This is a genomic window from Stenotrophomonas veracruzanensis, assembly GCF_032911525.1.
Classification (GTDB): domain Bacteria; phylum Pseudomonadota; class Gammaproteobacteria; order Xanthomonadales; family Xanthomonadaceae; genus Stenotrophomonas; species Stenotrophomonas africana.
In genome coordinates this window covers 56,648-284,238 of sequence record NZ_JAWJTI010000003.1, presented here as the reverse complement: position 1 = coordinate 284,238, position 227,591 = coordinate 56,648, and the positions used below count along the sequence as shown (strand labels likewise).

Sequence of the window (227,591 nt, the reverse complement as noted above, 5' to 3'; positions counted from 1 at the left end):
CGGGGCGCAACACCTACCAGTACTACAGCCAGGACGCGTTGGCCCGCATCCAGCGCCGGCTCGAGCTCGAACATGCGCTGCACGGCGCCATCGAGCGCGACGAGTTCAGCCTGGCCTACCAGCCGCTGCTGGACGCCCATCACGGCGAGCCGCCGGCGATCGAGGCACTGCTGCGCTGGCACCGCCCCGGCATTGGCTACTGCAGCCCGGCCGAGTTCATTCCGATTGCCGAAAAGTGCGGTGAGATCGTTCGGATCGGTGACTGGGTGTTGAACGAAGCCTGCCGTCAGGCGATGGCCTGGGACCGGGCTGGGCTGCGTTTCGACCGCATCGCGGTCAATGTATCCGCGGTGCAGTTGCGTGACCGCGGCTTTGCCGAACGTGTGATCGAGATCTGCCATGCCCACGGCTGGCCGCCGCAACGGCTGGAGTTGGAGCTGACTGAGTCCGCGCTGATCCGTGACACCGACATCCTGCGCCATTGCTTCGATGTGCTGGAACGGCACGGCGTGCCGCTGGCGGTGGATGACTTCGGTACCGGCTTCTCCAACCTCAATTATCTCAACCGCTTCCCGGTCGGTCGCCTGAAGATCGACCGCAGTTTCGTGCAGGGCATGCTGCACGATTCGGGCACGGCCGAAGTAACCCAGGCCATCGTGCACCTGGGCCACGCGCTGGGCATGAAGGTGGTGGCCGAGGGCGTGGAAACGCACCAGGAAGAAGACATGCTGCGCCGCCAGGGCTGCGACGAGATCCAGGGCTACCTGTACTCGCGTCCGCTCAGCCCGCGTGACCTGGCGCAGTGGCTGCGCCAGCAGCACCCGGCCCCGATGCGCACCGACGCCAGCGGCGAAGCAGTGCTGGTGCGCTGATCAGCTGCACTGGTTGGAACTGACCTTGGCTGCTGTGTCTATCCTCGCATGGCGTAGGTCTACCGCAATCCGCTTTGGTGGGTGCCGTCCGTTGGTGGGCACTGATGCCTGGACGCGCGATCATCCACGCATGGCGTGGATCTACCTTGGAAACTCCGACTTCAACTGCATGCGCAGCGTCTCGACAATGGCCGCATAGCGCCGCTTCTGGACCAGATAGCTGGCCAGGAACAGCGGCAGTACCAGCAGCATTGGCGCCACCATCGGGCGCATCGCCACCAGCGGCAACAGCACCAGCGACAGGATCGCCACGAACCAGCTGCACAGGCCGATCACCCGCACCTCGTGCCGTCGCGCGTTGAGCACGACGCGTCCTCGCATTACCGGGAAGTAGCGCAGGCCGAAGCTCGGCGCGAAGCTCTCGCGGAACGCCATGCTGCCGTCGGGTAGCGCATGGAAGGCCAGTTGCAGCCATTTGTCCTGCGGCAGGTCACGTTCCAGGCTGCCCAGCGACAGCCGGGCCTGCATGGCGGGCGACGCTGCGATGCGTTCGTTGAACAGGGTGATGCCCCAGCTGAAATAGCCGGCCACCCAGGCCATCAGCAGGACGGTCTCGATCAACAGTACTGCGATCAGGGCGATGGCCATCGGTCTTCCACGAAAGGGACCGGCGGATCATGCCATGCGCGACGGCCTATCCACGCATGGCGTGGATCTACTTCAGCGCCTCGCCGTCCAACCCCAGGTCCCACGCCAGTCCCAGCAGCTCCTCGTCCGCGCGAGACGGGGCGGGCCGCGCATCCGCCAGCTGCTGCAGCTCGCGGATCTCCTCGCGGGCGACCTCTTCCAGCTGTTGCAGCTGCTCACGCACGCTCGCGTTGCGCGGGCGCTCGGTGTCGGTGAGGGAGGGCAGGGCGCGGATCAGGGTCATGGTGCGTGTACAGGATGCATCCAACGGCGGGTTACAGGCAAAGGCCCCGGACGAACCGGGGCCTTGCGGGCTGCCGGCGACGGCAGCGGACATCAGGGTCAGAACAGCTCGACGGTGCCGGCGCCCATGCTCTGCTGGGCAACAGGCTTGTGCGGCGGGCGTTCCCATTCGCTGCGCAGCTCGCGCAGTCGGTTGCCGGTGCGCTGCAGGGCGGTGGCGATCTCTTCGTCGAACACGCCGCCGTTGCGATGCAGCAGTTCCTGCAGGGCCACCGCTTCGCGGTTGATCGCGGTCAGGCGGTCCAGGTGGGTGTGCACGCCGCCCAGCGCCTGGGTAGCAATGTCCTCGAACTGCAGGGCGCGCACCGCTTCGGCCACGCTGCCATCGATCGAGCGGGCGCACTCGGAGACTTCGCGCATGCCGTCGCCCAGCGAGGCGTTGATCTGCGCGACGTTGTCGAGCATCGCCGCCGCTTCCTGGCGGGCTTCGCGGGAGCGGTCCATATCGCGCGAGGCCATGTGCGAAACCGTCTCGCGCACCTTGGCAATGGCGTCCTTGGAGCTGTGCGCCAGCTTGCGGATCTGCTCGTTGAAGGTGGTCGAGCGCTCGGACAGGTTGCGCACTTCGTCGGCGACCACCGCGAAGCCACGACCGGCTTCACCGGCACGCGCCGCTTCGATTGCAGCGTTCAGGGCCAGCAGGTTGGTCTGGTCGGCGATCGATTTGACGTCTTCCAGCAGCGCGAAGATGCCATCCAGGTGCTGTGCCATCTGATCGATGTGCTGCACGGTGGTGCTGCTCTGGCCGCTCACCTGTTCCAGTGCTTCCACCAGCTGTTCCATGCGGTGGCTGGCATGCTGGGCAAAGCGGGCAACGTCGAGGCCAGCGCTGCCTTCATCGCCGGCGCGGTCGACGATGCGCGACAGGGCCTGGCTCTGCTGGCGCGACTTGCGGTTCATTGCATCGAAGCTGCCGCCGAGGCTGGAGACGGCCTGGCGGATCAGGTCACGGGCGCGTTCCACTTCGCCACGCGAACCGTCGATCTCGTTGCCGACGAAGTTGCGCAGTTCGGTCAGCAGCTGGTCCTGCTCACGCAGGACACGGGCGTGTTCGGGGGAGCGGTGCGCCTGGGCGCGGGTGGTCCACCACGCAAAGCCAAGCCAGCTCAGCGTCATCGTGGTCAGGATCGCCCAGCGCAGGGCGGCCGGCCATTCGAAACCGATGGCGAAGGGGAGCAGCAGGGTCAGAGCCAGGGGGGCGGCCAGACGGATGAAAATGCGTGAGTACATGGACGTTCTCGGGAGGTGCACGGAGGATGTATCGGCCGTACCCCCTTTCTCTTTAACGTCGAAATGCCTCGAAGTGCATTCTGAATGCGCCGGTTTTCCGACGCCTTGGCGGCCTCGGGGTCAGAGCCCTTTCCGTGCCGGAAAGGGATCCGACCTCATGCGGCTCAGGCCAGCTGCCGGTCCACGGCTTCGATCATCGCCTTGCGGCTGAACAGGAAGTCCCAGTAGCTGCCGCCCAGCTGGCGCCACAGCACCGCCGAGCGCACCGCCGCCAGCAGCAGGGCGCGGATCTCGGCCACCACGCCGGCCTGGCCCAGGTAGTGAGGGTTGCCCTGCACCATGACCCGCGGTTTCAGGTGGCTGATGGTGTCGGCGTACAGGCCGCCCAGGTTGGCCAGCACGTCCGGGTGGCCGCTGTCGCCCAGTTCGGTGGCCTGGCGCTGGGCGCGCTCGATGCCCGAGGCGACCTTGTTCACGGTGGCGCCATCCTGAACGAAGCGGCGCTCCAGCTGCAGCACCGACAGGGCCAGCTTGGGCAGGATCGGGTCCTGGCCCTGGCTGCGGAAGTAGTTGTGCAGCAGGCGCAGGCCGGACTTCAGTGCATGGCGGTCACCGAACACCTCCTGCGGCGAGGACGCATCGACGCGGAACACGCTGTCCACGGCGGTGCGCACGGCGGCGGCGTCGGAATGGCCGGTATCGGCGATACGGCGTACCTGCTGCAGGGCCTGGGCAATGCCGGCCAAAGCCAGGACGCGGTCGTCGACAGTGAAACTCATGCAGCGATTACCTCAAAAGGGGAAGGGGTGGTGCGCAGGCGCTGTTCCAGCGGCGCATCGGTGGCGGCGATCACCGCGCCACCCAGGCACACATCACCGTCATACAGCACCAGCGATTGACCAGGGGTAACGGCGCGCTGCGGGCGCGCGAAGGTGACCAGCACGCTGCCATCGTCCAGCACATCGACCGTACACGGCTCGTCGGGTTGGCGGTAGCGGGTCTGGGCGGTGCATTCGAAGCGCCGTGCCGGCGGCGAACCGGCGATCCAGTGCGCGGTTTCCGAGCGCAGGCGCTCGGACAGCATCCACTTGCTGTCACGGTCCTGGTCCACGTACAGCACGTTGCTGGCCACGTCCTTGCCAACCACGTACCACGGCGCGGCCGGGCGGCCACGCACGCCGCCGATGTTCAGGCCCTCGCGCTGGCCCAGGGTGAAATAGAACACACCCGGATGCTCGGCGATCACGCTGCCGTCGGCCGGGTCGAGGATCTGGCCGGGCTTGGCCGGCAGGTAGCGGCCGAGGAATTCACGGAAGTCGCGCTCACCAATGAAGCAGATGCCGGTGGAGTCTTTCTTGGCGTGGGTCGGCAGGCTGACGTCACGCGCGATCCGGCGCAGGTCGGTCTTTTCCAGGTCGCCGATCGGGAACAGGGTCGCCGACAGCTGTTCCTGTCCCAGCTGGTGCAGGAAGTAGCTCTGGTCCTTGGAGCGGTCGGCACCACGCAGCAGCAGCCACTGATGGCCGCGCTGGGTCACCCGCGCGTAGTGGCCGGTGGCGATGCGTTCGGCGCCCAGCTCGCGGGCGGCGTCCAGGAAGTGCTTGAACTTCACTTCGCGGTTGCACAGCACGTCCGGGTTCGGCGTGCGCCCGGCCGCGTACTCGGCCAGGAAGTGCTCGAACACGCCCTGCCAGTATTCGCTGGAGAAATCGCGGAAGTGGAAGGGGATGCCGAGCAGGCCGCAGACGGCCACCGCGTCGCGGCGGTCGTCCTCCGCGCGGCAATCGCCACTGCCGTCGTCGGCCCAGTTCTGCATGAACAGGCCGGCCACGGCTTCGCCCTGCTGTACCAGGCGCCAGGCGGCGACCGAGGAGTCGACGCCACCGGAAACGCCCACCATCACGCGCGGAGTGCTCATGCGACCTCCCGGACCAGGGAAAGTGGGTGGCGCTGGCCACCCAGGTAATCGGCCACCACCTGCCAGACGAGCGGGCTGCGCAGGCGTTCACCGGCGGCCTGCAGTTCGGCCGGGGTCAGCCACAGCGCGCGGTCGATGCCGGTGTCCAGCGGCTGCGCCGGGTTGTGCGATACCGGGCGGGCTGCGTAGCAGAAGCGCAGAAAGGCTGTTCCGTCGCCGGCAGTCCACTGGTAGCAGCCGATGAAGTGGGTCAGCTGCACCGTCCAGCCGGTTTCTTCGCGGGTCTCGCGCAGGGCTGCCTCGGCCAGGCTTTCGCCCGGCTCGAGGTGGCCGGCCGGCTGGTTCAGCACCTGGCGGCCGTCGACGGTCTCTTCAACCAGCAACACGCAGCCGCCGTCGACCACCACCGTGGCGACAGTGGCGTGCGGTGCCCAGCGCGGGTCCGGCGTGGCGTTCAACTCAGAACTCGTCCTTCTTGGTCAGTTCCAGCTCCATCGCATCGGCGGTGCGGATGGCCGCATCGATGGCGTCGCTGAGCTGGTCGGCAGTGGCATCGGCGTCGATCTTGACCACGAACATGGCGGTGGTGTCCTGCTTGACCCAGCCACCCATCTTGGCATCCTGCGAGTCTTCCAGCAGGCGGTTGGCCACGGCTACCGGGAACTGCTTGGTCTTGGCGCTGTAGGCCGGCGACCAGATCTCGCGGATGTTGTGGCTGCCGAAATCTTCCACCGACGAGCGCACATAGACCATCTGGGTGCGGTCACCCTCGACGTCGAACACCATGCGGTAGTCGCCATCCTCGTCGACTTCGTAGGTGTAGCCCAGCTTGTCCAGGTGGCGGGCCACGGCCTTGTCGGCGTCTGCGGCGGCAGCGGAGCCGGCTGCAGCCAGGGCGATCAGCAGAGCGGGGAGAAGGGTCCTTTTCATGAAGATCCTGTGAAACAGTGTTGAGAGAGGGTGCAATTGTGACGGTGGGCGTGCGTGGCGTCCAATCTGCGGCAGGCCGACGCAGGCTTGCCCGTGCCTCTATAATGGGCAGATGCCCCATGAGTCTTCCCCCGATTCCCATCACGAGCACGGCGTTGCCGTGGAGCCCGCGCGCCCGGAAGTGGCGCCGCCGCCGTTCTACCAGGTGATGCTGCTCAACGACGACTACACCCCGATGGATTTCGTGGTGGACGTGCTCCAGCAGTTCTTCAGCATGGACCTGGACAAGGCCACGCAGGTGATGCTGCACGTCCATACTCGTGGCCGCGGCGTATGCGGGGTGTTCACCCGCGAAGTGGCCGAGACCAAGGTGGCCCAGGTCAACGAGTATTCGCGGATGAACCAGCACCCGCTGCTGTGCACGATGGAAAAGGCCTGACCGGCTGCCGATCCTCGTCCGGGTGCATCGACTCCGGACACGGCGTGCCCACGAAGGTGGGCACCTACCAAGGCAGAAACCTGTAGAGCCGTGCCCATGCTCGGCTGCTTTTCGTCCCGGCGCAATGATCCCGGATGGAGTGCGCCCACCAGGCGCGGAGGTCACGCCTGCGCCAACGCCTCCAGCGCCATGCGCGCCACTGCCTCGTCGACCTCGGCGGGGTCGCCGTCGTCCCGGAACCACACCGCTGACAGCCCCGCGCTGGCTGCGATCCAGCGCAGCAGGCGCGTGCGCTCCACGCCTGCCAGCACACTGACTTGTTCCACCCGGGCGGCAAACCGTTCGGGCCGCGTGGCAACGTGGATGCCGGGACCGCAGAGATCCGGGTTGCTGAACATCGTCGTGTAATCAAAGGCACGATCTCCCAGCAGCCGCTTCGGGTCGATCGCCAGCCAGCCGCGCGCGCCGAAATCGAGCACGTTGTCGTGGTGCAGGTCGCCATGCAGCGGCCGGATCTCACGCTCTTCCTGCAGCAAGGCCTCCGCGAGTGATCTGCACTGTTCCAGCAGTGGCGGCAGCGCGGCCCTTGGCTGCAGCAGGTCGGCGAACCATCTACGGAGGCAGACCAGTTCCGCTGGCGGCGCGCTCCGTGGCCGGTGCAGCCGCTGCAGGACCTGGCACAGGATCGTGGTGCAGGCGTCATCGTCACCCCCTATCGAACGTTGCCGCAGCGAGTCGCCACCGGCACGTTCGATCAGGATCGCCGGCCCCTCGTGGGCCAGCAGGCGGGCGGCGCCATCGCCTTCCCACCAGCGCAGCAGGCGATGGCTGTTCTGCTCTTCGGTTTCGCTGCTGATCTTCAGCATGGCCGGCTCTCCGGCGGCGGTCAGCACCGGCCAGAGCTGGGCATGGGGCGTTTCGATGGCCGCGCCATCACGCCGCAATCGCCAGCGGCTCAGGTAGGGTTCGCTCATGCTGGGTGGGCTGTCCTGGGGTGAATGAAGATCAAGCGATTCGCACTGCTAACGCCATCTGAACGCAGCAATCCGCTAGGGTGATGGAAATCGCGTAGTCAGGCCGCATATTGTCCCTATCTGCCGCCGGAGTAATCCATGTTCAGCAAAGACCTCGAACACACCATCGGCCAGTGCTACAAGCGCGCCCGTGAGGCCCGGCATGAGTTCATGACGGTCGAACACCTGCTGTTGGCACTGCTCGACAACCCGTCCGCCCAGGCCGTACTGAAAGCCTGTGGTGCAGACGCCGAACGCCTGCGCCAGGAGCTTGAGCAGGCCATCGAGGCCTCCGTGTCCCGCCTGGCCGAAGATGACGGCCGCGATACCCAGCCGACCCTGGGCTTCCAGCGCGTGCTGCAGCGGGCCGTGTACCACGTGCAGTCCTCGGGCAAGAAGGAGGTCACCGGCGCCAATGTGCTGGTCGCCATCTTCGGCGAAAAGGACTCCCACGCCGTCTATTACCTCAACCAGCAGGACGTCACCCGGCTGGACGTGGTCAATTACCTGTCCCATGGCATTGCCAAGCTGGGCGAAGAAGGCGAGCAGCCGTCCTCGTCCTCCGAGGGCGAAGGCCGCATCGAAGGCGGGGAGGGCGAGCCGAAGGGAGATGCCCTGACCGAGTTCGCCAGCAACCTCAATGAACAGGCCCGGGCCGGTCGCATCGACCCGCTGGTCGGTCGTGCCGACGAGATCGAGCGCACCATCCAGGTCCTGTGCCGCCGCCGCAAGAACAATCCGCTTTACGTGGGCGAGGCCGGCGTGGGCAAGACCGCCATCGCCGAGGGCCTGGCCCGCCGCATCGTCGAGGGCTCGGTGCCTGAGGTACTGGCCGACGCGGTGATCTACTCGCTCGACCTGGGCGCGTTGGTGGCCGGCACCAAGTACCGCGGCGACTTCGAAAAGCGCCTGAAGAGCGTGCTGACCGCGCTGAAGAAGGTGCCCAACGCGGTGCTGTTCATCGACGAGATCCACACCATCATCGGTGCCGGCTCGGCGTCGGGCGGCACCATGGATGCGTCCAACCTGATCAAGCCGGCGCTGGCGTCCGGCGAGCTGCGCTGCATCGGCTCGACCACCTTCCAGGAATACCGTGGCATCTTCGAGAAGGACCGGGCGCTGGCCCGTCGCTTCCAGAAGATCGACATCGTTGAGCCGACCGTCGGCGAGACCTACGAGATCCTGCAGGGCCTGAAGTCCAAATACGAGCTGCACCACGGCGTGACCTATTCCGACGAGGCGCTGCAGGCTGCGGTTGACCTGTCGGTGAAGCACATAGGCGACCGCCTGCTGCCGGACAAGGCCATCGACGTGATCGACGAGGCCGGCGCCCGCCAGCGCCTGCTGCCGGAAGGCCAGCGCAAGGAGCTGATCGACGTCGAGGAAGTGGAGGCGATCGTCGCCAAGATGGCGCGCATTCCCACCAAGCAGGTCAGCGCCACCGACAAGGATGTGCTGCAGCACCTGGAGCGCAACCTGAAGATGGTGATCTTTGGCCAGGACCCGGCCATCGAGACGCTGTCCTCGGCGATCAAGCTGGCCCGTTCGGGCCTGGGCAATCCGGAAAAGCCGATCGGTAACTTCCTGTTTGCCGGTCCGACCGGTGTCGGCAAGACCGAGGTGACCAAGCAGCTGGCACTACAGCTGGGCATTGAGCTGGTCCGCTTCGACATGTCCGAGTACATGGAACCGCATTCGATCAGTCGCCTGATCGGTGCCCCTCCGGGTTACGTCGGCTTCGACCAGGGCGGCCTGCTGACCGAGAAGATCGTCAAGACGCCGCATTGCGTGCTGCTGCTGGACGAGATCGAGAAGGCGCACCCGGACATCTTCAACATCCTGTTGCAGGTGATGGACCGCGGCGTGCTGACCGATACCAACGGTCGTGAAGCCAACTTCAAGAACGTGGTGCTGGTGATGACCACCAATGCCGGCGCGGCGCAGGCCTCGCGGCGTTCGATCGGTTTCACCAAGCAGGACCATGCCACCGACGCAATGGAGACCATCCGTCGCAGCTTCACCCCGGAATTCCGCAACCGCCTCGACGCGGTCGTGCAGTTCCAGGCGCTGGGCTTCGAGCACATCCTGCGCGTGGTCGACAAGTTCCTGATCGAGCTTGAGATGCTGCTGCAGGACAAGCACGTCAGCCTGTCGGCCACGCCGACCGCGCGTGATTGGCTGGCCCACCATGGTTTCGACCCGCTGATGGGTGCCCGCCCGATGGCCCGCGTGATCCAGGACAAGATCAAGCGTCCGCTGGCCGACGAGCTGCTGTTTGGCAAGCTGGTCAACGGTGGCAAGGTCAGCATCGACGTCCGCGACGACGAGCTGGTGGTCGAAACCCAGGCCGAACCAGAGCGCCTGCTGCCGGTGACGGTGGAGTAAGGCGGCGCCGGATCGATTCCGGGTGCGGTTGGAAAACAAGGGCGGCTCCGGCCGCCCTTGTTGCGTATCCGCCCTTCAACGTCCCTGCTGGGCTAGGCGCTTGAAGGTTGCCGCATCGACCGGCTCGATCCAGGTCACGGTGCAGTGGTTGCTGTCGGTCTGCAGGGTGCTGCGAGCATCGCCACAGATCTGCTCGGTCGTGTTGGGTGTGAAGAAGACGTAGCTGGCCGATGCCGCGGCGCCCAGGCAGCGCTTCTGCAGGTGGACCCGATAGTGGTTGTTGCCGTCGCGCAGCAGCACTTCGCGTTCCGTACTGGAGGGGCGGATGTCGCGGCTGGTGCCGAGGGCGATGCACTCGGCCGGGGTGGAGGGTTTGGCGGGTTTGGCGGGTTCGGCGGCGCGCGCCGACAGGGGGAGGCTGGCCAGCAGAACTGCCGGCAGCAGGACGTGCGGGAGCAGGGCGTTCATGATCGGGCGGGGGTGGCGATCCGGACTGGATCGGATCCCACGATGACGCTGTCGCTGCAAATGCGAATCTGCCGCAAGCAGGGCTGACCGACGCCATGGTGAGATCGGTCACGATGACCTTTGGCGCATCAGGCCGCGATTGAACGGAATCCCTGCTGGCGGCCCTGGTCGCCGCCATCCTCGATCACGAATGCGACCGCTTCGTGCGGAATGTGCAAGCGCTGCTTGAGTGTGCTGCCCATGTGCGGGATCTCGCGCTGCACGGCCAGGTACAGTGGGTGCGACGCATCCATGCTGGTACAGACCAGGCAGGGCTGGCCGAACCAGGTGCCGTCCGGGCCCTTGCTGGCGTAGCAACGGCTGGTGACGGACTGGGGATCCAGGACGATCAGGTAGGTCATGCGCGCTGCACCCTGTGTGAAGAACGTGTTGAGTCTAGCTACCCGGCGCGGCGCTGGATTTCAGACAACGACGAAAATGCGCTGCGGGCGAAGTCTGGAACTTTCTTCCGTGCACGACAAAAGGCCAGCAGCGAGGCCGGCCCTGTCGGAGTGGCGCAGTGCGCCGACCGCTTACTTCATGCGGTAGGTGATACGACCCTTGGTCAGGTCGTACGGGGTCATTTCAACCTTGACCCGGTCACCGGTGAGGATGCGGATGTAGTTCTTGCGCATGCGGCCGGAGATGTGGGCGATGATTTCGTGCCCATTTTCCAGACGAACGCGGAAAGTGGTGTTCGGCAGCGTCTCGCTGACGGTGCCCTCGAACTCGATGGAATCGTCTTTCGACATGTAGTCCTGTGCGGTTCAGAAAACGGCCACGCTGGGCCTAAGGCGCGGTATTTTACGCGTGATGGGCCCGGCTTGCAAAGTTTGTGTTAACCCCCGGCCAAACGCCGTGCTGGCAAGCGTCCTACCGCCTGGGTCCAGGGGCCTTCACGGCCGTCACGGTGCACGGCCTCGCGGACGTGCTCCAGAAAGTCCGCGCGCGGCAGGTGTTCGGCGCCCATCCGCAGCAGGTGCGGATTCTCCACCTGGGCATCGATCAGTTCCCAGCCCCAACCACGCAGGGTGGATGCCAGGGCGGCCAGGGCGATCTTGGAGCCGCCGCTGGCGCCACTGAACATGCTCTCGCCGAAGAACATGGCGCCGATCGCGACGCCGTAGATGCCGCCGACCAGCGTCTGCCGATCCCAGACTTCGAAGGAATGGGCGAAGCCGAGATCGTGCAGCTGGCCGTAGGCCTCGACCATCGCCGGGCTGATCCACGTACCGACCTGGCCGGGCCGCGGTGCCGCGGCGCAGGCGCGCATCACACGACTGAAGGCGGTGTCGGCGGTGATCTCCCACGTGCTGCTGCGCAACTGGCGGCGGAAGCGGCTGGACAGATGCACACCCTCGGTGCGGAACACCATGCGCGGGTCCGGCGACCACCACAGGATTGGCTCGCCCTCGCTGAACCACGGAAAGATGCCGCCGGCATAGGCATTGAGCAGACGCACCGGATGCAGGTCGCCGCCCACCGCGAGCAGGCCGTCGGGCTGGCGCAGGGCGGTCTCGGCCGGAGGGAAGGGGGCGTCCGGCGCATCTGCCAGGCGCCAGGGCAGCTGGCGGGTCATGCCGCCATTGTATTCGCCGTGGTGATCGCTGATGTCTGGCACCATCAGCGTCCAATGGCAAGGAGCCCTACGCATGAGTGACGCGATCACCGCCATCCTCGATGTGCACGACACCCCGCGCACGCGCAACGACAGCCAGAGCATGCTGCTGGCGCTGGCCACTGAGCAGCCGGACCAGCTCGGTGCGCTGATGCTGCTGGCCCTCGCCCGGCGTTCGCCCAGTTCGGCCTTTCTCGACATGGCGCTGGATCTGCTGCCCGACGAAGCGGTTGCGCCGGTCTGTGTCGAGGCCTGGCGTCGCTATCGAGATGGCGAGCGCGGCGAGCTGCTGGCCAGCGTGATGGAGTTCGCCAGCTATCAGGCGCCACAGCTGCTGCAGGACGACTGGGAGGCATTGCTGGCGGTCGCCACTGAGGATGAGCTGCAGCTGGCGTCGCAGGTCTGGCGTGGCTTGCCCTCTGCCATTGCCGCACAGTGGGCGCAGATCCTGGCCGAAGCCGATGACGATCGCGAGATGGCGCGAGCCCGGGCGCTGTTGCTTGCAGCCCAGCCGGAGGCCTACGCCGTTGCCCGCGGCTACGCGGTCGACTGGGGGCGGTTGGATGCCGAGGTCTGGGCGCACTGGGCCGGCGTCGCCGACGGACCGCAGCCGCGGCGCCTGCATGGGGAGCGGCCGTTGCACATCCGCTTCGGCCGCGAGCAGCATCGCGCGCAGGTGGCCGAAGAGCCGAGCTGGCGCAAGCGCATCTGGCGCCTGCACCCGACCTGGAATGGTGGGCAGGTGCACCACGCCGGGCAGATGGGAGGGCCGCTGGAAGCGCTGTGTGGCAGCTGCCATGCGCCGTTGCAGCGCCTGCTGCGAACCGATGCTGCCGCGCTGCAGCCGGGCGCGGCGGGTGAGATCACGCTGGGCCTGTGCCTGGACTGCTGCGGTTGGGAAGATCCGCCCGTGCGTTTCTATCGCCACGATGCCGCCGGCCTGCCCAGCTGCCACCCCAGGCAGCGTCTGGAGGTGCCGGCAACGCCGACCGACAGCGGTGATCTGATGCAGGCCGAGGTGGGTCTGGCCGCCATGGACAGTGCGCGCTGGCAGCAGCAGGACTGGGGACAGTCCAATCATCGGCAGAACCTGTCGCGCGTGGGCGGTGCGCCCAGCTGGGTGCAGAGTGCCTGGTATCCGGCGTGCATCGATTGCGGTGAGGAGATGCCCTTCGTGATGCAGCTGGATTCGACGCTGCCGACCACCGGTGGAGGCGCGCTGCTATGGGGCAGTGGCGGCATGCTCTACACGTTCTGGTGTGCGAAGTGCCGGGTGAGTGGGCACTTCTGGCAGTGCACCTGAGCACAGCACCCTCGACATCGCTCTGATAAACGCCAACCTTGATTGGCAGGCCTCATCGCTCTGGTAGGTGCCAACCTTGGTTGGCAGGCCTCATTGCTCTGGTAGGTGCCAACCTTGGTTGGCACGCTTCTCGGTACCGCGCCAGTCGAGCAAGCTCGACTCTACAGATCTACGCGGAACGGCCCATGCCCCTGCAGCTCCTGCTGGTAACGCCGCACATTGCGCCGCTCCTGCCGGCACCAGTCCTGCAGTGCGTCTGCGAAATCCCGATCGGCCACCCAGTGCCGGCTGCGCACCCGCGTCGGCAGGAAGCCGCGCGCCAGCTTGTGCTCGCCCTGTGCACCCGGCTCGAAACGGGTCAGCCCTTCGCGCAGGCAGTATTCGATGCCCTGGTAGTAGCAGGCCTCGAAGTGCAGGCCGGGCAGGGTGGCGCCGCCCCAGTAGCGGCCGTACAGCGTGTCGCCACCGCGCAGGCACAGCGCGCCGGCAATCGGCTCGCCGTCCTGTTCGGCCAGGAACAGCACCAGCCCGCGGCCCAATGAAATGGCCAGATGGCGCAGGAACGCCTCGGTCAGCGCCGGAGCGTTGCCGTACTCGAGGAACGTCTGCAGGTAGAAGCGATACATCGCCTGCAGATCCGCGCGGCTGGCCTCGTCGCCGTGCACCACGCGGAAGCTGATGCCCTGGCGGGTGACCTTGGCCCGTTCCTGGCGGATGTTCTTGCGGTGCTTGTGGTTCATCGCACCGAGGAACTGGTCGAATGTCGCCCAGTCACCGGGGTTATGCCACTGGAACTGCACATCCTCGCGCAGCAGCCAGTCATCGCCGAACAGCGCCTCGTCCACTGCGGTGTGGAAGTTGATATGGGCCGAGGACACGTCCAGCGTTGGCAGCGCCTCGCGCAATGCCGACAGCAACGTGACGCGCTCTGAATCGTGACGGGCCAGCAGCCGCGGGCCGGTGACCGGCGAGTACGGCACCGCGCCCAGCCACTTCGGATAGTAGTCGCGGCCATGACGGGCATACGCGTTGGCCCAGGCATGGTCGAACACGAACTCGCCGTGCGAATTGGTCTTCAGGTAGCCCGGAATGGCGCCGACCAGCGTGTCGCCCTCCCACAGCGTGAAGTGCCGGGGCTGCCAGCCCCAGTCCTCACGCAGGCAGCCATGCTGTTCCAGGCCCGACAGGAAGGCGTGGCTGACGAAAGGATTGCGGCCGTCGTGCAGTGCATCCCAGTCGGCGGCGGCAATGGACTGCAGGGAGTCGAGGAAGCGAGGGGAGGACATGAGGGAAGGATAGGGCAGATGAAACAGAAAGGCCGACGCACTGGCGTCGGCCTTCTATCCGGAGTCGAGCGTGGCTCGACCCTACAGAAGCGGGTCAGCCTCTCAGCTGGCCTTGCCCTGCGCGTCCAGGTAGCGCTCGGCATCCAGCGCCGCCATGCAGCCGAAGCCGGCCGAAGTGATCGCCTGGCGGTAGTGCTGGTCGGCCACGTCGCCGGCGGCGAACACGCCTTCCACCGAGGTCTGGGTGGCATTGCCGCCCAGGCCCGAGCGGATTTCCAGGTAGCCGTTGTTCATTGCCAGCTGGCCGTCGAACAGGGTGGTGTTCGGGTGGTGGCCGATGGCCACGAAGAAGCCGTGGGCGTCGATGTCGCGGGTGCTGCCGTCCAGCGTGGACTTCACGCGCACACCGGTCACGCCGGCGTCGTTGCCCAGCACTTCCTCCACCTGGTGGTGCCAGACGGACTCGATCTTGCCTTCGGCCACCTTCTTGAACAGCTTGTCCTGCATGATCTTCTCCGCCTTCAGGGTGTCGCGGCGGTGGACCAGGTAGACCTTGCGGGCGATGTTGGACAGGTACAGGGCCTCTTCCACGGCGGTGTTGCCGCCACCCACCACGACCACGTCCTGGTCGCGGTAGAAGAAGCCGTCACAGGTGGCGCAGGCGGACACGCCGCGGCCCTTGAACTCGTCTTCGGTCGGGATGCCCAGGTACTTGGCGGTGGCGCCGGTGGAAATGATCAGCGCATCGCAGGTGTACTCGTGGCTGTCGCCGATCAGCTTGAACGGGCGCTGCGACAGGTCGGCGGTGTGGATGTGGTCGAAGATGACCTCGGTCTCGAAGCGCTCGGCATGAGCCTGCATGCGCGCCATCAGGTCCGGGCCCATCAGGCCGTGGGCGTCACCCGGCCAGTTGTCCACCTCGGTGGTGGTCATCAGCTGGCCGCCCTGCTGCAGGCCGGTGATCACGACCGGCTTCAGGTTGGCGCGGGCGGCGTAGACGGCGGCGGTCCAACCGGCCGGGCCGGAACCGAGGATGACGAGGCGCTGGTGGCGGGAGGGCAGGCTGGTGCTCATGTAAACTCGCGAAAAGGTAGATGGGACAAGGCGCTGGCGATATTTGCGCAGCATCCGTGGCAGGTCATAGAGTGGCGGCTGGGGCAGGGCGATTCAAGCCGATGAACAGAACGCCGTCATCCAGCGGTGGTTCCTGCCCTCCGCAGACCCTGTCAGATGTCGCATAACTGAAAACTGACGCCGTCTCATTTATTATCAATCACTAACAGCGCATTCCAAAGGTATGGTCTAAGGTGGCGAAGCAGGTCCCCGAACGCTCCAAGTCCGACGACAGCAAGGCGTCACGTCGCACGGCCGCGGCGGCGACGACCGACAATCCACGCCGCCAGCGCCTCTGGCGCGATCTGGGTCTGATCGCCATCGCGCCGGCCCTGCTGTACCTGGCGGCCAGTCTTTTCACCTATTCAGCGACGGACCCGGGCTGGTCGCACACCGGCAGCGTAGTCGCGCCGGTGCACAACCTCGGCGGCCGCGCCGGGGCCTGGATCGCCGATGTGCTGCTACAGCTGTTCGGCTACATCGCCTTCCTGCTGCCCGTGGTGCTGGGCGCGCTGGCGTGGATCGCCATGTTCGGGCTCAAGCGCGAAAGCAAGGGCGAGAACGACCTGGACCCGGCACTGCGCCTGGTCGGTCTGGTCGGCTTCCTCATCGCCGGTACCGGCTTCCTGCACGTGCGGCTGTTCAGTGGTGATATCTCCAGTGCCGGCGGCATCCTCGGCAAGCTGGTCGGCAATTCGCTCACCGTGGGCTTCGGCGCGCTGGGCGCGAACCTGTTCGTGCTGGTGCTGCTGCTGGCCTCGATCACCCTGGCCACCGGGCTGTCGTGGTTCACGGTGATGGAAAAGATCGGCCGCGGCGTGATGTCGCTGGCGCCGTTGCTGGCGCGCAAGAAGGAAGAAGTCACCGAGTGGCAGCAGACCCGGGTGATGCGCGAGGAGCGCCAGGAAGTGCGCAAGGCCGATGCCGAGGTGCGCGCCAAGCGCGAGCCGGTGAAGATCGAACCGCGCCCGGAACCGGTGATCGAGAAGAGTGACCGGGCCAAGCGCGACACGCAGATCCCGATGTTCCGTGGCGTAAACGGCGACGGCTCGGACCTGCCGCCGCTGGCCCTGCTGGACGACCCCAAGCCGCAGCCGGTGGGCTACGACAAGGAAACCCTGGACGCGCTGTCGCGGCAGATCGAGTTCAAGCTGAAGGACTTCCGCATCGACGCCCAGGTGGTCGGTGCCAACCCCGGCCCGGTCATCACCCGCTTCGAGATCGAGCCCGCGCCGGGCATCAAGGTCAGCCAGATCAGTTCGCTGGACAAGGACATCGCGCGCGGCCTGTCGGTGAAGTCGGTGCGCGTGGTCGACGTGATTCCGGGCAAGTCGGTGATCGGCCTGGAAATTCCCAACGTCACCCGCGAGATGATCTATCTCTCCGAGCTGCTGCGCTCGAAGGAATACGACAAGTCGGCCAGCGTGCTGACCCTGGCGCTGGGCAAGGACATCGCTGGCCGCTCGACCGTGGCCGACCTGGCGCGCATGCCTCACCTGCTGGTGGCCGGTACCACCGGTTCGGGCAAGTCGGTGGCGGTCAACGCGATGGTGCTGAGCCTGCTGTTCAAGGCCTCGCCGAAAGATCTGCGGATGCTGATGATCGACCCGAAGATGCTCGAACTGAGCGTCTACCAGGGCATCCCGCACCTGCTGGCGCCGGTGGTCACCGACATGAAGGAGGCCGCCAACGGCCTGCGCTGGTGCGTGGCCGAGATGGAGCGCCGCTACAAGCTGATGAGCGCGGTGGGCGTGCGCAACCTGGCCGGCTTCAACAAGAAGGTGAAGGAAGCCCAGGATGCCGGGCAGCCACTGATGGACCCGCTGTTCAAGCCGAACCCGGAACTGGGCGAGGCGCCGCGCCCGCTGGAGACGCTGCCGTTCATCGTCATCTTCATCGACGAATTCGCCGACATGATGATGATCGTCGGCAAGAAGGTGGAAGAGCTGATCGCGCGCCTGGCACAGAAGGCACGTGCGGCCGGCATCCACCTGATCCTGGCCACGCAGCGCCCGTCGGTGGACGTGATCACCGGCCTGATCAAGGCCAACATCCCGACCCGCATCGCCTTCCAGGTCAGCTCCAAGATCGACTCGCGCACCATCCTCGACCAGTCCGGCGCGGAAACCCTGCTGGGCCACGGCGACATGCTGTACCTGCCGCCGGGCACCGCCATGCCCGAGCGCGTGCACGGTGCCTTCGTCTCCGACGAGGAAGTGCATCGCGTGGTCGAGCACCTCAAGGCGATGGGCCCGGCCGACTATGTCGACGGCGTGCTGGACGAAGTGCAGACGATGGGCGACGGCGTGGTCGTCGGTGCCACCGGCCTGCCGGAGAACAGCTCTGCCGGCGACGAGTCCGACCCGTTGTACGACGAAGCGCTGCGGGTGGTCACCGAGACCCGCCGCGCCTCGATTTCCGGCGTGCAGCGCCGGCTGAAGATCGGCTACAACCGTGCAGCGCGACTGATCGAGGCCATGGAAGCGGCCGGCGTGGTCAGCTCGCCCGAGCACAACGGCGACCGCACGGTGCTGGCACCGCCGCCGCCGAAGTAAGACCCGACGTATCCCCCACGACGTCCAAGGAACCGACGCATGCTTCACCCCGTACCAAGCGCGCTGGCACTGGCGCTGGCAGCCTTCCTGGCTGCCGGCCCGGCACTGGCAGAAACCGCCACCTCCGCGCCCGCCACGGCGCCGCCTTCCACCAGCGGCGATACCGAAGCCAGCAATAATTTCAGCATTGTCCGTTACCGCGCCGACTACCAGGTGCGGCCGGATGCGGGCAATGTGCAGACCGAAACCTACGAAGTCCTGCTCAAGACCAAGGCCTCCGTCGAGCAGTTCAGCCAGGTGCGGCTGAGCTACAGCGAGAAGATGGAGACGCTGGAAGTGCTCGGCGCCTACACCATCACCGCCGATGGCCAGCGCCGCGACGTCCCCGCCGACCGCATCTATACCCAGGAGAGCTACTCCAGCGCCTCGGCGGCAATGTATGCCGACCGCAAGGTGCGGGTGATCGTGTTCCCGAACCTGGCCCCGGGCACGCGCCTGTACTACCAGGTGCGCCGCACCCAGGCTACGCCGTACTTCCCGGGCTATTTCGGCCTGTGGGAGACCTTCAACGTCTTCACCGAGTACGAGGACGCCGAGGTCACCCTGAGTGCGCCGGCCAACCTGCCGATGTTCGTCGACAGCCGCGGCGTGCAGGGCAGCGATCGGCCCACGGTGAAGAACGGCCAGGCGCAGTGGCGCTGGCGCTACCAGCGGCGCGAAGCCATGCCGGCACAGAACTGGTCGGCGGCGGGCTGGGAGTTCGGCCCGAACATCATGGCCAGCACCTATCGTGACTGGTCGCAGATGGGGCGCGCCTACCAGCTCAAGGCCGGCCCGGCCGCGCAGGTCACACCGGAACTGCAGGCGCTGGCAGACGAAATCACGACTGGCATCAGCGACCGTCGCGAGCAGGCTGACGCGCTGTACCGCTGGGTGGCGCAGAACATCCGTTATGTGGCGGTGTACCTGGGCAATGGCGGCCTGGAGCCGAACAGCGCGCAGAGCATCCTCGACAACCACTACGGCGACTGCAAGGACCATGTGACGATCCTCGAGGCGCTGCTGGCGGCCAAGGGCATCGCCAGCTCGCCGGTGCTGATCGGTGCGGGCGGTGGCCCGACGCTGCCGAAGATTCCGGTGCTGGGCCGCTTCAACCACGCCATCACCTATATTCCCGAGTTCGATCTGTACCTGGATTCGACCACGGCGTGGGCGCGCTTCGGGCAGTTGCCGGAAGGTGACCTGGGCGCCCCGGTGATGCGTACCCGTGACGCCACGCTGGCGCGTACCCCGGCCAACACGCCGGAGCGCAATGCCACCTCGATGGACGTGCGTTTCACCTTCGACGCCAACGGCAACCTGCGCGGCGAGACGATCCCGAAGCTGGGCGAGAACGCCGAGATCGGCATGCGCGCCCAGTTCTCCCAGCTCAATGCGCAGAACCGTGCGCGCGCTGAAGAGCAGATCATGGCCGCGTCCGGTTTCGACGGGCGAGGGCAGCTGCAGATCCAGGGCGTTCCGGTCGACCTGACCCGGCCGTTCGGCTACCGCATGGCGTTCCAGGCCGAGGACTACGCCGACTTCAGCGTGGCCGGCGGCATGGCCGTGCCGGACCCGCCGGGCGGCGAATCGGTGCGCGGCCTGTACGCGACCGCCTCGGCGCCGGCCAACGAGACGCCGTTCTACTGCAATGCCAGCCTGCGTGAGGAGACCTACCGCCTGCAGTTCCCGGCCAACGCGCCGATCATCGCTATCCCGGCCAGCCAGCGTTTCGCGAATGCCGCCGGTGAGTACCGGGTGGACTGGAGTCGCGAAGGCCAGGACGTGATCGTGCACCACCGCTTGCAGCAGAACGCGGTGCGTGGGCCGGAGGCGTTGTGCCAGCCGCAGGACTATCCGGCGTTCCGCGCGCTGTACCGCGAAGTGCGGCGCGGCTTCCGTGGCCAGGTGCTGTACGGCAAGCTGCCGGCATCCGGCGGCTGAATCGCCGATGGACGTTCAGGGCGGCATAATGTCGCCCTGATCGCCCATTCATCTTTCCCCGGGCACACTGGCAACCACCTTTCCTGGCGCCCGCGCCCACAGGATTCCCGCATGAACTTCCGCTTCCGCCGTTTCCTTGCCACCACCACCCTGGCCGTGGCCTGCGCCTCCGCTGGCAGCGCCTGGGCTGGCGCCCGCGATGACCTGAAGTCCTTCACCAGTGGCTTGAAGGGCCTGGATGGCCAGTTCAGCCAGCAGGTGTTCGACAGCCGTGGCAAGGTGAAGGAATCGACCAGTGGCCGTGTGGCGCTGTCGGCGCCGCGCCTGTTCCGCTGGGAGTACGTGCGCCCGCACGAACAGCTGATCGTGGCTGATGGCAAGAAGGTCTGGATGTACGAGCCGGACCTGGAACAGGCCACCGTGCGCGAGCAGGGCAAGGAAGAGCAGAACAGCCCGCTGACCGCGCTGATCAACCCGGCGCTGCTGGAACAGCAGTACGACGTCAGTGAAGAGGCCGCGCAGCGCGATGGCCTGCAGTGGCTGTCGCTGTCGCCGAAGCGCGAGACCGAAGCCAGCTTCCAGTACGCCGCGCTGGGCTTCAATGCCCAGGGTCTGGCCAAGATGGAAATCACCGATGCGGTCGGCCAGCGTACCGTGATCAGCTTCAGTGGCTGGAAGCGCAACCCGGGCTTTGCCGCCGGCACCTTCAGCTTCACCCCGCCGAAGGGCACCGACGTCATCGGTAATTGATTGCGGTCGCTGGGCATGGCCCGGCGCTACCTGCCCTGGTGGGTGTCAACCGGCACCGCCTTGGCGGGTGTCAACCTTCTGCTCCGGTGGGTGTCAACCTTGGTTGACACGCTTTTGATCTGCCGGCCAGCGGCCGGCACTGCCCGATCATGGCCCGGCGCTGGTGGGTGCCAACCTTGGTTGGCACGCGCTCGCGGTACAATGACCGCGTGCCAAGACATCGCTCCACTTCATTCCCCGGCCCCGATCTGCTGAGTGTTGATCGGGAGCACATGCGCCCGCTGGCCGAGCGCATGCGCCCGCGCACCCTCGACGAAATGGTCGGGCAGAAGCGCCTGCTGGCGCCGGACAGTGCCCTGCGTCGCGCGGTCGAATCCGGTCGCGTGCACTCGATGATCCTGTGGGGGCCGCCGGGCTGCGGCAAGACCACGCTGGCGCTGCTGCTGGCCGAATATTCCGACGCCGAATTCCGCGCCATCTCCGCCGTGCTGTCCGGTCTGCCGGAAGTGCGCCAGGTGCTGGCCGAGGCCGCGCAGCGCTTCGCCGAAGGCCGCCGCACCGTGCTGTTCGTGGACGAGGTACACCGCTTCAACAAGGCGCAGCAGGATGCGTTCCTGCCGCACATTGAACGCGGCACCATCCTGTTCGTCGGCGCCACCACCGAGAACCCGTCCTTCGAGCTGAACTCGGCGCTGCTGTCGCGTTGCCGCGTGCATGTGCTGGAAGGCGTTTCGCCGACCGACATCGTCGAGGCGCTGGAACGTGCGCTGGGTGATCGCGAGCGCGGCCTGGGCGAAGAGGGCATTGAGGTCGCTCCCGAACTGCTGCTGGAAATCGCCAGCGCCGCCGATGGTGACGTGCGTCGTGCGCTGACCCTGTTGGAAATCGCCGCCGAGCTGGCGGGCGGGGAGGGCGGTCGCATCACCCCGCAGACCCTGACCCAGGTGCTGGCCGACCGTACCCGTCGCTTCGACAAGGGCGGCGAGCAGTTCTACGACCAGATCTCGGCGCTGCACAAGTCGGTACGCAGTTCCAACCCGGATGCCGCGCTGTACTGGCTGACCCGCATGCTCGATGGTGGCTGCGATCCGTCTTACCTGGCGCGGCGACTGACCCGCATGGCGATTGAGGATATCGGCCTGGCCGATCCGCGCGCGCAGAGCATGGCGCTGGAAGCCTGGGACATCTACGAGCGGCTGGGCAGCCCGGAAGGCGAGCTGGCGTTCGCCCAGCTGGTGCTCTACCTGGCCAGCACCGCCAAGTCGAATGCCGGCTATGCGGCCTTCAACCAGGCCAAGGCCGACGTGCGCGAGAGCGGTACCGAAGAAGTGCCGCTGCACCTGCGCAATGCGCCGACCAAGCTGATGAAAGAGCTGGGCTACGGCGCCGAGTACCAGTACGACCATGATGCCGAAGGCGGTATCGCACTGGACCAGACCGGTTTCCCCGATGCGATGGGTGAGCGCGTGTACTACAACCCGGTGCCGCGCGGGCTGGAGATCAAGTTGAAGGAAAAACTGGATCGGCTGCGCGCGGAGCGTGAGGCCGCGCGAGCCGCGAAGGGCCGCTGACCCGGCTTCTGTAGAGTCGAGCCATGCTCGACTGCTTTTCGCAGCACCTCACGGCTCCCGACAGCCGAGCATGGCTCGGCGCTACATTGTCCCCGGCGCCGGTCTTTGGCACACTGCGCGGCTACTTTTTCAAGGATTGATGCCGTGCAGGAAATGATTCTGCCGTTGAAGCGCTACGCCCAGTTCGAGGGTCGCGCCAACCGCCGCGAGTACTGGATGTACCAGCTGTTCCTGTTCCTGGTCGCAACGGCAGTGATGCTGCTGGCCGGCGTGCTGGCGATCCTTCTGCGCAACAGTGCCGATGCGCTGGCCGGCATCCTGATCGGCATGGTGGTACTGCTGTGTGTGATGTGGCTGGTCACGATCGTGCCGCTGATCGCGGTGACCGTACGCCGCCTGCATGACTGCAACCAGTCGGGCTGGCTGTTCCTGTTGGCGCTGGTGCCAGGCGGCGGGATCGTGATCATGATCTTCTCGTTGCTGCCGGGCACGCCGCAGGAGAACGTTTATGGTCCGGTGCCTTCGGGGCCGTGACGTTGCGTGAATCGAGCATGGCTCGACGCTACAGAGGCAAAGAAAAGAAGCCGGCATCTTGCCGGCTTCATCTTTACTTGATGGTGCAATCGCCGAAGGACAGGTAATCGGTGCCCGAGCTGAACTGCAGCGTGCAGCTGGCGGTGAAGGTTGCGCCTTCTTCCAGTGCGCCCAGCCTGGCGGCCTGCTGTTCATCGTCCGTGGTCAGCCGGGCCATGACATTGCCCTGGTCATCGCCGGCCTCGATCAGCGGCTCGCCCGCCAGGTTGCTGGAAACGCTCAGTGCTACGGCACTGAAGGTCACCGTCTGGTTGAGTTGGTCCATGCCCAGTGACGAATTACCGGCCTCTTCAAAGGCCTGGTAGAGCGTTGGCAGGTCCTGCGCGGCGTGGGCGGCCAGCGGGGCGAGCAGGCCGAGGGCAAGGGCGATCAGTGCGTTGTGCTTCAAGGGTTCTCACAATCATGGGATCCAATCCCATGGCGGTTGTGTACAGATGAACGCGACCCGGATGGCGGCAAGTACCCGCCATCCATGGCTGCGCTGGAAGCGGGGCGATCCAATGCCCCGATGGGCGGCAAAATAGGGGAAGTGCCGCCCCTTGCGCAACCCGGGCATGCGCGCGCGTGATACACAGCGTGACGTTTGATCGATGTGATAATCATTCGCGTTTAAGGTAGACTGCGGTCCCTTGTGAACCGGCGGCCCTGGGCCGCTTCTGCCGCCGCTGATGAAGCATTTCGTCCTTCCTACGCGCCGTGGTCCGCTGGCCCGCGGCCTGGCCGCCTTGATGATGGGTCTGCTCCTGGCCACCCCGTACGCCCATGCGCAGCAGCGCAATCCGCTGCAGAAGATCGGCCACACCGTGCTCGACGAGCCAGCGGCCAGCTATCGCTTCGAGCATTTCGTGGTGGACAGCCCCGACCAGCAACGCCGCTGGCGGGTGAATGTGGCCATTCCCGCCAAGGCCGGCAAGGCGCCGCTGCCGGTGCTGTACGCGTTGGACGGCAACGCCGTCGCCATGGTGCTGGACCAGCCGTTGCTGGCCGAACTGGCCGCGCGCAAGGCGCCACCGGTGCTGGTGCTGATCGGCTACGACAATGACCTGCGCATTGATTCCAAGGCGCGCACCCGCGACTACACCGCATGGATCGATCGCGCCGACGATGAAAGCGGAATAACCCAGGCGGTCGGCGGTGGTGCCGCAGCCTTCCTGGATGTGATCGAACGCCGCATCAAGCCGGAAGTCGAGCGTCGCGCACGCGTCGATATGCAGCAGCAAGCGCTGTGGGGTCACTCGCTGGGCGGGCTGTTCGTACTCAACGCGCTCTACACCCGCCCCGCCGCCTTCCAGTCCTATCTGGCGGCCAGCCCGTCGCTGTGGTGGAGCCAGGGCGCGGCACTGGGCGATCCGGAACAGCAGTTCGTGCAGAACGTGCACGGCCAGCCGGCAAAGCTCTGGCTGATGCTGGGCGGTGCCGAGCGTGTCGGCGATCGCGGCAAGCGCGACATGAACAATCCGCGCGTGGTCGCACACCTGCGCCGCATCGGTGGCGCCACCCCGGATGCAGCGATGCAGCTGTCCGAACGGCTGGGCAAGGTGCCGGGCCTGAGCGTGCAGTACCGCGAGTTCGACGGCCTCGGTCACGGCCCGATGCTGCCGGCTTCCTTCCACGCTGCGCTGCATGAGCTGTACGGCGTGACTGACCGCAGCGCCGGTGACGGCGCGTCCAATGGCGGTGACAACGCCGCCGAATGAATCCCTCGCACGCGATGCCGTGCGACCCCACTACCCAGGCGAGACTGCCGACGTGCAGCGGCCCAGGCAACCGATGAATCCCGCGCCACGTGGCGCGGCCTACGTGTGCAAGGAGCCTGCCATGTTGTTCCGTCCGTCTTTCCGTCTTACCTCTCTTGCCGCCGGTCTGTTGCTGGCGGTGACCGCCACCGCGCAGCCGGTGTTCGATCAGCCGGCCAACGCCACCTTCAAGGGTGAGGTCGTCTCACGCGGTGAGAACGTGGTTCCTGGCAGCACGGCCGACGTGGTCGGTCGCGGTTTCGTGCCGGGTCAGATGGTCAGCCTGCTGCGTGGCGACAGCGTGCTCAACACGCAGCCGCTGGTGGTCGATGCCGATGGCAACTTCAAGACCCAGCTGAGCATTCCGACCGACGCGGTGCCGGGCACCCATCCGGTGGTGGTGCGCGCCAGCCAACCGGCTGCGGCCACGGTGCTGAAGCTGCGCGTGTCGCCGCAGCTGCCGCTGTCTGGTCAGGCGCAGTTCGCCACCCAGTCCAGCAAGCTGGTGCCGGGCCTGTACCAGTCTGCCTACAGCGCCGCCAGCAACGCGGTGTTCGTGACCTCGGCCGTGGGCCGCCCGCCGGTAACCCAGTCGCAGCTGCTGAAGCTGGACCCGACGTCGCTGAAGGTGACCAGGGCGATCACCCCGGCGCAGGTGCCGGGCAGCACCAACGGTGCGGTGTACGCGGTCTACGGTGTGGGCGTGGATGACACCAACGGCAACGTCTGGGTGACCAACACCCGCCAGAACTCCATCGCCGTCTATCGCCAGAAGGACCTGTCGCTGGTCCATCAGTTCCCGGTCGACACCGTGCCGCACGCGCGCGACGTGGTGGTTGATGGCACCCACGGCAAGGTGTTCGCATCGGCCACGGGTGAAGACCACCTGTCAGTGTTCGATGCCAAGACCCTCAAGGAGCTGCCGGCGGTGACGCTGGAATCCGGCGTGGATGACGGCAAGTTCACCCCGATGAGCCTGGTGCTGGACGAAAAGGCCGGCAAGCTGTTCACCGTCAGCATCGGCACCCCGGAAGCGGCGGTGATCGATGTGACCAGCGGCAAGGTCGAGAAGGTCATCGACCTGGGCAACTCGATCAGTGCGTCGGGCGTGGCCTTCGACGCAGCGCGCAACCGCCTGTACGTCGCCTCGCAGGGCACTGACAACCTGCTGATCGTCGATGTGGCCGCCGGCAAGGTGCTGCACGACGTGCCGGTTGGCGCCGGTGCGCTGAACGTCGCCTTCGATGATGCCTCCGGCCTGGCCTACGTCAGCAACCGTGGCGCTGGCACGGTCACCGTTGTGGATGGTGACGGCAAGGTGGTCGCCAATCTTGATGGCGGCACGCTGCCGAATCATGTCCGCGCCGACGGCAAGGGCAACGTGTTCGCGGTGAACAAGTCGCGCGGCGCCGAAGACCCGAAGGGTGACCGTATCACCCGCATCACCCCGAAGCAGTAAGTCACAGGGCAGGGCGGCGTGCGCTTCGCCCTGCCAGCAAGGAGAACAAGCATGAACATCGCGTCCCGTCTGCGCCTGTGTGCGCTTCCGTTGGCTGTTTCACTGGCGCTGTCTGCCTGTAGCGGTTCGTCGACGCCGCCTGATGGCCAGAAGGCCGCCCAGCCGCCCGCCGCAACGACCACTGCGGAAACCGCATTGCCGGCAGGCTGGCAGCGCGTGGCCGGCGCCGAAGTGCCGGCCGTCCATGACCAGAAGGCAGTGCTGCCGGCCAAGGTGCATTCCGACGATGGTGCTGACATTGAAGTGACCGACACCCGTAGGATCATCGCCGGTGGCGACGACGTCATCGCGGTGATCGAGGCGTTGGGGCTGGGCAAGCAGGTGTTCGCGGCGCCGACCAATACCACCACCCAGGCCGGCCTGGCCGCGCCGCACCAATTCCTGTTCAACCGAACCACTGGCGTGGAGGGCGTGTTGAGCCTGCAGGGCTCGCTGTTCCTCGGCAACAGCCTGCGCCGCCACACCGAGCTGGCCAAAAAGCTGCGCGAAGTGGGCGAGCCGGCGGTGGTCATCGATGACCTGCAGCCGGCGCCGGACAAGGTGCGCAAGGTTGCCGCCGCACTAGGGCTGGCCGAAGCAGGGCAAACACTGGCCACGCAGGTGCAGCGTCAGCTCGACGAGGCTGCAGCGATTGGCAAGGGCCTGGGCCATGCGCCACGACTGATCCACGTGTCGGCCACCGGCGCCGGTGGCTCACCGACTGTTGCCGGTGCCGACAGCGCCTCGGCGCAGCTGATCGCGCTGGCTGGCGGCGTCAACATCGGCACCGAAGCGGGGGTGAAGAACTACTCGCAGCTCAGCAATGAAGGCGTGGTCGCCGCGGCGCCGGAGGTGATCCTGGTGACCGAGCATGACCTGAAGCTGTTCGGCGGTGCCGAGGGTCTGTGGAAGGCGTACCCGACGCTGAAGCAGACCCCGGCCGGGCAAGCCAACCGGGTCTGGGTGATGCCGGATGTGCAGCTGAAGTACACCAGTGTCGGTTCCGGTGCTGGCGCGCTGGCGCTGGCCAAGGCCCTGGCGGGGTTGCCGAAGGCATGAGTCCGGCGGATCGGCGCCGCCGTCGCGGGCGGGCGATGTTGATGGTGGCGTTGCTGGCACTGCTGGGGGCAGTGCTGGCCTCGTTCGCCGTGGGCCCGCTGCGGCTGCCGCCGCTGGAGGTGATGCAGGCATTGGCGGTGAAGCTGGGCCTGCTCGATCCGCAGGCGGTCAGCAGCCGTGATCTGGCGGTGGTCTGGCAGCTGCGCATTCCGCGCGCCCTGCTGGGTGCGATGGTCGGTGCGTCGCTGGCGATGGCCGGTGCCAGTCTGCAGGGCCTGTTCGGTAACCCGCTGGCCGATCCCGGTATCGTCGGTGTCAGCCAGGGTGCTGCGCTGGGTGCGGTGGCTGCCATTGTTCTCGGCGCTGCGGGCGCAGCCGGTTGGCTGGTGCCGGTGGCCGCCTTCGCCGGCGGCGCGCTGGCGATCGGCCTGACCTACGCGCTGGCGCGGCCCGGCAAAGGCAGTGGCAACGCCACGCTGCTGCTGGTCGGCATCGCGATGGCGGCGTTCTGCTCGGCGCTGATCGGTTTCCTTACTTACATCGCCAGCGAAAGCGAACTGCAGTCGCTGGTGTTCTGGCAGATGGGCTCGCTGGCGCGCGCCAACTGGGCCGACGTGGCCGCGGTGGTGCCACTGTTTGCGATCGGCGTGTTCGCGTTGCAGCGGTTGGCCACGCCGCTGGACATGCTGGCGCTCGGCGAACGCCAGGCACAGCACCTCGGGCTGGATGTCACCCGCACGCGTCGCCGTCTGGTGGCGTTCAGTGCGCTGCTGGTGGGCGCGGCGGTGGCGTTTGCCGGTTCGATCAGTTTCGTCGGCCTGGTGGTGCCGCACGTAGCGCGCCTGCTGGTCGGCCCTGGTCATCGCTGGTTGCTGCCGTTGTCCGGGCTGCTCGGTGCGCTGCTGATCGTGGTGGCCGACACCGCCGCGCGCACATTGGATCCGCCGGCGGAGATTCCGCTGGGCCTGTTCTCGGCCGCGCTGGGTGCGCCGTTCTTCCTCTGGCTGGTGCTGCAGCAGCGCCGCAAGGCCGCGCCATGAGCGTGCTGCTGAAGCTGCATGAGGTGGTGGTACGCCGCCAGCAGCGCGAGATCCTGCACGGCATCTCGCTGGCGTTCGAACCGGGTACGGTCACCGCACTGGTTGGCCCGAATGGCGCGGGCAAGTCCACGTTGTTGGCGGTCGCCGCCGGTGACCTGCGCGCTGACGCGGGCGAAGTCAGTCTGCTGGGCCGGCCGCTGACCAGCTACAAGGCCGGGCCACTGGCGCGCGAGCGCGCGGTGATGCCGCAGGAGCACGGCGTGCGCTTCGCGTTCAGTGTGGAAGAAGTGGTGGCGATGGGGCGGCTGCCGCATCCGCCGGATCCAGCCGTGGACGACGCCCAGGTGGAAGCGGCAATCGATGCCGCCGAACTGCAGGCCCTGCGCCTGCGCGAGGTGCAGCAGCTGTCCGGTGGCGAGTCCGCCCGCACCACGTTCGCGCGCGTGCTGGCGCAGGACACGCCGTTGCTGCTGCTGGATGAGCCGACCGCCGCGCTGGATCTGCGCCACCAGGAGCGCACGCTGCGCAGTGTGCGCGCCTGTGCCGAGGCCGGCGCGTGCGTGATCGTAGTGCTGCACGACCTCAATCTGGCCGCGGGCTATGCCGATCGCATCGTGCTGCTGGAGCAGGGCAGGGTGGCGGCTGATGGCACGCCGCTGCAGGTGCTGACCGAAGACAACCTGCAGCAGGTCTACCAGCAGGATGTGGTGGTGCTGGAGCACCCGCGGCGTGGGGTGCCGTTGGTGGTGGTGACCTGAGAGCCCAGCCGTTCTGCGCGGCGACGTATCATGTGCAGTTCGTTTTCTTCAATGGACTGACACAATGATCCGTACCCTCACGCGCTGCGCGCTTCTGTCTGCACTGGTCGCCTCCGTGTGCGCCGCAAACACGGCGTCGGCCGCCTCGGTCTCCCTGGTCAAGGCCGCCGACCGGGCTTCGCTGATCGAGAGCCGGCATTCGGCCGGCGAGGGTGCGCCGGCGGTTCCGGTAACGACCCGCTACTTCGCCAATGACGAAATGCTCATCAGCTGGGATGACCAGCAGGTATTGATGCTGTGCAAAGAGGCGGTGTACCTGAAGATTCCTGCGGGCAAGGCCGGTGCCGGCGCGTTGGCGCCCGAGACGCGGCAGATGATTGCCTATCAGGCACTGATGTCCGGAATGGGGTCGCTGGCAGCCGTGGCCGAAGCGGCGGGCGATTCCGTGGAGGTAGGCGACGACGGCAGTGAAACCCGTCGCGTGGGTGAGAGCAGCTGGGCCTACGGTGTGGAGCGCTATGACGTCACCACTCAGCGCATGGCCGATGGCGCGCTGCGGGTTCGGACGGCCAAGACCGAGACCGTGAACAACGCCAAGCCGGCGTCGCCGGATGACATGTTCAGTACCGAAGATGATCAGGCGGCCCGTCTGTCCGAGTTGGCGCCGGTCGGCAGCTGGACGGAGGTAGTGATCCACGGTGGCCCGCGTCAGGCGCAGGTGGATCCGGCGATGTCGTTGAAGGGATGGATCCCGATGGAGGACGACCAGGCGACGACAGTGGCCGAGGCTCGCAGGTTGCATGAGTGCAGGTGAGGCCTTGCAGCTGTCAGATCCCTTTGCCTGTGGCAAAGGAATCTGACCTGACGCAGGCTGGCCTCATCGTTCCATTTTTGTGTGCAATATTCACTTGCGCGCCAGATTGGCAGGTCTAGAATGCGCACCATGAACCGGATGCCGCTCCTGAAGTTTTTCACCCTGACCCGCGCGAGCGCGGAACGGGCGTGTCTGCCTGGAGCCCCACGACGCCGTTGAAGCGGCCATCGCTGGACCTTCGACAGAGCGCCCTTCGGGGCGCTCTTTTCGTTTTTGTTTCTTGTTAGTCGACTAACAGTCGACTCTACCTACTCGACGCTACCCAGTACTGCGAAGGAGAACGTGCCATGCACCAGATCACCGAAACCGAACGCTAGCCGCGCACCCTGTCGCCAACCGGGGTGTGCGGCCCCTGAAGTTGGCTTTGCAGGAACCTTTCTCATGAACACCCAAGTCCTTTCCCGCCGTCGCAACCTTGGCATCATTGCCCACATCGACGCCGGCAAAACCACGCTGACCGAACGCCTGCTGTGGAAAAGCGGCGAAATCCACCGCGTCGGCGAAGTGCACGACGGCAATGCGACCACCGATTTCTCGGCGATCGAACGCGAGCGCGGCATCACCATCGGCGCTGCCGCCGTTCAGGCACAGTGGGCGCCGCGTGACCTGCCGCCGCATCGGCTGACCCTGATCGACACCCCCGGCCACATCGACTTCGCGATCGAAGTCGAGCGTTCACTGCGCGTGCTCGACGGCGCGGTGGCCGTGTTCTCGGCCGTGGACGGCGTGCAGCCGCAGTCCGAGACGGTGTGGCGCCAGGCGCGTCGCCATCGCGTGCCGCTGATCGCCTTCGTCAACAAGATGGACCGCGTCGGCGCGTCGTTCGAGCGCGTGCTGGAGCAGCTGCAGGACAAACTGCAGGCGCGGCCGTGGGCGCTGGGCGTGCCGCTGGGCAGCGAAAGCGGCTTCAACGGCTGGGTCGATCTGGTCGATGAGCGCGTGCTGCAGTGGCAGGACGGCGCGGCAGCGACGGTTACCCCGTGGGACGACGCGGCGCGGGCCCAGTGGCAAGCCCAACGCGATGCGCTGGTCGAGGCCGTGGCCGATCATGACGAGCAACTGGCCGATGCCTGGCTGGCAGGTTGCGTGATCGATGCCGGGATGCTGCGTGCGGCGATCCGCCGGGCGACGCTGGCGGGTGCGGGCGTGCCTGTGCTGGCCGGTGCTGCGTTCAAGGACAAGGGTATCGAGACGCTGCTGGACGCCGTGGTCGATTACCTGCCGTCGCCGCTGGATCGTCCTGCCGTCAGCGCCGAAAGCGATGAGGGCGAGGTGGTGCTGCCGCCGGATCCGGAGGGTCCGCTGGCCGGCCTGCTGTTCAAGATCACCCACCAGCAGCACGGCGCGCTGAGCTTCGTGCGGCTGTACTCGGGCACCTTGAAGGTGGGCGACACCGTGGCCAGTTCGCAGCATCCGCAGGGACGGCGCGTCAGCCGCCTGGTGCGGGTGCAGGCTGACCAGACCCACGACATCGAACAGGCGGTTGCCGGTGACATCGTCGCGGTACTGGGCTGGAAGGATGCGGTCAGTGGTGAAACGCTGAGTGGCCGTGTGCAGCCGCTACGCCTGGAGAACATCCAGGCCCAGGCGCCGGTGCTGGCCTGGCGGTTGGAGCCGGCGCGTGCGGCCGACCTGATCCGGATGGCCCAAGGCTTGGCCAGCCTGGCCCAGGAAGATCCCTCGTTCCGCGTCGAAACCGATCGCGACACGGCGGAGACCCTGATCTGGGGCATGGGCGAGCTGCACCTGGAGGTGATGGTCGAGCGCCTGCGCAGTGAATGGAAGGTTGATGTGGGCGTAGGTGCGCCGCGCGTGGCCTACCAGGAGACGCCGATGCGTGCGATGACCGGTGTGGTCGGGCGGCTGGTCAAGCAGACCGGCGGCCAGGGTCAGTTCGCGCACGTGGTGCTGGATGTCTCGCCGCGCGAGGACGACCAGGTGGTGTTCAACGACCGCATCGTGGGTGGCGTGGTGCCGCGCAGCTTCATCGCCGCGGTGGAGAAGGGTGTACGTGCTGCGCTGTCGGAAGGGCCGCAGGGTCATCCGGTCGTCGGTATCGAGGTCAGTCTTGTCGATGGCCAGACCCATGCCAAGGACTCTTCGGAGATGGCGTTCCATCGCGCGGGTGCCGAGGCGATCAAGGCGGCGCTGGCCGAAGGTGGCACGCAGCTGCTGGAACCGGTGATGGCGGTGACGGTGCACTCGCCGTCGGCGTCGGTGGGCGATGTGGTCGGCGATCTCAACCGACGCCACGGCCGTATTGCCCGTATCGAGGACCAGGACGGTCGTGCCGAGGTCAGTGGTTTCGCACCGCTGGCGCAGCTGGTGGGTTACACCACCTCGCTGCGTTCGCTCAGCCAGGGGCGGGCGAGCAGCGAGGCGCACCTGCACGGCTACGAGCCGGTACGTGCTGCATGAGGAAGGAGAGGGGAGCCCGTTCGCGGGCTCCTTTTTTTGTGGCCGGAGCCGTACATCCACACATGGCGTGGATGCGGCCCTCGGGATGCGATTTTTTGCACTGCATCGCAACAAAACTGCAGAAAAAGCTGGATTAAAGTGATGCCTCACGATAAATTGCGCACCCCCCGTTGCTCGCCGCCGCCCGCACCCCTCTCATGCGTGATGACAAAGACCCCGGAACCCTGGAGCTGACCCTGCCGCGAAAGCGCGGGCGTCCGCCCAAGTTCGGGTACGCCATGAGTGACGCGCAGCGGGCGGCGCGGTACCGCGCACGCCGGGCAGGGCAGGCCAACCATGCCGATGTGCGTTCCTGTTCGGACATGGTGCTGCTGGACAAGATCCGCGCTGCGGTCAGCGCGCGCGACACCGAACTGGCCGGATTCCTGGTTCATGTCCTCTGGCAGCGCTACCCCCTGCAGCTGAAATAGGCCGTCGGTGGGGTGGCCGTTGTCATCGAGCTTGTTGATAATGCGGGATTCAGGTTGTTCCCGCTGGCGCGCCCGGGATGGCAGGCGCGCATGATCGAATGGTTCCCAAGATGACCACCACCAGCGACACCACCACCGAAGCGGCGCCGAGCGGCGCCCCCCTGTTCTACACCCGTCCGGTGCCGCTGCAGGCCGATGTGCACGCCGATCTGCGCATCCTGCCGGGCAGGCTCGAGTTTGCTGCTGGCAACAACGCCATTCCGCTGGTGCTCGGTGAGTTCTCGCTGGCGCTGCACCACTTCCCGATCCTGTTCGCTGGCCCGACCGCCGTGCCGATGGCCGCCGTCGGTGTTTCCGACCAGAACCTGTTCATCAAGGACGGCCTGTGGGAAGACGAGGCCTACATCCCGGCCTACCTGCGTCGCCATCCCTTCATCTTCATCGACACCGGTGCGGACAACGACTTCCTGCTGGGCATCGACGAAGAGAGCTCGCGCGTGGTCAAGGGCGGTGACGAAGGCCAGCCGCTGTTCGTGGACGGCAAGGCCACCGAGATGGTGCAGCAGGCGCTGGAGTTCTGCGGCCAGTACACCCGCGAGCACGAACAGACCCAGGCCTTCTCCAAGGCCCTGATCGACAACGGCCTGCTGGTCGAGCGCAATGCTACCGTGCGCACCCCGGATGGCCGCGAGTTCAATCTCAACGGCTTCCTGGTCGTGGACGTCGAGAAGTTCGTGGCGCTGCCGGAAGCGACTGTGATCGAGTGGCACCGCAGCGGCTGGCTGGCCCTGATCCACCAGCACCTGATGTCGCTGGGCCGTTTCAACGATCTGACCCGTCGTCAGGTCGAGCGTCTGGCGGCCTGATCAGTCAGGCGGCATGGCTTCCGTACTACGGGAGCCATGCCAGCACTGCAGTACCTGCAGCAGACGCCGCACCTCGGCCCAGTCGGGTGCGGCGTCGTTCCCGAGCTCCCATAGATCGGCCGCGATTCCGACCTGACCGGTTGCACCGCAGAACTGCAGCGTGCCCTGCAGGCGGTGCGCATGATGGCGCAATGCCGTCGCATCGCATTCTTCGGTGGCCCGCGCGATGCTCAGCAGCTCGCCGTTGATGTCGTCCAGATACGCCTGATCCAGTGGCGCCACGGTGTCCAGAGTCGTTCCCCCGGCCGCTGGCGGCAGCTCGAGTGCCTGCAGCAGCTGCCCGATCTGCAAGGGCTTGGCCAGGACCGCATGGAAACCTGCATCGCGGCAGCGGGCCCGATGCCTGCGGCCTGTCCGGGCAGACAGCGCAATCAGTCGCGGCGACGTGCCGGGCTGTCTGCGCAGCTGACGGGCCAGCGTGTAGCCATCCATGCCCTGCAGGCCGATGTCCACCAGCACGATCCGTCGTGGGTACCGGACCTGCTCGGCCAGCGCATCGGCAGCGTCGGCCAAGGCATGCACGCCGGCCCCGAGGCGACGCAGTTGCTCGGCGATGATCTGGCGGTTCATTGCGTGATCTTCGACCAGCAACAATTCCAGGCCGGAAAGTGGCAGACCGAAGGGGGGGCGCTCCGCTGGCGGCACGCCGGTCTTCGCGATCCGTGCCGGCAATCGCAGGGTAAACCGGCTGCCGCGACCGGGCACGCTGTGCAGGGTCAGTGTGCCGCGCATGGCGTGCGCCAGTTCCCGGGCGATAGCGAGGCCCAAGCCGCTGCCGCCGCGCACCTGCCCATCCTTGCCCTGCTGGAACGGTTGGAACAAGCGTGCAGCCTGCCTGGCATCGATGCCGATGCCGCTGTCGATCACATCGATCAGCAGTTCCTGCGGATCGATAGCGGGCCGCAGCTGTACGCGCAGATCAATCCCGCCGATATCGGTGAACTTCACCGCGTTGGCCAGCAGGTTGTCGACAATCTGCCGCAGGCCTTCGGGATCGAGGATGACCGCGGGTGCTCGCTCTGGGATGGCTTCGAAGCGCAGCTCCAGCCCCTTCAGCAGCGCCTGTGGGCGGATGGCGTCCAGCGACTGCCGGCAGAGCAGAAGCACATCGCAGGGCTGTGCGAGCGGTATGAATCCGCCCTCGGCCAGACGCGCGAATTCCAACGAGCGATTCAACATGCCGCGCAACGCATGGCCAGCCGCCTTGGCGGCGGCAAGTAGTTCGCGCTGCTGCGTGGGCGTGGGCGATTGGCCGAGTAGATCGATCGAGGCGAGCACGACCTGGGCCGAATTGCGTATCTCGTGGCTGATCACACCCGCTGCGCGTGCCTGCTTGCGCGGGTCACGGTCCCGCTGCGGGTGCCGCGAAAGCCAGAGCACGGGAAGTCCGGCCAGCAGGGCAAGCGCGGCCAACAGCCAGGCCTGGGGCGGCATGCGCATCCAGCCGATCACCTCATCGGCCTGGGCCGGAAGTATCTGCAATGCCCAGAGCTGCAGCAGGCCGGCATGCTCTTCCAGTGTGATGTCGTGCAGGGCCTGGTCGATGCGCGCCAGCAATTGCTGGTCCTCCCGGCGGACCAGCAGGCGCATGTCGGTGGAGAATCCCATCTGGAACGGCTGCACCTGCAACGTGCTGGCGAAGTGTTGCCGGATCATCGGTTGCAGTGTGGTTTCCACTCCGATAGCAACATCGGCCATGCCGGCCTCCACGGCGGACAGGGTGGCATGGCGATCAGGCAGGTGCAGCAGCGGGACCCGCGGGTGATGGGCGGCCAGCCATTCGGCATACGGCCCGCCGTTGACCACCGCCAGTGTGCGGCCGTGCAGTTGTGTGATGTCGTGTGGCAATCGGTCATCCGTGCGCCCGGCCAGCAGGGTCCGGCCGCCGCGGAAGGGGGCGGAGGACGCTAGGTGGTTGCAGGGCTGCCGCGGATGCCCGGCCGCCCCGACCACCAGCACGAGGTCGGCGTCGCCACGGCATACGGCGTGCAGTGATGCGTCGGTACTGGGGTAGGGGTGCTCCTTGAACTGCAATCCGGAGTGTCGTGCCACGAGATCGGCGTAGCCGTGCGCGAGGGTGGGCAACGATGCCGTATCCGCCAGGCCTGCTGGCAATGGACGCAGCGACGGAGCGGTGGCGACGCGCACCTCGCGACCGGGCGGCCACCGATGCGACTGCGCGTCCTCGGCCGAAGCGGCCGGCAGCAGAAGCAGTGCCAGCAGCAGGAGGAAGGGGGCAAGCCGGCGGGGAGGATCGCGCCGCTTCACGGGGCGTCCTGCGAGCGCCGCATGGCGTAGATTTCGGCATCGTTGCGCAGCCCGAGCTTGCGCAGGACGGCGACCTTCTGCGTGCTGACGGTCTTGACGCTGCGGTGGCGGTGCCGCGCGATCTCGGAGACGGTCAGGCCCGTCAGCAACAGGTCCAGTACCTCGCGCTCGTTGCGGCTGAGCTCAGCGTAGTCCGCCGGAACGGAGTAGTCGGGTGGCAGCCGCTCCAGCCCCTGTGAAACACGAATGATTGCTTCGGACAGCATGGGAAGGGGCTCGGTTTTGCTGACGACGCCACTGATGCCTGCCATGAGCAGGTGGTGGAGACGAGTGCAGGGGGAGAGGGTGGCGAAGGCGAGCAGCGGTGTCTCCGGGAATGCCGCGCGCAGCAGGGGGATCAGTTCTGCGCTGCTGCGGTCGCCACGCGCCAGCGTCAGATCGATGACGGCGACATCCACCCGCGTCTGTTGCAGCGTCTGGATGAAGGCATCGCTGTGCCCATGGCTGGCGATGATCCTGAAGCGGGCGTCCTGTGACAGGTGCAGGGCAGTGCCACGACGGACGATTTCATGGTCGTCCAGGAGCGCAAGGCGCAGTCGGCGCGGTGCGGGATGTCCTTTCATGCGCAGGGAGGTGATCGGCGCCCGGGGGCGTGGCGATCATTCTGGCGCTGGCGCCCTGCTGATCATCGAATCTGCAGGTTTTTTGCGATTATTCCTAAGAATCGATGGATTGTGACCATCGATTCGCACCGATTGATTGAACTGATGGATCGCCAGGCCAGCATCAAGCGATTCGCGGGCAGCAGGTAGGCGCCCAGCTTCTGGATGAGCGGGCAAACAAGGATGCGTTGTCTCACCACGAAATGTACTTGCGTGGTGAGGCGCATGTTCCATGCGAGCCGATGGTTTCCGAATGGAAGTCGGACGTATCAGCGTGACGCGTCATGTCGGGCGGCGCACCTCATGGACAGTTGCCATTTCCGTGCAGTGCACGCGCCATCTCGCTTCCGAAATAGTCGCCCGAGGCCAAGCGCGGCTCGAGCCAGGCGCGGAAAGGACCGGCCATCTGCTCCAGTACGTCCGCTGGGCGGCCACTCTCGCGGAACAGCGCCTCGCGATGGGCGCAGATCAGATCCAGGTCAGCGGGGTGCAAGGGGCGAATCGCAAGGCCATCCCATGCCTGCGCGTCTGTCTTTCCGGGGTGTTGGCTCATCGTCCGCCTCATCCGTTTAAACCTTTCTGGCAACCCCTGCATCGTATCTGCATGGAGCATGGCGAACGCAGGGGGATGCACCTTCCATGATGGGCTATTACCTGAAGCTGGCGCTGCACAACGCCAGGCGCAATACGATCATGACCGCATTGATGGTGCTGGCGGTTGCCGTGGGAATCGGCGCCAGCATGACCACCCTGACCGTCACCCACCTGCTTTCCGGAGATCCGCTGCCCGGCCGCAGCGATCGGATCTTCTATCCGCAGGTGGATGTCGATCCCGGATCGAAAGGGCGCGAGCCGCACGACGTGCTCGACTACCGGACCGCGCATGATCTCTGGTCATCCGGCCAGGCGGACCGCCAGACCATGGTGGTGGTCAATCCGCTGAAGCTCCGTTCGGATCTGGCCGGGATGGCGCCGCTGATGGGATCTTCGATCTCGACCACGGCGGACTTCTTCCCCATGTTCGAGGTGCCCTTTCAGTATGGCCGCGCCTGGACGGCCGAGGATGACCAGCGTCGCGGCCGCGTCGCTGTCATCTCGGCCCGGTTGAACCAGCGCCTGTTCGGGGGCCGCGACAGTGTCGGACAGACCCTTCGGGTCAAGGACACCCATGTGCAGGTCATCGGCGTGCTGGATCACTGGCGGCCCTCTCCCTTGTTCTACAAGATCAGGGGCGGGCGGTTCTCGGGGGGGGAGACCTCAAGCTTCTACGCCGCGGCCGATGACATCTATCTGCCGATGTCGACCAGCCTGGATATCAACGAGGGCGACTTCCAGCCCTTTACCTGCTGGGCGACGCCCGAGACCCCGGGCGTGCTGCAGAACTCGCCCTGCGTGGCGGTCGCGGTCTGGGTGGAGCTCGGCAGCCCGGAGAAGGTGGCCAGCTATCGTCACTATCTGTCCAACTACGCGGGTGAACAACAGCGTCTGGGGCGCATCCGGCACGCGGACAACACCCGGCTCCGTTCGTTGATGGAGTGGCTGGACTTCAACCAGGTGGTGCCAAGTGACGTGAAGGTGCAGACGGTGCTGTCCTTTGCGTTCCTGGTGGTCTGCCTGGCCAATGTCGTCGGGCTGCTGCTGGCGCGCTTCCTGCGCCACGGTGGAGAAATCGGCCTGCGGCGCGCGCTGGGTGCCAGCCGGCGTGCGGTGTTCACACAATGCATGCTGGAAGCGGGGCTGATCGGTGTCGCCGGAGGGGTGGGCGGGCTGCTGCTGACCCTGCTGGGCCTGTGGGTGATCCGTGTCCAGCCGGTTGCCTACGCGGACCTGATGCATCTGGACCTGGCCATGTTCATGACCCTCTTTGGCCTTTCCCTGTTGGCCAGCCTGGTGGCAGGCGCGATTCCCGCCTATCGCGCCAGTTCGATCCAGCCTGTGGCGCAGCTCAAGCTGCTGTAAAGGAAACGATCATGCAAACCGGACTGATCATCGCAGCGCTGCGCAAGCACCGGCTGGCCACCCTGTTGATCGCAATGGAGATCGCGCTGGCCTGCGCCGTGCTGTGCAATGCCATCTTCATGCTCACGCAGAAGGGGCGTGCACTGAGCCTGGACAGTGGCATCGCCGAGTCGTCACTGGGCATCGTGCAGCTCTCCGGATTCGACGCCGCGCAGGCCGCCGATCTGAATGCCCGTGTGACCGGCGCGCTGCACGCGATTCCGGGCGTAACGTCGGTCGGCATCATCAGCGCCGTTCCGTTCGGTGAACCGGGCGTTCGCGCAGGCGTTCATACCGATGAGAGCGGCAAGGTCTTCGGTGGGGTCCTCGACTTCTACCTGGGTGACGCGGCAGCGATCCAGGCGCTGGATCTGAAGCTGTTGGCCGGGCGCTTGCCGGATGCCGCCGAGTACGCGCCGATCGGGCAGTACGTGCCCGCCAATGCGCCGATCCTGGTAACCCGGCAGCTGGCGGAGCGCTACTGGCCCGGTGAGCCGGCAGTCGGACACAGCCTGTGGTCGATGGACAGCCGTTTCACCGTCATCGGCGTGGTCGAGCACCTGGCCGTATCACAACCCGGTGGAGGGGAGGCGCTGGGTAACGACTGGTCCGTGCTGATGCCGGCCAAGCCGGGCCCGCAGTTGGCGGGGCGCTACCTGGTGCGGGCCGCGCCCGGAGCGCTGCCCCGGGTGATGGCCGACGCACAGCGGGCGGTGGCGGCAGTGGCCCCCGACGTGGTGTTCGACCAGGCCGCCAGCCGCACCGTCGCCGAGCTGCGCGCGGGCTATTTTCACGGGGGACGGTTGATGATGGCCCTGTTGGCGGGCGTGATCGTCGCGCTGCTGGGGGCCACCGCGCTGGGCATTGTCGGCCTTGCCAGCTACTGGGTAGAGCAGCGGCGCAGGCAGATCGGGATCCGCCGTGCGCTGGGTGCAACCCGCCGCGACATCCTGCGTTACTTCCAGCTGGAGAACTTCCTGGTCGTGAGCCTGGGTGTCGTCGCTGGTGCGCTGCTCGCCTATGCATTCAACCTTGGTCTGATGCGGTTCTACGAACTGCCACGGCTTCCCTTGGCGTACCTGCCGATCAGTGCGCTGGCGTTGTGGCTGCTGGGGCAGGTGGCGGTGCTTGCACCTGCATTGAGGGCATCGTCGATCATGCCCGTGCAGGCCATCCGGTCTGCCTGATTTCCGTTGCTCAGGACGCTCTGCGGACGCACCCGGCATCGTGGGTGCGCGCCGTCTGGCCGACGCGCAGTGTCCCTGCATTCGCGGGCTTCTGGGGAGTGCATCATCGCACCGACTGCGGCACGCGTCGCAGCTTGCGGGTGTCATAGCCCATCGCGGCAATGCGCTGCACCGCCTGCTGGTAGTCACTGTCCGACACCTGCGGGGTGCGGGCCATGTACCAGACGTAATCGCGCTTGCTTCGCGCCACGATGGTCTGGCGGTAGCTTTCGTCGAGCCAGGCGATCACGTACTCAGCCTGGATCGGCCAGATGAACTGCATGCCCCAGACCGCACCATTGCCTTCCTTCTCGACACGGCCGATGGGATGCATCGACTTCTGTGGTGCATCGAAGCTGCCTTTGCGGTAGGTGAAGGTGGTCTGGATGCGTCCATCGGGGCGCAGTGCATAGCTCTCCACGGCGTCGAAGGCCTCGCGTTCAGGGCGCGATGGGATATGCGCGATCACGTACCAGTCGCCCATGAAACGCGGCACATCCACCGACGGCGGACGCGGCAGCGGGCGGGTATCGCTGGAACTGCAGCCGGAACCGAACAGGCCGACCGCGATCAGGGGAAGCAGCGAAAACATGCGCATGGGGGACCTCAGCGGGGGCGGAACAGATAGTGGGCCACCAGCCACTGCTGGCCGTCGTCGTAGCCGAACAGCTCGGCGCATGCCATCCAGAACATCCGCCAGCGCTGCCACCAGATCTTCGCTGCAGCCTGGCCGTAGGTGGCGATCAATACCGGCATCACCTGCTCGCGGGCTGCATCCTGGTTGGCCAGCCAGTGGTCGGCCGTGCGCTGGTAGTGGGTACCGTCCAGTAGCCAGCGCTGGTCCAGGCACAGGTCGCGCTGGAAATGCAGCAGCGTGTCGGCCGCAGGCATCAATCCTCCGGTGAAAAAGTGGCGGCCCATCCAATTGTCACCACCGTCTGTCTCGAACGGATACATCAACGTGCGATGGGCGAAGATGTGCACGAACAGCGCGCCATCCGGTTTCAGCCACCGTGCGATGCCGGCCAGCAGGCGTTCGTAGTTGCGCACGTGCTCGAACATCTCCACTGAGACGCAGCGGTCGAACCGCGCTGTCGGCAGGTCGAGTTGGTTGACGTCACACGTCAGCACCTCGACGTTGCCCAGGCCGCGCGCCTGGCACTGCGCCATGATGTGCTGGCGTTGGCTGTGCGAGTTGGACACAGCGGTGATACGCGCCTGCGGATAGCGTTCGGCCATCCACAGGGTCAGTGAGCCCCAGCCGCAGCCCAGCTCAAGAATATGCTGTCCATCGGCCAGTCCGGCGCGCTGGCCGTACAGTTCCAGCATGGCGTCCTCCGCCTGGTCCAGCGTTTCGCGCCCGGTGGGGTAGTAGCAGCTGCTGTACTTCAGCCGCTTGCCCAGGCAGGCCTGGAAGAATGCCGCAGGAACTTCATAGTGCTGGCGGTTGGCCGCGTCGGTATGCAGCGCGAGTGGGCTGTCGGCCAGCTCGGCGATGCGCTGGCTGAAGCGTGCGGATTGGCCTTCGATGCCACCTTCGCTTTCCTCATGCAGGCGTTGCGCGCACAAGCGGCGGATACCCGCTCGCAGCGCCGCATCGGGGACCAGTCCCCGTTCGGCCCAGGCGATCAGCCCGGTTTCCGCATCTTCGGCCGGATTCAGTGACGGGATCGCGCTCATGCGGAATGCTCCTTGGAAGAACGGGGAAACCAGGGAAAGAACATCGGCGTGCTGCGCTGGTAGTCGCGGTAGTCATCGCCACGGCTGCGCAGCGCCTGCTTCTCTGTGAATGGAATACCGCTGAGGTAGCGCAGGAACACGTACATCAGCAGCGGGCCGGCCCAGGCCAACCACCACAGTGGTGAGCCGACCGCGAGCAGGACGTAGCTGAACCAGTGCAGCCACTCGAAGAAGTAGTTGGGATGGCGGGAATAACGCCAAAGCCCCTCGCGGCAGGTGCGGCCCTTGTTCGCCGCATCGGCGCGGAAGCGGGCCAGCTGATGGTCGGCCAGGCTTTCGCCGCCGACGCTCAGCAGCCAGACCAGCGCTGCGGCGACCACCCACAGGGTCAGGTCGCCCCGGGGATTGGCGGCCACCGCGACGAAGGGCAGGGCGAACAGGGCGATCAGCAGCGCCTGCGCCATGAAGAAGCCGAAGATCTTGCCCTGATGGCCCTGCCAGTATTCGCGCAGATAGCGATAGCGCCCGTCTTCCGGTTCGCTGCGAACCCGGTGCCACAGGTGCAGGGCCAGTCGGCTGCCCCACAGGCCGCCGAGTACGCCCAGCGCAACCCGTGGCACCATCGCGCCATCGCCGAGCAGCGCCAGCAGCAGGGCCGAGGCGCCCACGCCCTTGGCCCAGAGCACATCGACCACGCCGATGTTGTGGCGGCGGCGCTGCCAGGCCCAGCCCCAACTCATCACCAGCACGGCATACAGCAGGACCCACAACAGATTGATCATGATGGTGCTCCGGCCAAGGGCGGAGGGGTGATGCGCGAGCCACGACGGGCGACCTGGCACAGCAGCGAAAGCGCGATGCTCCAGCCCACACCCAGCACCAGCGGCCCCTGCCACAGCGGCGCTGTGAACCGGACCGCATCGAATCCCCGCGCTGCGGAGAGATAGGCCAGCGGTGCCAGCAGCAGGCCGAACAGGGCCGGCAGGGCGGGGTGTCGCTGCAGGAAACGCATCGACCTGGTCAGCGTCATCGCGAACGCCGCCCACAACGCCATGATCCAGGGCGGCGGCACCCAACCCAACGGGGCTGCCGCGTAGCGCACCGTACCGCTGGCGGCGGCACTGGCGTCGACCAGCCATGCGCAGGCCAGCGCCAGCATCATCAGCCGGACGTCCAGCCGCGCCTGCGGCGAGGTCAGCAGCTGGCTGCTGATGTAGAGCAACGCCGCCAGCAACGCCGGCCATTGCAGGCCGCGCCCGGCGCCGGCTACGGCACAGAGCCAGACCAGCTGATTGCCAAGCAGATTGCCCCATGGCCGGCGCATCTCAGCTGGCTTGGCCCGGCGGGACGTCGGGCCGATGGCCGGGACGTGCCAGAAGCAGATGCGATACGCCGATCGAACGTTCGAGGAACCCACCCTCGCAGTAGGCCAGGTAGAACTCCCACATCCGGCAGAAGCGGGCGTCGAAGCCCTGCGCCTGCACCGAAGGCAGCTGCGCCAGGAAGCGCTGGCGCCAGGCGCGCAGCGTCAGTGCATAGGAATGCCCGAAGTCCTGCTGCGCGATCAGCTGCAGGTCGCTGGAGCACGTCTTGGCGGCCATGATCGCGTTGATCGATGGGATGAAGCTGCCCGGGAATACATAGCGTTTGATGTAGTCGACGCTGCGCCGGGCCTGTTCGTAGCGATGGTCCTCGATGGTGATGGCCTGCAGCAGGGCAACGCCATCCGGTTTCAGCAGCCGCTGCAACGTGGCCATGTAGGTGTCCAGGTATTCCGCGCCGATGGCTTCGATCATCTCGATCGACACCAGTTTGTCGTACTGGCCCTGCAGGTCGCGGTAGTCCTGCATCAGCAGCGTGACCCGGTCCTGCAGGCCGGCGGCGCGGACACGCTCGGCCGCCAGTGCGTGCTGTTCTGCCGAGATGGTGGTGGTGGTGACATGGCAGCCATAGTGCTGCGCTGCATGCACGGCAAAGCCGCCCCAGCCCGTGCCGATCTCGACCACGCGGTCGCCGGGCTTCAGCGCCAGCTGTTGGCAGATCCGATCCAGCTTGCGCCGCGACGCTGCCTCCAGTGGCTCGCTTTCGGTGTCGAACAGGGCCGAGGAATACATCAGGTCCGGCGACAGGAACAGCGCGAAGAAATCGTTGCCGAGGTCGTAGTGCGCGGCGATGTTGCGGCGGCTGCCTTCACGGCTGTTGCGGCGCAGGCGGTTCCAGCCGCGCAGCAGCCAGCCCCCCACGCGCGCCGGGCCACGTTCCATGCCGTCGAGCAGATCGCGATTGCGCACCAGCAAGCGTATCAGTGCGACCAGGTCGTCACAGTGCCACTCGCCGTGGATGTAGCTTTCTCCTGCGCCGACGCTGCCCTGTGCCGCGACCTTTCTATAGAACGCGGGATCATCAATGGTGACGGTGACATGCAGTTCGCCGCGGGCATCGCCCAGCCAGACTTCGCCAAGCGCGTCGCGCACGCACAGGCGGCCGTCGCGTAGCGGCGCAAGCTGGGCCAGCAGGCGGCGGCGCAGGAAGGCATCCAGTGTGCCGGGGCGCGGCAGCGCGACCGAAGGAGTCATCGAATTCATCGCGGTTTCTCGGCAAGGGTGGGGTGGTCGTGCACGGGGTTGCGCTTCAACCACAGCCGCAGCGCGTGCCAGTGGATGGCGGCCACCACCTGGGTAGTCATCAGTGGGTAGCAGGCCAGGACACGGGCCAGCCCCCGGCCGTCCAGGGCGTGCCGCTGCATGGCCTGGGTGGCATCGAACTGGCGCACGCCGTCGCGCCAGACCTGCATGTGCACGCGCAGGTCCTGGCCCGGGCGGTTGAACCGCCAGTCGTAGTGGCAGTCCATCGGCATGAACGGCGATACATGGAAGCGCTTGTCGAACTGCCAACGCAGTGAACTGCCTTGGTGCGTGGCGGTAGCGACCGGCAGCACATAGGCGTGCCGTTCCTTCCAGGGCGTGTTGGTGATCTCGGCGACGATGCAGTCCAGCGTGCTGCCATCGGCCTGGTAGCAGTAGTAGAAGCTGACCGGGTTGAACACATGCCCGGCGAAGCGAAGATGGGTGAGCAGTCGTACCGGGCCGATAGGCCTGTAACCGAGCGTGGCTGCAGCATGGTCGCGCACAGCATCGGCCAGCGGCTGCGCCCGGTCACCGAAGTAGTCGCTGCGGCGGAACTCGGCGAGATTGCGCCGATTGACCGACCACAACCAACGCCCGGCGAACACCGTATCGAGTTCATCCAGATCGAGCAGCAGCTGCGCGATCGGGTAACGGAATGCGTGCGGATGCGGATGATGCCGGCGATGCATCACCTGCCCGAAATAGAGCGCACTGGCGCTCATGCCGCCACCTCGCCCGGAGCCTGTGCCCGCTGGTGTGGCGCGCAGGCCTGCAGGGCGTCGACCACGCGTCGGGCACTGCGGATACCATCCTCGTGGAAGCCCCAACCCCAATAGGCGCCTGCAAACCAGGTGTGGCGACGGCCCTGCAGTTCCGCCCAGCGCTGCTGCGCCCGCACTGCGGCGTGGTCGTGTACGGGGTGCGCGTAATGCAGGGTTCGCAGTACCTTGGTGGGGTCGATTGCCTCGCTGCGGTTAAGCGTCACTACCAGGGGGGTGTCGCCGGGCAGGCCCTGAAGCAGATTCATGCAGTAGCTGACGGTGCAGGGCGCGGCGCGATCCTGCGGCACGTGCGCGTTCCACGCTGCCCAAGCCTTGCGGTTGCGCGGCAGCAACGAGGCATCGGTATGCAGCACCGCCTCGTTGGACTGATAGCGGATGGCGCCCAGCACCTCACGCTCGTCAGCGTCCGCATCGGCCAGCAGGGCCAGCGCCTGGTCGCTGTGGCAGGCCAGGATCACTTCGTCGAAGGCCTCCACACCGGCAGCGCTGTGCACGCGTGCGCCCCAGGGCATGCGTTCGACGGTGCTGACGGGGCATTGCAGCCGCTCATGCACCCGCCAGCGGCGACGCAGCGCATCCACGTAGCGCGCCGATCCGCCGCTGACTACCCGCCAGCTCGGGCGGCCGGTCATCTGCAGCATCTGGTGATTGGCCATGAACTGGGCCAGGTAGCGCGCCGGGAAGTCCTGCACGGTGACCGCCGGTGAGGACCACAGTGCCGAGGCCATCGGCAGCAGGTGCTCGTCGATGAACGCCTGGCCATAGCGCTGGCTGCGCAGGTACTCGCCCAGCGTGGGGCCGTCTTCTTCTGCCAGCAGCAACGGCGCGTCACGATAGAAGCGGCGAAGGTCGGCCAGCATGCCCCAGAAACGCGGCGATACCAGGTTGCGGCGCTGGCAGAACAGCCCATCCAGCGAGGTGGCGTTGTACTCCACGCCGCTGCGCTCACTGTGCATGGAGAAGCTCATCGTGGTTGGTTGCGAGGCTACACCCAGCTCGTCGAACAGCGCCGTCAGCAGCGGATAGTGCTGGGGGTTGAACACAATGAAACCGGTATCCACCGCCAGGCGTGCGCCATCGACGTGCACGTCGTGGGTGTGGGTGTGGCCGCCAAGGTAGTCGTTAGCCTCGAACAGCGTGACGTCGTGCTGGCCATCCAGCCACCAGGCACTGGCCAGCCCCGCGATACCCGAGCCGATGACCGCGATACGCACGTCAGTACCTCGCCTTGGCCAGAACCCACTCGGGGATGGGCTTGAGCCCTTTGACCAGGCCCAACATCGACATCGCGCGCAGTCCGTACCAGGTCAGGTCCACTTCCCACCAGCGGAATCCCTGGCGAACGGTGCCGGGGAAGAAATGATGGTTGTTGTGCCAGCCTTCGCCGAAGGTGAGCAGAGCCAGCCACAGGTTGTTGCGGCTGTCGTCGCGGGTCTCGAAGCGGCGGCGACCGAAACGATGCGCCAGCGAGTTGATGGTGACGGTGGCATGGAACAGCACGATGGTGGAAATGAAGAAGCCCCAGACCAGCAACTGCGGTCCCGAGGTGTGCAGGCCAGGCGCCCAGCGCTCCAGGGCGGCGCCCAGTGCGTACAGCGCTGCGGCCAGCACGACCGGCACTGCGGTATCGAAGCGGTCGAGCCAGCGCAGCTCGGGGAAGCGCGCCAGGTCAGGTACCCGCGACAGATCCGTGGCGAAGGCTTCGCGGGTCAGGAACCAGCCCATGTGGCTGCGCCAGAAGCCGCCTTCGCGCGGCGAGTGCGGATCCAATGGCTGGTCGGCGTGACGATGGTGGTGGCGATGATGGGCAGCCCACCACAGCGGACCGCGCTGCACGCTGGAAGCGCCGATGACAGCGAACACGAACTGCACCGTTCGCGACGCGTGGAAGGTGCGGTGCGAGAAGTAGCGGTGATAGAACGCGGTGATGGCGAACATGCGCACCGCATAAAGCGCCATGGCCACGGCGACCGCCGTCCACGACACGCCTACCCAGATCACCGCGATGCACGCCAGGTGCATCAATGCGAAGGGTACCGCGCGCAGCCAGTCGATGCGGCCGGGCCGTTCACCGGTGGCCACTACGCCATTGCCGGTATCGAACCAGCTCTGGAACGTACGCAGCAGGCGCCAGCGTCGACGGGGGAGGGGCGCTACAGAGGCCATGGCGGATCTCGGCGGGTGTCTTGGCTATCTGTACGCAGCAGAGCGTGCAGTGGATGCGACGCGACGCGGAAAATTTCGCCTTCACCCGGGCGTCACGGTGCAGCGGTCAACCAAGGGCTGGGTCCATACCCGCTGCCAGTCGCTTGCCGGGCGTTCGGCAGCTGGCGAGCTGAAGCGCACCGTCACCTGCGGGTAGCTGCCGCGGGCATCACGCAGGTTGCTGGTGCCTCGGAACTCCAGCAAGCGACGGTCGGCGTTGGCATAGACCAGTGACAGGCGGGGTGCGACGCCGCCGTACCAGGTGTCCAGACTGACGTCGATCGATTGGCCATCGATACCCTGCCAACGTACCGGACCGATGCGCCGCACCTGCACCGGGAAATAGCGCTGCCGCCCCGGCACCAGGAAGGGCAGGCTGATGCGTTCGCCGCGCAGCAGCGCCGGCCAGTGCGCGCGCACCGCGGCGTCGAACCCTGCATCGATCACCGCGTCCGGTGGCAGTTCAAGCTGGCGCCGCCGCAGCTCGCTGGCGGCATCCTCCTTCCAGGCGATCGACACCGAGTCGCCAGTGGCATCGACTACAGCGGTCTGGCCGCTGCGGCGGTCTTCCAGCGAGTAACCCCGTGCCTGCGGGCGGGCACTGGCGGGCAGATGCTTGCGGGCGAAGGGTTGGCCATCCGGGCACTGGTACAGCACCCAGCGCTCGGCGCCCTCCGTTGCCTCTCGCCGCCAGTGCACTTCACGGTAGAGGATGTCGCCCTGCGCCGAGGTAGCCACGCCCTCACTTCGCAGCCAGGGTGCCGCCAGCGCGGCATGGGGCAGGCACAGCAGCAGCCAGGCAGTGCGCATGGTCTTCATCCGGAGGTGGAGGGCTCAGTTGATACGGCGGGGGCGGCCGGTTGGATGCGCAGTTCCCGCTGCATCCAATTGCTGCCCCCGCGCGTACAGAGGACAGACCTTCACCCGCCCGCCGCGAACGCCGATGTACCCTGACGCCGCCAGCACTCTCCTCAACTTCGATACCGCACGCACCGTGTCCAGTTCCCAGCAGCCGAGCAGCGAGCCGACGAACTGGGCCGGGGACATGGACGGCGTAGCGCGCCTGCGCGATCGCGACTGTTTCATGCGGATCTACGACTACTTCATGCCGCGGTTGTGCGTGTACCTGCGCGGCCTGGGTGCACCGGATGCGGTTGCCGAGGAACTGGCGCAGGAATGCCTGCTGCGCCTGTGGCTGCGAGCGGCCGACTACGATGCGGCCCAGGGCGCGCTGAGTACGTGGCTGTACCGGATTGCGCGGAACCTGCATATCGATCGCATCCGTCGCGAGCGAAGCTGGATGCAGGTGCAGTCAGCGGTGGAGGACGCCGCCACACTGGACGTGATCGAGCGCAGCAGCGCAGAGCAGTTCGCAGACCAGGCACGGCTGCGCCAGCGCATCAATGAGCTGCCCGCGGTGCAGGCGCGGCTGGTGCGGATGTCCTATTTCGAAGCCAAGAGCCACAGCGAGATTGCCGAGGCGCTCGGCATGCCGTTGGGGACGGTGAAGTCACACCTGCGGCGTGCGTTCCTGCAGCTGCAGGCCAAAGTGGGAGGTGCGCTGTGAACCCGCACCACCACTTGCACGAATCCACCCTCATGAGCTATGCCGCAGGCGCGCTGCCGGCGCCGTTGAGCATCGTGGCCGGTGCCCACCTGGAGCAGTGCCTGCATTGCCGTCAGCGACTGCGCGAGGCAGAGGCTATCGGCTCGGTGCTGCTGGAGCAGACACAGCCGCCTGCCGCCGACGCGCGGCGCGAAAAGTTGCGCGAGGCGATGCTGATGCAACTGGCCACGGAAGCGCCGATGACCATGGCTGGGGTCGTACGCCCCGTGTCGAAGGAGCGGCCTGAGGCCGATCCGGATCATCTGCCTGCCTCGCTGCATCCCTACTTCGGTGCGTCGCTCAGCGGACTGCATTGGCGCTGGATGGCGCCGGGTGTGCATTGCATCCGTGCCGAGCAGATGCCCTCGCTGATCATGCTGAAGATCGCGCCGGGCAAGTGCCTTCCCATGCACAGCCATGGCCGCAGCGAACTGACCCAGATTCTTCGGGGTTCATACAACGATGCGCTGGGGCTGTTCGCGCCGGGCGATGTTGCGGACCTGGATGAAGATGTGGAGCATCAACCGGTGACCGCGCCAGGGGTGCCGTGCATCTGCGTGTCGGCGCTGGATGCGCCGCTGGTGTTCAGTGGTTGGCTGGCGCGGAAGGTGCAGCGGTTTGTGAAGCTCTAGGGCGGGTGTGACGATGGCCGGGACGGGTGCACTGCGGATTCTGTTGACCGGCGCCGCCGGCCTGGTGGGGCAGGGCGTGGCGCTGGCCTGCCAGCGCTCGCCGGATGTCGCCGGACTGACCGCGCTGGTCCGGCGCCCAGGCAGTCTGAGCGGGCCCGGCAGCGAACTGATCGTCCCTGACTTCCTGCGTATCGACGCACGGCCTTATGAACTGGCCGGGTTCGATGCCTGCTTCTACTGTGCTGGAGCACCGCCGGTCGGCACGGCCGAGGGCGAGTATCGGCGCGTGACCCTGGACACCACGCTGGCCGTGGCCCTCGCGTGGGCTGCCGCGAACCCGCAAGGCTGCTTCCTGTATGTATCAGGTGCCGGTGCGGACCCCACGAGTCGACTGATGCCGCTGAGGGTGAAGGGCGAGACCGAGGTGGCATTGCAGGCCTTGCCGGTGCGTACCGTGATGCTGCGCCCGGGGGGCGTCAGGCCGGTCCCGGGCACCGGCACCCGTCATGCCCTGCTGAAGCCCCTGTACTGGGGCGGCGCGCCGTTGATGAAGCTGGCCGGCGCGATTTTGCCATCGTTGATGACCAGCAATCTGGCTCTCGGTCAGGCGATGATTGCGCTGGCCGGCAGAGAGAATCCGCCGGCAACGGTGGAGTGCGCGGACATCAACCGGATCGCAGCTGGCGTACGCGATCCGGCGGCCTGACCTCAGTGTGGCGCGGCCTCCAGCGCGGTGCGCACCGCGGTCGCCAGGTCACTGCGGGTGAACGGCTTCGGCAGCAGCGCAACCGCGCGTCCCTGGCTGCCCGCCTGATCATGGTCACGTGGATAGCCCGACGTGAACAGCACAGCGACTTCCGGCCAGCGTTCACGCACTTCACGCACCAGCTCCCAGCCCGACATGCCGGGCATCACCACGTCCGAGAACAACAGGTCCACCCTGGTATCAGGGCGTTCCAGCAGCCGCAGCGCGGAGGGGCCGTCGTGGGCTTCCAGGACGCGATAGCCGAGCAGCCGCAGCGAATCCACCGTGTGGGCGCGGACATCGTCGTTGTCCTCTGCCACCAGAATGGTTTCCTCTCGCGGTGAGTAACCCGCCAGACCGGTCTGCGGGGTGCGTGCTTCGCAGGGCAGGGCCAGCGGTGAGCGCGGAAACATCATGGTGATGCTGGTGCCGCCGCCTTCCACCGAATCGATCAGCACGTGGCCGCCGGACTGCTTGACGAACCCATGCACCATCGACAGACCCAGCCCGGTGCCGCGGCCGACCTGCTTGGTCGTGAAGAACGGTTCGAACACGCGGGCCAGGGTCGCCGCATCCATGCCGTGGCCGTTGTCCCGCACCCGCAACATCACGTACTCGCCCGGTGTTGCATCCGGGAACAGGGCGGCGTAGTCGTGATCGAGGTGGCTGTTGTCGACCTCGATCACCAGCCGGCCGCCATGCGGCATCGCATCGCGGGCATTGACCGCCAGGTTCAGCACGGAGGCCTCCAGCTGGCTGACGTCGATTTCCACGCACCAGATGTCCTCGGCGCTGCGGATCTCCAGCTGCACCAGCTCACCCAGTGCACGCTGCAGCATGTCGTGCATGTCCAGCAGGCGCTCGTGGAGGTTGGCGGCCTGGCTGTGCAGCGGCTGGCGACGGGCAAACGCCAGCAGGCGCTGGGTCAGGCTGGCGGCGCGGCCGACACCCTTCAGTGCGTTGCCCAGCGCCCGGCTGACCATTGCTCCGGCTTCGCCGGCGCGCTCGTTGAGCAGCATGGCGTGCTCGACGTTGCCGGAGATGACCGTCAGGATGTTGTTGAAATCATGCGCGATGCCGCCGGTGAGCTGGCCGACCGCTTCGATCTTTTGTGACTGGCGCAGCGCGTGTTCGGCCTGCAGCCGCGCAGTGGTTTCCACCGCCTCGGAGACCAGGGCGGTGACCACGCCTTCGGTATCCAGCAGCGGGCGGAACGAGAAGTCGAAACTGCGCCGCCCGGTCGGAAGCTCCAGCTCCAGTGAGTGCAGGGAACTCCGGCCCTGTACGGCTGCGGCGACGGCCTCATCGATCAGCGCGCTGATGCCATCGGTTGTGGCGAACCAGAGCGATTCGCCGAAGCGCATGCCAACAATGTCCTTCTTGTCTGCAAGCACCGCGGCCAGTGACGCGTCATTGGCATCAACCACGCGTCCGGACAGATCCAGGAGAACCTGATGCTGGAAGCTGGATTCGAAGATCGCCTGCAGGCGTCGCTTGCTGGAGCGCAACTCGGCAGTGCGCGCCTGCACCTGCTGCTCGAGCAGTTGGTTGTCTTCGCGCAGGGCCAGCTCGGCCTGCTTCAGCTGCGAGATGTCGCTACCCAGGCAGATGTAGCCGACCACGCTGCCATCGGCCGCATGCTCGGGGACACAGTCCATCTGCACGAACCGTGACTCGCCGCTGCGATGGACCAGCTCGACCTGGAAGCTGGTGCGTTCTCCCTGCAGTACCCGTTCCAGGCTGGGCAGGGCGTGTTCGAAGGCGGAAATACCGCTGACATCCCGTGCCGCTCGACCCAGCAGTTCGGCCAGGCTGACGCCGTGCCAGTCCAGGAATGCCTTGTTGGCGAAGCGGTAGCGATGTGCCTTGTCGAGCTGGGCAATCAGCGCCGGAACCGCATCGGTCACCTGCTGCAGCTGTGCCTGGCTGTCGTTCAGCGCGACCTGGGCCCGCACAAGCTGGGTGCGTTCATGGGCCTCCTGCCGTGCACGACGGATCGCGTCGGGTAGGCGCTGCAGGCGCTGCTTGACAACGTAGTCGCGCGCGCCGCGGGTCAACGCCTGCACGGCCAGCTCTTCGGTCAGCGTGCCGGAGACGAAGATGAAGGGGGTCTGCGGAACCCGCTCGCGTGCCAGTGCGAGGGCGGCATCGCCGTCGAATCCCGGCAGCACATGATCGGCCAGGATCACGTCGAACGGCCGGCTGTCGATGGCCTCGATGAAGGCGTTGCGGGTCCACAGGCGCTCAGCCTCGAAATCGAGGCCGGCACGCTGCAGCTGGGCGCTGATCAACTCCGCATCAAGCGCGCTGTCCTCCAGCATGAGGATGCGCAGGCGCTCGCTGCGGCGCGATCCATCACGCATTGTTCTGCCCCGAGCCGTTGGGCCGATGCGGCGGTGGCTGGTTGGTGATGCCCCAGAACATGCCCAGCCCCTGGATGGCGTCGAAAAACTCCTTGAAGTCGACCGGCTTGACCACGAAGGCATTCACGCCCAGCTCGTAGCTGCGAACCAGGTCCTGCTCCTCGCGCGAGGAGGTCAGCATCACCACCGGGGTGCTGCTCAGCTGCCGGTCGCCACGCACCTGCTCCAGTACTTCAAGGCCATTGACCTTGGGCAGCTTCAGGTCCAGCAGCACCACCACCGGCCCGCCGTGCATGGCGCCGGCGAACTTGCCTTCGCAGCGCAGGTAATCCAGCGCCTCGGCGCCGTCGCGTACATGGATGACGTCGTTCAGCAACTGGCAGCGTGACAACGCAGCCAGCGTCAGCTCGGCATCCTTGGGGCTGTCCTCCACCAGGAGGATCGGCCGCAGGTCCCTCATGGGTGATCTCCTGTGGAACGGGGTAGGGTGAAATGAATCGTGGCGCCCTTGCCGGGCTCGCCCTCGGCCCAGGTACGGCCGCCATGGCGGCCGATGATACGGCGGACATTGGCCAGGCCGATGCCGGTGCCTTCGAACTCTTCGACGTGGTGCAGGCGCTGGAACACGCCGAACAGCTTGTCCACGTAGCGCATATCGAAGCCGCAGCCGTTGTCGCGCACGAAGAAGTGGTCTTCGTCGTCGTTGCGCTCGTGGCCAACCTCGATCATCGCGTGTTCGCGCTCGCGGGTGAACTTGATCGCGTTGGCCAGCAGGTTCTGCCAGACCAGGCGCAGCATCGTTGGGTCGGCTTCGACCTCCGGCAGCGGTGCGAGCGTCCACTGCACGTCGCGGCCGGTGTAGTCCAGGGCCAGGCTGCGGCGCACATCCTCGGCCAGCGCGGTCATGTCCAGCCGCACACGCCCCAGCGTGGAGCGCCCCATCTGCGAGAAGCTGAGCAGGTCATCCACCAGAGTCCCCGCGGACTTGGCCGATTCAACGATCGTATCCAGAAAGCGGCGCTCGGTATCGTTCAGGCGTTCGCCCGCCGAGCTGCCCAGCAGTTCCGAATAGCCGACGATGTGGCGGAACGGTGCGCGCAGATCGTGGCTGACCGAGTAGGAGAAGGCTTCCAGTTCCTTGTTGCTGCGGAGCAGCTGCTCGTTCAGCTCGGCCATTTCCTCGGCCTTGCGCAGCACGATATCGACGATGGCCGTGCGCATCTCGTGTGCCGCGTCGCAGTCAGCGTCGCTCCACGGCAGGCTGCGCTGCTGCACGGTCTCCTTCCAGGCCTCGAACGAGTTGCGCGGGGACAGCGCCACGCCGGGCGCCGCGGCCTTGCGTGGGTCGCCGCCCCAGCGCACGGTGCGGACCACTTCCGGGCGGAACCACATCAGGTAGCTGTCATGCAGCTGCGAAATGGACACCGCCAGCAGGCCGCTGGCTACGTCGGCCAAGTGCGCGGCAGGCGGCCAGTCGGCTGCCAGGTGGTCGGTGCAGTAGGTTTCCTGGCCGGCCTGCTGTGTGGCCAGCCAATTCGCCAGGGCCAGCACGTCGCTGGCGGAAGGGCACTCGCCGACACGCAGGCACTCGCCCTTGTGCACGATCGCTGCGCCGGCCGCGCCAGTCAGCGACAGCAGGCTGGCTTCGTCCTGGCGCAGGGCCGCCATGAATTCTTCGTCGCCGGCCATGCGACCCAGTAGTTTGACCAGTATCGAGCGACGGGCAACGCGCTCTTCGATCGCACGCGCACGCTCCTTCAACGCAATCTGCAGCGACAGGATCTGGCCCATGAACTCGCAGGCAGTGCGCACGTGGTAGGGCAGGCGGCGCGGCTGCACGGTGTGGCAGGACACCAGGCCCCACAAGCGACCTTCATGCACCAGCGACACCGACATCGACGCGCCGGTACCCATGTTGCGCATGTAGTGCAGGTGCACCGGCGAGACGCTGCGCAGCACCGCCAGGCTCAGGTCGGTGGGCGGCGCGTCGCGATGGTCCTCGGCCCGCATCAGCGGGGCAGGGGTGTAGTTGTTGTCCGCGATCAGGCGGACCCGGTTGCGGCGGTAGAGTTCGCGGGCCTGCGCGGGAATGTCCGACTCGGGGAAGCGCAGGTCCAGGTAGGACGGCAACAGGCCGTTGCCATCCTCCGCCACCACCATGCCGTTCCAGCCAGCATCGAACTGATAGACCAGGGTGCGGTCGAAGCCGGTGAGCCGGCGCATGTGCGCGGCCGCCAGCGTGCACAGGTCTTCCACCGTCGCCGCCGATTCAATGCCGGTCATCAGTTCGCGGATGGCCGGATACAACTCTTCCAGTGAGCCCGGCTGGCCCGGGACCGGTGCTTCCAGCTCGACCAGCAGATCGGTGGCCGAACGGTGCACCAGCAACTGATGCCGGCCGTGGCCGTCCAGATGCACTGCACCGACGTGGGCACTGCTGCCGACCATGGCCTGCTGGAACAACCCCTGGAACGGCGCCAGCACCCCACCCAGCACCTCGCTGACAGGCTGCATCAATGGCTCGCCAAACTGCTGCAGCAGCCCCGGGTGGCTGATGGCGCGCTCGCGTACCAGCAGGGAGTGCGGCTCAACGACAAGAAGCACGCCGTACGGCTGGATCGCGCCGGGGGTGTGGATCGGTTCGCGCGCGCAGCCGGACAGGGCAGTGTCGTGCGCGGACTCAGCAGAAGGCATCAAGGGCGAGACTCACGATTCGTGGATGGCTGGAAAGCCCAGTGATACATCCGGTATCCATGGATGGTGAAGCAAAAGTGTGCATCCGCATACCACCACGTGTACGTGAAAGGCATTTCATTCAAACCTGAATTCTTCATCTACGCACCGGCGAACGAACTGGAAGGCGTCTGTCGCGGCTACGCAGGCCTGCGCGCGCTCGTCGGCATTTAAAACGAGCGCATCCAATCCGTCGCGCTCGCGTCTCCAGCACTCCGCCACGCCCAGTTCGGACGGGCGCAGGTGACGCGCTCCGTAGCCGGCATGAAGCTGCAACGCCGCGGCCATCTTCAACAGCACGGCGGCACCGAGCGTTGAGCCCTCCGCCACATAGCGCCAGCCCACCGCGGCCGCCTTCGAGAACGCATGCGGCTGCGGTCGCCACGCGTGGGGTACCGGCACGATCGCGCCCAGATCACGAAGGTCCTCTTCGATCAGCGCCAAGCGGGTCGTGCCGGGATCCCACATCCGGTACAGCGGCGCAATGGTGTGGTGGAAGTGCCACTGCACGCGCAGGAAGCCGAGATAGCGCTGGCGCGACGCGAAGATGTGCTGGTGCAATAGATGCTGGTCGAGGCGAGCATGGACCGTTCGCGTGTGTTCCTTCAGCGCGACGCTGAGCGCAACGTGATCAGGCTGTGCTGGCAAGATGGGAGTAGGCATCGGCGCGCAGCCTAGCAGACTCGGGCGTAAAGGCCGGCAGGGGTTTCGCAGTCGGTACATCTGAACTGCACGCCGGCTCGACAACGATTGCCCTACGGTGACTCCACTCTCCATAGATGCCATGCCCGTGAACCTGCAGACCGTGCCCGCGACCCCGTACCGCATGCTCCCTGACAGCTGCCAGTTTGAACTGCTGGATGTGGATGCACTGCAGGATCCTGCCAGTGGCCGCTTGTTGCATCTGTACTCGCTGATCGCCCGCTGCCTGTCCTGCGAGACGGTCTTCAAGGCAGAAGAAGGGCAGGGCCTGGTCAGCCATACGGCGGCGCGGGTGGTGCGATGCCCCACCGGCTGCGGCCAGCAGGCATTCAAGCCGGCGCTGCTGCGGTCATGGCGCCCGCAGGCCATTGCCCAGGCCTGAGCGGTAGACAATCCTGTCACGTTGTTACAGCAGCCCGGGATTGGCTCGCCAGACCGCGAAGTTGAGTGCCGAAGCAAACGAGATCCAGGCAAGGTAGGGAAGCAGCAGCACCGCTGCGACCGGGCGGATGCGCGCAAACGCGACGATCGTTGCGCACACCAGCACAATCAACACAAGAATGTCAGCGAAGGCGAGGGCGCCCAGCTTCCAGTCGAAGAACAGCCAGCTCCACAGCGCGTTGACGGCCAGCTGCAGCAGATAGAGCACCAGTGCCGGCCGTGCGCCTCGCCAGCCGCGTTCGCGCCAGGCCAGCCACGCGGCAAGCGCCATCATGGCGTAAAGCAGCGTCCACACCGGACCAAACACGCTGGCCGGTGGCGCCCAGCTGGGGAGGGCGAGGGTGGCATAGAAGCTGGCCGCCGATGTGGATGCCCACCCGCCGAGGGCGGCCGCGACGAAGGTGATCGCCCCCCATGCCAGAAGTCCGGAAACCTGTGAACTCCGCTTCATACCGTGCAGCTCCGTGATGCGCATGCCAACGCATACGCACAGAGGCCGCGAATGGATGCAGGTTGCGGGCGTTCAGTCTGAAGAGCTGGCGGTACCCGTTCCCTGGCTCGCTGGCAGCAGCGAAGGCCGTTGATCAAACCACTCGCGTGCCTTGGCCAGATGCCATTGGCGCTGGTCACCGTCCAGTTCGATCCCCGCACCCAGCAGTCCCCACCGAAGATAGAGATCACCGCGTTTGCGCTGTTCGAGCAGATCCAGCCGCGCGCGCACCGACAGGCGATCGTTCTCGGCCTGCAGCCCATCGATGACCAGATGACCAGGGCGCCAGCGCAGCGTCGCCTGGGCCTGCACCTGGCCGGAGTCCAGCAGGGACAGGGTCCAGCGCGGGTAGTCGGTGCGCTCTGCGAACAGCGCCAGCAACGGTCGTGCATCGCTGAGATCCAGATCCGTGGTGGCGTCCACCTGGAACGGCGACTGCGCATCGATACGACCACGCTTGAAGATCGCGCGGCCTTTCCATGCAGTCGAGCCCTGCGTGCCCGCCACCTGCACGTTGCGCAGCTCGACCGTGGTGCCGGACAGATCGAAATGACGCTGGTTGAAGTCACCACGGCGCAGGGTTGCGTTCACGTCGACGTCGCCGCCCATGTCCAGCCCCGCCACCTTGGCGCTGGCGTTGCGCCCCAGCAGCCGGGCCGTGCCATGGCCGACGCGCCCGTCGGTGTCGAGGGTCGCGTCACCGCTCAGGGTGCCAGTGCCACGGAGCAGTCGCACCTGTGGCGAGCCAAGGTAGCGGTTGTAGGCGGTCAGATCAGGAATGGTTGCTTCCTTGAAGCGCAGCTGGGCGCGGACACCTTTGCGCAGTTCCTGCAGGCGGCCATCGCCGGTCAGGTCGAGGGCCAGATCACGGCCGTCGAACAGGCGTACGTCCTTGGCATCGGTTGGCCGCGCAGTGAATCGCGGCAACCGGACGGCCAGCTGTGCCTGATTGGGGCTGCCGGCCTTCAACTCGCCATGGGCGCTGGCCGTTCCCGCCAGGCGCACGCCGGCGACTTCGGCGACGGCCTCGGCGGCGGGGATGTCCACGGTGCTGCCTTCGATCAGCTCGCCGTTGCGAAGGTGCAGGTCCGCCTTCAGCGTGCCGCCACCATCCAGCTGCAGCCATGGCTTGCGCACGAACAGGGCAGGGATCCAGTTGAGCGAGGTGAATGTCCATTCGCCGCGCACGGTGCCCGAGCTGCGTTCCAGCAGCCGGGCAGGCGCCTGGAACGGGATGTCGCGCCCGCTGATGTGCAGATCCGCATCCACTTCGCTACCCGAGCCGCGACGCATGGGCAGGCGCGCCTGCAGGCGCAGGTCGTTGGCCACGTTGAGCTGCAGGGCCAGCAGGCCGCGATCCGGGGCACCATCGCCCAGGTGGAGCGGCACCTGCCAGAGCGCGTGGTCGCCGGGCTGGAGCTGACCGTCGATCATGTGGAGCGTCAGCTGGAGGCGTCCAGGCACCGGAGCACTGGAAATCTTCGGCGTGGCGACATCAGTGTCCATCCGCAGGCCCTGGCTGCGGGCATCGACCTCGAGCTGGGCATGCAGAAGTTTCAGCTTGGCCAGGCCGGGCGCCTGGTCCCGATAGTGGCGCGGATAGCTGAAGCGCGCAGTGAGATCCATGTCGCCCAGCAGCTGCACACCGTCAAAGCTGGTGTCCGCATCGCTGAACGCAACCTCGGATTCGAACAGTTCGGATGGGCCGCCACGCAGCTGCTTCAGGAACCCCACGGTACCCTGGCCCTTGCCGATGATCAGCAGCTTGCCGAAGCGTGCACTGCGGATGCTGTCGCTGTGGATGGCGTTGAAACGCAAGGTCCAGCCCTGGTCGCTGCGCGGCGGTGAAGGGATGGCCTCTTCGACGCGGCTGATCTCGGCGGAAACTCCGGTGGCCTGCAGCCTTGGCACCCGCACCTCGCGCTGGAACAGGGGCAGCACCGCCAATCGGGCGCTAGCGCGGTCTGCATGCAACACGTAGACGGTGTGGTTCACGTGGCCGCGCATGTGCACGTTCCAGGCAATGACGTGGCCGGGCAGCACGGTAATGGCCGGCCCGGTGGTCATCACGAACTTCTGCGGCTTGCGGTTGGTGACCTGGTCGAACAGAGGGGTGTTGAGGAAGATGTTGCCGGCCAGCAGGTACAGCAGGTAGATGCCAAGCAGGAGGTAGCCAGCCACGCGCCATCGTCGGAAGCGGTGTGGGATGCGCGCGGAAACTGGGGGCATTTACTGCTCAAAAGGTTGGAATTTCCTCAACTATTACGGAGCGGATGGCGGTGGCGCGTGAAGCAGCTACGGGGCCGGAGCTCGATTCTGGTAGTGTCCGGCCTGGTCACGACCACAGATCTGCAGGAGACGCATGGAGATCCGGCCCGCCCGTGCAGGCGATTTCGAGGTGATGTGGGGCATGTTCAAGGAAGCCATTGCGATGCAGGATGCGCTGCCCTTTGCCGGCTCTTTCGCCGTCGAGACGTTTCGCGCGCATTGGTTCCAGGTCCAGGCACCTCATGTGGCTGTGCTGGAGGGCCGGGTGGTGGGCATGTACAAGATGGGCCCGAACTTCCCTGATCTAGGGGCGCACGTGGCCAGCGCCACGTATGTGGTGGATGCGCCGGAACAAGGGCAAGGCGTGGGCCGGGCGCTGGTGGAACACAGCCTGGAGCGGGCGAGGGCGGAAGGATTCCTGGCCATGCAGTTCAATTACGTAGTCAGTACCAACGGCCCGGCCGTGGCGCTGTACCGGAAGCTGGGGTTCGATGTGGTCGGGACGTTACCGAAGGCGTTCCGGCACGGTCAGTTGGGGTTGGTCGATGTCTTCGTGATGCACAGGTTCCTGTAGTGCCGTCGCCGGGTCGGTCGCCTCAATCAGCGTTCTTTGGGAGCGTGATGACGAATGAAGTGCGACCATCCCGCCATCGTCCATGGACAGTGCCGCGGTGCGCGTGGCAGATTTCCCGCACCAGGAACAGGCCGAGGCCCAAGCTCGCGTGTTCGCCTTGTGACGCGTTGTGCGAGCCTCTGCGCAAGGGATCGAACAGACTGTTGAACTCTTCGTCCGATAGTTCGGCCCCGGTGTTGCTCACCGTGATCATGATCTGGTCGACGAGGCCCTCAAGGCTGATCCGCACATCGGTGCCGTGTTCGCCGTACTTTGCAGCGTTGGTCGTGAGGTTGTGAACCGCCTCGCGCAACGAAGAGGCGTCGAAGCAACCGCGGGCATCGCCTTCAGCCTCATACTTGATGGGGACGTGGGGCAGGGAAGCGCGAAGCAATTCGACTTCTTCGCCAAGCGATTGTGCAAGATCGCAGTCCACCGGATGAATGGCCATGCCATCGCCCAGCTTGCTGCGGCTGTAAGCCAGCAGGTCGTCGAGCAGCTTGTTCATGCGCATGCTGCCATTGAGGATCCGCTCGGCCTGCCTGGACAATGCCGGATCCTGCAGTCCACTGGCCAGAGTGTCCGCCGAGAACATGACCGCTGCCAAAGGACCTCGGAGATCATGCCCGAGCGCTGCCAGGAAGATCTGCCTCCAGGACTCGACCTCGGCAGAGAACTGAGCAAGGGATTCGGCGACCGCCTGATCGATGGCCTCATTGAAACGAAGGATGTCATCGATCGATGAAGTGATCAGCTGCTGGTCGGATGCCCATCGCCGAAGTACCGAAGCCCGGAGTGCTCGATACTCGGCCACCATCTGGTTGAGGCCAAAGCCGGCGATGGCGCGGGTTCGGCCATGATAGGACGCGGCGGACTCTGGGCCGGGCTTCAACGGTGCAAGCCCGTGGGACTTTGCGACCTGCTGGGAGGCTGTCTGCGGCGATCTGAGATCGTCTACAACTGCCTGAAGAATCTGGGGAAGATGATTCCGAAGTTGCTTTACGCTGAACTCGACAGTATCGGGCGCCTGCGTTTCGGCGAATGCCACCGCGTCTTCCAGGATTTCCCGCGCATTCCGTTCGATAAAATCAGCCAGGCGCATCGCCAAACCCGTCCTTAAGTGGTGCGTCGAGCCTACACCGGCGGGCCTGCGTGCTGGGTGAGAAGGTTGGCGCCGTGGAGCCTGGTTCTGGGGGCGTTGGGAGGGTTACTTGAAGGGGGGCAGCATGCGGCCAGGACTGGACTGGACTGGACTGCTTGGGGTTCGTTTGGGCAGACTTCTTTGTAACATAATATACATTATGCGAAATGCCGTATCGGCCTTGGCGCGATTCGTCGGCTCCGCGTGGCAATGGCTGGGCCTCTGGCTCGGCTCTTGCCTGCGTCCTCAGTCCCCGGCCAAGGATGATGTATGACGACAAAAAAGTGCCCTCCCTCAAGCCAACAGACGCCCTTTTTCTGACCAACAATCGCCCCTGACCCGACGGGCGACCGAAAAGATGCCCTCTGGAACCACGAACTGACTAAAAGCTGCCCCGAAATGGAAGGCGGAGGTACTCGCTCGCTTTATGGCACACCGGCGTTCGCGTGTCTGCGCGCCGCAAACGACCAACCACCTTTGATGGCAGCCTGGTGTCGATCCCGGTATGCTTGTCCTATGACCTGCCTGGCCTCGCTCGACCCTCGAATACCGGCGTGATCGCTTAGATCGATCACGCCCCTGTTGCTCATGTTGGTCAGAGCGCCGGCCTTATACCCCGGTGAGAGCACGCGCCAGATAAGCGCGTACACGTCGGTTCGATTCCGACCAGGGGCACCACCACCAAGCAGGACTTCTTGTCCTAGAGCGCAGGTGCAAGATGGTGAGTTCCCGTTCCGAAAGCCTCCACCCAATCTTGGTCGCCGCTGCCCGCAAGCGCGCGAGGTTGGCGGAGCACTGGTTGACGGCCGCGGAAGTATCTAGGATCGTCGATCCTGCACATAAGAACTCGCTGCCGACCGTAGCAACGAAGCTCCGCCGGCAGTGGCGGCTTCTCGCAGCATACATGGATCCGCCGTCGTCCCATTACCGCTACCCCGCATGGCAGCTTGGGGAAGATGGCCAGCCCGTCAGTCAGTTGTACGACATTCTGACGGTCTTGCGAGAAAAAGGGCCATTTACGCCGGACGATCAGGGTCGCACGACCGGCTGGGGTGAGGTGGAGTGGTTTATGAGTTGCAACGCTTTACTGGACGGCGCGACCCCTGAGGAGGTTCTCAGGACCGATCCTGCCGCGGTCTTGCGTGCGGCGCTCATCGAATTCAATGAGGAAGAATAACCGCTATCTATTCGGTGCCTGAGCGTGAGTGACTCCTGATTACCGCGGACAAGCCACCTTAGTAGCCGAAGAGACTTGCCCGCCTTGCCGGGGAAATTCGCCCGTAGATCTGAGAACCCTCGGACAAGATGCCCTGGATTCGCTCGAGCTACTGAAATGACGCCCTGCATTGACGTGAAATCCTTAGAGCTGGTACCTCTACCAGCCTTTGGGGTCGCAGCGTGCGCCCTATTGCTTGGGGCGCTTCCGAGTCGTAGGCGAAGGAACCCTTTTGGACCGCTTTAGTGCCACTTCAAGCTGAGCCGGCAAGTTTTGAAGCGCTGAAAGTTGTCCCTCGAGAGCGTCACACTTCCCGCGCAGGATATCCGCAGACCGGCTGGCGGTTGCTGCCGCCGATTGGGCGGCCTGGATATCCTGACGCAGCTGCTTCTCAATGCCCCTGTGTTCTTCGGATGTCTTGCTTAGCTGCGCCTGGAGTTCCTTCACCTCCTGGCGCGCTCGATCAACATCGTTTAGCGCCCGATTCTCGACAGATCTGACGTACTCGGTCCAGTCTTCCCGCTCAGATTTCGCCGTCTCCAGGGCGTCATGAAGCCGGACATCGAGTTGCTGTCTCGCTGTCTCGGTTCGGTCGGCTCTTCGACGCTCGAGGTCGCGCTGCTCTGCAAGTTCAGAGATCTGTAGCTGAAGCTGGTCGACCAGGTGCTGTAGCTCTGAAGCTTGGGCCGTTGCAATTCTCTCCCCGGTGATTGCAACGTCACGCTCTGCCCGCATTTGCGCCAGCTCTTCAGCTGCAAGTCGGGAACTGGCCGCCAGCGCATCACGCTCGGCAGCCAGGGCCTGCTCGGACGATGCAAGCTCTTGACGGGCGGCCTCCTGGGCATGCTTCAGCGCCAACTCCCACCATTGCCCGGCGAGTTCTGCCAACACCGCTGGCGCATCTTCCAGGTCCGGACGCGCTGGCTGCAGGCGCGTGCCAAGTCGGTTCCACCATGTCTCCAGCCAGCGGGTCACCGTGTTCGGTGAGCCTGTTCCCAGGTGAGCCCGGATACGCTCTACGGTTGGGCGTTCGCCCTTGGCGATCAACTCGTCGGCGGCGGTATGGACGTCAGTTTCGGTGATGCCGCGGGCCATGCGAAGTCTCCTGTACTGGCACCCTACTCTGCTGATAACGTACTCGCGATAAGTGATGATTATCACTAGTACACACTCTATTGCATAACATACATTACATAATATGAAGCGGAATAGCACATTACCTGCCGTGGCAGCGACAGGTGCGAAGTTGGTACTCCCCGAGCAGCTGGCCCAGCAGGCCGCTGACGCGGTGCGGGAGGTGCTGGCCGAAGCCGCTGCTGCGAATACCACCCGCAGCTATGCGACCGCCCTGCGCTATTGGGCCGGCTGGCACCAGGCCCGCTACGGCGTCGAGCTGGCCTTGCCTGCTAGCGAGGCCGTGGTGATCCAGTTCCTGGTCGACCACATCCTGCGCAAAGGCAAGACCGGCCTAGTCAGCGAACTACCGCCGACGATTGACCAGGCGTTGGTGGCCGCCGGCCTCAAGGCCAAGCTAGGGCCGTTGAAGCTGTCAACGGTAGTCCAGCGTGTGGCCGTGCTGTCGACGGCCCACAAGCTCAAGCGCGTAAGTAACCCGTGTGAGCTGTCCAGTGTCAGAACGCTGTTAAGCCGCGCTCGCCGAGCCTCGGTCAAACGCGGTGAACGGCCGACCAAGAAGACCGCGATCACCCGCGCCGAACTGGAGGCCATGCTGGCCACCTGCGATGACAGTCTGGAAGGTCTGCGCGACCGTGCCCTGCTGTGCTTCGGCTTCGCCAGTGGCGGGCGTCGGCGCAGCGAGATTGCCGCAGCAGATATGCGCGACCTGCGCAAGGTCGGCGAAAACGGCTACGTCTATCGACTGGAGTACTCGAAGACGCAGCAGGCTGGGGTGACGGTGGATTCGACACCGGACAAGCCGATCCTGGGGCGTAGTGCTCAAGCCCTGTCCGAGTGGCTCGAGGTGGCAGATATCACTGAAGGTGCAATCTTCCGGCGGATTTGGAAGAATCGGTTGGGTCCTGCCCTACTCCCTGGCTCGGTGGCCGCCATCGTGAAACGGCGGAGTGCGTTGGCTGGGTTGGTGGGGGATTTTGGGGCGCATAGTCTGCGGTCGGGGTTTGTCACCGAGGCCGGCAAGCAGGGGGTGCCTTTGCCAGCAGTGATGGCGATGACGGAGCATCGCTCGGTGGCGAGTGTGATTGGATACTTTCAGGCAGGTGCAGCAGAAGACAATCCCGCAGCCCGACTGCTGAAGTAATTAGACCAAAGACTTCTCCCGGCGTGAGGTCGGCTCGATACACCAAGCCGGCGCGCCCTCACGAATAGTCGCCTACGCTTGTCCTCTCCGAGACTTGGGGGCGCGACATCGCGATCCGATACTATCCCTTGCCATGAACAAGCCCAAGTCACCCCGTACCGGTCATCGTCCTCCAGCTAGCGCCATCCGGGCGCACGCGCAGTCCGAGCGTTCCGAGGCGGAGGTTCTGGCAGACCTGCAGGTGGTATGCACCCAGCCCGGCTTCGTACATGCGCTGGCCTATATGTGCTTTCGCGACAACATGATCCTCTACCGCGAAGTGCTGACCCCTGAGGACATGCGTTTTATGTCCGATCCGAGCCGGTTGCTGCGCACCGAGATCAATACACTAATCGGATTGATGGTCAAGGCGACGATTGACTGGGCACAACCATCGTGGGCCACGTTGCAGCAGTACGTCGAATCCAGTGACAAGTTGCTCCAAGAGTTGCATCACGCGCTGTCGGCAGCGTTCTCTCTAAAGGATGTTGCGGCTGCGATACAGCGGGGAGAACAGATTAATCCGTTTGACTCGGGCGCCGCGATGCGCGAACCGATCTTTTATGCAGCCGAGTCCGCCTACAACTTCCAGTACCTGGACCTAGCAGCTCGCCGGTACGCGGCCGACGCGGACTGGCTGCAGGCCAATGTCGGCTTCACTCTCGACCAGGCCTGCGCCGTCGCCGAATCTGCTGATCTCGTCAATGCCGAACGCTTCGACAAGCTGCGCGATCGATTGCGTGGTGTCCCGCCCGACCAATGGACGATGCTTCCGGCGTTCTTCTTGACGACCGAGGAGGTGGCCGCGCACGCCAAGCTACCGCCGGAGCTGGTCGAGCGAATCCTTGCTAGGTTTGCCCTGCCAGCGGACGCGACCAACTCGCAATTCGTGGGCCTGCAAGACTTCAATGAGGTCGCCGCCGCGCCACTGTTGCGTTCGCCGGGCGGCGAGTATGTGTCGCTGCAGAACTACGCTCTGGCCGAGGCGCTATACGAATCGCCTTTCTACTGGATGCAGGCCGATCCAGCTTACCGCGCCCGACATAACAAGCATCGCGGACAGTTTACCGAAGAATTCGTCGCCGAACGCCTAGCCCGCGTGTTCGGTGCCGAGCGCGTGCTGTCCAATATCGACATCTGGCGAGGTAAACATAAGGTTGCCGAGATCGACGTGCTGGTGCTGTGGGCTGATCGTGCCATCATAGTCCAAGCCAAATCCAAGAGGCTGACGATCGAAGCCCGCAAGGGCGGCGACCAGATCATCCGGGATGATTTTCGGAAGAGCGTGCAAGACGCCTACGATCAGGGCCTGACCTGCGCCGAGTACTTGGGCGATTCGCGCTTTCGCGTCACGCGGGCAGACGGCTCGGGGGTCAAACTGCCGGACACCTTCACTGAAATATACCTGTTCTGTGTCGTCAGCGACCACTACCCGGCGCTGAGCTTCCAAACAAATCAGTTCCTGAAGACCCGTGAGGTCGCAGGCGTGCGTGCCGCGTTGGTCACCGATGTATTCCTCATTGATGTAATGACTGAGCTGTTAGCCAGCCCCTTGCACTTCCTTAGTTATGTTGCCCGCCGGGCCCGCTACGGCGAGCGACTCTTGGCCGCGCAGGAGTTGACGATCTTAGGCTATCACCTGGGCCACAACCTATGGTTCGACGACGAGATGTCGATGATCCACTTGGGCGAAGACTTCACCCATGGGGTCGACGTTGCGATGGCAGTTCGGCGTCGCGGCTTGCCCGGTGCAGCGATTCCGGAAGGAATTCTCACCAAATTCGCGGGTACCACCATCGCCCGCGTACTGCAGGCGATCGAAGTTCGCCCAGAACCGGCCGTTCTCGACCAAGGATTCCAACTGCTGGAGATGAGTGGCCAGGCAATCCGCGACCTCAATCGGATGATCGACCAGCAGGCGCTGCGCGCTGCGCGTGACGGTCTGCCGCACGACATCACTATGGCATTTCCGGACGGCAGTGGGCTCACAGTGGTGTGCTCCGACGAACCAGACGCGACGGCCATGGCGAGCCTAGTGTCGTACTGTGTGCGACGAAAGTACACACAGAAGGCGGCGACTTGGTTCGGTCTGTGCCTGACTTCGGGGCAGGCGCAGTTGCGGTTCGGCCTGCGGCTTGCCGCACCGTGGCAGCAAGACAACGCAATGGACGCGGAAATAGCGACCATGCCGGCACTCAGGCCAGTCCAGGAAGGGATGGAGCGCTTGTTCCGCGGCGCGAAAATGACGCGCAAGACGGGGCGTAACGATCCGTGCCCATGCGGCAGCGGACAAAAATACAAGAAGTGCTGCCTAGGATGAACTAAGGCTGCGGTCGCCCGCCGCTGATGCAGCAAGCCACACCTTCTATTCAGGCTGCCGGCTAATTATTCACGCCCAAGCGCGGGATCAAAACATGAAGAACCTTAGCTACGACCGGTCTCCATTACCACCATTGGTGATTCGCTCATCCGAACTGAATCTAGACCTGATCGCAGCACTAGACCGGAGCAATGTTGCACATCCGACATCCAGGATTTCTGATTCGTTCTGGGCAGTGGTAGAGCAGTTGCACGAGATGTTGGTTGCCCTGGACTTCGGCAGCTTAGACGCACAATCGCGGGATCGTCGAAAGCGCAGCATTCTCGGTAACATGGAGTTGCTGATGCACCGCCTTGCCGCGCTTAATGACTACCTCGGCAACTTGATCCGGGCATTGCTGCCTATTGCGCCGGGGCAGAAGAAGAATCGAGAGGCCGAAGCGGCAAAGCACCGATTGGATGACCAGGTTAACCGCTTCTACAAAATGCCGATCAACTTCATCAAGCATGATGGCTTCGGCTTGAGCTGGGTCGAGATGAACTCTGGCGATCTGGTCACCCATGGATACATGGTGACAGGGCCCATCGGGGGCGGTGTGCAAGGACCGATTAAGTTCCGACGGCCAGGACGTGACGATCCTGACGGCTATTCCTTCGCGCTAACATTGCGCGAAGTCTTAGTTGCGTTCTATCAGATGTGCGCAACAACAGAGGAGGTCCTAGGAAAGGCGGGAGTCCTGACGACAGCGAGCAAGGAAAAGCCGTCTGCTGTTAACGGGAAGGAGTCCGTTATCGATGACGTTCGTTCCATTCTGCTGTCTGAGACCTTGGAACTTCTCAATCAATTGCCATTCCGTGGCTTCCCAGATGAGCATCAGATCAGAGTGCCTGTATTCAGTGTGCGAGACGGCACGGTGATGGCGCGGACTTCGCCGCTACGCAAGCTGCCTGGAGCTTTCCAAATACAAAGCGAACTACGCTCGGTTCGTGGTGGCGGCAGGTATCGGCTACCTTACTGGCGAGGCAGCGACTCAGAGTTATAGGTACAGGGATCGCAAATTTGCCTCAACAAGCTCTTTCGTGATGACCCGTTGCCCCCCCCTCATTAGAACCTGCATGGCTCGGATTAAGCTAAGGGCTGTGCAGTTTGTTCTGCTGTGGGAGTGCTCGCTTCGGGCCAGGAGCTGCCCCTCCCTTCTTGCGATAAATACCCCTACTCCTTAACTCTTCCCATGCATGCCTGCTCCAAGAGCGGACATCACTTTTCATTTCTAGCGAACTGGCCAGAACCGAAGCACCGCGGGGATCTCGTCAGTCATCCCGCGCGCGCGTTCAATACCCAGATGAGTCACCTACTAAACAGCCCGAGTCGGCGGCGGCTTCATCCTTTGAATATGCACTGGGACTTCCTGCTCCCCCGCCCGCTCCATCACAGAATTCACCATGCCTTGCACATAGACATCCAACAGCTCGGGCTGCGTGAGCGCGGCACATCGGTCGCCGTGTTCTCCCATGAACTGAAGCAGCTTTTCCTTTGGGGTGCGGACGTAAGTAGCTTTCAATCTGTCATAAAGTTCAATTGGATCATTGATCGGACCTGGTCCCTGGCGGATATCCCCGAAGAAGGTCTCTGGATAGCGTTTCCAAGCAGCAAATTCCTCAGGCGAGAGCTGGTCGGTGTAGATCGCCCGCCCGCCTTCGTCCCGATCAATGATCAGCGCAACCTCGCCGCTGTCGTTGACTACGCAGACGTCTTCCAACGTGCCCACCACACCATCGTCCATCTGATATCGGTGCCCAATAAGCAGGCGGTTTGATGGCAGCCCAGGGATTTCCCCTTCAAATGTGGAAGGCAGGTCGATATGCTCTTGGATCGATGCCACGAGTGCCTCGACCTCAGGATTACGTGCGCGCATCTCAATCTTCTGCTGCAGCGTCAGGAACTGACCGGTCCGATAGTCATCGATCTTGAAGCCCTCAACGGTGGCTCCTGCATCGGGAACCTGAGTGTCAAGGTGGTGATGGTCGGGATAGTTGGTGATGAACACCATGGCGGGGGGGCAGCGTCGCTGCTTTGGGTTGTGCCTCGAACTTTCGAAGCGTGTTGATGCCGATCGTTCGCCAGTCATGTGGCCCGCCCGGGACGTAGGGATAAGCCTGCGTGTTCAGATCGACGAAGATCAAACGGTCATGTGGCGTTGCCTTCTTCAGCGCATCACTCACCAGCCCAGCAAATTTCCCAAGATGCTGGTTCGTCTGCTTCGCAGCATCCTGGTTTCGGATCTTGCACTCGACGCCAAAGGCTTTGCCGGTGCGCGGATAGGTGGCGGTGTATTCCACATGCCTGGTTCGGCGATCGGTTTCATCTTCCCATTCCAGCTCGAACCCAGCTCTCAAAAGCATGGCCGCAACACGGATTTCATAGCGCACGCCAATGAACTGATCTAGGCACTTCAAACGACCAATCAATGATTTCCGCAGCTGAGGCGTGCGCGTTTGATCGTTGTTGTGTTCCAGAGTGTAGAGGTCATACGCCAGCGTCATAAATGCGCTGATCGCGCCGGTCATCAGCGTCTGGCGTGTCTCGCCTGCCGTCAGATTGGCGGCTTTGGACGCTAGCAGGAATCTTTCATGCCACTGAATGACAGGATGAAGTTTGTTGTGTTCCAGCTGCGCCTCCGCTTCGAACCAGTCGCGCCCCAGAACATCGAGAATGTAGCTATAAAGGAAGTCATGAAAGGTTGGCCAGGTGCCTTGAAATAGACGATGGCCCACAGCGACGATGCGCTTACTGGCTGTTTGGGCGGCGATGATCGGGCGACCTAGGCCTTGTTGTCGCTGCTGCTGTATCCAATGGATTTCAGTCTTGCGCTGGGCATCCTCGGCACCTCGCGAGATCATCCCTTCGTAGTTGACATTGGGGCCGCCATGGCAGCGTTTGAACTTCTTGCCGCTTCCACACGGACAGAGTTCATTCCTGCTTGGCTTGGTTCCGCCCATATGTGGCTCTTTCTCCGTTTTCCCTTGAGGGTGGCCTACTTCAGCCTCTCATTCACTTCTTTCATTGCTAGTACTGAGGTGGCAGCAAGCACTTCGATTTGGTCTCGCCACCACTCTACTGCCTCCGCATCGGTTCGGGAACGGTCCTCCCCTACCCCCGATAAATCTTCCTAATCCCTCACCATCAGCATCGCTTCTGCGTCATCCAGCGATCTGTCGTTGGGGCGATCGACCGAGGCGTGATTCCGGATGGTGTTGAGCGCGTCGACTACGCTGGAGAACCAGTTCAGAACTCGCACAACATCCTTATCCTGGCTGCCGAGATGCTGGAGCTTGGGGTGACCGGCGCGCAGCAGCTTGAATAGCTGGGTAAGCGATGCTTGGTCATCAAAGATCAGTCCTACGCGAAGGCACACGTCCTTCATGTACCCGTGAAGCGCAGTCTGAAGACGGTCAATATAGCTGACAGGACCGCTCTTCAGTAGAAGGTGATCAGCATCAGCGAGCGCCCGCTCAACGACTTGGGAAGCACTGATGTTTCTAATGCCTTCAGAACGCTTCATGCTCCATGAAGTGCCGAAGAGCCGCATCGCGGGGGGCATTGCATTTCTCAACAACTTGTTCGGCATTCTGCTGAATACAATAGCCCCCCCCCCAATCTCGCTAGAATTCACTTCAATACGCCCGTAACGCATGATCCATTGAACTGTTCAGGTGAACTCTCTGAATGTAAGGGCCCTGCTCCTCACAACTCAAGCGGTACTGATCATAGATGTCTAAATACATCTCTTTCAGCAATTCACTATCGGAAGCGTCGAATCATAACTTTCACCCAGCCGGCAAGTGATTCCTACGCCCCCCAGTGATAACTAAAATCCGCCTGCTGTGCGCTTGCGCTTTGGTGCAAGCGAAACAACGAGAGAGTGCGCGCCTAACGACGTCGATGCGCCTCCTTCGCGACCTTTTCAATGCGTGAAAGAGATAGAGAGGCTGGTATATCACTCTCAAATCACTCGGTCTTTCTCAAGAAAATCCAAAATGCATCAGGCCCAGGAAGGCTGGCGTGCCTGGAAACAATGACCTTGTGAGAGATGTCGAAATTGCTTGGAAAGTCAGCAAGAACTTCCGTCTCAATGCAGGAAATATCTTCTTCCGTTGACGCGGAAAGTGCGGAATCTACAAAGAACGTCAACTGGAACTTGCTTTCGCCGTCAACCCTGCAAGAAACAGCAACAAGCTCTGGAAACACTTCTCCCAGAAGCGCTTTACTCACGCTAAGTATTACATCGGATCGCAGGCTACTATTCATGGATCTGGCCTTGAAGGAACAATGTGAATGCCATCTTTCCCGTAGTGAATTATGGCGTTTGTCGTCGGTGTGGCATTGCCCGCCGGGTCAACGTAGGACCCGACCTCTTGGCCAAAACTTACCCGCTCCTTAGAGCCTGGGAGGCCAACGTTAACCTTTCCCACCTGCTGCCCAGTGCCAGCGCTCCTTCCGAGTTCGCCAGGATTTCCTGTTAGAACACTTCTGCCAGGAATGTAGTTGTTGTGTCCCACCAAGTGCTTTCCCTGCTGTCCCAAGTTGATCTTGGGTGAAGGGCCGTGCATGGGCCCTGCGCCTGATTTTCCGTGAGTGAGCGCGCCGACGACTACAACCGCGGCCAGCGTTGTCACCGCCTGCTGGGAATATTTTCCCGTGTCAACAAAATCCCCGACTGCCTGGCCAAGTGCGGCACCTTCCATAGCGCCACTTCCAGTGGTCGTCGCCGCCGCTTCACCGCCAGCCCATACACGCATTCTGTCCGGGTCGTCGCGCAGCATGTATCCCACCGAGGCGCCATAAAACATTTCGCATGAACGGCACTCTTGCCGGCCGTCTGGGTCTTTGAAAGAATAGGGGTTGTTCGCGGCGTACTTGTAGCGATTAAAGTTCGCCCCTGCGTCAACATCAGGCCCGACCGGATCAGTGGACAGGAACCGTCCGATCATCGGATCGTAATATCGCTGCTGCATGTAACTCAGTCCAGTGGCAGCATCACTCACGTGCCCTGTGTATCCCGGTCCATCCGCAACCTGCCCGCCAACCACGCCGCCATAGGGTTCGTAGTCATAGCGCTTGATCACGCTGCCGCTTTCATCGGTTTCGGCAACGACCGAGCCAAGGGCATCGGTGTGGACGTAGGTCACTGTCTGAGCAGTTGCGATTAGCGGTAGTGTCAAGCCCACCAACAGCAGCCAGCAGAGCCAGGCGCCGAAGACGCGTCGCTTGACGAAATACGTTCTCATCCCCTTTCGGCGGGCCGACGCGCGGCACGCAACTCTCTCAAGCCATTCCATCCTTCCAATCCCTGAAAGAGCCTTCCAGCAAGGCCCTGCCTTCATATCACAATCAGCATCGGTGTGACGACTGAGTCGGCACCAGAAAGCACGGGCAAGCGTTGCGGCGGGCAGGCGGCAACACCTCTATTGCGCCGTGATCATGATCGGTTGGTGCGATTTAACTATTTGATTTGGCTGCAATAATTTAACCACGCAATGCCTGCCACACTTGTAACACGGATAAACAACAATGTCGGAAACTGTTGCTGCAATGTGGGGTGTCAATCTGACGACTGGGATGGCTGGAAAGCGCTGCGCCACAAGGCATTGCAGGCAGGATGCCGACAGATCTGGCAGTGCGATGCTCGCCACGCGTTTTCTGTTCAGACCCTCAGCTCATAGCATTCCTGAAATGCTGTACGCAGTGAGAATTTTCTTCTTGGACACTGGCGCCTCGTTTTCGCGTCTTCCTGGTGTCTGCGAATCTGGCACCCACTTGGTGGTAGATGACCAGGCCTGATTTCCCCTCTTTTGCAGGGTTTCGCAGTTAGTTGCGATGCCCCCCCCCCAAACGTCATCCATTTCCCGCTGGGCCTGTCCCTGGCCTTTGTGCAGGTGATGCGGAAAAAGCGCCCAATGAAGTGCGTAGGCGTGGGGGGACAGGCGAGTGCGTTCGCCGGGGAACAGCTGTCTGAGCCAATCGGGCGTGCACCATTGCGATTGCTGAGCGCTGTCTGTGCCACCAGAGCGTGCTGCGTTCCGCTCACTGCAAATGGTTTCACTGCTTCTACTGTGTCGAACTGCCTTCCTGCAGGCATGCGAGAATCACTTGTGCCTGGCTTGGCGCGCAACCAAAGCCAGTTGCGCGGCATCATTTCTTGAGCTAGTGTCCGCCGCAGTGCATGGGGAACGTGACTGTCATTCTTGAGCGCAGCTATCGCAGCGCGGCAGTTCGTGCGTGAAGCGCAATGATGAGGCTCCTTTGGCAGCATTTGTCCATGCGATGCCTCATTTGCTATCCGATAAGTCCTGAAGTTGTCTCGTTGCAGACGTAGTAGTCACCGGATCATGTCTGGCCGCTCGGCCAGCGCTACATGGAGACGTACGTGTCATTGCATTCCAAGTTTATCAGTGCTGTCCTCAATCTACTTTTGCTGACACTCGCTGCCGCTGCTCAAGCACAGACTGGCGCGCCACTGACCTCATCGCAGGCGGGCGTCTTCTACGAAGACAAGCTCAAGGGCCTGAGCGAACTCACGGCATTGGGCAATGACTTATTCGGCGACAGGATCAGCCTCTATACGGGCGGCATCCAGTTCACCCAAGTTGACGTTGATCTGCCTGGAAACAACGCATTGCCAATGCGGTTCTCGCGCACATTGAAAATGGGCGGGCGCCGGGACACCCTCAAATCGATGAGGGACTGGGATTTTGACCTCCCCTACATCTCAGGCATGTTTGGGAAGAGCGGCTGGGCGTCCATGGTGCCGGGCGAGCCACTACGTCGTTGTTCGATCCCACTGAATTCACCACAGCAGGCCAGTGCTCCATCCGAGTATGTGAGCAGCGGGCAAGGAAACGTAGGCTTCTCCTTTGACCCTCACTTCTTCTGGGGCGGGCTATCCCTGAGTCTTCCCGGGAGCGACAGCAAGCCCATGATCATCATGGCTGCTGGTGCCAAGCAACCAACCGACGGCCGTGCCTATCACTGGACCACCGCCGATCGTTGGGTGTTTTCCTGCCTCCCGAGCACCAGTAATGGCGAGAGCGGGGAGGCCTTCATGGCGCATGCCCCCAATGGGGACAGGTACTGGTTTGACCGCATTGTGGCTATCCCCCGCGGGACCATGACCGCGAACTACGGTAATGGCTTCTTCAATTACACCAGCACGATGGGGCTACGTGAGTTCCGCGCGTTGCCGACCCGTATCGAAGACAGGAACGGCAACTTCATTACATTCACCTACTCCGCAAGTCAGGTCGTGATGAGCGCGAGCGATGGCCGCTCCATTACGGTGAACTTTGGCGCTGACGGCGTAGAGAGTGTCGTCGCCAACGGCCGAACTTGGAACTATGAGTACACCGGCAGCACTGTCGATCGCAAGCTCACTCACGTGTCACTTCCAGACGGATCGAGTTGGTCATTTGATGCCGGAGCTGCGTTCGATAACCCCATTGGCGGCTGGAGAAACTGTGCTGACTTTGTGCCGTTCACGCCAGGCCCTAGCTCATCCGCAACGGTGGTCATGACTCATCCTTCAGGAGCCAGGGGCACATTTGAAATGAGCTACCGACTTCATGGCAGAACCAATGCACCGAACACCTGCCGGCCCTTCACGGAGATATTCTATCCGGTGGAGTCCCACCTCCTAACCGTGCTGGCGCTGAATCGCAAGGTCATCTCAGGGCCGGGGCTCGCGACCATGACATGGAACTACCAGTACACGCCGCTTGCTGCGAGCTTGGACACCGGACAGCATGTCTACTGTTCAACTACGCCGTGCCCTGAGACCCGCGCACTCACCGTGAGCCGCGAGGACGGCAGCTGGGATCGCTTCACCTTCAGTCAAAAGTACGGCGATCTCGAAGGCCAGCTGCTGAGCGAGGAGCGCGGCAATACGCAGGGCGTGCTGCGGCGGATCGACATCCAGTACCGGCGTAGCTCGGACGGCAGCTACGCCCGGATTGGCAACAATCCCTGTTGGTCATGCTCGAAGGAAGAAGAGCTACCCAAGCCGCTGGAGTCACGCACCACCACGCAGGATGGGAATACATTTCTCTATCGCGTGGACCAGTTTGACGCTTATGCGAGACCGCTGAAAGTCACGCGATCCAGTTCGCCGTGAAGCTGGGTACGACAGGCAGTCGAATTGCAGTCCTCCTGCGCTGCGCTGCACAATCTAGGGAAGCGTATGGCACGTAAATCGCCTCGTAGTAGCACATATCCGAACAAGACGCTGCTCGCAGCTGCTCTGATCGCAACGGCCTGCCTTCCAGAAGCCCGGGCCGCCACTACCTTGGAAACCCTGAGCTACCATGACAACGAAAGCTCATGGATTCTGGGTCAAGTTGCTACTCGTGCGATCAATGGCGTCCTGGCCGATCAGACGATGTTCGATCCTACCACCTCTCGACCCACGCAGTTCTTGGCGTTCGGGAAGTTGACCCAATCGCTTGGCTACAACGCCGACGGCACCATCGCATATGTACGCGATGGAAATGGGAACACTATCGCGCTGAGTTCTTGGAAGCGCGGTGTTCCGCAGCTGATCAGCTTGCCTGACGGCACAACGCAAAGCGCTATCGTGGATGATCACGGCTGGATCAGCCAAGTCACCGATCAGAACGGGTTCTCGACCGGATATCGCTATGACGCGATGGGACGGGTGGCGGGCATTGACTACCCGAGCGGAGATAGCACCGCTTGGAGCCCGATGAACCAGAGCTTTGTTCAGGTCATGGGCGACGAGTACGGCCTTGCGGCCGGCCATTGGCGAAAAACCACCATTACTGGAAACCGAGTTTCCATCGCGTACTACGACGCACTGTGGCGTCCGTTGATTGTATCGGAGTACGACGCCGCCGACCCTGGCACCATCAGATTCACCGGCAAGGAGTACGACAACGAAGGCAGGACGGTGTTCTCATCCTATCCTGCGGCAACAGCCAATAGTGACCGTGGCACTTGGACCGTGTATGACGCACTGGGTCGCACCACCTCTGTTACCCAGAATTCCGAATTGGGTGACCTTACTACGTCGCTCAGTTATCTCCGAGACGCGTCAGGCGTGTTCACCCTTGCCCGCAATCCCAAGGGTGCCGAGACCCGGACGTGGTATCGCATGCTGGATCAGCCTTCCTTCGACAGTCCTACGCGGATCCTTCAACCGGAAGGCGGGCTAACAGTCATTGATCGCGACGCCTTCGGAAAGCCGCTGAGCATTCGCCGTAGCAGCGCAGATGGCAGCCTGGAGGTTACGCGAGCTTATTCCTACAACGCGGCCCAAGAGCTGTGCCGGACAGTTGAGCCTGAGACAGGTGCTACGCTCGCCGGCTACGACGGCGCTGGGAACATCGCCTGGTCTGCGTCCGGCCTCGCGGGTAGTACCGGCTGCGAGCCAGACGGCAACTCGGCGGCGGTAGCTCCGCGACGCGTTTCCAGATCGTACGATGCCCGAAATCGCCTGCTCGCCTTGTCGTTTCCGGACGGCAATGGTGACCAGATATGGAGCTACACCGGCGACGGCAAAGTCGCCCAGGTCACCACGCGCAATGATGCTGGTAGTAGCCAGGTGGTGAATACCTACAGCTATAACAAGCGTCGCCTCGTTACCGGAGAATCGATCGAACAGACCGGAATGCCTGCACGGTCGGCCGGGTACGTCTACGACCCACACGCTTCCTTGGCCGGTGTTCAGTATCCAAGCGGGCTTAGCGTTGATTACGCCCCCAATGCGCTGGGTCAGCCAACACGCGCGGGCAGCTTTGTATCCAGCGTTACGTACTTCCCTAATGGCGGCATGAGCCAGTTTGTGTACGGCAACGGAATAGTGCACACGATGCAGCAGAACGGAAGACAGCTTCCAGCCAGTGTTTCCGATGCGGGGGTTCTCAACAACACCTATGGCTACGATGCCGCAGGCAACGTAGCGCAGATCGCCGATGGCTTGAACGCAGCGCGCACTCGCTCGATGACGTATGACTCGCAGGATCGCCTGCTGTCCACCCATTCAACCGCCTTCGGTGGTAATGGGCAGCTAACCTACAGCTACGATGTCTTGGACAACATCCGCGCGGTCAGACTTGAAGGCCTCAAGGATCTTTCCTACTGGTATGACGCCAACAATCGCCTGACCAACATCATCGACAGTAGCGGCTCGACGGTAGCGGGGCTCGCCTTCGACGTGCAGGGAAATCTTTCTGTTAAGAACGGTCAAGGATTTCAGTTCGACTACGGCAACCGACTTCGCACAGCAGTGGGGAAGGAAAGCTATCGATACGACGGTAGCGGACGAAGAGTCCTGTCATCAGCCGACACTGGCACGATCGCATCCTTCTACGGAAATGACGGGGTGCTTCGCCGACAAGACAATGATCGTACCGCGAGCAGTGTGGAGTACGTCTATCTGAACGGAAGCCTGGTCGCGAAGGCAGCCACATCGACGGCACCCGCCACCCCGGTGATCAGCGTGCCTGCCCAGAGCTCCAGCGGAAACTACACGGTCTCCTGGTCAGAGGTAGCCCAAGCCAGCCGGTACGATCTGCAAGAGCAAGCGGGCGCCGGCGCGTGGTCCAACATTTATTCCGGGCCTGATCGGACGAGAGAAGTGACCGGCAGGGCTGGCGGGTCTTACGGCTACCGTGTGCGGGCCTGTCGTGCTACTGCCTGCGGTGGTTGGAGTGCCACTGCTATCATTTCGGTCCAGTCGCTTCCTTCAACTGGACCCTCCGTAAACGCGCCTGGGCTCTCAATAGACGGCAACTACAGTGTCTCGTGGCCAGTGGTAGCCGGCGCCCAAACTTATAGATTGGAGGAGTCTGCCGCAGGAAGCGGATGGATCGAGATCCAGAATGACGCCATCCTCTCTCGCTCCTTTGTCGGCAAGCCCGATGGCACATTTGCCTACCGCGCACGCGCCTGCAATGCCGCCGGCTGCGGTGATTATGGTTCACCGGCGTCGGTGCAGGTCCTGCGCGTCCCAGGATCACCCGCTGGATTGAGTGCTCCCGCACTGTCTGCAAACGGTGTCTACACCGTCTCCTGGTCTCCGGTCTCCGGTTCTAGCACCTACCGCCTGGAAGAAAGCAGCGGTGGCTCCGCCTGGATCGTAGCGGCAACAGGCACGGCGACGTTGAAGGAATTCTCACAGAAGCCAGACGGAAGCTACGCCTACCGCGTGTCCGCCTGCAACAGCAGCGGGTGCGGGCCGAGCACAGGCCCCGCTACTGTACGGGTCGTTCGTGCTCCGACAGGCACTACAGGTCTTTCCGGCCCGACGCTGTCGAATGATGGAAGTGTCGCTCTGAACTGGTCGCCGGTTCCCCTTGCGACGACATACCGGCTCTTCGAAAGCGTATCCGGCGGCGGGTGGAATGCCATCCTCAATAGCGGCAGCACCAGCGCGACATTGACTGGGCGCGCAAATGGAAACCTCAGCTACAGCATTGCCGCTTGCAACGATGGGGGCTGCGGGCCGCAGGGACCGGCGTTGAACGTGGTAGTGATGCGACCACCGTCAGAGCCGGCGCTATCGGGGCCGGGTAGCTCCGGCACTGGCAGTTACACGATCAGCTGGAACGCGGTTGATCGAGCCAGCAGCTATGTGGTTGAAGAAAGCGCGAATGGTGGAGGGTGGACGGCGGTCTATAGCGGCGGAAGTACTTCTACGGTCATCTCCGGTCGTGGCGATGGCACCTATGCATACCGGGTCGCCGCATGCAATCAGGGGGGATGCAGCGGCTACAGCGGCTCAGTTGTGGTGGCAGTGAATGTTCCGCCCGTAACGCCAACCGGACTGACCGCGCGCTTCGTAGTCACCAATGCATTCCCACCGTGGCAGGTGCGCTACTTCGTCAGCTGGAACGCAGTGGCCGGTGCTGCCTGGTACGAAGTCACAGGAAGGGGAACCTATTCGGGACCTGCCACGTCGGTGCAGATCGACTACACGGGCATTCCTGCAGGCGCCACGTTCCAGGTGAGAGCATGCAAGCCCATAGGGTGCTCGCCCTGGGCACCCGCCGTTTCCGCAAGCGGAGGGTAGCGCGAATGAATCGAGCCGGCATAGCTACGCGCCACATGACCTCTTTGATGCTGATCTGCGGGGCGCTCAGTCCTAAGGTGTATGCACAGGTGACAGTCGCATACGTGCATACCGATGCCTTGGGCACCCCAGTGGCAGAGGAGGACGCATCTGGAATCTGATAGCTGAATCGCTCTATGACCCATATGGGTCCATGCTCGTTGCAGGTAGCGATGATCAACCGGGCTTCACTGGCCACGTGCCAGATGCGAGCTCAACGACGCGAGACGTGTATGACTATTGCCCTCAACCGAGTTACAGCAACTAGATTTTTGGTGTGTGTCGTGGCAGTTCTTGGATCCGGGTGTGTAGATTCGCCTACTTCATATCGCGTCGAAGGCGCGAAGACCGATTTTTGTGTCCCTAGCGATCTAGATGCGACGCCGTCCAGGCGGGGTCACGAGGATCCTGTGGTCGGCGGCTTTACGCTGCATGGCTGTTACTCCACCCATAGCGAGGCTTGTATCGGTCCCGATAATTTGATCTCGGTAGCGGTGGTAGCCAAATCGTACTTTCCTGGGAAAAGGCTTGGCGACCTCCCCCAGGGGTCCCATCTGCGTACGAGCGTTATTGAAGGCTGGCAAGAAGCGAAGATGCTGGAGAAGGGACTGCTTGCCGTTCCCGACGGTGGCGACAAGAGCCACTTTTTCGTATGGCGCCCGAGTGCTCATGCCGCCACACAACCGTTGGACGACGATGAACTAATGGCATCCTGTGACACGTTGGGGAATTTATCCTGCAGTCGCGTACTTCATGGGGACGACTTTGCTGTCACTTATTCCTTCGTCACGGAGAAGGAAGTTCCGAACGACTTCGGTTCATTAGACAAGCAAGTCCTGAATGAGGTCGAGCGGATGAGATGTAGAAGATAGAACTCTGGCTCGATCAATTCGTCCCGATCCACATCCGGGCGCGGGGAATGGCGTGGGAGAGTTAGAGGGAGCTGCCAGAGGCAGGAGCGGAACCTTCCAACTAGAAGTGGTCACCTGCCCTACCCCTGATAAACATACCTAACCTCCTGCACAGAACATTTCGATCAGCTCGTCAGACGCAAGGCGGCCCGCCGCGGCGTCTCCGCGAGGCGACTTCCGCTCTCGCCGCTGCTCAGCGAGCCTGCGTTCCTCAATACACCGTGTCCTCCTAACTTCCGAGGCAGAACGCTCCGAGCCCACTAAGCCTGGATTCGAACTCGGGACAACTGGTCGACACCGGCCATGAGCCACGCCTTCATGGGATCCCTCCCATTTACAATGCCTGACCGAGCACTAGCGCTCGGCGTAGCGCTTGCTCGGGTTTGCACCTGAACACAGCTGTTAAACTTCGTGAACCTTTGGACCGAAAACCTCATGGAACGGTGGTATCTCGCAACGCTTCTAGCCTTGATCCTGCACCAGATCGACGCCGCGTTCTGGCACGAATGGGACATGTTCCGCGTTCCCGGTGGCGTTCAAGGTTTCCTTATCTTCAACTTGGTTGCTGTTGGCGCCCTGCTGCACGGGTATCGCCTGGTGACGTTGGCTAAGCCCTCCGCGCGTGCCTATTCACGACTGTGCGGAATAGTAGGTGTCGGCACGGCAGCCATCCACCTAGCATTTGCCGCTGCAGGCCGTGAGGAGTTCCATCTCCCACTTTCCATAGCATCCATAGCCGCATGTCTCATTGCCGGCGGCGGCCTGCTGCTGAGCAGCCGGAAACGTGCCACTGGTTAGTAGTCCCCGGAAGTTGCGCCCGCCCCGCCCTGCCCCCACGCCTTCATGGGATCCCTCGCTCTTTGCTTGGTCTCCTTCGGCGGTCGGCGCGGCTACGGTGCTGCCTAGATCCGTTCGACCTTCGCTCCAGCCTCGGCCAGGCGTCGGTCCTGTTGCTGCTGGACGACTGCTCGCGGGTCGGCCGCGGGTCTGGCAGTGGCGGTGGCGGCTGGATCGGCGTGCTGTCGGTCAGTCGCGCGACCGCTTCACGCAGAGGCAGCTCGGGACACAGCCGGGCTGCGCACCAGGGCTCGGCGTACCGCCTCGCCTGCCGGACATTGGCCGCGCGTACCCGCTTCACGTGCCGCATGTTATGGCCTTCCATCCGTAGGTGCCCCCCTGAGCCGCTGTCCGAGTGACGCTGGCCGTCTCCCGGCTCTTGTACCGGAGCGCCTTGGTTACGTGTGCGGACTGGCGGTCGTAGATCCTTCGAAGCGGCTGCGGCCTGCCTAATCGTTGGGGATGGCTGCTGTTGCGGCGCAGTTCAATCGCCCCGGGTTGACCTGCTCCAGCTAGAAGATTTGTCCAGCACGAAGTCCTTAGCGATTCATGCTGTATGGTCGCAGCATCTGGCTCCTCTCTGGCGCGATATCCTTCGCCCTATGTCTAGCCCCTTGCAGGCACCACACAGGACACCCTCCACTGCTTTCAGGGTCCTACGGATCTGTCCTCTGCTGCGCGTCAAGGGAAGGTTCGAGCAGGTCGAAACTCTGCACGCAAAGGGCGACAGGAGTACTGACCGTCGACCAAGGATCTTCTGGGGCGAGCAGAGGAGGGATCGAATTTCGGCGCTAGCGGGGCTGGACCCGGACGACCTAGATCGGCCCTAGGTCCTGAATTACCGCCTGCCCTTCACGGAGTACGGCGGAAAGCAGTCGACCGCCCGCTACCTGCCTCCCCACCTGTTTGTTGAGCCAAGCCGCTTGGATCCGGCCAGCGGCGAACACGTCTTCAGGCGCAAAGCTATCTGGTTTGCCGGCCAAAGGCTTCCCGGGTGAGGCCAATCCTCCATCCAAGGGCTGCACGACGGATCTGCTCTCGGACATCCGGCAGGCGCAGGCTGCAGTGCGCTATCGCAGCGTTGATTGAAGTACTGGTCACACAGGTACGCCACCATGACGATTTCCGGCACCCGCCCCGCATCGGGCACTTCGTTCGAGAATGCACCAACCCGCTCGCTGGAGGTCGCTGGCACCCCGTTCGCGTACCGTGAACTTGGGCCACAGGGCGGCATCCCTCTGGTCATGCTCAACCATTGGGGCGCGGTGCTGGACAACTTCGATCCGCGTATCGTTGATGGTCTGGCCAGCAGGCATCGGGTCATCGCCATCGACTACCGGGGCATCGGAGGTTCGGGAGGAACGGCGCCGGTGACCATCGCAGAAATGGCGCGGGATACCCTCGCCCTGATCCGTGCGATGGGCTTGACCCGCGTCTATCTTCTGGGCTTCTCGCTCGGCGGCTTCGTCGCGCAGCAGGTCGTGCTGGACGCACCTGATCTCGTGCGCCGGCTCATCCTGACCGGTACCGGGCCTGCGGGTGGCCGTGGTATCGACCGGGTGGGTCGCGTGTCCTGGCCCTTGATCATCAAGGGCCTGCTTACCCGCCGCGACCCCAAGTACTACCTGTTCTTCACCGCCAGCGCCCGCGGCCGACAGGCGGCGCGCGACTTCCTGCAACGGCTCAAGGAGCGCAGGAGCGATCGCGATAGATCGGCCTCACCCGGCGCGTTCCTACGGCAGCTGAAGGCCATCACCGCCTGGGGCAGGCAATCGCCCCAGGACCTGGGCAGCATCCACATTCCCGTGCTGGTTGCCAATGGCGACAGCGACATCATGGTCCCCACCCCCAACAGCGGCGACTTGGCGCGCCGCATTCCCCACGCGACGCTGGTCATCTACGACGACGCAGGTCATGGCGGGATTTTCCAGTATCACGCCGAGTTCGTCCGGGAAGCGCTAGCGTTCCTCAAAGACTGACGCCCCCCTTGCCCCCGCAGCCTGACTGCACCCACGCCACCAGAGATACACCGCTCATGAAAGCCTTCCTCATCGACCGTTATGGCAAGAAGGAGACGGGCCACCTCGGCGACACCCCATCGCCGGTGCTCCGGGATGAAGATGTACTCATCCGCGTACACGCTGCCAGCGTCAATGCGCTGGACACCAAGATCAGGACCGGGGAGTTCAAGGTGATCCTGCCTTATCGCCTGCCGCTTGTTCTGGGCAATGACCTGGCCGGCACGGTGGAGCGTGTGGGCGCTGGGGTTCGCCAGTTCAAGCCGGGCGACGAAGTGTATGCACGCCCCGACGATGATCGCATCGGCACCTTCGCCGAATTCATCGCCGTCAAGGCAGCATCTGTTGCACGCAAGCCAAGCAATCTCAACATGGTGGAGGCAGCCTCGTTGCCGCTGGTTGCGTTGACGGCGTGGCAGGCGCTGGTGGAAACCGCGCAGCTGAAACCGGGCCAGAAGGTCTTCATCCAGGCCGGCTCAGGCGGCGTCGGGACCGTGGCGATTCAACTGGCGAAGCATCTTGGCGCCTTCGTTGCTACCACGACCAGCACGGCCAACACAGCATGGGTCAAGGACCTGGGCGCGGACGTGGTCATCGACTACAAGCAGCAGGATTTCGCTACGGAACTGCGCGACTACGATGTGGTACTCAACAGCCTTGGCAAGGATGAGCTGACCCGCTCGCTGCAGATTCTCAAGCCGGGTGGCCATCTCATCTCCATCTCCGGGCCGCCCACGCCCACCTTTGCCGCCGCGCGCGGCCTTGCCTGGCCGATTCAGCAGGTCATGCGACTGCTCAGCCATGGCATCCGCAGCAAGGCCAGGCAGAAAGGGGTGAAGTACACCTTCGTGTTCATGCGTGCCGAAGGTCGGCAGCTGAGCGAGATCACCTCGCTGGTCGAGTCCGGTGCGATCCGCCCTGTCATCGACAGGGTCTTCCCGTTCCAGGACACCCAGAGCGCGCTGACCTATGTCGAGAGCGGCCGGGCCAAGGGCAAGGTTGTTGTCGAGTTGCCGTAGGCTGCGACCTTTGCAAGCTACGTGGGAACATGAATATTGTCATCCCTGAGAATTCGGTGACACCGCCCTCGCATGTCCGCTTCCGGCCAGAAGCGGTCAATCGCCCTACCCTCGATAAATTTTCCTTATCCACGACTGACCTTGAGCCTACTGTGGCTCCGCATAGATGACAGATATGGGGCGGACGGATATTGGCGTTAGTCGGATTGCTGCAAACGACCTGGATCTCTCCAAGATCCTCGAGCACGGGCTGCCCCTTCTGCAAGAACCCAGCCACCTTCCCTGACACACACCTTGCGGGCGTCTCTCAAGGGGTGGCTTCGTCTCTGCCGGCGACTTGCGCGGCTCCAGCGCCGCTTTGATCCGCTCGTCCCCCTTAGCTCCGGCCTCGGCTAGGCGCCGGGCCTGTTGCTGTTGCTTGCGGGACGGCGACAGGCCCGGCATGGTCGATACTCTACGCTCGGTCGTCCAGGGCCTGCCTCCGCCTCCCAACATCAGCTCCTGCCGAGAATCCCGTTCGGGCGCAGATAGACGTCCCCGGTCTTCGTGTCCAATAGGATGTTGAAATTCCGAAGGACCTCACTCCCGACCGTGCCGTCGCCAGTTGAGCTGTCTTCATCAATGGTGAAAGACACCTTGGGTTGCTCCAGCCGAAGGCCCTGAATCTCTACCGAGGCGACACGGACGTCGACCGCGCGGATCTTCTTACCAGCGCTTCCGCTGAACTGTGACGTTCCGATCTTCTGCGTAAAAACACCCGAGAGGTTGTGCCGGGAACTGTAGGCATAACTCAGATCGATGGTTCCGTTGCTCCCGGTATCCAAAGAGAGCCACGCCTTGAATCGTGAGCCTTCAGTCTTCAAAGCCACTTCGATAGCGGGGGTGTTGTCGATCCACCGCGTGTTCACTCTGGTGTAGCCCGCTGTACTGGGCAAACTGCTATGCACGAACAAGGTCTTCTTATCGTAGTCGACCTCGACTACACGTCCCTCAAAGAATTTCCAGCCCAGAACGGCATCGAAAGGCCGATTTCGGTAGTCAATTACTGCGGCACCTAGCGTCCTGCTAGCGGCTCCAAGGGTAACTCTATTGCTCGTACTGTATTCAACCAGGCTCGTTCCGTCTGAGCCGGCGTTCTCCGATTGATCATCGATTTTCATACCAGCCAGAGTACTGGTAGCAACTGACACGGCCATGCCGTCCGCCCCCGTATCTATCAAGAAACGAAGGGGGCGCGACTGATTGATTGTGCCTTCTGCATAAATTCGATGGTCCTTGCCCAGATCAAAGGGGATCGCAATTGTCTCTGCCGAGGCAGTAGGTGCGCAGGAAAAGGCAATCACCGCTAGAAGGGCAAAAGACTGGGGGCGGCATCTCGTAGACATTGGCAGCATCCATTGGCTAACGCATGAGTCCATGCGCACCTTGGATGCACCACCGGATCAAATGGTTTAATGCCAAGACTGGGCACTTGCTCGGGCGCGCATCCACTGCCTCGTTTGCCTCGCCTTGGACTCTGGCGGCGGCCTGCGCGGCTCCAGCGCTGCGTTGACCCGCCCTTGCTTCCTCACCCCAGCCTCCCCAGTGGCCGGTCGGGCAACGGTTCGAGCGACTCCAACGGTGTCACGTCCAGCAGCCGCGCCACGGCCGCGCGCAGGCGCAACTCTGGTAGAGCCTCGCCAGGCACCGGCGTTCGGCATAGCGCTTGCCTTGGACGATGCTGGCCGCCCAAACATCCTTGGTCTGTAACACCTTCCGGGGGATTCTGACGCAAGCGCGCCCCACCTTCCTTGGCCGCCGAGACGTTGCCAATCTGCCTGCCGTTCCACCAAGGCACCCAGATCTCCCCCATCTGAACTCAGCCAGAGGGGATAGGGGCGGTGCGGGAGCCTTGGTAGCCGTGCGATGGACGCATGGCCGGAAGGATACGGCCGGCGGTCTCACGCTCTGCGACAGCGGTCGACGCTTCAGCTCGCTGTGATGAAGGGTTCACTTTGAGCGGCGCACACTGCAGTCTCGTGGCTCTTCTCCGGTGCAGAATCCTTTGCTCCCGTGTCCAGCCCTCAAATGGCACGGCTATGCACCCTCCCAACGCCTTCAGGATCCATACGATCCTGCCTCTGCTTACGCTCAATGGGGCGATCATCCGCTTGGAACAGGTGCGGACAACATGTAAAAGCTGCGGACTGAGGTCCTCAATGGCCGAGGACGCAGGCTTTCAAACCGATCCCAAGGGCACCACGCTTACATGCCCAGCTTGCGGAGCCACAGGATTGATGGACGAAATGGAGATTTGGCACCACTGGCTTGAACAGTGCCGCCGCGAGCGATTAGTGGCGCCCTTCAATCCAAAGCCAGATGATCCGCTCGACATCCAGGGCCCGAAATGAACGATGGCTTCTGTGGTACACCGATGAGTGCGCGAATCGTTCGGGGAAGTGCCAGCTCCCGCAGTCAAACGGCCTTCGCAAAAGGTTCGAGCAGCCCCCCACCAGCATCTCCATCGCGGTGGCCGGGCCAGTCTGATCGCCTTCCCGCTGTAGGAAGGAAGTCCAGTCGGCTCGCACCAGCTGCACCAGCTCCGGCGGCGATAGGGGAACGCAACGCATCGGCCAATACGGAAGCCTGCGCTGCCCCGCCCTCCCCCTGGCCAGTTCGATCAACTCGGCATGGCTTGAGGCACCTGCAGCTCTAGAAAACGCAACATCCAGACCATCCGGCGGCCCCTCCATATACGCCAGAAATCGTCTGCCGTCGTACAGGGTGACGCCGCTGACACCTGCATTTCTGTTGAACCGAGCCGCGTCCGCCATGATCGCGGCCAAATGCTCCACAGCGAGATGGGGCGTGGCCTCACTGACGAAAACAACAGCCCTGTTGGGCATGGCACTACTCCGGCTCCTCGGGGAGGCCGAGCGTAGATCCGACATCGTAAGCACCGCGTAGAGGCCGCCAGATCGACGTCACAGTTCGCCCCCGCAGCTACACATCCCGGGCACAGCCGGCCAGGCCACCCCCAGGCCATGTGCGTCCGATTCGCCCAACACCCCGGCCAGATCAGATCGCCCCTAGGTCCTTGACCACGGCCTGCCCAATCTGCAGGAACCCAGCCAGCAGCCGACCGCCCGCCACCTGCCGGCCCATCCGCTCATTAAGGTAGCTGGCCTGGAGGCGCGCATGGGCCATTAAATCGGTCTGGGACATGCTCGGCGTCACCGCCTGGAGCGGTTCGCCGGGCGATGCCAGCTGCCCGCCGATCGGCTGGACTGGGGTCGGGCGCTGACTGTCGCCCTTGGCATACGCCGTGGCCATCATTCGCCCGTTCTTCGGCGACCAGCCGCCCAGCACTAACTCTGTCCCGAGCTGCTCTAGCGGCAGGCCTGCCTCGGCCGCTGCCTTCTCGTAGTTCGGCCATAGTTGGTCCACCACCAACCCCAGCTCGGCGGAAAGCTGCTCCATCGTGAACTCGGCGCGGAAACTGGCTTGCAGCGCTAGCTCGTAGATGCGGAGGAAGAACTGGGCGGAGCCGCGAGTGGCCAGAGCCACGTTGTGCTGAGGGATCAGAAGCAGCTTCGCCCCCGCGGAATGCGCCCCTGTTCGGGCATCCTCTGCCAAGGTATCCACGGCGACGACAAGGTGGTCACGAGTGAGCAGAACGTTGAGGATGCTCGTAGCGGGCTCGGTCTAGGTGTCCGCGAACTATCCCCTGCCCGCCCCCCGCATGTCGAGACTGCCATGTCGACCGAAATCACGGAAATCCTCGATCGCCTTCACACCTGCGAGGCAGGACTTGAGATGCACCGCGGCTACCTCAAGGCGATGGAGTATGCGTTGCGAATCTGCGTACTGACCCACCCTACACCCAATGACCTCTCCGACGCATGACATCAACTTCTGCCAAACATTGTGGCCAAACACCGGGGCGACAGCAGCGATCTCTTCGCCGCAGCCTTCGAACAATCGCTGACGGTTCTGACCGAGCAAATTGGTGCGCCAGATAGCCCTTCATAGGCTACGTCCACATTCTCGGCGACGGTAGCTTGGCGCTGCCTGCCGCTTAGTCAGGGCTCTTCAACGACCTGGATAGGCACACGCCGGCATTCGAGCACGGCAGCGAATCCACAAGAATGGATCGGATCTGATGATGCTCCTTAAGCCTTGGAAGCTGCCCCCTCAGCCGTCGGCTGGATGTCTCCCAGCCAAGCTCCCCATCGTGAAGGCATACCCGGCTTCTTCCAGAAGTGCTCTCATGCGCAGCTCCACACGCCGGGGGGAGCGCAGTCCATTTGGTGCATAGAGAGCATATACGTAGCCAGCGCCGTCAATGATTTCGCGGCGGACTGCGCACTCGGTTGATTCAGTAGCTTCGCACCAGACAGACATTAGCCTAGCCGGGCTGATCGACTGCCCATTGCGAAGTCGGAAGAAAAGCCAGCGCACGCCTGGAGGTTGAGCTTGATCTACTCTAGCCATTGCGAGCCCCGGATTCGTCTGGATAGATCACTGAGAACTTCAGGATCCAGGCGAGGGCGCTCATCTTTCGAGGAACGTGGTAGATCTATGCGCTCACTGCCGTTCACTAGAGCGGGGAGATCTGACTGCAGATCAATCCACCACTCGGAAGGAATCCGGAGCCCAGTACCCGTTCGATCGTAGATGCATATCGGGAAATTCATAGCGTTGCTCCTAGATCTACCGAGCATACGCTTGCGCAATGTCAGGCCGGAATGCGACTGCTACAAGGCTGACGCATCAACTCTCTTTGCACATGTGAACACGTGTGCTTCGTCTCGCTGAACTTTCAGGAACGAATCAAGCCAGCAAAGAGCAGCGCCCCGATTCGCAATCACCCTTCCCAACTTTTCCGTCAGACACCGCGCACACTCCATTCCTCCAGGGCTTTCCCCTTGGCAGGTCCGGCACTGAGCCATCGTCGTCGTGGTCACCGGGCGCGATTGATACATGATCTTCGTCATCAAGTTCACAGCTTGAGCATGGGATGACATTTCAGCGATCCTGTTGATACGGAAGGAGCCGCGCTTGGCGCGGCCACCCCTTATGCATCAACGACGATCGTCGCGATCGACACTGACCTTTTGGGCCTGACCAGGGCCTGGCTGCCCAGGCTCAGTGCCGTTCGGCTGCTGCTGTTGTTGCCCTTGCTTTCCGGCCAAATCCTCACCGCCGAGATCCTTCCCGTCTGTTTGGCCCTGCTGACCCGGATGCTTCTTATCGGCATCTGAGTTGCGACTGTCGCTCTGGTTCTGGGAAGTGTTGTTCATGTCTTACTCCGATGCAGCCATCTGCTGCCACCCCACAATGGCCCCCAGCCTGTTACGCAGCCGTGCCCAATTGGCACCAGTATGAACAAGCGCCATGAACAGGTCGCCGATTCTAAGGGTGTACAGTGCAGCTCTAAGAGGAGAAGAACATGGAGCGCAAGAGGAACAAGGATTTCGTTGACGTCGAACGTGAACTCACGCACTGGGGATTGGCATTCAACTCTGGTGCGCTACCCGCCATTAGCTTCCGCCATGAAGTTGACCCGGTCATCCGACTCGCATGTGACATCTACATCAGAGCCCCCCACGGAACACGCGCAGAATGGCTGGACGACCTCGAGAGCAGACTTGCGGCTCGATCCAGCCTGCGTGGTCACCCTGGTGCAGCGGAGATCGCAGGCCAATGCTGGTCGCGTCTCTCTTGCTCCTAGGAGTTTTCTTCCCGCGAGGCTGCGTCGTTCCCTTCTCGCATGAGCTGATCATTCAGCACGTGAACGATGGACATGACCGCGTCGGCGAGCGCTCTTGAGTCGCTGATTGACCCGTAAAAATAGATCCTGGAGCCTTCAACCCGGACATCTGCCAAGGAGAGCTGAGACGCCAACGCCTCGCACTTCCTTACGAAGATTTCTGTCCAGCGGGCACCCGGCGCAAGATCCAATAGCGCAACGATAGCCTCATCAGTCGAAGAATCTACGCGCTCATGTAGATGTGGGACATCGAAGCCGACGATTCTTGGGAGCATGGGGGTGCTCAATAGGGGATCCTCTAGCTCATGGGTGATTTGAGTATATCCATGATACGCCTACCCACAGTCCAGCCAAGCCTCTGTCCATTACGTGTATCCAACTCGTCGAGCTACGCAGCCGGTCACCCAAGCAGCATCACAGGGCGCGATAACGGACATCTTTGCCCAGCAGTCGATGCTGGCCCGGGAGCAGTGATTGGAGATAAGTATCGCCGCTGAGGCGCGCGGCGCAGGGGGGGGCGTGTGCCTCCAGTATTCGACTCTATGGTAAGACGGTACTACCCTCGATAAACATCCCTAATCTCAAAACTGGACGGCAGCCGAAGAAGCATTTTCCCGACCATCATTCTTTCCGGACCTCAAGCTGACGTTGAATAGCGACGCGAACACGTTCGGCAGCCTCGAGGCTGAAGCGCTCCTCAAGTACATCGGCCAGCTCGTATAGCTGCCCTGACCGCAGGCCCATATTCATGCTGATTCCAATGTGGGACTGCAACTGGGGCTCGACCCCGTACATGGCGGCCAGCATGCTGACCGTAGCCAATTCGCGGCTCTGCCAATCAAGATTGTCGCGCTCGAAGATGTCGCCGAAGAGGTGAGTACGGAGGTATTGATTTGCTTGCGGCGCAAAATCGAACAACGGCCCTGAGACCGGACCGCCGGCCAGCGTGGTCTGGTTTGCCGTGCCTGCAGCGAGCAAGGCATCGCCTGTGGGAATCGGCTTGCGGGGCTCGCGGCCGGCGTCATCCTGGATGCCCTGCTGTCTACGCGCATTCGCTACCTTCATCAGTTCGCCTAACGCGTTCAAGCTCCGCGGAAACCCCGCATAGGCGTAGAGCTGCATCAGGAGTTCTCGCGCTTCGGCCAAACTAAGTCCCGCGTCCAGGCCTTGGTTTAACGCCTGGCGAAGGCCATCCAAGTTGCCAGCCGCTGCGAAGGCACCGATTGGAATGATGGCTTGCCGGCGCGGGTCCAGTTCGGTTGTGGGAGCTTGATTTGATTTCGTGTGCATGGCTATTCCTTCGTGTGCGAAAGCCATCTGACTAGGGACGACAGCCAGCATCGCCGCGCCCAGCAGAATGGCGAGAAGGCTGGGCCCCAAGGTGGTCAGCCAGCCTCTAGAACGCCTCAATGCGGACCTCTATGGGCCCGATCTTGCGAAGGATCTGCAGCCCTCCTTCGATGCGACCCAGCCTTATGAGAGCCTTTGAGTAGCCAAAGGGCTTGTGAAAAATCGCCAGGTTGCCCCAAGGCGCATAGAAGGCCATATCACCTGCCATGGGCGTGAATCCCTCCGGCTCGCCCGCCACGCTGAGACCGCGCGGGAGCTGAGCAATCTTTTCAGTCGCGGCGTAGTCTTCAAGCTGAAGGGTCAGCGGCAACTGGGCGATGAACTCGCGTGCAGGAAGGCTGTCCTCCAGAGTGGCCGACAGCACTTGATCATTGATGATCAGTCGAATTTTCATGGGATGAATCTCCTGGTTGGCCCCAGTGCTGGTGGCCGCGAGGGCTTGATGATCGGGCGCGGCTGAGCATGCTGCTACCGCCCCAAAGGCAACTAGGAGCACGAGCAGCTTCGCCGTTATCGAAGTGAGGCGTGTCATCGCTTCGGAGCCCCTGTGGCAATCGCCGCGGCTGACGTGTGCACCTCTTCAGCCGCCGTGGCGTAGGCAAGCAGCGCGGCACACAACAGGATGCCCGCACTCGCCAGGAACGTGCTGGCAAAGCCAAGGCTGTCGAACAGCAGTCCGCCGAGGGTGGCGCCCAGCGCAATGGAGCACTGCACCACCGCAACCATCAGCCCGCCGCCGGCCTCGGCATTGTCGGTGAAGGTGCGCGCCAGCCAGCTCCACCAGCCGACCGGTGCGGACGTGGCCAGCAGACCCCACGCCGAGAGCAGTGCGGCGGTCGGCCAAAGGTGGGGCCCGAGTGGAATCAGACTGACGGCAATCAGCGCCATAAGGGCGGGAAGAATCACCAGCGTGCGGTAGAGTCCGCGCCTGATGAATGCACCGATGGCAAGTGTGCCCACGAAACCACTCACTCCGATCGCGAGCAGAACCCACGGAACAGCAGATGCCCCAGAATGGGTGACCCGCTCCAGGAACGGTCGCACGTAGGTGAACAGGGCAAACTGCCCCATGAAGAGCGCAGCGCAGGCCATCATGCCCAGTGCCACCACGCGTCGCCGCAACAACACGACCACCCCGCTGCGTGATTGGCCTTCCTCCGCTTCCATGGACGGCAGACAAACCCACTGCCAGGCCAGGGCGACAGCTGCCATCGGCAGAAGACAGAGGAAAGCGCCGCGCCATCCGATCATACTGCCGAGATAGCTGCCCAGTGGCGCCGCAATGACCGTTGCAAGGGCGTTGCCACTGTTGAATATCGCCAAGGCTCGCGGGACCTCGGCCTCCGGTACCAGCCGCATCGCGGTTGCGGCGGACAGTGACCAGAAACCGCCGATCACTACGCCGATCAGCGCACGGCCCGTCATGTAGACCGGATAGTTCTGGGCCAGCGCTACCACCAGTCCCGACACTGCCATCAACGCCGTGAGGGTCAACAGCAACGTTCGGCGGTTCACGCTACCCGCCAAACGGGAGATCGACAGGCTGGTCAACACCGCAAAGGCACCCGAAATGGCAATGCCGTAGCCGGCAAGACCTTCGCTCACGCCCAGGTCTGCCGCCAAGGGAGTGAGCAGGCTCACCGGCATGAATTCCGAGGCGATCAACGCGAAGACACACAGCGTCATTGCGAGCACGCCGCCCCAGTTGGCGCGTTGTGCGAGGGCGTCGGTGCGGCTCATTTCCCGGCCAGGCCGCGCTGGAAGAACGTGGCTAGCCTGTCAAAGGGAATCAGCTGGGTGCGGTCGTACAGATCCACGTGGCCGGCACCCTTCACCCAGTAGAGCTCCTTCGGCTGCCCTGCCCTTCGGTAGGCGTCTTCGCTGAACTCACGAGAATGCGCGGCGTCGCCGGCGACGAAAAGCATTGGCCGGGGCGAAATCGTCTCAATGTCGTTGAAGGGATAGAAGTTCATGAATTTGACCAGGCTGCTGAAGAGCGGCTGGGTTGTCAGTTCGGCCTTGTCACCCTTTGGCGTATAGGCGCCGCGCGGGGTGCGGTAGAAGTCGAAGAACTCACGCTGGATGGCGGGCGTGTCAGCATCGAGATGGTTCACAGTGCCAGGCACGAACACAGGCGCCCCGCCCTTGAATTCGGCCAGACGCTGATCTGTCGCGGACTGGATCACCGCCTTGCGCTGCTCCAGCGACTGGCCACTGTTCAGTCCCTGCCGTGCTGCCGCGCCCATGTCGTACATGCTGACCGTGGCGATGGCCTTGATGCGTGGGTCGATCTTGGCGGCGCTGATCACAAAGCTGCCGCTGCCACAGATGCCCAGGCCGCCGATGCGGTCCGGGTCGACAAAGGCCTGCGTGCTCAGGAAATCCACGGCCGCACTGATGTCGTCCGAATAGATTTCCGGCGCCACCAGGTGTCGCGGTGCGCCGCCACTCTCGCCCCAGAAGGAAAGGTCGATCGCCAGCGTAACGAAACCCTGCTCGGCCAGCTTCTGCGCGTAGAGCTGGGAACTCTGCTCCTTCACTGCGCCCATCGGGTGGCCAACCACCACTGCGGGGGCGCGGCTGCCGTCGGGCAGGCCCTGAGGGCGGTAAAGCGTACCCACCACCTCCATCTGGTACTGGTTGTGGAAGCTCACGCGCTCCCCCTTGACCGTTGGGCTGCGGTAGAAGTTGTCGGCGCCAAGGGGCCGGGCCGGCACAGGTGCGTCAGCGGCCATGGCCGAAGCTGGAACGTAGAGGCTGGCGAGCAGCGCCAGCCGCAGCGTGGTGCGTTTCATGGTCGTATGGCCTCGGTTGGGGACTCAGGTCGCCACGATAGGTCCCAGCACCCATATCGATAAGCCGGTTGAAAGTTGATGCATTGCTGAGTTGCGCTCACAATTGATCCATGAGCACCGTCAAGACCCATGATCTGCAAGCGTTCCTGGTAGTGGCGCAGGAGCAGAGTTTCACCAAGGCGGCCGTTCGTCTTGGGGTAACGCCCTCTGCGCTGAGCCATTCGATGCGCCTGCTGGAAGAGCGCCTTGGAATTCGCCTGCTCGCCCGGACTACGCGCAATGTCTCTCCCACCGAGGCAGGCGAGCGACTGATGCGCTCGATCGCGCCGCATTTCGAAGCCATCGGTGCCAGCGTGGAGGCGCTGGGCGACCTGCGCGACCGCCCAGCCGGAACGCTACGGATCTCCTGCACGGATGATTCCATGGAGACCATCATCCGTCCGCGGCTTGCCGGATTCTTGGACAAGTACCCGGACATTACGCTTGAGTTCTACGTGGATTACGGCTTCACCAATGTGGTGGAGCAGCGCTTCGATGCGGGCATCCGTCTCGGAGAGGCACTGAGCAAGGACATGATTGCTGTCAGGGTTGGCCCCGACTGGCGTCTGGTCGTGGTGGGCTCACCCGACTACTTCGAGAAGCATCCGAAACCGAAGAGGCCCGCCGACATTACGCACCACCGCTGCATCCACATCCGACATCGCCCAAGCGGTGCCATCTATGCGTGGGAGTTCGAAGAGAAGGGCAAGGAATTCACCGTGCGCGGCGACGGGCCGTTAGTCTTCAACAGCATGACGCACGTTATCAATGCTGCACTGGATGGCTTGGGCTTGGCATACGCACCGGAACCGCTGGTGGCCGAGCACATCGCGCAAGGCAGGTTGGTGGCGGTGCTGGACAGGTGGTGTGTCCCCTTCCCCGGCTATCACCTCTACTACCCGAACCGTCGGCAGCCATCACCCGCATTTGCGGCACTGGTTGCGTGGTTGAAGCTGGATAGGTGATGCGGGCCGCGGTCTAGCTCCCCTTAAGTGTCCTGCATGGGCTGGAAATGGACACCCGCCTTACCCCCGATAACGCACCCTTATCGCTACTCCCCGTACTGAAGTGCACTGCCACTCTCATCTTGGCACTTGCCGAGATCCAACCCTATTGGGCCGCCGGAACAGGAATTACACCCTTTCGCAGAATCTCCAACCTCCCAACATCGCCAACAGGCACAAGCACTGTAGCCTTCCGCGTCGGGTCCCACAGTGCATAGCTGTCACCAAGACGACCAATCAGGCTTAGGTCGTCCTGCACCTTTCCATCAACAGTCATAGCCGTGACGTGCTTGCCGCCGCCAGAGGAAATCTTCTCGGCACGCTGGGAGCCAAGCATGCTTGACGCTATCGAGACGTAGACCAGCATCACCAAGGCGTAGATCAGCCAAGGGGAATCTTTCACTGCGGTGGGCACCACTGGTGAAAGATGCACGATCAACGCACAGATGACCGTCAGAAGAGCCCCTATCAGAAGAGGCCACGTGTTCGACCACCAAAGCAGCAGCCCTAGGGCAGTGAAGAAAACCACTGGAAACAGCCATGCGAACAGCTTGCTTTTGGAGCTGCCGCTCGTGACCTTCATCTCCACCCAGCCGCCAAACAGCGAGGCCAGCAGCATGAGGAATAACACCATGCCGATCCCCGCAAGCCCTGCAAGCGCAAGCTCGCTTACCGCAACAAACTGAAAGGGATCCAGGCCGAAGTGCCCCCAATACGCCTTCAGATATAAGGCCCCTTGAATCAATCCGAACGTGACGAGCGCCGAGCCCCATCCAGCAACATCAGCCATCGTTAGCGTCTTCTGCGTACGTTCCATGTATCCCCTTCCATCGATGCAGCCCCGCGACATAGTGGCATGCAACGTTCCGCCCTGCAGAACCCATCCCATTAACGTGACGCGTCACGCCCGATCACCCCACCCCATTGGCGCCCCACCCCTCCCCCAAGTTCCATCCCTCACAAGGACGAGGCGGCGCGCATGCCCTATATCGGAATCGGACTCCACGTACTGGCAGCCATCTGCCTCGCGGTGCACGCCATCCGCTCAGGCCAGAGCCTCTACTGGCTCATCCTGCTCTTCTCGTTCCCGCTGCTCGGCAGCGTCGTCTACTTCCTGGCGATCCACTTTCCCGAAGCGCGCCATTCGCGCGGCGCCCGACAGTTCTCCGTTCCGCCAAGCAGCTCATGGACCCGGGCCAGGATCTGCGTAACGCCCGCGCGGAGCTGTCGCGAACGCCCACTGTGCAGAACCGCGTTCGCCTCGGCATGACGCTGCTGGATGCCGGCCAAGCCGAGGAAGCCAGAACCCTGCTTGAGCAGGCAGCCAGCTCGCCTTTGGGCGACGATCCCTACATCCTGACCGGCCTCGCCCATGCCCGGCTCGAGTCCGGGCACCCCGCGCTTGCGGTGGAGACGCTGGATGGCCTGTTCGCCCGCCATCCGGATGTGCGCCGCAAGCCGGAACAAACGCTGCTTTACGCGCAGGCACTGGCTGCCGCCCAAGCACCCGGAGCCCGCGCCGCATTCGAGCGCGCCGTCGAACGCGGAAACGATGCGGCTGCCCGCAGCCTGTTCGCCAGCATCATCGATGATGCCCAGCATTGGTCGGGCCACGCGCGCAGCCACAATGCCGCATGGTTGGAGCGGACCAGGGCCGCGTTGAAGGGCTACTGACGCCTGGCGACCTTTGGTAATCATGTCGCATCTGCCTCGCTCACCGCCTCGCCGGTCGGATGCCGACACTCGCCAGGCTTGCCCCGCCGACATCGCCGATAGCATTGCAGCGCAAGGCGCCCACCTCATTGCGCCGCATGCAACGATTCTGAAAATGTTGAATGTGGTGACGGCATCGGCCTTACTGCATTGGCATCGCGCACAGCGGGGCGTATTCCTTTCCGTGCCACCGAAAACAGGTGGCCGGGATTCGAAACCCCGGTAGTTCGCTGAAGTAAACGCTTGCCAGCCGGCATCACCCTGTGTGGTGCCGGCTGGCAATCCGTCGGCCGGCTACGGCGGGCGGTGCGTGGAGGCCTTGTGCCTGCCGGTTCAGCGAACACCGGGTTTCGAACCACGCACCGTCCGCCACCTTTATCGGTGGCGGCTTCTGCATGCACGCAAGGAGCCCAGTCATGACCCAGCCCTATTCCCCTGCCCCGCACTCGATCCACGATGCGCCCGCGAACGGCCCCGCGCTGGATCCGAACACCCTCATCGCCCTGCTGCACAGCATCGGCTCCGGCGCCGCATCCGATGGTCAGCCGTGGCCGGAACGCCATCAGATGCCCGGCCGACGCATCGCCCTGGCGGATACCGACTGCTGCTTGGCCGGGCTTCGCGTGGTACTGGAGATCCTGCTGGCCGCGGAGCGCGCCCGCGAGAACGGCGAGTTGGAGCAATACGTTGGCCCGCGGGTGATGGAGGGTCTGATCATGGCCGGACTCGGCCTCACTGCACACGCCAGTACGCGGCTGCATCCGGAGGGCTGAGTGGCGTGGTGCCGCTGGGCGGCCACGGTGCTTTGCCTCGCAGCGGTGCTTGCGGCGCAGATTCATTGGCCGGTGCCGCCGGTGCCTGAGCAGCTCGCGTTCCAGAGCATCCCCGACGATCGGTTTTCACTGCTCCGCCGACAGGTAAGGCAGTTTGTGGAAGCGCGGCCACGGCAGGGCTTTGAGTTCGTCGAACAGCGTCAAGACGCCACTTTGCAGATCTACTGCAGGGGCGTTCCGGTACTGTGGCTGGAGAGGCGCTCGCACTATCTTCTCCTGCAGGTTTCACTGGACGCCCACCAGCGGGCGCCCGCCGTTGTGCGGTTGCGCGCGCTCCTCCAATGGCAGTTGGAGCCGTTGGATTACCTGGAGCAGGTGCTGGCTGACGTGCCGGAGCCTATTCTGTTGGATCGGGTGCTGCAGATTCTTGCTAGTGATGTGCCTGATGGAGCGCGATGTGGCGTGCCGTAGTCGAGCGTGGCTCGACTCTGCAGGGCTGCGGGCAGCGAGGGTTCGGGCACCAGCCCTGCCGTCCGTCACCTGCGTGACAGGCATTGGCCCAGTGATCATGCGAGTCACCTCCCGGCATCGATCCAGCCCGCATCGCGCGCACGCGCGACGTCTTCTGGCGTATCGATATCCAGGCCCAGTTCCGGTGCCTGCAGGACATGCACCGTATCGACAGGAAGTTGCCGCAGGCGCGCTCCGAAGCCGCGGTCTCCGGTTGCACCCGCAGCGTTGAACCATGCACGCGGCACTACTGCAGGAACGCCAAGCGCGTCTCCATGACGGGTGCCAGCGCCCCCTGATGTCGAGGCGCGGGCACCCGAAAGCAGCGCCTGCAGGTGGGAGCGTTCGATTGCGGGCTGGTCGCATGCCACGACCATCACCGCGGTCACCGTGGGCAGCAGGTGTGCGCCGGCAACCTGCAGACTGCTCGCCAGGCCACGCTCCCAGTGGTGATTGGTCACCGGAGTGGCATCCAGCCCGGCAATGCTGGATGTCACTGCCGGTGCGTTCGCGCCCACCACGACCAGTACCTGCGCTGGCGCGAGCTCACGCGCCAACCGCACCACGCGATGTACCAGGGTCTCGCCCTGCCGGGTGAGAAGCTGCTTGGGCTGGCCAAGCCGGGTGCTCCCGCCGGCAGCAAGCACGACGACCGCATGCGCGTCAGTCACCTGCCGTGCGCGCTTCGCCATTGCTGCAGCTGTGCGGCGATGCTGAGCGAAATCGCCTCTGGCCCTCGGCCGCCGATGTTCAGGCCGACCGGTGATCGAAGTCTCGGGGAAAGGCGGTGGCGCTGATCCGGTGTCAGCAGCTTGAACAGGTCTTCGCGCCTTCGCCGGGGACCCAGCAGTCCAATGAACGCGACGTTGGTATCAGCCAGGGCCACCAGCGTCTCCCGGTCCAGTTCGAAATCGTGATGCATCACCAGTGCCGCGTCGCAACGGTCGCGATGAAGGGCCTCGGCCGGGCTGGACTGAAGATGGGCATCCGCGTATTGCCCGGCTGAGGCCCAGCGCGCTCGCCGTTCGGCCACGCTGACCCGCCATCCCAGTCCCCGCAGCAACGGAACCAGGAAGGGCGTTTCTGGACCGCCACCCAGCACCAGAGCCCGTGGAAGCCGGGGCAGGGTCAAACGCCATGCGCCCTCGCCAAAGGACTGCACCCCGTCCATCGGATGCAGCTGCCATGCCTGCTCGCGATTGCCGGCGCGGAAAACGATCTGCCCCGACGTACGAAGGTCGCGCTGGAGTGACACGCCCTCGCGCAACCAAGCCTCGATCACGGCGTCGATGCCGGACATGGCACGCAACGGCAGAAGGGCAATCCGAAGCCGGCCGCGGCAGCCGAGCGCGGATCCACTCAGCAGGTCGTCGTCACTGCGGGTGTCGATCTCTATCCAGTCGACCCGCCCTGCCGCGCTCACCTGCTCCGCGCGTCGCGCGAGCTCGGGCTCCAGGCATCCGCCGCTCAGCCAGCCGACCTGGCTGCCGTTGCAGAAGAGCACCATGTCGCCGGCACCAGCGTAAGTGGAGCCATCGGTTTCCAGCACCAGCGCGAGCACGGCGTGCTCCCCCTCGCGCACGCGCGTCAAGGCCGTCTCGAGCACGCCGCGCGGGCTGCCTTCGGCGAGGAAACCCGGCGCTGCGGACAGGTCCTCGGCAAGATCGCCGGGCTCCCCTCCGCCTGCGGCGGAGACCTCCAGAGTGGGCGAGGCTACGGGTCGGTCCATGCGCACCGTCAACCTACATCGGGCAAGCCGGGCAACAGCTTGTCCAGGGTGATGGGATAGTTGCGCACGCGCACGCCGGTTGCGTTGTAGATCGCATTGGCGATCGCGGCGCCAACCCCGCAGATGCCCAGTTCACCCACGCCCTTGGCCTTCATCGGCGAGATCACCGGGTCCAGCGTGTCGAGGAAGACCACTTCCTGGTATGGAATGTCGGCGTGCACGGGAACTTCGTAGCCCGCAAGGTCGTGGTTGACGAACAAACCAAGCCGTTTGTCGACCACCAGCTCCTCCATCAGCGTCGCGCCCGCGCCCATCACCATCCCGCCGATGACCTGGCTGCGTGCGGACAGCGGGTTGAGAATCCGGCCGCCATCACATACGGCAAGCATCCTGCGGATGCGCGTCTCTCCGGTGTAGGCATGCACGGCGACCTCGCAGAAATGCGCTGCATAGGTGCCGACGTCGTAGCCCTGCTTGAAGTTGCCGAAGGCAATGCCGTCCTCCGCCGAAAGTGTCCCCGCTTCGGCCAGGTCGATGGTCCGCGCACCCGCCTGGATACGGCCATTGGCGAAGTTTGCGGTATCGCCGTCGAAGCCCAGTTTCTCGCCCACCTTGCGGCGCAGGCTGACGCACGCCGCGTACACGCCCGCGGTGGAGCTTGCCGCGCCCCACTGGCCGCCGGAACCGGCGGAGGCGGGATGACGGGAGTCGCCGAGGGTGACCTGGACCCGGTCCAGCGGCACGCCCATGGTCTCGGCTGCCGTCTGCGCGATGATCGTGTAGGAGCCGGTACCGATGTCGGTCATGTCGGTCTCGACAATCACCCCGCCCTCGCCATCAAGCCGGACCCGCGCCGCCGACTTCATCGTCGGTGCGCCGCGATAGCCCGCGGACACGCCCATGCCGACCAGCCAGTGCCCTTCCCTGACTTGCGCCGGCCTGGCGTTGCGCTTGTTCCAGTTGAAGCGCTCCGCGCCTTCGCGCAGGCAGCGCACCAGGTTGCGGTCGGAGAACTTCTTGGACGGATCGCCGGGCACGAGCTCGGGCTCGTTGAGGATGCGGAACGCGATCGGGTCGAGGCCCAGCTTCTCGGCCATTTCGTCCATCGCCACTTCCAGCGCCATGTGGCCTGGTGCTTCGCCCGGTGCGCGCATCGCATTGCCTTCAGGCATGTCGAGCGTGGCGATGTAGTTGGCAACCAGGCGGTTGGCGCCTGCATAGAGCTTGGGCGTCTGCAGGGTGCCGTTTTCGCCATCCTCGCCGTTGATGTTGCCCGACCAGTTCTCATGGGCGATGGCGGAGATCCGGCCATCCTTTCCGCAGCCGATCCGCACGCGCTGGAGGGTGGCGTGCCGGTGCGTGGTGTTGTTGGGCATCAACGGGCGTTGCAGCGCGATCTTCACCGGTCGCCCGACCTGCTTGGCCGCCAACGCGGCGAGCACCGCGTCGGCACGGATGAACAGCTTGCCGCCGAAGCCGCCGCCGATATAGGGCGAGTCCACACGCACCTTGTCGGGATCGATGCCGAGGATCGCCGCCATCCCTTGCCTGGCCCAGTCGATCATCTGGTTCGAGGTCCACAGGGTGAGCGTGTCGCCTTCCCAGGCGGCGATGGTGGCGTGCGGCTCCATCATCGAATGACTTTCGTCGGCTGTGTGGTAGGTCTCGTCGAGCTTGGCCGCCGCGCTCGCGTAAGCGGTGTCGAAATCACCCAGCGTCTGCCGGTCGGGCTTGCCACCGCGCCCCTTGGCCAGCGGCGCGGACGGTGCCAGGGCCGGGAAATCGAAGCGGCCCTTGCCGCGCTCGTAGCGGGTGCGGATCAGCGCCGCGGCGGCGCGGGCCTGCTCGAAGGTCTCTGCCACCACGCAGGCGATGGCCTGGTGGTAGTGGGCCACGTCGGGTCCGCCGAACAGCGGCGCATTGTTCCAGTTCGATTTGCCGACCGGCTTGGTTTCCGGTGCGGTGATGACCGCCAGTACGCCGGGCGCGGCACGCGCGCGGGAGGCATCCATCGAAATGATGCGCCCCTTGCCGATCCCGGCACCGACGATGTAGCCGTAGGCCTGGTTCGGCGCGACGTCATGGCGCTCGTAGGCATAGGGGGCGGTGCCGGTGGTCTTGCGTGGTCCGTCGATGCGCGGGGTCGACTTGCCGACGACCTTGGCCTTGTCGAACAGGTTGTCGCCGGCGGGGGCGTTGAATTCAAGGGGCATCAGCGCTCTCCTTCCACCAGCACGGCTGCGAGGGTGCGCTCGGCGAGAGCGATCTTGAACGCATTCTCCCGCGTCGGACGGGCACCGGCGAACACCTGCCGGGCCGCGGCCTTTACGCCGTCGCGCAGCAGCGGTTCGGCTGCCTCGACGCGCCACGGCTTCGGCGCAACTCCACCGAAGGCGAACCGCGCCGAGCCGTCTCGCTGCACGACCGCGGCGACCGACACCAGTGCGAACGCATAGGAAGCGCGGTCACGTACCTTGTGGTACACGTGCCGACCGCCCAGGGGCTCCGGCAGCGTGACGTGGGTGATCAGCTCACCGCGCTGCAGCACGTTGTCCTGCTGCGGCCTGTCGCCGGGGGAACGATGGAAATCGGCAATTGGGATGCTGCGCGTACTGCCGTCACCGCTGACGGTCTGGATCGAGGCATCCAGCACCCGCAGGGCCACCGCCATGTCGCCCGGATAGGTCGCGATGCAGATGTCCGAGGTGCCGATCACGCCCATCTGCCGGGAGAACCCCTCGAGCGCGCCGCAGCCGGATCCGGGCAGGCGCTTGTTGCAGGGCAGATGGGGGTCGTAGAAGTACGGGCAGCGCGTGCGCTGCAGCAGGTTGCCGCCGGTGGTGGCTTTGTTGCGCAACTGCCCGGAGGCGCCTGCCACGATCGCGCGGGTCAGCACCGCGTAGTCGCGGCGCACGCGCTCATGCGAGGCCAGCGCGGTATTGGTGACCAGTGTGCCGATGCGCAGGCCGCCGTCGTCTGTAGGTTCGATCCTGTCCAGGCCGATGTCCTGCACGTCGACCAGGTGCGCGGGCGTCTCGACCTCCAGCTTCATCAGGTCGAGCAGGTTGGTTCCTCCCGCCAGGAACTTCGCGCCCTCGGTGCCGGCGACGGCCTTGGCGGCCTCGGCAGGAGACTTCGCGCGCTCGTAGCTGAAGACCTTCATGAGCGCCCCCGTCCAGAGGTCGCGCCAGCGACCTCTTGCATCGCCTCGGCAATGTTGGAATACGCGCCGCAGCGGCAGAGGTTGCCGCTCATGCGTTCACGGATCTCCATGTTGGTGGCCTGGGGCCGTGCGCTGACATCGGCATGCGCATGGCTGGGGACGCCCCGCTTGATCTCGTCCAGTACCGCCACCGCCGAACAGATCTGCCCCGGCGTGCAGTACCCGCACTGGTAGCCGTCATGCTTGATGAAGGCGGCCTGCATCGGATGCAGGTCATCGGGGGTTCCGAGGCCTTCGATGGTGGTGATGGCATCGCCCTGGTGCTGCACCGCCAGGCTGAGGCAGGCATTGATGCGCTCACCGTTGACCAGCACGGTACAGGCGCCGCATTGACCGTGGTCGCAGCCCTTCTTGGTGCCGGTCAGCTTCAGATGTTCGCGCAGGGCGTCGAGCAGCGTCGTGCGCGTGTCGAGCTCAAGCTCACGATGCGTGCCGTTGACCGTCAACGCCACCGTGCTGATGACCGGCGGCCTGGGCGGCGGGGACGCCGCCAGTTCGGCAGCAAGCGATGATGCCCCCGGTGCGGCGGACATCGCCATGGTCGTGGCGCCGCCGGCGATCACCTGGCGACGCGTCAACTTCATTCCTTCGTCCCAACTTGGCACAGTGACCTCCTGGCGTTCGGGGAAACCCCGTGGCTGGATGGACGCGCTCAGACTACCCAAGGGGCACTATGGCCGGCTGGGTAGTACAGATCTGTGAAGCCTGTCCAGGGTGTGCCTGCATCGTCGGCCGAGCCTGCTGGCCGGTCATCTTCAACGCCGCCTCTGGCAAACGTGTGCCACTGAAACTGATCTTCGCCACCCGCTCACTGATGCGTGCCAATTCGGCTCCATCCAACACCAAATCCACCGCGCCCAGATTCTCATCCAGTACTCATAGCCCTGCCGATACAGGTCGAAGGGAAGCTTGGCGATCTGCTCGTCGCTGAGATTGGCACCGCCGGAGTACAACACTTCGCCGCCGGCGGATTCCTGCGCACGGGCCTGTGAAGCCTGCTGCAGCCGCTGCTGGAGAGTATCCAGCTGCGAGTCGGCATAGCCATTGCGGCGCACGCGACCGGAGCTGAATGATGCTGATCGTGGCGGCCTTGAAGCCTGTCTGCGCGGTCGCCGGCGAATAGCCGCCACCGCCACAGATGCCCAGCCGGCCAGGCGCGTAGTGTCCACCCACGGGAACCGGCTGATGAAGTCCGCCATGCCGTGAATGTCTTCAATGCGGTGCGACGGCATGTCGACGCTGCGGGGCTGACCGCCGCTGCCGCCCTGGTGCGTGGCAGGCGGCTTGAATGACCATCCGTCGACATGGGAGGCCCACCTTCACTTTCACAAACAGCTAACAAACAGAAGCATAGCTTGATCGGCCCGAAGGAGGGCGCTCCATGACTCCGCATCCCACGGGCGATCTGGGCGACGAGTCGCAGCAATTTGGACTTCTGGTCAATTCCGTCACTGATTACGCGATCTACATGCTCGACCCTCGCGGGGTCATCCGCACCTGGAACCCCGGCGGAGAGCGCATCAAGGGCTATCGAAAGGATGAGGTGGTCGGCACCAACTACGCCAGGTTCTATACGCCCGAAGATATTGCGACCGACGTTCCCGCACGCAACCTGGCCATCGCCGCGAATGAAGGCCGCTACGCGGGCGAAGGCTGGCGGCTTCGAAAGGACGGCTCACGCTTTCATGCCAGCGTAGTCATCGACCCGGTAAGGGTGGATGGCGTACTCGTCGGCTTCGCGAAGATCACGCGGGATGTAACCGAGCACTACCTTGCCCAGGAGCAGCTGAGAAGTGCACAACATGAGCTGTTGCAGGCGCAGAAGATGGAGGCCATCGGCAAGCTGACACTGGGCCTTGCCCATGACTTCAACAACCTGCTCAGCGTCGTCAGCAACTGCCTGGATCTGATCTCCGCGCAGCCTCATGGCGAGGTGTCTGACAAGTACATCCGCACGGCCCTGAGATCGGTAGAGCGAGGCGCCCTGCTGACTCGGCAGTTGCTGACGTTTGGGCGTGGCCATGAACTGGCGCCAGAACGGTTCGATGTCGGCAAGGCGATACGTGACATGCACGACATGCTGCAACGTTCCGCCGGCGATGCGGTTGCAGTCGAGCTCGACGTTGCGGGCGATCTTCCGTCCGTCAACCTCGACCGTGGTCAGTTGGACTCCGCCATTCTCAACCTGGTGTGCAATAGCCGTGACGCAATGCCGCGCGGCGGATACATCAAGATTACAGTGCGTTTACAGACAGAACGTCATCCTGATGGCCCACACCAGGAACCTGGCAGGTTCCTCTGCATAACCGTTGAGGACAACGGCCAAGGGATTGCGCCGGACGATCAGGCACGAATATTCGAGCCCTTCTTCACCACGAAAACCGTCGGACGCGGCAGCGGGCTGGGCCTCAGCCAGGTCTTCGGCTTCACCAGCCAATCGGGCGGTTTCATCCGTGTAGACAGCACGCCTGGCTCAGGAACATCTATCGCCCTTTACTACCCTGTCGCCGAGTAGCCAATGCCTCTTTCAGTACTATTTGTCGATGACGAGGATGATCTTCGCGAGATCGTTGTGGATGCACTTGCCGCGCAGGGCTTCGTGGTGACCACCGCCCGCAATGGCGTTGAAGCGATCCAATGCCTGCGCGGTAGCGCTCAGTTCTCTATTGTGGTGACCGATTACAGCATGCCAGAAGGCGTGTCTGGCCTGGATGTGGCCTCGGAAGCCGCCGCCGTCCAACCCGACGCCCGTATCTTGCTGGCATCGGGCTATAGCCGCTCGCAGCTGCCTGTGTTGCCGGACAACGTCCAGTTCCTTTCCAAGCCCTATCGCTTCACGCAGCTGATTGCTGCGATCAAGAGCCAGTTCTGAACTGCGGGTCCCGCTTGTACAGGTGGGAGCAGAGAAAGGGCGACTCAAGCAGCGATGGCGTAGGGCTCTACAAGCCCCGCCAGGCGATCCATGGCGGTTGAGTTGGCATCGCCGGCGTCGCCTCGCTGATTGAAGCGGGTCCAGTCGGCGTGTGCCAACCGCCGCAGTTCCTGCGGCTCAACAGGTAGCCACCTCATCGGCCAGAAAGGCAAGCGGCGTTGTCCCACCCTGCCCCGTTGCAGTTCAACGATGCCATTGTGGCTGCTGGCGCCCAGCACGCGTGAGTACGCTACCGACAGTCCGTCCTCCGGCCCCTCCAGATACTGCAGGAAGCGCTCGCCATCGAACAGGAGCACGCCGGTAACCCCGGCATTGCGATTGAAACGGGTTGCGTCGTCCACGATCCAGTCCAGCTTGCCGCTGGACAAGCCCAGCCTATCGCCCGCAATTTCCTCGCCGGCACTGCTCACATATACAACTGCCCTGATGGGCATTGCGCACCTCCTTGATGAGACACGACCCTAGCAGCAATGGGCGTGTGTCAATGTGAGGTTTCGAAGAAATACACAACAGTTCAGTTTCGCGTGATTCTGAACATGGACCGTCGTCACAAGATGGAGGCGGTGCGCGGTGCACCATTCGCAAAATTTCCAGGTATGCCGCAATGCCAGATACAGGCTTCTTCTACGTCCTCGACCTCGACGCTGCCCGCGACGAGCAGAACCATCTAGAACACGTGGACGCGATCAGCATTCGCTGCAACCGGTGCCGGCACATCACACATTTGAAAGAGCCTCAGCTGGAAAGCATGCCCGGCGGGACGCTTCTTGTTTGCGCGGGCTGCAGTGAGCGGCAAGCTGTCAGCAACGCGCGCCTGGACGAATGTGATCAGGTGCTGGGACATGCCCCACTCCTTTCGGTGCATACCTGAGCTGCGCCACGTTATGCACCGACCCGAACTCGCACCGCATGGCTGATGCCACGATGAAACATCTTGGCGTACGGGCAGACGCGTTCGGTGTTGCGCACCAGTTCGCAGGCCAGGTTCGCATCCATGCCGGGAAGATGGACCACGATTTCGGCCGACAGCAGGTACTGCCCATCCTCCGGATCACGGGCGAAGGTGACCGCCACTTCGACGCTGGGGTTGTGCAGCAACAGGCCGGCACGCGCGGCCACCAGTACCATGGCGCCGTGGAAGCAACCGGCGTAGCTTGCGGCCAATAGCTGCTCGGGATTCGAGCCGCCGCCACGCCCACCGAGTTCCGGCGGCAGGCGCAGGTCCACCGCCAGTGCACCGTCGTCCGATCGCACCACGCCAGACGCGCGCCCGTGCTGTGCCTGGCCACCGCTCACCCTCACGCGGCCGGTGTACAGCGGCTGCACGTCGTCGCCCTGGTAGCGGTCCAGCATGGCGGGCGAAGGTGGCTTCAGCTCGGTCATTGCGCGGCTCCATCAAGCGCAGCTGCGGCAGGCGATCGATTCGCCGCTCAGGCAGGCTGCCGCTGCAACAGGCCGGACTGCTGCAGCCAGGCTTCGAAGCCGACCTGTCCCAGCCACGCGTGGCCGGCCGGTACCAGCGTGTCGATCTGCAGCGGCGCGCCGAAGTACAGTGCATCGGCGTCTGCCACCACCTGCCGGGAATCACCTGTCAGTTGCAGATAGCGCCTGGCCAGATCCGCCATCGCGCTGCGCTGCGGTCCGGCGATCTCCAGCACGCCATTGGCTGGCGCCTGCTGCGCGATGCGTGCCACCGCTTCGGCAACATCCTCGGCGGCAATCGGCTGCACGTCGGCGGCCGGCAGCCGCAGGGTCTTCCCGTCGCCGGCGGACTGGATGATGCCCGGCAGGAACTCGAAGAACTGCGTGGAATGGATGATGGTGTACGGCAGGCCGGAATCGCGAATGAGCCGCTCCTGGGCGATCTTGCCGCGGAAATAGCCACTGGCGGCAAGCTTGTCGGTACCCACAACAGAAAGCGCGACATGGTGGCGCACGCCGGCACGGGTGGCGGCCGAAAGTATGTTGTGGCCGGCGGTCACGAAGAACGAAAGCACTGCCGCATCTTCGAACGAGGGCGAGTTGGCCAGGTCCACCACCACGTCGACGCCGTCCATGGCGGCGTCCAGACCTTCACCGGTCAGCACATCCACCCCGGTGGAGGGCGCTGCCACCACGATCTCATGCCCGGCTACGCGCAGGCGCTCCACCACCTTGCTGCCGATGCGGCCGGTACCACCGATGACGAGGAACTTCATTGCGTGTCTCCTGGAATGTAGAGGGGCTACCGGATGTGGTCCGGCGCAGGAATCGTAGGTAGCGCGGGCGCGGGGCAGTAGGTCCGCGCTGGGGCGCGCACTGTTGCCCGGCACGCACCAATGCGTTCAGGCCCAGGCGGGCTGTGCGCCTGGCTTCATGGGGGTGGCCCGCTGGCGTGCTTCCCAGTGCGAGATCACATCCAGTTCGAGCGCGCGCACCCGCTGCGTGCTGAAGTCGATGAAGGCACGCACGCGCTTGGGGAGCTGGCGGCGGCTGAGGTAGCACAGGTAGTGGCCGCGATCGAGCGGCGCATGCCGGTCCAAGCAGGTCACCACCCTGCCCGCCCACAGCGCTTCACGCACCTGATAGCTGGGCAGCTGGGCGATGCCCAACCCGTCGATGACGGCCTGCAGGGCCAGGTCGGCATCGTTGAACACAAGTGCGGCCGGCGGCTGCAGGTGCACATCGGTGCCGTCGACCCGGAATTCCCAGGGCTGCATGCGTCCACCCGGCAGGCGCCGCCCGATGCAGGCATGCGTGGACAGCGCATCCACCGACGCCGGTAGACCATGCACCTGTGTGTACGCCGGTGACGCGCACACCACCAGCTGCATCGGCACCAGCTGCTTGGCGATTACCTGGCTGTCTTCCAGCAGGCCATCGCGAAACGCTACGTCGATGCGGTCACCGGCCAGGTCGGGGGCCTGCTCGTCCAGCAGCAGTTCTACCGAGACCTGCGGGTACTCGGCGCGGAAGGCGGCCAGCAAGGGGGCGATTACCCGTCGGCCGAAGCCGTGGCTGGCACTGATGCGCAGGTGCCCGCGCGGCGGGCCCTCGCGCAGGTCGCGCATTTCCTCCAGCGCCTGCAGGATGCAGTTCACGCCCGGGTTGCAGCCTTCCAGGAACAGCTCGCCTTCGCGGGTCAGCGTGGTCGAGCGCGTGGTGCGCAGGAACAACCGCACGCCCAGCTGGTTTTCCAGCTTCTGCACGCTGCGGCTGACGGCCGAACGGCCGATGCCGAGGCGATCGGCCGCGCGCGCGAAGCTGCCCTCGGCCGCCACTGCAATGAAGGCCAGCACGCCGGCGTAGCTGGTGGAGAAGGATGCATTGAGCGCATCGTGGCCGTCGCTGGCCGGGCTGGGCTGTGGGGCGTTCATGGGCGGCCTGGCTCCAGGCGGGCACGTTGTGCATGCAGGTGGTTCCGCGCCAGCGCCAGGCGCTGCCTGCACGCGGAAAGGTCGAGCCCCAGCAGGGGCACGATGTCCTCGAACCCGGCGCCCAGCACGTCGTGCAGCAACAGCACCGCACGTGCATCGGGCGGCAATTCACGCAGTGCGGCCAGGAAGGTCTGCCAGACCTGTTCGCTGGCAGGGCGGAATGCGGTGCGCAGGTGCGATGAGGTGTCCATGCCCGGCAGACGGCCGAGCATCGGCCGCTGTGACAGGCCATTGGTGTTTTTCATGCAACAGCATGCGGCCCGGCCCCGGCCTACCGGCAGTGCGGGCGCAGGCCTAGCCTCGCTGTGTCCTTCACTCGCTACAGGAACACGCCATGACCGCACGCCTGGATTACGCCGCGCAATCTCCCGAACTGTTCAAGAAGCTCGGCCTGTACTCGCATGCCGCCCACACCGCCTCGATCGAAGCGGCCATCATCGATCTGGTCAACATCCGTGCATCGCAGCTCAATGGCTGCGGCTTCTGCCTGGACATGCACGTGAAGGAGGCCACCCTGCGCGGCGAGCGCCCACTGCGCCTGCATCACCTGGCGGCATGGCGTGAATCGACGCTGTTCAGCCCGCGCGAGCGTGCCTGCCTGGCCTGGACCGAAGTGCTGACCCAGCTGCCGGCGCAGGGTGTGCCCGACGAGCTGTATGCGCGCGTGTGCGGCCAGCTGTCCGAGCAGGAGATCGTCGACCTGACCCACGCGGTGATGGCGATCAACGCCTGGAACCGCGCCAATGTCGCCTTCCGTACCACGCCCGGCACCCTGGATACAGCCTTTGGCCTGGACAAGGCCGGCCTGGCCTGATCGTCCCGCCGCTGCCCCATGCAGCGGCCCTCCCCTACCGCACTGGAGACCTGCCATGCGTCGTTCTGTTCTGGCCCTGCTTGCGCTGCTGCCACTGTGCAGCGCTGCCGCCACCCCGCCCCCTGCTGCGCCCGAACCCCTGGTGCGCGAGGTGATGACCCGCGCCCTTCCGGAGCAGCCCGGCAAGGAAGCGCTGATCCTTACCGTGGAGTACCCGCCGGGTGGCGCCGATCCTGTCCACCGCCACGATGCCCATGGCTTTGTCTATGTCCTGGAAGGACGGATCGTGATGGGTGTGGCCGGCGGCAAGGAAGTCACCCTTGGCCCGGGCGAGGCCTTCCATGAAGGCCCGGCCGATCTGCACACTGTAGGTCGCAACGCCAGCGCAACCGAGCCGGCGAAGTTCGTGGTGTTCCTGATCAAGGACATCGGCAAGCCGGCAGTTCTGCCGCCACACTGATCGCACGTCCGGCGCTGGCACCAGCGACAGGTTCCCGGGTGTCACAATCCGGGGACCTGTCCCGTCTACGCTGGCATGGACGATTCCACTGCGCTGTTCTCACGCCTCCGCCCACGCCTGTTCGGCGTGGCCTACCGCATGCTTGGGTCTTCGCACGAAGCCGAAGACGTGGTGCAGGATGTCTGGCTGCGCTGGCATGGCGCCGACCAGTCACAGATCGAGAATCCGGAAGCCTGGCTAGTGGCGACCACCACCCGTCGCGCCATTGATGGCCTGCGCCTGGCCCGTCATACGCGCGAACACTATGTGGGCATGTGGTTGCCCGAACCGCTGCTGACCGATGACACCGCCACGCCCGAGTACGTGCTGGAAACCGCCAGCGATCTGTCGGTCGCATTCCTCAGTGTGCTGGAACGGTTGGCCCCGGATGCGCGTGCGGCCTTCCTGCTGCACGATGTGTTCGATCAGGACTACGCCGTGGTTGCGCGCACCCTGGACAAAACGGAAGCCGCCTGCCGGCAGATCGTGCATCGTGCGCGTCAGCAGCTCCGGCAGGAACGCCCGCGCTACAACGTCCCGCAGGACGTGCACCAGAAACTCCTGCGTCGCTTCGCCGAGGCCGCGTCCAGCGGAGATTTCCGCACAATGAAAGCATTGATGGCCGAATCGGCCGAGTTGGTGGGTGACGGCGGCGGTATCGTCACCAGCTTCCCCGGGCCGATGGTCGGCGGCGCACGCATCGCCCAGCTGCTGTATGCCCCGCACCTGCGGCGCAGTGCGCAGTTGCGGATGGTACCGGCCATGCTCAACGGACGGCTGGGACTGCTGCGCTATTTCGATGGCGAGCTGGAAGCGGCGATGGCCTTCGAGACCGATGGCGAACGGATCACGCAGGTCTTGGTGCAGCGCAACCCGCACAAGCTGCAGCGTTTGGCTCACCCTACCGCCATCCAGTAGTTCCCCGCCAGGTAGGGAGGGCGTCCGTTATCGGCCTCGCCCTTGGGGGGGGATTCGAGCGGGGTGCCGGTGCACCCCGTCGAAAACTCCTGCTTGCGCTGTATCCGCAGGATCCGATCAGAAGTCCCAGAACACCGGCACCCAGCGGAACGTCTCGCCTTCCAGCGACACCCGGCCCACTGACGGGAACGGAAGATGCGTGGCCACCAGCATTTCGCCGGTGCCGGCCAGTTCCTTCAGCAGAGCGATGCGTACGCGTGCGGATTCCTCCGGGTCGTGCTCGAAGCCGTTGTGCCAGTTCGGTTGGTCGAAGCCGACCGCGAACACCGCGTCACCGGCAAAGGTCAGGGCCTGCCCCGCAGACGCCACGCGCACCACGCAGTGGCCCGGCGTATGCCCACCGGTGCGGCGGGCCGTCACGCCCGGTGCGATCTGCTGTTCGTCCTGGAAAGTGTGCACATAGCTGCTGTACTCGGCCCAGAAGTGCGTGGCCGTGGTGCGCAACGCATCGGGAAAGCCCTGCGGCATGTTGGTGCGGCTGAAGTCCGGCGACTTCCAGAACTCCACTTCCGCGGCTGCGACGTGGATCTTCAGGTCCGGGCGCAGCTGTTCCTTTACGCCTTCAACCAGCAGGCCGCCGACGTGGTCCATATGCATGTGGGTGATGACCACATCGGTGATTTCGCCCAGGTTGATACCGGCAGCACCGAGGCGGCGGATCAGCTGGCCGGCGCGCGGCAGCTGCAGGTCCGGGTCCATGCCCAGGCCGGCATCGATGAGGATGGTGCGATCACCGCTGTGCACCACCATCACGTTCAATGCCCAGTCGAAGGCATCCTGCGGCAGGTACATCTCTTCGAACCATTCGGCACGATCGGCGGCCGGTACGTTGTGGCCGAGCATCTGGGTGGGCAATGGCAGGACGCCATCGCTGATCACCAGCACTTCGACATCGCCCACTTTCAGGGCGTAGCGCGAAGGCACCAGTTCATCAAGGGCGGGGGCAATGGGCGCGGCGGTGTTTTCCATACTGAACATGAGGGATCTCCACGAAGAGCCATTTGGCGGGCAGCAGTGCAAGGCTGGCGCGAACGAATCCGGGTGCTTTCCCATGGCGCAGGCAGTGACATTGCCAGGGCACGGTTGCCTGGCAGGCCAGCGCTGCGCGGTTCACGGGAAGACTGGCCACTGCGCGGGCAATGGGCCCGGAACACGGCAGGTGCCGTGCGGGATCAGCCTAGGCAGCGCGCCACAGATGCGGTAGGCCCGTGGAGGGGTACGCCATGTTGCGTTCCGGGAAGCAATGCGGACCCGCCTGCGCGGGCACCGCTACCCCGCTTCCCTGGTGTTACCCCGCAACTCACATCCCCAAGTCGGACAACCCCGGGTGGTCATCCGGGCGACGCCCCAGCGGCCAATGGAACTTGCGGTCGCTTTCCTTGATCGGCAGGTCGTTGATGCACGAGAAGCGGCGCTGCATCAGGCCATCCTCTCCGAATTCCCAGTTTTCGTTGCCATAGGAACGGAACCAGTTGCCGGAGTCGTCGTGCCATTCGTATGCGTAGCGGACAGCAATGCGGTTCTCGGTAAAGGCCCAGAGCTCCTTGATCAGGCGGTACTCAAGCTCCTTGTTCCATTTGCGTTCCAGGAACTGGCGGGCTTCTTCCCGACCGCTGGTGAATTCGGCACGGTTGCGCCACTGGGTATCGAGCGAATAGGCAAGCGACACCTTGTCGGCATCGCGGGAATTCCATCCATCTTCGGCAAGGCGCACCTTCTGCGTGGCCGATTCGAGGGTGAACGGAGGAAGCGGCGGACGGGGTTGTTCAGCGGACACGGGGAGACCTCCAATCGAGATGGATACATGAAGTGCTTCAAACGATCTGGCGTACCCAGGCGCTAACGCTTGGCCTGTTCCAACAACAGCTTCGCGACATCCTTCGCAGTGTCTGCGGCGCCGTAATCCCCCATCACGCGCGACAGGGTGATGGCGCCTTCCATCAGGAGAAGCAACTGACGTGCCAGGTCCGCCGGCTGCTCCACATCCAGTTGTCCGGCAAGTTCCAGCGTGTAATCGAGCAGCTTTTGCTTGTGGTTCCGCGCGATTTCCCGGATTGGATCGGCAGGGTCGCCGACCTCGCCTGCGGTGTTGATGAACGCGCAACCGCGATAACCCTCGGACTGGAACCATTTCTTGAGCACGGTGAACATGCCGAGGACGCGCGCTTCCGGAGTGTCCGCCTTCTCGCACTCCTGCCGGAACCAGGCCAGCCAACGCACATCGCGGGCCCTCAGCGCAGCAGCGGCCACGTCGTCCTTGTTCTCGAAATGGCGGTAGATGCTCTTCCGCGCCACGCCGGAGGTCTTCACCAACAGGTCCATGCCGGTGGCGTGGATCCCGTTCTGGTAGATCAGCGCCTCGGCCGTGGCCAGGATCTTCTGCTGGGTATCGGTAGTGGCCTTGTTCATGGCCACAAGGTAGAACGATCATTCTCCCCCGTCAACAGGCGGTGGCGGGCGATTCGTGCGCGCACATCCGTGCAAGACGATCTATCAAGAAATCCGGACAGTTCATCACCCGAACGCCTGACTCCAGGCGCAAAGTACGTCTCACCATCCACCCATGAGAGTTCCCGTATGAACACCTTCGCCCGTACCCTGGCCATTGCCGCCCTCGCCCTCTCGGTCCAGGCCGGCCTGTCCGCGCAGGCCGCCGAACCGGCCAAGCCGGCTGCAGTCACCGTCATCGCGCGCACCGCCAGCTACATCACCACCGCCGATGGCGTGCAGCTGTACTACAAGGACTGGGGCCCGAAGGACGGCCCGGTCGTGACCTTCAGCCACGGCTGGCCGTTGAACTCGGACAGCTGGGAATCGCAGATGCTCTTCCTGGCCAATCATGGCTACCGCGTGATCGCGCATGACCGCCGCGGCCACGGCCGTTCCAGCCAGCCGTGGGAGGGCAACGATATGGATCACTACGCCGATGACCTGGCCACGGTGATCAATACGCTGGATCTGCACGATGTCACCCTGGTGGGCTTCTCCACCGGCGGCGGCGAGGTGGCGCGCTACATCGGCCGGCATGGCACCGGGCGAGTGAAGAAGGCCGTGCTGATCAGCTCGGTGCCGCCGTTCATGCTGAAGACCGCCGACAACCCGACCGGGCTGCCGATCGAAGTGTTCGATGGCATCCGCAAGGCACAGATGGACAACCGCGCCCAGCTGTACAAGGACATCCCGTCCGGCCCGTTCTATGGCTTCAACCGCCCGGGCGCGAAGGTGTCGCAGGCGCTGATCGATGCGTGGTGGGCGCAGGGCATGCAGGGCGGCCACAAGAACACGTACGACTCGATCGCCGCGTTCTCGGCCACCGACTTCCGCGCCGACCTGAAGAAGTTCGATGTACCTACCCTGGTCATCCACGGTGACGACGATCAGATCGTGCCGATCGATATCTCCGGCCGCCAATCGGCAAAGCTCATCAAGGGCGCCAGGCTGATTGTCTACCCGGGTGCGCCGCACGGCCTGACCGATACCCACAAGGACAGGGTCAACCAGGACCTGCTGACGTTCCTGCAGGAAAAGTGAGCAACACTGGCTCCGGCATCGCGCCGGAGCCAGTCCCACACCAGAGTGTCTCTACCTTGTGCGTGCCCCTTCCCGGCCAGACTCGGCCTTGCGCGGATTCAGCGGGTGCGGGATTTCATCAAGATCCGGCTGCAAGGACTTGAAATGGCGATAGCAGAACCTCGGCTGCTGCTGGCAATCCCCCGCCCCCTGCGTCGCATGATAAACATGCGTTACAGGGATTGAGGGGCAATCTGAAAGTGCGCGTTCGTGAAAGTGGTCACGGTTAATGGCGGGGAAAGTCAATACCTTCAAGCCCACTGCAACCTAATTGCTGATAATGCGATTGAATTCCAGACGGGCCAACAATCGGTTGTGACATGGAGGTGGGGGATGTGCATGGTCTCTGGCAGCTCTTCAGCAAAGCTTGCGACTCTGCTCTTTCTGATAATCACCTGCGGCGCATCCGCGACCCCGTCGGCAAGCGCCAAGGATGCCCGATCACTGGTACTTGTCACGCTCTCGCCTGCCCAAAGTGGGGTCCTTGCAACTGGACTGCTCAAGGGGGTGCTGAAACCAATCAACGGTTGTGTCTACTTCGTGGACCCAGGTGGCACGGCATATCTTGCAGCATGGCCACATGGCTACACGCTGGCCATGAAAGGAGGCGCTCCCATAGGGGGGCAGGACGTACGATCTGGCGGAATGGTGGAGTTCGGGATTGCTGCATCATTCGGAGGGGGGCATGGCGGCGAACTGCTCCGTTCGAGTCTGGCTGCGAGCATCCCGGCGGGCTGCACGGGCCCACTCATGACGATTCACTTGATGCGTCAGGCAAAGGAGCAGCCATGATCCATCTGCGCACGAAATCCGTGCGCGCCCTGGCATTGTCCGCCCTCGGTGCGTTCGCATTCTCCCTGCACGGCCAGCCGATAACTGGCAACCCCACGGCATACACCTATTCGCGAACCTTCAATGTATCTGAGGCCGAAGCAAAATACAGGTCGATGAAGTCGATCTCTGCGGCAGCGCTGGAAGCCAGGATTCAGACCTCTGAGCCGGACACGTTTGGCGGCTTGTACGTCGAGCATAGGCCAGAATTCAAGATCGTAGTGCTGTTCACGAAGAAGCCGAGAGAGACCTTGGCAAAGTACACGCAGGATCCTGTTTTTACCGGTCGCACTTCCGCTCAATCGCTCGAAATGCTCTTGGCGACCCAGGCGGAGGCGGAGGCCCAGCTTCTGGTAAAGAATGTTGGGTTCGAGTCCGGTGTCGATATCAAGCAGTCCATTGTGACCTTCTACGTGAAGGATGAGGCGGCCGCCAGGCGCGCACTCAGGCCACTGCTGGGCGCTGTTGATTTCGTGGCGATCAAGCAGGTGAAAGGCTTCACGGTCACTACCGCGATCTCCGGCGGCCATAAGCTGACCGGCACTGCCTTCAACTGCACCACTGGCTTCAACGTCTTCGACGCAGATCGCTAGCTTGGTGTCCTCACGGCCGGTCGCTGTGACAATGCGCTGACCTATCAGGGCATTGCCGCGCCTCTCGTTTTCCAGAGCGAGCAGAACGAGGGCGACTACGATGTCCAGTGGCATAAGGAGCCGTCCAGAGGCCCACGCCAGGCGCAGAAGAATGAAATCACCCTGATCAATGGTCCGTCGCAGACGCTCGAAATAACCAGCACACTCCCGTCCAGTTCGATGCATGTGGGGGATGTGATCTGCAAGAGTGGCATTCACGGTCACTACGCATGCGGGACCATTGAGGATATGAACTCAAGGTCCAATCATAATGGAGCCATAGGCAGGTACATTCGTGCGCGCAACCTGTCCCCAGGCCCTCTCAGCGTCGAAGGTGACAGCGGCGGGCCGGTCTTTTCGCACAATGCGGCCGTCGGCGTCATTCACGGCCGGGGTGGTGAAGACACGGGATTTGAGAATGACCTGTTCTACATGCCCATCGAGCGGGTTTCAGTGCTTGGCGTTTCCGTATTGACGGAGGCCTTCAAAATTACCGGCATCGCAGATCGCACAGAGAATTATTTGATGTCCTGATTGCCCATAGACTCGTAATGGCTTTACCGGCCCTGCCCAAGCTCCTTCGCAAGGAACGGCGCCGTCCTGCTGCCCTTGGCGCGGGCTACCTGCTGCGGTGTTCCCTTCGCCACGATGGTGCCACCTGCCCCGCCCGCGCCGGGCCCGACATCAATCACCCAGTCCGCCTGTGCGACAGAACGCATATCGTGCTCGATCATCACCACGGTGTTTCCCGCGTCCACCAGCCGCTGCAACTGCACCAGCAGCCTGTCCGCGTCCGATGCATGAAGGCCGGTGGTGGGCTCATCCAGCACATACAGCGTGCGCCCGCGCTGGCTGCGCTGCAGCTCGGTCGCCAGCTTGATGCGTTGCGCCTCACCGCCTGATAGTTCCGTGGCCGGCTGGCCCAACCGCAGGTAGCCCAGGCCGATCTCCTGCAACACCTGCAGCGGGCGGGCGATGGCCTCTTCTTCGGCGAAGAACGCCTGCGCCTGGTCGACCGTCATCTGCAGGACTTCGGCGATGTTGCGGCCGTTCCACAGCACCTTCAGCGTGGACTCGTTGTAGCGGGCGCCGTGGCACGTAGGGCATGGCGCATAGACGCTGGGCATGAACAGCAGTTCGACGCTGACGAAACCCTCGCCTTCGCAGGTCTCGCACCGACCCTTGGCCACGTTGAACGAAAAGCGGCCCGCATCGAAGCGGCGGCGGCGTGCATCGGGCGTTGCGGCGAACAGCTTGCGCACGTGATCGAACAAGCCGGTATAGGTCGCCAGGTTGGAGCGTGGCGTGCGGCCGATGGGTTTCTGGTCCACCTGCACCACGCGTTGAATGGCGTCCACATCGCCGGCCAGTTGGCCGCGCGTGGCTTCGATCACGGTGGGTCCGTCGGTGGGCGCGCTGTCGGTGCTGTCGTCTACCGTCTCGTGCCCGAGGTGCAGCAGCATCAGCTCGGGCAGTGCCTGCGCCATCAGGCTGGACTTGCCCGACCCCGAAATGCCGGTCACGGCCGTCAGCAACCCAAGCGGCACCTGCGCGTCCACGCCCTGCAGGTTGTGGCGATGGATGCCCTTCAGTTCCAGCCAGCTGCTGGCACTGCGCTGCCGGCTGGCAGGCGCAGGCACCTGGTCGAACAGGTACCGGGCCGTGCGTGAATCCTGGATCTGGCGCAGCCCGTCGGGCTCGCCACTATAGAGAATCTGCCCGCCGTGCTCGCCCGCCTGCGGTCCCACATCCACCAGCCACTGCGCGCGCCGCATCAGCTCCAGGTCATGCTCAACAACGAACACCGAGTTGCCACCGTCGCGCAGTCGTTCCAGGGCGTCGTACAGCGCCTGGCTGTCAGCCGGGTGCAGGCCGGCCGAGGGCTCGTCGAGCACATACAGCACGCCAAACAGCAACGAGCTGAGCTGGGTGGCCAGCCGCAGGCGCTGCAGTTCGCCGGCCGACAGCGTGGGCGTGGCGCGATCCAGCGAGAGATACCCCAGGCCCAGTTCGCGCAGCTGCCGTACCCGCGCCATGACCCCACCCGCCAGTCGCTGCGCTGCGAGGCGCTTTTCTTCTGACAGGGCCGAGGTCAGCCGAACGTCGGGGGCGCCTTCGTGGGTCGCACGGCCACTTGCTGCACGCTTGGCGCGATCGCGGGGCGTTGCACGCCTGCGGGGACGCGCACCTTGGCTGTGTGCACTGAAATCGCCTTGGGAGATGGGCTCCAGCAGGTCCGCCAGTTGATCCAGCGGCAGCCGCATGAACTCGCCGATATCCACGCCGGCAAAGGTGACCGAGAGTGCCTCCGGCTTCAGGCGCTTTCCGTGGCACGCCGGGCACAACCGCCCCTCCATGTATCGCGAAACGCGCTTGCGCATCAATGCGCTCTGGGTGTTGGCAAAGGTGTGCAGCACGTAGCGGCGCGCGCCGGTGTACGTGCCCATGTAACTGGGCTCCTGCTTTCGCTTGAGCGCGGCACGGGTTTCGGCGGGGGTAAAACCGGCATAGACCGGCACGCTGGGCGCTTCCTCGGTGAACAGGATCCAATCCCGATCCTTCTTCGGCAGCTTCTTCCACGGCACATCGATGTCGTAGCCCAGCGTGACCAGGATGTCACGCAGGTTCTGGCCATGCCAGGCCGGTGGCCAGGAGGCGATGGCGCGCTCGCGGACTCAGCGACGGGTCGGGCACCATCAGCGCCTCGGTCACCTCGTAGACGTGGCCCAGGCCGTGGCAGGTGCTGCAGGCGCCCTGCGGTGTGTTGGGCGAAAAATCCTCGGCATACAGCATGGGCTGGTTGGCCGGATAGGCGCCTGCGCGGGAGTACATCATGCGCACCAGGCTGGACAGCGTGGTCACGCTACCTACCGATGAGCGCGCGTTGCTGGCACCGCGCTGCTGCTGCAGGGCCACTGCCGGCGGCAGCCCGTCGATGGCATCCACGTCGGGCACGCCGGCCTGGTCGATCAGGCGGCGCGCATAGGGGGCGACGGATTCGAAGTAGCGCCGCTGTGCCTCGGCAAAGACCGTGCCGAAGGCCAGCGAGGACTTTCCCGAACCCGATACGCCGGAGAACACCACCAGCGCATCGCGTGGAATGGCGACGTCGACATTCTTCAGGTTGTGCTCGCGTGCGCCGCGGACCTCGATGCAGCCGCCGGCTGCGGCTGCGCATGACGACTCACCAAAGGGGGTGTTGGACATCTCGGCATTCCTGGATTCGGTGGGCGGGTCGCGCGTGGCACGACCGGTAGCCCATTCTCGCTGCTGCGGAGTGAATGGTGTGCGGGCACCTTAGGTGGAATGCTGCCTTCACTTTTCCTTCGTACGCCGTTTCGCGACCACGGGCTAGCGTGAGGCGTCTACACAACCGGAGGCCGTCATGCACCCTGATGTACTTGGCTGGGCCGCCACGGCGGTACTGATGGCCACCTTGATCCGGCAGATGGTGAAGCAATGGCAGGCGCCGAACCCGGAAGCGGTATCGAAGTGGCTGTTCGTGGGTCAGATGACCGCGTCCGCGCTGTTTACGGTGTACAGCGCAATGCTGGGCAGCACCGTCTTCGTGGTGACCAATGCGATGCTGCTGTTGACGGCCGTGGTGGGCCAGTTGATGGCCTGGCGACGTCACGGTCGTCGCCAAGCTCCCCCGCCCTGTTGATTGTTAACGGGTGTTGCCTGAAGGTTTGACGCCACGTTGCCCTGCCCTTGATGGGCCCGCTCGCAAGGCACACCTATGCTGGGTCCGCCACCTGAGGGGTGGTGATCAACCTGGAGATTCACCATGCAACGCGATCAGAAAGACCTCCCCCACCCGGATGCGGAAGCGCAGCACACCGATCCTGTCACTCCTCTGCAGGCTAAGCTGCATAACCATCGCAATCATGACGAAGCGCTGCAGGAAACCTTCCCTGCCAGTGACCCGATCTCGCCCTTCGTCGCTGCGCCAACGCCGGAAGAGCAGGCCAAGCGCATTGGGGAGCGGGTCAAACTGCCAGACCGCCGAACGGATGAGGAGGCCGCAGGAGGTGAGCAATGATCCGGCGCGGCTTTGCCCGCGTCGCGGCCGCAACGGCGCGACTGTCCGGCAGCCTGGGCGCATTCGTTGCGGCGCTCGGTGTGATCATCACCTGGGCCGCCAGCGGGCCGGCCTTCCACTTCAATGACACCTGGCAGCTGGTGGTGAACACGGGAACGACCATCGTGACGTTCCTGATGGTGTTCCTGATCCAGCATACGCAGAACGCCGATACGGCCGCGCTGCACATCAAACTGGACGAACTGATCCGGGTCAGCAAGGATGCCAACCAGGAGCTGTTGAACCTGGAGGCGATGGAGCCTACCCATCTTGAAGAGATACGCCAGCGCTACGAGGCACTGGCGAAGACCGCTGCAGACATCAAGTCGAAAAAGGAGCGCTGCATGCCCTGCGATGCAAACGCGGCCGCCGAAGCATGAGGTTCACTGCTCCAACGGCTGCTCCGCCTGCATCGGTTCTGGTGCGAGGCCCTGCTTGGCGGGGCCTTCCAGCAGCGCCCCGGTGGCGGAGAAGCGGCTGCCGTGGCATGGGCAGTCCCAGGTGCGCTCATGGCCATTCCATTGGACAACGCACTTGAGGTGCGGACAAAGCGCGGACATCGCGTGCAGCTGGCCGTGCTCGTCGCGGTAGACTGCGGTTCGCTTTCCATCCACGTGCAGCAGTGCGCCGCAGCCACGGGCCAGCTTGCCGGGTGAGTGCGATGGCGCAGCACCAAGGCGATCTCCCACCATATGCCGCGCAACGGTGGCATTGGTACGGGCCCAGCCGGCCGCCGAGCGCACCGGGGTGAAGCGCATGGGGCTGAGCAACTGCTCGATCTCGCTGGTCGTGTCCATGATTCCGTCGGTGATCGCACGAGCGGCCACGCCTGCCCAGGTCAAGCCATCGGGACCGTAGCCGGTGGCGACCCACACATTGTCGTGCGCGCTGCTGCCGATGTAGGGCAACTGGTCGGCTGCACGGAACTGCTGCGCCGACCAGCACAGCGGCTCGCCCTGCACGGTGAAGTTGCGATGTGCGTCGGCGACCAGATGCTGGGCTGGATCCATCGCCGGCGTTTCGCCTGTGCGATGCGTCTCACCGACCAGCACCAGCCAGTCGTGGCCATCAGTGCCGTGCACCCCGCGCAACGAGCGGTGCCGATCGGCGATCCAATGAATACCTGCCGCTGGTGGATTGGCAACCGGTACCGCCACGCCGTACTCGCGGTACACCTCCATCTCGGCCTGCACCAGATTGAAACCTGCTGGCGAGTGGGTGGCCAGCACGAAGTGCCTGGCATGGATGCGGCCGCCAAGGGCTGTCGCAATCCCCGCTGATGCCTCGATGCTGTTGATCTGGGTCCAGTCGTGGATGCGCACCCGGCCCACCAGATGTCGCGCCAGCTCCCGGCAGAAGGCCGCAGGATCCAACTGCGCCTGATCGGGAACACGGAAGGCGTGGGCCAATGCGAACGGTAGCCCGGATTGCTGATGTTCGCACTGCAGGCCGACGCGCTGACAGGCTTGAAGCTCACGCTCGAATCGCGCTGTGACCTCGCGCGTGCGCTCCTGCATTCCGTACTGCATGGCCACGCGTTGGAAGCCGCAGCGAAGATCGTAGCGATGAACCAGTGTTTCGATGGATCGTAGTGCCTGCTGCCGCCACTGCACGATACGGCCGGCCGTACCACCGCCCCAGCGCGAGATCAGATCTGCCAGCCGGGAAACGGGCGCGTAAAGGTTGCCCGTGGACATCATCGTATTACGCCCGCCGATGGGCCCCGCATCGACCACCAGCACATCCAGGCCGCTATCTGCCAAGCGGGCCGCTGTCAGCAGCCCGGTCATGCCTGCGCCCACCACCAGCACGTCCGCGCGCGTCGTGCCGGCAAGGGGACGGAAGCTGTGCGATTCGGTGTCAGCTGACCATAAGCTGGCGCGCGGGAACGGATCGGACATGAAAGAGATCCTTGCAGCTTCAGCTGGGAGACCTCTCTGATACGCCCTCGCGGGTGAAATGGCGGTGGCGTAGCCGTGCAGATAGCGCTCACGCGCTTGGCAGGGACATGACCAGGGTCAAGACCGGGTGAGCGTTGCGCGGGCAACGCGACTGCGTCGCCTCTGCGTACCGCAACTCCCTGCTTGCAGCATGGTCGCTATCGTGTCTGCACGGAGGATCAGGCTGTGAGCACGCATCTTGAAATCGATCTTATGATCGCGCAGCTTGAAGAGCTGCTGCCGACCTGGGCAGCGTTCTATCCCGAGCCGCAGTTCATCCGCATGCTCGCTGAGGCACTGGACTACATCGCCGCCAGCGCGGACCCGGATGCCCGGCTGTACTGCGTGATGCGCACTGGGCACCTCGACGTGTGCAGCGGAGAGATCCCGTGGGCGGCGCGCTATGGGGCAGGCTAGGCCGGTGGATCACGCCGCGACGGCATAGGGTTCCACCAATCTGGCCAGGACATCCATCGCCGTCTCGGTTGGCGCACCGTCACCGCTGTGCTGGGCGAACCCAGACCAGTCCGCGCGGGCAAGAATTTTCAACTGCTCGGGTTGCGTCGGCAGCCAACGCATCGGCCAGAACGGGAGTCGCCGGTTGCCCACCCTGCCCCGCTGCAACTCGATGAGCCCTGCGTGGCTGGAAGCACCTACCACTCGTGAGTACGCCACGCTCAAACCGTCCTCGGGCCCCTCCATGTACTGCAGGAACCGGGCGCCATCGAACAGCAGAACTCCGGTAACGCCGGCGTTTCGGTTGAAGCGGGCGGCATCATCGACCAGATCGTCCAGCTTCCCGCTGCGCAGGCCCAACGGGTCACCCGCAACGGCTGGGCCCGCTTCGCTGACGTATGCGACTGCCCTGATCGGCATTGGCTGCTCCTGTAGCGAATCCCCCCAGATTCCGTAGCGCAAGCATAGACCAACCACACCGAGGAAGCGTTCCAGCCCCGTGCATTTTGTGAATCAGTTGGGTTCTGTCTGACAGACGGTAGGTAGCGCGGGCGGGGACTACCGGTCCGCCTGCGCCCATCGGGCGAGATTCTGCTTCACTTTCGCGATGCCAGCCCAAGGGTCGTTGCGGCGCCGTTTGAGCTTTGCGGGTACGTCCTTGATCGTGAACGCGTCTGCGCGCTTGAGTTTCGCCAGATCGTCCCAGGCGATCGGCAGCGCGGCCGGTGCCCCCGGCCTCGCCCGCAGCGAGTAGGACGCCACAGCCGTCGCACCGCGCCCGTTGCGCAGATAGTCTACGAAGATCCGCCTGTTGCGGAGGCTCTTGGTGGCGGTTGTCAGGAACCGCTGCGGTTCGGACTGTGCCAACGCATCGGCGAAACCCTTTGCAAAGCGCTTGGTCAGGTCCCAATCGCACCCCGGGTTGAGCGGCACGACCACGTGCAGGCCCTTACCGCCGGACACACGCAGGAACGATTCCAGCTCCAGCTGCGCCAGCAGTTTACGGATGTCGGTTGCCGCTTTCTTGACCTCGGCAAAGGGTATGTCTGGTCCTGGATCCAGATCGAACACCACCCGGTCGGCCTGGTCGGGCGCTTCGGCGTGGCTGCCCCAGGGATGGAATTCCAACGCGTTGAACTGCACCAGTTCAAGCAGACTGGCTGCGTCCCGCACCACCAGATAATGGGCGTTGATGCCGCTTTCCTCCTTCAGCTTTACCGAATCGACCAGCTCCAGCCCGGCGGTATGATGCTTCTGGAAGAAGCACGGTTTTGCGGTGCCCCCGGGGCATCGGATGACCGATAGCGGGCGATCAATTACCTCGGGCAGCAGGTGCTCCATCACTGCCGTGTAGTAATCCCACACGTCCTGCTTGGTGAACCCATCGCCGGGAAACAGAACCTTGCCCGGAGCGGACAGCACGGGTGGCGCGCGGTCCGCCGCCGGCGTCTTTCTCGCCCTGCGCCCGGGTCGCGAGGGTGCATGCGTGCCACCCGCAGCCGGGGTGCTTCCAGCGCGATCGGAATCTGCGAGATCGGCGATGTCCTTGTCCGCCCGCACCGCCTTCAGCGACGCCTGGCGCAACAGTTGCTGCCCACCGATTCCGCGGTAGAAGACCTCCACCACGAAACGCGGTTCGAACCAGATCGCGGCGCGCAGATCGGTGTCCTGTGTGGGCACGTACGCGGTCGGCTTGCGGCCGCCGCCCTTGATGCGCTTGCTGATGTCGCCAATCAGTTCATCCGAGAACCCAGACCCGACGCGACCAGCGTAGAGCCAGCCGTGTTCCGGGTCTGGCCGCGCCAGCAGCAGCGAGCCGAACCCGGTGCGGCTGCCTTTCGGCGTGGTGTATCCGACCACCGCGAACTCGTCGCTGGCCAGCTGCTTCGTCTTGCGCCAGTCCTCGCTGCGGCCGCTGTGGTAGCTGCGATCGGCGCGCTTGGAAATGATGCCCTCGAAGTGTTGCTCACCGGCCAGACGATAGGCTTCGTTGCCATCCCCCTCTACATGCGAACTGAACGCCAGTGGGCTGCCCTGCCCTTCAAGCAGGGACTGCAGCAAGGCCTTGCGTTCCAGCAACGGCGCACCGGCGACGTCCACGCCATCAAGATGCAGCAGATCGAACAGTGCGTACGTCAGCACGCCTTGCCTCTCGCCGGAGAGCGTGGCCTGCAGGAGATTGAAGTCCTCCTTGGTGCCGGCGCCGGCGATCAGTTCGCCGTCCAGTGCTGCCGAGGTCAGACCCAGTGCCGCGATCGCGTCACGTATTTCAGGGAGCTTGTCAGTCCATTCGAGTGCATTCCGCGACCATAGCTGCACGTTGCCCTCAGCCACCGTGGCAAGGATGCGGTACCCATCCCATTTGATCTCATGCACCCACTGCCCACCCTGGGGCGGCGCTTCGCCCAGCTTGGCCAACTGCGGCTCGAACGGCCCGGAAGGCGCTGCGGCCTCTCTCGCCTTGCTGAGCGCCAGTGCCCTCTTCGCCCAGTTCTTTCGTCGGGTGCGCCTGGTAGGTACCGCCGTGAGTTTCTTCTTCGCGGTCTTTCCGGCCCCGGCACGCTTCAGGTCCTCCGGAGGTGCTACGGCGACATCTGCCAGCAGGTCGTCTGCCTCGATGTCGCTGGCAAATTCATCGTCGTCCTTGAACAGCAGCCACTGTGGCTGGCGCGCTGGCTTGCCGGATCGAACCAGATGCCATCCACCCTTGAGCTTGGTGCCGAAAAGCTCGAAGCGCAGATGACCCTTGGCGAGCTGGGCTTCCGGGTCGCCCTGCGTGGCCCACACACCGCGGTCGAACTGGGCAACATGCCCGCCGCCATACTGGCCTTTCGGGATTTCGCCTTCGAAGGTCGCGTAGTCGACAGGATGGTCCTCCACCTCCACCGCCATGCGTTTGACCTTCGGGTCGTAACTGGGACCCTTGGGCACGGCCCAGCTCTTCAGCGCATCGCCGACCTGCAGTCGGAAGTCATAGTGCCTGCGGCTGGCATGATGCAGCTGCACCACGAAAATGGCGCGCTGACCTTCAGGCAGCGCCCTGCCCGGCTCGGGTTCCTTCGTCTGGTCAAAACGACGCTTGCGGCGATACTCGACCAGGGACATGGCCAGCTCCGCGCTATTTGCCCAGATGCTTGCGGACAGCAACGGCCGTGGGCCCGACCGCCGCGACGGCCGCGCGAAGTTCTTCGGCGGACACGCCCAGCGTCGTGGTCCAGTACCGCAGCTCGTACTCTTCGTTGACGTTGATGCGATCCCGGTCCGGCCTGCCGGTGTTCTTCTTGTCGTCGCTCATGGGAGTCTCCATGTGTGATCGGGCGTGAGGTGACCGTACCGGCCGGTCCATGGGCGCCAAGCGATGCCGCTGTGAAGCCATGGCGAAGGCCTGGCAACATCGGGAAGCGGCTACACGGCGACAGACACCGCCTCGTGAAGGCGGCGCGCAGGGTTCGGGTTGACGTTCACATGCGTCCTTCACCTCGCCCCTGCCTGATTGCAACCGGACGAGACCTACTCTGGCGACTCCACTCACAGCGGAGCCCAGCATGGCTATCAAAACAGCGGAAGACCTGTTCATCCATGAACTCTCGGATATCTACAGCGCCGAAAAGCAGCTGACCAAGGCCCTCCCGCGCCTGGCCCGTGCGGCCGAGAACCCTGACCTTGCCACCGCGTTTGAAACGCACCTGGAAGAAACCCAGGGCCAGATCGAGCGCATCGACCAGGTGGTGGAGGTTCTTGGCATCCGGCTGAAGCGCATCAAGTGCGCCGCGATGGAAGGTCTGGTCGAGGAAGGCAAGGAGGTGATCGACAGCATCGACAAGGGGCCGGTGCGTGATGCTGCCTTGATCGGTGGCGCGCAGAAGGTCGAGCATTATGAAATTGCCTCCTATGGAACCATCGCCGCGCTGGCCAAGCAGCTGGGCTACAAGGATGCCTTGCCGTTGCTGCTGGAGACGCTGGAGGAAGAAAAGGCGACCGACGAGAAACTGACCCTGTTGGCCAAGGGCGGCGGCAATGCGAAGGCCGCGCAGGCCGCCTGAGCCGCATCGCATGCAACCCGGCCGCCACGGAAGGCGGTGTCAGGGTTGGTACAGCACCTGGTCGTTCGGGCAGAAGAACGTGCGCCGCCGGGTCGTACCCATGTACAGCTTGCTGATCGGCCCGCCACACAGCGGGCACACTTTGCGCGTGTGCACCTGCCAGTGCTTCTTCAACTCGAAGCGTCGTTTCCACTCCAGGAAGTCGAAGCTGTAGGCACGGGCCTGGGTGATCAGGGCGGTGAGCTTGCGCGGCGGAAGGTCGCCCAGTTGCGTGGCCGGATGCACGCCGATCCGGAACAGCACCTCATTCTTGATGATATTGCCGACGCCGGCGAAGAGGGTCTGGTCCAGAAGCGCGTCACAGACCAGGGTGTCCGGCAGCGCCTTAAGCTTGCGGCGGGCCAGCTTCGCATCCCAGGCATCGTTCATCACGTCCACCCGCCAGTCGTAGACGTCGTCCAACGGCTCGTCGATCAACCGCACCGAACACGCATAGAAGTTCAACTCTCCGTTGTCGAATGCCAGCGAGACCCGGGCAGGGGCCGGCTTCCGTTCGTCGATGCGCCAGCTGCCGAACATCATCAGATGGATGCGCAGCGTGTGGTGACTGAACTCCAGCAGAAAGTGCTTGCCCCAGCTGCGGACCGCCTTGACCCTGCGACCCTGCAGTGGCGACAGGTCCATGCGGCTGTTGCCGGAGACGCCGCGTACGACGTGACCCTTGAAGTGGCTCGCGGCTTCGCGCAGCAGGACAATGGACGGGCCCTCAGGCATGCGCGTTCTCCTGCAGCAGTGCCTGCAGATGCAGCGCGTTGCCGGTCGCGTGGCCCAGCGCGGTGTTGTCCAGTACGCACCAGGCACGGCGTTGCGCGGCGGCTTCATGCTGCAGGTGCTGGGCCAGCCCCGCCAGCGCCTGCTCGCTGTAGGCGCTGCGATAGATCTGCGGCTGCCCGTGCCAGCGCCAGTAGCTCCACGTGCGGTCACCGCCCGGAAGCGCGGCGGCGGGTACCCGGGCCGGGTCAGCGGCGACCCGTGCGATACCGTGGTCGCTCAGCAGGGCATCCACGTCCGCAGTGAACCACGAGGGGTGGCGCGGTTCGCAGGCGACATCAAGCGAGGTGCGCGCGCGCAGGCCGTGCAGGAATTCCGCCACGGTCGCCGGATCGTACGCAAGACTCGGCGGCAGCTGAAGCAGTAGTGGGCCCACCCTGTCACCCAGGGCCATCACGCCACCGAGGAACTGATCCAGCGGTTGCATCGCATCGCGCAGCCGGCGGTCATGGCTGATCGCACGCGGGAGTTTCACTGCGAAGCGGAAGTCCTCAGGCACGCTGGCCGCCCACCGGGCGTAGGTACCCGCCTGATGGGGGCGGTAGAACGAGGAATTGATCTCAACCATGTGCAGCCGAGTGGCATAGCGTTGCAGCACGCTGTCACCTGCGCCGAATGTCGCCTGCGCTGCCCGTGACAGCGACCAGCCTGCGCAGCCGACGCGCACCTGGCCCGGCGTGCCCTGGGAGTCGGCTGCGTTCACCGTGCCACCGGTCCGTCCTGTTCCAGCAACCGGCCCTCGCCGGGGCCTGGAGGCGACTGCGCCGCCGATTGCAGTCGATCAAGCGCGCTGGTGCCAGAGGCAAGTGCGGAGGCGCTGCGCACGAAGCCCGTCCAGTCGGAGATCGCGATCTTTCCCAGCGCGAGCTCATCCACCCGCACGCTGTGCATGCGCCAGCGCGGGAACTGCCGCCGCCCCACCCTGCCCCGGTTGAGTTCGACCAGGCCGCTGTGGCTGCCCGCCGCCAGGATGCGGGTGTACGCCGCGCTGACGCCGGTCTCCGGACCTTCGATGTATTGCAGGAAGCGAGTGCCGTCGAACAGGAGTACGCCGGTCACATCAACGGACCCGTTGAACAGCATCGCGTCCGCAACAAGCTGCTGCAGCCGCTCCGCAGGCAGGTTCCGGGTGGCTTCACTTACATATGCAATGGCACGAAGAGGCATGACAGCACCGGGTTGTTGCAGATGGCTCTACCTTAGCGATGCGGATCAAACGCGCGGTGACACCGGCGTGGAGGCGGCGTTGAACCTGGACGTGCCCCCGCCGCGCTGCGTTGACACCCGGCTCCAGCACCAGGGTCGGTATGCCGCGTCGCTCGCTGGTGGATTTGCTTTCGTGGAGAACGCATGAGGAAGCACGTGCCTGCGCATGACACCACGTTGGCGGGGGTGCCACCGCCGTCTAGCGGTGGATCTGGAAGATGGTCGCTGCCGTCAATCGGGCGGCTCACACCAAGGAGACCTTCCATGGCCAACCAGAACCAGGGCAACAGCAACCGCGGTTTCGCTTCGATGGACGAGGACAAGCAGCGCGAGATCGCCGCCAAGGGTGGACGTGCCGCGCACGAATCAGGCAACGCCCATGAATTCAGCTCGGAAGAAGCACGCGAAGCCGGCCGCAAGGGCGGCGAAGCGGTGAGCCAGGATCGCCAGCATATGGCGGACATCGGCCGCGAAGGCGGCCAGAACAGCCGCGGGGGTGGAAACCAGGGCGGCGGGCAGCAACAGCAGGAACGCGGCGGTGGCAACAAGCGCGGTGGCCAGCAGCGCTGATCGCGCCTGAAGCCAGATGCACCTCTTCGTGGGGGGACGTGATGTCCCCCCACTTTCGTACGCCTTGATGCTGATCAAGGGCTTCGCTGCTGGGGCGCCGCAGATGGGCGCCCCAGCCCTTTCAAGGCTCGCGTGGTGGCAGGTCCAGTGCTCCCGCGCCCGGGCCGGCCCCCAGCTCGGCCCCGGTGGCCGGCCGCGCTTCCGGGTCGGAGAGTGTACGCAGGGTCATGGCCTGCACCGCCGCTTGTTCGCGCGGGTCCAGGTCCACCGTGCCGCCGCCGTCGCCACCATCCACAGCGGTCTGTGCCTGGCGGTCGCTGACCCGCTCCCACAGCTCGCCGCTGTTCCAGCTGCCCTGCAGATCGTCCGCGCCGTCGCCCTGCGACATGTCCATGTACAGATCGGTGAACGCAGGGTCCCCCGGCAGCTTGCCCGGCGGGAAGTTGGGCTGGATGCTGTGCAGCGCCTTCTCGAATGACTTCATGTGGGCGATCTCGCGCGTCATCAGGAAGCGCAGCGCATCCTTGATGCCGGGGTCGTCGGTGACGTTGATCAGGCGCTCATACACCAGCTTGGCGCGCGCTTCGGCCGCGATGTTGGAGCGCAGATCGGCGGTAGGCTCCCCGATCGAATCGATGTAGGCCGCTGTCCACGGCACCCCGCTGGAATTGACCAGTGCCGGGCCGCCACCGTACAGGATCTGCTCGGTATGGCTGGTGCTGTTCTGCCCCAGCAGTCGCATATCCTCGGCCTCGGCAAGCCCTTCAGACTGAATGGCCTTCGGCCCGCGGTTGAGCATGGCGATGATGGTGCCGATGATCTCCAGGTGGCTGATCTCTTCGGTGGCGATATCCATCAGCAGGTCCTTGCGGCCGGGATCGCATTCGCCGAGTCCCTGGGTGAAGTAGCGCATGGCGGCGGCAAGCTCGCCCTGCGGGCCGCCGAATTGTTCAAGCATGAGGCTGGCGAGCTGCGGGTTGGATTCGCGCACGCGCACGGTGTACATCAGCTTCTTGTGGTGGAAGAACATGGGGCTGTCTCCTGTGTCTGGCAGGCGGGATCGGTATCAACGCTTGGCTTGGGCACCGGGCGTTTCGTCACGGTTGAGGAACGCGCCGACCAGGCTGTCCTGGTGCTCTTCCAGCCAACGCGCCATGGCGATCTCTTCCTGCAGGATCTGGCCGCACACGGCCGCGATATCCGGCGCGGCGGCACGCTCGGCCGCGATCACCAGCGCCCGGTAGGTGGCGATCTCGGTGTTTTCGAAGCCAAAGGAAATGCCGATGCTCTTGACCACCTCGTCTTCCATCATGGCGTTGCCGGCAGCGTGGATGGCTGCGGTCATGCTCGCGAACAGCCCCTTGGCGGTGGGCACACTTCCGCCAAGTGCTTCAATGCACTCGCGCAGGGAGGCGGCCTGCTGCTGCGTCGCCTGCACGTGTTGGCCGATACGTGCGGCAAGATGAGGATAGTTCTGGATGCGCGAAGCCATGGCCTTCATCATGGTCTCCGCTTCCTGCTCCATGGCGTAGGCGTCCTGCAGCCACTTCAGCAGGCGCTCGCTTCGGACGGTGTTCGGGTCTGCCATCACGGTCTCCGGTAGTGGGGCAACATGCCTCCGGAGACCATGGTGGCGACGCAGCGATCACTGCCTCGTCGGCGGGCGTGAGCCGCTGGGCGTGCGCGCTGCACCTGTTGCTGATGCCGTCATAACATCCGCTGTTGCGTGGCAACGCCTGCTGCGCACTCAGGCAGGCATCGCGCCGGACACGACTGCGGTGCCGGCGTCGCGCCGGGGGCTTGCCGCAGGCGCGCGCGTACGCGTGTCTGCGGAAGCCTTCAGCGCCTGGATCACCCGATGCTGCGCGCGGTGTGCGCCGCCTTCCACGCCTACGACGTAGACGAAACGGCCATCGAACTTGGCCTGCGCGCCCTGCAGCACGTCATCGTCCTGCAGGGCGCGCTTGAGCGACTTCATCCATGCCCGTTCGGGCGTGCTGTCCAGCTCCACCACGATTGCAGCGCCGCCGCAGTCCAGGGACATGCACTCCACGCGCAGTGCGCTGGGTGAGGCGGGATCGGTTGTGGATCGAGGCATGGCAGTGGCTCCAGTACGGGGGACGGCGGCAGTATCCATAGCGGCCGCCAAGGCGCCGTCAACAAACGCCGCAACGCTTTCCACGCTGCGTCGACGGCGTTGGCGGTCGAGGGCAGGCCGCTTCGCGCCGGGCTGACATGCCACACGCACGCCGTTGATGCGGCACAGCACACACTGCAGTTCCCAAGGCAACACAGGCATGCGCGCATGCAGACGGAAATGGGCCAGCGCAGGTGCAATCTGCTGCTGGTTGAAGACCAGCTCGACCTGGCTGCACTGATGGAGCAGGCGCTTGAAGACGGCGGCGGCCAGGTGACCCACGCCTACAGCGTGTTCGATGCGCTGGGACTGCTGGATACGCAACGGTTCGATGGTGCCGTGCTGGATGTGGAGCTTCGCGACGGCGTGGTCTTTCCCGTCGCCGACCGGCTGGCCGAACTCGGCATTCCCTACCTGTTCGTCTCTGCGGTCTACGACCAGCTGGTGCCGCTGCGCCACCGCCGCGCGACGTTCGTGGCCAAGCCGTTCCACATCGACCGGTTGCAGGAAGCGGTCCAGCAGGTGGTGGGAGACGTCTGCGCACCGCCGACCGCGCATTGAGACCCACCGCCGTGTCACCCCAGGTGCGGGGCCACCACCCGGCGCAGCTGGCGCAGGGCGCCACCGCGGGAGAGCCCACTCCAGTTGCCACGGGCCACGTTGCGGATGTCGGCAGGCTCGGTCCCGTCACGCCTGCTTCGATGTTGAAGCGGGCGGCGGCCCTGGCGAGGTCGTCCACATGGTCCACGGAAAGCCCCGGTATCGCCTCACTTGCGTAGGCGATTGCGCGGAGGGGCACGTTGAATCCTTCTGACGCAGGAAGTCTCCTGCCCTTCGATGATCCCGCCCTTGCTGTAGGGACGAATGAGGCGATTCACGATCCGCCTCGCCCCATCCTCTGCCCGGTAACACACTGCGGTAACAGGCATCGGGGCTCAGGCAACCTTCGCGTAGGGCTCGACGATCAGCAGCAGCTTGTCCATCGCCGTGGCATCGGCCTGTTCGGTTGCTGCCCGCTGGATGAAACTGGTCCAGTCGGCACAGGCGATCATGCGCAGCTCATCGGTGCTGACGGACAGGCAACGCATGGGCCAGAACGGCAGCCGCCGCTGGCCGACACGGCCCCGCGCCAGCTCGATCAGGTGGGTGTGACTGCTGGCACCGGTCACGCGGGAGAAGGCCACATCCAGTCCATCGGCGGGGCCTTCCATGTACTGCAGGAAGCGTTCCCCGTCGAACAGCAGGACCCCGGTCACTCCTGCGCCCCGATTGAAGCGGGCGGCATCCTCCATCAGCGCTTTCAGGCGCTCCAGCGAGAATCCACTGACGGCTTCGCTGACGTAGACGATCGCTCTGTTCGGCATGGTGCCACTCCTGCTCTCCCATCCCTTCACTCTAGGACGGGCGTCGTGGCCGAACTGTAAACATCAACCGGGTAGACGTCACACTATGCCCAATTCACCGCAGTTTTCACGGCGCTTCCACTTTCGTCCGCCCGCCGATCTGCTTCGCCGGCGGACGGCGCCCTACCCACTCCGGCCAGGTAGGCCGAGAATCCTCCGGTGGCCCGTCCTACCAGGCGGGCACTGGTCATGACGACGGGAGCGCCCGCCCACCTTACGTCTGCGCCGAGCCGTTGCAGCCTCCGCACCAGCGCAACATCCTCTCCACAGCGCAGGGGAGCAAATCCCCCGGCTGCCAGATAGGCCTGGGCGGAGACGCCGAGATTGGCACCGTGGATGCGTCCATGATCGTCGCCCCACTGCTGCCGTTGCTGGAACGCGCGTCGCAGGCGCCTTTCCGTCCTGGAGGTGGTCGCTATGTCCACCAGTCCGCAGAAGGCGTCGCACCGGCCCTCAAGCTGGGCAACCAACCACTCGGGAGGTACCTCACTGTCGGCATCGGTGCTCGCCAGCCATCTCGCACCGCGTCCGATCAGCTCAGCAGCGGCCGCTGCCCTGGCAACGCCGACGCAGCGTACCTCCAGGCGCACGGTATCAACCCGTTGCTGGCGGCAGATCGACTCGGTTGCATCAGAGCAGCTGTCCAGCGCAACCACCACCTGCACCGCTTCGCTGTGTAGAGCGGGATGCAGGGCTGCCCTTCGGATCGACTGGAGGCAGCGCTCGATGCTCGCTGCCTCGTTGTGGGCCGGCACCAGGATGCCGATCACCGCAGGCCCTCATCGCGGGCCAGCGACAGTGCGCGGCGTGTCCAGCCTTGCAGCACGAAGTCCGCGTCACGATAGTGGAAGGCTTCCTGCAGGCCGTGTCCAAGGCATCGATGCACGACTTCGGTGCGACTTGCGCGCCCCTGGAAAGAAGGCAGCCAATGGCAGGCAACCAGCAGTCCGTCATCGCGGAGGGCCTCATCGATACCGGCGCGCAGTTCATGCAGTGCGCTTACCCCCAGGTAGTAGCCCATCTCCCCGCAGACGATCAGGTCGAAGCGACCCGGCGGCCATTGCTCGGGATGGCTGGCGCAGTGGACCTGCACATGCGGCAGATGGGCGAGGTTGCGGCGGGCCCGGAACGCTGCGCGCGGGCTGATGTCGGTGGCCAGCAGGCGCTCGCAGCGGGCGGCCAAGGCTTCGGTCAGCACGCCGTTGGAGCATCCCAGCTCCCATCCACGATTGAACTGGCGCTGGCTCAGGCTGGCCAGCAGCAGCGCACGCTTGCGTTCTTCATACCATCGGCTGCGATAACCGAAGGGATCCTCCTGCTCATGCAATTCATCGAAGTACGGTTGCGCGCTCATGCCAGGAATACCTCGTAGTTCCGGAAGAATCGGGTCAGTACGTGCGCGGGCAGCACCGGCGGGCTGTTCAATTCGGGCACCTCGCCGGTCTGGGTCCGGAAGTGCGCGATGGCACTTCGTTTTGCGGCCGCCACTGCGGAAATGTCGACCAGCCTGGGAACCTCCCACGCCATATGAGCGCAGGCAGGGTCAAGCCAGTGCCAGCCCCACACCGGGTACTCCAGACGTCGGCAGCCCACTGCCCGAGAGGCACGGCAGGCAGCACGGCCTGCGGCCTCATGATCGGGATGCCCATCAAAGCGCCAGGGTGCCAACACCAGATCGCGCGGTTGCAGGTGCTGCTGCAGCCAATCTTCCAGGCCCTGTTCGTGCGCGCTGACCGCGCCGTCGGCGATGCCGAGATGGAAAATTGATCCCGCCCGGATACCGAGTTCGCCCAGTGCTGCGGCAAGCTCGGCGCGCCGTGCCGATCGCAGGCGCTCCGGCGTCCACCAGTGCTCGTCCGGATAGCACGCTTCGCCATCGGTCACTGCGACGACCCGTACCTCCATGCCCTGCCCCGCTGCGTGACGGAGCAGTCCACCACAGCCGAGGATCTCATCGTCCGGATGGGGTGCGACCACCACGATGCGGTCATGGCCGGCGCACAGGGCGGTGGCCGATGTGGCCGGTTGCTGCCAGAGCCAATGGCAGCGCAGCCATGCCTGCTCCTGCGTTCCTTCCCCCTGCAGGGGTGTCCTGGCTACAGCGCCCATGTCGACTCCTGGGCTGCACGCTGCCCACCCAGCCATTCCCAATCGCGATCAGCGTGGTTCTGGCGAAGGAACACGGTCAGGTCCGCACAGCGGCGGGCATGGGCATCTTCCAGGCACATGGGTGCCGGGCCCAGCGCCCTTCCCGCCAGATCCAGGACACGCGTCGCCGCGCGCTCGACCACACAGCGCACGCGCACTACGTCTTCGCGATGCGCTGATTCGGGCTCGGCATCGATGCGCGTTGCCAATTCGCGAAGCAGCGCCGCCGCCGGGCCCAAGGCGAGGTCCACTTCACCCAACAGTCGCGCGCGATTTCCCTCGGTGCAGGTTGGCCGCATGCGCTCGGCCAGGGCGGCCGCCGCGCCAAACCAGACTGCCGCGATGCCTGCCCCGCCGTGCCAGAAACCGGGGCGCTGCAGGTACTCATCGCGCGTTCCCAGAAGCGTCATCGGTGCACCGTCGAATCGCACCGTGGTGGACGGAACGCCGGCCATGCCGACGGCGGGCCAGGGCTCATCTGCAAGCGTGCGCCAATGCTCTGCCCCAACCTGGCACAGCCACACGCCCTGCGCGTTGCGGACCGTTACCAGTGCTGCATTTACCCATGCGCTGCCGGAGCACCAGGGTTTGTCGCCATGGAGCTGACCGTGGGCATCGAAGCGGAGTGTGTTGGCTGGACCTTCCGCGGCCCACACCGCCAGCAGCTGGCCTTCAGCAACGACGGGCGCGTTCAGTTCGGCAATGATCGCTTGGGCGTCGTAGTGCGCTTCAAGCACCTTGGCCAGGCAGAGATCGTCCGCCCCCCAGGCGGCCAGCGCCTGCCAGCGCTGCAGCGTGCGGCCACTTCCCGGCAATGGCAGGTCGGGAAGCTGGACCACCACCTGGCGAGCGCGGTTTTCCAGCGGGGAGGGCGACGTCACATGCTGCATGAAGGGGCCTGCAATGGAGAGACATGACGAACGTAGGCGGCAAGCGGTCACATCGCTGTCTCGGAGGCGTAGCCGGCGCATGAATTCTCTGCGCGATGATCCTCACGCGCTCGCCTGCCGGCGCTGCCGTCCTGCGCGGAGGCACTGCAGCAGCTCCCACGACCATGGCAGTACGACCGCGCCCAGCGCCGGCAGCAGGATGAGCCACCAGACCTCCGGCACTGCCGGCGCTACGGTGAGCGACCAACGCGGCTGGGCGTGCCAGGCGACCCAAGCCAGCAGAACCCACGGGGCAGCGTCGAGCACGCTGTGCACGTGCTGCTCTGCCGGGCTGATCCGGCGTCGCCCATCCGCGCTGACGGTATCGAAGTAGCCGGCGATTGCGTGCGCGATGACCAGCGCGGCCAGCAACGTGGCGAGCGACCACGTGTTTTCCAGCAGGAGCCAGGCCAGTACGCCGCTACCGATCAGGACAAGCTGGATCCCGTGCAATGCGCTTTCATCCATCCCCGAGGTGTGCGGCAGGTTGGTCCGTCGGTGAAAATGGAAGTCCAGCGAACCGGCCACCAACCACAGTGCGTACACCCCGGACATGACAATCGCGCTCATGGCAGCGTGCTCACGGTGTCAACACGATCTTGCGGCAATCGTCATTCTTGGCGTCAAACATCGCATACCCCTGCGCTGCATCAGCCAGGCGCATCCGGTGCGAGATGATGTCACCCGGGTCCAGCTTTCCTTCCATGGTTGCGTCGAGAAGCTCCGGCATCAGTCCCTGCACGTGGGTCTGCCCCATCTTGAACGTGAGCCCCTTGTCGAACGCATCACCCAGAAGAAACCCATGGATGAAGCCGGCGTAGACCCCCGGGATGCTGACCACGCCGCCGCGGCGTGCTGCCGCGATGCATTGCCGGATCGCAACGCCGCTGCTTCCCTCCAGCTTCACGGCGGTCAACGCTGACTCCAGCGCACTGCCCTCGGCCTCGAAGCCCACGGCCTCGATGCACGCATCCACGCCCCGGCCACTGGTCTGGGCAAGGATGTAATCGGCAGGGTCCTCGATCTCGCTGAAGTCGATCGGGGTTACAGCATAGGCACGGCGCGCATAATCCAGGCGGTAGCGCAGGTGGTCAACCATGAATATGGTCTCGGCCCCGAGCAACCGGCAGCAGGCGGCGCTCATCAGCCCTACCGGGCCCGCGCCGAAGATCGCAACTGTCGAGCCTGCCTTCACCCCTGCGTTCAGTGCGGCCTGGTAGCCCGTGGGCAGGATGTCGGAAAGGAACAGGACCTGCTCATCGGCCACACCCTCCGGGATGCGCAATGGACCCACGTTGGCCTTTGGCACGCGCACGAATTCGGCCTGGCCACCGGCCACGCCGCCATACAGATGGCTGTAACCGAACAACGCGGCCGGAGGCAGTATGCCCTTCTGGTTCAGTGCGGCGCCCTTGCCGGGATTGGTGGTTTCGCAGGCGGCGTACTCGGCCAGCCGGCAATGGAAGCACTCACCACAGGCGATCACGAAGGGAATCACTACACGATCGCCCGGCTTCACCTGGGTCACGCCGCTACCGACCTCTTCCACCACGCCCATGAATTCGTGACCGAGCACATCGCCATCGTGCAGATCAGGAATCTTGCCGCGATACAGGTGCAGGTCCGACCCACAGATGGCGGTGGCGGTCACCCGAAGGATCAGATCATCCTCCGCCGCCAACACCGGGTCCGGCACGGTCTCGACACGCACATCCTTGCGGCCGTGATAGGTCAACGCCTGCATCGTGCTTCTCCAGGAGATCGGGACGCCAGCATCGCAAGGCCGCCATCCCGCTTCAGTGACATCCCGGTGTGCGCGGCGTTCATTGTGCAGCGTCGTGGCGTTAACCCGGCCCGGTGCAGGCTTCAATCTCCCGCCGCAGGAGCTGCCCATGAATGACAAACTTCCCTTCAATCCCACCACGGACGTGGATGATCAGTCGAAGGCGCACACGCCGGACAAACGGCGCAACGATGCAGCCAAGTGGAAGGAGCACGACATGCCCGACGACGGCGACGGCCCCAAGGCCGTACCGGAGGACTACGAGCGCCCAGATCCCGATCCCACAGGGAAGCGTTGAGTCCGCCTCACATTCTGGATGCGCAGCAATCACGAGTCATGGTCCTCCGCCCGCGCAAGCTGCATGCGCGGTCTTTGGAACAGGCTGAATGAGGTGTTGCATGTGGAAACGCAACGGTCTCTCCCTGGTACTGGTTGCGCTCACGTTAGTGTTCATTGTCGGGCAGGCAGTTGCGGGGCATCACGTGCACAACGAGGAGTTGATGCAGCACGGGCGCGCGCCGATCGATCTCTGGCACTACCTTGCAACCGGGCACTTCGTCAGCGCCACGTTCGAGAACTGGGAGAGCGAATTCCTGCAGATGGGGATGTATGTTCTGCTGACGGTCAGCCTGCGCCAGCGTGGTTCGGCCGAATCTCGCCCCCTGAACCCTGCGCAGGAGCAGAATCGCATCGAGCCGGGTCCCACGCCCTGGCCGGTCAGGCGCGGTGGCCTGTGGAAGACGCTTTACGGTCATTCGCTGGCGATTGCCTTCGGGCTGCTGTTCCTGCTCAGCTTTGCGCTGCACGCATTGGGAAGCTGGCGCGCCGAGCAGGCAGAGCAGCAGTTGCAGGGCCTACCGGCGCCCGGCTTCCTGGAGCACCTGGGCAGCAGCACATTCTGGTTCGAATCGATGCAGAACTGGCAGAGCGAATTCCTGGCCGTGCTTTCCCTGGTAGTGCTGACGATCTTCCTGCGCCAGAAGGATTCACCGCAATCCAAACCGGTCGAGGCCCCACACGCCCAGACAGGAGATTGAGCCATGGCAGACGATCCATCGACGGCCCTGCTGATCATCGACATGTTCAGTCGTTTTGACTTTCCGGGCGCGCAGCAACTGGCGCCTGCGGCAGAGCGCGCGGCCCGGCAGATCCGACGCCTGAGGGATCACTTTGACGAACGCGGGTGGCCAGTCATCTACGCCAATGACAATTTCTCGGATTGGAAACGGGATTTCCGCCAGCAGGTGGAGCAGTGCCAGCGCGACGGAGGTCCGGCGGGGCGTATTGCCACAGTCCTCTCGCCCTTGCCCGATCACTACTTCGTGCTCAAGCCCAAGCACTCTGCTTTCCTGGCCAGCCCTTTGCCGATTCTGCTGGCCAAACTGGGAGTGCGCCGCCTTTGCCTGTCTGGCATGACCGCCGATTCGTGCGTCCTGGCTACCGCGTTGGACGCCAACGCCAGGGAATTCGACATCGTGGTGGCACCGGAGGTCGTGGCGGGGCTGCCTTCCCAGAAGCGGCGCGCACTGGCGCTGCTCGCCGGTTCGGGCGCAGCCCGGATCGCTCGGCTTCCTTCGCTGGTCTCTGGGAAGGAAGCAGGCGGGAGCTGAAGTCGGCTCAGGCCCGGTCGGCTATGCCCTGTACACCCGCATGACCGGCGCAATGTGCACAGCAGAAGATCTGGCCATTTCCTTCAACGCCGTGCCCGATAACCGCGCAATCGCAGTGTGCGCAGTGCGGTGCGAATGCGTGGATCGCACACTCGAACGAATCGAACGTGCCGCTGCGCCCGCCCTGCTGCAGGGTAAAGCTCTTGTCGTAGTTGTTGCCGCAGACATCACAGGTAGCCATGGGGCACCTCATGCTGTGGAAGGAACATGCAGTGTGGCAAGCGCGGATGTCGGCGGCTGTGAATGCACCGTGTCGCGAGGGTGTAGGACGTTCGCACCGTGGCCAAGTAGGCGCGGCCTGCTTCATTCGTCTTTGCCGGGCTCGGCACTGCTACCACGTGATGCGCCGCCGCCACAGGGAAATGCCGACCGCAGTCCTTCGGCAACCAGTGAAGACGCATCCCGCTGCAATCGCTCGCGGGGCAACTGCCGGAGATGGGAGGACACACGGTCGACCAGCTCATGCGGAAGAATCCTGCCTTGGCCACACCACTGGCCGTGGCTGGCATCGGCAACGCCCTGGATATAGGCGCTGGCGCGAGCGCTGGACAGGCTCCGGCACTGCTCGCCTTCGCAGAACCCATCAGCGCCTTTGCCCTGCAGCAGAGTGATGAGTTCGGCTCCGCTGACAAGCCAGGTGCGTGCCGGTTGCGTTGTTCCGGCGAGGGCGGATCCAGCCAGGGCGCAGAGGCCCAATGCGAGGAGCCGACGCATGCGGCGGCGCGCGTGGCGGGCGTGATGTCCGTTCATGTCGGGGTCCTGGGGTCGGTCAAAGTCGATCAAGCTGGTTGCGCGGATGAAACTCCGGGTCGTCATGGGCTTCCAGCATGGCCTCCACCAATGTATCGAAGGGCGCGGTGGCAGTATCCAGGTCCGTGGCAGGCAGGAAGCTGGATTCCCCTTGGCCGACCAGCGCAATCGCGGCGACGGTCTCCTGCTCACCGTCCTCGGCCCAGAGATAGTCGTGGATGAGCGCCACACCCGGGTCGCCTGCTTTCAGGAAGTCGGCGGCGCTCCGTGCCACAGCAAGAAACGCGATGAGATCGTAGAGGCTTTCCGAATATGTCAGCGATCCTGCAACAAAGTGCCTGCCGCTGCGGTCATAGGCGGCAACCCGGATGTTCTCCGCCTGTGCGGAGGAAAGGAAGGCCTTCAATGCGGCGCGATTGTCGGGGTAGCGGGCCAGCAGTGCCTGGCAGTCCGCAAGCAGCTGATCCAGCGCCTCGTCGCTTGATGAGGCCAGATATTGACCGTTACCCAGGCACCACTGCCCGGCGAGGCGTCGCCAGTCGGACCATCGGGATGCTGCGGGCACGGGCGCGGCCAGCCATCTGGAGAGATCTTCGGGGCACAACTGCAGGCGAAGCAGTGCTGAATAAGGCTCTGACAAGGCGATCATCCATTGTTTCTGCGTGTACAGCCCGCTTGTAACAGACAGCGGTTGGCCCGCCAACACCCGAACAGCGTTCTCACCGCGATCGGGCGTCGAGCTATCTCGCAGCCGTCGACCCTCTGACCACGCACCGGCCCGTCATCACAAGTCGGCGTACCGGCAGCTCCGGCGTGCGCAGGCGCTCAAGCAGCAGCGACATCGCGGCCCGCCCCATCTCCTCAACCGGCTGCTCGACCACGGTGATGCCCGGCACGACCAGCTCGGTCCACCGTTCGTTGTCAAAGCCGGCCAGTGCCAATGCGTCTGGAATCGCCAGCCCTGCACCGCGGGCGGCTTTCAATGCTCCCATCAACAGCAGGCTGTTGCTGGTGACCAGTGCTTCGGGACGTGAAGGCGTAGCGAGCCACTGCTCGACCGTCGCGATGGCGGCTTCGGCCGTGGGTTCAACCTCACGGTAGTCCGGCTCCAACCCATGCGTGCGCATCGCAGCGAGATAACCGTCACGACGCTCGGCCGCGGTGGTACTGGTGCTGCCGAACAAGCCGCTGATGCGGCGATAACCACGCTCGACCAGATGCTCGACCAGGGCGCCCATCGCTGCGGGATTGTCGAGCACCACGCTGTCGATCGACCCGCTGGGCGCGGCGCGGTCCACCAGTACCGTCGGAAAATCCAGCGCGAGCCGTTCCAGCCGCCCCACCGTGGTCCGGGTGGGTGCAAAGATCAGTCCACTGATGCGCTCCTCGTGCATCAACTGCAGATACAGCGCCTCGCGCTCAGGGTCTTCATCGGTGTTGCAGAGCGTGACGCGCAGGCCTTCGCGATAGGCGACCTCCTCCACCGCACGGATCAGCGCAGTGAAGAACGGGTTGCGGATGTCCGCCACGATCAACCCGATGATGCCGGTGTGGCGGGAGCGCAGCCGTCTTGCCTGCAGGTTCGGCCGATAGCCGGTCTGGCGGATCGCCACCTCGACCCGGCCGCGAACCTCTTCGCTGACCGGGCCGCCCCCGAGCACCCGCGACACCGTGGACTTGGATACCCCCGCCACACGCGCGACGTCATTGATGCTGATACTCATTGGAAACGTTCCCGAAAACGTACGCTGTTCATGGCCGGATGGCTGTACAGGACAATGCTAACGCCAAAGCGCTATTGGCTTTTTGTGCAGTGCACATTGAAATGTGCAGTGGGAACGTTCCCAATATGCCCTAGCCATCTCTCCCGGAGCCCGCTTTGTCGCCCCTGACCTCCCCTTCCCCCGTCAGCCGGGAACTGATCCGCCTGGACGCGCGGGCACAGGACAAGACCGATGCCATCGCCCAGGTGGCCCAGATGCTGGTCGCTGCCGGCTGCGTGGCGCCGGGCTACGAGGCCAGCATGGGACGCCGCGAAGCGCTGGCGAACACCTTCCTCGGCCATGGCGTGGCGATCCCGCATGGGCTCGGCGAGGACCGCCACCTGGTGCGCGGCGACGGCATTGCGGTGCTGCAGTTGCCGGAAGGCGTGGAATGGAACCCGGGCCAGGTCACCCGCCTGGTGGTTGGCATTGCCGCCCAGTCCGATACCCACATCACCCTGCTGCGCAGGCTGACCCGTCTGATCCAGGACGAGGCCGCGCTGCAGCGGTTGTTCACCACCCCCGATGCGAGCGACATCGTCAATGCGCTCGCCAGTGATGTCGCAGCCTCTGTCGCTCACGTGGCGGTGGCGGACCTGGCCGAGCACTTCGACTGGTCCATCGCTTACCCCAGCGGACTGCACGCGCGCCCGGCCACTCGCTGGGCTGAGACGGCGCGGGGTTTCACGGCCCGGGCCCAGGTGCGCGCGGGCGATCAGGCGGCCGATGCCAAGAGTCTGGTGGCGCTGCTGCAGCTCGGGCTTCGCGAGGGCGATGCCGTGCGTGTTTCGGCCGAAGGCGCCGATGCCCCCGCACTGCTGGCTGCACTACGCAAGACCATGGATGGGCTGGTGGCGCAGGAAAAGGCCGATGCGGAGCGTGCAGCACAGCGAAAGGCGGCGCCGGTCGCGGGCTGGAATCCGCCCGAAGCACAGGCTGCCATCGTCGGTATCGGCGCCAGCCCCGGGCTGGCCATCGGTCCGGTGCATGTACTGGCCAGCGCGCAGGCCGACGTTGCCGATCGCCCCGCCCCGCTCGGCGAGGGCGGTGCACGCCTGCAGGATGCACTCAGCCGCACCCGGCAGCAGCTGGCGGCCCTGCAGGACGACACCCAGCGCCGGCTCGGCGCCTCGGATGCAGCGATCTTCAAGGCCCACGCGGCCCTGCTGGACGACACCGACCTGATCACCCGCACCTGCCAGCTGATGGTCGAAGGCCATGGCGTCGCGTGGTCCTGGCACCAGGCCATCGAACAGATCGCCTCGGGCCTGGCGGCGCTGGGCAACCCGGTGCTGGCCGGCCGCGCTGCCGACCTGCGTGACGTTGGCCGCCGCGTACTGTCGCTGCTGGATCCTTCTGCCGCCGGTTGTGGCCTGTCCGACCTGCCCGGGCACCCGTGCATCCTGCTCGCGGCCGACCTGTCGCCATCAGATACGGCCCACCTGGACACCAACCGCGTGATTGGCCTGGCCACCGCGCAGGGCGGGCCGACCTCGCACACCGCCATCCTTTCGCGCACGCTCGGCCTGCCGGCGCTGGTTGCCGGTGGCGCCGAACTGCTGGCGATCCAGGCCGGCCGCGAGGCGATCATCGACGGCAGCAGCGGGCGGCTCTATCTGTCCCCTTCCGAGGCCGATCTTGCTTCGGCACGCGCCTGGATCGCCGAGCAGCAGAAGACCCGCGCACGCGAAGCGGCTCAACGCGCGCAGCCGGCGCAGACCACCGATGGCCATCGCATCGACATAGGCGCCAACGTGAACCTGCCCGACCAGGTGCCGCTGGCGCTTGAGCAGGGTGCGGAAGGTGTTGGCCTGATGCGCACCGAGTTCCTGTTCCTCGAGCGTGGCAGCACGCCCAGCGAAGATGAGCAGTACGCCACCTATCTGGCCATGGCCAAGGCGCTCGACGGCCGTCCGTTGATCGTCCGCGCGCTCGATATCGGTGGCGACAAGCAGGTCGCCCACCTTGAGCTGCCGCATGAGGAAAACCCGTTCCTGGGGGTGCGCGGCGCGCGCCTGCTGCTGCGCCGGCCGGACCTGCTGGAACCGCAGCTGCGTGCGCTGTACCGCGCGGCGAAAGGCGGCGAACGCCTGTCCATCATGTTCCCGATGATCACCTCGGTGAGCGAGCTGGTCGCTCTGCGCGCCATCTGCGAGCGCCTGCGCGCCGAACTCGAGGCACCCGATGTTCCGATCGGCATCATGATCGAAGTGCCGGCCGCTGCCGCGCAGAGCGATGTACTGGCCCGCCACGCTGACTTCTTCTCGATTGGTACCAATGACCTGACCCAGTACGTGCTGGCGATCGACCGCCAGAACCCGGAACTAGCGGCGGAGGCCGACAGCCTGCACCCGGCGGTGCTGCGCGCGATCCGCGCCACGGTCGATGGCGCGCGCCTGCATGGGCGCTGGGTGGGTGTCTGTGGCGGACTGGCCGGCGATCCGTTCGGCGCACTGTTGCTGGCCGGCCTGGGCGTGGACGAGCTGTCGATGACCCCGAACGACATCCCAGCCGTGAAGGCGCGGCTGCGTGGCAGCGCGCTGGCCGATCTGCAAGCGCTGGCTGCGACGGCGCTGGACTGCGAAACCGCCGAGCAGGTGCGCGCCCTCGACGGAGCCCGCGCATGAACGCCGGCGCCGTCACCATCACCCTCAACCCGGCGATCGACCAGACCGTGCGCCTGGCGCGCCTGCACCCGGGCCAGGTACACCGCGCCCGCAGCAGCCACGACGATGCGGGTGGCAAGGGCATCAACGTTGCCGCCTGCCTGTCCGACTGGGGGGTGCCGACAACGGCTCTGGGCGTGCTCGGCGACGGCAACGACGGCGTGTTCCGTGCGCTGTTCTCGGCGCGTGGCATCGCCGACGGTTGCCTGCGTGTTCCGGGCCGCACCCGCACCAACATCAAGCTGGTCGAAGAGGATGGCGGCGAGACCACCGACATCAACCTGCCCGGGCTGGCACTCGGCAACGCCGACCTGGACGCGGTGTCGCGCCGGCTCGCCGCCCTGCTGCAGCCGAACCTGCCGGTGGTGCTGTCCGGCAGCCTGCCGTCCGGGCTACCGGCCGACGCATGGGCGCGCTTGCAGGCACAGGCCGGCGCCGCCGGTGCGCGCGTGCTGCTGGACACCAGCGGCGACGCACTTGGGGCTGCATTGAGCGGCGCACAAGGCGCACTTCCCTACGCGGCCAAGCCCAATCGCCACGAACTGGAGGCCTGGACCGGCACGCCGTTGCCGGATCGAAACGCCCTGCAGGCGGCGGGCGTGGCCCTGGTCGAACGCGGGGTCGCGCTCGTAGCGATCTCGATGGGCATCGACGGCGCGCTGTTCATTGATCGCGGCGGCGCGCTGGTCGCGCGACCAGCGCATTTGGCGCAGGGCAGTACGGTCGGTGCGGGCGACGCCATGGTGGCCGGCATCGCCGCCGCACTGCTGGAGCCCTCCTTCGATCTGGCCGGCTGTGCACGATTGGCCACGGCGTTCTCGATGAGCCGCCTGGAAAGCGGTGACGCGCGACGGCTGGATCCGGCGCAGGTGCGCCAGTGGACCGGCGACGTATTGATCGAGCGGTTGGATTGAGACGACTGCAGGAGGCGCTGTTGCTGGCTTCGAGCAGCGCACAGTGCCTCCTGCAAGGACGAACCCGAAGCATTCCAGGAGTTCCCATGCAAGTTTCCACCGTAGTCATCGCCGCAGGCGATCGCAGCATCGAAGCGGTTCTCGCCGCCGAAGCGCTACGCCGCGCCGCCCGCCAGCGCGGGCTCGAGCTGATGATCGAAATCCGCAGCGATCAGGGCGTGACCGGCGCGCTGCCAGCCGCAGATGCTTCCGCCGCGACACAGCTGCTGCTTGTGGGTGACGGCGAGGCGGATAGCTCCCGCTTCGGCAACGCCCAGATCGTGCGCGCGAGCCTCGGCGAAGTACTGGACGATCCGCTTGCAGCGCTGGCACCGTTGTCGGCCGCAACCACGGCAGGCACCGGCAAGCACATCGTCGCCGTCACCTCCTGCCCGACCGGCATCGCCCACACGTTCATGGCGGCCGAAGGCCTGCAGCAGGCGGCCAAGGCGTTGGGATACGCGATCCGGGTGGAAACCCAGGGCTCGGTGGGCGCGCAGGACGCGCTGAGCGACGAGGAAATCGCGGCCGCCGATCTGGTGCTGATTGCCGCCGACCGCGAAGTCGATCTGTCGCGCTTCGCTGGCAAGCGCCTGTTCAAGAGTGGCACCAAGCCGGCGATCAACGACGGCCAGAACCTGATCCGCAAGGCACTGGCCGAGGCCGGCGTGCAGGCAGGCATCGCGACTCCGGGCGGCACGGCCGAGAAAACCAGGGCAACCGGCCCCTACAAGCACCTGATGACCGGCGTGTCGTTCATGCTGCCGTTCGTCACTGCCGGTGGCCTGCTGATCGCACTGGCGTTCGCAATTGGCGGCATCTATGCCTTCGATGACGCGCACAAGGGCACGCTGGCGTGGTCGCTGTTCCAGATCGGTGCCAAGTCCGGCTTCATGTTGATGGTGCCGGCGCTGGCCGGTTACATCGCCTACTCCATCGCCGACCGGCCCGGCATCGCGCCCGGCATGATCGGTGGACTGGTTGCGGTCAACATGGATGCAGGCTTCATCGGCGGCATCCTCGCCGGCTTCATCGCCGGCTACGGCGTGCATTGGATCAACCGTGCGCTGCGGCTGCCGCGCAGCCTGGAAGGCCTCAAGCCGGTGCTGATCCTGCCAGTGCTGGGCACACTGCTGGTCGGCCTGTTGATGATGTACGTGATCGGTACGCCGGTCGCCGGGCTGCTGGCGTGGCTGACCGACTGGCTGCGCGGCATGCAGGGCAGCAGCGCGATCCTGCTCGGCCTGTTGTTGGGTGGAATGATGGCAGTGGACATGGGTGGGCCAGTCAACAAGGCTTCCTATGCCTTCTCCACCGCATTGATCTCCAGCCAGGTCTATACGCCGATGGCGGCGACGATGATCGGCGGCATGACGCCGCCACTGGGTATCGCGCTGGCGACGTGGCTGTTCAGCAACCGCTTCACCGCCGAGGAGCGCGGCACCGCCGGTGCCGCAGGCGTGCTTGGCCTCAGTTTTGTCACCGAAGGTGCGATCCCTTACGCCGCACGCGATCCGCTGCGCACCATTCCGGCGCTGATCCTTGGTTCTGCGGTGGCCGGTGCGATTTCGATGGCAGCTGGTGTTGAGCTGAAGGTTCCGCACGGCGGTGTGTTCGTGCTGCCGATCCCGAACGCGGTCACCCATCTTGGCATCTACCTGCTGGCGCTGGTGGCCGGCGTGGCTGTCACCGCGGTCGCGCTGCGCGTCCTCAAGAAGCCGGTCACGGCTCCCACCCTGTAAAAGGAACCTCGCCCATGACCTCTCCTTCCCGCCGCCTGTTGCCGGTGACCATCCTGCTGGCCCTGCCGTCCGTGGCCGCAGCCACCGACGCGAGCGAGGTCTTCATGCCCAAGCTGGCGTACACCGGCGAAGCGGCTGCCACGCTCGATGGCGGCAAGCGCAGCGGCACGGCCTATGCCGGCCAGTTGATGTTCGGCGCCGACATGAACCTGGACGCTGCGTTTGGCTGGCGAGGTGCAACGGTCAAGGCCTACGGCATCAACCGGCATGGCACCAATCTTGCCAACAGCAGCACGGGCAACAGCACCTCGGTGCAGGAAATCTACGGCGGCCAGGGCACGCGCCTGGCCAATCTGACGCTCGAGCAGAAACTGCTGAACGACCGACTGGTGCTGGAAGTCGGGCGCAGCGTCGCCAACATCCATCATCTCGGTTCGGAGCTGTGCCAGTACTTCCAAGGCAACTCGGCCTGCGGCAACCCGACCTACGTGTTCCGCACCAGCAGTTTCACCTGGTGGCCGGTATCGAGCTGGATGGCCGATGCCACGGTCTGGGTGACGCCGGATGTCTACGTGCGCGTCGGCGCCTATCAGGTCGACCCGAGCCAAGCCGAGGACGGCCAGCACGGCCTGAAATGGAGTACGAACCAGGCCACCGGGTGGATCGTGCCGTACACGATCGGCTGGCGCAGCCCTGCGTCGGCGCGCCTGAAAGCCAAGTACGAGCTCGGTGGCTGGCAGGACAACTCGACCTATCGCGACCCGCTGCGCGATGCCTATGGCATGCCGGTGCTGCTCAGTGGCCAGGAGTACGCGACACGCCACGGTCGTTCCGGTGCGTTCGCCCGCTTCGAACAGCAGCTTACCGGCGATGGCAGTGGCCGCGGCCTGACCCTTTTCGGCGCCGCGCTCAAGGGTACCTCCGGGCAGTTGATCGAGGATCACTTCCTGCAGGCCGGCCTGGTGCAGAAAGGCACGTTCGCAAGCCGACCGCAGGACAGCATCGCTTTCGTGGTGACCCAGCAGAAGTACAGCGGCATCGCGCTGGAAAACCTGCGCCTTGCCCGTGCCGCAGCGGGTGGCAGCGGTACCCCGCACGGGAGCCAGGTGATGATGGAGCTCAGCTATGGCGTCCAGGTCACCTCGCAGCTTCGGGTCGCGCCGAACCTGCACTACATCGTGCATCCGGATCAGTTCAACGAACCCGCACGCCAGCATGATCTGCCGAATGCGCTGATTGCCGGCCTGCGGGTCGATTGGAGTCTGTAGGAGAGTCCGTTTTCGTCCGCGCGATTGCCGATCAAAGGCTCATGATGCCCACGCAGTCCATATTGCCCTGCGGGCGGCAGCGAGCGGCTCTGGTCAATGACCGCACGTCTGTCCGGTAGCGTGGATTCGATCGACGCCGGCCTCAGCATCACGCTGGTGCATCCAGGTGTTCCCGCCAGCCGTATGTAGGATGCCCGCGCTGTGCGGGCATCCTACCGAGGAACGCACCGTGAACGCTCTCCAGCGCATCGCCGCCGCAGTCAGCTTCGCCGTACTCGTCTCAGCCGCTTCCGCCAGCTTCGCCGCAGATCCCGTAATGGTTGGCGGGGCCGAGATGTACCCGACCAGGACCATCGTTGAAAACGCCGTGAACTCCAGGGATCACACCACTCTGGTGGCAGCGGTCAAGGCCGCAGGCCTGGTCGAGACCCTCAATGGCGCCGGTCCCTTCACCGTCTTTGCGCCCACCAATGCGGCCTTCAACAAGCTTCCAGCAGGCACGGTCGATACACTGGTGAAGCCTGAAAACAAGGCGCAGCTCACCCGGATCCTCACCTACCACGTGGTCCCAGGACGCTTCAGTTCCGCCCAGCTCCTGGCCGATGCCAGGAAGCACGGTGGAAAAGCCACGCTGAAGACAGTGCAAGGCGAGCCGCTTACCGTGGCGCTTCACGACGGCACGTTGTGGGTGATCGACGCCAAGGGTGGCAAAGCGGGCATCAGCATCGCCGACGTCAACCAATCCAACGGCGTCATCCACGTTGTCGATACCGTGCTGATGCCGAAGTAGTGGTGCCCCCTGCCAGACCTGACACTCCGGCCAGCAGCACGAAGTAGTGGACGAGGATCCGGGCGCAGGCCCGGCTCCTCCGTTCACTGAAGCGCCTGGGCCAGCTTGAGTACATCCGCCGGGAATGTCGCGTAGTCATCCAGTGGAGCGCGATGGCTGTCGCGTCGGTGGATGAGGCGCACGGCAACCACTCGCTGTTGCGGAACGATGACCAGGTGCTGGCCCAGGTAGCCGTTGGCGGCGTAGGCAACGGTTGGGCCGCGTTGGATGTCGAACATGTCGGACAGCTTGAGTCCACGACGGGTGATCTCGCTGCCATAGTGCTGCGGCCAGTCCGCCCCAAGTCGTTCGGCGACGTCCGCAATCAATGCACTCTTGCTGTCGAATACCCTGCCCCCGGTGGCCAGCAATGCCTGCTGGACCGGAGCGCTGACCTCATGCTGCGCCAGGAAGCCGGCCATCTGGCCTTTCAACTCATAGCGCTCCCATGCCGGAATGCGCCACCACAGAAAACCAACATCCGGGGAGCGGGCACTTGCTCCAGTCAGCAGCGCCACCGACCGCTCGCTCAGCACGCGCGTACCCGCCGGAGTCACGCCGCCATCAAGCAGCAGCTGCCCGATCTTCGCCAGATCGCGGGCACTCAGCGACAATCCGGCCATGCCCAATGGCGTGCCCGCACCGTCCTTCAACCAGGTATATCGGGCAATGCCCAGCGGTTTGAACAGGCGCTTCTCAAGGTAGGCATCCATCGGTTCTCCTGCCAGACGCTCGACAATGCCGGGCAGCAGATTGGTAGCCTTGTTGTTGTAGGAGAACGTGGCGCCTGGATCGCTGCTCAGCTCTGCAGCCAGCGCGAGCTTGACCAGGTCCGGCGCAGCTTCCAGCTCTTCCCCCGCGTTGGCCACGTTCTGCAGGCCAGAGGTATGGTCCAGCAGCATACGTACCGTGATGTCCCTTTTCCGCCCCTGTTTCCACTCCGCGAAGATGTTGCTTACCGGCTCGTCGACCGAGGCCAGTTTTCCGTCGTCCAGCAGGAGCATGATGGCCAGCGCCACCACCGACTTGGTGGCCGACATGAGGTGAACCGGCTCCTCGCCTGTCTCTGGCTGTAGCTCCAGCAGTGTTTTTCCATCCTTCCAGACAAGCACCGCGTCGGAATGCGCGGCACGGGCGTTGCGTTCGATCATCGCGACGGCGTCGGCCGTGGTGGTCGTGCTGGCCAGAGCAGGGAGGGCCAGCATCAAGGCCGCGAAGCCGGACAACCATCGGGCAGTTTTCATGGGCAGCTCTTCCGGTGAATGCCTTCTCACATTGACTACAACTGTAGTCAAAGCCGAGTGCCTGAAGTCATGCCCGGCCACATGGCAGCATCAGCACCACGCGACCCGCAGGGCCCAGTAGCCCGCCAGCGGATACGCGAAGCCGATGGCCCTTGCTGCCGGCCCGCTTTCTGATGGTTCCGATCCGGCCGTTGCAGTCGCATGCAGGGCGCAACGCCGCTCGATTTCGTTTCGCATTGCAGCAAATGCGGCGTGCCAGGCAGCCCTGCTGATCGCTCAACTACCTGATTTCCCGAGCATCTGGTCATCCATCGTTCATTCTGATTGACAGCGTTGTCAGGCGGCGCTTACAAGAGCCCACGTCCGGCGCGTGGCGCGGGAACGTCCAGACATCACTTATGGGGAGAGAGGGACCCTATGACCGGCCATTTCAGGAAGAGCACACTCGCACAGGCAGTACTTGCCACCATCGTCACCGCCACTGCAGCGCTGCCGGTCGCAGCGCAAACAGCCAAGGAAAGCAGCTCCACCACCACCAGCGAGGCACGGGAGGCCTCAACGCTGGACGCCGTCATCGTCACTGTCGAACGTCGGGAACAGGACCTGCAGAAATATGCAGGTACCGCCCAGGCAATTTCCGCGGACGATACGCGTGCGCTGGGCATCAACAATGAGCTGCGCAACATCCAGGCCCTGGTGCCGGGCATGAGCATGGCCAACCAGGAAGGCAACCTGGAGATCTTCATCCGCGGCGTGGGCTCTTCGAACAATACCGAGCTGGGTGATCCGGGCGCTGCACCGCACATCAATGGCGCCTATATCGCCCGTCCCCGCGGCCTGGGCGGCATGTTCTACGACGTCGAGCGCGTGGAGATCAACAAGGGCCCGCAGGGCACGCTGCGCGGCCGCAACGCGCTGGCCGGCACGCTCAACATCATCACCAAGCGCCCCGATCTGGAAGCCTTCGGCGGATATGTACAGGCCGAAGTCGGTAATCGTGACCACCGGGGTGGCGAGTTCGCACTGAACCTGCCGATCGGCGGTGGCGCGGCCTTCCGCGTGGCCGGCTACAAGGTGGAGAAGGACTCACCGTTCAAGAATGCGGGGCGCGCGCAGGACCTGGAACCGGCAGGCGTGCAGGATGATCGCGGTGCACGCCTGTCGTTCCTCTACCAGCCGGATGAGAAGCTCTCGATCTTCGCCATGGCCGACATCGGCAAGGAAGGCGGCACGGGCTATCCCGGTGCCAACGTCTACACCGCCGCCAAGGCCGGTTATCTGCCGGACGATGTCGACCTGCGCAAGATCATCTACCGTGGCGCGCAGGGCAAGCTCGACAGCACCAACTGGGGGGCGCAGACCAGCATCTCCTACGACTTCGGCAAGGTGGCGGTGGAGTACAACGGCAGCTACCGCAACGTGGACTACCGCCAGACCAATGCGCAGAGTGAAGGCATCCTCTGGCCGGGCCGCAACATCGATCCGGTATCGCCCAGCAACCCGGGTGGCATCGACTACGACAACTACTCCACGCAGTACTGGCTGACCGAGTCGGAGTCGCAGGTGCATGAGTTGCGGTTCACGTCGGACCAGGACGAACGGCTGCGCTGGACCACCGGCCTGTTCCATTTCAACGAGGACCAGCGGGTGGGCTACCTTTCGCTGGTGGACAAGGGGCGCTGGTACTCGGGCACCGAGTTCACCATGCCCAAGGTCAACGGCAAGTCCTCAGCGATCTTTGCCGACGGCACGTTTGATGTCACCGAACGCCTGCGCCTGAAGGGTGGCCTGCGCTACTCCGAGGAGAAGAAGTCGCGTTACGGCATCGGCGGCAACTGGTCGCTGGGCCTGCCCGGCCAGGGCGGCGACTTCGCCACGCGGTTGGGAACTCCGGGCTTCGAGCCGGCCTTCATGAGCCGCCCGAATTTTGATGTCAGCAACATCACCTCGCAAGCCGAGATGGCCCGCTTCCTGCTTCAGGGCGTGCTGCGCCATGGTCGCAACGACACCTTGCTGCAGCAGATCGGCGCGGTGCCCGACGGCGGCCCCTTCGGTTGCGTGGATCGTCCCGACATCGGCGGCGACACCGTCGACTGCCCATACCAGAGCTGGGCCCAGGTCAGCGCGATTCCCGCCCAGCAGTTCGGCAGGAGCAAGTTCAGCTTTACCGACTGGCGCGCGGGTTTCGAGTACGACGTGAGCGACGACAGCCTGCTGTACGGCCTGGTGTCGACCGGCCACAAGGCGGGCGGTTTCAACGACACGTTCGATCCGAAGGAGATTCCGGAGACGTTCAAGCCAGAATCGATCATTGCCTACGAAATCGGCAGCAAGAACTCGTTCCAGATGCTGGGCCGAACCTCGACCTTCAATGTCAGCGGCTTCTATTACGACTACAGCGACCAGGTGTTCCAGGACCTGGCGGTGATCGCCACCAACCCGACCACTGGTGAAGCCACTGGCTATGCGCTGGTCAACCGCAATGTCGGCAAGTCGGCGGTGTATGGCCTGGAGGCGGAAAGCAGCCTGCGCTTCCCGCACAACTTCATGGTCAACATCAATGCACTCTGGATGGACAGCGAGATCAAGCGCGGCACCGTCGCCGATGTCCGCAGCCAGAACTACGACGCCGGTGGTGCCACTTCGTTGATCGACCTGTCCGGCAATGAACTGCCGCTGGCCTCGAAGCTCACCTTCAACGTGCGCCTGCAGCATACGACCGAGCTGCGCTTCGGTACCTTCGACTGGCAGTTGCTGGCCTCGTACCGCTCGGCCTTCTTCCTGACCCAGTACAACAACCGGGACGTGGAGTTCATCCGCAAGGATCCGGTCACTGGCGAACTGGTTCGTGACCGCACGCAGAGCGCTGCTGCCGCAGGCTTCCCGGACCGTCAGCGCGGCGAGACCACCTTGAACGCCGGCATCGGGTTTACGTCACTGAGCGGCAATTGGCGGGTCGAAGCATGGGGCAACAACCTGCTCGGCAACGACGTCTCGCAGAAGGCGCTGGTCGGATCGGGCATCAACGTTCGCTTCCTGAACGATCCGCGCAGCTACGGCCTGCGTCTGCGCTACCAGTTCTGAGCAGCACCGCCATGAAGGAGGGCCGGGTTCGCCGGCCCTCCCCACGCAACCACCTGTTCCCGCCCTGTGCGTCAACGCGCAGGGCGTCGTCCTGTACGACATGACATGAGAATCATGAAACACACAACCCGCTGGTCGCAGTTCGGCGTACTCATCACCGTCTTCTTCTTCTGGGGCTTCGTTGCCGCAAGCAACGGCATCCTCATCCCGGTGTTCAAGAAGGCGTTCCATCTCAGCCAGGCGCAGAGCATGTACGTGGCGATGGCCTTCTACGTTGCCTACACCGCTGGTTCACTGATCTACATCGCTGTTTCACGTGCCATCGGCACCGACCTGCTGCATCGGGTGGGCTATCGCAACGGCATCTGCATCGGCCTGCTGGTCTCGGCACTGGGCGCCCTGCTCTTCTATCCAGCAGCCAACACCGGCTCGTTTGCACTGATGCTGTCCGGCCTGTTCATCGTGGGCCTCGGCTTCTCGCTCCAGCAGATCGCGGCCAATACGCTGGCGGTGATCATGGGTGACCCGGCCACCGGATCGCAGCGCCTGACCATGGCCGGCGGCGTCAACAACCTGGGGGCAACAGTGGGCCCACTGCTGGTGAGCATTGCCATCTTCGGCAGTGTGTCAGCGGGCAATACAGAGGCCAGCATCGAGAGCGTAAAGATACCGTACCTGGTACTGGGCGCCGCCTTCGTACTGGTGGCCGTGCTGCTGCGGTTCTCGAGCGTGCCCAATCATGTCGAGCTGTCCGCGACGGTCCCCGCAGGCGTAACCGGGGCAGATCACCAGACAGACCGCAGATCTGCGCTTGCTTACCCGCAGCTGGTCATGGGCATGATCGCGATCTTCCTCTACGTCGGCGTGGAGGTGTCGACCATCGACAATCTTCCGGCCTATCTTGAACAGCCCTTGAGCAAGGGAGGACTGGGCCTGGAAACCTCGGTGATCGCCCCGTTCGTGTCGCTGTACTGGGCCAGCCTGATGATCGGCCGCTGGGGTGGTGCCGCAGGTGCGTTCGATGTGCGCGCAGGCACCCAGAAGCTGTTGATGCTGGTGCTTCCGTTCGTCGCGTTCGCCATCTACCTCGCCGTGAACGCGGTATCAGGCCACGACTCCGCGCAGTTCCTCCACTACGCGCCGGTGATCGTCCTGATGATCATCGCCACCCTGGCCAGCAAGGGCAGTCCATCGCGCATGCTGCTGTACTTCGCCGTGTGTGGCATTGCGGCGCAGTTGGTCGGCATGTTCACCACCGGCATGACCAGTGTCATCGCCTTCATCAGTGTCGGGCTGTTCTGCAGCACGATGTGGCCCTGCATCTTTACCCTGGCCATCTCCGGCCTGGGCCGCCACACCAATCAGGCAAGCAGCCTTCTGATCATGATGATCATGGGCGGCGGCATCGTCAGTTGGGCGCAGGGCGCACTCGCCGACAAGGTCGGTGTACATTACAGCTTCATCATTGGCGTGCTGTGCTTCTGTTATCTGGCGTTCTACGCCTGGGCGGCCGGCCGTACACTTCGTCGCCAGGGTGTTGATCTGGAGCGATTGGCGACCGAAGCGGGCCACTGAGCCGCGCCCCTGCCCTGCCAGCGCGGCCTGCCGATCGCGCCGGCCGGCCGTTGGACCGCATTCAATCGTGACGGACCGGTCCCGTGGATCGCCGGACCTGCAGGGCGTAGTCAATATCGACCACACCACCGCTGCCGAGCTCGCGCACTTCCTTGATCAGCTCCATGGCCGCCCGCCGGCCCATCTCACGGGTGGGCTGGCAGACGGTGGTCAACGCCGGATAGATCTGGCGGGCAATCGGCGTGTCATCGAAACCACAGACCGAGATGTCGCCCGGCACCGAAAGGCCGTGCTCGAACACCGCGCAGATGACCCCCGCCGCCATATCGTCGTTGGCGGCGAAGATGGCGGTCGGCCGATCAGGTCGATCAAGCAGCGCGTTGGCACCGTTGTAGCCTGATTCGTATGAAAACTCGCCCTCCAGCACCAGGCTGGGGTCGTAGCGCAGCCCCGCCCTGCGCAGGCCTTCACGGTAGCCTGCCAGGCGCCACATGCTTGCGCCGTGCGCGGCGTGCCCCTTGATATGGGCGATGCGGGTATGGCCGAGCGAGGCCAGGTGTGCGATCAGCGCAACCACCGCGCCGATCTCGTCCACCACCACGCCCACGTTCCGGTTCTGTTCCTTTGCCGAAATGCTGGAATACGGGATGCCCAGGTCGACCAGGCGGTCCAGCAGGGCGCTGTCGTCGGTCAGTGGTGGCGTCAGCACCACGCCGTCGAGCTGCGACTGCATGATCAACGACTCGACCTTCTCCACGATATCGGCTGCGTCGTAGATCAGCGGCGCCAGCATCAGGTTGTAGTGCTGTTCCATGCAGGCATCGAGCACCCCCATCTCGATCTCCATCAGATAGTTCGAGGACGGATTGTCGAACAGCATCGCGATCAGGTAGGAACGCCGGCCGGCGAGGACACGCGCCGAGGGCAAGGGGCGGTAGCGCAGCTTTTCCACCGCAGCATCAACACGGGCCCGGGTGCTCTTGGAGACGTTCGGCTCGTTGTTGAGCACGCGCGATACGGTCTTCATGGAGACCCCGGCCGTTGCCGCGACATCCTCGATGCGCACGCGTCCCGGCCTGCCTGCCGGCACCTGCTCAGGTCCCGGCATCCCCCGTCCTTTGACCGTCATAGCCTCACCATCTTTACCGGACCCCTGCACCACGGGATGTGGATACAGATGCAACTTTATCCTCAAATCCGATGCCGCTGTGCAGCAAGCAATCGTCCCGGGGGCTGGGTATGCTCCGATTCGACTGACAACGCTGTCAGGTTGCTTTTCTGGTCTGCACACCTCTTCAAGCCATCCATCCGAGATGATCGTTCCCATGAACTTCCGTCATTCCGATCGTGCGAAGCGCAACCCCGGTTTCCGTCTACACCACCTGATGCTGACCGCCGCGCTCGCCTTGGCGCTGGCACCCGCTATCGGCGCGGCCCCTGCCCCGCCGCGCGAAGCAGGCACGATCACAGCCGCCAACTGGCCGAAGGCGAAGTGGCCGCTGGCCAATGATCCGGCAATGGAGAAACGCATCGACGCACTGATCGCGTCGATGACGCTGGAGGAGAAGGTCGGCCAGATCGTGCAGGGCGATATCGCCAGCGTCACGCCTGATGACGTGCGCAAGTACCGACTGGGCTCAATCCTTGCTGGTGGCGCGTCCGACCCGGGCGGCCGCTACAACGCCAAGCCCGCCGAGTGGCTGGCGCTGGCTGACGCGTTCTGGGAAGCCTCGATGGACACGCGCAATGGTGGCAAGGCCATCCCGATCATATGGGGCATCGACGCGATGCATGGCCAGAGCAATGTGGTTGGCGCCACCCTGTTTCCGCACAACATCGGCCTGGGCGCGGCGCGCAACCCGGAACTGCTGCGCGAGATCGCAAGGATCACCGCAGCCGAAACCCGCGTGACCGGCATGGAATGGACGTTCGCGCCGACCGTGGCGGTTCCGCAGGATGACCGTTGGGGTCGTACCTATGAAGGATACTCCGAGGACCCTGCACTGGTGGCGAGCTATGCGGGGCCATTCGTCGAAGGCCTGCAGGGCAAGGTCGGCGCGGCCGACTTCCTTGATGACCACCACGTGATGACAACAGTGAAGCATTTCCTCGGTGACGGCGGAACCGAAAACGGCAAGGACCAGGGCAACACCACCGTCAGCGAGGCCGCATTGCGCGACATCCACGCGGCCGGCTATGTGCCGGCGATCAACGCCGGTGCGCAATCGGTGATGGCATCGTTCAACAGCTTCCATGGCGAGAAAATGCACGGGCACAAGCCATTGCTGACCGATGTGCTGAAGGGCCGGATGGCGTTTGGCGGCTTTGTCGTCGGCGACTGGAACGGCCATGGCCAGATCAAGGGCTGCACCAACACCGATTGCGCGAAGACCTATGTTGCCGGCCTGGACATGGCGATGGCGCCGGACAGCTGGAAAGGCATGTACGAAAGCACGCTGGCCCACGTAAAGGACGGCAGCCTGCCGGAGGCACGGCTGGACGACGCGGTGCGCCGCATCCTGCGGGTAAAGATGCGCATGGGCCTGTTCGACAAGCCCAGGCCCTCGGAGCGGGCACTGGGTGGCAAGTTCGAGCTGCTTGGAGCGCCGGCGCATCGCCAGATCGCGCGGCAGGCCGTGCGCGAATCACTGGTGCTGCTGAAGAACCAGAATCAGTTGCTGCCACTGTCGCCGAAGCAACGCGTGCTGGTGGCGGGCAATGGCGCCGACGACATGAGCCGGCAGGCCGGCGGCTGGACGTTGAGCTGGCAGGGCGATGGCACGCGCCGCGAGGACTTCCCGAATGCGGAAACGATCTGGGAAGGGTTGGAGGCACAGATCAGATCGGGCGGCGGCCAGGCCGAGTTGGTGGCCGATGGGCGTTACCGCAGCCGTCCCGATGTGGCCATCGTGGTGTTCGGCGAAGAGCCGTACGCCGAGTTCCAGGGCGACCTGCCGAACCTGATGTTCAAGAACGGCAAGTCCGGCGACCTGGAACTGATGCAGCGCTTGAAGGCCGACGGCATTCCGGTTGTCGCGGTCTTCCTGGGTGGGCGCCCGCTGTGGCTCAACCGCGAAATCAATGTAGCCGATGCCTTCGTTGCCGCCTGGCTGCCCGGATCGGAAGGTGCCGGCGTGGCCGATGTCCTTCTGCGCGGGGCCGATGGCCGGGTGCAGCACGATTTCCGCGGAAAGCTGAGCTTCTCGTGGCCACGCCGCGCCAACCAGTACCAGAACAACGTGGGGCAGAAGGACTACGACCCGCAGTTCGCCTTCGGATACGGCCTGACCTATGGCGACAAGGGAAACCTGCCTGCTCTTTCCGAGGACCCGGGCATTGATCCGGACGCCGCAGGCAGTGGCATCCTGTTCGATCGTGGTGTGGCCGGCACCGGCCTGATGCTTCGCCTGACTGCCGCCAATGGCGAGTCGACCGATGTCGTGCATCCCAATGCGACAACTGCCGACCAGTCACTGGCGATGGTCGCGATCAATACCGATGTGCAGGAGGGCGCACGCCAGTTCAGTTTCCGGGCGCCGGCCGCGGTGGCGTTGCAGGCCAATACTCCGCTGGACTGGTCGCGCGAGACCAACGGCGAGCTCTCCGTGGTAGCGACCGTGCGTGTCGAACAGCTCCCGGCGGAATCCGCAGTGACACTCGGTACCACCTGCGGGGCGGCGTGTGCTGCCGAGGTTGCACTGGGCCCTGCGCTGTCGGCGGCGCCGCGCAATGAGTGGATCAGGCTGGGCGTTCCCCTCAAGTGCCTGGCCAAGGCCGGGGCAGACATGAGCCGCTTGAACGTGCCGTTTGCGCTTCGAGCCGGAAAGGGCACAACGCTTGCGATCACCTCGGTCGTACTGGGCACCGAGTTTGATCGCAAGGTGGAGTGTGCGACGCAGTAGGCGCGGTGTTGAACGCCTTGGCGCGGCCGTCACGGAACGCGCCGCGCCAGGGCATTCGCTGGACGGCTGGCACGGTATGATGCCGCAACCCCGGCACTTGCACTGATCGCAGCGGGCGCCTGCACGCCGATCAAATGCACCGGAGAACCGGCGGCAGGGTCGATGGACGGCACCGCGCACGCCCCTACTCCATGCTCGCTTCCCATTCTTCGCTCATCATCTGGATGGCGGTGGCCGTTGCCACTGTCGGCCTGCTGTTCCGTCCGTTCCGCATCCCGGAGTATGTGTGGGCGCTCGGTGCGGCGGCGTTGCTTCCGCTCAGCGGCACCGTGTCGTTCGGCACTACGTGGCACGCAGTCGCCGAAGGGCGTGACGTTTACCTGTTCCTGGTCGGCATGATGGTGCTGGCCGAGCTCGCCCGCCGCGAAGGGCTGTTCGACTGGCTGGCGCTGTATGCGGTCCGCCACGCCGGCGGATCGGGGCGACGCCTGTTCGACCTGGTGTTCCTGGTCGGCACGCTGGTGACGGTGTTCCTGTCCAACGATGCCACGGCCGTGGTGCTGACGCCGGCGGTCTACGCCGCCTGCAAGGCGGCCCGCGCCAATCCCCTGCCCTACCTGTTCGTCTGTGCCTTCATCGCCAATGCGGCCAGCTTCGTGCTGCCCATTTCCAACCCGGCCAACCTGGTGGTGTACGGCCAGCACATGCCGCCGCTGCTGCAGTGGCTGGCGCAGTTCGCACTGCCCTCGCTGGCGGCGATCGGTGCGACCTATCTTGTGCTGCGCTGGGTGCACCGGCGCGAGATCGCACAGCCGCTGGTGACCGCGCCGGCGCATCGCCCGCTGACCATGGGCGGGCGCCTGAGTGCGCTGGGTGTGCTGTTCACCGGCACGGTGCTGCTGGTCACGTCCGCCTTGAACGGGCCGCTGGGCCTGACCACCTTCTGTGCGGGTACGTTGAGCGTGGCGGCGGTAGCGATCCGCCAGCGACGCAGCCCGCTTCCGCTGCTGCGCCACGTGTCCTGGGGCGTACTGCCGCTGGTGGCCGGCCTGTTCGTACTGGTGGAAGCAGTGGCCCAGACCGGCGCCATCCAGAGTGCGGCCAGCGCGCTGCAGGCGCTGGCGAAGACGTCACCGCACCAGGCCAGCTGGCTGGCCGGTGGTGGGGCGGCACTGCTGAGCAACGTGGCCAACAATCTGCCGGTTGGCCTGGCGGCTGGTTCGTTGGGGCAGATGGCGGACCTGCCGGCGCAGACCCGTGCCGCATTGCTGGTCGGCGTGGATCTGGGCCCGAACCTGTCAGTGACCGGCTCGTTGGCCACGATGCTGTGGCTGATGGCGTTGCGTCGCGAAGGCGAGCATGTCAGCGCGCTCGATTTCCTGCGCGTGGGCGCGCTGGTGATGCCGCCTGCACTCATCGCTGCATTGTTGCTGCTGTGACCAGAATGCAGGCGGCGCCACGGCCCTAGAAGACCAGCTGCAGGCGGGTATTGAAGGTGGTGCCTTCATCCCTGCCCGCTGCACTGCCGCTGCGGTGGCGGGTCTGCCAACGCACGGCTTCGAACATCACCCGACTGAAATCGTTGAGGTACCAGTTCGCGCCCAGGGTCCACGCGTGGCCGGTACCGCCACTGGGCAGCTCGGCATAGTCCACGTCCTCGTAACGGCCCTTCAGCTCCCACGCGCCGCTGCCGCCGCGCGTCACCGGATCGGCGACCTTCACCTTGCCCCAGGTGCCGGCCTTGCCCGAATAGGACGGCAGCGCGCCCGCCAGGAACCAGCCGGCCGAGATCGCCCACGCCTGGTGGTCGCGATCGTAGCGACCGCTGGCATCGGCCCCGCGCAGGCTTCGCGTACCCCATTCGCCGGTTGCCCACGCCGGGCCGAAGAAGCTGGCCAGTTCCGCACCATAGGCGGTGCTGCGCTGGGCGCCCAGCAGCGTGCCCGGCGTGATCTTGACCAGATCGTTGAAATGCCCGGCGATCGCCGAACTGCGCACCACGCCGCTGGCCCCAGCGGGAATCTTCTCGTGGAAGGCCCATGCGCCCAGATGCAACGTGGCAGCAGCGGTATCCAGCGGATTCCAATGGACGCGGGTGGCCCAGGTCTGGCTGTCGTTGTCGGTGCCGCCGTTGTTGAGGTCGTTGCCGGCCACCGACAGGCTGGCATGCCACCCCTTTCCATACACGCGCTCGGTCAGCCCGACACCAAACAGGCCGCGCTGCGGCAGCATCAACGTGCCGACCACATTGCGCTCCTGGAACGGCGTGTTGGAGGTGCTGCTGGAGCCATCGATACCGCGATCGTTCAAGCGGTTGCCCATCGTGAGATCGGCCGGCAGGCCGAACAGGGTGTGGTCCAGGGTGGCATAGACCGACTTCCAGGCCACCGCGTTGTCGGCGAAGTCGCCCTCCACCACCCAGCCCAGGGTGCCGTAGCGTCCCTCGGCCCCCAGGCGCACCGAACGGATCTCGGTACCAGAAACGTTGCGGTCGCTGACTGCGGAACCGTCAGTGCTGGAGGCGTCGACGAACAGGCGGCCGCGGGGACGGAAAACGGTATTGCCGTCGGCGCTGCTGAACTCCGGCGCGCCCTTGGCCCAGGAGACCTTGGGCAACTTGGACTGTCCGGATTCCAGTGCGGCCACCCGCGTCTCCAGAGCAGGTACAGGGTGCGCGGGCGGAGCGGCCGCAGTGCCCTGCCCGCCCTCCACGGCGCGGAGGCGGGCCTCCAGTTGCTGGATCTGCAGCGCCTGCTGCTGCACCAGGCGTGACAGCTCGGCCTGGCTCAGCGGCGCAGGAAGCGAAGACGTGGACTGTGCGTCGGCATGGCCACTGGCCAACAGCAGGCCGAGCGCGACCGACAGCGCTGCCATCGGCAGCACGGTGGGAGGGTTCATGGGCTCTCTCCGGCCAGCCGGCCCCCTGGCCTGGCGCTGGCCTGTTTCGGTGGTGCGGGGGAAGTTCGGGGGAGGAAACGCGCGCCGCCGGATCGGCCCGGCGGCGCGTCAGGCGGGCTCAGCCCGGCCTGGTCAGCTGGTGGCCTGTGCCTGGGCGTTGGGGCGCCAGGTGATCAGCTTGTTCTCGACCACGTCCAGCAGGGCGTCGATGACCAGCACGAAGGCGGCCAGGATGATGATGCCGGCAAACACACCCACCGCATTGAAGTTGCCCTCGGCCTGCGCGATCAGGTAACCCAGGCCCGCCGAGGCGCCGAGGTACTCACCGATGATCGCGCCGACCACCGCAAAGCCGACCGAGGTGCGCAGCGAGGACAGGATCCAGCTTGCCGCTGCCGGGAAGTAGACATGGCGCAGCAGGTCGCTGCGGCTCGCCCCGAGGATGCGGGCATTGGCCAGCACTACCGGGTTCACCTCACGCACGCCCTGCATGGCGTTGAAGAACGTGGTGAAGAACACCAGCGTGACCGCCAGCGCCACCTTCGACCACAGGCCCAGGCCCAGCCACAGCACGAAGATCGGCGCCAGAACCACGCGCGGAATCGCGTTGAAGCCCTTGATGAAGGGATCCAGGATGCGCGCAGAGCGCCGGCTCAGGCCGAGCCAGACACCGCCGGCCACGCCAAGGCCGGTACCGATGATGTAGCCCAGCGCGGTTTCGGTCAGCGTGATGTAGACATGCTGGTAGAACGAGGTATCCGACAGCCAGGTCCAGGCCTGCTGCACGATCGCCGTTGGCGAGGGGAAGAAGAACGGATCGATCACGCCCAGCGCGATGCCGCCTTCCCAGCCACCGAACACGGCGATCACCAGGGCCAGCTGGATGAACTTGTCAGTCTTGGCGTGCATAGCTCTTCTCCACTTCGCCGCGCAGGCAGGCCCAGATATCGCGGTACAGGTCGGTAAAACGGTCATCCAGCTTGATTTCGGCCACGTTGCGCGGCCGTTCCAGATCCACATCGAAACTGCGTACAACACGGCTGGCCGGGCCGGAGGACAGCACCACCACGCGGTCTCCCAGAGCGATGGCTTCTTCCAGGTCATGGGTGATCAGGATCACCGAGCGCCGGTCTTCCTGCCACAGCCGCAGCAGCTCGTTCTGCATCAGGTGGCGGGTGTGGATGTCCAGCGCCGAGAAGGGCTCATCCATCAGGATCACCTTCGGCTCGACGATCAGCGCCTGCGCCATCTGCACCCGCTTGCGCTGGCCACCGGACAGCTGATGGGGGTAACGATGCTCGAAGCCGGTCAGGCCGACCTTGGCCAGCCACGCATTGGCTTTGGCCTTGCGTTCGGCCTCGGGTACGCCGCGGAAGCGCAGGCCGAGTTCAACGTTCTGGTAAGCCGTCTTCCACGGCAGCAGCGCGTCCTGCTGGAACAGGTAGCCGACCGATTCCTGCACACCACTGACGGCGCGGCCGTCGATGCTGACCTGGCCGGAAGACGGCTTCAGCAGGCCCGCCACGGAATTGAGGATGGTGCTCTTGCCGCAGCCGGTGGGCCCGACGATGGCAAGGAACTCGCCGTCACCCACCTGGATGTCGACATCACGGACGGCGGTGAACTCGCCGAAGGACATGGTCACCTTGTTGATGGCGACCATGGTCTGTGCAGGCTCCAGCTGCGGTGCGCCATTGAACTGGCGCACGGTGGCATTGAGGGCCATGGGGTTACCTCCGCTTACGGTTGGGCGGCCGGCGCCGCAGCGTTGGCACGCTCGACGAAGGCATTGGTGTAGGTCCTGGACAGGTCGATGTTGGCCTTGGCCACATCCGTATTGAATTCACGCAGCACCTTCAGTGGCGTCTCCAGGTCGGCCGGCGTGAAGCGGCCATCCCGGGTGAAGATCGCGCGGGCGTTCTCCACCGCGCGGGCATAGGTGGTGCGGTCGCCGGAGACATAGCTGTCCGGCAACGCCGCAACAATCTCTTCGGCACTGTTGTCGGCGATGAACTTCAATGCCATCTGCTCGGCACGGGCGATTTTCTCGGCCGCCTCCGGGCGCTTGTCCAGGAAACTCTGGTTGGCGTACATCACCGAGGTCGGGTACAGCCCGCCGTAGACCTGGCGGGCGCCGTCGTCGCTGCGCGCGTCGAGGATGATCTTGCCGACCTTGCGTTCGGTGATCAGGGTGGCGGCAGGATCATAGTTGACCAGCAGGTCGATCTTGCCCTGCTCCAGCGCCGCGACCGCTGCGGCGCCCGAGCCGACGCCGATCAGCGAGATGCTGTCAGCCGGAATATCGTGCTGGGCGAGGAAGTGACGGACGAAGAAATCCGACGATGAGCCCGGTGCGGTGATGCCGACCTTCTGGCCCTTGATGGTGTCCGGGCGGGCCGGATCGAAGGTGGCATCCTCGCGGCCGGCCATCACCAGGCCCGAATTGCGCGAAAGCAGCACGAAGGCGACCACATCCTTGCCCTTGGCCTGCATCTGGATGGTGTGGTCGTAGAAGCCGACGGCCACGTCGGTGGAGTTGGCCACCAGCGCCTGCAGCACCTTGGAGCCGCCCTGCGCGAAGTTCTCCGTCTTTACTTCGAGACCGACGTCCTTGAAATAGCCCTTGGCGTCGGCAATGAAGAACGGAAGGTTGTTGAGGTTGTAGGAACCGACGCTGATGCGCACCGGTGCGTTGTCAGCGCTGCCCGTGGACGCGCCTTCCGCGCGGCCGCTATTGCTGCATCCGGCCGCGGCCAGCCCGGCCGCGCACAGCGCGACCATCAGGAACTGCTTGTACATCATCCCTCCCAGGAGTGAAGCATCTACGTTGTGGTGGTGGGCAGGCACGCCTGTGCCGACCCGACCGGTTTCAGATCATGCCGCTGACGTCCATTGGCGGGCTTGGGTGGCACTGGCCGCGGCGGGCGCGGGCGATGTCGCGTATACGCGCCCCTCGAACAGGCGGCGTGCAGTGCGAACCACGCTGGCAATCACTGGCGAATCGCCCGAACTGCGACTGAGGCCCACCTCCAGGGCCCCGCTCGGATGTTCGAGGGTAATGCTGCCGGGAACGGACAGGCATCCGACCAAAGTGTGGGCCAGCGTGCCCGGCGTGACGGCGGCGGTGGCCAGGCCGACCGCGCCGGTAATGGCCAGTGCAGTGTGGCATTGGTGCGGCATGAAATAGCGCACCTGCAGATCGCCCCCATGTTGCGGCGCCGACAGCAGCACCGGCTTGGGAATGACCTTGTCGCCGGCATCGGCGATGCCCATGCGGGCGCCCGCCTCGATGCGCAGCGCTTCCAGCCGGGCCAGCAAGGCGCTGTTCGCATTCAGCTCAGCGGGCGACGCATCGCCGCTCACGCCCAGGTCTTCGGCACGCACCAGCATCATCGGCATGGCGCAGTCCACCAGGCTGACCGGCACGCCATCGATGATGTCCTGCGCGTGGCCGCTGGGCAGCAGCTTGCCGGTGAGGGCGCCTGCGGCATCAAGGAAGGAGAGCCTGACCGGCGCGGCCGATCCCGGCGTGCCGGCAATCCGCGTATCGCCGCGGTAGACCACGTTGCCGCCCGGGGTTTCCACTGTGGCAATGATCAGTTTGCCGGTGTTGACGTTGTGGATGCGCACCTCGGTCCGCGGATCCTGCGCCTGCACCAGCCCACGCTCGATGGCATACGGGCCCACGGCTGCCAGCATGTTGCCGCAGTTGGGGGACGTATCCACCACCTGCTGCTCCACCCGGACCTGGGCGAACAGATAGTCCACGTCGGCGTCCGCCCGGCTCGAGCGGTCGATGATGGCCACCTTGCTGGTCAGCGCGTTGCCACCGCCGATGCCGTCGATCTGCAACGGATGGCCCGAGCCCATCACTTCCAGCAGCAGGCGATCGCGTTCGGCGGTGTCCGCCGGCAGATCGCTGGCCAGGAAGAACGGGCCCTTGGAGGTGCCGCCGCGCATGAGCACGCAGGGAATGCTGAGCAGATCGTTGGACATACGTGTGCTAGATTGATGCGTATAGGGGATGAATAGCCCCTCTGTGATTCGATACTGGCATGACCCCAATTGATCTGTGAATTGCTGATTTTTGGATGATTGATACCTGATGAGCATCAATTGTGAAATCCTGGATCTGCGCGCGTTCCTGCTGGTGTCGGAGACCCGCAGCTTCCACCGCGCCGCGGAAATCCTGCATGTGTCCCAGCCTGCACTCAGCCGGCGGATCCAGAAGCTGGAGCAGGCCGTGGGTTCGCCGCTGCTGGAGCGCACCACGCGCAGTGTCAGCACCACCGCCGTCGGCGAGAACCTGCTGCCGCTGGTGCGCCGCATGCTGGAAGAGTTCGATGGTTCGCTGTTCTCACTGCGTGGCCGGGAGGACACCCGCGGCGCCACCGTCACCATCGCGTGCCTGCCTACGGCGGCGTTCTACTTCCTGCCCAGCGTGATGGCACGTTTCCACGAAGCTCATCCGAACGTGCGGTTCCGCATCCTCGATATCCCGGCCACCGAAGGCCTGCAGGCGGTAGAGCGCGGCGAGGTCGAATTTGGTATCAACTTCATGGGCGCCAACGACCCGAATCTCGACTTCGACGTGCTGGCCGAGGATCCGTTTGTGCTGGCGTGCAGGCGCGATCATCCGCTGGCCCGCAAGCGCAAGGTTGAATGGGCCGATCTAGCCGAGCACCAGCTGATCACCGTGCATCGCACCAGCGGCAACCGCACGCTGCTGGACGGCGCGTTGGCGCGCGAGAACCTCAAGCTGAGCTGGCACTACGAAGTGACCCACCTGTCCACGTCGCTGGGCATGGTCGAGGCAGGCATCGGCGTGTCGGTGCTGCCGAAGATGGCCACGCCGGACGGGGATCACCCCACCCTGGTGACACGTGCCATCGGCAACCCGGTGGTATCGCGTACGATCGGCATCGTCCGCCGCCGGGGCGCCCTGCTCTCGCCCACCGCCGAGCGGTTCCTTCAGATGCTGATGAGCCAGTGGCGCGGGGAGGCTTGAGGCGCGTTGCACCTGGCGGTACCGGGATCTCCATGCACCTCGACATGGCAGACGCGCTTACACAGAGAAGCCGGCCCGCGGCCGGCACTACCCTGCAGTCAGCGTGCGGCTCTCAGCCCCTTGCTCGCCGCATCCAACCGCAGCGAGGCCAGATAACGGCAGTACTTGCCCACGAAGATGCCGGTGAAACCACCCGCCAGCAGCAGGTAGGCGGCACTGAAACCGGCGCTGGCGGACAGCGAAGGCGACACCGCGAATGCGACTTCGAAGCCGTACTTCACCAGGAAGGTGACCAGCAGCAGCGGCAGCAGGCTGAAGTCCGCGTTGCGCCAGAGCTTGCCGGAGCTGCGATCCACGGTCAGCTTCAACCGATTCAGCAGCAGCCAGGCAAGCGCAGCACCTGTGGCAATGCCGGCCAGCCATTCGCTCCAGGCGGTCGGCGACGCGCCGAAGCGATGGCTGATCGACCACGCACCCCATGCGGCAAACAGGGCGGGCACGATCGCCAGCTTCTGCAGCGAGGTCTCGGCCGGCTTCATGGCGGCGATGCCACGGGTGATCAGAAAGGCCAGGAGCAGCCAGACCCAGACCGGCGTCTGCGAGGCGAGTTGCTGGAGCATGTTCATGAGCGTTCCCCTTGCTGAGTGGCAGCGAGGTAACCCCGCCTTGGCGCTCACTATTGGCTTTCACCCCGGTTGCAGCCAGTGACAGCTGTCAGCCATCGCCGATTACGCTGCCGGCAGTGGAAGCACGCACCCGGTGCCGCTCGATCCAATCCAGTGACGGTGCAATGCCACCGAACGGGAAGAAGTGCGGACTGACCAGGCCATGGGCGTCGGTCAGCCCCTGCACGAGACGGTCGACAAACACCTCCGGCCCCGCTGTGCCAAGCAACCGGCCGATCGAGACGCCGTACCTGGCCAGCATCGATGCACTGGCACCCACGCCGCACATCGCGGCGTAGCGCAGCAACCTGGTGATGCTGGCCGGCCCCGGCACACCGACCAGCACCGGAACGTTGATGCCACGCGCGCGCAGTACATTCAACCACGCCAGCACGATATCGGCATCGAACGCAAACTGGGTAATGATCAAGGGTGCCATGCCGCGCGCTTCGATGGCCCGGCACTTGCGTTCAAGCGCCTGCCAGCGATCGTCACTGCTCATTGCCGGATGGCCTTCCGAGTGCCCGCCGATACCCACGACTCTGATGCCGAAACGCTCAAGAAGTCCGGTCTCGATGATCGAAGCACTGTCAGCAAACGGCCCGGCAGGCGTGGCGAGGTCACCGGCGATTACCAGGCATTGTTCGACACCGGCCTCGCTCGCAGCACGCTCCAGGAACCGCTCGAGTACCGCACGCGAGCCGATACGGCGCGCAGACAGATGCGGCATCGGTTCGAAGCCGAGCGTGCGCACCATGCGCGCGGCAGCCAGGCGTGCGTCGTCATCCTCACTGGCCAGGTAGGGAATGGAGATCGTCGTGCCATGCGGTATGCGGGCGGCCTCCGCGCGCAGCGCGGGCATGGCCTTCGCGCTGACCTCCAGTGAAAAGGTGTTGATGAAGGCTTCCGTCCGCAGTGATCCAGGTGCAGGCATCAACGGGCTCCGCCTGCATTGCCGGCAAGCGGCGAGCTGTTACGGGCCAGTTCGATGAAGGACTGCAGGTAGTCGATGCCGGTATCCGCCTCGCGTGCACCCAGATAGATCTGCTTGGGGATGCCTTTGGCACCCAGGCGCACGGGCACCACGTCCATGCGCGCGGCGTACTCCTCCACCAGCCAGCGCGGCATGGCGGCCACGCCGCGGCCGCTGGCCACCATCTGCATCATGATGTCGGTGGTTTCAATGGCCTTGTGGCGGCGAGGCGTGATGCCAGCCGGCAGCAGGAACTGGTTGTAGATGTCCAGGCGCTCGAACGGCACCGGGTAGCTGATCAGCACTTCCTGGCCGAGCTGGCGCGGCTTCACGTAATCCACCTTGGCCAGGGCGTGGCTCTTGGCCACCACCAGGACCTGCTCGTAGTCGAACACCGGGATGAACTTCAGGCCCGGCTTCAGCAACGGATCGGGGGTGACCAGCAGGTCGATTTCGTAGCCGAACAACGCGCCGATGCCGCCGAACTGGAACTTCTGTTTGACGTCCACATCCACGTCCGGCCACGCGGCCAGGTAAGGCGAGACGATCTTCAGCAGCCACTGGTGGCAGGGGTGGCACTCCATGCCGATGCGCAGGGCGCCACGCTCGCCCTGTGCGAACTGGCCCAGCCGCTCCTCGGCCAGGTCCAGCTGTGGCAGCACCCGGTTGGCAACCGCCAGCAGGTACTGCCCGGCCTGGGTCAGCCGCAGGCTGCGGCCTTCGCGCAGCCAGACATCGGTACCAAGCTGCTGCTCCAGCTTTTTCATGCTGTGGCTGAGCGCCGACTGGGTCAGGTTGAGCACGCCGGCCGCGGCGGTGAGCGAGCCCTGCTGCTCGACCTGCTGCACGATACTGAGGTGGATCCGCTCCAGCATGATGATGAATCCCGCTCATGGATTGGTGAAGTAATACCATTTTACGTCATGGAAGGGCGTGGCTAGCATCGGGTCATGCTTTCACCTACCCGCCCCCTTCGAATCGTCGCCGTTTCCGGCGGACTGCAGCGCCCCTCCAAGGCCGCCACCCTGGCCGAGCATCTGCTGGGCCTGATCGGCGAGGAGACCCATAGCGAGCAGCACCTGGTTGAACTGGGCGAACTGGCCCCGCAGCTGGCCGGTGCGCTCTGGCGTTCGCAGCTGCCCGACATCGTGGAACGCCAGTTGGCCGCCGTCGAGCAGGCCGATGTACTGGTGGTGAGCACGCCGGTCTATCGCGGCTCGTACACAGGGCTGTTCAAGCACTTCTTCGACTTCATCCACCAGGACGCACTGGTCGACACCCCCATCCTGCTGGCCGCCACCGGGGGCAGCGAGCGCCATTCGCTGGTGATCGACCATCAGCTGCGCCCGCTCTTCAGCTTCTTCCAGGCGCGCACCCTGCCGCTGGGCATCTACGCCACCGACCGCGATTTCGCCGACGGCCGCGTGCACAACGATGCCCTGATCGAGCGGGCACGGCTGGCGGTGCGGCGGGCCATGCCACTGCTGGCCCTGCCCCGCCATCGCACCGCCGCACCTGAGACCGCCGCAGCACTTTGAATGCCGGATGCCTTCGCCCGCATCCGGATGTCGCCCCGCACTACGGAACGCCTCCCATGACGACCGACACCTTCACCTTCAGCATCACGCGCATCCCCTTCAACGAGGATTACCAGCCCGCCGATGGGACGCGCATCACCACCAATTTCGCCAACCTGGCCCGCGGCGCGGCGCGCCAGGAAAACCTGCGCAACACGATCAGCATGATCAACAATCGCTTCAACGATCTGGCGCACTGGGACAACCCCAGCGCGGATCGTTACGCGGTCGAGCTGGACATCATCTCGGTGGAGATGCACATCGACGGTGCCGATGGCAGTGATCCGTTCCCGCTGATCGAGGTGTTGCGACCGACCATCGTCGACACCCGCACCGGTGCCCGCACCGAAGGCATCGTCGGCAACAATTTCTCGTCCTATGTACGCGACTATGATTTCAGCGTGGTGCTGCCGGCCAGCAACGAGGGCAAGACCACCTTCGGCATTCCGGAGGGATTTGGCGACCTGCACGGCAAGCTGTTCAAGCATTTCCTGGAGTCTGACGCCTACCGCGCCAACTTCAGCAAGGGGCCGGTGATCTGCATCAGCGTTTCCAGCAGCAAGACCTATCACCGCACCGAGAACCATCACCCGATCCTGGGCGTGGAATACCGCCAGGGCGAGTTCTCACCCACTGACCAGTACTTCGACAAGATGGGCCTGCAGGTGCGCTACTTCATGCCGCCGGGCAGCGTTGCGCCGCTGGCGTTCTATTTCCAGGGCGATCTGCTGGGCGATTACTCGAACCTGGAGCTGATCGGCACCATCAGCACCATGGAAGCCTTCCAGAAGATCTATCGCCCGGAGATCTACAACGCCAACTCCGTGGCCGGCAAGGTCTACCAGCCGAGCCTGAAGCACCAGGACTATTCGTCCACCCGCATCGTCTACGACCGCGAAGAGCGCAGCCAGCTGGCGGTCAAGCAGGGCAAGTTCACCGAAGAGCACTTCATCAAGCCGTACCGCGCCGTGCTTGAGCAGTGGGCTGCCCGCTGAGCCATCGATTTCCCATTCGCCCCCAGGAAACAAGACGCAATGTCGACGAAGAAACTGCTTCCCACCTCCACCGCAGGCAGCCTGCCCAAGCCATCGTGGCTGGCCGAGCCCGAGAAGCTCTGGTCACCCTGGAAGCTGCAGGACGACGGCCTGATTGAAGGCAAGCAGGATGCACTGCGCCTGTCCCTGCAGGAACAGCAGCACGCCGGCATCGATATCGTCAGCGACGGCGAGCAGACCCGGCAGCATTTTGTCACCACCTTCATCGAGCACCTCAGCGGTGTCGATTTCGAGAAGCGCGAAACGGTCCGCATCCGCAACCGCTACGATGCAAGCGTGCCGACTGTGGTTGGCGCCGTCAGCCGCCCGAAGCCGGTGTTCGTCGAGGATGCGAAGTTCCTGCGCCGGCAGACCACGCAGCCGATCAAGTGGGCACTGCCCGGCCCGATGACCATGATCGACACGCTGTATGACGCCCACTACAAGAGCCGTGAGAAGCTGGCGTGGGAATTCGCGAAGATCCTCAACGAAGAGGCAAAGGAGCTGGAGGCCGCCGGTGTCGACATCATCCAGTTCGACGAGCCCGCCTTCAATGTGTTCTTCGACGAAGTGAACGACTGGGGCGTGGCCGCGCTGGAGCGTGCGGTTGAGGGCCTGAAGTGCCAAACGGCGGTGCACATCTGCTACGGCTATGGCATCAAGGCCAACACCGACTGGAAGCAGACACTGGGCTCGGAATGGCGACAGTATGAAGAATCGTTCCCCAAGCTGCAGACCTCCAGCCTCGACATCATCTCGCTGGAATGCCAGAACTCGCACGTACCGATCGACCTGATCGAACTGGTGCGCGGCAAGAAGGTGATGGTGGGGGCCATCGACGTGGCCTCCAATACGGTGGAAACGCCGGAGGATGTGGCCAACACCCTGCGCAAGGCGCTGCAGTTCGTGGATGCCGACAAGCTCTACCCGAGCACCAACTGCGGCATGGCACCACTGCCGCGCGAGGTGGCGCGCGGCAAGCTGCGTGCGCTCAGCGCCGGGGCGAAAATCGTGCGTGAGGAGCTTTCGGCGTAGCCCTGGCTGAGGATGTGTACCCTTCTTGGTGCGGGAAGGACGGAACCTGGCCAGTTACAGACCAGGTTCCACCTCTCCCCTGCACCTCGGGCCTGACCGGCATCACGCGCGGCCGTGGCGCCAGCGCTTCCTTGATCCGCCCCATCTCGCTTGCGCCGGCCTCGGCCAGGCGCCTGGCCTGCTGCCGCTGCGTCCGGGTCAGTGCAGGCGAAGGCACGGCGCTCGGTTCGGGCGCATTCTCCACCAGTCGGGCGACAGCGTCGCGCAGTGGTAGTTGTGGGCAAAGCCGCGCTGCGCACCAGCGTTCGGCGTAACGCTTCGCCTGACGGGCGCTGGCGGCGGACACGACTTTGGTCTGTGACATCCTTCGGGCGTCCAGTTTCAGGCGGAACCCGAGCACGGCATGCGGCACGATACTGGCCACCGAACGGCCGTTCCACCACAGATCCCAGCGCTCGCCACTCTGCACCCAGCCGGATGGCCGGGTGACATTCATGAAATCTGGACGATGAAATGATGAGCCCATGATGGGAAGCATACGAACGCCCGTCGCACCGGCTGAGATCCGGGCAGCGCCCCCCTGCACTGCTACGCCTTCACGAAAAGCAATTAATGTGACGTGTCACGGCCGATGCTTTCGATCCACTCCATGTAGCGCGATACGCGCCGGTAATCGCATTGTGGAGACCATACAACCAACGACAGCATGCAGCGACGAATGCCAATAGTTCGAGCGCAAAGCCCTGCGGGCGTCAGCCGCTGGGGCCGGGCAGCCTGTCCGGATCGGTTCCAGGCCTGTCCGCCAAGTCGTCCTGCGAAGCCACTTTGTGCACGGAACGGGCCGCGCGGGCCAAGACGCCAACGGGAGGTTCAACGCGCAACGATTCTCCCGACCAGGGTATCGATCGCCGCCTCCATGGCACGCGCGGTCTGGTCACCACTCTGGTTGGTGATCACGAAGATGCCCAGATCGTGCTCCGGCATGACGTAGACGTAGCACTGCGAGCGTGGCACGCCACCGTGGTGGGCGTAATAGACACCCTTCTGGCGATCGCCGGCGACGATGTTCCAGAAATAGCCGATGCTGAACTCATCGTCGAATCTGGCCAGAGTGCGATGCGATTCCTGCACCACCGGGCCGTTGGCCAGCTGGAACTGAAGGTATTTCACCATGTCGGGCACCGTCGCCTTGACGTTGCCGGAAGCGCCCCACGGCAACTGTGGCATCAGCGAGGTCGGCACCGGATTGTCGCTGTGGTAGCCGATGGCAAGACGGTCTTTTTCCGCACTCCCCAGCCTGATCCTGATACTGGTCATTGCTGCGGCGTCGCTGAAGAAGCCACGCAGCAATGACGCGTAGTCGGTCTTGTAGACGCCTTCCAGGATGTGGGCCGTCAGCTCCGTCCCGGCGCTGGAGTAGGCGTACTCTTTCCCGGGCATCCGTGGGATCCGCACGGCGTGCAGATCCCGCAGGAAATCCGGCTTGCCGTAATGCGCATAGAGGGCACTGAGTTCACCGGGCACGCGGTGATCGGTGAAGTCCTCCAACACGGTGTTCGCCCGCTCCGGCAGCATGTTCGGCAGGCCACTGGTGTGCGACAGCAGGTGACGGACCCGTATGGGTTGGCCCTGGTACTGCAGGTTCGGATAGTCGCCCTGCAGGAAGCTGCGAACGTCATCCTCCAGGCCCACCCTGCCCTCAAGCACTGCACGGGCCATCAGCGTGCCGGCCAGGGTCTTGCTCAGCGAGCCGATCTCATACAGCGTTGCGTCGGTCGGCACATCGGGCTTGCCGGCTATCATCTCGCCGCGATGTCGGATGATGGCCTTGCCCCGGTACACCACACCGATGGAGGCCGAGTGCAGCAAAGGCTGTTCGATCAGGGCCTGGGCCACCTCGTCGACCGCCGCCCCCACATCGTTCGGCGGTGTCTTCCCGCCCCCGCAGCCGACGGCCAGGAGCACTGCGGATAGCACGACGGCATTGAGCCATTGCCGGTTTCGGGGAGTCGTGGACATGGATTCCATGCGTCGGCGCTTGAAGGTCGTGGGAACGAGCGATCACGATAATCGATTGCCATGAGCGACTGAGGGTGCCATCCGGCACCTCCAGCCGCGTCCCGCCATGAAGCGACCTCCCGCCCTCAGCGCTGGTAGTCCTTCAGGAACAACCAGGTGATCAGCGTGGCATCCGGCCCCTTCGGGTCGGTGAACGGCAGGCCCGACTGGCTGCCGCTCCAGGCATGCCCCATGCCCTGCACCACATAGTGCTGGACCAGCGTCCTGCCACCGTAGGCGTAGGTGTCGACGGTATACGCGCGGCCGGCCGGCACCTGGCCGTGATAGGTGCTGGTCGGCATGTACCTCACCGAGTCGTTGTCCAGGCCGTCGTCGGCCAGGTCATTGGTCTGCAGGAACTGGCGCACGGCCTGCTGGCCGTTCACCGGATTGACGGTCAGGTCGGCGCTGCCATGGAACACCAGCACCGGCAGCGGTCGCGGCGACGGCGAACCCGAACACTGCCACGCCAGCCGGCCATTGCTGTCAGGCGAATAGATGCTGCCGGCCAGCAACGCATAGGCGCTGCCGGAAATCGTGGTCGCGCCCTTGAACATGCCACCGGAATGGATGGCGCCGGCGGCGAACACATCCGAATAGCAGGCCAGCATGATCGACGTCATCGCGCCGCCCGCCGAAATACCGGTGACGTACACACGACGCGGATCAACGCTGTAACCCGCCTTCACCTTGTCCACGATACCGGCCAGGATCGAGGCCTCGCCGCTGCCGCGCGCCTGGTTGATCGGCAGTTGCCAGTTCCAGCAGCGGGCTGGATTGGAGCTGACGTTCTGCCGGGGGTAGACCACGATGAACCCTTCGGTATCGGCCACTTCATTGAAGCCCGACGCCTCGCCCATCAGGTTGGGCCCGTTGACGCAGCCGTGCAGCACCAGCAGCAACGGAAGCGGCCGGCTGTCGTCGTAGCCGGCCGGCACCCACACCTGGTACTCGCGGGCGCCGAACAGATTGCCATATAGGCCGATATCCCAATGCCCGGCCGGGCCGGCGGCAACCGCGCTGCCCACCGTCGCCAGCCAGGCACACAACACCAGCAGTACCACCTTGATCGAATCGATTCCGGATTTCATGGCCAGATCCTCATGCGTGAGTCGTGGATGAAACGGTGCCGGGATGCGCTCCCGGCTGGGGGTGCGCCCAGTATCCGCATCCAGCGGCCGCCGCCGACTGGACCTAGGTCCACTCGCTGCTGGCCGATGACACCGCTAGCCTTGGCTGCAGGGGTGGCAACGGGCCATCCGCACGCTCATGCCTGGGGGAGGACCGAATGAAACGGAATTGTTTGAGTCTCATGATCGGCGCGCTGCTGGCCACCGGGCCGGTGCTGGCACAGGACGCACGGACGGCAGGCAGGTCCGCTTCGCCGACCAACCTGGACAGCATCAAGGTCACCGCGCGCAAGCGCGAGGAAACCCTGCAGGAAGTGCCGGTGGCAGTCACCGCCTTCACGTCGGAGGCGCTGGACAGGATGAATGTCCAGGACATCAGCGACCTGGACGCGCAGGTGCCGAACCTGACGATCTACGCGGCGCGCGGCGCCAGCAGCACGGTCACCGCCTACATCCGCGGTATTGGCCAGTCCGACCCCACCTGGGGGGCGGACCCGGGCGTGGGCATCTACCTGGATGATGTCTACATCGCACGCCCGCAGGGCGCACTGCTGGACGTGTTCGATGTCTCGCGCATCGAGGTGCTGCGCGGCCCGCAGGGCACTCTCTATGGCAAGAACACCATTGGCGGTGCGATCAAGTACATCTCGCGCGGCCTGCCCACCCAGACCGAGGGCTTCGCCCAGATCACCGTGGGCGACTACAGCCAGCTGGATGCGAAAGCGGCCATCGGTGGCCCGATTGGTGGCGCCGACAGCGGCCTGCGCGCCCGTCTGGCGGTGGCCAGCATGAACCACGACGGGTTTGGTGAGAACACCTTCAACGGCCAGCCGGTCAGCGACAAGCAGATCAACGCGGCACGCCTGAACCTGGGCGCATACGCGGGCGACGACTTCGACGTGCAGTTCGCGCTGGACTGGATCGATGACCAGTCGGGCATGCGCGGCTCGAAGATGCTGGCGCCCAATCCATTCCTGCGCGCCTACCCGCCGATGGACAGCCGCTACGACATCCGCTCGGGCATGCGCAACCTCAACAACGTGGAAACCAAGGGCGCTTCGGCCACGGTGAACTGGCGGCCGAACGAGGATATCGCGGTGAAGTACGTGGTGGCCAAGCGTGAATCGGACAGCGAAGCCAACATCGACTTCGATACCACGCCGATCAAGCTGGCCGACGTGGGCGGCACCTACCACGACGACCAGGTCAGCAACGAAGTGCAGTTGAATTACGATGCCGGCGGCCGCGTGCGCGGCGTGGTCGGCCTGTACCAGTTCAGTGGCGAGGCCGGCGGCCAGATCCAGAACAACTACTTCAGTGCGCAGTTCGCCGACAACCAGGGCAAGGTGCTGACCGACAGCATCGCGCTGTACGCGGACTGGACCTTCGACCTGACCAGCAGACTGAAGCTCGATGTCGGCGCCCGCTACACCGACGAGGACAAGCGCGCGATCGTGCTCAACCGCCTGTACGCCGACCCGGGCTTCAGCCGGCCGGTGGCGGTGACCGCCGACTTCGACAAGAAGACCAACTTCAAGAACGTCTCGCCCAAGGTCTCGCTGGACTACCAGATCACACCGGACATCATGGTCTACGGGCTGGCCACGCGTGGCTTCAAGTCCGGAGGCTACAACATCCGCGCCAACGCCGTAGCGGTGCCGCGCTCGGCCGAGCCGTTCGACGACGAGACCGTGGACAGCTACGAAGTCGGCAGCAAGATGGCCTTCCTCGACCAGCGCCTGTTCCTCAATCTGTCGGCCTTCTACAACAAGTACAAGGACATCCAGCTGTCGGTGTTCACCGGCCTGGATACCAATGGCGATGGCATCGATGATTCCTTCTTTGGTGATTTCACCAATGCTGGCGCCGGTACCGTCAAGGGCCTGGAGGTCGAATACCAGTACCTGCCCAGCCAGCACTGGCTGATTTCCGGCAACCTGGCGTGGCTGGACACCCAGTACGACGAGTACATGGACCGTGGCGTCAATGTTGCCAAACAGATGAAATTCACCAATGCTCCGGAGTTCTCCGGTGCGTTCAACGTGGAATACCGCACCGACCTGGCCAACGGCAGCAACCTGTCAGCACGGGTGAGCTACAGCTACCAGAGCGAAGTGTGGCCAACCACCGACCTGAGCCCGTTGATCAAGCAGGATGGCTACGGCCTGGTCAATGCCGGCGTCATCTGGCGCCTGGATGATGCCTGGACCTTCTCGTTGCAGGGCACCAACCTGGCCGACAAGGAATACCGCACTACTGGCTACAACATTCCTGCAGTCGGCACGCTGATTGGCTTCTATGGCCCGCCGCGCCAATATAGCCTCAGCGTCCGTTACGATTTCTAGCGCATCCGTTACGATCTTCAGGAAGCTTCTGCATGACGCAGTCTTACGACGACCTGTACTGGAACAGCGACGATGGCCTGCGCCTGCACGCGCGCGACCATGCAGCGGACGCCCGGCAGGCGCCCCGCGGCACCGTGGTCTGCATTCCCGGCCTGACCCGCAATGGTGCCGATTTCGATGCACTGGCCGAAACACTCACCGCCAAGGGCTGGCGCGTGATCGCCGTCGATCTGCGTGGCCGCGCCGGTTCAGAACGTGCGCATGATCCGTCCAGCTACAACCCGCGCACCTACGCGGATGACATGGTCGCGCTGCTGCGCTCGCAGAACATCGACAAGGCAGTGTTCGTCGGCACCTCGCTGGGGGTGCTGGTGACCATCACCCTCGCCTCCCGCGCGCCTGAGCGGATTGCTGGGGCAGTGCTCAACGATGCTGGCCCCAAGGTGCCGCGTGAGGCGCTGGCACGGATCGGCCAGTACGCCGGCAAGCCGGTGCCGCCGATGGATCTGGAGCAGGCCACGGCCTACGTGGAATCCATCGGCAAGGCCGCGTTCCCGCGCTTCAGCATCGACGACTGGCGGCAGATGGCGGTGCGCACCTTCCGCCCACGCAGCGATGGCCTGCTGGAACTGGACTACGACCCGGCTGTGATCCGTACCACCCGTCCCTGGCTGCTGTGGTTGCTGCGGCCGGTGCTGTGGCGTGCGGTTCGCGGGTTGACCGCACGGGTGCCGGTGCTGGTGGTGCGTGGCGCGCTGTCCGACATTCTGCCGGCCGATGTCGCCCGGCAGATGGCGGCCACCTCGGAGAGCGCCCGTCTGGTGGAAGTGCCCGATGTGGGGCACGCACCGATGCTGTCCGAGCCTGAGGCACGTAACGCGATCCTGGCCTTGCTGGAGCGGGTGGCGTGAGTACGGACAGCGGGCTGCCTCCTGCCCTGCAGGCGTTGCAGCAGTGGGCGGCCAGTGAACGGCTGAGTGGCGTGACCCGCGTGAACCAGTCACGCATCGATGCCTTTGCCGGCGCTACCGGCGACCACAACTGGATCCATGTCGATCCGACGCGGGCGCAGGCACAGATGCCGGGCGGGCATACCATCGCACACGGCTTCCTGTTGCTCTCGCTGACGGTGGAGGACGATGTGGCCGCCCTTGCCGGCTTCCCCGGCATCGCACACGTGCTCAACTACGGGTTGAACAAGGTCCGCTTCCTGGCGCCGGTGCCGAGCGGGTCCGAGGTGCGGGTACGCTCGCAGCTGGTGTCACTGGATGCGCGCCTGCCCGGCCAGTGGCTGCTGACCCAGCGCAAGACCGTCGAGCGGGTTGCCGATGGCGAGCTGGCACTGGTCGCTGAGCAGCTGTCACTGATCGTGAGCGCCTCCTAGCGCCACCCCGCCCGGTTCTCTCCCTACACTGGAGCGATGTTGACGCCCTCCATCGTCCTCTTCGCCTGCATTGCATGGACTGCACTGCTGTTTGGCGTGGCGCTCTGGGGCGAGCGCCGGGGGTACCGGCTTTCGAACGTGTGGCCGCTCATCTATGCGCTGTCGCTGGCCGTGCACTGCACCGCGTGGACCTACTACGGCGCCGCGTCGCAAGGTCTGCAATGGGGCTTCCCGATCCCACCGACCCTGGCTGGCATGGCGCTGATCTTTACCTTTGGCCTGCCGTTCCTGCTCCGACTGGGGCGACTGGCCAAACAGCACAACAGTGCCACCATCGCCGATCTGGTTGTCGCGCGACTACGGGCCGATCGTGGCCTCGGCTTCACCATCACCCTGGTGGCGCTGTTCGGCATCATTCCCTATATCGCACTGCAGCTGAAAGCCGTCAGCCAGGGACTGGGCGCCCTGCTCGGTGATCGCTTCGCGCCTGCCGGTGCGCAGCTGGACATGTCGTTCTGGTTCGCGCTGACGATGGCCGCGTTCACCCTGCTGTTCGGTGCACGCAAGGCCTCGGCCACCGAGCCCAACCGCGGCATCGTGGTCGCACTGGGCCTGGAGTCGGTGTTGAAACTGGTGGCGCTGCTTGCCATTGGCCTGTATGCGGCGCTTTCCGTGCACAAGGCCGGCACGCCGATGCTGGAGAAGATGGCGCAGCTGCCGCCACCGGCCATCGTGCCAGACTATCTCACCATGGTCGCGCTGGGGGCGATCTCCGCGTTCACCCTGCCGCACCAGTTCCACGTCGGCGTGGTCGAGCTTCGCCAGACCTCGGACCTGAAGACGGCACGCTGGATGTTCCCGGTCTACCTGCTGCTGATCGGCCTGCCGTCGGTGCCGATGGCATTGGCCGGCACCGCACACCTGCCGGCCTCGGTATCGCCCGACCTGTACGTGCTGGCGCTGCCGCAGGCCGGTGGCCATCATCTGCTGGCGCTGCTGGCCTATCTGGGCAGCCTGAGTGCGGCCACCGGCATGATGATCCTGTCCGGGCTGACCCTGTCGATCATGCTGGGCAACCATGGCTTCGGTTCGCGCCTGCTCGGCGGCATCGAGGGTAGCGTGGCCAACGCCGATCTGCGCCCGCGCGTGCTGGCGTTCCGTCGTGCCGGCATCCTCGCCGTGTTCCTGATGGCGTGGCTGTACAGCCGCGCGATGAGCGGCACCGAGGCACTCAGCGATTTCGGCCTGATGTCCTTCACCGCCCTCTCGCAGCTGGCACCGGCGGTGCTGCTGGCGGTGTATCGCCCACGTACGCCCTCCCCGGCCATCATGGCCGGCATCGTGCTGGGCTCATTGGCCTGGCTGTGGCTGGTACTGCTGCCGATGGTGATCCCGGCCGCGACGCCGTCGGTCGGTGCCGACGGGCTGCATTGGTTGTCGGTGGTCTCGCTGCGCGTGCAGCCGGGCCATATCGCCATCAGCATGGGGGCCAGCCTGGCGGTCAACCTGCTGACCGTGGCCCTGGTGTCGCGGGCCGTGCGTCCGTCATTGCCACGGCGGCGGGATGCGGTGGCTGCGGTGTCCCTGCGCAGGACCGCCGGGCGCTTCCTTGGCCAGGAGCGTGCGCGCCAGCTGCTGGAGGGCCACGCCGGGCAGATGCTGGATGACGACCGGGTCACCGCCGTTGAGCGCGAGCTGACCGCCGTGGTGGGCGCAGGCATGGCACGCCTGCTGGTGGAGGCCGCCCGTGAGGGCGGCACCGCGCCATTGGATGCAGTGACCCGCGCGGTCGGCGAAGCGACCCAGGTGCTGCGCTTCAATCAGCGCCTGCTGGAGGCGGCGCTGGAGAACATGAGCCAGGGCATCAGCGTGGTCGACGCGCAGCTGCAGCTGGTGGCCTGGAACAGTCGCTACGCCGCGCTGTTCAAGTTTCCGCCGGAGCTGCTGCAGGTGGGGCAGCCGGTGGTCAATCTCACCGCCTGGGCCCTGGGGGAACTGAAGATCGGCGACGCCCCCGGCGACACGCCCACCAAGGCATTGCAGCGCCGCGTCGCGCATATGCGCCGTGGCACGCCGCATCTTTCCGAACGGATCTTCCCCGATGACACCATCGTTGAGATCCGCGGCAACCCGATGCCGGGCGGTGGCTATGTCGCCACCTTCACCGATGTCACTGCATTCCGCCGCACGGAAGATGCGCTCAAGCGCAGCAATGAAACCCTGGAACGCCGAGTGCAGGACCGCACCGCCCGTCTGGAACAGGCGGTGCACGAAGCCGAGCGTGCGAACGTGGCCAAGACCCGCTTCCTGACCGCCGTCGGCCACGATCTGATCCAGCCACTGCATGCGGCGCAGCTGCTGACCGAGGCGATGTCGCAGCACATCGAATCAGAATTCCTCGACAGTTTCCTGCGCCAGATCCGGGGTGCGCTGGATTCCACCGATGACCTGCTGTCCGGCCTGCTGGACATCTCGCGGCTGGAAGCCGGTGGGCTGGTGGCCGACCCGCGTCCCTTGGCGCTGTCCACCGTGCTGGATCCGCTTGCGCAGGAGTTTGCTGTACTGGCGGCGGCGCGCGGCCTGCAGTTCCGTTACGTGCGGACCCAGGCATGGGTGCACAGTGACCCGCTGCTGCTGCGCCGTGTGCTGCAGAACTTCCTGGCCAATGCCATTCGCTACACCGAACGCGGGGGCGTGTTGCTGGGCGCGCGTCGCCGAGGGCAGACACTGTTTGTTGGCGTGCATGACACCGGGCCCGGTATCGCGCGCGAGCAGCAGGCGATCGTGTTCGAAGAATTCCACCGCGGCGACCGCAGCAACGGCCAGGGGCTCGGCCTGGGCCTGGCCATCGCACACCGCATCGCCGGCCTGCTGCATGCACCGCTGCACCTGCGCAGCGTGCTCGATCACGGCTCGACTTTCTCGATCAGCGTGCAACGCGCAGCACGACCTGCGACCCCGAGGAATTCACCACCGACTGGCGGCAGCAGTGCCCTCAAGGGTATCTGCGTACTGGTGGTCGACAATGACCCGGACGCACTGGACGCGATGCGGCAACTGCTGCTTTCCTGGGGGTGCGATGTCATCGCGGCAGGCAACGCCGACGCCATCGGGCCCTCAGCGCACGACGCGGCGCTGTGGCTGTTCGACTACCACCTGGATGATGGCGATACCGGCGTGGCGCTCTGGCAGCGGCTGGTGGGCATGCATGGGCCGCGGCCGACGGTAATCCTCAGTGCGGATACCGGCAGCGATACGCGCGAGGCGGTGCGCGGCGTTGGGCTGTCCCTGCTCAACAAGCCGTTCAAGCCGTTGGCGCTGCGCTGGGCGATCAACCACCTGCTGGGGGCCACCACCACGCCCTGACCGGTCAGGGCTCGGGCAGCTCTTCGATCTGCCGGGATGGATCGGCCAATCCCATTTCGTGCAGCACGCGGATGGCCTGCGCGCGGTTGCGTACGCCCAGGCGCTCCATGATGCGTGTCATGTGCGCCTTGACCGTGCGCAGCTGCACGCCCAGCCGGTCGGCGATCTGCTTGTTGAGCAGGCCTTCGGCCACCAGCCCCAGCACTTTGTATTGATGTGCGGACAGGCTGGCCAGGCGTGCGGCCAGGTCGGCATCCCTGCTGAACGGCGCTACCCGGGCCACCGGTTCGCGCAGCAGCGCCGGGATCCAGCGTTCGCCCTCCAGCACGGACTGCAGCGCGGACTGCAGCTCGTTCAAACCCGAGCTCTTGGGCAGGTAGCCCGCGGCGCCGAGGTCGATAGCGCGCCGGATCACCTGCGGCTCCTCGTTGGCGGAGACGATGATGATCGCCAGGCCCGGCTGCAGCGCTCGGATCGTGGCCAGCCCGGCCAACCCGTGGTTGCCCGGCATGTGCAGGTCCAGCAGCATCAGGTCGATCGACTTGTTCTCGATCGCCTCCAGCACGCTGTCCAGTGAATCCGCCTCGCTGATCTGCAGATCGGCAGCCGCCTCTTCCGCTGCGCGATGCAGTGCCGCGCGGAACAAGGGGTGATCATCGGCGATGAGCAGGGTTGGCATGTCCCGGCGAGATTATCAAATCGGGTGCGCGCGGGAACAGGTACCTAGGTACGCTGGTACCGCAGGAAGGGCTTGCTAGTGTGGTGCGGAGAAGGCCGGCGACCGCAACGCCGCCCACGAGGAAATGCCATGTCATCCGCCCCCGCTCCCGATGTCCATGCCTATCCACTGCTGATCAAGCAGCTGCTGCTGATGCCGCTGGCGGTGAGTCCTGGACAGGAAATCGTCTACGGCGACCAGGTCCGATTCGATTACCGCACCCTGCAGGCACGCATCGGCCAGCTGGCCGGCCTGTTGACCTCGATGGGCGTCAGCCACGGCGACACGGTGGCGGTGATGGACTGGGACAGCAACCGCTATCTGGAGGCCTACTTCGCGGTGCCGATGATCGGTGCGGTGCTGATGATGGTGAACGTGCGCCTGGCCCCCGAGCAGATCGCGTACACGCTGAACCACAGCGGCGCGCGGGTGATCCTGGCCAATCGCGAGTTCCTGCCGCTGCTGGACGCCATCGACGAGCAGCTGCCGGACCTGCGCACGCGCATCCTGCTGGACGATGCCAGTGGCCCGCTGCCGCCAGGCTTCGCCACCGAGTACGAAGCGGGGTTGCGCGGTGCCACGCCGGTCGTCCGCTTCCCGGACTTCGACGAGAATGCCCGTGCCACGGTGTTCTACACCACTGGAACCACCGGGTTGCCCAAGGGGGTCTATTTCAGCCACCGGCAGCTGGTGCTGCATTCGCTGGCGGCGATGGCCGCGCTCGGCGGCGCACCCCGCCAGGGTCGACTGCATCGTGACGATGTCTACATGCCCATCACTCCGATGTTCCATGTGCACGCGTGGGGCCTGCCCTACGTGGCTACCGCGATGGGCATCAGGCAGGTCTATCCGGGGCGCTACCTGCCTGCGAAGCTGCTGGCGTTGATCGCCCGCGAAAAGGTGACCTTCTCGCACTGCGTGCCAACCATCCTGCACATGCTGCTGGAGCACCCGGACGCGGCGCAGACCGACCTGGAGGGCTGGAAGGTGATCATCGGCGGTGCCGCCCTGCCCCGTGCCCTGGCACAGCGTGCACTGGCACGGGGCATCGACATCTTCGGCGGCTATGGCATGTCCGAGACCTGTCCACTGCTCACCATCGCCCAGATCGACGTGGACAGCGTGACCGATGCCGATGAGGTGCTGTCACTGCGCACCAAGGCCGGCATACCGGTGCCGCTGGTGGACCTGCGCATCGTCGACCCGGACATGGGTGATGTCGTCCACGATGGCGTCGCCACCGGCGAAGTGGTGGCGCGTGCACCTTGGCTGACCCAGGGCTACATGCACGATCCCGAGGCTTCGGCAACGCTGTGGGCGGGCGGTTACCTGCACACCGGAGACATCGGCAACATCGACGAAGGTGGCTACCTGCGTGTCACCGATCGCATCAAGGACGTGATCAAGACCGGTGGCGAATGGATCTCCTCGCTCGCGCTGGAAGACATCATCGCGCTGCACCCGGCGGTCAGCGAGGTCGCGGTGATCGGTATCGCCGATACGAAATGGGGTGAGCGGCCATTGCCGCTGGTGGTCAGGAAGCCGGGAAGCCATGTGGCCGAAGCGGAGATCATCGAGCTGATCGCAGCACGCAGCCGCGCCGGGGATATCTCACGCTATGCGATTCCGGAGCGGGTCAATTTCGTGGATGCGATCGAGCGCACCAGCGTGGGTAAGATCAACAAGAAGAAGCTGCGTGGGTTGCATGACCCAGCGACTGACTCGGGCCGTGGGTGATCTCCGCCTGATCGCCGAGGTCAATGTTCGCACGGCAAGGTATGAAGTTGCGCCCCGGGACCATGATCTCCCGGGGCACCACTGTCCTGCAGCAGACTCGGTGCTGTCCTGCCAGCACAGGTCACCCTCAGTCGATGCAGGGTCCCTTTGCAGCGATCGCCTTATCGGCCCCCTTCGCGCCGATGCTGGCGGGGCCCTGGCATGCATCAAAGCTGTACTTGATCAGCTTCCACGCCCCGCTCGACCACCGGAGCGCCGATTGTGTTGAACGCGGCACTCAGATCCGCGTCGTAGCCATGAACCGTTCGCGGTCCTGCTGCGTGCGGCGGCGGATCTCCTCCAGCGCCTGGCTTTCGGTCGCCTGCAGCATGGCTTCGAACAGGCGCTGGAAATGATGGCGCATGGCATTGCGCGCGGCCAACGGATCGCGTGCGCGCAGTGCTTCGAAGATGGCCATGTGTTCGTCGGCACGGCTGGCGCCATCATCATGGCAGACCCGCGAATAGACCTCGGTCACCCGCGGCAGTTCGCTGCGCATGCGCCAGATCTGCTGCACGAAGTACTCCACCACCGGATTGCCTGACAGGCGGGCAATGGTCAGATGGAAACGGCGATCGTACTCGCCTGCTTCCGCGTCGCTCAGGTCGCGACGGCACAGCGCTTCGGCCAGCACCTGCAGTTCGGCGATGCCGGCATCGTCCAGATTGCTTGCCGCCAGAGCGGCGGCCTCGGCCTCGAATACCGCGCGGGCAGCGGTGAGGTCGAAGGCGCTGACATCCGGCAGCCCGCCGGACGCCTGCGTCGGGCGCGGCTTCACATGCACGCCCGATCCGATGCGGATCGCAATCCAGCCCTGTGCTTCCAGTGCAATCTCGGCTTCGCGGATGGTGACCCGGCTGACACCGAACCGTTCGGCCAGTTCACGCTCGCCCGGCAGCCGCGAGCCTGGCGGAAATTCGCCGTCCTCGATCAGCTTGCGGAGCTTGGCAGCGATGGTCTGGTAAAGGCGGTTGGCGGACATGCGGCTGACCCTTGGCGATTCCTTCCGGGTCCCTGCCCTGCCACCGCGGCCGGCAAGGGTCCGGTTGGAGCGACGGCGCGACCACTGGCCACGCCGCCCTGTTCAGAACTTGTATCGTACACCGAAATACGCACGCCGCCCGTAGGTCACCACTTCGCGGAAGTTCCCATAAAGCGGCTGGTAGGCCACGCGGGGCTCGTTGGTCAGGTTCATCATCTCCAGCGACAGCGACAACTGCTTGTTCACCCGGTAGCGCAGGCGCAGGTCCACGCTGGTGTTGTCATCGTAGTAGCGGTTCTGCTGCGCGGTGTTGCCGGTGAAGTCCTGGTAGTAGTGCGAGCGGAACTTGCCGATGGCCTGGATGTTGAAGCGCCCGACGTCCCAGTAGATCGAGCCGGACAGGACGTGCCGCGAGAAGCCGCTGAGGCCCGCCGGCGGCACGATCGCCGGAATGATCGTGCCATCACTGGCCAGCTGCTCGCCCAGTCGTGAGTCCTGGGTCCGGTAGTCGGCATCGGCGTAGTTGTAACTGACCTTGAAGCCCAGCCCGTCGAACGGCTTGGGCAGGTACGACAGTCGATGGGTGGCGGTCAGCTCGAAGCCGGTCAGCGTGCTGTCCTCGTCGGTGGTTACCTGCTGGCGCACCGGCACGGTCACGCTCCGGCCGTCGATGGTGTAGGTCTCCGGCACCAGCGCCGTGGCGGTGCCGCCGTTGAACTGCTTCCAGTACACCGCGCCGGCCAGCATCGTGTCCGGGTTCGGGTACCACTCCAGGGAAAGGTCGCCGTTCCAGGACATCAGCGGCTGCGCGGCGGGGTTGCCGCTGGCGCTGATGTCATCCAGCGCGTCGGCCAGATTGCCGTAGGTGGCATCGCTGCTCACGTTGATGGTGCGTCCGGCGCCCAGCGCAGCGATGTCCGGCCGTGACATCGCGCGGTATGCACCGACCCGCAGCAACACGTCCGGGCGCAGTTCGAAGGCCGCGTTGAGGCTGGGCAGCAGCTTGTCGTTGCCCGCCTTGAACACCTGCGTGGTGTACTCGCCGGTGGGTTGCAGGCGGATCGTGCCGTCACCGTTGTCCTGGATACGCAGCCCGGTACGCACGCCCTCAGAACGCACATCGGTCTTGACCCAGCGCAGGCCGAGGTTGCCGGTCACCGGCAAGCCGAACAGGCTGCTGCTGAACTCCCCCATCAGATAGAGGGCGCGCGTCTTCTCGGTGATATCGACATTGTTCGGATCCTGAAAACCCGCATCCAACCCACTGTCGAGGCTGCCACGGAACGACTGGTACAGGCAGTTCGGATCGAAGTACGCCCACGAGGAGATCGTGTTGCCGCTGGCGGCATCCATGAAGTCATCCTGCGGGAACGGCGCGCGGCAGGCCTGGTTGGCGGCGATGATCTTCGCCTTGTCGGCCGCCACGCGCTGGTCGTAGTCGGTTACCAGGGTGTTGTCGCGCAGGCGATAGTCAGCCTGGCTGGCGCGCACGCCGCCCTTGATGCGGGTGAAGAAACCGGACTCGGGCATGAAGCTGGCATCGAAGCGGCCGGCCTTGATCCTGTGGTCGTTCTCCGTTGCGCTCGAGGTGACGCGCGCCGCGCCGGTGTAGGCGTCCCAGTTGTTGGGGTCGAAGTTCGGCGCCAGGGCAACACTGGGCACTTCGCCGTGCCAGTCCCAGTCATAGTCCACGTAGCCGGTGGCACCGCTGCTGATGCCCGGCACGATGGCATTGTTGACGTCGCGCTGGTTGGCGCGCAGGCGGGTCATGCGCTCGCTGTCGAGGCGATTGGTGTGCGAGTACGAAAGATCGGTGGACAGTTCCCAGGCCGGGGTCGGTCGCAGGATCAGGTTCAGGCCACCCCCGGTGTATTCCTCGCCACGCCAGTAGCGGTTGGAAGTGGAGTCGATCGAAGTGCTGCCATGCAGGTGGCGCACGATGCCCTCTGCGTCCACGTCGCGCCGGGTGATGCCGCGGCGAGCGTTGGACAGGCTCAGATCGCTGCGGTTCTCGTACCAGTTGCGCTCGGTGTGTTCGAAGTCGAGGTTCACTTCGACCACGTCATTGGGCCGCCACTGCAGTGCGGCGAACTCGCTCTGCCGGTCGTTGCGCTCCTGCTTGAGGCGGTAGATGCGGCTGCTTGGCACCAGGTAGTACGGCGCGCCGTTGGCGATGGCCTGCGCGGACACTTCGTTGCAGTTGGCATTACCCACGTTCTGCGTGCCATCGCAGGCATACCAGGTGGAACCGCTGGTGATGCTCTCTTCCGGATCGGTACCGTCCAGGCGCTGGAAGCCCAGCGAGATGCCCAGCTTCTGACCATTACCGAACTCGAACTGGTCGATGTAGCTGGCGGTGCCACGGTAGCCGATGCCGTCGTCGTCGCGGTACTTCCTGTCATACTCGGCCCAGCTGCCACGCAGATCGATCTGCGCCGAGCGCTTGCCGTACTCCAGTGGGCGCACTGTTTCCAGGCCGATGGTGCCAGCCACGCCGCCTTCGATGATGTCGGCGCGCTGGGTCTTGTAGATGGCCACCGTGTTGATCAGCTCGGCGGGGAACATGTTGAAGTTCACCGAGCGGTCGCCGCTGCCGTTGGTGATTTCGCGGCCATTGAAGTTGGTACTGCTGAGGAAAGCGCCGAGGCCACGGATCGAGATCTCCGATGCACCGGTCTTGTCCCGTGTCGAGGCGGCACCGGTCAGGGTCTCGATCGCATCGGCCAGCGAGGGCGCGGGCAGGTCGCCGATGTCATCGGCCGACAGCACGTCGGCGATGACGGTGTCGTCGCGCTTCTTGTTGATGGAACTCTGCATCGATTCGCGGATGCCCGTGACCTGCACCTGGTCCAGCGTGGTGGGATCCTGCCCTGCCGCGTCCCTGCTGGATTGCGCCTGGGCCGTGGGCAGGCCCGCCAGCACGGCGAGCAACGCCACGATCAGGGGTGTGGGGGACAACGAGATGCTGTGCACTGCTCCGGCGGGTCGCCGCATGGTTTCCTCCTCCCAAAGGATCGCCTGCATGCCAGGCGTGGGACGCAGCTTCGACACGGCGACATGAAAATGTCAACCAATTGGTATGCGATTGTTCAAATGCCTTTTATCCATACCAGTTGACCGCAATTTAATGTGCTCATGCAGCATGACTTTGCGCGAAAGCTGGCTTACAACAGTCCCGAAAGTGGTATGCAGGCCCACCCTGAAACGACGGTCCGGCCGTCCCTGGAAGGATTTCATGCGCACTCACCCGCTGGCGTGTCACCGATCCAATAATTCATGGCTTTTTTGCCTGGCCAGTGGCCTGGCAATGTGCCTGACCACTTCAGCCGCAAGTGCAGCCAGCTGGCTCGTCCATGATGTCGCCGAGTTCGCTACCGCCGCTTCGGCGCTGCAGCCTGGCGATGAAGTCGTGCTGGCTGACGGCACCTGGACCGATGCCCGGCTGCTGCTGAAGGGCCAGGGCACGGCAGCCGCGCCGATCGTGCTGCGCGCGCAGACCGCCGGCAAGGTCGTCCTCACCGGACGCTCGGACCTGCGCTTGGCGGGGAGCCACCTGCAGGTGTCCAATCTGGTGTTCCGCAACGGCTATACGCCGGGTGATGCGGTGGTGGCGTTCCGCGAGTCGAGCAAGGCCGTCGCCAGCAACAGTCGCGTCACCGGCCTGGTGATCGACGACTACACCAACCCCGATGCCAGTGACCAGGACTACTGGGTTTCCTTCTATGGCAGCCACAACCGTCTCGACCACAGCCAGCTGCGCGGCAAGACCAACGCCGGGCCGACCGTGGTGGTGGTGCGCGATGCCACCCAGGGCCTGGATAACCAGCACCGTATCGACCACAACTGGTTCGGGCCCCGCCCGGCACTGGGCGTCAACGGTGGCGAAACGATCCGCGTCGGCACCAGCGATAGCTCACTGAGCGATTCCAACAGCACGGTGGAGAACAACTGGTTCGAAGGCTGCGACGGCGAGACCGAGATCATCAGCAACAAGTCCGGCGGCAACACCTACCGCGGCAACGTGTTCTACCGTTCGGCCGGCGCATTGACCCTGCGCCATGGCAACAGCAACCGCGTAATTGACAACGTCTTCCTGGGTGACGACAAGGCCGGCACCGGTGGCGTGCGCATCATCAACGCCGACCAGATCGTCAGCAACAACTACTTCGAACGGCTGGCCGGGTCCAGCAACCGTTCGGCACTGGCGGTGATGGATGCGCACGCCAGTCCGCCGCTGTCCGGTTATGCGCCGGTGGTGAATGCCACCATCAGCCGCAATACCTTCGTGGACGTGGCGAAGATCAGTTTCGGCGTGGGCCACGATGAGGCCAAGGGCATCGTGGTCGCCGCCAGCGACAGTCGCTTCAGCGCCAACCTGATCGTCAACCGCAGCAGCAGGAACCCGCCCAATGCCGCCAGTTCGCTGGCTGGCATCGCCTTCAGCGGCAACGTGCAGTCGCCGACAGCCAGCACCGTGTTCCCGGGAGGCGTAGAGGGCCGTGGCGTCATCCTGCAGCGGGCTGCCAGCGGACTATGGGTGCCCACGCCTGCCCTGCCCGCCGTGGGCGCCGATCCTGCCCTGGCGATGACCGCGCGCGAGGCGACTGGCGTCGCCTGGTATCCCAAGGTGGGCGAAGTTGCCCCGTCACGCACCCGCAATGGAGTTGATCGATGAGGTTGCAGCCGCTGTTCGTCTCCCTGGCCTTGGCCTGTCCCGTTGCCTTGATGCCGGCCGCCCCGCTGCTGGCGGCCCCGGCCACCGTCGCGCGACAGTTCGATGCGGCACCTGTGCTGGTCACCGCCGCACAGTGGCAGCAGATGGCCAGTGAAGGCAGCCGCTACCCGTGGTTCGCCAAGGAGCAGGCGCGCACCGAGGCAACGCTGAAGAAGATGATGAAGGCCGGTATCGACGTGCCGGTGCCCAGGGACAAAGGCGGCGGGCGCACGCATGAACAGCACAAGCGCAATTACCAGGCGCTGCTGGCGGCAGGCACCCTGTACCGGCTGACCGGCGACAAGGCCTATGTCGCGTACTCGCGCGACATGCTGCTGCAGTACGCCAAGCTCTACCCGACGCTGGGCCCGCACCCGGAGGGTCGCGGCCAGATTCCCGGCCGCGTGTTCTGGCAGGTGCTCAACGATTCGGTGTGGCTGGTCAACGCCATCCAGGGCTATGACGCGATCCGTGATGCGCTGTCCGCCGAGGACCGCGACACCATCGAATCGAAAGTGTTCCGGCCAATGGCGGAGTTCCTGGCGAGCGAACCGAAGAACTACGACCAGATCCACAACCACGCTACCTGGGCGGTGGCCGCCACCGGCATGACCGGCTATGTGTTGCATGACCCGGAACTGGTGGAGAAATCCCTGCGCGGCAGCCAGAAGGACGACACGTTCGGCTTCCTGCGGCAGATTGACCTGCTGTTCTCGCCCGATGGCTACTACGAGGAAGGCCCCTACTACCAGCGCTATGCGTTGGCGCCGTTCCTGCTGTTCGCCAACGCCATCGAGCGCAACGAGCCGCAGCGGAAGATCTTCGCGCGCCGTGACGGCGTGCTGTTGAAGGCCGTGGATGTGCTCGTGCAGACCAGCTACGACGGCCTGTTCTTCCCGATCAACGATGCGATCCTGGACAAGGGCATCGACACCGAAGAGCTGGTGGCCGGCATCGGCATCGCCTATGCGCGCACCGGTGATGACCGTCTGTTGTCGGTGGCCCGGCAGCAGAAACGCCTGCTGTTGTCACCCGAAGGCCTGCAGGTGGCGCAGGCACTGGCCGCCAACAAGGCCAAGCCCTTCGATTACCGCCCAATGTTGCTGCGCGATGGCCCCGACGGCGACCGCGGCGGCCTGGCGATCCTGCGCATGAACGGCGAACGCGGCCAGGCGCTGGTGCAGAAGGACACCATGCAGGGCATGGGACACGGCCACTTCGACAAGCTCAACTGGCTGTTCTACGACAACGGCAATCCGGTGGTGACCGACTACGGTGCCGCCCGCTTCCTCAATGTGGAAGCCAAGCGTGGGGGCATCTACCTGGCCGAGAACCGCAGTTGGGCCAAGCAGACCGTGGCCCACAACACCCTGGTGGTGGACGAACAGAGCCACTTCAAGGGCGACTGGAAGCGGGGTGAGGAGCATGCCCCGCAGGTGCGCTTCTTCCAGGCCGATGCCGATACCCAGATTGCCTCGGCAACGATGCGCGATGCCTATCCCGGCGTGGTGTTTACCCGCACCCAGGCGCTGCTGCGCCACCCTGACCTGGGCCTGCCGGTGGTGCTCGACCTGCTGCAGGTGCACGGTGACAAGGCCGCGCGCTACGACCTGCCGCTGCACTTCAACGGCCACATCGTCACCACCGGCTTCGAGGCCGAACACTTCCCCGCCCAGCGCCCGGTGCTGGGCAAGGACAACGGCTACCAGCACCTGTGGCTGGATGCACGCAGCAAACCCGGCAGCGAGCCGCGTTCGCTGGCCTGGCTGCTGGATGGGCGCTTCTACACTTACCGCTTCGGCAGCAGTGCGCCGGCACAGGCGCTGCTGGTGGAAAGCGGTGCGAACGATCCGGAATTCAACCTGCGCCGCGAACCAGCCCTGCTGCAGCGCGTGGAAGGCCAGAAGGAGGTGACCTTCTTCAGCGTGCTGGAGCCGCATGGTGAGTACAACGGCACCGCCGAGTACGTGCATGGCGCCGACAGCCGCATCAAGGAGATTGTGCGTACCCGCGGCAGCGATGCCGAGGTGATCGAGCTGCGCCTGGCCAGCGGCGCACGCATCGCCCTCGGCGTGGCCGATGACAGCAGCGCGAAGGGCGAGCACAGCGTGACCGTCGATGGTCACGCCTACCGGTGGAGCGGCAGCCACGCGCGCATGGACCGCAGCAAGGGTGACGCGAAATGAACGGCCCTGCTGTGGTGGATCAGCTGCGCAAGGTCCCGGTACGTTCGGCCGTACGCTGGCTGATCGTCGGCCTGATCGCTGTGGCCACGGTGATCAACTACATTGACCGCAACGCACTGGCGGTGATGTGGCCGGAAATCGCCAAGGAAGTGGGCGCGACAAAGGATGACTACGCGCTGCTGGTGACGGTGTTCATGCTGTTCTACGCGGCCGGCCAGTTCCTGTTCGGCCGTCTGTTCGACATGATCGGTACGCGCCTGGGTTTCGCCCTGTCGATCAGCGTGTGGTCGATCTCCATTGCCCTGCACTCGATCACCCATTCGATGCTGTCCTTCAGCCTGGTGCGGGCGATGCTCGGCATCAGCGAGGCCGGCGCCTGGCCGGGCGCGGTGAAGGCCAACGCCGAGTGGTTCCCGGCACGCGAACGCGCACTGGCGCAGGGCGTGTTCAATGCCGGCGCGTCGATCGGCGCGATCGTGTCCGCACCGGCCATCGCCGGCCTGTACCTGTGGCTGGGCTGGCGCGGCACCTTCGTGCTGGTCGGTGCCATCGGCTTCCTGTGGCTGCTGCCGTGGCTGTTCGTCTACCGCGCCGGCCCGGACAAGCACCCGTGGGTGAGCGATGCCGAGCGGCGGCTCATCCAGGAAGACCAGGCCGGGCAACAGGCAGAGGCGGCGCCGAAGGCCAGCGTTCGCGAACTGCTGGCCCACCGGCAAAGCTGGGGCATGCTCGCCTGCCGCTTCCTGCTGGACCCGATCTGGTGGCTGTTCGTGTCCTGGCTGCCGATCTATCTCGCTGAAACCTTCGGCTTCGACATCAAGCAGATCGGCCTGTTCGCCTGGGTGCCGTTTGTCGGTGCCATGCTGGGCAGCCTCAGTGGTGGCTGGCTGTCCGGGCGGATGATCCGCGCCGGGCACAGCGTGGACCGCGCCCGCAAGCTGGCCATCACGCTGGGCTGCGTGATCATGGCCCCTGCCCTGCTGGGCGCGGTGCTCGCCAACCAGCCATTGCTTGCCGTGCTGGCCATCGCCGCGGTGCTGTTCGGTTTCCAGGTGGCCATCGGCAACATCCAGACCCTGCCGGGCGACCTGTTCGACGGCCGCTCGGTGGGCACGCTGGCGGGCCTGGGTGGCCTGGCCGCCGTGGCTGGCACCTTGATCACCACCTGGCTGGTGCCGGTGCTGACCCGCCATTCCTATGCCCCGATCTTCATCCTCGTTGCCGCGCTGGTGCCGCTGTCGCTGGCCGCGCTGTGGTGGTGGACCGGACCTATCCAGAAGCTCGACCGTCGCGGCGATTGAGCCTGCAGTTCTCTTTCATTCCCCCGCAAACCAAGGAGTTTTCCGCATGTCGTTCCAGGACAAGGTGGCCATTGTCACCGGCGGCGGCCGCGATATCGGTCGCGCCGTCTCGATCAAGCTGGCTGCCGCCGGTGCACGTGTCTGCATCAACTACGCCAACGATGAAGCCAGTGCCCAGGAAACGCTGGCGCAGATCCAGGCGGCCGGTGGCCAGGCCATCGTGCATCGCGCCGACGTCACCGATGCCGCTGCCGTGGCCGGCCTGGTCGCTTCGGCACAGGCCGCGTTCGGCGAGCGCATTGACCTGCTGGTGAACGTGGCCGGTGGCATGGTGCAGCGTCGGCCGCTGGCCGAGATCGACCCGGCGTTCTTCCACACCGTGATGGACCTGAACCTGACCTCGACCTACCTGACCACGCACGCGGTGGTTCCGCACATGCGCGAAGGCGCGGCCATCGTCAACTTCGCTTCGCAGGCAGGGCGTGATGGTGGCGGCCCGGGCGCATCGATCTACGCCACCGCCAAGGCGGCGGTGATGACCTTCACCCGTGCCATGGCCAAGGAACTGGGGCCGAAGGGTATCCGGGTGAACGCGCTGTGCTGCGGCATGATCGCCACCCGCTTCCACGACGAATTCACCAAGCCGGAAGTGCGCACAGCGGTTGCCGGCGCCACCCCGCTGCGCCGCCAGGGTGCGCCGGACGAAGCCGCTGACGCCGCTGTATTCCTGGCCTCCGATGCGGCGGCGTTCATTACCGGTGCGAATCTGGACGTCAACGGCGGCACCTACTTCTCCTGACCTGAGCGGATACCTGCCATGCAGCGCTGGATCACCCTGCTTTCGCTGGCCTTCGGCGCTGCCGTGGCCGCCCCCGCCACCCAGGCTGCACCGGTCTGGGTCACTGCCTGGACCGCCTCGCCGGCGCCGGACCGCAAGGATGGCACCGCCGAGGCACCCGTACAGTTCGCGGCGCAGACCGTGCGCCAGGACATGCGTATCGGCAGCCGTGGTGATGCGCTGCGGCTGCGCATCAGCAACGAGCTCGGCACGTCGCCCTTGCGGGTCGAAGACCTGCGCGTAGGCTTGAAGAACGGCAAGGTTGCACCACTGCCGGTAACGGTGGATGGGCGCGCGGTCATCGAGGTGCCGGTGGGCGCCGCGCTGCTGAGCGACCCGGTGCCGATGCCCTTGGTGGCGCTGCAGGAAATCAGCGTGAGTGCGTATTTCCCGCAGCCCACCCGCCCCGCCGTGCGCCGCACCGAGCTTCGGGTAGCGGACGGCAGGCAGACAGCCGTTGCCGACAGCGTGCGCGTGGGCTACCGGCAGAACGTGTTCTCGGCAGTGATGGTGCGGCGCGCGGATCGCCCCCAGGTGATCGTGGCGCTGGGTGACTCCATCACGGAAGGCGCCACCGCCCGTCGCGGAACATTCAACCAGTGGCCGGAGCGATTGGCGCAGCGGCTGCAGCAGGCCTGCCCGAACCGGTTCGTGGTGCTCAACCAGGGCATCAGCGGCAACAAGCTGCTTGACCATGGCCGCAGCCACAGCGCCCTGTCACGATTGGATCGCGACGTGATCGCGGTGGCCGATGCCGATCAGGTGATCCTGTTCGAAGGCATCAACGACATCCGCCACGGAGGGGGTGCGCAGCCGCTGCCCGGGCGCAATGCGGCGGACATGCTGCTGGGCTATCAGCAGGTTGCGGCGCGGCTGCATGCGCACGGCATCCGCGCCTGGCTGGGTACGTTGACCCCATTCGGTGGTTCCGAGCGCTACGAGCCCGTGTCCGCAGCCACCCGCACCACGATCAACCAGTGGGCACGCGGCGGCAACAGCGGCTTCGATGGCATCATCGATTTCGATGCCGCGCTACGTGACCCGAAGGCAGCCGAATCGTTGCCCAATGACATCACCCGCGACCATCTGCATCCCAACGACGAGGGCTACCGCCGCATGGCCGATGCCATCGATCTGCGCATGCTGGGCTGCACCACCCCCGAGTGAGAGAGAACCGATGAGCCGCGTCGTTTGTTTCGGTGAGTTGCTGCTGCGCCTGGGCGCGCCCGGTCGTGAACTGCTGCTGCAGACGCCGCAGCTGCAGGTCCATGTAGGAGGCGCCGAGGCCAACGTTGCGGTCTCGCTGGCCTGCCTGGGCCACGATGTGCAGATGGTCAGCACGGTACCCGGCAACGCGCTGGGCCGGCATGCCGTGGCGGAGCTGCGGCGGCATGGCGTAGGCGTGGCCGGCGTGCGCGAAGTGGATCGCGACCGCATGGGCCTGTACTTCCTGGCGCCCGGCGCGGTGCACCGCGCCAGTGAAGTGGTGTATGACCGGGCGGGGTCTGCATTCGCAAACAGCAGCGCCGAGGATCATGCGTGGCCCGCTCTACTCTCCGGCGCGCAGCTGCTGCATGTCTCCGGCATCAGCCCGGCGCTGGGCGACAACGTGGCCGGGTCCGTGCTGGGGGCCGTGCGTGCGGCACGCGCGGCGCGCGTCCAGGTGTCCTTCGACGGCAATTACCGTCCCTCACTGTGGCGACGTTGGGGCGGCGACGCCGGGGCGATCCTGCGCGAAGTCTTCGCCGAGGCCGACATTGTCTTTGCCGATCATCGGGACATCGAACTGGTGCTGGGGCTGCACTTTCCGCAGGACGATGCCGTCGCCCGAACCGAAGCCGCTGCGGCCGCCGCCTTTGCCGCATTCCCGCATCTGCAGTGGTTGGCGTGCACTCAGCGCGATGTGGTGAGCGCTGACCATCACATCCTGGGCGCGCTGCTGCTCGGCCGCGACGGCTCGCGGGCGCAGGCACCACCGCGCCCGCTGCCCGGTATCGTTGATCGCATCGGGGGCGGCGATGCCTTTGCCGCCGGCATCCTGCACGGATTGCTGTCCGGGCTCGACGCAGAAAGCACCGTGCGCTTCGGACTGGCTGCGGGCGCGTTGAAGCACGCCATTCCCGGCGACTTCAGCCCGGTAGCTGAGGCGCAGGTGCTGGCCCTGCTGGGCAATGGAGGTGCGGATGTCCAGCGCTGAATGCCGAGCGCGCGCGGTCACCCCGCCGGGGTGGCGACGAAGCGACGGTTGGGACGCAGATAGATGCTGCCGGAACGGGCATCCAGCAGGATGTTGAACTGCTGCAGGACTTCGCTGCCAAGCGTCCCGTCGTCCGTGGAGCCATCGTCATCGACGGTGATCGAGGTTTTCGGCCCCTTCAGTTGCAGGGTCGAGATGCTGGCCACGGGCACGCGCACGTCCACCGCGCGGATCTTCCGGCCCGCGCTGCCGCTGAACTGTGATGTTCCAAGTCGTTCCGGAAACACTTCCTGCAGGCGGTGGGCGCTGCCGAAGGCATAGGACAGGTCGATGTTGCCGTTGCTGCCGGTGTCCAGGGTAAGCCAGGGTGTGAAAGTGCTGCTGCCGTTGCCGAGCGTGACCTGGATGGCCGGAATATTGTCAATCCAGCGCACGTTGGCCCGGACATACCCGGCAAGGTCGGGAACCTCGTCATGCAGACGCAGCAAGCTGCGGTCGTAGTCGATCTCCAGCACCTTGCCCTGGAAGAAGGTCCAGCCCAGTACCGCATCGAAGGGGCGCCCCGTGTAGTCGATCACCACGGCCCCCATCGGTCGCTGCACGCCGCCGATCCGCACGGCGTTGTGCGTGCTGTAGTCGAGAAGCGTGACGCCATCGGAACCGGTGTTCTCACTCTGGTCGTCAATGACCAGCTTCGCGTCCTGCTGGATGTGCCTGGCAACGGCCATGGCCGACGCGCCTGTATCGACGAGAAAGCGCAGCGGTCGCGAGCCGTTGATCGTACCCTCCACGTAGATCCGGTGATCCTTGCCCAGCTCGAAGGGAACTTCGGTGACCGCAGCACCTGCTGCGAAAGGCACCAGCATGATCAACATCGCGCATGGAAGCGCAGTACGAGGCAGTTCGCACATCCGAGAGCTCCTTCGGTCAGTAGAGCTGCAGCAGCGGTTGCCCGGCTCATTGCAGGTTGGATGCAACTGCCTGTGAAAAGGTTTAATGCGCCGGAACTGCTTCACCGGTACGCCACCAGGACGGGATCATCGTCCGGAGATCCACGCCTCAAGTGCTGCGGTGTCCCGCATGTCGCCGGTATAGCGATGATCGGGCACGTGCGGTTCGTTCGAACCACGCACCCGCCCCCGGAACACCTTCATCGGCACCGAAATCCTGGCCAGCCCGCTTGGCAGCCGCTCTGGCCGCACGTCCATGTAGAGACTGTCGGCCGATGTCTCGACGCCCACCTGCACCGCGCCCAACCGCTTCCACAGGTCCAGCGCATCCAGGCAGGCTGAACCACAGGCTGCATCGGCCACGATCACCACCCTGCCCTTGCGCAGCGGTGCGGCCGGGCCTGAGGTTGGTGCTGTATCTGCGCTGGCCTCGGATGGCTCGCGCCACAATGCCTCACCCCGGCCGCGTGCCTGTGCCATGCCCGCCGTCACCGACTCCAGCATGCGACGCAGCTCTGGCGACGCGTCGGGCGCCTGCACCAGCTTCTGCAGGAAGCTGCGCAACTGGGCGATGTTGGCCTCGGAGGTCCGCCACTCCACCCAGCTGGGATCGGGCAGCACGTCCACGGCGGCCCGGCCCCAGATCAATCGCGCCAGTTCGATGCTCCATTGCGAAGCCCCGCCGCTGTTGCCACGCACGTCCAGCACCACCGACGGTGCCTGCTGCAGGGCTTCGGCTTTCGGAGCAAGCTGCTCAAGCAGAGCGGTCAGTTCCTTGAAGTTCTGCTCCGTGGGATCGGCATTGAAGCTGCTGGTGGTGATCCAGTAGCCGCCATCGGGCATGATGTGCCAGCCGTTGGCCGGGCGGAAGCTGCGCCGGGTATCGGCCAGACGCTCCTTGCGCTGTGCCGCCTGCAGTGGCTGCCACTGCAGTGCGTAGGATTTCTCGTGTCCATCCACCTGGAAAACGCAGGTGCGCAGCGTGGGCACGAACGGATTGCCCTGATCCAGCAGCACTTCGCCACCACCATGGATGCGGCTGGCCAGCAGGTTCCAGCGCCCGCTGAAGTCACCCACCCGCCGTGCGGCCAACGTCTGCGCATCGATGCCATCACAGGAAAGCAATCGAGCCCCCAGCGGCGGATGGCCCGGACCACCGTCCACGGTCATGACCAACTGCGCATCGCCGTCGAAGCCGGTCAGGAACCCGGGCCATTGCGTTGGAACATCGGGAGCGCCGGCAAGCGCGTTGAGGCTGACATGCCCATCGTTGAAGAACGCCGCATAGCCCTTCATCGCCCACCAGTAGCCCTGATAGTTGGTGACCCGATTCGCGCGCGAGCGTGCAAGCGCCTGGGCCTCGTCGAGCTGCGCGCCGAACCCGGGATTCCGCAGATCCACCGCGCCCGGATGACTGCCACGCAGGGCGGCGTCGGCAGCGTCCAGATCCTTCAACAGCGTGTCCGGCCAATCGATCGGCGCACCTTTCGCGGTGGGTGCCGCGAGCACCGTACCGAGCAGCAGCCATGCAATGACCATGGATTCATCCGTTTGCCGGAACAAGCACGAGTCTCGCAGTTTTCCAGCCCGGTGTACCGCGCCCGCCGCAACGGGCGCGGCCACACATCAATGCAGCGGCACTTTCAGCACCGACGGCGCATTGGCTGGCGAGCTGAAGGTCACCGCCCCACCCAGCTGGCTGATGCCCGCATAGCGCAGGTCCACGGTATCGACCACCAGGGTCAGGCGGCTGCCGGCTGGAAGGTTCCAGCTGCTCGCTTCCAGCCGAAGGTCGAGCGTTTTCGCCTGGCCCGGCGTGGCACCGCGCAAGGTGTACGGCTTGTGGCTGATCAACTGACCATTGCCCAGCACATCCTCGGCGTACAGGTAGGCGTACAGCGTGGTGTTGGCACGGCTGGGCGTGACCGTCAGGCGCACTTCCGGCGCACCGTCCAGGCGTTTGGCGCTCCACTGGATCGGGCCCTGCCAGACACCGGCGGCACTGCGGCCAACAAACGGTACGTAGGCACCCGGCGGCAGGTTGATCATCTGCAGCGCGCCAGAGGCCATCGCCACGCCGGAATTGGCCGCAGTCAGCAAACCGCTGCCGATGCGGTAGTTCCAGCCGGTGCCGCCACCGTGCTCGGCCAGGCCGCCGGTCGGCAGCAGCAAACCAGAGGGTGCGGTCAGGCCGTAGCTGACCGCACCCTTGCTGGTCGCCTGCCAGTCCGGGTAACTGCTCCAGCTGCCCTTCTGTGACTTCAGCTGCACCGCCGGCTGGCGGTCGATGCCGTTGGCCACTGCCTTCAGATAGTGATCGAACCAGTCACCCACCTGGTCATAGACTTCGTTGGGAATGCCCAGTGCACCGAGCGCTTCGTTAAGCGCGTGGTCACCGTGGCGCAGCTGCAGCTGCTTCGGGCCTTTCAGCCGGTTGAAGAAATCAACCAGCTGGCCCGGCGGGAACAGGCTGTCGTTGAAGGCGTTGGCCAGGAACACCGCCGGCTGGTTGGCGTTGATCTCGTCGATGCTGGCCGCGGGACTGCGCTGCGCCGCCACCGGCAACAGCGAATCCACCGCGCCCTGGTAGTTGCCGGCCAGAACATTGCGGTTGATCGTGGCCAGCTCCGCGCCAGGGCGTCCGGTCACCAGGCCGGCCGCAACCAGCAGTGCGATGCCCTGCGCGCTCGGGGTGTCGTTGCTGTACAGCGAGGCCTGCAGATCGGCCCAGCCACTGAGCGCGGCCACGGCCTTGATGCGCGGATCGCGTGCCGCCGCCAGCAGGCTGGTGCCCGCACCGTAGGAGATGCCCGAAACGCCGATCCGGTCCGGGTCAGCGCGGGTGTTGTCCAGCGCCCAGTCGATCAGCGCGCTGACATCCTCCACCGTGGAGGGCCCGGCGATGTCGATGCTGCCGCCGGATTCCCAGAAGCCACGCGAGCTGTAGCTGATCACCACATAGCCGCGCTGTGCCAGCGACTGCGCCACCCCCACGTACTCCACGCTGGGCACCGCCCAGCTGCTGGGCATCACCAGCAGCGGATAGCGCCCGCCGCCCGCATCCTGCGGTTCGATGACGAAGGCCCCGAGAGGCGTTCCATCCCAGCCGGCAATGGTGCGATGGGTGGTCTTGACCGTCGCGGCCCAGGCAGTGGGCGCCAGGCCGGTCAGCAGGATCAACAGCAGCAATACCATGCGCATCGTCGTCTCTCCCCGTCGGTGGTGGTGCAACGGGTTGGACCGTACCAGTGCGAATGGTGGGTGGCACCTTGCGACGCAGCATGACGTTTGCTGCACGTTCGCAGCGCTTGTTGGCTGAACAGGGGGCGCTGCACGCCCCCTGCCCTGCATTGCGCTACAGGTCTACGCCGAAGCCCATGCCGGCAGACCTCTCGCCATTGCTGAAGGCACCACCCAGCGAGAAGGAAGCACGCTCGCCGATCCGTTTACCGTATCCGATCGACAGCGCCTGCTCGCCGCCCTGGAAGCCGGCACCCACCGCAATGCGACCGCGCGGGCTCTGTGAGCCGGCGGCGTTGATGGCCATGTTCAACATCGCCGAGCTCATCGCGCCCATGCGATCGATCCGCTGGTCCTGATGACGCAGGCGGCGTTCCATCTCCTGCTTCAGCCCGTTGTTGTCCAGCGCGAACTGCGCCAGGCGCTGGTCGGTGTAGGCATTGGCCGTCGTCACCGCCTGCGCGGACTTCGTATCGGTATAGGAGTTGGCCGAGGAGAGCGTGGTTGCGCTGCTGGCATCGGTATAGGCCTTTGAGGTCGTCACTGCCGCGGCGCTGCTCGCGTCGGTGTAGGCGTTGACGGAGTTGATGGTCGCCGTGGCCCGCGCATCGGCATAGCTGTTGGCCGAAGTCAGCGTATTGGCGTTGGCGGTATTCATCTGATTGAGGTTCACCGCATCGGTGCCCTGCGTGGCGGCGGCCACGTTGGTCAACTGGCGTTCGTTGCCGGCGCTGCCTACCGATACCGAGTTGGCACGGTCGGCGACGGAGCCATTGCCCAGTGCAACGCTGTCGTTTGCAGAAGCGATGGCACCATTGCCCACGGCACTGCTGTTGTTGCCACTGGCTTCGGACAAGCTGCCGAGCGCGGTGCTGTTTTCGCCTGTGGCGTTGCTGCCAGCGCCTGACGCGGTGGAGAACGAGCCCGTTGCGGAGCTGCCCGAGCCACTGGCACTGCTGAAGTCACCACTGGCGGTGGCGCTGTCGCCGATCGCCGCACTGTTGGCGCCGGAGGCGGAAGCACCCACGCCCACGGCGGCGCTCTGGTCGCCAGAGGCGCTGCTGGCTGCGCCGATCGCCGTACTGCCGGTGCCGCTGGCACTGGCGCCGGTTCCGACGGCCGCCGATAGATCACCGCTGGCATCGGCACCACTGCCGCACGCCAGCGAGGCGGCACCACCGGCGCTGGCGCCACCGTTGGACACGCCGCCGAAGCCATCGTCCAGCTGGCAGGTATCACCGGCCCACGCCGGTGCGGTTGCCATGGCCAGTGCCACGGCAAGGATGTGCTTGTGCATCGTCTTCACGGTACCCCCGAGGTCCATCAGGAAGGGTTCCCGGCAAGCGCCGGAAACGGTGGGAAACCGGCCGCCCCTGCACAGGGGCGGCCGGGATGCTGCAGGCGCCTTACGGCGTTACGGTCAAGGCGACACGGACAGCAGTCTTCGGCGTGCTCGGGTCATTGCTGCCGACACAGACGAAGCCCGAATAGCTGCCCGGCGCGAGGCCGCTGGCATTGATCTGCACCTGCGTGCTCTGGCTGCCGCCTGCGGAGATGCGGCCCAGGGCACGGGTCGGTGTACCGATCCAGCCGGCACCGCACGCATTGCTTCCGCCCAGCCCATAGGCCAGCCCTGGGGCGCCGGTGGTGGCGGACCAGGCGCCACTGCCATCCGGGTTGATGATCGCGCTGCGGTACACGCTGTCGCCGCCGGTGGCGTTGAACCAGAACCAGCTGGTAGCCAGCGGCGCGCGCACCGAGACCACCAGCCAGTAGCGGCCCGCCGGCAGGTTCACGTTCTGGCCTGCAGCGGCCAGGTCAAGGTTGATGGTGGCCAGCGTGGCCGACGTTCTTACGCCCGGACCGCTGACGGTGGAGGTGTAGCTCCACAGCGCCAGCTGCGGGCTCGATTCCGGATTGCCCTCCGGATTGCCGCCAACATCCCGGTAGATCGACCAGTTGATGTTGGTCGAAGTTGCCAGCGAGCCACCGTTGACGAAGCCGTCAGCGACGATGCGGGTAATGCCGGTGGCCTCGCCCAGAGTGAAGTCATCGGCACCAAGCTGTGCACGTGCACCCACTGTCGCCGCATCGGTGAAGCGCGTCGAGCGACGGCCATTGGCGTTGTTTGGCGCCTGCGCTACCAGCGTGCGGGTGCCCACTCCGGAATTGTCGATCTGCCATTCCAGCGGTGAGCCGCCGGTATTGGCGATCTGCAGGTTCACCGTTCCACTGCCACCGGCCGGCAGGGTCAGCGAGTTCGTCGGCGGCGTGGCGGCGATCTGCGGCGGCGGCACCGACACGGCGATCGGCAGGCGCAGCAGCGGCTGGCTGGTATCACCGCCCTGCGGTGAGAGGGTGAGCCTGGCAAAGCGCCAGCTGCCATCGTTCGGTACCGAACCGGTGGTGACGATGACCCGCACCGACTTGCTTTCACCCGGCGCCAGGGTAAACACCGATGGCGAGACAACCGCGGTCAGGCCCTGCACCTTCGCCGTCCACGTCTGCCGGGTCGGCAGCACATTGCGGAACACGCGGGTGAAGCTGCAGCTGTCCGGGCAGCTGCGCTTGCCGAGGCTGGCGATGTTGAGCGACGACACTTCACCGCCATTGGCTGGATTGGCGGCCAGGAAGTTGGTCTTGGTCTCGTTGAGCACCAGCCCTGCGCGCAGTGCCTGGTCCACCTGGATGCGTCCAGCGCCCATCGCGAATGCGTCGGCAGGTGTGACGCCATCTTCCTTCAGCACCTCCTGCCGCGCGGTCATCATCAGCGCGGAGCGTGTCTCCTGCACGGTCCAGTCAGGACGCGCCTGGCGCAGGAGCGCGGCGGCACCGGCGTGATGCGGAGATGCCATCGAGGTGCCGTCCATCAGGCCGACGGCGTTCTCCGAGCCGGTCACCTCATTGCCTGCGATCACGGCCAGCACACGCACACCCGGGGCGGTCACGTCCGGCTTGACCAGATCAAAGATCCCCGCCGGGCCGCGCGAACTGAAGTCGCCCAGCACATCCGGCGTATTGCTGATCTTGCTGGCCGGATAGGCAATGCCGGCGGTTGCGTTGTTGCCAACGCTCGACGCAAAGGTCCGCAGTGCATTGGCGTCCGACTGGTCGATGGCGAAGGCGGGAATGGTCGCCCCGGCCACGTTGGGCAGGATGGGGGCCGGCTGGTTGTTGCCGATCAGCACGGCGATCGCACCCGCTGCAGCGGCGTTGTTGACCTTGTCGCTGAAGTTGCACGAGCCACGGCGGATCACCGCAACGGCGCCCTGGAAGGTATTGGCCGGGAACGGCGCGCACCCATCGTTGACACTGTCGATACCTGCACTGACACGCAGCGGCGTGGTTGCAGGAATCGGCGTTGCGAACGGCACGCCGCCCGAGCCTTCGGTCAGCAGGATGGCAGTGAGCGCCGGCGGCACGCTGCCGGGGCCGCTGACCGCAGCGAACAGCACGATGTCGCCGCGACCATGCGTGGCCGCCGCAGTGCTGCCGGTCCAGGGTTCCAGATGGCCCATCGTGTTCGGACCTGGGCCGGAGTTGCCGGCCGAAGTGGCCACGTAGATGCCGGCATCGGATGCGTTGAGGAACGCCAGCGAGACCGCCTCTCCCCACGGCGCGGTGCCACCGGCAATGGAGTAATTGATGACGTCGACCACGCCATCGGCGAGGGCCTGGTTGACCGCTGCCAGCGTCGAGGTATTCGGGCAGAAGCCGCGCCCGGTGGAGACCTCGGTGTAGCAGGCGTCGTAGGCGATGATGTTGGCGCGCGGCGCAACACCGGAAATGTGGATCTGGTTGCCACGGTAGGACGCAGTGTGCGGGTTGCCGGCGGCGGTGGAAGCGGTATGGCTGCCATGACCGTTGGTGTCACCAAATCCAGGCTCCTCGCGTACGTCCGCAACGCCACACTGGTTGCCCGGCGCGCCGCAGACGAAGTCGTAGCCGCCGATCAGCTTGCTGTTGCAGCGACCTTCGTCGATGCCGCCCGGCGCGCAGGTACCGAGGTAGTTGCCGGCGCCCAGCGGATTGACGTGCTCGTAACCATCTTCGGCGCGGGCGGTGAAGGCCGGGCTGCCGAAGTTGATGCCCGAGTCGATGACGCCGACCACCACACCTTCGCCACGGAACGGCGCAGGTGTGCCGTTCCACAGCGCAGGTGCGCCGATCAACCCCGGTCCGACGTCGGTGTCCTGCTCATACTCCCTGTACTCTTCAACCAGTTGCACATCAGGAAGTGCGCGCACGCGCTCCGCTTCCTGCGGATTCATCTGCAGCACCGATGCGTTGATCGCATGCTGCATGCGCCGTTCTACCTTCACGCTGCGACCCAATGCTGCATTGATGCGGGCCTCGTGCTGTACCTGGCGGTCAGCGAGAAAGCGCACATAGTCCTGCGAGCGTGCCCCCCTTACAGAGATGCGCGGTGTCGGCGCATTGCCGGTGGCTGCCGCTGCACGCGCGGCGCTGGCGGATGGGCGCATGCGTTCCGGTGCCGCGAGGCCCTGGATGTCGCCCTTGTAGGTGGCCAGCGGCTCCTCGCGGTAGACCACGATGTAGCGGTTGGAGAGCTCGGCGAAGCCGCTGCCCGGACCGCGTGTCGCAGGCCCGGACGGATTGCCGGCGCGCGCGTCCACCGAGGGATTGCCGGTCTTTGACTGGGCACCGGTACTGCGTATGCCCACGGCAGCGGCGGCCAGTGCGGCACCCGCCACCAGGGTCAGTGCAACCCATTTGCTTCGTTTGATCCATGCATTGCGCATCGAATACCCCCTTTCATTGAAAGCCCGAGATGCACGCCGGCGTCAACGCCGGCGCTGTGATGTCTGGTGCTTCAATTGCGGGTGCGGCGCGTAGTCCCCGACGCCTTGCACCCCGCTGCGCCCCGGCAGCAGAATCGACACTACCTCAAAATTTGACGCGGCGCACAGTTTTTCGTGACAGCTGCAAGACAGAGATCAGTACGCGAAAGTATGGATGTGCGCCTGCATGGCGTAGCCATGGCCCAGGCCGCCGAAGCGGCAACGCGTTCGTTGCCCGTCGTTGAAGGACAACGGTGTCCAGTGCTATGACTGCCTGCGCCCATCAACGCACGGATGCCATGGATATTTTCCGCACTGCACTGATTGCCGGTGTTGCCTGTGCAGCAGGACCGGCATGGTCCGCTGAATCACCGATCGCAGACGCCGACGCGCGCGGAATCTTCATCGAGGCACAGCACCTGTGCCAGGCCGATGGCGGCCAGCTGTGGGGGCAATCCCTGTGCGGGCCGCTGATGCTGGTCGATCCGAAGAGCCGCCAGGTCACCGCCTCGCATGCGGATGTACACGGCGCGTTGAAGGCGCGTGGCGAGGTGTTTGTGGGCCAGCTTCCGCCCGATGCGATCGTTGCCAACACCGCCGTGGAATGGTCCGGCATACGCTGGACGCAACTGCTCTGGCCATTGCCGCAGGACGTGTCCAGGCGCAGTACGCTGCTGGCTCACGAAATGTTCCATCGGTTGCAACCGGCGTTGCCCATCACCGCCCCGACCGAAGGCGGCAACGAGCACCTCGACACACTTGAAGGACGCTACTGGCTGCAGCTGGAATGGCGCGCGCTTGCGGATGCGCTCACGGCCACCGATGCAATGGCGCAGCACACTGCGGTGAACGACGCACTCGCATTCCGCGCCGAGCGCCACCGCCAGTTCCCCGCGGCAGCGCAGGAAGAAGCGGCGCTGGAATTGAACGAGGGCCTGGCCGAGTACACCGGCGTGTTCGTCGGCAACCCAACGCGCTCCACACGTATCCAGGCGGCGCTGCATGACCTTCGCGCGCACGTTGTCGATCGCAGTTTCGTCCGCTCTTTCGCCTATGCCACCGGTCCGGCCTATGGCCTGCTGCTGGACCAGGCGGCCCCCGGCTGGCGCAACCATCTCGCCCACCCCGCCCGGGACCTCGGCACGCATCTGGCCGAAGTGACCCGGACCCCGATGCAGCGGGGTGCGACCGAGCTGCGGGCCGCTGCTGCGCGCTACGGCGGACAGGCACTGCGCGACGCCGAAACGCTGCGCGAACGGCAGCGCCTTGCGCAGCTGGAACACAACCATGCGCGCTTCGTGACAGGCCCGGTCGTGCGGTTGGATCTGCGCAGCATGCGCATCCAGTTCAATCCCAACACGATGCAGCCGTTGCCGGGCCGTGGAACGGTATATCCAACGATGCGGCTGACCGATACCTGGGGCAGCCTGGACGTCACCGACGGAGCGTTGATGCAGAGCGACTGGAAGGCCGTGTTCGTGCAGGCACCCGCAACTGCCGACCCGCCGCTACAGGGTCCAGGGTGGTCGCTGAGTCTGAAACCAGGATGGTTGCTGGTACCGGGAACACGCAACGGCGATTACGTGCTGAAGGCGAACCCCTGACAACACCCGCAGGCATCGCGGTGCTCTAGCACGCGAGCGTTTCAGCCACGCCCTGCTCCATTTGACACATCTCCAGCGCTTGCGCGCTGTCACAGCTTCGTCTTTTCATCGTTGACCGAAAGACGACAGCTTGTGACGCTTACGGCACCGCACGGCCTCCACGGGCCTGTCATCGCGGCCACGTCTCACCGCAATCCGTAGCACCCGTCTCCGCAACGTCCCCCATGACTTCGCCTCGGCGCGGTCGTGGCGGACGGCTGCGCCCTGAACTTCTGCTGGAGAACCGCAATGCGCCTTGCAAGCCTCTTCTTCGCATTCGTCCTCAGTGCCTTCGCTGGCGCTGCCCAGGCCCAGGTCGTCACCCTCAACAAGGGCGGCTTCGTGCTCACCTACGACTGCAGCATCCACAGCGCCACCCGCTACGAGTACACGCTCACCGCCGACACCGGCTCGGCCGCGCGCCCGTCCAGCTTCTACAAGGATCCGGACCTGCCGGCAGGCTGCCTCGGCCAGACCAGCACCGCCTCCTACGCCAGCATCAAGTCCGGCTATGACCGTGGCCATCTGGTCACGTCCAATCACATGGACTACAACGCGACCTACATCCGCCGCGCCAACTACATGACCAACATCGTTCCGCAGGTGTCCAGCTTCAACCAGGGCATCTGGGTGAAGGCAGAGAACGTGGCCGAGTGCTACCGAGACATCGCGCCAGTGGATGTCTATGGCGGCGTGGTCTACGGCGACGCCTCCAACGACTACTTCCTTTCCAGCCACGGCATCCCGACACCGGAGTTCTTCTGGAAGACCATCATCACCCGTGACCCGAACACCGGCACGGCCAAGGCGATCAGCTGGATCATTCCCAACGAAGCCAATCTCGGCAGCCTCGACAGCTACCTGGTGACCATCGCCGATCTGGAGGAGCTGCTGGGTGCGAGCTACGTCGCGATCAACGCACCGGCCTCGCTGAAGAACATGCTGCCGGCCAGCACCTGGCCGCAGCCGGCGGGTTGTGACCTGGGCTGACCGGCCTGCCGGGAATGGGGGCACCCGGACCGGGTGCCACGCAAGGATGGCTGTGGGAAAATGGCGGGCAATTGCACCACCGCATTGCCCCCTGGAGCTGTAGATGTCCCGTTTCCCCTTCGATGCCGTGCTGTTCGACTGCGACGGCGTACTCGTCGATTCCGAGCCACTGGTCGCCCGCGTTCTCTCGGAAATGCTGACCGCACGCGGCTGGCCGCTGACCCCTGCGCAGGCGGGTGAAGTCTTCCTCGGCCAGTCCGTGGCCCATCTGGCTGGCCTGATCGCAGAGCGCACCGGCAAGCCGTTCACCGAGGAATGGCTTGAAGAATTCCGCCAGCAGCGCAACCGGGCACTGGAACGTGACCTTGAAGCGATCCAGGGGGCGCCCGAGGCCGTGCGTGCGATCGCTGCGGCCACCGGCGGCCGGATCGCCTGCGCCTCCGGCGCCGATCTGCTCAAGGTGAAGCTGCAGCTGGGCAAAGTCGGCATCCTCGATGCCTTCGGCCCCCATGTGTTCAGTGGCCAGGACATGCCGCGCACCAAGCCGCACCCGGACGTGTACCTGGCTGCAGCTGCAGCGCTGGGCGTCGACCCGACGCGCTGTGCAGTGATCGAGGACACCGTCACCGGCGCCACTGCGGGCGTTGCCGCAGGCGCCACCGTGTTCGGCTTCAGTGAGGGTGGCCCGCACCACAGTACGCCCGAAGCCCTGCGCGCTGCCGGTGCAAAGGTAATTTTCCAGCGCATGGACCAGCTGCCGGGCCTGCTTGCCGCCTACGCGGTGGACGCCGTCGCCTGACCCTGCTCAGCCCGCAGTGCCCAGTGCGGCGCTGCGGCGCTTTCCGGCGTAGTGCAGCGCGAACAGGTACAGGCCGGTGAACAGTTGCAGGAACAGCGGCGGCAGCGGCGAATAGGTGATCCACGCCGCAGGCTGGCCCTGCCCGAGCCCGCGCGCCACGAAGTTGGCGATCACCGCCAGGGTGAATACGATCGAGGTCCAACGATGCACGGGCCGTGCCCAGCCACCGCGGCTCATTGCCGGCGCCTCGCCTCGGAACGGGCTTCAATCATCTTCCAGCCATTGCCTGATGGATCGCGGAATCCAGCGTCGATCGCGCCATAGCGCTCGATCGGCTCCTGGGTGAATTCCACGCCCTGTGCCAGCCATTGCGTGTAGCACGCCTGGCAGTCATCCACGGCCAGCACCAGGGGCGGCATTGCGCCTTTGGCCACCAGCTGCTGCAGCGAAAGCGCGGTAGCGGCATCGTGGGTGGGCGGGCCTGGCACGAACAGGCCCAGCTGGAAACCGTCCTGGCCCGGGCTGCGTACGGTCAGCCATCGGTAGCTGCCATTGCGTACGTCGGTATGCACTTCGAAGCCGAGCTTGCCGACGTAGAACGCCAGCGCCTCATCCTGGTCGCGCACATACAGGCCGACCGTGTTCACAGTGTTGGTCATGGGACCTCCCTCAGGTGGGGTCCACGTTAGCAACCGCCTCGTGGCGGCGCTTCTCCAAAACTGCGCTCTTCAGGTCCGGTCGCTGCGCGGCACGTACGTGGCATTCCGGCACGCAGGCCGACGCCGCCTGGCCTGCACGCTCACGCTCACGCACATTGCCCGGGCTGTCGCCGGTGATGTCACGGAAGATGCGGCCAAAGGTGCCCAGGCTGCTCCACCCGGTCTGCGCGGCGATTTCGGTGACCGGCAGGTCGGTGTCACGCAACATCGCCACGGCCCGTTCAATGCGCCGGCTGAGGAGATAGCGGTGCGGTGGCAGCCCGAAGGCCTGCTTGAACGAGCGGGCGAAGTGCGCCGGCGACACCGCACTGACCTCGGCCAGGCGCGCGACCGGCCATTCCTCATGGCTGGCGCGGTCCATCCGGTCCTTGGCACGCAGCAGGCGCCGCAGCAGTTCGGGGCTCTGGTTCATGGCACCACCGCCTGGGCCAGATAGTGGCGTGCCGCATGCCGCGCCTCAGCGGCCTGCTCGACCAGCCAGTCACGCAATGCAATGACCTTGGCACTGCCATTTCGCGCCGTAGGTGCCACGAACCAGAAGCTGCGGCCGTCACCGGCCACACCCGGATGCGCCTGCACCAGCCGCCCGCTGTCCAGCTCCGCCTGGAACAGGATCGGCGAACCCATGGCGATGCCTTGCCCGGCGATCGCGGCGCCGACATCCAGATGCTCGACGGCAAAGGGCGTGACGAAGCTCTCCGGTGCCGGCGGTGGAATGTGCCCGTGCGCGGCAAACCACAGGGCCCACCAGTCCGGTCGCCCGAGCAGGGGAATCTCCAGCGCGGCGCTGCCCAGCCCACGCGCCGCCGGCAGCAGCGCTGGCGCGCACAACGGGGCAAAAATGCTGGGGAACAACGGCGTGGCCTGCAGCCCAGGCCACTCACCATACCCGTTGCGGATGGCAGCATCGAAGTGACCGGCGGCCAGATCCTGCGGCGCTGCCGACAGGTCCAGTTCCAGCACGAACTGGCGGTGGCGGGCGCGGAACGTGCCCAGCCGCGGCGTCAGCCAACTGGTGCCCAGCGTCGGCAGCACGGACAGGCGCAGTCGCGCCGCATCCATCTCAGCGGCGCGCATGAAGCTGGCGCGCAGTGCATCGAATGCGCGGGTGGCCTCCTGCGCGACGCTGGCACCCGTCACCGTCAGTTCCACGTGCTGTGCGTGGCGCAGGAACAGGCAGGTGCCGGTCTGGGCCTCCAGCCGCCGCACGTGGTAGCTCACCGATGCCGCGCTGGTGTCTAGCTCCTCGGCGGCACGCGCGAAGCTGCCCAGCCGCGCCGCCGCCTCGAAGGCACGGATGGCGGCAAGCGATGGCAGCTGGCGTTGGGTGACCATAAGTGTGACTTAGCCTGAGCCCCGATATCTGCGTGGTCAATCCCCCTCCTGTCCGCAACGATGGAGGCACTTTCGACAAGGGATCACGCACATGGATCGACGGGAGTTCCTGGCCACCCTGGCCGCCGCGGCGGCGTCCACTGCCCTGCCCTCCGGGTGGGCCCTGCCCAGCCACAGCGAAGACTGGAAATGGTTGCAGGGCAACTGGCAGGTCCGGCACCGACGCCTGAAGGAGCGCCTGGTCGGCGATACCCGTTGGGAGTCCTTCACCGGTTCCAGCGCGGTCTGGCTCACCCTGGGAGGACTCGGCACCATCGATGACAACGTCATGGCGCTGCCTTCGGGCGCCTACAGGGGCCTGGGCGTGCGTGCATTCGATCCGGTGTCTTCCACGTGGTCGATCTGGTGGATCGATGGCCGCAACCCGGCCCATATCGAAGCCCCTGTGCGCGGCGCGTTCAAGGGCGATGCCGGCAGCTTCCGCGGCACCGACCGGATCGACGGGCGCCCCATCGAGGTCTGGTTCCGTTGGCATGACATCCACGGCGAGGAGCCGTGGTGGGAACAGGCGTTCTCCGACGATGCCGGTGCGCACTGGGAAGTGAACTGGCGCAACTGGTTCCGCCGCACTGCTGCGCTCCCCTCTTCGCTTCCGAAGCTGCCGGATGCACCGGGCGATTTTGATTTCCTGGTGGGCCATTGGAATGTGCGCCATCGTCGCCTGCGCGCTCGGTTGGCAGGCAGCGATGCGTGGGACGCGTTCAACGGCACCCTGCACAACTGGCCGGTCCTGGGAGGATTCGGCAACGTGGGTGACAACCTGATGGACATGCCTGGAGCGCCGCTGCGCGGCATGGGCATCCGCGCCTGGAATGCGGCGGAGCAGCACTGGCTGAGCTGGTGGCTGGATGGCCGGGAGCCGACCCGGATCGGCGCGCCACTGCGCGGTGGTTTCCAGGCCGGTGTCGGCCGCTTCTTCGGCGAAGACCAGCACGACGGTCGATCAATCCAGACGCGGGTGATCTGGTCACGCATCACCCCGCGTTCGGCGCGCTGGGAACAGGCGGCCTCGGCCGATGGTGGGCGCAGCTGGGAAACCAACTGGGTCAGCGACTTCGAGCGACAGGCATGAAGGCGCTGCTGGCCGTGATGCTGCTGGTTGCTGCGTCGCCTGCCGCGTCTCCATCAAGGGTGCTGCAGATCGTCGGCCCGGCCGAACGCTTTGCCCCGGACGTTGCATCCACGCAGTACGACGAGATTCGACTGACCTTGAGCCCGGACGGAAAAACCGCACTGTGGTTCAGCCGCAACCGGCCCGGCGGTCCGGGTGGGTATGACATCTGGATCTCGCGCAACGATGGGCAGCGCTGGCGGCCGGCGATGCCGGTGCCGTTCAACACGCCGGGGCGCGACTTCGATCCCGCCTTTTCCGCCGATGGCCGCGTGGTGTATTTCTGTTCGGATCGTGCAGGCGGCCAGGGCGGCGACGATCTGTATCGGGTCAGCATGGGAAGCGACGGTCGATTCGGGGACCCGGTCAATCTTGGCCCGGCAGTGAACAGCGCGGCCGATGAATTCGCGCCGATGCTCTCGCCGGACGCAGCCACGCTGCTGTTCTCCAGCGATCGCGCAGGCGGTGCGGGTGGCCATGACCTCTACGTCGCAGCGATGGTCCGTGGCAGGGCGCAGCCGGCACGGCCGCTGCCGGGAGACCTCAATACCGCAGCGCAGGAGTTCGATGCCACCTTCCTGGGCGACGGCCGGACGCTGGTGTTTGCCCGCGCTCTGGACTTCGGCAGTGCACCGGTGCGCCAGTTCATTGCTTACGAGCGTGGAGGCCGCTATGACGCGGGCCATGCATTGCCCTCGCCCATGAACGAAGCCTCCGGCGACAGCTACGGCGCGATGCTGGATGGCTCTCAACCCGACACCTTGACCTATTCGGCGCGGCGCGCGGACGGTGCAGGGTTGGACCTGTATCGCGTCCGCTACCGCATGCAGCGCCCTTGAAGTCGGATGTTGTCGATATTCGGCGCCCCGGTTCGTCAAGAGGATGAAACCCCAGGAGAAAACGCAGATGGCCTCCCATCAATCCCTTGCCTGCGCCTGCGGCCAGGTGCGCCTGACCGCCACCGGCAGTCCTATCGCCACCGTCGAATGCTGCTGCGACAGCTGCCGCAGGGCCGGCGCCATGCTGCAGTCAATGCCCCGGGCACCGGCCGTACTGGGCCCGCACGGCCAGACGCTCTTCGTAATGCACCGCAAGGATCGCGTCAGCATCGATGCCGGGCATGCCATGCTGCGCGCGTTGCGGTTGTCCAGCAGGGGCGGCAGCCGCCGCGTCGTGGCGGGATGCTGCAATACACCACTCTTCCTGGAGTTCAGCGGCGGCCATTGGCTGAGCCTGTATGGCCTGTTGTGGCCGGCATCGGCAAGACCCGCCGTGGAAATGCGGACGATGGTCAGTGATCTTCCTGATGCGTCTGTCCTTCCCGACGATGTGCCGAACCTGGGGACCCGGTCGCTGCGGTTCTATGCCCGGTTGATGAAGGCGTGGGTCGCCATGGGCTTCCGCAGCCCACGCATCGAAGTCGCGGGAGATACCCATGTCTGAGCCCGAGCGGATCGAGATCGAGAGCATCACCACGCCCGGGCACATCCATCGCGTGGATCGTGCCAAGTATCTCGCCATGCGCCATGCCTTGCTGCGGGCCCTGCCTGCGCAACCGCCCGGCCTGACCATTGCGCAGGCAAAACAGGCACTGCTGCCACATCTTCCCGCCGCCCTGTTCCCGGCAGGTGCCACCGCCGGTTGGTGGTTGAAGGCCGTGCAGCTGGACCTGGAAGCCAAGGGCGTGATCGAGCGCGTCGCGGGCAAGCCGTTGCGCCTGTTCAAGCACCTGGCCGGTTGATCAGCGCTGCGCAGGCAGCTCCAACCGGTGCTTGCGGCACAGGCGATACACCGTCACCCGCGATATCTGCATCTGCCGCGCGCACTCGGAGACGTTGTAGCCGGTCTGGCGCAGGGTCTGCAGCAGCACATCGCGCTCGGCCTGCCCCCGTGCATCGTGCAGCATCGCCGCGGGCAGGGCCGCCGCCGATGCGCCCAGTTCCAGGTCACGCTCGCTGATCAGCTCGCCTTCGGCCATGATCGCTGCACGCTGCACACGGTTCAGCAGTTCGCGTACGTTGCCGGGCCAGTCGAAGCGCCGCATCGCCTGCAGCGCCACTGGCGAGAAACCACGTGCGCGCACGCTGTGGCGCAGCCGGAAGCAGCGCAGGAAGTGCTCGGCCAACAGCTGCACGTCGGCACCGCGCTCACGCAGCGGTGGCATCAGCAGGCGCAGCACGTTCAGACGGTAATAGAGATCGCTGCGGAACCGCCCCTGCGCCACCGCGTGTTCCAGTTCGACGTGGGTCGCGGCAAGTACACGCACGTCTGCGCGCAGCGACTGGCTGCTGCCCACGCGCTCGAAGGTTCCCTCCTGCAGCACGCGCAGCAGACTGGTCTGTGCTTCCGCCGGCAGATCGCCCACTTCATCAAGAAACACCGTTCCGCCGTGCGCCGATTCGAACACACCGATCTGCCGCTTGTCGGCACCGGTGAACGAGCCACGTTCGTGGCCGAACAGCTCCGACTGCACCAGGTTGGCGGGAATCGCACCGCAGTTAACCGCAATGAAAGGCCTGCCGGCGCGCCCCGACAGCGCATGCAGCGCGTGTGCGGCCAGCTCCTTGCCTGTACCGGTTTCACCGGTGACCAGCACCGGAAGCTCCACCGGCGCAAACTTGTGCAGCACCGTGCGCACCGCATGCAGCGCAGGACTTTCTCCAATCAGGGCACGTGGTCCCTGCCCACCGCAGGCCTCATCGATCGAAGGATCATCCGCATCGAACTGCTGGCGCATCGCGCAGACCAGCTCCTGCAGCCCGAATGGCAGGGTGAACCTCCCCTGGCAGCGCGCCAGCAGCGGCAACCACACCGGAGGTACAACACCTGCACCGGGTGGAAGCACCGCCAACCAGGGTAGATGCAGATGCTGCTCCATCCAGGAGGTGAGCAGCTGCAATGCCATTGAATCCAAATGGCGCAGATCGAGTACGGCGAGCAATCGATCGCGCCCACGCAGGCCAATCGCCATGGCGGGATCGGGATGGATGCTGCGCACATACCAGCCCGCTGCCGCCAGCGCACTGCGTTCGTTCGCCAACGGCTCGCCAAACCAGAGCACGCAACGTGACGTAGAAGCCTCCGGGACCGCTGCCATGCTTCCCCCAGCATCCGGACACCGTCGGCGGACTGTCAGGCAAATCACCGGCGTGCCGCCCTCCCGCCGGGACCTCTACGGCCGCCTGGGCGGCCTTTGTTGGGCGGATCCTAGCGCTTCCCTAAACGGCGACGCAATGAGCAGTGCGTCAAGGAATTCGAGGCTGAAGCGGCACCGTTGCAGACGGCGACGCCACCTGTAACACCGATGCGACAGTCGCCCGCCGCCCTTGCCCTGCGGTGCCTGGGGCTTCGAAATCCCAACAATTCCGCGACGTGCCTGTAACAGCGTGGCAGCAGCCCGGTCAGGTACCACATGGTCCCAACGTTGGCGGGTGGGCAATTAGAAGTTGGCACGGTTGATGCGTGGTTCCGCCGCACCCATCGCGGGAGATCGGCATGGACGGCACCACCCTGATTCGCGGCCTGGCCGCAGCGCTGGCAATAGCCCTGCTGTCGGTTGGCGCCGACGCCTCCGCATCGGGCGCCCGCCAGGGCGTGAAGGCACAACCGGGCGAAATCGTCCTGCTGAGGGACGTCTCGGCGCGGCCGGCCTATCGCATGGCACCGCCGGGCATGGCGCTGATTGCCGACCCGAAGCCAGAGCGCGAGCTCGCCACCGCATTGGGCGCCGGCGGCACGAAAACCGGCATGGACGAGTTGAGCGATGAGGACTATGCCGGCATGGGTGCCGGCCAGGCAGCGTCCACCGCGGCGCCGGGTGGAACCACCGTTGAACGCGTCACCCAGCAGGCCCTGGGCGGGACGCTTGGCCGCGGTGGTGATGGCATGGTCGGCAGCAACCTGGGGGGCGCCATGAGCGGTCCGCTCGGTGCGGTCGGCAGCAGCACCCGCGGTATCGCCGATACCATGCGCGGCGCACTGGCCCAGTTCCCCCTGCAGGGCACGGCCCCGGCAGGTGGAAAATGAAGGCCCTGCACGGGTTGCTTCTGCTGCTCGCTGCTGCACCCTGGGCGACGCGGGCCGATGACTACAGCGGCATGCTCGCCTATCTCGACGTGGCCCGCATCGACGGCCACGCACTGGCCGGGGCGAATGGCGCCATCGCCGTGAACCAGGCCGCCGGCGACCTAAACGTGCAGGCCAACCTGCGGGGTATCGCCAAGGGCGATCGCGCCGACGTGGCAATCAACACGCGGCAACTGCAGCAGGGCAACCGCGTGCTGTCCGGGCCGCTGCAGGCCACTGCATTCGTTGGCGGTGACGTACTGGCCGGTGCCAGTGGCATCGCATCCATCAACCAGGCCAGCGGCATCGCCAACACGACGCGCAACGTCGTCAGTGCGACGCTGGCCCGACAGGGCATACGCGAAACCGACGATACGGCCTTGGCCGCCGAAGGTTCCGCGTTGGCAGGGGGGCGGGACGACACCGGTCGCGGCGTCGCGACGGGCACCCGCAGCACCGGTGTAGCCAGCACCGCACTGCGGGGATTCGACGGGGTCCTGCAACTCAATCAGATCGCGGGCAACGGCAATGACACGGCCAACGTACTGGGCCTGGTCGTGCAGGACCGCCCGTGACAACCACCCAACCGATGCACCACCTGATGAGAGAGAGGGCACCATGAAAGCGACCGTCAAACAGACCATGCTCGCCATGGCGATTGCCACTGCCTCGACCGCCGCTGCGGCCAATGGCTGGGACAACCAGAACGCCAACGCGAACATCAACCACAACCACACCGTCAGCGAAACCCGCAACGACACGCACAACCACACCGACAACGACGTGCGCAACCGCACCGTCAACGTCAATGTGCAGAAGCACAGCAACATCCAGGCCGACGAGCGCAAGGAAAAGAACAACCACGGCGTCGACGTGAACCTGGAGAAGGACCTGCGGCTGAGCACCGACATCAATTTCTCCGGCGACCCGAACATCACCGGCGACATCGACCTCGACTCTGCGGCCATTGCCGTGATCGACAACCGCCAGTCGATCAGCAACAACGCCACCAGCAACAGCCTGGTCACCAACAGTGCGTCCATCGGTGGCAGCGTGGGTGCCGGCGCATCGGGCAATCTCGGCTTCAACGTGGTATCGGGCGACAACAATGCCCAGGACAATGCTGCGTCGCTGTCCGCGGCCGATGCGTCCTTCAGCTTCGGCATGGCCGACGCCGAGGTGTTCGTCAACCAGGCTGGCTTCGGCAATGCCACCATGAACTCCGGCGTCACCAACGCCGCAGGCCTGGGCGGCAACGCCTTCGGCGGCGCGTCCGGCAACATCGGCGTGAACATCGCCTCTGGCAACAACAACGAGCAGAAGAACGCGCTCGCGGCCTCGGTAGCGACCACGGCGGTGGCGCAGTCGAGCATCAGCTCCAACCAGGTCTCCACCGGCAACACGGTCAGCAACGCCGGCTTCGTGCAGTCCTACACCGATACCGTGCAGGTCGGCATGCATGGCGGCGTCAGCGGCCTGACCCTGGCCTATGGCGCAGGCACCTACCGCGGCACGGGCAACGCCTACCAGATGGCCAATTACTACCTGGACACCTGGAATGGCGAGCTGCCGCACCCGGGTGGCAACAGCACCGGCCACATCGACCTGGACAACCAGATCCAGAACGCCACGATGAACCCGAACCGGCCGGGGGTAGGCGGCCTGGGCTTCGATACGCGTGAGAGTGGCACCAGCCAGTTCGTCGAACTGGGCGTGGCCGACCTGTATGCCAGCCTCAGCGGCACGGTCAGCACCACGCGCTGGGTGAACGTCAACGCCACGAACACCTCGGCATTGTCGGGCAGCGCCTTCTCCGGTGCCTCCGGCAACATCGGCGTGAACGTGGCTTCCGGCACCGGCAACCTGCAGGCCAACAGCCTTGCCCTGGCAGTGGCCCAGCCCAGCACCGGCGGTGGTGGTGGCAGCGGCGAGTAAGCGCAACACCCCGGCCGTCCGCCAATGGCCGGGTTCCCGGGAGCCCCTGTTCCTCCTCCCCCTTGGGACAGGGGCTCCCCCCTGCTGCCGGAGAACGTGATGATCCGTTGCCGTCTTTCGATGAGCCTGCTCTCCTGCCTGTTGCTGCTGGCCACTGTTTCTGCGTGGGCGGGCGACGTGCGCTTCAGTGGCGTACTGCCCAATGGCGCGCTGCTGCAGCAGAAGGTGGAGAGCATGCAGGAGCGGCGCTACCGCAGCGTGGTACGCCAGCACACCGATTACAGCTGCGGGGCAGCCGCACTGGCGACCATCCTGCGCCATGCCTATCACCTGCAGACCGACGAAGCGACGGTGATCGAAGGAATGATGGGGGTCTCCGATCCAGCACTGGTGGCAGAGCGCGGCTTCTCCCTGCTCGACATCAAGCGCTACGTGGAATCGCTGGGCATGCGTGGCCGGGGCTACCGCATCGACGAGACACGACTGCGCACCCTGCGCGTGCCAGGACTGGTGCTGATGGATGTGCGCGGCTTCCGCCACTTCGTGGTGCTCAAGCAGGTCCGCCAGGGAGTCGTCGAAGTGGCTGATCCGATCCTGGGCAACCGCAGCCTGGCACTGCCCGAATTCTTGGCGGCCTGGCCATCACGTGCGGTCTTCGTGGTGATCGGCAGTGATTTCGATCGCAACACGGTCCTGCTGCAACCCAGCGAACGGCCCAGTGCCCGCGCGCTCTACGCGCGACAGGGGCCGATCACCGATGCCGAACTGGTCGACTTCGGCTTCAGCCACGCCGACCTGTTCTGAAGGAGGTTCCGCCATGTTCCGCCACCGTCTGTTGATGGTCCTGCTGCTGGCCTGCCCCACCCTGCCCCTGCAGGCGGCGGACGCCGCGCCCGGGCGCGGCCTGAAGGAGATTCCGGATCCCGAACTGAACCTGATGCGTGGCCGCTACACCGTGGGCGGCAATACCGTCGCCTGGTTCGGGGTCACGATGGTCTCGCAGTGGCAGGCCAGCAACGGAAGCGTGCTGCAGGGTGCGTTGACCTTGGGCATGGACTTCCGCGGTGGCGGCAGCCCGAAACTGAGCTTCCAGCCCAGCGTGCACGTGACCGCCGCAGATGCTCCGCTGCCGGACACGCAGGGTCGCCACATCGACAGCAGCGGCCTGGCAAACGCCAGCGGTCTGGTGCAGAGCGTGCAGGTGGCCGGCGATGGCAACGCCGCCCGCAATGCGACCACGCTGGTGGTACGCAACGGCGCGGTGCCGGCCCTGTCGGGTGACGGTGTCCATTCGCTCAGTGCACAGGGCGCAGGCGTCTCGGCCTCCGCAGTGCTGGAGGGCAACCAGGCACGCCTGCAGCTGCAGGTGGATGGCCAGGGCCTGGTCCAGCAATGGATACGCAACGGCAGCGTCGGCCAGGGCATCGCCCTGGCCGGTGACGGCCAGATCGCCAGCAACCAGCTGCGGCTGGAACTGGTGCGGGATACCGCGGGCGGCAACCTGCCGTTGAGCCAGAACGTGGCCCAGGCGATTGCGATGAACCGCGGCATGGGGCCGGGCCGGTAGCACCACGGCACGGCGTTGGGGGAAGCGTTCCACAACGCAGGACACGGACATGCACACCTTGATGAGGATCACCCCGTTGGCGCTGGCGGCGCTGGCGGGCACCGCCCTTGCTGCACCGCCGACGCCTGACGACGGCCCCGACGTGCAGGCCCTGGCCAACCAGCTGGAACAGCTGAAGGCCAACTACGCGCAGGAAGTGCGGCGGTTGCGCGAGCTGGACATGCAGGTGCAGGCCATGCAGGCGCGGTTGAGCGGGCGTACGGGCGCCACTGGGCCGGCAACGGCGGCGGCAACCGGCACGGGCACGGGCACGGCAGTCGAGCATGGCTCGACTCCACAGACGTCGCCGGGCAGCGAAGGTTACGCCAGTACCGCTGCCGAGGCCCAGCAGGCCAGGCAGGAGTCGCGGCGCAGCGTGGACGACGTGAAGCAGCAGCAATCGGCCCTGTTCTCCCGTCGCTTCACCATCGAGAACAGCCTCACCTACGCCCGTTACGACCGCAAGCAGCTCACCCTCAACGGCTTCCTCGCGTTGGATGCCATCTTCCTCGGCAACATCGCCATCGAGAACGTGGAGTCCGACTCACTGACCTACAACGTGGCGGCCCGCTGGGGCGTCAGCCCGAACCTGACGCTCAATCTGGATGTGCCTTATCTGGCGCGGCGCACCGTGTACCAGAAAGGCGGCGCCGGCGGTGCAGCGGCCGCCATCGCGCAGGAGCAGACCAACGGCAACGGCTTGGGCGACATTGGCCTGAGCGCGAACTACCGGCTGTTCGGCGAACGCGGCTGGCGCCCGGAGACCGTGCTCACGGCCGGTGTCACCGCCCCCACCGGGCGCGCACCCTACGGCCTGGACTGGAAGGTGATCGAGCGCGATGACGATGACTACATCCGCTTCGCCGTGCCACGCGAGCAACCCACCGGCAATGGTGTATGGCAGGCCAACCTTGGCCTGTCGATGGTGAAGACCGCCGACCCGGCCATCCTGTTTGCCAACATCGGTTACGTGCACTCCATCCCGCGCGGCTTCAGCGACATCGACAGCAATCCCGACACGGTCAATCCGGGCGACGTGAAGCTGGGCGGCTCGGTGTACTTCGGCGCAGGCGTGGCCTTTGCGTTCAACGAGCGGACCAGCCTGAGCCTGTCCTTCAGTGACCGCATCAGCGCCCGCGCCTCCACCCGCTTCCAGGGCGGCAAATGGATGAAGGTGATCGGCAGTGACGCCAATGCGGCGTCACTGAACCTCGGCGTGACCTACGCGTTGAACCAGCACACAACGCTGGTGACGCTGCTGGGCATCGGGCTGACCCCGGACGCGCCGGACTTCACTCTCGCCTTCAAGATCCCGTACATGTTGTAGCGACAGCGCCCGGCCCGGCGCTGCGCAGGGCATGGGCACGGCGCGGATTCATCTTCCGGCACCACAGCAGTCCCTGCCCGCTGCTATATTCAGTCCAGCTCGGCAGGCATGGTGCCTGCCCTCGAATCACAGGGAGTTGGTCATGGGTCTGGTACAGGCGGTGAAGGGTGCGGTGGGCGGTGTGCTGGCCGACCAGTGGAAGGACTTCTACACCGTGCCGGCGGGCCTGCCGTCCACGGCCGCCCTCTTCGCGGCGGTGCCGCAGGGCACCAACGCCGGCCGCGGTTCCAACACCAGCGGCTCGTCCAACATCATCACCAACGGCTCGAAGATCATCGTGCCGGAAGGCTACGGCCTGCTGCTGTTCCAGGACGGTGCGATCACTGCGTTCGTCGCCGAACCGGGTGGCTATGAGTGGCGTTCGGACGATCTGAACTCGCAGTCGATCTTCGCCGGCGACGGCCTGGTCAGCACCTTCATCAAGCAGAGCTGGGAACGCTTCAAGTTCGGCGGCCAGCCGGGCTCGCAGCAGGCCGCGTATTTCGTCTCGCTGAAGGAACTGCCGGACAACCGCTTCGGCACCCAGTCGGAAATCTACTGGGACGATGGTTTCCTCAATACCCAGGTCGGCGCGGTCACCCGCGGCTCGTACACGCTGAAGATCGTCGACCCGATCCTGTTCGTGAAGAACTTCGTGCCGGCCAGCTATCTGCGGCCGGGCCAGGTGTTCGACTTCACGGATCTGGACAACGCCGCCGCCAGCCAGCTGTTCAATGAAGTGGTCGGCTCGCTGGCCCCGGCCTTCAGCCTGTATACCAACGATCCGGGCAAGGGCAACCGCATCACCAAGCTCCAGCAGGACTCGCTGGGCTTCGCGCAGAGCCTGTCGGCCGCCGTCGAGCAGGCTTACCAGTGGAAGTCCGACCGCGGCCTGGCCATTGTCAAGACCGCCATCGTTTCGATCGAGTACGACGCCAACACCCGCGAACTGCTGAAGACCGTGCAGCGCGCCGACGCGCTGTCCGGTTCGCGCGGCAATTCCAACCTGCAGGCCAGCGTCGCCCAGGGCATCCAGTCGGCCGGCGAGAACGGCGGTGCGGCGGGTCTGGTCGGTGTCGGCATGGCCTCGGGCATGTTCGGTGTTGGCGGCATGCAGCAGCCGGCCACCCCGGCTGCCGACGATCCGGTCGCCAAGCTGAAGAAGGCCAAGGAAATGCTCGATCTGGGCTTGATCACCCAGAGCGATTACGACGCGCTCAAGGCCAAGGCACTGGGCCTGTAACAGCAGGACGCACACCCAACATGTCCGATCCCCGAAACGGTCCACCGCCGCTGCCCGGATCCGCGCCCGCGACGCCGCCGCCCTTGCCGGCGGCGTCGTTGGATGGGCCCGGTTCGCCGCAGGACGTCCCTCCCCTGCCCGGCAGCTTCCCGCTGGACACCTCGACGCTGCCGCAGGCCATCCGCGATGAAGTGGAAGCGCCCGATCCTGTGGCCATCGATACGTCGGCCAGCGAGCTGAAGGACGGCCTCAACCGCTGTCCGAAGTGCGGCGCCACCGACATCCGGCCCAAGGCCGGCACCGACATCCTCGTCTGCCTGTACTGCCGTCACGAATGGCACGGTGCGCGGGTCGAGGAAGAATTCGGCCTGGGCGAAGCCATCGACCAGCTGCGCGGCACCGTCATTGCCTCCGGTGCGCGTGACATCGATGCCGACACCTCGGCACTGATGACGTTCAAATGCACTGGGTGCGGCGCCGAAGTCACGGTCAATACCGAGAGTACGATGACGGCGCGCTGCCACTGGTGCCGCCATGTGTTCGGCGTCAACGAGCAGATCGCCAACGGCGCGGTGCCCGATGCGGTGCTGCCCTTCCACATCAAGAAGGACGATGCGGTCGCGCGCATCCGCCAGTTCGTCGACAAGCGCCGCATGTTCGCGCTGAAGGCGTTCAAGGACCAGTTCACCCCGGAAAACGTGGTGGGCGTGTTCCTGCCCTACATGATCGTCGACAGCAATGTCAGCGCGGCCGTGGCCGGCAAGGGCGAGATCAAGACGCGTGAGTACACGGTGGGCAGCGAGAAGAACAAGCGCACCCTGTATGACGCAGACGTCTACCAGGTCGAACGCCAGGTCGACTTCACCGTCGATGACCTGCCCCTGGAATCCTCGGCCGAGCGCGGCAATCTCGATACCCGCGCCAATACCAACAACATCATCAACACCATCCTGCCGTTCGACACCAAGAACGCCGTGAAGTGGAACGCCTCGTACCTGGCCGGCTTCACTTCGGAGAAGCGCAACCTGGATGTCGAAAAGCTGCGGCCGCGGCTGGAAGACCAGCTGCTGTCCATTGCCCGCGCACAGGTGGAAGGCTCGGTGAAGCGCTACAACCGTGGCGTGCGCTGGGAGCAGGAACAGCTGGAAGTGCACGGCACCCGCTGGGTGTCGATGTACCTGCCGGTGTGGTTGTACTCGTACCACCAGCCCGGCAAGAACGGCGGCATGCTGCACTACATCGCGGTGAACGGCCGAACCGGCGAAACCATGGGCAGTGTGCCCGTGCAGCAATGGAAGATGCTGCTGGCGGCACTGGCCACCGGCACCGTCATTGAAGCCCTCGCAATTGCCTTCCTGGTGGCATCGACATGAGCGACGACAGTGGCCTCTGGCTGTTGGCGGCAGGACCAGCCGGCGCAACCGCGCTGTACTGGGCGCTGTACCGCTATTACCGCAACACCGACAAATCGCATTCCTTCGAGCACGAGACCGACATCGAGGCCAAGCCGGTCACCGGCTCGGACCAGCAGGTGGGACGGGTTACCGGCACCGAGGAGAAGCGCATCCGCGGTGACAACGTGTATGAGTACCGGAAACGGGTGGCAAGGGTGAAGCCCGAAGGATAGAGCAAGGCCATGCCTGGCTGCGGGCGGTGCCGGGCGCTGGCCGGCTCCCCTTTGACGCCCAGAGACCGAAGAAATGCCGGCCAGCGGCCAGCACTACCCGTCAGCTCTCGGCTGGCCTGCCTCAGGGCGCATCCTCACACCGTCTCCCACCCCACCGGTTCGATACTCGCGCGATCCACCCTTCCGAGGATCCTGCGATGGCTGCCCTGCTTGCCCGTAGCTGGCTGTCGGCGCTGTGCTTCCTGGCCCTGCCTGCCCTGGCCCAGGACGCCTCGTTCGGCTTCGGCGAACAGACCACCCGCACCGACCAGACCACGCAATCCAGCAGCACCCAGACCCAGAGCAGTAGCGCGGTGACCACCCAGACCACCACCAGCGGCAGCTCGCAGTCCGAATCACGCACCGAAAACAAAGAGATCGACGTGGGCTTCGGTTTCCACGACGACAACGACGACTGGAGCCATGATCGCCACCGTGGCGGCCGCGATGTGCGCGACAGCGATCTGTTCGGGAGCTGGACGCTGGGCCAGGAAAACGGCGATACCTGCACCATCGAGCTGAAGAACATGGAATGGTTCGGCGGCTACAGCGCCTATGTGCCCGCCGGCTGCCCGGAGGGCTTCTTCTCGGCCAACCGCTGGGTGCTATCAGGCAACCAGCTGCTGCTGACCGACTCCAGCAACACCGTGTTCGGGCGCTTCCGCGCGTCAGGCGGTGGGCGCTGGACGGGGTACCGTGAATCGGATGGGGCGCGTTTGTATCTCAACCCCAAGGGGCGCTGATCGCGCCGTGCACGCAATGGGCACGCGCTGATCGGGAAGATCAGGCGTCCGCCCCGCCCCGCCGCCGACATGTCCGCTCCCACCGGTTCCCGTCTGGTCATCTATGCCGCCCTCGCGGGCAACCTGGCCATTGCCATCGCCAAGTTCATCGCTGCCGGCATCTCCGGCAGCTCGGCCATGCTCAGTGAGGGCGTGCATTCGCTGGTCGACACATTGAATGAACTCCTGCTGCTGTACGGGCTGCGCCGTGCCGGCAAGGCGCCGGATTCCCTGCATCCATTCGGCTACGGCCGCGAGCTGTACTTCTGGAGCTTCATCGTCGCCCTGCTGGTGTTCGCCGCCGGCGCCGGTGTTTCGGCCTACGAGGGCATCCAGCATATCCGCCGGCCGGAACCGGCCACCAACCATGCACTGAGCTACAGCGTGCTGGGCATCTCCATCCTGTTCGAGGGTGCCTCCTGGTGGGTGGCGCTGCGCGAGTTCCGGCGTACCAAGGGCAAGCTTGGCTACTTCGAAGCCTTCCGCCGCAGCAAGGATCCTTCCACCTTCACCGTACTGCTGGAAGACAGCGCTGCGTTGCTCGGGCTGGGCTTCGCGTTGATCGGCCTGGTGGCCGCGCAGGCGCTGGATATGCCGGTGCTTGATGGTGTGGCGTCGCTGTGCATCGCCGGCGTGCTGGCCGCAACCGCCTTCCTCCTGGCCCGTGAAACCAAGGGCCTGCTGGTTGGAGAGCCGGCCCACCCGGCGGTGGCCCAGCGGATCATGGCGGTGGCGGAAACTGATCCGGACCTGCGCCGCGCGAACGGCGTGACCACCATGCAGATGGGACCGGAACAGGTCGTGGCCATGCTCAGCGCCGAGTTCGAGGATGACCGGAAGACGCCCCAGATCGAGGCGTGCATCACCCGCATCGAAACGGCGGTGAAGCGCGAGTATCCGGAACTGGTGGCACTGTTCATCAAACCGCAGACACCCGAGGTCTATGCCGCCCGGCGCGCCGCGCTGGCTGCACCGCCCGCGCCGGAATGACGCCGCGTCTGCGCCCGTTTCACCAGTCCAATGCCACAGTGCCACCAACATTTGCCCGAGCCTGCCTCTACCGTGCCGGATTGGTTGCCCACCGCTCTTCAGATCCTCCCGCGCAGCTTCTACCGGCGCCCGCCCGTCGAGGTTGCGCCCGAGCTGCTCAACAAACTTCTGGTCCGTGACGATGGCCGAACGGGTCGCATCGTTGAAGTCGAAGCGTACGCGGGCAGCGTCGATCCGGCGGCGCACTCCTATCGCGGGCAGACGCCGCGCACGGCCAGCATGTTCGGTGAGGCCGGGCACCTGTATGTCTACTTCACCTACGGCATGCACTGGGGCAGCAACGTGGTCTGCGGAGAGGTCGGTGAAGGGGTGGCGGTGCTGCTGCGGGCCGTCGAGCCGCTGGCGGGCCTTGAGCGCATGCACGAGCTGCGCCCCGCCGCGCGCCGGGACCACGATCTGGCCAGCGGCCCCGGCAAGCTCTCGCAGGCATTCGGGCTGGACCGCAGTTTCGACGGCGCCGACCTGGTGACTGGCAGCCACGGCATTGTCATCGCCAGCGATGGCGTGCGGCCCCCGGAGGATCCAGTGGTCGGGCCCCGCATCGGCATCAGCCGCGCTGTTGATTTCCCCTGGCGGTGGCACATCCGTGATCACCGTCACGTATCGATTCAGCCACGTCGCGCTTCCGCCCCTGCGAGGAAACGATGATGACCCCGCTCGACAAACCACTGCGCCGCGAAGTGCACATTGATGGCCTGCCCTATACCCTCACCGTGGACCCCGAAGGCCTCAAG

General features: G+C 64.9%; 211 protein-coding genes, 1 tRNA gene and 3 pseudogenes (2 of these 215 running past the window's edge). 103 read left to right on the top strand and 112 right to left on the bottom strand.

Annotation, left to right across the window (positions count from 1 at the left end; translation table 11 throughout):
• Positions 1-872, top strand: the end of a protein-coding gene (locus R1H25_RS04695) for an EAL domain-containing protein (RefSeq protein ID WP_317222888.1). 1,888 nt of this gene lie to the left of the window's left edge; only the last 872 of its 2,760 coding nucleotides appear in the window; its start codon lies off the left edge, out of view; the stop codon is at positions 870-872.
• 141 nt (positions 873-1,013) lie between these two features.
• Here R1H25_RS04695 and R1H25_RS04690 read toward each other — a convergent pair whose 3' ends face one another.
• The 7 genes from R1H25_RS04690 to R1H25_RS04660 form a co-directional block, all read right to left on the bottom strand.
• Positions 1,014-1,520, bottom strand: coding sequence for a hypothetical protein (locus R1H25_RS04690; RefSeq protein ID WP_317222887.1), 507 nt, complete (start codon positions 1,518-1,520; stop codon positions 1,014-1,016).
• 67 nt (positions 1,521-1,587) lie between these two features.
• Positions 1,588-1,803 (bottom strand): hypothetical protein, encoded by a 216-nt coding sequence (locus R1H25_RS04685; RefSeq protein ID WP_049446361.1) that lies wholly within the window; start codon positions 1,801-1,803, stop codon positions 1,588-1,590.
• A 98-nt stretch (positions 1,804-1,901) separates the two neighbouring features.
• Entirely contained in the window at positions 1,902-3,092 is a 1,191-nt protein-coding gene (locus R1H25_RS04680; RefSeq protein WP_057501117.1) for a methyl-accepting chemotaxis protein, read from the bottom strand.
• Between the two features lie 164 nt (positions 3,093-3,256).
• The gene (hflD, locus tag R1H25_RS04675) at positions 3,257-3,871 is read right to left on the bottom strand and encodes a high frequency lysogenization protein HflD (protein ID WP_049446364.1); all 615 of its coding nucleotides are present in this window, start codon (positions 3,869-3,871) and stop codon (positions 3,257-3,259) included.
• Positions 3,868-5,010, bottom strand: coding sequence for a tRNA 2-thiouridine(34) synthase MnmA (gene mnmA / locus R1H25_RS04670; RefSeq protein WP_057501118.1), 1,143 nt, complete (start codon positions 5,008-5,010; stop codon positions 3,868-3,870). The genes hflD and mnmA overlap by 4 nt, the downstream gene beginning before the upstream one ends.
• Positions 5,007-5,468 carry an NUDIX hydrolase gene (locus R1H25_RS04665; RefSeq protein WP_317222886.1) on the bottom strand — a complete coding sequence of 154 codons (462 nt, stop codon included), beginning with the start codon at positions 5,466-5,468 and terminating at the stop codon, positions 5,007-5,009. Before R1H25_RS04665 ends, mnmA begins: the two co-directional genes overlap by 4 nt.
• Position 5,469: 1 nt before the next feature.
• Positions 5,470-5,940 (bottom strand): hypothetical protein, encoded by a 471-nt coding sequence (locus R1H25_RS04660; protein ID WP_049446369.1) that lies wholly within the window; start codon positions 5,938-5,940, stop codon positions 5,470-5,472.
• A gap of 112 nt (positions 5,941-6,052) precedes the next feature.
• Between R1H25_RS04660 and clpS the strand changes: the two genes are divergently transcribed.
• Complete coding sequence (clpS, locus tag R1H25_RS04655; RefSeq protein ID WP_006444529.1) at positions 6,053-6,379, top strand: ATP-dependent Clp protease adapter ClpS; 327 nt, start codon at positions 6,053-6,055, stop codon at positions 6,377-6,379.
• 161 nt (positions 6,380-6,540) lie between these two features.
• Here the strand turns inward: clpS and R1H25_RS04650 are convergent, their stop codons facing one another.
• Positions 6,541-7,353 (bottom strand): APH(6) family putative aminoglycoside O-phosphotransferase, encoded by an 813-nt coding sequence (locus R1H25_RS04650; RefSeq protein ID WP_317222885.1) that lies wholly within the window; start codon positions 7,351-7,353, stop codon positions 6,541-6,543.
• Between the two features lie 138 nt (positions 7,354-7,491).
• Here R1H25_RS04650 and clpA point away from each other — a divergent pair, with 138 nt between their 5' ends.
• Positions 7,492-9,777, top strand: a complete 2,286-nt coding sequence (gene clpA / locus R1H25_RS04645) for an ATP-dependent Clp protease ATP-binding subunit ClpA (RefSeq protein ID WP_010485852.1) — start codon at positions 7,492-7,494, stop codon at positions 9,775-9,777.
• Between the two features lie 75 nt (positions 9,778-9,852).
• Here the strand turns inward: clpA and R1H25_RS04640 are convergent, their stop codons facing one another.
• The 4 genes from R1H25_RS04640 to aat form a co-directional block, all read right to left on the bottom strand.
• The gene (locus tag R1H25_RS04640; protein WP_049446765.1) at positions 9,853-10,245 is read right to left on the bottom strand and encodes a hypothetical protein; all 393 of its coding nucleotides are present in this window, start codon (positions 10,243-10,245) and stop codon (positions 9,853-9,855) included.
• 128 nt (positions 10,246-10,373) lie between these two features.
• Positions 10,374-10,646: a hypothetical protein gene (locus R1H25_RS04635; RefSeq protein ID WP_049399363.1), complete on the bottom strand. Its 273-nt coding sequence runs from the start codon at positions 10,644-10,646 to the stop codon at positions 10,374-10,376.
• Positions 10,647-10,817: 171 nt separating this feature from the next.
• Positions 10,818-11,036, bottom strand: coding sequence for a translation initiation factor IF-1 (gene infA, locus R1H25_RS04630; RefSeq protein WP_005409596.1), 219 nt, complete (start codon positions 11,034-11,036; stop codon positions 10,818-10,820).
• 86 nt (positions 11,037-11,122) lie between these two features.
• Complete coding sequence (aat, locus tag R1H25_RS04625) at positions 11,123-11,863, bottom strand: leucyl/phenylalanyl-tRNA--protein transferase (protein WP_317222909.1); 741 nt, start codon at positions 11,861-11,863, stop codon at positions 11,123-11,125.
• Positions 11,864-11,936: 73 nt separating this feature from the next.
• Between aat and R1H25_RS04620 the strand changes: the two genes are divergently transcribed.
• Positions 11,937-13,205: a hypothetical protein gene (locus R1H25_RS04620; protein WP_317222884.1), complete on the top strand. Its 1,269-nt coding sequence runs from the start codon at positions 11,937-11,939 to the stop codon at positions 13,203-13,205.
• A 161-nt stretch (positions 13,206-13,366) separates the two neighbouring features.
• On the opposite strand, the gene R1H25_RS04615 is transcribed toward R1H25_RS04620, so the two are convergent.
• On the bottom strand, positions 13,367-14,491 hold the full coding sequence (locus R1H25_RS04615) for a GNAT family N-acetyltransferase (protein WP_317222883.1): 1,125 nt from the start codon (positions 14,489-14,491) through the stop codon (positions 13,367-13,369).
• A gap of 102 nt (positions 14,492-14,593) precedes the next feature.
• Positions 14,594-15,565 carry a thioredoxin-disulfide reductase gene (trxB, locus tag R1H25_RS04610; RefSeq protein WP_317222882.1) on the bottom strand — a complete coding sequence of 324 codons (972 nt, stop codon included), beginning with the start codon at positions 15,563-15,565 and terminating at the stop codon, positions 14,594-14,596.
• A gap of 233 nt (positions 15,566-15,798) precedes the next feature.
• On the opposite strand from trxB, the gene R1H25_RS04605 reads away from it, so the two are divergent.
• The 5 genes from R1H25_RS04605 to R1H25_RS04585 all read left to right on the top strand — a co-directional run bounded on the left by R1H25_RS04605 (position 15,799) and on the right by R1H25_RS04585 (position 22,997).
• On the top strand, positions 15,799-18,159 hold the full coding sequence (locus tag R1H25_RS04605) for a DNA translocase FtsK (protein ID WP_049449527.1): 2,361 nt from the start codon (positions 15,799-15,801) through the stop codon (positions 18,157-18,159).
• A gap of 39 nt (positions 18,160-18,198) precedes the next feature.
• On the top strand, positions 18,199-20,142 hold the full coding sequence (locus tag R1H25_RS04600) for a DUF3857 domain-containing protein (protein WP_317222881.1): 1,944 nt from the start codon (positions 18,199-18,201) through the stop codon (positions 20,140-20,142).
• 111 nt (positions 20,143-20,253) lie between these two features.
• Positions 20,254-20,892: an outer membrane lipoprotein chaperone LolA gene (gene lolA / locus R1H25_RS04595; protein ID WP_317222880.1), complete on the top strand. Its 639-nt coding sequence runs from the start codon at positions 20,254-20,256 to the stop codon at positions 20,890-20,892.
• Between the two features lie 272 nt (positions 20,893-21,164).
• Positions 21,165-22,463, top strand: a complete 1,299-nt coding sequence (locus tag R1H25_RS04590; protein ID WP_317222879.1) for a replication-associated recombination protein A — start codon at positions 21,165-21,167, stop codon at positions 22,461-22,463.
• Positions 22,464-22,607: 144 nt separating this feature from the next.
• Entirely contained in the window at positions 22,608-22,997 is a 390-nt protein-coding gene (locus R1H25_RS04585) for a DUF805 domain-containing protein (RefSeq protein ID WP_010485830.1), read from the top strand.
• A 73-nt stretch (positions 22,998-23,070) separates the two neighbouring features.
• On the opposite strand, the gene R1H25_RS04580 is transcribed toward R1H25_RS04585, so the two are convergent.
• Positions 23,071-23,445, bottom strand: coding sequence for a hypothetical protein (locus R1H25_RS04580; RefSeq protein ID WP_317222878.1), 375 nt, complete (start codon positions 23,443-23,445; stop codon positions 23,071-23,073).
• Positions 23,446-23,725: 280 nt separating this feature from the next.
• Here R1H25_RS04580 and R1H25_RS04575 point away from each other — a divergent pair, with 280 nt between their 5' ends.
• From R1H25_RS04575 to R1H25_RS04535, 9 genes are all read left to right on the top strand, one after another.
• Positions 23,726-24,754: an alpha/beta hydrolase-fold protein gene (locus R1H25_RS04575; RefSeq protein ID WP_317222877.1), complete on the top strand. Its 1,029-nt coding sequence runs from the start codon at positions 23,726-23,728 to the stop codon at positions 24,752-24,754.
• 121 nt (positions 24,755-24,875) lie between these two features.
• Complete coding sequence (locus tag R1H25_RS04570; protein WP_317222876.1) at positions 24,876-26,252, top strand: YncE family protein; 1,377 nt, start codon at positions 24,876-24,878, stop codon at positions 26,250-26,252.
• Between the two features lie 51 nt (positions 26,253-26,303).
• A complete protein-coding gene (locus R1H25_RS04565) occupies positions 26,304-27,350 on the top strand; it encodes an ABC transporter substrate-binding protein (protein ID WP_317222875.1) in 1,047 nt (348 codons plus the stop codon).
• Positions 27,347-28,390 carry an iron ABC transporter permease gene (locus R1H25_RS04560; protein WP_049449512.1) on the top strand — a complete coding sequence of 348 codons (1,044 nt, stop codon included), beginning with the start codon at positions 27,347-27,349 and terminating at the stop codon, positions 28,388-28,390. The genes R1H25_RS04565 and R1H25_RS04560 overlap by 4 nt, the downstream gene beginning before the upstream one ends.
• On the top strand, positions 28,387-29,148 hold the full coding sequence (locus R1H25_RS04555; RefSeq protein ID WP_317222874.1) for a heme ABC transporter ATP-binding protein: 762 nt from the start codon (positions 28,387-28,389) through the stop codon (positions 29,146-29,148). Before R1H25_RS04560 ends, R1H25_RS04555 begins: the two co-directional genes overlap by 4 nt.
• Before the next feature lie 64 nt (positions 29,149-29,212).
• Positions 29,213-29,962: a hypothetical protein gene (locus R1H25_RS04550; RefSeq protein WP_317222873.1), complete on the top strand. Its 750-nt coding sequence runs from the start codon at positions 29,213-29,215 to the stop codon at positions 29,960-29,962.
• A 441-nt stretch (positions 29,963-30,403) separates the two neighbouring features.
• Positions 30,404-32,440 (top strand): elongation factor G, encoded by a 2,037-nt coding sequence (fusA, locus tag R1H25_RS04545; protein WP_317222872.1) that lies wholly within the window; start codon positions 30,404-30,406, stop codon positions 32,438-32,440.
• Positions 32,441-32,637: 197 nt separating this feature from the next.
• A complete protein-coding gene (locus R1H25_RS04540) occupies positions 32,638-32,910 on the top strand; it encodes a hypothetical protein (protein ID WP_005409616.1) in 273 nt (90 codons plus the stop codon).
• Positions 32,911-33,020: 110 nt separating this feature from the next.
• Positions 33,021-33,776 carry a SapC family protein gene (locus R1H25_RS04535; RefSeq protein WP_099589547.1) on the top strand — a complete coding sequence of 252 codons (756 nt, stop codon included), beginning with the start codon at positions 33,021-33,023 and terminating at the stop codon, positions 33,774-33,776.
• On the opposite strand, the gene R1H25_RS04530 is transcribed toward R1H25_RS04535, so the two are convergent.
• The 3 genes from R1H25_RS04530 to R1H25_RS04520 form a co-directional block, all read right to left on the bottom strand.
• The gene (locus R1H25_RS04530) at positions 33,777-36,104 is read right to left on the bottom strand and encodes an ATP-binding protein (RefSeq protein ID WP_317222871.1); all 2,328 of its coding nucleotides are present in this window, start codon (positions 36,102-36,104) and stop codon (positions 33,777-33,779) included.
• On the bottom strand, positions 36,101-36,727 hold the full coding sequence (locus tag R1H25_RS04525) for a response regulator transcription factor (RefSeq protein ID WP_154349035.1): 627 nt from the start codon (positions 36,725-36,727) through the stop codon (positions 36,101-36,103). Before R1H25_RS04525 ends, R1H25_RS04530 begins: the two co-directional genes overlap by 4 nt.
• A 340-nt stretch (positions 36,728-37,067) precedes the next feature.
• On the bottom strand, positions 37,068-37,319 hold the full coding sequence (locus R1H25_RS04520; RefSeq protein ID WP_317222870.1) for a hypothetical protein: 252 nt from the start codon (positions 37,317-37,319) through the stop codon (positions 37,068-37,070).
• Between the two features lie 86 nt (positions 37,320-37,405).
• On the opposite strand from R1H25_RS04520, the gene R1H25_RS04515 reads away from it, so the two are divergent.
• Complete coding sequence (locus R1H25_RS04515) at positions 37,406-38,725, top strand: ABC transporter permease (protein ID WP_317222869.1); 1,320 nt, start codon at positions 37,406-37,408, stop codon at positions 38,723-38,725.
• Positions 38,726-38,736: 11 nt separating this feature from the next.
• Positions 38,737-39,951 (top strand): FtsX-like permease family protein, encoded by a 1,215-nt coding sequence (locus R1H25_RS04510; protein WP_317222868.1) that lies wholly within the window; start codon positions 38,737-38,739, stop codon positions 39,949-39,951.
• A 103-nt stretch (positions 39,952-40,054) separates the two neighbouring features.
• Here R1H25_RS04510 and R1H25_RS04505 read toward each other — a convergent pair whose 3' ends face one another.
• The 9 genes from R1H25_RS04505 to R1H25_RS04465 form a co-directional block, all read right to left on the bottom strand.
• Positions 40,055-40,588 (bottom strand): lipocalin family protein, encoded by a 534-nt coding sequence (locus R1H25_RS04505; protein ID WP_049449500.1) that lies wholly within the window; start codon positions 40,586-40,588, stop codon positions 40,055-40,057.
• An 8-nt stretch (positions 40,589-40,596) separates the two neighbouring features.
• Positions 40,597-41,670, bottom strand: coding sequence for a cyclopropane-fatty-acyl-phospholipid synthase family protein (locus tag R1H25_RS04500; RefSeq protein WP_317222867.1), 1,074 nt, complete (start codon positions 41,668-41,670; stop codon positions 40,597-40,599).
• Positions 41,667-42,452: a DUF1295 domain-containing protein gene (locus R1H25_RS04495; protein WP_317222866.1), complete on the bottom strand. Its 786-nt coding sequence runs from the start codon at positions 42,450-42,452 to the stop codon at positions 41,667-41,669. The genes R1H25_RS04500 and R1H25_RS04495 overlap by 4 nt, the downstream gene beginning before the upstream one ends.
• Positions 42,449-42,994, bottom strand: coding sequence for a DUF2878 domain-containing protein (locus R1H25_RS04490; RefSeq protein WP_317222865.1), 546 nt, complete (start codon positions 42,992-42,994; stop codon positions 42,449-42,451). The genes R1H25_RS04495 and R1H25_RS04490 overlap by 4 nt, the downstream gene beginning before the upstream one ends.
• 1 nt (position 42,995) lies before the next feature.
• Positions 42,996-44,255, bottom strand: coding sequence for a cyclopropane-fatty-acyl-phospholipid synthase family protein (locus R1H25_RS04485; protein WP_317222864.1), 1,260 nt, complete (start codon positions 44,253-44,255; stop codon positions 42,996-42,998).
• A complete protein-coding gene (locus R1H25_RS04480) occupies positions 44,252-45,019 on the bottom strand; it encodes a DUF1365 domain-containing protein (RefSeq protein WP_317222863.1) in 768 nt (255 codons plus the stop codon). The genes R1H25_RS04485 and R1H25_RS04480 overlap by 4 nt, the downstream gene beginning before the upstream one ends.
• The gene (locus R1H25_RS04475) at positions 45,016-46,293 is read right to left on the bottom strand and encodes an FAD-dependent oxidoreductase (protein ID WP_317222862.1); all 1,278 of its coding nucleotides are present in this window, start codon (positions 46,291-46,293) and stop codon (positions 45,016-45,018) included. Before R1H25_RS04475 ends, R1H25_RS04480 begins: the two co-directional genes overlap by 4 nt.
• 1 nt (position 46,294) lies before the next feature.
• On the bottom strand, positions 46,295-47,245 hold the full coding sequence (locus R1H25_RS04470; protein WP_317222861.1) for an acyl-CoA desaturase: 951 nt from the start codon (positions 47,243-47,245) through the stop codon (positions 46,295-46,297).
• 81 nt (positions 47,246-47,326) lie between these two features.
• A complete protein-coding gene (locus R1H25_RS04465; protein WP_317222860.1) occupies positions 47,327-48,094 on the bottom strand; it encodes a hypothetical protein in 768 nt (255 codons plus the stop codon).
• A gap of 133 nt (positions 48,095-48,227) precedes the next feature.
• On the opposite strand from R1H25_RS04465, the gene R1H25_RS04460 reads away from it, so the two are divergent.
• Genes R1H25_RS04460 through R1H25_RS04450 form a run of 3 tightly spaced genes read left to right on the top strand, consistent with a single transcriptional unit; the run spans position 48,228 to position 50,228 of the window.
• A complete protein-coding gene (locus R1H25_RS04460; RefSeq protein ID WP_049449486.1) occupies positions 48,228-48,851 on the top strand; it encodes a sigma-70 family RNA polymerase sigma factor in 624 nt (207 codons plus the stop codon).
• On the top strand, positions 48,848-49,522 hold the full coding sequence (locus R1H25_RS04455; protein WP_317222859.1) for a ChrR family anti-sigma-E factor: 675 nt from the start codon (positions 48,848-48,850) through the stop codon (positions 49,520-49,522). Before R1H25_RS04460 ends, R1H25_RS04455 begins: the two co-directional genes overlap by 4 nt.
• Positions 49,523-49,535: 13 nt before the next feature.
• A complete protein-coding gene (locus tag R1H25_RS04450) occupies positions 49,536-50,228 on the top strand; it encodes an oxidoreductase (RefSeq protein ID WP_317222908.1) in 693 nt (230 codons plus the stop codon).
• A 2-nt stretch (positions 50,229-50,230) separates the two neighbouring features.
• Here R1H25_RS04450 and R1H25_RS04445 read toward each other — a convergent pair whose 3' ends face one another.
• The 4 genes from R1H25_RS04445 to R1H25_RS04430 form a co-directional block, all read right to left on the bottom strand.
• Positions 50,231-52,630: a response regulator gene (locus R1H25_RS04445; RefSeq protein WP_317222858.1), complete on the bottom strand. Its 2,400-nt coding sequence runs from the start codon at positions 52,628-52,630 to the stop codon at positions 50,231-50,233.
• The gene (locus tag R1H25_RS04440; RefSeq protein WP_317222857.1) at positions 52,623-53,090 is read right to left on the bottom strand and encodes a response regulator; all 468 of its coding nucleotides are present in this window, start codon (positions 53,088-53,090) and stop codon (positions 52,623-52,625) included. Before R1H25_RS04440 ends, R1H25_RS04445 begins: the two co-directional genes overlap by 8 nt.
• Positions 53,087-55,324 carry an ATP-binding protein gene (locus tag R1H25_RS04435; RefSeq protein ID WP_317222856.1) on the bottom strand — a complete coding sequence of 746 codons (2,238 nt, stop codon included), beginning with the start codon at positions 55,322-55,324 and terminating at the stop codon, positions 53,087-53,089. The genes R1H25_RS04440 and R1H25_RS04435 overlap by 4 nt, the downstream gene beginning before the upstream one ends.
• 117 nt (positions 55,325-55,441) lie before the next feature.
• Positions 55,442-56,026 (bottom strand): biliverdin-producing heme oxygenase, encoded by a 585-nt coding sequence (locus R1H25_RS04430; protein ID WP_317222855.1) that lies wholly within the window; start codon positions 56,024-56,026, stop codon positions 55,442-55,444.
• 127 nt (positions 56,027-56,153) lie between these two features.
• Here R1H25_RS04430 and R1H25_RS04425 point away from each other — a divergent pair, with 127 nt between their 5' ends.
• A complete protein-coding gene (locus R1H25_RS04425; protein ID WP_317222854.1) occupies positions 56,154-56,447 on the top strand; it encodes a hypothetical protein in 294 nt (97 codons plus the stop codon).
• Positions 56,448-56,471: 24 nt separating this feature from the next.
• Here the strand turns inward: R1H25_RS04425 and R1H25_RS04420 are convergent, their stop codons facing one another.
• Positions 56,472-56,957 (bottom strand): TspO/MBR family protein, encoded by a 486-nt coding sequence (locus R1H25_RS04420; protein ID WP_317222907.1) that lies wholly within the window; start codon positions 56,955-56,957, stop codon positions 56,472-56,474.
• A 72-nt stretch (positions 56,958-57,029) separates the two neighbouring features.
• Positions 57,030-59,225, bottom strand: coding sequence for a hypothetical protein (locus R1H25_RS04415; RefSeq protein ID WP_317222853.1), 2,196 nt, complete (start codon positions 59,223-59,225; stop codon positions 57,030-57,032).
• 133 nt (positions 59,226-59,358) lie between these two features.
• Between R1H25_RS04415 and R1H25_RS04410 the strand changes: the two genes are divergently transcribed.
• Positions 59,359-59,838, top strand: coding sequence for a GNAT family N-acetyltransferase (locus R1H25_RS04410; protein ID WP_208044096.1), 480 nt, complete (start codon positions 59,359-59,361; stop codon positions 59,836-59,838).
• A 22-nt stretch (positions 59,839-59,860) separates the two neighbouring features.
• On the opposite strand, the gene R1H25_RS04405 is transcribed toward R1H25_RS04410, so the two are convergent.
• Positions 59,861-60,979, bottom strand: a complete 1,119-nt coding sequence (locus tag R1H25_RS04405; protein ID WP_317222852.1) for a sensor histidine kinase — start codon at positions 60,977-60,979, stop codon at positions 59,861-59,863.
• A 614-nt stretch (positions 60,980-61,593) separates the two neighbouring features.
• Here R1H25_RS04405 and R1H25_RS04400 point away from each other — a divergent pair.
• A tRNA-Ile gene (locus tag R1H25_RS04400) sits at positions 61,594-61,696 on the top strand.
• Positions 61,697-61,739: 43 nt separating this feature from the next.
• Complete coding sequence (locus R1H25_RS04395; protein ID WP_262082599.1) at positions 61,740-62,195, top strand: hypothetical protein; 456 nt, start codon at positions 61,740-61,742, stop codon at positions 62,193-62,195.
• Positions 62,196-62,423: 228 nt separating this feature from the next.
• Here the strand turns inward: R1H25_RS04395 and R1H25_RS04390 are convergent, their stop codons facing one another.
• The gene (locus R1H25_RS04390; RefSeq protein WP_317222851.1) at positions 62,424-63,329 is read right to left on the bottom strand and encodes a DNA-binding protein; all 906 of its coding nucleotides are present in this window, start codon (positions 63,327-63,329) and stop codon (positions 62,424-62,426) included.
• Between the two features lie 103 nt (positions 63,330-63,432).
• Between R1H25_RS04390 and R1H25_RS04385 the strand changes: the two genes are divergently transcribed.
• The 3 genes from R1H25_RS04385 to R1H25_RS04375 all read left to right on the top strand — a co-directional run bounded on the left by R1H25_RS04385 (position 63,433) and on the right by R1H25_RS04375 (position 67,913).
• Positions 63,433-64,512, top strand: a complete 1,080-nt coding sequence (locus tag R1H25_RS04385) for a site-specific integrase (RefSeq protein ID WP_317222850.1) — start codon at positions 63,433-63,435, stop codon at positions 64,510-64,512.
• A gap of 133 nt (positions 64,513-64,645) precedes the next feature.
• Positions 64,646-66,871 carry an SEC-C metal-binding domain-containing protein gene (locus R1H25_RS04380; protein ID WP_317222849.1) on the top strand — a complete coding sequence of 742 codons (2,226 nt, stop codon included), beginning with the start codon at positions 64,646-64,648 and terminating at the stop codon, positions 66,869-66,871.
• 94 nt (positions 66,872-66,965) lie between these two features.
• Positions 66,966-67,913 carry a hypothetical protein gene (locus tag R1H25_RS04375; protein WP_317222848.1) on the top strand — a complete coding sequence of 316 codons (948 nt, stop codon included), beginning with the start codon at positions 66,966-66,968 and terminating at the stop codon, positions 67,911-67,913.
• Positions 67,914-68,225: 312 nt separating this feature from the next.
• Here R1H25_RS04375 and R1H25_RS04370 read toward each other — a convergent pair whose 3' ends face one another.
• The 5 genes from R1H25_RS04370 to R1H25_RS04350 form a co-directional block, all read right to left on the bottom strand.
• Positions 68,226-68,921, bottom strand: a complete 696-nt coding sequence (locus R1H25_RS04370) for a hypothetical protein (protein ID WP_317222847.1) — start codon at positions 68,919-68,921, stop codon at positions 68,226-68,228.
• Positions 68,881-69,870 carry an SEC-C domain-containing protein gene (locus R1H25_RS04365; protein ID WP_317222846.1) on the bottom strand — a complete coding sequence of 330 codons (990 nt, stop codon included), beginning with the start codon at positions 69,868-69,870 and terminating at the stop codon, positions 68,881-68,883. The genes R1H25_RS04370 and R1H25_RS04365 overlap by 41 nt, the downstream gene beginning before the upstream one ends.
• A gap of 170 nt (positions 69,871-70,040) precedes the next feature.
• Positions 70,041-70,433, bottom strand: coding sequence for an abortive infection family protein (locus tag R1H25_RS04360; RefSeq protein WP_317222845.1), 393 nt, complete (start codon positions 70,431-70,433; stop codon positions 70,041-70,043).
• 446 nt (positions 70,434-70,879) lie between these two features.
• The gene (locus tag R1H25_RS04355) at positions 70,880-71,179 is read right to left on the bottom strand and encodes a hypothetical protein (protein WP_317222844.1); all 300 of its coding nucleotides are present in this window, start codon (positions 71,177-71,179) and stop codon (positions 70,880-70,882) included.
• Positions 71,176-72,210 (bottom strand): RHS repeat-associated core domain-containing protein, encoded by a 1,035-nt coding sequence (locus R1H25_RS04350; RefSeq protein WP_317222843.1) that lies wholly within the window; start codon positions 72,208-72,210, stop codon positions 71,176-71,178. Before R1H25_RS04350 ends, R1H25_RS04355 begins: the two co-directional genes overlap by 4 nt.
• A gap of 1,088 nt (positions 72,211-73,298) precedes the next feature.
• Here R1H25_RS04350 and R1H25_RS04345 point away from each other — a divergent pair.
• The 5 genes from R1H25_RS04345 (at position 73,299) to R1H25_RS04320 (ending at position 83,777) form a co-directional block, all read left to right on the top strand.
• Complete coding sequence (locus R1H25_RS04345) at positions 73,299-75,038, top strand: hypothetical protein (protein WP_317222842.1); 1,740 nt, start codon at positions 73,299-73,301, stop codon at positions 75,036-75,038.
• Positions 75,039-75,104: 66 nt separating this feature from the next.
• Positions 75,105-78,953, top strand: a complete 3,849-nt coding sequence (locus tag R1H25_RS04340) for a wall-associated protein (protein ID WP_317222841.1) — start codon at positions 75,105-75,107, stop codon at positions 78,951-78,953.
• 1,385 nt (positions 78,954-80,338) lie between these two features.
• The gene (locus R1H25_RS04335) at positions 80,339-80,701 is read left to right on the top strand and encodes a DUF6713 family protein (RefSeq protein ID WP_317222840.1); all 363 of its coding nucleotides are present in this window, start codon (positions 80,339-80,341) and stop codon (positions 80,699-80,701) included.
• Positions 80,702-81,855: 1,154 nt separating this feature from the next.
• On the top strand, positions 81,856-82,719 hold the full coding sequence (locus tag R1H25_RS04325) for an alpha/beta hydrolase (protein ID WP_317222839.1): 864 nt from the start codon (positions 81,856-81,858) through the stop codon (positions 82,717-82,719).
• Between the two features lie 56 nt (positions 82,720-82,775).
• Positions 82,776-83,777: an NADP-dependent oxidoreductase gene (locus R1H25_RS04320; protein WP_317222838.1), complete on the top strand. Its 1,002-nt coding sequence runs from the start codon at positions 82,776-82,778 to the stop codon at positions 83,775-83,777.
• 494 nt (positions 83,778-84,271) lie between these two features.
• Here R1H25_RS04320 and R1H25_RS04315 read toward each other — a convergent pair whose 3' ends face one another.
• The 3 genes from R1H25_RS04315 to R1H25_RS04300 form a co-directional block, all read right to left on the bottom strand.
• On the bottom strand, positions 84,272-85,162 hold the full coding sequence (locus tag R1H25_RS04315; RefSeq protein ID WP_317222837.1) for a retropepsin-like aspartic protease: 891 nt from the start codon (positions 85,160-85,162) through the stop codon (positions 84,272-84,274).
• Positions 85,163-86,107: 945 nt separating this feature from the next.
• Entirely contained in the window at positions 86,108-86,662 is a 555-nt protein-coding gene (locus tag R1H25_RS04305; protein WP_373695547.1) for a BLUF domain-containing protein, read from the bottom strand.
• 172 nt (positions 86,663-86,834) lie between these two features.
• The gene (locus R1H25_RS04300) at positions 86,835-87,401 is read right to left on the bottom strand and encodes a hypothetical protein (protein WP_317222835.1); all 567 of its coding nucleotides are present in this window, start codon (positions 87,399-87,401) and stop codon (positions 86,835-86,837) included.
• Between the two features lie 111 nt (positions 87,402-87,512).
• On the opposite strand from R1H25_RS04300, the gene R1H25_RS04295 reads away from it, so the two are divergent.
• On the top strand, positions 87,513-87,662 hold the full coding sequence (locus R1H25_RS04295) for a hypothetical protein (RefSeq protein ID WP_317222834.1): 150 nt from the start codon (positions 87,513-87,515) through the stop codon (positions 87,660-87,662).
• Between the two features lie 288 nt (positions 87,663-87,950).
• Here the strand turns inward: R1H25_RS04295 and R1H25_RS04290 are convergent, their stop codons facing one another.
• From R1H25_RS04290 to R1H25_RS04265, 6 genes are all read right to left on the bottom strand, one after another.
• On the bottom strand, positions 87,951-88,250 hold the full coding sequence (locus R1H25_RS04290; RefSeq protein WP_227864025.1) for a hypothetical protein: 300 nt from the start codon (positions 88,248-88,250) through the stop codon (positions 87,951-87,953).
• A 590-nt stretch (positions 88,251-88,840) separates the two neighbouring features.
• Positions 88,841-89,059, bottom strand: a complete 219-nt coding sequence (locus R1H25_RS04285; protein ID WP_157635934.1) for a hypothetical protein — start codon at positions 89,057-89,059, stop codon at positions 88,841-88,843.
• A gap of 1,091 nt (positions 89,060-90,150) precedes the next feature.
• Positions 90,151-90,819, bottom strand: coding sequence for a carboxymuconolactone decarboxylase family protein (locus R1H25_RS04280; protein ID WP_317222833.1), 669 nt, complete (start codon positions 90,817-90,819; stop codon positions 90,151-90,153).
• 106 nt (positions 90,820-90,925) lie between these two features.
• Positions 90,926-91,273: a cyclophilin-like fold protein gene (locus R1H25_RS04275; protein WP_317222832.1), complete on the bottom strand. Its 348-nt coding sequence runs from the start codon at positions 91,271-91,273 to the stop codon at positions 90,926-90,928.
• A 134-nt stretch (positions 91,274-91,407) separates the two neighbouring features.
• On the bottom strand, positions 91,408-92,619 hold the full coding sequence (locus R1H25_RS04270; RefSeq protein ID WP_317222831.1) for an MFS transporter: 1,212 nt from the start codon (positions 92,617-92,619) through the stop codon (positions 91,408-91,410).
• Positions 92,616-93,674 (bottom strand): alpha/beta hydrolase, encoded by a 1,059-nt coding sequence (locus R1H25_RS04265; protein WP_317222830.1) that lies wholly within the window; start codon positions 93,672-93,674, stop codon positions 92,616-92,618. Before R1H25_RS04265 ends, R1H25_RS04270 begins: the two co-directional genes overlap by 4 nt.
• A 110-nt stretch (positions 93,675-93,784) precedes the next feature.
• On the opposite strand from R1H25_RS04265, the gene R1H25_RS04260 reads away from it, so the two are divergent.
• Entirely contained in the window at positions 93,785-94,678 is an 894-nt protein-coding gene (locus R1H25_RS04260; protein ID WP_317222829.1) for a LysR family transcriptional regulator, read from the top strand.
• A gap of 145 nt (positions 94,679-94,823) precedes the next feature.
• Here R1H25_RS04260 and R1H25_RS04255 read toward each other — a convergent pair whose 3' ends face one another.
• Positions 94,824-95,534: a hypothetical protein gene (locus tag R1H25_RS04255; protein ID WP_317222828.1), complete on the bottom strand. Its 711-nt coding sequence runs from the start codon at positions 95,532-95,534 to the stop codon at positions 94,824-94,826.
• A gap of 162 nt (positions 95,535-95,696) precedes the next feature.
• On the opposite strand from R1H25_RS04255, the pseudogene R1H25_RS04250 reads away from it, so the two are divergent.
• The 3 genes and pseudogenes from R1H25_RS04250 (at position 95,697) to R1H25_RS04240 (ending at position 97,674) form a co-directional block, all read left to right on the top strand.
• Positions 95,697-96,391, top strand: a pseudogene (locus tag R1H25_RS04250) (tetratricopeptide repeat protein).
• 455 nt (positions 96,392-96,846) lie between these two features.
• Complete coding sequence (locus tag R1H25_RS04245; protein WP_317222827.1) at positions 96,847-97,203, top strand: hypothetical protein; 357 nt, start codon at positions 96,847-96,849, stop codon at positions 97,201-97,203.
• The gene (locus R1H25_RS04240) at positions 97,204-97,674 is read left to right on the top strand and encodes a hypothetical protein (protein ID WP_317222826.1); all 471 of its coding nucleotides are present in this window, start codon (positions 97,204-97,206) and stop codon (positions 97,672-97,674) included.
• 104 nt (positions 97,675-97,778) lie between these two features.
• Here the strand turns inward: R1H25_RS04240 and R1H25_RS04235 are convergent, their stop codons facing one another.
• Genes R1H25_RS04235 through paoA form a run of 5 tightly spaced genes read right to left on the bottom strand, consistent with a single transcriptional unit; the run spans position 97,779 to position 103,204 of the window.
• A complete protein-coding gene (locus R1H25_RS04235; RefSeq protein ID WP_317222825.1) occupies positions 97,779-98,405 on the bottom strand; it encodes a nucleotidyltransferase family protein in 627 nt (208 codons plus the stop codon).
• Entirely contained in the window at positions 98,381-99,442 is a 1,062-nt protein-coding gene (locus R1H25_RS04230; protein WP_317222824.1) for an XdhC family protein, read from the bottom strand. The genes R1H25_RS04235 and R1H25_RS04230 overlap by 25 nt, the downstream gene beginning before the upstream one ends.
• A gap of 8 nt (positions 99,443-99,450) precedes the next feature.
• Positions 99,451-101,655, bottom strand: a complete 2,205-nt coding sequence (gene paoC / locus R1H25_RS04225; RefSeq protein ID WP_317222823.1) for an aldehyde oxidoreductase molybdenum-binding subunit PaoC — start codon at positions 101,653-101,655, stop codon at positions 99,451-99,453.
• Positions 101,655-102,605, bottom strand: a complete 951-nt coding sequence (locus R1H25_RS04220; RefSeq protein WP_317222822.1) for a xanthine dehydrogenase family protein subunit M — start codon at positions 102,603-102,605, stop codon at positions 101,655-101,657. Before R1H25_RS04220 ends, paoC begins: the two co-directional genes overlap by 1 nt.
• Positions 102,602-103,204 (bottom strand): aldehyde dehydrogenase iron-sulfur subunit PaoA, encoded by a 603-nt coding sequence (paoA, locus tag R1H25_RS04215; protein WP_317222906.1) that lies wholly within the window; start codon positions 103,202-103,204, stop codon positions 102,602-102,604. Before paoA ends, R1H25_RS04220 begins: the two co-directional genes overlap by 4 nt.
• Here paoA and R1H25_RS04210 point away from each other — a divergent pair.
• From R1H25_RS04210 to R1H25_RS04200, 3 genes are all read left to right on the top strand, one after another.
• Positions 103,101-103,367, top strand: a complete 267-nt coding sequence (locus R1H25_RS04210; RefSeq protein WP_317222910.1) for a hypothetical protein — start codon at positions 103,101-103,103, stop codon at positions 103,365-103,367. The genes paoA and R1H25_RS04210 overlap by 104 nt on opposite strands.
• Before the next feature lie 679 nt (positions 103,368-104,046).
• Entirely contained in the window at positions 104,047-105,180 is a 1,134-nt protein-coding gene (locus R1H25_RS04205) for an ATP-binding protein (RefSeq protein ID WP_317222821.1), read from the top strand.
• A 3-nt stretch (positions 105,181-105,183) separates the two neighbouring features.
• The gene (locus R1H25_RS04200; RefSeq protein ID WP_317222820.1) at positions 105,184-105,537 is read left to right on the top strand and encodes a response regulator; all 354 of its coding nucleotides are present in this window, start codon (positions 105,184-105,186) and stop codon (positions 105,535-105,537) included.
• A gap of 44 nt (positions 105,538-105,581) precedes the next feature.
• On the opposite strand, the gene R1H25_RS04195 is transcribed toward R1H25_RS04200, so the two are convergent.
• The 6 genes from R1H25_RS04195 to R1H25_RS04170 form a co-directional block, all read right to left on the bottom strand.
• Positions 105,582-106,031 (bottom strand): BLUF domain-containing protein, encoded by a 450-nt coding sequence (locus R1H25_RS04195; RefSeq protein WP_317222819.1) that lies wholly within the window; start codon positions 106,029-106,031, stop codon positions 105,582-105,584.
• Between the two features lie 233 nt (positions 106,032-106,264).
• Positions 106,265-106,441: a hypothetical protein gene (locus R1H25_RS04190; protein WP_317222818.1), complete on the bottom strand. Its 177-nt coding sequence runs from the start codon at positions 106,439-106,441 to the stop codon at positions 106,265-106,267.
• A gap of 38 nt (positions 106,442-106,479) precedes the next feature.
• Entirely contained in the window at positions 106,480-106,980 is a 501-nt protein-coding gene (locus R1H25_RS04185; RefSeq protein ID WP_317222817.1) for an Ohr family peroxiredoxin, read from the bottom strand.
• A gap of 47 nt (positions 106,981-107,027) precedes the next feature.
• Entirely contained in the window at positions 107,028-107,795 is a 768-nt protein-coding gene (locus R1H25_RS04180) for an SDR family oxidoreductase (RefSeq protein ID WP_049447959.1), read from the bottom strand.
• A 126-nt stretch (positions 107,796-107,921) separates the two neighbouring features.
• On the bottom strand, positions 107,922-108,953 hold the full coding sequence (locus tag R1H25_RS04175; protein WP_317222816.1) for a LysR substrate-binding domain-containing protein: 1,032 nt from the start codon (positions 108,951-108,953) through the stop codon (positions 107,922-107,924).
• On the bottom strand, positions 108,950-109,258 hold the full coding sequence (locus R1H25_RS04170) for a sigma factor-like helix-turn-helix DNA-binding protein (RefSeq protein WP_279911775.1): 309 nt from the start codon (positions 109,256-109,258) through the stop codon (positions 108,950-108,952). Before R1H25_RS04170 ends, R1H25_RS04175 begins: the two co-directional genes overlap by 4 nt.
• A gap of 89 nt (positions 109,259-109,347) precedes the next feature.
• Between R1H25_RS04170 and R1H25_RS04165 the strand changes: the two genes are divergently transcribed.
• The 3 genes from R1H25_RS04165 to R1H25_RS04155 all read left to right on the top strand — a co-directional run bounded on the left by R1H25_RS04165 (position 109,348) and on the right by R1H25_RS04155 (position 111,244).
• Positions 109,348-109,827 carry a carboxymuconolactone decarboxylase family protein gene (locus R1H25_RS04165; protein WP_317222815.1) on the top strand — a complete coding sequence of 160 codons (480 nt, stop codon included), beginning with the start codon at positions 109,348-109,350 and terminating at the stop codon, positions 109,825-109,827.
• 55 nt (positions 109,828-109,882) lie between these two features.
• A complete protein-coding gene (locus R1H25_RS04160) occupies positions 109,883-110,287 on the top strand; it encodes a cupin domain-containing protein (protein ID WP_032127296.1) in 405 nt (134 codons plus the stop codon).
• 75 nt (positions 110,288-110,362) lie between these two features.
• Positions 110,363-111,244 (top strand): RNA polymerase sigma-70 factor, encoded by an 882-nt coding sequence (locus R1H25_RS04155; protein ID WP_049447954.1) that lies wholly within the window; start codon positions 110,363-110,365, stop codon positions 111,242-111,244.
• Positions 111,245-111,361: 117 nt separating this feature from the next.
• On the opposite strand, the gene R1H25_RS04150 is transcribed toward R1H25_RS04155, so the two are convergent.
• From R1H25_RS04150 to R1H25_RS04140, 3 genes are all read right to left on the bottom strand, one after another.
• Entirely contained in the window at positions 111,362-112,282 is a 921-nt protein-coding gene (locus R1H25_RS04150; protein ID WP_317222814.1) for an MBL fold metallo-hydrolase, read from the bottom strand.
• A gap of 322 nt (positions 112,283-112,604) precedes the next feature.
• Positions 112,605-113,081 (bottom strand): nuclear transport factor 2 family protein, encoded by a 477-nt coding sequence (locus tag R1H25_RS04145; protein WP_088479217.1) that lies wholly within the window; start codon positions 113,079-113,081, stop codon positions 112,605-112,607.
• 62 nt (positions 113,082-113,143) lie between these two features.
• Positions 113,144-113,713 carry a TetR/AcrR family transcriptional regulator gene (locus R1H25_RS04140; RefSeq protein ID WP_088479218.1) on the bottom strand — a complete coding sequence of 190 codons (570 nt, stop codon included), beginning with the start codon at positions 113,711-113,713 and terminating at the stop codon, positions 113,144-113,146.
• 168 nt (positions 113,714-113,881) lie between these two features.
• Between R1H25_RS04140 and R1H25_RS04135 the strand changes: the two genes are divergently transcribed.
• From R1H25_RS04135 to R1H25_RS20350, 3 genes and pseudogenes are all read left to right on the top strand, one after another.
• A complete protein-coding gene (locus R1H25_RS04135; protein ID WP_317222813.1) occupies positions 113,882-114,835 on the top strand; it encodes an alpha/beta hydrolase in 954 nt (317 codons plus the stop codon).
• 827 nt (positions 114,836-115,662) lie between these two features.
• Positions 115,663-116,298, top strand: a complete 636-nt coding sequence (locus tag R1H25_RS04130; RefSeq protein WP_317222812.1) for a hypothetical protein — start codon at positions 115,663-115,665, stop codon at positions 116,296-116,298.
• 18 nt (positions 116,299-116,316) lie between these two features.
• Positions 116,317-116,871: pseudogene (locus tag R1H25_RS20350) on the top strand (trypsin-like serine protease); the annotation flags it as partial.
• A gap of 23 nt (positions 116,872-116,894) precedes the next feature.
• Here R1H25_RS20350 and R1H25_RS04125 read toward each other — a convergent pair.
• A pseudogene (locus R1H25_RS04125) lies at positions 116,895-119,544 on the bottom strand (excinuclease ABC subunit A).
• A gap of 178 nt (positions 119,545-119,722) precedes the next feature.
• On the opposite strand from R1H25_RS04125, the gene R1H25_RS04120 reads away from it, so the two are divergent.
• The 3 genes from R1H25_RS04120 (at position 119,723) to R1H25_RS04110 (ending at position 120,798) form a co-directional block, all read left to right on the top strand.
• A complete protein-coding gene (locus tag R1H25_RS04120; protein WP_317222811.1) occupies positions 119,723-120,001 on the top strand; it encodes a hypothetical protein in 279 nt (92 codons plus the stop codon).
• Positions 120,002-120,124: 123 nt separating this feature from the next.
• Entirely contained in the window at positions 120,125-120,379 is a 255-nt protein-coding gene (locus R1H25_RS04115; protein ID WP_317222810.1) for a hypothetical protein, read from the top strand.
• Positions 120,376-120,798 carry a low affinity iron permease family protein gene (locus R1H25_RS04110; RefSeq protein WP_057501751.1) on the top strand — a complete coding sequence of 141 codons (423 nt, stop codon included), beginning with the start codon at positions 120,376-120,378 and terminating at the stop codon, positions 120,796-120,798. Before R1H25_RS04115 ends, R1H25_RS04110 begins: the two co-directional genes overlap by 4 nt.
• A gap of 3 nt (positions 120,799-120,801) precedes the next feature.
• On the opposite strand, the gene R1H25_RS04105 is transcribed toward R1H25_RS04110, so the two are convergent.
• Entirely contained in the window at positions 120,802-122,319 is a 1,518-nt protein-coding gene (locus tag R1H25_RS04105; RefSeq protein ID WP_317222809.1) for an FAD-dependent oxidoreductase, read from the bottom strand.
• A 225-nt stretch (positions 122,320-122,544) separates the two neighbouring features.
• Between R1H25_RS04105 and R1H25_RS04100 the strand changes: the two genes are divergently transcribed.
• Entirely contained in the window at positions 122,545-122,775 is a 231-nt protein-coding gene (locus R1H25_RS04100; protein WP_057501749.1) for a hypothetical protein, read from the top strand.
• A gap of 9 nt (positions 122,776-122,784) precedes the next feature.
• On the opposite strand, the gene R1H25_RS04095 is transcribed toward R1H25_RS04100, so the two are convergent.
• The 3 genes from R1H25_RS04095 to R1H25_RS04085 all read right to left on the bottom strand — a co-directional run bounded on the left by R1H25_RS04095 (position 122,785) and on the right by R1H25_RS04085 (position 126,109).
• A complete protein-coding gene (locus tag R1H25_RS04095) occupies positions 122,785-123,234 on the bottom strand; it encodes a BLUF domain-containing protein (RefSeq protein WP_057501748.1) in 450 nt (149 codons plus the stop codon).
• Between the two features lie 138 nt (positions 123,235-123,372).
• Positions 123,373-125,919, bottom strand: coding sequence for a DNA ligase D (ligD, locus tag R1H25_RS04090; RefSeq protein WP_317222808.1), 2,547 nt, complete (start codon positions 125,917-125,919; stop codon positions 123,373-123,375).
• 13 nt (positions 125,920-125,932) lie between these two features.
• A complete protein-coding gene (locus R1H25_RS04085; RefSeq protein ID WP_317222807.1) occupies positions 125,933-126,109 on the bottom strand; it encodes a DUF3606 domain-containing protein in 177 nt (58 codons plus the stop codon).
• 250 nt (positions 126,110-126,359) lie between these two features.
• Here R1H25_RS04085 and R1H25_RS04080 point away from each other — a divergent pair, with 250 nt between their 5' ends.
• Positions 126,360-126,857 carry a ferritin-like domain-containing protein gene (locus R1H25_RS04080; protein ID WP_005409691.1) on the top strand — a complete coding sequence of 166 codons (498 nt, stop codon included), beginning with the start codon at positions 126,360-126,362 and terminating at the stop codon, positions 126,855-126,857.
• Between the two features lie 39 nt (positions 126,858-126,896).
• Here R1H25_RS04080 and R1H25_RS04075 read toward each other — a convergent pair whose 3' ends face one another.
• Genes R1H25_RS04075 through R1H25_RS04065 form a run of 3 tightly spaced genes read right to left on the bottom strand, consistent with a single transcriptional unit; the run spans position 126,897 to position 128,855 of the window.
• On the bottom strand, positions 126,897-127,631 hold the full coding sequence (locus tag R1H25_RS04075; protein ID WP_317222806.1) for a DNA-formamidopyrimidine glycosylase family protein: 735 nt from the start codon (positions 127,629-127,631) through the stop codon (positions 126,897-126,899).
• On the bottom strand, positions 127,624-128,391 hold the full coding sequence (locus tag R1H25_RS04070) for a DUF72 domain-containing protein (RefSeq protein ID WP_317222805.1): 768 nt from the start codon (positions 128,389-128,391) through the stop codon (positions 127,624-127,626). The genes R1H25_RS04075 and R1H25_RS04070 overlap by 8 nt, the downstream gene beginning before the upstream one ends.
• Positions 128,388-128,855 carry a BLUF domain-containing protein gene (locus tag R1H25_RS04065; protein ID WP_317222804.1) on the bottom strand — a complete coding sequence of 156 codons (468 nt, stop codon included), beginning with the start codon at positions 128,853-128,855 and terminating at the stop codon, positions 128,388-128,390. The genes R1H25_RS04070 and R1H25_RS04065 overlap by 4 nt, the downstream gene beginning before the upstream one ends.
• 303 nt (positions 128,856-129,158) lie before the next feature.
• Here R1H25_RS04065 and R1H25_RS04060 point away from each other — a divergent pair, with 303 nt between their 5' ends.
• Positions 129,159-129,464, top strand: coding sequence for a KGG domain-containing protein (locus R1H25_RS04060; protein ID WP_317222803.1), 306 nt, complete (start codon positions 129,159-129,161; stop codon positions 129,462-129,464).
• A 121-nt stretch (positions 129,465-129,585) separates the two neighbouring features.
• On the opposite strand, the gene R1H25_RS04055 is transcribed toward R1H25_RS04060, so the two are convergent.
• The 3 genes from R1H25_RS04055 to R1H25_RS04045 all read right to left on the bottom strand — a co-directional run bounded on the left by R1H25_RS04055 (position 129,586) and on the right by R1H25_RS04045 (position 131,562).
• Positions 129,586-130,494: a manganese catalase family protein gene (locus R1H25_RS04055; RefSeq protein WP_317222802.1), complete on the bottom strand. Its 909-nt coding sequence runs from the start codon at positions 130,492-130,494 to the stop codon at positions 129,586-129,588.
• A gap of 36 nt (positions 130,495-130,530) precedes the next feature.
• The gene (locus R1H25_RS04050) at positions 130,531-131,052 is read right to left on the bottom strand and encodes a ferritin-like domain-containing protein (protein ID WP_317222801.1); all 522 of its coding nucleotides are present in this window, start codon (positions 131,050-131,052) and stop codon (positions 130,531-130,533) included.
• A 159-nt stretch (positions 131,053-131,211) separates the two neighbouring features.
• Entirely contained in the window at positions 131,212-131,562 is a 351-nt protein-coding gene (locus tag R1H25_RS04045) for a hypothetical protein (protein ID WP_317222800.1), read from the bottom strand.
• 207 nt (positions 131,563-131,769) lie between these two features.
• Here R1H25_RS04045 and R1H25_RS04040 point away from each other — a divergent pair, with 207 nt between their 5' ends.
• Positions 131,770-132,162, top strand: a complete 393-nt coding sequence (locus R1H25_RS04040; protein ID WP_317222799.1) for a response regulator — start codon at positions 131,770-131,772, stop codon at positions 132,160-132,162.
• A gap of 374 nt (positions 132,163-132,536) precedes the next feature.
• On the opposite strand, the gene R1H25_RS04035 is transcribed toward R1H25_RS04040, so the two are convergent.
• From R1H25_RS04035 to R1H25_RS04005, 7 genes are all read right to left on the bottom strand, one after another.
• On the bottom strand, positions 132,537-132,965 hold the full coding sequence (locus R1H25_RS04035; protein ID WP_317222798.1) for a BLUF domain-containing protein: 429 nt from the start codon (positions 132,963-132,965) through the stop codon (positions 132,537-132,539).
• A gap of 83 nt (positions 132,966-133,048) precedes the next feature.
• Positions 133,049-133,774 (bottom strand): glycosyltransferase, encoded by a 726-nt coding sequence (locus tag R1H25_RS04030; RefSeq protein ID WP_317222797.1) that lies wholly within the window; start codon positions 133,772-133,774, stop codon positions 133,049-133,051.
• Positions 133,771-134,358 carry an SAM-dependent methyltransferase gene (locus R1H25_RS04025; RefSeq protein WP_317222796.1) on the bottom strand — a complete coding sequence of 196 codons (588 nt, stop codon included), beginning with the start codon at positions 134,356-134,358 and terminating at the stop codon, positions 133,771-133,773. The genes R1H25_RS04030 and R1H25_RS04025 overlap by 4 nt, the downstream gene beginning before the upstream one ends.
• Positions 134,355-135,113 (bottom strand): PIG-L deacetylase family protein, encoded by a 759-nt coding sequence (locus R1H25_RS04020; protein ID WP_088479224.1) that lies wholly within the window; start codon positions 135,111-135,113, stop codon positions 134,355-134,357. Before R1H25_RS04020 ends, R1H25_RS04025 begins: the two co-directional genes overlap by 4 nt.
• On the bottom strand, positions 135,101-136,042 hold the full coding sequence (locus R1H25_RS04015; protein ID WP_317222795.1) for an acyl-CoA dehydrogenase: 942 nt from the start codon (positions 136,040-136,042) through the stop codon (positions 135,101-135,103). The genes R1H25_RS04020 and R1H25_RS04015 overlap by 13 nt, the downstream gene beginning before the upstream one ends.
• 102 nt (positions 136,043-136,144) lie before the next feature.
• Positions 136,145-136,651 carry a hypothetical protein gene (locus R1H25_RS04010; protein ID WP_317222794.1) on the bottom strand — a complete coding sequence of 169 codons (507 nt, stop codon included), beginning with the start codon at positions 136,649-136,651 and terminating at the stop codon, positions 136,145-136,147.
• 10 nt (positions 136,652-136,661) lie between these two features.
• Positions 136,662-137,825, bottom strand: coding sequence for a zinc-dependent alcohol dehydrogenase (locus R1H25_RS04005; protein ID WP_317222905.1), 1,164 nt, complete (start codon positions 137,823-137,825; stop codon positions 136,662-136,664).
• 148 nt (positions 137,826-137,973) lie between these two features.
• Between R1H25_RS04005 and R1H25_RS04000 the strand changes: the two genes are divergently transcribed.
• The 3 genes from R1H25_RS04000 to R1H25_RS03990 all read left to right on the top strand — a co-directional run bounded on the left by R1H25_RS04000 (position 137,974) and on the right by R1H25_RS03990 (position 139,474).
• Positions 137,974-138,162 carry a hypothetical protein gene (locus tag R1H25_RS04000; protein ID WP_049447931.1) on the top strand — a complete coding sequence of 63 codons (189 nt, stop codon included), beginning with the start codon at positions 137,974-137,976 and terminating at the stop codon, positions 138,160-138,162.
• Positions 138,163-138,262: 100 nt separating this feature from the next.
• Entirely contained in the window at positions 138,263-138,901 is a 639-nt protein-coding gene (locus tag R1H25_RS03995) for a DUF6766 family protein (protein ID WP_088479226.1), read from the top strand.
• A 3-nt stretch (positions 138,902-138,904) separates the two neighbouring features.
• Positions 138,905-139,474 carry a cysteine hydrolase family protein gene (locus R1H25_RS03990; RefSeq protein WP_154349101.1) on the top strand — a complete coding sequence of 190 codons (570 nt, stop codon included), beginning with the start codon at positions 138,905-138,907 and terminating at the stop codon, positions 139,472-139,474.
• Positions 139,475-139,481: 7 nt separating this feature from the next.
• Here the strand turns inward: R1H25_RS03990 and R1H25_RS03985 are convergent, their stop codons facing one another.
• The 4 genes from R1H25_RS03985 to R1H25_RS03970 all read right to left on the bottom strand — a co-directional run bounded on the left by R1H25_RS03985 (position 139,482) and on the right by R1H25_RS03970 (position 142,008).
• The gene (locus R1H25_RS03985) at positions 139,482-139,715 is read right to left on the bottom strand and encodes a hypothetical protein (RefSeq protein ID WP_080354906.1); all 234 of its coding nucleotides are present in this window, start codon (positions 139,713-139,715) and stop codon (positions 139,482-139,484) included.
• A 122-nt stretch (positions 139,716-139,837) separates the two neighbouring features.
• Positions 139,838-140,284 (bottom strand): Rap1a/Tai family immunity protein, encoded by a 447-nt coding sequence (locus tag R1H25_RS03980; RefSeq protein ID WP_317222793.1) that lies wholly within the window; start codon positions 140,282-140,284, stop codon positions 139,838-139,840.
• A 19-nt stretch (positions 140,285-140,303) separates the two neighbouring features.
• Entirely contained in the window at positions 140,304-140,933 is a 630-nt protein-coding gene (locus R1H25_RS03975; protein ID WP_317222792.1) for a hypothetical protein, read from the bottom strand.
• Between the two features lie 91 nt (positions 140,934-141,024).
• Positions 141,025-142,008 (bottom strand): LacI family DNA-binding transcriptional regulator, encoded by a 984-nt coding sequence (locus R1H25_RS03970; RefSeq protein ID WP_049447927.1) that lies wholly within the window; start codon positions 142,006-142,008, stop codon positions 141,025-141,027.
• A gap of 155 nt (positions 142,009-142,163) precedes the next feature.
• Here R1H25_RS03970 and ptsP point away from each other — a divergent pair, with 155 nt between their 5' ends.
• From ptsP to R1H25_RS03945, 5 genes are all read left to right on the top strand, one after another.
• Complete coding sequence (gene ptsP, locus R1H25_RS03965; protein ID WP_317222791.1) at positions 142,164-144,674, top strand: phosphoenolpyruvate--protein phosphotransferase; 2,511 nt, start codon at positions 142,164-142,166, stop codon at positions 144,672-144,674.
• Positions 144,671-145,627 (top strand): 1-phosphofructokinase family hexose kinase, encoded by a 957-nt coding sequence (locus R1H25_RS03960; RefSeq protein ID WP_317222790.1) that lies wholly within the window; start codon positions 144,671-144,673, stop codon positions 145,625-145,627. Before ptsP ends, R1H25_RS03960 begins: the two co-directional genes overlap by 4 nt.
• 86 nt (positions 145,628-145,713) lie before the next feature.
• On the top strand, positions 145,714-147,408 hold the full coding sequence (locus R1H25_RS03955; protein WP_317222789.1) for a fructose-specific PTS transporter subunit EIIC: 1,695 nt from the start codon (positions 145,714-145,716) through the stop codon (positions 147,406-147,408).
• A 14-nt stretch (positions 147,409-147,422) separates the two neighbouring features.
• Positions 147,423-148,676 (top strand): carbohydrate porin, encoded by a 1,254-nt coding sequence (locus R1H25_RS03950; RefSeq protein ID WP_317222788.1) that lies wholly within the window; start codon positions 147,423-147,425, stop codon positions 148,674-148,676.
• Between the two features lie 190 nt (positions 148,677-148,866).
• Positions 148,867-149,466 (top strand): fasciclin domain-containing protein, encoded by a 600-nt coding sequence (locus R1H25_RS03945; protein ID WP_317222787.1) that lies wholly within the window; start codon positions 148,867-148,869, stop codon positions 149,464-149,466.
• Positions 149,467-149,549: 83 nt separating this feature from the next.
• Here R1H25_RS03945 and R1H25_RS03940 read toward each other — a convergent pair whose 3' ends face one another.
• A complete protein-coding gene (locus tag R1H25_RS03940) occupies positions 149,550-150,749 on the bottom strand; it encodes a serine hydrolase domain-containing protein (protein ID WP_317222786.1) in 1,200 nt (399 codons plus the stop codon).
• A 417-nt stretch (positions 150,750-151,166) separates the two neighbouring features.
• Here R1H25_RS03940 and R1H25_RS03935 point away from each other — a divergent pair, with 417 nt between their 5' ends.
• Entirely contained in the window at positions 151,167-153,833 is a 2,667-nt protein-coding gene (locus R1H25_RS03935) for a TonB-dependent receptor domain-containing protein (protein ID WP_317222785.1), read from the top strand.
• A 66-nt stretch (positions 153,834-153,899) separates the two neighbouring features.
• The gene (locus tag R1H25_RS03930; RefSeq protein WP_317222784.1) at positions 153,900-155,408 is read left to right on the top strand and encodes an MFS transporter; all 1,509 of its coding nucleotides are present in this window, start codon (positions 153,900-153,902) and stop codon (positions 155,406-155,408) included.
• A gap of 61 nt (positions 155,409-155,469) precedes the next feature.
• Here R1H25_RS03930 and R1H25_RS03925 read toward each other — a convergent pair whose 3' ends face one another.
• Positions 155,470-156,516 carry a LacI family DNA-binding transcriptional regulator gene (locus R1H25_RS03925; protein ID WP_317222904.1) on the bottom strand — a complete coding sequence of 349 codons (1,047 nt, stop codon included), beginning with the start codon at positions 156,514-156,516 and terminating at the stop codon, positions 155,470-155,472.
• Positions 156,517-156,733: 217 nt separating this feature from the next.
• Between R1H25_RS03925 and R1H25_RS03920 the strand changes: the two genes are divergently transcribed.
• Together R1H25_RS03920 and R1H25_RS03915 are read left to right on the top strand one after the other, a co-directional pair.
• Complete coding sequence (locus tag R1H25_RS03920; protein ID WP_317222783.1) at positions 156,734-159,310, top strand: glycoside hydrolase family 3 N-terminal domain-containing protein; 2,577 nt, start codon at positions 156,734-156,736, stop codon at positions 159,308-159,310.
• Between the two features lie 191 nt (positions 159,311-159,501).
• Positions 159,502-160,749, top strand: a complete 1,248-nt coding sequence (locus R1H25_RS03915) for an arsenic transporter (RefSeq protein WP_317222782.1) — start codon at positions 159,502-159,504, stop codon at positions 160,747-160,749.
• A gap of 25 nt (positions 160,750-160,774) precedes the next feature.
• On the opposite strand, the gene R1H25_RS03910 is transcribed toward R1H25_RS03915, so the two are convergent.
• The 5 genes from R1H25_RS03910 to R1H25_RS03890 all read right to left on the bottom strand — a co-directional run bounded on the left by R1H25_RS03910 (position 160,775) and on the right by R1H25_RS03890 (position 166,204).
• Positions 160,775-162,208, bottom strand: a complete 1,434-nt coding sequence (locus R1H25_RS03910) for an OprO/OprP family phosphate-selective porin (protein WP_241880590.1) — start codon at positions 162,206-162,208, stop codon at positions 160,775-160,777.
• Positions 162,209-162,340: 132 nt separating this feature from the next.
• Positions 162,341-163,117, bottom strand: a complete 777-nt coding sequence (locus tag R1H25_RS03905) for an ABC transporter permease (protein WP_049447913.1) — start codon at positions 163,115-163,117, stop codon at positions 162,341-162,343.
• Complete coding sequence (locus R1H25_RS03900; protein WP_049447912.1) at positions 163,101-163,934, bottom strand: ABC transporter ATP-binding protein; 834 nt, start codon at positions 163,932-163,934, stop codon at positions 163,101-163,103. Before R1H25_RS03900 ends, R1H25_RS03905 begins: the two co-directional genes overlap by 17 nt.
• Positions 163,935-163,948: 14 nt before the next feature.
• A complete protein-coding gene (locus R1H25_RS03895; protein ID WP_049447990.1) occupies positions 163,949-165,007 on the bottom strand; it encodes an ABC transporter substrate-binding protein in 1,059 nt (352 codons plus the stop codon).
• A 75-nt stretch (positions 165,008-165,082) separates the two neighbouring features.
• Positions 165,083-166,204: a 4-oxalomesaconate tautomerase gene (locus R1H25_RS03890; RefSeq protein ID WP_317222903.1), complete on the bottom strand. Its 1,122-nt coding sequence runs from the start codon at positions 166,202-166,204 to the stop codon at positions 165,083-165,085.
• A 109-nt stretch (positions 166,205-166,313) separates the two neighbouring features.
• Between R1H25_RS03890 and R1H25_RS03885 the strand changes: the two genes are divergently transcribed.
• On the top strand, positions 166,314-167,216 hold the full coding sequence (locus R1H25_RS03885) for a LysR family transcriptional regulator (RefSeq protein ID WP_010485668.1): 903 nt from the start codon (positions 166,314-166,316) through the stop codon (positions 167,214-167,216).
• 98 nt (positions 167,217-167,314) lie between these two features.
• On the opposite strand, the gene R1H25_RS03880 is transcribed toward R1H25_RS03885, so the two are convergent.
• The 3 genes from R1H25_RS03880 to R1H25_RS03870 form a co-directional block, all read right to left on the bottom strand.
• Positions 167,315-167,842, bottom strand: a complete 528-nt coding sequence (locus R1H25_RS03880; RefSeq protein ID WP_317222781.1) for a DUF6622 family protein — start codon at positions 167,840-167,842, stop codon at positions 167,315-167,317.
• 88 nt (positions 167,843-167,930) lie between these two features.
• Entirely contained in the window at positions 167,931-168,815 is an 885-nt protein-coding gene (locus R1H25_RS03875) for a methylenetetrahydrofolate reductase (RefSeq protein ID WP_317222780.1), read from the bottom strand.
• A complete protein-coding gene (locus tag R1H25_RS03870; RefSeq protein ID WP_317222779.1) occupies positions 168,815-169,729 on the bottom strand; it encodes a LysR family transcriptional regulator in 915 nt (304 codons plus the stop codon). The genes R1H25_RS03875 and R1H25_RS03870 overlap by 1 nt, the downstream gene beginning before the upstream one ends.
• 75 nt (positions 169,730-169,804) lie before the next feature.
• Here R1H25_RS03870 and msuE point away from each other — a divergent pair, with 75 nt between their 5' ends.
• Genes msuE through R1H25_RS03855 form a run of 3 tightly spaced genes read left to right on the top strand, consistent with a single transcriptional unit; the run spans position 169,805 to position 172,500 of the window.
• Positions 169,805-170,392: an FMN reductase gene (gene msuE, locus R1H25_RS03865; protein WP_317222778.1), complete on the top strand. Its 588-nt coding sequence runs from the start codon at positions 169,805-169,807 to the stop codon at positions 170,390-170,392.
• Positions 170,393-170,448: 56 nt separating this feature from the next.
• Positions 170,449-171,426, top strand: a complete 978-nt coding sequence (locus tag R1H25_RS03860; RefSeq protein ID WP_049447900.1) for a DUF1852 domain-containing protein — start codon at positions 170,449-170,451, stop codon at positions 171,424-171,426.
• 39 nt (positions 171,427-171,465) lie between these two features.
• Positions 171,466-172,500, top strand: a complete 1,035-nt coding sequence (locus R1H25_RS03855; protein WP_057501711.1) for a methionine synthase — start codon at positions 171,466-171,468, stop codon at positions 172,498-172,500.
• Here the strand turns inward: R1H25_RS03855 and R1H25_RS03850 are convergent.
• From R1H25_RS03850 to R1H25_RS03840, 3 genes are all read right to left on the bottom strand, one after another.
• Entirely contained in the window at positions 172,457-173,026 is a 570-nt protein-coding gene (locus R1H25_RS03850; protein ID WP_373695549.1) for a hypothetical protein, read from the bottom strand. The genes R1H25_RS03855 and R1H25_RS03850 overlap by 44 nt on opposite strands.
• Before the next feature lie 344 nt (positions 173,027-173,370).
• Positions 173,371-174,519, bottom strand: a complete 1,149-nt coding sequence (locus R1H25_RS03845; protein WP_317222776.1) for a serine hydrolase domain-containing protein — start codon at positions 174,517-174,519, stop codon at positions 173,371-173,373.
• A 125-nt stretch (positions 174,520-174,644) separates the two neighbouring features.
• A complete protein-coding gene (locus R1H25_RS03840; protein WP_317222775.1) occupies positions 174,645-175,649 on the bottom strand; it encodes a PHB depolymerase family esterase in 1,005 nt (334 codons plus the stop codon).
• A gap of 221 nt (positions 175,650-175,870) precedes the next feature.
• On the opposite strand from R1H25_RS03840, the gene R1H25_RS03835 reads away from it, so the two are divergent.
• The 4 genes from R1H25_RS03835 to R1H25_RS03820 are packed head-to-tail and all read left to right on the top strand — an operon-like array spanning position 175,871 to position 182,783.
• Entirely contained in the window at positions 175,871-178,033 is a 2,163-nt protein-coding gene (locus R1H25_RS03835) for a TonB-dependent receptor (protein ID WP_317222774.1), read from the top strand.
• A 32-nt stretch (positions 178,034-178,065) separates the two neighbouring features.
• Positions 178,066-178,944, top strand: a complete 879-nt coding sequence (locus R1H25_RS03830; protein ID WP_317222773.1) for an alpha/beta hydrolase — start codon at positions 178,066-178,068, stop codon at positions 178,942-178,944.
• Positions 178,941-179,417, top strand: coding sequence for a MaoC family dehydratase (locus tag R1H25_RS03825; protein ID WP_317222772.1), 477 nt, complete (start codon positions 178,941-178,943; stop codon positions 179,415-179,417). Before R1H25_RS03830 ends, R1H25_RS03825 begins: the two co-directional genes overlap by 4 nt.
• Before the next feature lie 36 nt (positions 179,418-179,453).
• Positions 179,454-182,783: a PAS-domain containing protein gene (locus R1H25_RS03820; RefSeq protein WP_317222771.1), complete on the top strand. Its 3,330-nt coding sequence runs from the start codon at positions 179,454-179,456 to the stop codon at positions 182,781-182,783.
• Between the two features lie 4 nt (positions 182,784-182,787).
• On the opposite strand, the gene R1H25_RS03815 is transcribed toward R1H25_RS03820, so the two are convergent.
• On the bottom strand, positions 182,788-183,462 hold the full coding sequence (locus R1H25_RS03815) for a response regulator transcription factor (protein ID WP_317222770.1): 675 nt from the start codon (positions 183,460-183,462) through the stop codon (positions 182,788-182,790).
• Positions 183,463-183,591: 129 nt separating this feature from the next.
• Between R1H25_RS03815 and R1H25_RS03810 the strand changes: the two genes are divergently transcribed.
• The gene (locus R1H25_RS03810) at positions 183,592-185,238 is read left to right on the top strand and encodes a fatty acid--CoA ligase (protein WP_317222769.1); all 1,647 of its coding nucleotides are present in this window, start codon (positions 183,592-183,594) and stop codon (positions 185,236-185,238) included.
• A 277-nt stretch (positions 185,239-185,515) separates the two neighbouring features.
• On the opposite strand, the gene R1H25_RS03805 is transcribed toward R1H25_RS03810, so the two are convergent.
• Positions 185,516-186,259, bottom strand: a complete 744-nt coding sequence (locus R1H25_RS03805) for a FadR/GntR family transcriptional regulator (protein WP_317222768.1) — start codon at positions 186,257-186,259, stop codon at positions 185,516-185,518.
• Between the two features lie 102 nt (positions 186,260-186,361).
• On the bottom strand, positions 186,362-189,253 hold the full coding sequence (locus R1H25_RS03800) for a TonB-dependent receptor (protein WP_317222767.1): 2,892 nt from the start codon (positions 189,251-189,253) through the stop codon (positions 186,362-186,364).
• A gap of 241 nt (positions 189,254-189,494) precedes the next feature.
• On the opposite strand from R1H25_RS03800, the gene R1H25_RS03795 reads away from it, so the two are divergent.
• The 6 genes from R1H25_RS03795 to R1H25_RS03770 are packed head-to-tail and all read left to right on the top strand — an operon-like array spanning position 189,495 to position 197,495.
• Entirely contained in the window at positions 189,495-190,934 is a 1,440-nt protein-coding gene (locus R1H25_RS03795; RefSeq protein WP_317222766.1) for a polysaccharide lyase 6 family protein, read from the top strand.
• Positions 190,931-193,159: an oligoalginate lyase gene (locus R1H25_RS03790; protein WP_107379652.1), complete on the top strand. Its 2,229-nt coding sequence runs from the start codon at positions 190,931-190,933 to the stop codon at positions 193,157-193,159. The genes R1H25_RS03795 and R1H25_RS03790 overlap by 4 nt, the downstream gene beginning before the upstream one ends.
• Complete coding sequence (locus tag R1H25_RS03785) at positions 193,156-194,460, top strand: MFS transporter (protein ID WP_088479256.1); 1,305 nt, start codon at positions 193,156-193,158, stop codon at positions 194,458-194,460. The genes R1H25_RS03790 and R1H25_RS03785 overlap by 4 nt, the downstream gene beginning before the upstream one ends.
• A gap of 46 nt (positions 194,461-194,506) precedes the next feature.
• Positions 194,507-195,259, top strand: coding sequence for an SDR family NAD(P)-dependent oxidoreductase (locus tag R1H25_RS03780; protein WP_057501696.1), 753 nt, complete (start codon positions 194,507-194,509; stop codon positions 195,257-195,259).
• A gap of 18 nt (positions 195,260-195,277) precedes the next feature.
• Positions 195,278-196,465, top strand: coding sequence for a GDSL-type esterase/lipase family protein (locus R1H25_RS03775; protein ID WP_317222765.1), 1,188 nt, complete (start codon positions 195,278-195,280; stop codon positions 196,463-196,465).
• Between the two features lie 10 nt (positions 196,466-196,475).
• Positions 196,476-197,495: a sugar kinase gene (locus R1H25_RS03770; protein WP_317222764.1), complete on the top strand. Its 1,020-nt coding sequence runs from the start codon at positions 196,476-196,478 to the stop codon at positions 197,493-197,495.
• Positions 197,496-197,512: 17 nt separating this feature from the next.
• On the opposite strand, the gene R1H25_RS03765 is transcribed toward R1H25_RS03770, so the two are convergent.
• The 5 genes from R1H25_RS03765 to R1H25_RS03745 form a co-directional block, all read right to left on the bottom strand.
• The gene (locus R1H25_RS03765; protein ID WP_317222763.1) at positions 197,513-198,370 is read right to left on the bottom strand and encodes a retropepsin-like aspartic protease; all 858 of its coding nucleotides are present in this window, start codon (positions 198,368-198,370) and stop codon (positions 197,513-197,515) included.
• Between the two features lie 162 nt (positions 198,371-198,532).
• Entirely contained in the window at positions 198,533-199,984 is a 1,452-nt protein-coding gene (locus R1H25_RS03760; RefSeq protein WP_317222762.1) for a hypothetical protein, read from the bottom strand.
• 87 nt (positions 199,985-200,071) lie between these two features.
• Complete coding sequence (locus R1H25_RS03755; protein WP_317222761.1) at positions 200,072-201,646, bottom strand: alpha/beta fold hydrolase; 1,575 nt, start codon at positions 201,644-201,646, stop codon at positions 200,072-200,074.
• 154 nt (positions 201,647-201,800) lie between these two features.
• A complete protein-coding gene (locus tag R1H25_RS03750; protein ID WP_227199427.1) occupies positions 201,801-202,982 on the bottom strand; it encodes a YadA-like family protein in 1,182 nt (393 codons plus the stop codon).
• Between the two features lie 109 nt (positions 202,983-203,091).
• Positions 203,092-206,448: a S8 family serine peptidase gene (locus tag R1H25_RS03745; RefSeq protein ID WP_317222760.1), complete on the bottom strand. Its 3,357-nt coding sequence runs from the start codon at positions 206,446-206,448 to the stop codon at positions 203,092-203,094.
• A 338-nt stretch (positions 206,449-206,786) separates the two neighbouring features.
• Between R1H25_RS03745 and R1H25_RS03740 the strand changes: the two genes are divergently transcribed.
• The 3 genes from R1H25_RS03740 (at position 206,787) to R1H25_RS03730 (ending at position 209,919) form a co-directional block, all read left to right on the top strand.
• The gene (locus tag R1H25_RS03740) at positions 206,787-208,091 is read left to right on the top strand and encodes a hypothetical protein (RefSeq protein WP_317222759.1); all 1,305 of its coding nucleotides are present in this window, start codon (positions 206,787-206,789) and stop codon (positions 208,089-208,091) included.
• Between the two features lie 288 nt (positions 208,092-208,379).
• A complete protein-coding gene (locus R1H25_RS03735) occupies positions 208,380-209,120 on the top strand; it encodes a DNA/RNA non-specific endonuclease (protein WP_019337401.1) in 741 nt (246 codons plus the stop codon).
• A 103-nt stretch (positions 209,121-209,223) separates the two neighbouring features.
• Positions 209,224-209,919: an HAD family phosphatase gene (locus R1H25_RS03730; RefSeq protein ID WP_057499408.1), complete on the top strand. Its 696-nt coding sequence runs from the start codon at positions 209,224-209,226 to the stop codon at positions 209,917-209,919.
• A 6-nt stretch (positions 209,920-209,925) separates the two neighbouring features.
• On the opposite strand, the gene R1H25_RS03725 is transcribed toward R1H25_RS03730, so the two are convergent.
• The 4 genes from R1H25_RS03725 to R1H25_RS03710 are packed head-to-tail and all read right to left on the bottom strand — an operon-like array spanning position 209,926 to position 211,973.
• On the bottom strand, positions 209,926-210,156 hold the full coding sequence (locus tag R1H25_RS03725) for a hypothetical protein (RefSeq protein ID WP_088479267.1): 231 nt from the start codon (positions 210,154-210,156) through the stop codon (positions 209,926-209,928).
• Positions 210,153-210,578, bottom strand: coding sequence for a VOC family protein (locus tag R1H25_RS03720; protein ID WP_317222758.1), 426 nt, complete (start codon positions 210,576-210,578; stop codon positions 210,153-210,155). Before R1H25_RS03720 ends, R1H25_RS03725 begins: the two co-directional genes overlap by 4 nt.
• Positions 210,579-210,588: 10 nt before the next feature.
• Entirely contained in the window at positions 210,589-211,050 is a 462-nt protein-coding gene (locus R1H25_RS03715; RefSeq protein WP_317222757.1) for an AraC family transcriptional regulator, read from the bottom strand.
• Positions 211,047-211,973 (bottom strand): LysR substrate-binding domain-containing protein, encoded by a 927-nt coding sequence (locus R1H25_RS03710; RefSeq protein ID WP_317222756.1) that lies wholly within the window; start codon positions 211,971-211,973, stop codon positions 211,047-211,049. The genes R1H25_RS03715 and R1H25_RS03710 overlap by 4 nt, the downstream gene beginning before the upstream one ends.
• Positions 211,974-212,064: 91 nt before the next feature.
• Here R1H25_RS03710 and R1H25_RS03705 point away from each other — a divergent pair, with 91 nt between their 5' ends.
• From R1H25_RS03705 to R1H25_RS03690, 4 genes are all read left to right on the top strand, one after another.
• Positions 212,065-213,105, top strand: a complete 1,041-nt coding sequence (locus R1H25_RS03705) for a hypothetical protein (protein WP_317222755.1) — start codon at positions 212,065-212,067, stop codon at positions 213,103-213,105.
• Positions 213,102-213,983 carry a hypothetical protein gene (locus R1H25_RS03700; protein ID WP_317222754.1) on the top strand — a complete coding sequence of 294 codons (882 nt, stop codon included), beginning with the start codon at positions 213,102-213,104 and terminating at the stop codon, positions 213,981-213,983. The genes R1H25_RS03705 and R1H25_RS03700 overlap by 4 nt, the downstream gene beginning before the upstream one ends.
• Positions 213,984-214,050: 67 nt before the next feature.
• Positions 214,051-214,587: a hypothetical protein gene (locus R1H25_RS03695; protein ID WP_317222902.1), complete on the top strand. Its 537-nt coding sequence runs from the start codon at positions 214,051-214,053 to the stop codon at positions 214,585-214,587.
• Entirely contained in the window at positions 214,580-214,885 is a 306-nt protein-coding gene (locus R1H25_RS03690; RefSeq protein WP_317222753.1) for a hypothetical protein, read from the top strand. Before R1H25_RS03695 ends, R1H25_RS03690 begins: the two co-directional genes overlap by 8 nt.
• On the opposite strand, the gene R1H25_RS03685 is transcribed toward R1H25_RS03690, so the two are convergent.
• Positions 214,886-216,241, bottom strand: coding sequence for a sigma-54 dependent transcriptional regulator (locus tag R1H25_RS03685; protein WP_317222752.1), 1,356 nt, complete (start codon positions 216,239-216,241; stop codon positions 214,886-214,888). It lies immediately after the preceding gene.
• Positions 216,242-216,639: 398 nt separating this feature from the next.
• On the opposite strand from R1H25_RS03685, the gene R1H25_RS03680 reads away from it, so the two are divergent.
• The 13 genes from R1H25_RS03680 to R1H25_RS03620 form a co-directional block, all read left to right on the top strand.
• Positions 216,640-217,170, top strand: coding sequence for a hypothetical protein (locus R1H25_RS03680; protein WP_317222751.1), 531 nt, complete (start codon positions 216,640-216,642; stop codon positions 217,168-217,170).
• Positions 217,167-217,784: a hypothetical protein gene (locus R1H25_RS03675; protein WP_317222750.1), complete on the top strand. Its 618-nt coding sequence runs from the start codon at positions 217,167-217,169 to the stop codon at positions 217,782-217,784. Before R1H25_RS03680 ends, R1H25_RS03675 begins: the two co-directional genes overlap by 4 nt.
• A 43-nt stretch (positions 217,785-217,827) precedes the next feature.
• Positions 217,828-219,144 carry an adhesin gene (locus R1H25_RS03670; RefSeq protein ID WP_317222749.1) on the top strand — a complete coding sequence of 439 codons (1,317 nt, stop codon included), beginning with the start codon at positions 217,828-217,830 and terminating at the stop codon, positions 219,142-219,144.
• Between the two features lie 99 nt (positions 219,145-219,243).
• Complete coding sequence (locus R1H25_RS03665) at positions 219,244-219,948, top strand: C39 family peptidase (RefSeq protein WP_317222748.1); 705 nt, start codon at positions 219,244-219,246, stop codon at positions 219,946-219,948.
• Between the two features lie 13 nt (positions 219,949-219,961).
• A complete protein-coding gene (locus R1H25_RS03660) occupies positions 219,962-220,711 on the top strand; it encodes a hypothetical protein (RefSeq protein ID WP_317222747.1) in 750 nt (249 codons plus the stop codon).
• Between the two features lie 49 nt (positions 220,712-220,760).
• On the top strand, positions 220,761-222,077 hold the full coding sequence (locus tag R1H25_RS03655; RefSeq protein ID WP_317222746.1) for a transporter: 1,317 nt from the start codon (positions 220,761-220,763) through the stop codon (positions 222,075-222,077).
• Between the two features lie 142 nt (positions 222,078-222,219).
• Entirely contained in the window at positions 222,220-223,359 is a 1,140-nt protein-coding gene (locus tag R1H25_RS03650; RefSeq protein ID WP_057499423.1) for an SPFH domain-containing protein, read from the top strand.
• Between the two features lie 20 nt (positions 223,360-223,379).
• Positions 223,380-224,732, top strand: a complete 1,353-nt coding sequence (locus tag R1H25_RS03645) for a TFIIB-type zinc ribbon-containing protein (RefSeq protein WP_317222744.1) — start codon at positions 223,380-223,382, stop codon at positions 224,730-224,732.
• Entirely contained in the window at positions 224,729-224,986 is a 258-nt protein-coding gene (locus tag R1H25_RS03640) for a hypothetical protein (protein WP_317222742.1), read from the top strand. Before R1H25_RS03645 ends, R1H25_RS03640 begins: the two co-directional genes overlap by 4 nt.
• Positions 224,987-225,183: 197 nt before the next feature.
• A complete protein-coding gene (locus R1H25_RS03635; protein WP_317222741.1) occupies positions 225,184-225,768 on the top strand; it encodes an AprI/Inh family metalloprotease inhibitor in 585 nt (194 codons plus the stop codon).
• Between the two features lie 69 nt (positions 225,769-225,837).
• Positions 225,838-226,797 (top strand): cation diffusion facilitator family transporter, encoded by a 960-nt coding sequence (locus tag R1H25_RS03630; RefSeq protein ID WP_057499427.1) that lies wholly within the window; start codon positions 225,838-225,840, stop codon positions 226,795-226,797.
• A 72-nt stretch (positions 226,798-226,869) separates the two neighbouring features.
• Positions 226,870-227,505, top strand: a complete 636-nt coding sequence (locus tag R1H25_RS03625) for a DNA-3-methyladenine glycosylase (RefSeq protein ID WP_317222738.1) — start codon at positions 226,870-226,872, stop codon at positions 227,503-227,505.
• Positions 227,505-227,591, top strand: the 5' end (the start) of a protein-coding gene (locus R1H25_RS03620; RefSeq protein WP_134957701.1) for a hypothetical protein. It continues 108 nt past the right edge of the window; the window shows 87 of its 195 coding nt (coding positions 1-87); its start codon is at positions 227,505-227,507; its stop codon lies beyond the right edge, outside the window. The genes R1H25_RS03625 and R1H25_RS03620 overlap by 1 nt, the downstream gene beginning before the upstream one ends.

Bases quoted from the DNA above. Each gene is read 5' to 3' on its own strand.
- R1H25_RS04690 (WP_317222887.1), bottom strand. From the start codon at position 1,520: ATGGCCATCGCCCTGATCGCAGTACTGTTGATCGAGACCGTCCTGCTG.
- R1H25_RS04685 (WP_049446361.1), bottom strand. From the start codon at position 1,803: ATGACCCTGATCCGCGCCCTGCCCTCCCTCACCGACACCGAGCGCCCG.
- R1H25_RS04680 (WP_057501117.1), bottom strand. From the start codon at position 3,092: ATGTACTCACGCATTTTCATCCGTCTGGCCGCCCCCCTGGCTCTGACC.
- hflD (WP_049446364.1), bottom strand. From the start codon at position 3,871: ATGAGTTTCACTGTCGACGACCGCGTCCTGGCTTTGGCCGGCATTGCC.
- mnmA (WP_057501118.1), bottom strand. From the start codon at position 5,010: ATGAGCACTCCGCGCGTGATGGTGGGCGTTTCCGGTGGCGTCGACTCC.
- R1H25_RS04660 (WP_049446369.1), bottom strand. From the start codon at position 5,940: ATGAAAAGGACCCTTCTCCCCGCTCTGCTGATCGCCCTGGCTGCAGCC.
- clpS (WP_006444529.1), top strand. From the start codon at position 6,053: ATGCCCCATGAGTCTTCCCCCGATTCCCATCACGAGCACGGCGTTGCC.
- R1H25_RS04650 (WP_317222885.1), bottom strand. From the start codon at position 7,353: ATGAGCGAACCCTACCTGAGCCGCTGGCGATTGCGGCGTGATGGCGCG.
- clpA (WP_010485852.1), top strand. From the start codon at position 7,492: ATGTTCAGCAAAGACCTCGAACACACCATCGGCCAGTGCTACAAGCGC.
- R1H25_RS04640 (WP_049446765.1), bottom strand. From the start codon at position 10,245: ATGAACGCCCTGCTCCCGCACGTCCTGCTGCCGGCAGTTCTGCTGGCC.
- R1H25_RS04635 (WP_049399363.1), bottom strand. From the start codon at position 10,646: ATGACCTACCTGATCGTCCTGGATCCCCAGTCCGTCACCAGCCGTTGC.
- infA (WP_005409596.1), bottom strand. From the start codon at position 11,036: ATGTCGAAAGACGATTCCATCGAGTTCGAGGGCACCGTCAGCGAGACG.
- aat (WP_317222909.1), bottom strand. From the start codon at position 11,863: ATGACCCGCCAGCTGCCCTGGCGCCTGGCAGATGCGCCGGACGCCCCC.
- R1H25_RS04620 (WP_317222884.1), top strand. From the start codon at position 11,937: ATGAGTGACGCGATCACCGCCATCCTCGATGTGCACGACACCCCGCGC.
- R1H25_RS04615 (WP_317222883.1), bottom strand. From the start codon at position 14,491: ATGTCCTCCCCTCGCTTCCTCGACTCCCTGCAGTCCATTGCCGCCGCC.
- trxB (WP_317222882.1), bottom strand. From the start codon at position 15,565: ATGAGCACCAGCCTGCCCTCCCGCCACCAGCGCCTCGTCATCCTCGGT.
- R1H25_RS04600 (WP_317222881.1), top strand. From the start codon at position 18,199: ATGCTTCACCCCGTACCAAGCGCGCTGGCACTGGCGCTGGCAGCCTTC.
- lolA (WP_317222880.1), top strand. From the start codon at position 20,254: ATGAACTTCCGCTTCCGCCGTTTCCTTGCCACCACCACCCTGGCCGTG.
- R1H25_RS04590 (WP_317222879.1), top strand. From the start codon at position 21,165: ATGCGCCCGCTGGCCGAGCGCATGCGCCCGCGCACCCTCGACGAAATG.
- R1H25_RS04575 (WP_317222877.1), top strand. From the start codon at position 23,726: ATGAAGCATTTCGTCCTTCCTACGCGCCGTGGTCCGCTGGCCCGCGGC.
- R1H25_RS04570 (WP_317222876.1), top strand. From the start codon at position 24,876: ATGTTGTTCCGTCCGTCTTTCCGTCTTACCTCTCTTGCCGCCGGTCTG.
- R1H25_RS04565 (WP_317222875.1), top strand. From the start codon at position 26,304: ATGAACATCGCGTCCCGTCTGCGCCTGTGTGCGCTTCCGTTGGCTGTT.
- R1H25_RS04560 (WP_049449512.1), top strand. From the start codon at position 27,347: ATGAGTCCGGCGGATCGGCGCCGCCGTCGCGGGCGGGCGATGTTGATG.
- R1H25_RS04555 (WP_317222874.1), top strand. From the start codon at position 28,387: ATGAGCGTGCTGCTGAAGCTGCATGAGGTGGTGGTACGCCGCCAGCAG.
- R1H25_RS04550 (WP_317222873.1), top strand. From the start codon at position 29,213: ATGATCCGTACCCTCACGCGCTGCGCGCTTCTGTCTGCACTGGTCGCC.
- fusA (WP_317222872.1), top strand. From the start codon at position 30,404: ATGAACACCCAAGTCCTTTCCCGCCGTCGCAACCTTGGCATCATTGCC.
- R1H25_RS04540 (WP_005409616.1), top strand. From the start codon at position 32,638: ATGCGTGATGACAAAGACCCCGGAACCCTGGAGCTGACCCTGCCGCGA.
- R1H25_RS04535 (WP_099589547.1), top strand. From the start codon at position 33,021: ATGACCACCACCAGCGACACCACCACCGAAGCGGCGCCGAGCGGCGCC.
- R1H25_RS04525 (WP_154349035.1), bottom strand. From the start codon at position 36,727: ATGAAAGGACATCCCGCACCGCGCCGACTGCGCCTTGCGCTCCTGGAC.
- R1H25_RS04520 (WP_317222870.1), bottom strand. From the start codon at position 37,319: ATGAGCCAACACCCCGGAAAGACAGACGCGCAGGCATGGGATGGCCTT.
- R1H25_RS04515 (WP_317222869.1), top strand. From the start codon at position 37,406: ATGATGGGCTATTACCTGAAGCTGGCGCTGCACAACGCCAGGCGCAAT.
- R1H25_RS04510 (WP_317222868.1), top strand. From the start codon at position 38,737: ATGCAAACCGGACTGATCATCGCAGCGCTGCGCAAGCACCGGCTGGCC.
- R1H25_RS04505 (WP_049449500.1), bottom strand. From the start codon at position 40,588: ATGCGCATGTTTTCGCTGCTTCCCCTGATCGCGGTCGGCCTGTTCGGT.
- R1H25_RS04500 (WP_317222867.1), bottom strand. From the start codon at position 41,670: ATGAGCGCGATCCCGTCACTGAATCCGGCCGAAGATGCGGAAACCGGG.
- R1H25_RS04495 (WP_317222866.1), bottom strand. From the start codon at position 42,452: ATGATCAATCTGTTGTGGGTCCTGCTGTATGCCGTGCTGGTGATGAGT.
- R1H25_RS04490 (WP_317222865.1), bottom strand. From the start codon at position 42,994: ATGCGCCGGCCATGGGGCAATCTGCTTGGCAATCAGCTGGTCTGGCTC.
- R1H25_RS04485 (WP_317222864.1), bottom strand. From the start codon at position 44,255: ATGAATTCGATGACTCCTTCGGTCGCGCTGCCGCGCCCCGGCACACTG.
- R1H25_RS04480 (WP_317222863.1), bottom strand. From the start codon at position 45,019: ATGAGCGCCAGTGCGCTCTATTTCGGGCAGGTGATGCATCGCCGGCAT.
- R1H25_RS04470 (WP_317222861.1), bottom strand. From the start codon at position 47,245: ATGGCCTCTGTAGCGCCCCTCCCCCGTCGACGCTGGCGCCTGCTGCGT.
- R1H25_RS04465 (WP_317222860.1), bottom strand. From the start codon at position 48,094: ATGCGCACTGCCTGGCTGCTGCTGTGCCTGCCCCATGCCGCGCTGGCG.
- R1H25_RS04460 (WP_049449486.1), top strand. From the start codon at position 48,228: ATGTACCCTGACGCCGCCAGCACTCTCCTCAACTTCGATACCGCACGC.
- R1H25_RS04450 (WP_317222908.1), top strand. From the start codon at position 49,536: ATGGCCGGGACGGGTGCACTGCGGATTCTGTTGACCGGCGCCGCCGGC.
- R1H25_RS04445 (WP_317222858.1), bottom strand. From the start codon at position 52,630: ATGCGTGATGGATCGCGCCGCAGCGAGCGCCTGCGCATCCTCATGCTG.
- R1H25_RS04440 (WP_317222857.1), bottom strand. From the start codon at position 53,090: ATGAGGGACCTGCGGCCGATCCTCCTGGTGGAGGACAGCCCCAAGGAT.
- R1H25_RS04435 (WP_317222856.1), bottom strand. From the start codon at position 55,324: ATGCCTTCTGCTGAGTCCGCGCACGACACTGCCCTGTCCGGCTGCGCG.
- R1H25_RS04430 (WP_317222855.1), bottom strand. From the start codon at position 56,026: ATGCCTACTCCCATCTTGCCAGCACAGCCTGATCACGTTGCGCTCAGC.
- R1H25_RS04420 (WP_317222907.1), bottom strand. From the start codon at position 56,957: ATGAAGCGGAGTTCACAGGTTTCCGGACTTCTGGCATGGGGGGCGATC.
- R1H25_RS04415 (WP_317222853.1), bottom strand. From the start codon at position 59,225: ATGCCCCCAGTTTCCGCGCGCATCCCACACCGCTTCCGACGATGGCGC.
- R1H25_RS04410 (WP_208044096.1), top strand. From the start codon at position 59,359: ATGGAGATCCGGCCCGCCCGTGCAGGCGATTTCGAGGTGATGTGGGGC.
- R1H25_RS04405 (WP_317222852.1), bottom strand. From the start codon at position 60,979: ATGCGCCTGGCTGATTTTATCGAACGGAATGCGCGGGAAATCCTGGAA.
- R1H25_RS04390 (WP_317222851.1), bottom strand. From the start codon at position 63,329: ATGGCCCGCGGCATCACCGAAACTGACGTCCATACCGCCGCCGACGAG.
- R1H25_RS04385 (WP_317222850.1), top strand. From the start codon at position 63,433: ATGAAGCGGAATAGCACATTACCTGCCGTGGCAGCGACAGGTGCGAAG.
- R1H25_RS04380 (WP_317222849.1), top strand. From the start codon at position 64,646: ATGAACAAGCCCAAGTCACCCCGTACCGGTCATCGTCCTCCAGCTAGC.
- R1H25_RS04375 (WP_317222848.1), top strand. From the start codon at position 66,966: ATGAAGAACCTTAGCTACGACCGGTCTCCATTACCACCATTGGTGATT.
- R1H25_RS04370 (WP_317222847.1), bottom strand. From the start codon at position 68,921: ATGGTGTTCATCACCAACTATCCCGACCATCACCACCTTGACACTCAG.
- R1H25_RS04365 (WP_317222846.1), bottom strand. From the start codon at position 69,870: ATGGGCGGAACCAAGCCAAGCAGGAATGAACTCTGTCCGTGTGGAAGC.
- R1H25_RS04360 (WP_317222845.1), bottom strand. From the start codon at position 70,433: ATGAAGCGTTCTGAAGGCATTAGAAACATCAGTGCTTCCCAAGTCGTT.
- R1H25_RS04355 (WP_317222844.1), bottom strand. From the start codon at position 71,179: ATGAATAGTAGCCTGCGATCCGATGTAATACTTAGCGTGAGTAAAGCG.
- R1H25_RS04350 (WP_317222843.1), bottom strand. From the start codon at position 72,210: ATGGAATGGCTTGAGAGAGTTGCGTGCCGCGCGTCGGCCCGCCGAAAG.
- R1H25_RS04340 (WP_317222841.1), top strand. From the start codon at position 75,105: ATGGCACGTAAATCGCCTCGTAGTAGCACATATCCGAACAAGACGCTG.
- R1H25_RS04335 (WP_317222840.1), top strand. From the start codon at position 80,339: ATGGAACGGTGGTATCTCGCAACGCTTCTAGCCTTGATCCTGCACCAG.
- R1H25_RS04325 (WP_317222839.1), top strand. From the start codon at position 81,856: ATGACGATTTCCGGCACCCGCCCCGCATCGGGCACTTCGTTCGAGAAT.
- R1H25_RS04320 (WP_317222838.1), top strand. From the start codon at position 82,776: ATGAAAGCCTTCCTCATCGACCGTTATGGCAAGAAGGAGACGGGCCAC.
- R1H25_RS04315 (WP_317222837.1), bottom strand. From the start codon at position 85,162: ATGTCTACGAGATGCCGCCCCCAGTCTTTTGCCCTTCTAGCGGTGATT.
- R1H25_RS04305 (WP_373695547.1), bottom strand. From the start codon at position 86,662: ATGCCCAACAGGGCTGTTGTTTTCGTCAGTGAGGCCACGCCCCATCTC.
- R1H25_RS04295 (WP_317222834.1), top strand. From the start codon at position 87,513: ATGTCGACCGAAATCACGGAAATCCTCGATCGCCTTCACACCTGCGAG.
- R1H25_RS04290 (WP_227864025.1), bottom strand. From the start codon at position 88,250: ATGGCTAGAGTAGATCAAGCTCAACCTCCAGGCGTGCGCTGGCTTTTC.
- R1H25_RS04285 (WP_157635934.1), bottom strand. From the start codon at position 89,059: ATGAACAACACTTCCCAGAACCAGAGCGACAGTCGCAACTCAGATGCC.
- R1H25_RS04280 (WP_317222833.1), bottom strand. From the start codon at position 90,819: ATGCACACGAAATCAAATCAAGCTCCCACAACCGAACTGGACCCGCGC.
- R1H25_RS04275 (WP_317222832.1), bottom strand. From the start codon at position 91,273: ATGAAAATTCGACTGATCATCAATGATCAAGTGCTGTCGGCCACTCTG.
- R1H25_RS04270 (WP_317222831.1), bottom strand. From the start codon at position 92,619: ATGAGCCGCACCGACGCCCTCGCACAACGCGCCAACTGGGGCGGCGTG.
- R1H25_RS04265 (WP_317222830.1), bottom strand. From the start codon at position 93,674: ATGAAACGCACCACGCTGCGGCTGGCGCTGCTCGCCAGCCTCTACGTT.
- R1H25_RS04260 (WP_317222829.1), top strand. From the start codon at position 93,785: ATGAGCACCGTCAAGACCCATGATCTGCAAGCGTTCCTGGTAGTGGCG.
- R1H25_RS04255 (WP_317222828.1), bottom strand. From the start codon at position 95,534: ATGGAACGTACGCAGAAGACGCTAACGATGGCTGATGTTGCTGGATGG.
- R1H25_RS04245 (WP_317222827.1), top strand. From the start codon at position 96,847: ATGACCCAGCCCTATTCCCCTGCCCCGCACTCGATCCACGATGCGCCC.
- R1H25_RS04235 (WP_317222825.1), bottom strand. From the start codon at position 98,405: ATGGCGAAGCGCGCACGGCAGGTGACTGACGCGCATGCGGTCGTCGTG.
- R1H25_RS04230 (WP_317222824.1), bottom strand. From the start codon at position 99,442: ATGGACCGACCCGTAGCCTCGCCCACTCTGGAGGTCTCCGCCGCAGGC.
- paoC (WP_317222823.1), bottom strand. From the start codon at position 101,655: ATGCCCCTTGAATTCAACGCCCCCGCCGGCGACAACCTGTTCGACAAG.
- R1H25_RS04220 (WP_317222822.1), bottom strand. From the start codon at position 102,605: ATGAAGGTCTTCAGCTACGAGCGCGCGAAGTCTCCTGCCGAGGCCGCC.
- paoA (WP_317222906.1), bottom strand. From the start codon at position 103,204: ATGGCGATGTCCGCCGCACCGGGGGCATCATCGCTTGCTGCCGAACTG.
- R1H25_RS04205 (WP_317222821.1), top strand. From the start codon at position 104,047: ATGACTCCGCATCCCACGGGCGATCTGGGCGACGAGTCGCAGCAATTT.
- R1H25_RS04200 (WP_317222820.1), top strand. From the start codon at position 105,184: ATGCCTCTTTCAGTACTATTTGTCGATGACGAGGATGATCTTCGCGAG.
- R1H25_RS04195 (WP_317222819.1), bottom strand. From the start codon at position 106,031: ATGCCCATCAGGGCAGTTGTATATGTGAGCAGTGCCGGCGAGGAAATT.
- R1H25_RS04190 (WP_317222818.1), bottom strand. From the start codon at position 106,441: ATGTCCCAGCACCTGATCACATTCGTCCAGGCGCGCGTTGCTGACAGC.
- R1H25_RS04185 (WP_317222817.1), bottom strand. From the start codon at position 106,980: ATGACCGAGCTGAAGCCACCTTCGCCCGCCATGCTGGACCGCTACCAG.
- R1H25_RS04180 (WP_049447959.1), bottom strand. From the start codon at position 107,795: ATGAAGTTCCTCGTCATCGGTGGTACCGGCCGCATCGGCAGCAAGGTG.
- R1H25_RS04175 (WP_317222816.1), bottom strand. From the start codon at position 108,953: ATGAACGCCCCACAGCCCAGCCCGGCCAGCGACGGCCACGATGCGCTC.
- R1H25_RS04170 (WP_279911775.1), bottom strand. From the start codon at position 109,258: ATGAAAAACACCAATGGCCTGTCACAGCGGCCGATGCTCGGCCGTCTG.
- R1H25_RS04165 (WP_317222815.1), top strand. From the start codon at position 109,348: ATGACCGCACGCCTGGATTACGCCGCGCAATCTCCCGAACTGTTCAAG.
- R1H25_RS04160 (WP_032127296.1), top strand. From the start codon at position 109,883: ATGCGTCGTTCTGTTCTGGCCCTGCTTGCGCTGCTGCCACTGTGCAGC.
- R1H25_RS04155 (WP_049447954.1), top strand. From the start codon at position 110,363: ATGGACGATTCCACTGCGCTGTTCTCACGCCTCCGCCCACGCCTGTTC.
- R1H25_RS04150 (WP_317222814.1), bottom strand. From the start codon at position 112,282: ATGTTCAGTATGGAAAACACCGCCGCGCCCATTGCCCCCGCCCTTGAT.
- R1H25_RS04140 (WP_088479218.1), bottom strand. From the start codon at position 113,713: ATGAACAAGGCCACTACCGATACCCAGCAGAAGATCCTGGCCACGGCC.
- R1H25_RS04135 (WP_317222813.1), top strand. From the start codon at position 113,882: ATGAACACCTTCGCCCGTACCCTGGCCATTGCCGCCCTCGCCCTCTCG.
- R1H25_RS04130 (WP_317222812.1), top strand. From the start codon at position 115,663: ATGATCCATCTGCGCACGAAATCCGTGCGCGCCCTGGCATTGTCCGCC.
- R1H25_RS04120 (WP_317222811.1), top strand. From the start codon at position 119,723: ATGCACCCTGATGTACTTGGCTGGGCCGCCACGGCGGTACTGATGGCC.
- R1H25_RS04115 (WP_317222810.1), top strand. From the start codon at position 120,125: ATGCAACGCGATCAGAAAGACCTCCCCCACCCGGATGCGGAAGCGCAG.
- R1H25_RS04110 (WP_057501751.1), top strand. From the start codon at position 120,376: ATGATCCGGCGCGGCTTTGCCCGCGTCGCGGCCGCAACGGCGCGACTG.
- R1H25_RS04105 (WP_317222809.1), bottom strand. From the start codon at position 122,319: ATGTCCGATCCGTTCCCGCGCGCCAGCTTATGGTCAGCTGACACCGAA.
- R1H25_RS04095 (WP_057501748.1), bottom strand. From the start codon at position 123,234: ATGCCGATCAGGGCAGTCGCATACGTCAGCGAAGCGGGCCCAGCCGTT.
- ligD (WP_317222808.1), bottom strand. From the start codon at position 125,919: ATGTCCCTGGTCGAGTATCGCCGCAAGCGTCGTTTTGACCAGACGAAG.
- R1H25_RS04085 (WP_317222807.1), bottom strand. From the start codon at position 126,109: ATGAGCGACGACAAGAAGAACACCGGCAGGCCGGACCGGGATCGCATC.
- R1H25_RS04080 (WP_005409691.1), top strand. From the start codon at position 126,360: ATGGCTATCAAAACAGCGGAAGACCTGTTCATCCATGAACTCTCGGAT.
- R1H25_RS04075 (WP_317222806.1), bottom strand. From the start codon at position 127,631: ATGCCTGAGGGCCCGTCCATTGTCCTGCTGCGCGAAGCCGCGAGCCAC.
- R1H25_RS04065 (WP_317222804.1), bottom strand. From the start codon at position 128,855: ATGCCTCTTCGTGCCATTGCATATGTAAGTGAAGCCACCCGGAACCTG.
- R1H25_RS04060 (WP_317222803.1), top strand. From the start codon at position 129,159: ATGGCCAACCAGAACCAGGGCAACAGCAACCGCGGTTTCGCTTCGATG.
- R1H25_RS04055 (WP_317222802.1), bottom strand. From the start codon at position 130,494: ATGTTCTTCCACCACAAGAAGCTGATGTACACCGTGCGCGTGCGCGAA.
- R1H25_RS04050 (WP_317222801.1), bottom strand. From the start codon at position 131,052: ATGGCAGACCCGAACACCGTCCGAAGCGAGCGCCTGCTGAAGTGGCTG.
- R1H25_RS04045 (WP_317222800.1), bottom strand. From the start codon at position 131,562: ATGCCTCGATCCACAACCGATCCCGCCTCACCCAGCGCACTGCGCGTG.
- R1H25_RS04040 (WP_317222799.1), top strand. From the start codon at position 131,770: ATGCAGACGGAAATGGGCCAGCGCAGGTGCAATCTGCTGCTGGTTGAA.
- R1H25_RS04035 (WP_317222798.1), bottom strand. From the start codon at position 132,965: ATGCCGAACAGAGCGATCGTCTACGTCAGCGAAGCCGTCAGTGGATTC.
- R1H25_RS04025 (WP_317222796.1), bottom strand. From the start codon at position 134,358: ATGAGCGCGCAACCGTACTTCGATGAATTGCATGAGCAGGAGGATCCC.
- R1H25_RS04020 (WP_088479224.1), bottom strand. From the start codon at position 135,113: ATGGGCGCTGTAGCCAGGACACCCCTGCAGGGGGAAGGAACGCAGGAG.
- R1H25_RS04015 (WP_317222795.1), bottom strand. From the start codon at position 136,042: ATGCAGCATGTGACGTCGCCCTCCCCGCTGGAAAACCGCGCTCGCCAG.
- R1H25_RS04010 (WP_317222794.1), bottom strand. From the start codon at position 136,651: ATGAGCGCGATTGTCATGTCCGGGGTGTACGCACTGTGGTTGGTGGCC.
- R1H25_RS04005 (WP_317222905.1), bottom strand. From the start codon at position 137,825: ATGCAGGCGTTGACCTATCACGGCCGCAAGGATGTGCGTGTCGAGACC.
- R1H25_RS04000 (WP_049447931.1), top strand. From the start codon at position 137,974: ATGAATGACAAACTTCCCTTCAATCCCACCACGGACGTGGATGATCAG.
- R1H25_RS03995 (WP_088479226.1), top strand. From the start codon at position 138,263: ATGTGGAAACGCAACGGTCTCTCCCTGGTACTGGTTGCGCTCACGTTA.
- R1H25_RS03990 (WP_154349101.1), top strand. From the start codon at position 138,905: ATGGCAGACGATCCATCGACGGCCCTGCTGATCATCGACATGTTCAGT.
- R1H25_RS03985 (WP_080354906.1), bottom strand. From the start codon at position 139,715: ATGGCTACCTGTGATGTCTGCGGCAACAACTACGACAAGAGCTTTACC.
- R1H25_RS03980 (WP_317222793.1), bottom strand. From the start codon at position 140,284: ATGAACGGACATCACGCCCGCCACGCGCGCCGCCGCATGCGTCGGCTC.
- R1H25_RS03975 (WP_317222792.1), bottom strand. From the start codon at position 140,933: ATGATCGCCTTGTCAGAGCCTTATTCAGCACTGCTTCGCCTGCAGTTG.
- R1H25_RS03970 (WP_049447927.1), bottom strand. From the start codon at position 142,008: ATGAGTATCAGCATCAATGACGTCGCGCGTGTGGCGGGGGTATCCAAG.
- R1H25_RS03960 (WP_317222790.1), top strand. From the start codon at position 144,671: ATGAACGCCGGCGCCGTCACCATCACCCTCAACCCGGCGATCGACCAG.
- R1H25_RS03955 (WP_317222789.1), top strand. From the start codon at position 145,714: ATGCAAGTTTCCACCGTAGTCATCGCCGCAGGCGATCGCAGCATCGAA.
- R1H25_RS03950 (WP_317222788.1), top strand. From the start codon at position 147,423: ATGACCTCTCCTTCCCGCCGCCTGTTGCCGGTGACCATCCTGCTGGCC.
- R1H25_RS03945 (WP_317222787.1), top strand. From the start codon at position 148,867: ATGCCCGCGCTGTGCGGGCATCCTACCGAGGAACGCACCGTGAACGCT.
- R1H25_RS03940 (WP_317222786.1), bottom strand. From the start codon at position 150,749: ATGAAAACTGCCCGATGGTTGTCCGGCTTCGCGGCCTTGATGCTGGCC.
- R1H25_RS03935 (WP_317222785.1), top strand. From the start codon at position 151,167: ATGACCGGCCATTTCAGGAAGAGCACACTCGCACAGGCAGTACTTGCC.
- R1H25_RS03925 (WP_317222904.1), bottom strand. From the start codon at position 156,516: ATGCCGGGACCTGAGCAGGTGCCGGCAGGCAGGCCGGGACGCGTGCGC.
- R1H25_RS03920 (WP_317222783.1), top strand. From the start codon at position 156,734: ATGAACTTCCGTCATTCCGATCGTGCGAAGCGCAACCCCGGTTTCCGT.
- R1H25_RS03915 (WP_317222782.1), top strand. From the start codon at position 159,502: ATGCTCGCTTCCCATTCTTCGCTCATCATCTGGATGGCGGTGGCCGTT.
- R1H25_RS03910 (WP_241880590.1), bottom strand. From the start codon at position 162,208: ATGAACCCTCCCACCGTGCTGCCGATGGCAGCGCTGTCGGTCGCGCTC.
- R1H25_RS03905 (WP_049447913.1), bottom strand. From the start codon at position 163,117: ATGCACGCCAAGACTGACAAGTTCATCCAGCTGGCCCTGGTGATCGCC.
- R1H25_RS03900 (WP_049447912.1), bottom strand. From the start codon at position 163,934: ATGGCCCTCAATGCCACCGTGCGCCAGTTCAATGGCGCACCGCAGCTG.
- R1H25_RS03895 (WP_049447990.1), bottom strand. From the start codon at position 165,007: ATGTACAAGCAGTTCCTGATGGTCGCGCTGTGCGCGGCCGGGCTGGCC.
- R1H25_RS03890 (WP_317222903.1), bottom strand. From the start codon at position 166,204: ATGTCCAACGATCTGCTCAGCATTCCCTGCGTGCTCATGCGCGGCGGC.
- R1H25_RS03885 (WP_010485668.1), top strand. From the start codon at position 166,314: ATGAGCATCAATTGTGAAATCCTGGATCTGCGCGCGTTCCTGCTGGTG.
- R1H25_RS03880 (WP_317222781.1), bottom strand. From the start codon at position 167,842: ATGAACATGCTCCAGCAACTCGCCTCGCAGACGCCGGTCTGGGTCTGG.
- R1H25_RS03875 (WP_317222780.1), bottom strand. From the start codon at position 168,815: ATGCCTGCACCTGGATCACTGCGGACGGAAGCCTTCATCAACACCTTT.
- R1H25_RS03870 (WP_317222779.1), bottom strand. From the start codon at position 169,729: ATGCTGGAGCGGATCCACCTCAGTATCGTGCAGCAGGTCGAGCAGCAG.
- msuE (WP_317222778.1), top strand. From the start codon at position 169,805: ATGCTTTCACCTACCCGCCCCCTTCGAATCGTCGCCGTTTCCGGCGGA.
- R1H25_RS03860 (WP_049447900.1), top strand. From the start codon at position 170,449: ATGACGACCGACACCTTCACCTTCAGCATCACGCGCATCCCCTTCAAC.
- R1H25_RS03855 (WP_057501711.1), top strand. From the start codon at position 171,466: ATGTCGACGAAGAAACTGCTTCCCACCTCCACCGCAGGCAGCCTGCCC.
- R1H25_RS03850 (WP_373695549.1), bottom strand. From the start codon at position 173,026: ATGGGCTCATCATTTCATCGTCCAGATTTCATGAATGTCACCCGGCCA.
- R1H25_RS03845 (WP_317222776.1), bottom strand. From the start codon at position 174,519: ATGTCCACGACTCCCCGAAACCGGCAATGGCTCAATGCCGTCGTGCTA.
- R1H25_RS03840 (WP_317222775.1), bottom strand. From the start codon at position 175,649: ATGAAATCCGGAATCGATTCGATCAAGGTGGTACTGCTGGTGTTGTGT.
- R1H25_RS03835 (WP_317222774.1), top strand. From the start codon at position 175,871: ATGATCGGCGCGCTGCTGGCCACCGGGCCGGTGCTGGCACAGGACGCA.
- R1H25_RS03830 (WP_317222773.1), top strand. From the start codon at position 178,066: ATGACGCAGTCTTACGACGACCTGTACTGGAACAGCGACGATGGCCTG.
- R1H25_RS03820 (WP_317222771.1), top strand. From the start codon at position 179,454: ATGTTGACGCCCTCCATCGTCCTCTTCGCCTGCATTGCATGGACTGCA.
- R1H25_RS03815 (WP_317222770.1), bottom strand. From the start codon at position 183,462: ATGCCAACCCTGCTCATCGCCGATGATCACCCCTTGTTCCGCGCGGCA.
- R1H25_RS03810 (WP_317222769.1), top strand. From the start codon at position 183,592: ATGTCATCCGCCCCCGCTCCCGATGTCCATGCCTATCCACTGCTGATC.
- R1H25_RS03805 (WP_317222768.1), bottom strand. From the start codon at position 186,259: ATGTCCGCCAACCGCCTTTACCAGACCATCGCTGCCAAGCTCCGCAAG.
- R1H25_RS03800 (WP_317222767.1), bottom strand. From the start codon at position 189,253: ATGCGGCGACCCGCCGGAGCAGTGCACAGCATCTCGTTGTCCCCCACA.
- R1H25_RS03795 (WP_317222766.1), top strand. From the start codon at position 189,495: ATGCGCACTCACCCGCTGGCGTGTCACCGATCCAATAATTCATGGCTT.
- R1H25_RS03790 (WP_107379652.1), top strand. From the start codon at position 190,931: ATGAGGTTGCAGCCGCTGTTCGTCTCCCTGGCCTTGGCCTGTCCCGTT.
- R1H25_RS03785 (WP_088479256.1), top strand. From the start codon at position 193,156: ATGAACGGCCCTGCTGTGGTGGATCAGCTGCGCAAGGTCCCGGTACGT.
- R1H25_RS03780 (WP_057501696.1), top strand. From the start codon at position 194,507: ATGTCGTTCCAGGACAAGGTGGCCATTGTCACCGGCGGCGGCCGCGAT.
- R1H25_RS03775 (WP_317222765.1), top strand. From the start codon at position 195,278: ATGCAGCGCTGGATCACCCTGCTTTCGCTGGCCTTCGGCGCTGCCGTG.
- R1H25_RS03770 (WP_317222764.1), top strand. From the start codon at position 196,476: ATGAGCCGCGTCGTTTGTTTCGGTGAGTTGCTGCTGCGCCTGGGCGCG.
- R1H25_RS03765 (WP_317222763.1), bottom strand. From the start codon at position 198,370: ATGTTGATCATGCTGGTGCCTTTCGCAGCAGGTGCTGCGGTCACCGAA.
- R1H25_RS03760 (WP_317222762.1), bottom strand. From the start codon at position 199,984: ATGGTCATTGCATGGCTGCTGCTCGGTACGGTGCTCGCGGCACCCACC.
- R1H25_RS03755 (WP_317222761.1), bottom strand. From the start codon at position 201,646: ATGCGCATGGTATTGCTGCTGTTGATCCTGCTGACCGGCCTGGCGCCC.
- R1H25_RS03750 (WP_227199427.1), bottom strand. From the start codon at position 202,982: ATGCACAAGCACATCCTTGCCGTGGCACTGGCCATGGCAACCGCACCG.
- R1H25_RS03745 (WP_317222760.1), bottom strand. From the start codon at position 206,448: ATGCGCAATGCATGGATCAAACGAAGCAAATGGGTTGCACTGACCCTG.
- R1H25_RS03740 (WP_317222759.1), top strand. From the start codon at position 206,787: ATGGATATTTTCCGCACTGCACTGATTGCCGGTGTTGCCTGTGCAGCA.
- R1H25_RS03735 (WP_019337401.1), top strand. From the start codon at position 208,380: ATGCGCCTTGCAAGCCTCTTCTTCGCATTCGTCCTCAGTGCCTTCGCT.
- R1H25_RS03730 (WP_057499408.1), top strand. From the start codon at position 209,224: ATGTCCCGTTTCCCCTTCGATGCCGTGCTGTTCGACTGCGACGGCGTA.
- R1H25_RS03725 (WP_088479267.1), bottom strand. From the start codon at position 210,156: ATGAGCCGCGGTGGCTGGGCACGGCCCGTGCATCGTTGGACCTCGATC.
- R1H25_RS03720 (WP_317222758.1), bottom strand. From the start codon at position 210,578: ATGACCAACACTGTGAACACGGTCGGCCTGTATGTGCGCGACCAGGAT.
- R1H25_RS03715 (WP_317222757.1), bottom strand. From the start codon at position 211,050: ATGAACCAGAGCCCCGAACTGCTGCGGCGCCTGCTGCGTGCCAAGGAC.
- R1H25_RS03710 (WP_317222756.1), bottom strand. From the start codon at position 211,973: ATGGTCACCCAACGCCAGCTGCCATCGCTTGCCGCCATCCGTGCCTTC.
- R1H25_RS03705 (WP_317222755.1), top strand. From the start codon at position 212,065: ATGGATCGACGGGAGTTCCTGGCCACCCTGGCCGCCGCGGCGGCGTCC.
- R1H25_RS03700 (WP_317222754.1), top strand. From the start codon at position 213,102: ATGAAGGCGCTGCTGGCCGTGATGCTGCTGGTTGCTGCGTCGCCTGCC.
- R1H25_RS03695 (WP_317222902.1), top strand. From the start codon at position 214,051: ATGGCCTCCCATCAATCCCTTGCCTGCGCCTGCGGCCAGGTGCGCCTG.
- R1H25_RS03690 (WP_317222753.1), top strand. From the start codon at position 214,580: ATGTCTGAGCCCGAGCGGATCGAGATCGAGAGCATCACCACGCCCGGG.
- R1H25_RS03685 (WP_317222752.1), bottom strand. From the start codon at position 216,241: ATGGCAGCGGTCCCGGAGGCTTCTACGTCACGTTGCGTGCTCTGGTTT.
- R1H25_RS03680 (WP_317222751.1), top strand. From the start codon at position 216,640: ATGGACGGCACCACCCTGATTCGCGGCCTGGCCGCAGCGCTGGCAATA.
- R1H25_RS03675 (WP_317222750.1), top strand. From the start codon at position 217,167: ATGAAGGCCCTGCACGGGTTGCTTCTGCTGCTCGCTGCTGCACCCTGG.
- R1H25_RS03670 (WP_317222749.1), top strand. From the start codon at position 217,828: ATGAAAGCGACCGTCAAACAGACCATGCTCGCCATGGCGATTGCCACT.
- R1H25_RS03665 (WP_317222748.1), top strand. From the start codon at position 219,244: ATGATCCGTTGCCGTCTTTCGATGAGCCTGCTCTCCTGCCTGTTGCTG.
- R1H25_RS03660 (WP_317222747.1), top strand. From the start codon at position 219,962: ATGTTCCGCCACCGTCTGTTGATGGTCCTGCTGCTGGCCTGCCCCACC.
- R1H25_RS03655 (WP_317222746.1), top strand. From the start codon at position 220,761: ATGCACACCTTGATGAGGATCACCCCGTTGGCGCTGGCGGCGCTGGCG.
- R1H25_RS03650 (WP_057499423.1), top strand. From the start codon at position 222,220: ATGGGTCTGGTACAGGCGGTGAAGGGTGCGGTGGGCGGTGTGCTGGCC.
- R1H25_RS03645 (WP_317222744.1), top strand. From the start codon at position 223,380: ATGTCCGATCCCCGAAACGGTCCACCGCCGCTGCCCGGATCCGCGCCC.
- R1H25_RS03640 (WP_317222742.1), top strand. From the start codon at position 224,729: ATGAGCGACGACAGTGGCCTCTGGCTGTTGGCGGCAGGACCAGCCGGC.
- R1H25_RS03635 (WP_317222741.1), top strand. From the start codon at position 225,184: ATGGCTGCCCTGCTTGCCCGTAGCTGGCTGTCGGCGCTGTGCTTCCTG.
- R1H25_RS03630 (WP_057499427.1), top strand. From the start codon at position 225,838: ATGTCCGCTCCCACCGGTTCCCGTCTGGTCATCTATGCCGCCCTCGCG.